The 230,686-nt window shown below is 52.0% G+C and carries 150 protein-coding genes, 1 tRNA gene, 57 pseudogenes and 1 other annotated feature (2 of these 209 running past the window's edge); of the genes and pseudogenes, 82 read left to right on the top strand and 126 right to left on the bottom strand.

The features are described from left to right. The 3 genes and pseudogenes from phoQ to JZM30_RS10905 all read left to right on the top strand — a co-directional run. Positions 1–908, top strand: partial view of a two-component system sensor histidine kinase PhoQ gene (gene phoQ / locus JZM30_RS10915; RefSeq protein ID WP_252318697.1) — the 3' portion only. The gene continues 550 nt to the left of window position 1, outside the view; only the last 908 of its 1,458 coding nucleotides appear in the window; its start codon lies off the left edge, out of view; its stop codon occupies positions 906–908. Between the two features lie 97 nt (positions 909–1,005). Next, positions 1,006–2,128, top strand: a pseudogene (locus JZM30_RS10910) (ribosomal protein uL16 3-hydroxylase). Positions 2,129–2,384: 256 nt separating this feature from the next. Then, a complete protein-coding gene (locus JZM30_RS10905) occupies positions 2,385–3,773 on the top strand; it encodes a hypothetical protein (protein WP_252318696.1) in 1,389 nt (462 codons plus the stop codon). A 77-nt stretch (positions 3,774–3,850) separates the two neighbouring features. Here the strand turns inward: JZM30_RS10905 and pepT are convergent. Beyond that, positions 3,851–5,075, bottom strand: a pseudogene (gene pepT / locus JZM30_RS10900) (peptidase T). Between the two features lie 430 nt (positions 5,076–5,505). On the opposite strand from pepT, the gene potA reads away from it, so the two are divergent. From potA to potD, 4 genes and pseudogenes are all read left to right on the top strand, one after another. Further along, positions 5,506–6,627, top strand: coding sequence for a spermidine/putrescine ABC transporter ATP-binding protein PotA (potA, locus tag JZM30_RS10895; RefSeq protein WP_438801489.1), 1,122 nt, complete (start codon positions 5,506–5,508; stop codon positions 6,625–6,627). Beyond that, positions 6,611–7,471, top strand: a pseudogene (gene potB / locus JZM30_RS10890) (spermidine/putrescine ABC transporter permease PotB). The gene potA and the pseudogene potB overlap by 17 nt, the downstream one beginning before the upstream one ends. After that, positions 7,468–8,264: pseudogene (gene potC, locus JZM30_RS10885) on the top strand (spermidine/putrescine ABC transporter permease PotC). The pseudogenes potB and potC overlap by 4 nt, the downstream one beginning before the upstream one ends. A 47-nt stretch (positions 8,265–8,311) precedes the next feature. After that, positions 8,312–9,317 (top strand): annotated as a pseudogene (gene potD, locus JZM30_RS10880) (spermidine/putrescine ABC transporter substrate-binding protein PotD). A 48-nt stretch (positions 9,318–9,365) separates the two neighbouring features. Here potD and JZM30_RS10875 read toward each other — a convergent pair. The 10 genes from JZM30_RS10875 to JZM30_RS10830 form a co-directional block, all read right to left on the bottom strand. Continuing rightward, complete coding sequence (locus JZM30_RS10875; protein ID WP_252318695.1) at positions 9,366–9,587, bottom strand: FeoC-like transcriptional regulator; 222 nt, start codon at positions 9,585–9,587, stop codon at positions 9,366–9,368. A 30-nt stretch (positions 9,588–9,617) separates the two neighbouring features. After that, positions 9,618–9,764 (bottom strand): hypothetical protein, encoded by a 147-nt coding sequence (locus tag JZM30_RS10870; protein WP_252318694.1) that lies wholly within the window; start codon positions 9,762–9,764, stop codon positions 9,618–9,620. Next, complete coding sequence (gene feoB, locus JZM30_RS10865) at positions 9,739–11,373, bottom strand: ferrous iron transport protein B (protein ID WP_252318692.1); 1,635 nt, start codon at positions 11,371–11,373, stop codon at positions 9,739–9,741. Before feoB ends, JZM30_RS10870 begins: the two co-directional genes overlap by 26 nt. Before the next feature lie 97 nt (positions 11,374–11,470). Further along, a complete protein-coding gene (locus JZM30_RS10860; protein WP_252318832.1) occupies positions 11,471–11,779 on the bottom strand; it encodes a FeoB small GTPase domain-containing protein in 309 nt (102 codons plus the stop codon). Beyond that, positions 11,727–11,945, bottom strand: coding sequence for a FeoB small GTPase domain-containing protein (locus JZM30_RS10855; RefSeq protein ID WP_286673529.1), 219 nt, complete (start codon positions 11,943–11,945; stop codon positions 11,727–11,729). The genes JZM30_RS10860 and JZM30_RS10855 overlap by 53 nt, the downstream gene beginning before the upstream one ends. An 83-nt stretch (positions 11,946–12,028) precedes the next feature. Then, positions 12,029–12,256, bottom strand: a complete 228-nt coding sequence (locus JZM30_RS10850; protein ID WP_252318690.1) for a FeoA family protein — start codon at positions 12,254–12,256, stop codon at positions 12,029–12,031. Between the two features lie 60 nt (positions 12,257–12,316). Continuing rightward, the gene (locus tag JZM30_RS10845; RefSeq protein ID WP_252318689.1) at positions 12,317–12,565 is read right to left on the bottom strand and encodes a FeoA family protein; all 249 of its coding nucleotides are present in this window, start codon (positions 12,563–12,565) and stop codon (positions 12,317–12,319) included. Between the two features lie 258 nt (positions 12,566–12,823). Further along, positions 12,824–14,857 carry a carboxy terminal-processing peptidase gene (gene prc, locus JZM30_RS10840; protein ID WP_252318688.1) on the bottom strand — a complete coding sequence of 678 codons (2,034 nt, stop codon included), beginning with the start codon at positions 14,855–14,857 and terminating at the stop codon, positions 12,824–12,826. Positions 14,858–14,877: 20 nt separating this feature from the next. Further along, on the bottom strand, positions 14,878–15,579 hold the full coding sequence (gene proQ / locus JZM30_RS10835; RefSeq protein WP_252318687.1) for an RNA chaperone ProQ: 702 nt from the start codon (positions 15,577–15,579) through the stop codon (positions 14,878–14,880). A gap of 84 nt (positions 15,580–15,663) precedes the next feature. After that, the gene (locus tag JZM30_RS10830) at positions 15,664–16,170 is read right to left on the bottom strand and encodes a GAF domain-containing protein (protein ID WP_252318686.1); all 507 of its coding nucleotides are present in this window, start codon (positions 16,168–16,170) and stop codon (positions 15,664–15,666) included. A 366-nt stretch (positions 16,171–16,536) separates the two neighbouring features. Here JZM30_RS10830 and yebS point away from each other — a divergent pair, with 366 nt between their 5' ends. The 3 genes and pseudogenes from yebS to JZM30_RS10815 all read left to right on the top strand — a co-directional run. Further along, positions 16,537–17,850 carry a membrane integrity lipid transport subunit YebS gene (gene yebS, locus JZM30_RS10825; RefSeq protein WP_252318830.1) on the top strand — a complete coding sequence of 438 codons (1,314 nt, stop codon included), beginning with the start codon at positions 16,537–16,539 and terminating at the stop codon, positions 17,848–17,850. Further along, positions 17,798–19,858 (top strand): annotated as a pseudogene (locus JZM30_RS10820) (MlaD family protein); the annotation flags it as partial. The gene yebS and the pseudogene JZM30_RS10820, both read left to right, overlap by 53 nt. A 219-nt stretch (positions 19,859–20,077) precedes the next feature. Continuing rightward, positions 20,078–21,014, top strand: a pseudogene (locus tag JZM30_RS10815) (methyltransferase RsmF C-terminal domain-like protein); the annotation flags it as partial. Here the strand turns inward: JZM30_RS10815 and JZM30_RS10810 are convergent. Continuing rightward, positions 20,923–21,993: a malate/lactate/ureidoglycolate dehydrogenase gene (locus JZM30_RS10810; protein ID WP_252318684.1), complete on the bottom strand. Its 1,071-nt coding sequence runs from the start codon at positions 21,991–21,993 to the stop codon at positions 20,923–20,925. The pseudogene JZM30_RS10815 and the gene JZM30_RS10810 overlap by 92 nt on opposite strands. Before the next feature lie 525 nt (positions 21,994–22,518). On the opposite strand from JZM30_RS10810, the gene JZM30_RS23600 reads away from it, so the two are divergent. Next, entirely contained in the window at positions 22,519–22,647 is a 129-nt protein-coding gene (locus JZM30_RS23600) for a hypothetical protein (protein WP_286673528.1), read from the top strand. Positions 22,648–23,036: 389 nt separating this feature from the next. Here JZM30_RS23600 and JZM30_RS10805 read toward each other — a convergent pair whose 3' ends face one another. Next, positions 23,037–23,726 (bottom strand): DJ-1/PfpI family protein, encoded by a 690-nt coding sequence (locus JZM30_RS10805; protein WP_252318682.1) that lies wholly within the window; start codon positions 23,724–23,726, stop codon positions 23,037–23,039. A 217-nt stretch (positions 23,727–23,943) separates the two neighbouring features. On the opposite strand from JZM30_RS10805, the gene JZM30_RS10800 reads away from it, so the two are divergent. The 3 genes from JZM30_RS10800 to JZM30_RS10790 all read left to right on the top strand — a co-directional run bounded on the left by JZM30_RS10800 (position 23,944) and on the right by JZM30_RS10790 (position 25,844). Beyond that, on the top strand, positions 23,944–24,288 hold the full coding sequence (locus JZM30_RS10800; protein WP_252318681.1) for a YebY family protein: 345 nt from the start codon (positions 23,944–23,946) through the stop codon (positions 24,286–24,288). A 554-nt stretch (positions 24,289–24,842) separates the two neighbouring features. Then, complete coding sequence (locus JZM30_RS10795) at positions 24,843–25,175, top strand: leucine-rich repeat domain-containing protein (RefSeq protein WP_252318680.1); 333 nt, start codon at positions 24,843–24,845, stop codon at positions 25,173–25,175. A gap of 198 nt (positions 25,176–25,373) precedes the next feature. Next, a complete protein-coding gene (locus JZM30_RS10790) occupies positions 25,374–25,844 on the top strand; it encodes a leucine-rich repeat domain-containing protein (RefSeq protein WP_252318679.1) in 471 nt (156 codons plus the stop codon). 291 nt (positions 25,845–26,135) lie between these two features. Here the strand turns inward: JZM30_RS10790 and JZM30_RS10785 are convergent, their stop codons facing one another. Then, positions 26,136–26,516, bottom strand: coding sequence for a DUF4354 family protein (locus JZM30_RS10785; protein ID WP_252318678.1), 381 nt, complete (start codon positions 26,514–26,516; stop codon positions 26,136–26,138). A 230-nt stretch (positions 26,517–26,746) separates the two neighbouring features. Continuing rightward, positions 26,747–27,097, bottom strand: coding sequence for an ankyrin repeat domain-containing protein (locus JZM30_RS10780; RefSeq protein ID WP_252318677.1), 351 nt, complete (start codon positions 27,095–27,097; stop codon positions 26,747–26,749). 337 nt (positions 27,098–27,434) lie between these two features. On the opposite strand from JZM30_RS10780, the gene JZM30_RS10775 reads away from it, so the two are divergent. The 3 genes from JZM30_RS10775 (at position 27,435) to JZM30_RS10765 (ending at position 28,550) form a co-directional block, all read left to right on the top strand. Then, entirely contained in the window at positions 27,435–27,779 is a 345-nt protein-coding gene (locus JZM30_RS10775; protein WP_252318676.1) for a hypothetical protein, read from the top strand. Positions 27,780–27,915: 136 nt separating this feature from the next. Further along, positions 27,916–28,134: a hypothetical protein gene (locus JZM30_RS10770; protein ID WP_252318674.1), complete on the top strand. Its 219-nt coding sequence runs from the start codon at positions 27,916–27,918 to the stop codon at positions 28,132–28,134. A 236-nt stretch (positions 28,135–28,370) separates the two neighbouring features. Continuing rightward, positions 28,371–28,550 (top strand): GDFGVC terminal motif YodC-like protein, encoded by a 180-nt coding sequence (locus tag JZM30_RS10765; protein WP_196906945.1) that lies wholly within the window; start codon positions 28,371–28,373, stop codon positions 28,548–28,550. Positions 28,551–28,595: 45 nt separating this feature from the next. Here the strand turns inward: JZM30_RS10765 and ftnA are convergent, their stop codons facing one another. Further along, entirely contained in the window at positions 28,596–29,102 is a 507-nt protein-coding gene (ftnA, locus tag JZM30_RS10760) for a non-heme ferritin (protein ID WP_252318672.1), read from the bottom strand. Positions 29,103–29,462: 360 nt separating this feature from the next. Here ftnA and JZM30_RS10755 point away from each other — a divergent pair, with 360 nt between their 5' ends. Further along, entirely contained in the window at positions 29,463–29,693 is a 231-nt protein-coding gene (locus tag JZM30_RS10755) for a DNA polymerase III subunit theta (protein WP_252318670.1), read from the top strand. Between the two features lie 283 nt (positions 29,694–29,976). On the opposite strand, the gene JZM30_RS10750 is transcribed toward JZM30_RS10755, so the two are convergent. Next, entirely contained in the window at positions 29,977–32,010 is a 2,034-nt protein-coding gene (locus tag JZM30_RS10750) for a S9 family peptidase (RefSeq protein WP_252318668.1), read from the bottom strand. Between the two features lie 170 nt (positions 32,011–32,180). Between JZM30_RS10750 and purT the strand changes: the two genes are divergently transcribed. After that, a complete protein-coding gene (purT, locus tag JZM30_RS10745; RefSeq protein ID WP_252318667.1) occupies positions 32,181–33,359 on the top strand; it encodes a formate-dependent phosphoribosylglycinamide formyltransferase in 1,179 nt (392 codons plus the stop codon). 59 nt (positions 33,360–33,418) lie between these two features. Here purT and JZM30_RS10740 read toward each other — a convergent pair. Together JZM30_RS10740 and zwf are read right to left on the bottom strand one after the other, a co-directional pair. Next, a pseudogene (locus JZM30_RS10740) lies at positions 33,419–34,059 on the bottom strand (bifunctional 4-hydroxy-2-oxoglutarate aldolase/2-dehydro-3-deoxy-phosphogluconate aldolase). A 179-nt stretch (positions 34,060–34,238) separates the two neighbouring features. Continuing rightward, positions 34,239–35,714 carry a glucose-6-phosphate dehydrogenase gene (gene zwf, locus JZM30_RS10735; RefSeq protein ID WP_252318662.1) on the bottom strand — a complete coding sequence of 492 codons (1,476 nt, stop codon included), beginning with the start codon at positions 35,712–35,714 and terminating at the stop codon, positions 34,239–34,241. A gap of 366 nt (positions 35,715–36,080) precedes the next feature. Between zwf and JZM30_RS10730 the strand changes: the two genes are divergently transcribed. Further along, entirely contained in the window at positions 36,081–36,959 is an 879-nt protein-coding gene (locus JZM30_RS10730; RefSeq protein ID WP_252318660.1) for a MurR/RpiR family transcriptional regulator, read from the top strand. A 285-nt stretch (positions 36,960–37,244) separates the two neighbouring features. Next, positions 37,245–38,620 (top strand): annotated as a pseudogene (pyk, locus tag JZM30_RS10725) (pyruvate kinase). Positions 38,621–38,844: 224 nt separating this feature from the next. Here pyk and JZM30_RS23595 read toward each other — a convergent pair. The 4 genes and pseudogenes from JZM30_RS23595 to znuA all read right to left on the bottom strand — a co-directional run bounded on the left by JZM30_RS23595 (position 38,845) and on the right by znuA (position 44,345). Beyond that, a pseudogene (locus tag JZM30_RS23595) lies at positions 38,845–40,517 on the bottom strand (methyl-accepting chemotaxis protein). Positions 40,518–40,818: 301 nt separating this feature from the next. Then, complete coding sequence (lpxM, locus tag JZM30_RS10710; RefSeq protein ID WP_252318656.1) at positions 40,819–41,790, bottom strand: lauroyl-Kdo(2)-lipid IV(A) myristoyltransferase; 972 nt, start codon at positions 41,788–41,790, stop codon at positions 40,819–40,821. Positions 41,791–41,930: 140 nt separating this feature from the next. Beyond that, entirely contained in the window at positions 41,931–43,292 is a 1,362-nt protein-coding gene (mepM, locus tag JZM30_RS10705; RefSeq protein WP_252318654.1) for a murein DD-endopeptidase MepM, read from the bottom strand. A gap of 12 nt (positions 43,293–43,304) precedes the next feature. Further along, positions 43,305–44,345, bottom strand: coding sequence for a zinc ABC transporter substrate-binding protein ZnuA (gene znuA, locus JZM30_RS10700; RefSeq protein WP_252318652.1), 1,041 nt, complete (start codon positions 44,343–44,345; stop codon positions 43,305–43,307). A gap of 73 nt (positions 44,346–44,418) precedes the next feature. Between znuA and znuC the strand changes: the two genes are divergently transcribed. Together znuC and znuB are read left to right on the top strand one after the other, a co-directional pair. Next, on the top strand, positions 44,419–45,177 hold the full coding sequence (gene znuC, locus JZM30_RS10695; protein ID WP_252318649.1) for a zinc ABC transporter ATP-binding protein ZnuC: 759 nt from the start codon (positions 44,419–44,421) through the stop codon (positions 45,175–45,177). Next, entirely contained in the window at positions 45,174–45,959 is a 786-nt protein-coding gene (znuB, locus tag JZM30_RS10690) for a zinc ABC transporter permease subunit ZnuB (protein ID WP_252318647.1), read from the top strand. The genes znuC and znuB overlap by 4 nt, the downstream gene beginning before the upstream one ends. 7 nt (positions 45,960–45,966) lie before the next feature. Here the strand turns inward: znuB and ruvB are convergent, their stop codons facing one another. The 6 genes and pseudogenes from ruvB to aspS all read right to left on the bottom strand — a co-directional run bounded on the left by ruvB (position 45,967) and on the right by aspS (position 51,254). After that, positions 45,967–46,968: a Holliday junction branch migration DNA helicase RuvB gene (ruvB, locus tag JZM30_RS10685; RefSeq protein WP_252318641.1), complete on the bottom strand. Its 1,002-nt coding sequence runs from the start codon at positions 46,966–46,968 to the stop codon at positions 45,967–45,969. Positions 46,969–46,978: 10 nt separating this feature from the next. After that, complete coding sequence (gene ruvA / locus JZM30_RS10680; protein WP_252318633.1) at positions 46,979–47,599, bottom strand: Holliday junction branch migration protein RuvA; 621 nt, start codon at positions 47,597–47,599, stop codon at positions 46,979–46,981. Positions 47,600–47,681: 82 nt separating this feature from the next. Next, a complete protein-coding gene (gene ruvC, locus JZM30_RS10675) occupies positions 47,682–48,203 on the bottom strand; it encodes a crossover junction endodeoxyribonuclease RuvC (protein ID WP_252318626.1) in 522 nt (173 codons plus the stop codon). A 49-nt stretch (positions 48,204–48,252) separates the two neighbouring features. After that, complete coding sequence (locus JZM30_RS10670) at positions 48,253–48,996, bottom strand: YebC/PmpR family DNA-binding transcriptional regulator (RefSeq protein WP_252318623.1); 744 nt, start codon at positions 48,994–48,996, stop codon at positions 48,253–48,255. A gap of 44 nt (positions 48,997–49,040) precedes the next feature. Further along, positions 49,041–49,463 (bottom strand): annotated as a pseudogene (gene nudB / locus JZM30_RS10665) (dihydroneopterin triphosphate diphosphatase). Between the two features lie 6 nt (positions 49,464–49,469). After that, entirely contained in the window at positions 49,470–51,254 is a 1,785-nt protein-coding gene (aspS, locus tag JZM30_RS10660; protein ID WP_252318622.1) for an aspartate--tRNA ligase, read from the bottom strand. 389 nt (positions 51,255–51,643) lie between these two features. On the opposite strand from aspS, the gene JZM30_RS10655 reads away from it, so the two are divergent. From JZM30_RS10655 to JZM30_RS10620, 8 genes are all read left to right on the top strand, one after another. Further along, the gene (locus JZM30_RS10655) at positions 51,644–52,456 is read left to right on the top strand and encodes a DUF72 domain-containing protein (protein ID WP_252318619.1); all 813 of its coding nucleotides are present in this window, start codon (positions 51,644–51,646) and stop codon (positions 52,454–52,456) included. A 192-nt stretch (positions 52,457–52,648) separates the two neighbouring features. Continuing rightward, positions 52,649–53,044 carry an MAPEG family protein gene (locus JZM30_RS10650; RefSeq protein ID WP_252318618.1) on the top strand — a complete coding sequence of 132 codons (396 nt, stop codon included), beginning with the start codon at positions 52,649–52,651 and terminating at the stop codon, positions 53,042–53,044. 127 nt (positions 53,045–53,171) lie between these two features. Then, positions 53,172–53,915, top strand: a complete 744-nt coding sequence (gene cmoA, locus JZM30_RS10645) for a carboxy-S-adenosyl-L-methionine synthase CmoA (RefSeq protein ID WP_252318617.1) — start codon at positions 53,172–53,174, stop codon at positions 53,913–53,915. Beyond that, positions 53,912–54,883 (top strand): tRNA 5-methoxyuridine(34)/uridine 5-oxyacetic acid(34) synthase CmoB, encoded by a 972-nt coding sequence (gene cmoB, locus JZM30_RS10640; protein ID WP_252318616.1) that lies wholly within the window; start codon positions 53,912–53,914, stop codon positions 54,881–54,883. The genes cmoA and cmoB overlap by 4 nt, the downstream gene beginning before the upstream one ends. A gap of 304 nt (positions 54,884–55,187) precedes the next feature. Further along, positions 55,188–55,514 (top strand): hypothetical protein, encoded by a 327-nt coding sequence (locus tag JZM30_RS10635; protein WP_252318609.1) that lies wholly within the window; start codon positions 55,188–55,190, stop codon positions 55,512–55,514. A 338-nt stretch (positions 55,515–55,852) separates the two neighbouring features. Continuing rightward, positions 55,853–57,094: a DUF1835 domain-containing protein gene (locus JZM30_RS10630; protein WP_252318607.1), complete on the top strand. Its 1,242-nt coding sequence runs from the start codon at positions 55,853–55,855 to the stop codon at positions 57,092–57,094. Between the two features lie 242 nt (positions 57,095–57,336). Then, entirely contained in the window at positions 57,337–58,215 is an 879-nt protein-coding gene (locus JZM30_RS10625; protein WP_252318606.1) for a leucine-rich repeat domain-containing protein, read from the top strand. A 519-nt stretch (positions 58,216–58,734) separates the two neighbouring features. Next, positions 58,735–59,559 (top strand): leucine-rich repeat domain-containing protein, encoded by an 825-nt coding sequence (locus tag JZM30_RS10620; RefSeq protein WP_252318604.1) that lies wholly within the window; start codon positions 58,735–58,737, stop codon positions 59,557–59,559. Positions 59,560–59,835: 276 nt separating this feature from the next. On the opposite strand, the pseudogene cutC reads toward JZM30_RS10620, so the two are convergent. Beyond that, positions 59,836–60,598, bottom strand: a pseudogene (gene cutC / locus JZM30_RS10615) (copper homeostasis protein CutC). 198 nt (positions 60,599–60,796) lie between these two features. Beyond that, positions 60,797–61,339: a VOC family protein gene (locus JZM30_RS10610; RefSeq protein ID WP_252318829.1), complete on the bottom strand. Its 543-nt coding sequence runs from the start codon at positions 61,337–61,339 to the stop codon at positions 60,797–60,799. A 736-nt stretch (positions 61,340–62,075) separates the two neighbouring features. Between JZM30_RS10610 and argS the strand changes: the two genes are divergently transcribed. Then, positions 62,076–63,806: an arginine--tRNA ligase gene (gene argS / locus JZM30_RS10605; RefSeq protein WP_252318602.1), complete on the top strand. Its 1,731-nt coding sequence runs from the start codon at positions 62,076–62,078 to the stop codon at positions 63,804–63,806. A gap of 59 nt (positions 63,807–63,865) precedes the next feature. On the opposite strand, the gene murJ is transcribed toward argS, so the two are convergent. The 4 genes and pseudogenes from murJ to rimJ all read right to left on the bottom strand — a co-directional run bounded on the left by murJ (position 63,866) and on the right by rimJ (position 67,743). Continuing rightward, positions 63,866–65,401 carry a murein biosynthesis integral membrane protein MurJ gene (murJ, locus tag JZM30_RS10600; RefSeq protein WP_252318601.1) on the bottom strand — a complete coding sequence of 512 codons (1,536 nt, stop codon included), beginning with the start codon at positions 65,399–65,401 and terminating at the stop codon, positions 63,866–63,868. A 114-nt stretch (positions 65,402–65,515) separates the two neighbouring features. Beyond that, positions 65,516–66,452 (bottom strand): annotated as a pseudogene (locus tag JZM30_RS10595) (Gfo/Idh/MocA family protein). A gap of 41 nt (positions 66,453–66,493) precedes the next feature. Then, the gene (locus JZM30_RS10590) at positions 66,494–67,147 is read right to left on the bottom strand and encodes a DUF480 domain-containing protein (protein ID WP_252318599.1); all 654 of its coding nucleotides are present in this window, start codon (positions 67,145–67,147) and stop codon (positions 66,494–66,496) included. Between the two features lie 11 nt (positions 67,148–67,158). Further along, a pseudogene (gene rimJ / locus JZM30_RS10585) lies at positions 67,159–67,743 on the bottom strand (ribosomal protein S5-alanine N-acetyltransferase). A gap of 355 nt (positions 67,744–68,098) precedes the next feature. Between rimJ and mdtH the strand changes: the two are divergent. Both mdtH and JZM30_RS10575 read left to right on the top strand, forming a co-directional pair. Next, positions 68,099–69,293: pseudogene (gene mdtH / locus JZM30_RS10580) on the top strand (multidrug efflux MFS transporter MdtH). Between the two features lie 184 nt (positions 69,294–69,477). Then, a pseudogene (locus tag JZM30_RS10575) lies at positions 69,478–70,074 on the top strand (lipoprotein). Positions 70,075–70,083: 9 nt separating this feature from the next. On the opposite strand, the pseudogene JZM30_RS10570 reads toward JZM30_RS10575, so the two are convergent. Further along, positions 70,084–70,656 (bottom strand): annotated as a pseudogene (locus JZM30_RS10570) (TorD/DmsD family molecular chaperone). 49 nt (positions 70,657–70,705) lie between these two features. After that, the gene (locus JZM30_RS10565; RefSeq protein ID WP_252318597.1) at positions 70,706–71,443 is read right to left on the bottom strand and encodes a phosphatase; all 738 of its coding nucleotides are present in this window, start codon (positions 71,441–71,443) and stop codon (positions 70,706–70,708) included. Positions 71,444–71,691: 248 nt separating this feature from the next. Between JZM30_RS10565 and JZM30_RS10560 the strand changes: the two genes are divergently transcribed. Next, positions 71,692–71,781: transfer RNA gene (locus JZM30_RS10560), tRNA-Ser, on the top strand. 546 nt (positions 71,782–72,327) lie between these two features. Here JZM30_RS10560 and rmf read toward each other — a convergent pair. The 13 genes and pseudogenes from rmf to rlmKL all read right to left on the bottom strand — a co-directional run bounded on the left by rmf (position 72,328) and on the right by rlmKL (position 87,218). Next, positions 72,328–72,531: pseudogene (gene rmf, locus JZM30_RS10555) on the bottom strand (ribosome modulation factor). 266 nt (positions 72,532–72,797) lie between these two features. Then, positions 72,798–73,752 (bottom strand): annotated as a pseudogene (locus JZM30_RS10550) (oligopeptide/dipeptide ABC transporter ATP-binding protein). After that, positions 73,745–74,731: an ABC transporter ATP-binding protein gene (locus JZM30_RS10545; protein WP_252318595.1), complete on the bottom strand. Its 987-nt coding sequence runs from the start codon at positions 74,729–74,731 to the stop codon at positions 73,745–73,747. Before JZM30_RS10545 ends, JZM30_RS10550 begins: the two are co-directional and overlap by 8 nt. Then, a pseudogene (locus tag JZM30_RS10540) lies at positions 74,731–75,244 on the bottom strand (ABC transporter permease subunit); the annotation flags it as partial. The gene JZM30_RS10545 and the pseudogene JZM30_RS10540, both read right to left, overlap by 1 nt. Further along, positions 75,230–76,162, bottom strand: a pseudogene (locus JZM30_RS10535) (ABC transporter permease); the annotation flags it as partial. The pseudogenes JZM30_RS10535 and JZM30_RS10540, both read right to left, overlap by 15 nt. A gap of 99 nt (positions 76,163–76,261) precedes the next feature. Continuing rightward, positions 76,262–77,807, bottom strand: a pseudogene (locus JZM30_RS10530) (ABC transporter substrate-binding protein). Positions 77,808–77,854: 47 nt separating this feature from the next. Continuing rightward, the gene (ddpX, locus tag JZM30_RS10525) at positions 77,855–78,412 is read right to left on the bottom strand and encodes a D-alanyl-D-alanine dipeptidase (protein ID WP_252318594.1); all 558 of its coding nucleotides are present in this window, start codon (positions 78,410–78,412) and stop codon (positions 77,855–77,857) included. Positions 78,413–78,424: 12 nt separating this feature from the next. Beyond that, complete coding sequence (locus tag JZM30_RS10520; protein ID WP_252318587.1) at positions 78,425–79,327, bottom strand: MurR/RpiR family transcriptional regulator; 903 nt, start codon at positions 79,325–79,327, stop codon at positions 78,425–78,427. A gap of 234 nt (positions 79,328–79,561) precedes the next feature. Further along, positions 79,562–80,125, bottom strand: a complete 564-nt coding sequence (gene pqiC, locus JZM30_RS10515) for a membrane integrity-associated transporter subunit PqiC (RefSeq protein WP_252318585.1) — start codon at positions 80,123–80,125, stop codon at positions 79,562–79,564. Beyond that, a pseudogene (pqiB, locus tag JZM30_RS10510) lies at positions 80,122–81,771 on the bottom strand (intermembrane transport protein PqiB). Before pqiB ends, pqiC begins: the two are co-directional and overlap by 4 nt. Then, entirely contained in the window at positions 81,758–82,996 is a 1,239-nt protein-coding gene (pqiA, locus tag JZM30_RS10505; RefSeq protein ID WP_252318828.1) for a membrane integrity-associated transporter subunit PqiA, read from the bottom strand. Before pqiA ends, pqiB begins: the two are co-directional and overlap by 14 nt. A 181-nt stretch (positions 82,997–83,177) precedes the next feature. Next, positions 83,178–85,069 (bottom strand): annotated as a pseudogene (locus JZM30_RS10500) (ABC transporter ATP-binding protein). A 3-nt stretch (positions 85,070–85,072) separates the two neighbouring features. After that, a pseudogene (rlmKL, locus tag JZM30_RS10495) lies at positions 85,073–87,218 on the bottom strand (bifunctional 23S rRNA (guanine(2069)-N(7))-methyltransferase RlmK/23S rRNA (guanine(2445)-N(2))-methyltransferase RlmL). Between the two features lie 211 nt (positions 87,219–87,429). Between rlmKL and JZM30_RS10490 the strand changes: the two are divergent. After that, positions 87,430–88,533 carry a YcbX family protein gene (locus tag JZM30_RS10490; protein ID WP_252318577.1) on the top strand — a complete coding sequence of 368 codons (1,104 nt, stop codon included), beginning with the start codon at positions 87,430–87,432 and terminating at the stop codon, positions 88,531–88,533. Between the two features lie 14 nt (positions 88,534–88,547). Here JZM30_RS10490 and JZM30_RS10485 read toward each other — a convergent pair whose 3' ends face one another. The 3 genes and pseudogenes from JZM30_RS10485 to pepN all read right to left on the bottom strand — a co-directional run bounded on the left by JZM30_RS10485 (position 88,548) and on the right by pepN (position 93,050). Continuing rightward, the gene (locus tag JZM30_RS10485; RefSeq protein ID WP_252318575.1) at positions 88,548–89,114 is read right to left on the bottom strand and encodes a cell division protein ZapC; all 567 of its coding nucleotides are present in this window, start codon (positions 89,112–89,114) and stop codon (positions 88,548–88,550) included. A gap of 222 nt (positions 89,115–89,336) precedes the next feature. Beyond that, positions 89,337–90,348 (bottom strand): annotated as a pseudogene (gene pyrD / locus JZM30_RS10480) (quinone-dependent dihydroorotate dehydrogenase). 159 nt (positions 90,349–90,507) lie between these two features. Then, positions 90,508–93,050: pseudogene (pepN, locus tag JZM30_RS10475) on the bottom strand (aminopeptidase N). Positions 93,051–93,445: 395 nt separating this feature from the next. Between pepN and pncB the strand changes: the two are divergent. From pncB to JZM30_RS10455, 4 genes are all read left to right on the top strand, one after another. Further along, positions 93,446–94,651, top strand: a complete 1,206-nt coding sequence (gene pncB / locus JZM30_RS10470; protein ID WP_252318574.1) for a nicotinate phosphoribosyltransferase — start codon at positions 93,446–93,448, stop codon at positions 94,649–94,651. Positions 94,652–94,812: 161 nt separating this feature from the next. After that, complete coding sequence (gene asnS, locus JZM30_RS10465) at positions 94,813–96,213, top strand: asparagine--tRNA ligase (RefSeq protein ID WP_252318572.1); 1,401 nt, start codon at positions 94,813–94,815, stop codon at positions 96,211–96,213. A 312-nt stretch (positions 96,214–96,525) separates the two neighbouring features. Continuing rightward, positions 96,526–97,647 carry a porin gene (locus JZM30_RS10460; RefSeq protein WP_286673527.1) on the top strand — a complete coding sequence of 374 codons (1,122 nt, stop codon included), beginning with the start codon at positions 96,526–96,528 and terminating at the stop codon, positions 97,645–97,647. Between the two features lie 234 nt (positions 97,648–97,881). Continuing rightward, the gene (locus JZM30_RS10455; RefSeq protein ID WP_252318826.1) at positions 97,882–99,066 is read left to right on the top strand and encodes an amino acid aminotransferase; all 1,185 of its coding nucleotides are present in this window, start codon (positions 97,882–97,884) and stop codon (positions 99,064–99,066) included. Positions 99,067–99,109: 43 nt separating this feature from the next. Here JZM30_RS10455 and JZM30_RS10450 read toward each other — a convergent pair. The 7 genes and pseudogenes from JZM30_RS10450 to cmoM all read right to left on the bottom strand — a co-directional run bounded on the left by JZM30_RS10450 (position 99,110) and on the right by cmoM (position 110,059). Beyond that, a pseudogene (locus tag JZM30_RS10450) lies at positions 99,110–99,741 on the bottom strand (MBL fold metallo-hydrolase). 82 nt (positions 99,742–99,823) lie between these two features. Continuing rightward, a complete protein-coding gene (mepK, locus tag JZM30_RS10445; RefSeq protein WP_252318570.1) occupies positions 99,824–100,372 on the bottom strand; it encodes a peptidoglycan L,D-endopeptidase MepK in 549 nt (182 codons plus the stop codon). 181 nt (positions 100,373–100,553) lie between these two features. Beyond that, positions 100,554–102,269: pseudogene (ldtD, locus tag JZM30_RS10440) on the bottom strand (L,D-transpeptidase). Between the two features lie 528 nt (positions 102,270–102,797). Beyond that, a complete protein-coding gene (gene mukB / locus JZM30_RS10435) occupies positions 102,798–107,249 on the bottom strand; it encodes a chromosome partition protein MukB (RefSeq protein WP_252318568.1) in 4,452 nt (1,483 codons plus the stop codon). 2 nt (positions 107,250–107,251) lie between these two features. After that, a complete protein-coding gene (gene mukE / locus JZM30_RS10430) occupies positions 107,252–107,974 on the bottom strand; it encodes a chromosome partition protein MukE (RefSeq protein WP_252318566.1) in 723 nt (240 codons plus the stop codon). Next, positions 107,955–109,277 carry a chromosome partition protein MukF gene (gene mukF, locus JZM30_RS10425; RefSeq protein WP_252318565.1) on the bottom strand — a complete coding sequence of 441 codons (1,323 nt, stop codon included), beginning with the start codon at positions 109,275–109,277 and terminating at the stop codon, positions 107,955–107,957. The genes mukE and mukF overlap by 20 nt, the downstream gene beginning before the upstream one ends. Further along, positions 109,274–110,059 (bottom strand): tRNA uridine 5-oxyacetic acid(34) methyltransferase CmoM, encoded by a 786-nt coding sequence (gene cmoM / locus JZM30_RS10420; RefSeq protein ID WP_252318825.1) that lies wholly within the window; start codon positions 110,057–110,059, stop codon positions 109,274–109,276. The genes mukF and cmoM overlap by 4 nt, the downstream gene beginning before the upstream one ends. Positions 110,060–110,247: 188 nt before the next feature. Here cmoM and elyC point away from each other — a divergent pair, with 188 nt between their 5' ends. Further along, complete coding sequence (elyC, locus tag JZM30_RS10415; RefSeq protein ID WP_252318563.1) at positions 110,248–111,036, top strand: envelope biogenesis factor ElyC; 789 nt, start codon at positions 110,248–110,250, stop codon at positions 111,034–111,036. A 5-nt stretch (positions 111,037–111,041) separates the two neighbouring features. On the opposite strand, the pseudogene JZM30_RS10410 reads toward elyC, so the two are convergent. From JZM30_RS10410 to JZM30_RS10360, 11 genes and pseudogenes are all read right to left on the bottom strand, one after another. Next, positions 111,042–111,946: pseudogene (locus JZM30_RS10410) on the bottom strand (YcbJ family phosphotransferase). 287 nt (positions 111,947–112,233) lie between these two features. Next, complete coding sequence (gene kdsB / locus JZM30_RS10405; protein ID WP_252318561.1) at positions 112,234–112,980, bottom strand: 3-deoxy-manno-octulosonate cytidylyltransferase; 747 nt, start codon at positions 112,978–112,980, stop codon at positions 112,234–112,236. Next, on the bottom strand, positions 112,977–113,159 hold the full coding sequence (locus JZM30_RS10400; protein WP_252318560.1) for a Trm112 family protein: 183 nt from the start codon (positions 113,157–113,159) through the stop codon (positions 112,977–112,979). Before JZM30_RS10400 ends, kdsB begins: the two co-directional genes overlap by 4 nt. A gap of 56 nt (positions 113,160–113,215) precedes the next feature. Continuing rightward, the gene (gene lpxK, locus JZM30_RS10395) at positions 113,216–114,196 is read right to left on the bottom strand and encodes a tetraacyldisaccharide 4'-kinase (protein ID WP_252318558.1); all 981 of its coding nucleotides are present in this window, start codon (positions 114,194–114,196) and stop codon (positions 113,216–113,218) included. Further along, positions 114,193–115,941, bottom strand: a complete 1,749-nt coding sequence (msbA, locus tag JZM30_RS10390; protein WP_252318556.1) for a lipid A ABC transporter ATP-binding protein/permease MsbA — start codon at positions 115,939–115,941, stop codon at positions 114,193–114,195. Before msbA ends, lpxK begins: the two co-directional genes overlap by 4 nt. A gap of 37 nt (positions 115,942–115,978) precedes the next feature. After that, a pseudogene (locus JZM30_RS10385) lies at positions 115,979–118,146 on the bottom strand (ComEC family protein). A 354-nt stretch (positions 118,147–118,500) separates the two neighbouring features. Continuing rightward, complete coding sequence (gene tmaR / locus JZM30_RS10380; RefSeq protein ID WP_252318555.1) at positions 118,501–118,842, bottom strand: PTS system regulator TmaR; 342 nt, start codon at positions 118,840–118,842, stop codon at positions 118,501–118,503. Positions 118,843–118,994: 152 nt separating this feature from the next. Further along, positions 118,995–119,753 carry an iron ABC transporter ATP-binding protein gene (locus tag JZM30_RS10375; RefSeq protein ID WP_252318554.1) on the bottom strand — a complete coding sequence of 253 codons (759 nt, stop codon included), beginning with the start codon at positions 119,751–119,753 and terminating at the stop codon, positions 118,995–118,997. Positions 119,754–119,803: 50 nt separating this feature from the next. After that, positions 119,804–120,754 (bottom strand): annotated as a pseudogene (locus tag JZM30_RS10370) (iron chelate uptake ABC transporter family permease subunit). After that, positions 120,744–121,703, bottom strand: coding sequence for an ABC transporter permease (locus JZM30_RS10365; RefSeq protein ID WP_252318553.1), 960 nt, complete (start codon positions 121,701–121,703; stop codon positions 120,744–120,746). Before JZM30_RS10365 ends, JZM30_RS10370 begins: the two are co-directional and overlap by 11 nt. A 21-nt stretch (positions 121,704–121,724) precedes the next feature. After that, positions 121,725–122,666 carry a siderophore ABC transporter substrate-binding protein gene (locus JZM30_RS10360; protein ID WP_252318824.1) on the bottom strand — a complete coding sequence of 314 codons (942 nt, stop codon included), beginning with the start codon at positions 122,664–122,666 and terminating at the stop codon, positions 121,725–121,727. Positions 122,667–122,899: 233 nt separating this feature from the next. On the opposite strand from JZM30_RS10360, the pseudogene sbcB reads away from it, so the two are divergent. Then, positions 122,900–124,319, top strand: a pseudogene (gene sbcB / locus JZM30_RS10355) (exodeoxyribonuclease I). 84 nt (positions 124,320–124,403) lie between these two features. Here sbcB and JZM30_RS10350 read toward each other — a convergent pair. The 5 genes and pseudogenes from JZM30_RS10350 to JZM30_RS10335 all read right to left on the bottom strand — a co-directional run bounded on the left by JZM30_RS10350 (position 124,404) and on the right by JZM30_RS10335 (position 128,623). Further along, positions 124,404–125,768, bottom strand: a pseudogene (locus JZM30_RS10350) (APC family permease). Between the two features lie 348 nt (positions 125,769–126,116). Beyond that, positions 126,117–126,863 (bottom strand): flagellar brake protein, encoded by a 747-nt coding sequence (locus tag JZM30_RS10345; protein WP_252318552.1) that lies wholly within the window; start codon positions 126,861–126,863, stop codon positions 126,117–126,119. A 206-nt stretch (positions 126,864–127,069) separates the two neighbouring features. After that, positions 127,070–128,103, bottom strand: a pseudogene (locus JZM30_RS10340) (2-hydroxycarboxylate transporter family protein). Between the two features lie 106 nt (positions 128,104–128,209). Then, positions 128,210–128,257 (bottom strand): annotated as a pseudogene (locus JZM30_RS24730) (hypothetical protein); the annotation flags it as partial. Between the two features lie 15 nt (positions 128,258–128,272). Further along, the gene (locus tag JZM30_RS10335; protein WP_252318551.1) at positions 128,273–128,623 is read right to left on the bottom strand and encodes a hypothetical protein; all 351 of its coding nucleotides are present in this window, start codon (positions 128,621–128,623) and stop codon (positions 128,273–128,275) included. Between the two features lie 437 nt (positions 128,624–129,060). Between JZM30_RS10335 and JZM30_RS10330 the strand changes: the two are divergent. Then, positions 129,061–130,954, top strand: a pseudogene (locus JZM30_RS10330) (methyl-accepting chemotaxis protein). A 60-nt stretch (positions 130,955–131,014) separates the two neighbouring features. On the opposite strand, the pseudogene JZM30_RS10325 reads toward JZM30_RS10330, so the two are convergent. Next, positions 131,015–131,836: pseudogene (locus JZM30_RS10325) on the bottom strand (SDR family oxidoreductase). Between the two features lie 374 nt (positions 131,837–132,210). Further along, positions 132,211–132,331 (top strand) — a sequence feature (His leader region). Positions 132,332–132,397: 66 nt separating this feature from the next. On the opposite strand from JZM30_RS10325, the gene hisG reads away from it, so the two are divergent. The 8 genes and pseudogenes from hisG to hisIE all read left to right on the top strand — a co-directional run bounded on the left by hisG (position 132,398) and on the right by hisIE (position 139,362). Continuing rightward, entirely contained in the window at positions 132,398–133,297 is a 900-nt protein-coding gene (gene hisG, locus JZM30_RS10320; protein WP_252318550.1) for an ATP phosphoribosyltransferase, read from the top strand. A gap of 5 nt (positions 133,298–133,302) precedes the next feature. After that, a pseudogene (gene hisD, locus JZM30_RS10315) lies at positions 133,303–134,613 on the top strand (histidinol dehydrogenase). Next, positions 134,610–135,663, top strand: a pseudogene (gene hisC / locus JZM30_RS10310) (histidinol-phosphate transaminase). Before hisD ends, hisC begins: the two co-directional pseudogenes overlap by 4 nt. Before the next feature lie 15 nt (positions 135,664–135,678). Beyond that, positions 135,679–136,746: a bifunctional histidinol-phosphatase/imidazoleglycerol-phosphate dehydratase HisB gene (hisB, locus tag JZM30_RS10305; RefSeq protein ID WP_252318549.1), complete on the top strand. Its 1,068-nt coding sequence runs from the start codon at positions 135,679–135,681 to the stop codon at positions 136,744–136,746. Further along, a pseudogene (gene hisH / locus JZM30_RS10300) lies at positions 136,746–137,336 on the top strand (imidazole glycerol phosphate synthase subunit HisH). Before hisB ends, hisH begins: the two are co-directional and overlap by 1 nt. Before the next feature lie 5 nt (positions 137,337–137,341). Beyond that, the gene (locus JZM30_RS10295) at positions 137,342–138,001 is read left to right on the top strand and encodes a 1-(5-phosphoribosyl)-5-[(5-phosphoribosylamino)methylideneamino] imidazole-4-carboxamide isomerase (RefSeq protein WP_252318548.1); all 660 of its coding nucleotides are present in this window, start codon (positions 137,342–137,344) and stop codon (positions 137,999–138,001) included. Next, positions 137,983–138,760 (top strand): annotated as a pseudogene (gene hisF, locus JZM30_RS10290) (imidazole glycerol phosphate synthase subunit HisF). The gene JZM30_RS10295 and the pseudogene hisF overlap by 19 nt, the downstream one beginning before the upstream one ends. Continuing rightward, positions 138,754–139,362 carry a bifunctional phosphoribosyl-AMP cyclohydrolase/phosphoribosyl-ATP diphosphatase HisIE gene (gene hisIE, locus JZM30_RS10285; RefSeq protein ID WP_252318547.1) on the top strand — a complete coding sequence of 203 codons (609 nt, stop codon included), beginning with the start codon at positions 138,754–138,756 and terminating at the stop codon, positions 139,360–139,362. The pseudogene hisF and the gene hisIE overlap by 7 nt, the downstream one beginning before the upstream one ends. A 64-nt stretch (positions 139,363–139,426) precedes the next feature. Here hisIE and JZM30_RS10280 read toward each other — a convergent pair whose 3' ends face one another. From JZM30_RS10280 to serC, 7 genes are all read right to left on the bottom strand, one after another. Continuing rightward, complete coding sequence (locus JZM30_RS10280) at positions 139,427–140,809, bottom strand: methyl-accepting chemotaxis protein (protein ID WP_308167151.1); 1,383 nt, start codon at positions 140,807–140,809, stop codon at positions 139,427–139,429. Beyond that, entirely contained in the window at positions 140,745–141,050 is a 306-nt protein-coding gene (locus JZM30_RS23925) for a Tar ligand binding domain-containing protein (protein ID WP_308167150.1), read from the bottom strand. The genes JZM30_RS10280 and JZM30_RS23925 overlap by 65 nt, the downstream gene beginning before the upstream one ends. Positions 141,051–141,092: 42 nt before the next feature. Continuing rightward, positions 141,093–141,371, bottom strand: coding sequence for an integration host factor subunit beta (gene ihfB, locus JZM30_RS10275; RefSeq protein WP_252318546.1), 279 nt, complete (start codon positions 141,369–141,371; stop codon positions 141,093–141,095). Between the two features lie 100 nt (positions 141,372–141,471). Beyond that, the gene (gene rpsA, locus JZM30_RS10270; protein WP_252318545.1) at positions 141,472–143,148 is read right to left on the bottom strand and encodes a 30S ribosomal protein S1; all 1,677 of its coding nucleotides are present in this window, start codon (positions 143,146–143,148) and stop codon (positions 141,472–141,474) included. A 121-nt stretch (positions 143,149–143,269) separates the two neighbouring features. Then, entirely contained in the window at positions 143,270–143,959 is a 690-nt protein-coding gene (cmk, locus tag JZM30_RS10265) for a (d)CMP kinase (RefSeq protein WP_252318544.1), read from the bottom strand. Between the two features lie 186 nt (positions 143,960–144,145). Beyond that, positions 144,146–145,432: a 3-phosphoshikimate 1-carboxyvinyltransferase gene (gene aroA / locus JZM30_RS10260; protein ID WP_252318823.1), complete on the bottom strand. Its 1,287-nt coding sequence runs from the start codon at positions 145,430–145,432 to the stop codon at positions 144,146–144,148. 141 nt (positions 145,433–145,573) lie between these two features. Continuing rightward, a complete protein-coding gene (gene serC, locus JZM30_RS10255) occupies positions 145,574–146,659 on the bottom strand; it encodes a 3-phosphoserine/phosphohydroxythreonine transaminase (protein WP_252318543.1) in 1,086 nt (361 codons plus the stop codon). A gap of 269 nt (positions 146,660–146,928) precedes the next feature. On the opposite strand from serC, the gene ycaO reads away from it, so the two are divergent. The 4 genes and pseudogenes from ycaO to pflA all read left to right on the top strand — a co-directional run bounded on the left by ycaO (position 146,929) and on the right by pflA (position 153,376). Then, entirely contained in the window at positions 146,929–148,686 is a 1,758-nt protein-coding gene (ycaO, locus tag JZM30_RS10250; protein ID WP_252318542.1) for a 30S ribosomal protein S12 methylthiotransferase accessory factor YcaO, read from the top strand. Positions 148,687–149,176: 490 nt separating this feature from the next. Next, positions 149,177–150,034, top strand: a pseudogene (focA, locus tag JZM30_RS10245) (formate transporter FocA). 54 nt (positions 150,035–150,088) lie between these two features. Further along, positions 150,089–152,373, top strand: a pseudogene (gene pflB, locus JZM30_RS10240) (formate C-acetyltransferase). Positions 152,374–152,635: 262 nt separating this feature from the next. After that, positions 152,636–153,376: a pyruvate formate lyase 1-activating protein gene (pflA, locus tag JZM30_RS10235; RefSeq protein ID WP_252318541.1), complete on the top strand. Its 741-nt coding sequence runs from the start codon at positions 152,636–152,638 to the stop codon at positions 153,374–153,376. Between the two features lie 57 nt (positions 153,377–153,433). Here the strand turns inward: pflA and JZM30_RS10230 are convergent, their stop codons facing one another. Genes JZM30_RS10230 through JZM30_RS10220 form a run of 3 tightly spaced genes read right to left on the bottom strand, consistent with a single transcriptional unit; the run spans position 153,434 to position 157,499 of the window. After that, positions 153,434–155,005 carry a hydantoinase/oxoprolinase family protein gene (locus JZM30_RS10230; protein WP_252318540.1) on the bottom strand — a complete coding sequence of 524 codons (1,572 nt, stop codon included), beginning with the start codon at positions 155,003–155,005 and terminating at the stop codon, positions 153,434–153,436. 6 nt (positions 155,006–155,011) lie between these two features. Then, positions 155,012–156,121, bottom strand: a complete 1,110-nt coding sequence (locus JZM30_RS10225; RefSeq protein WP_252318539.1) for an S-methyl thiohydantoin desulfurase family protein — start codon at positions 156,119–156,121, stop codon at positions 155,012–155,014. A gap of 46 nt (positions 156,122–156,167) precedes the next feature. After that, positions 156,168–157,499: a cytosine permease gene (locus JZM30_RS10220; protein WP_252318538.1), complete on the bottom strand. Its 1,332-nt coding sequence runs from the start codon at positions 157,497–157,499 to the stop codon at positions 156,168–156,170. Positions 157,500–157,745: 246 nt separating this feature from the next. On the opposite strand from JZM30_RS10220, the pseudogene JZM30_RS10215 reads away from it, so the two are divergent. After that, positions 157,746–158,664, top strand: a pseudogene (locus JZM30_RS10215) (LysR family transcriptional regulator). Positions 158,665–158,667: 3 nt separating this feature from the next. Here the strand turns inward: JZM30_RS10215 and JZM30_RS10210 are convergent. The 6 genes and pseudogenes from JZM30_RS10210 to lrp form a co-directional block, all read right to left on the bottom strand. Further along, positions 158,668–159,816, bottom strand: a pseudogene (locus tag JZM30_RS10210) (MFS transporter). A gap of 167 nt (positions 159,817–159,983) precedes the next feature. Next, a complete protein-coding gene (gene serS / locus JZM30_RS10205; RefSeq protein ID WP_252318537.1) occupies positions 159,984–161,282 on the bottom strand; it encodes a serine--tRNA ligase in 1,299 nt (432 codons plus the stop codon). A gap of 97 nt (positions 161,283–161,379) precedes the next feature. After that, positions 161,380–162,723 (bottom strand): replication-associated recombination protein A, encoded by a 1,344-nt coding sequence (locus JZM30_RS10200; RefSeq protein WP_252318536.1) that lies wholly within the window; start codon positions 162,721–162,723, stop codon positions 161,380–161,382. A 7-nt stretch (positions 162,724–162,730) separates the two neighbouring features. After that, on the bottom strand, positions 162,731–163,342 hold the full coding sequence (gene lolA / locus JZM30_RS10195; protein ID WP_252318535.1) for an outer membrane lipoprotein periplasmic chaperone LolA: 612 nt from the start codon (positions 163,340–163,342) through the stop codon (positions 162,731–162,733). A 157-nt stretch (positions 163,343–163,499) separates the two neighbouring features. After that, positions 163,500–166,940: a DNA translocase FtsK 4TM domain-containing protein gene (locus tag JZM30_RS10190; RefSeq protein ID WP_252318534.1), complete on the bottom strand. Its 3,441-nt coding sequence runs from the start codon at positions 166,938–166,940 to the stop codon at positions 163,500–163,502. A gap of 117 nt (positions 166,941–167,057) precedes the next feature. Continuing rightward, positions 167,058–167,552: a leucine-responsive transcriptional regulator Lrp gene (gene lrp, locus JZM30_RS10185; RefSeq protein WP_252318533.1), complete on the bottom strand. Its 495-nt coding sequence runs from the start codon at positions 167,550–167,552 to the stop codon at positions 167,058–167,060. 547 nt (positions 167,553–168,099) lie between these two features. On the opposite strand from lrp, the gene trxB reads away from it, so the two are divergent. The 5 genes and pseudogenes from trxB to infA all read left to right on the top strand — a co-directional run bounded on the left by trxB (position 168,100) and on the right by infA (position 173,871). Beyond that, on the top strand, positions 168,100–169,059 hold the full coding sequence (gene trxB, locus JZM30_RS10180) for a thioredoxin-disulfide reductase (RefSeq protein WP_252318532.1): 960 nt from the start codon (positions 168,100–168,102) through the stop codon (positions 169,057–169,059). A 237-nt stretch (positions 169,060–169,296) separates the two neighbouring features. Further along, complete coding sequence (gene cydD / locus JZM30_RS10175) at positions 169,297–171,060, top strand: heme ABC transporter permease/ATP-binding protein CydD (RefSeq protein ID WP_252318531.1); 1,764 nt, start codon at positions 169,297–169,299, stop codon at positions 171,058–171,060. Positions 171,061–171,079: 19 nt separating this feature from the next. Beyond that, a complete protein-coding gene (gene cydC / locus JZM30_RS10170; protein WP_438801497.1) occupies positions 171,080–172,822 on the top strand; it encodes a heme ABC transporter ATP-binding protein/permease CydC in 1,743 nt (580 codons plus the stop codon). Continuing rightward, positions 172,822–173,524, top strand: a pseudogene (aat, locus tag JZM30_RS10165) (leucyl/phenylalanyl-tRNA--protein transferase). Before cydC ends, aat begins: the two are co-directional and overlap by 1 nt. Positions 173,525–173,652: 128 nt before the next feature. Further along, complete coding sequence (gene infA, locus JZM30_RS10160) at positions 173,653–173,871, top strand: translation initiation factor IF-1 (RefSeq protein ID WP_252318530.1); 219 nt, start codon at positions 173,653–173,655, stop codon at positions 173,869–173,871. A gap of 168 nt (positions 173,872–174,039) precedes the next feature. Here the strand turns inward: infA and clpA are convergent, their stop codons facing one another. The 3 genes from clpA to JZM30_RS10145 form a co-directional block, all read right to left on the bottom strand. After that, on the bottom strand, positions 174,040–176,313 hold the full coding sequence (clpA, locus tag JZM30_RS10155) for an ATP-dependent Clp protease ATP-binding subunit ClpA (RefSeq protein ID WP_252318529.1): 2,274 nt from the start codon (positions 176,311–176,313) through the stop codon (positions 174,040–174,042). 30 nt (positions 176,314–176,343) lie between these two features. Beyond that, positions 176,344–176,661, bottom strand: coding sequence for an ATP-dependent Clp protease adapter ClpS (gene clpS, locus JZM30_RS10150; RefSeq protein WP_252318821.1), 318 nt, complete (start codon positions 176,659–176,661; stop codon positions 176,344–176,346). Positions 176,662–176,735: 74 nt separating this feature from the next. Then, complete coding sequence (locus tag JZM30_RS10145; protein ID WP_252318528.1) at positions 176,736–176,951, bottom strand: hypothetical protein; 216 nt, start codon at positions 176,949–176,951, stop codon at positions 176,736–176,738. 166 nt (positions 176,952–177,117) lie between these two features. On the opposite strand from JZM30_RS10145, the gene cspD reads away from it, so the two are divergent. Then, a complete protein-coding gene (gene cspD / locus JZM30_RS10140; protein WP_252318527.1) occupies positions 177,118–177,339 on the top strand; it encodes a cold shock-like protein CspD in 222 nt (73 codons plus the stop codon). A 94-nt stretch (positions 177,340–177,433) separates the two neighbouring features. Here cspD and JZM30_RS10135 read toward each other — a convergent pair whose 3' ends face one another. Together JZM30_RS10135 and JZM30_RS10130 are read right to left on the bottom strand one after the other, a co-directional pair. After that, positions 177,434–179,101, bottom strand: a complete 1,668-nt coding sequence (locus JZM30_RS10135) for an ATP-dependent nuclease (protein WP_252318526.1) — start codon at positions 179,099–179,101, stop codon at positions 177,434–177,436. 119 nt (positions 179,102–179,220) lie between these two features. Next, the gene (locus JZM30_RS10130) at positions 179,221–180,111 is read right to left on the bottom strand and encodes a hypothetical protein (RefSeq protein WP_252318525.1); all 891 of its coding nucleotides are present in this window, start codon (positions 180,109–180,111) and stop codon (positions 179,221–179,223) included. A gap of 267 nt (positions 180,112–180,378) precedes the next feature. On the opposite strand from JZM30_RS10130, the gene hcp reads away from it, so the two are divergent. Both hcp and hcr read left to right on the top strand, forming a co-directional pair. Beyond that, positions 180,379–182,031: a hydroxylamine reductase gene (gene hcp / locus JZM30_RS10125; RefSeq protein WP_252318524.1), complete on the top strand. Its 1,653-nt coding sequence runs from the start codon at positions 180,379–180,381 to the stop codon at positions 182,029–182,031. 59 nt (positions 182,032–182,090) lie between these two features. Continuing rightward, on the top strand, positions 182,091–183,107 hold the full coding sequence (hcr, locus tag JZM30_RS10120) for an NADH oxidoreductase (protein ID WP_252318523.1): 1,017 nt from the start codon (positions 182,091–182,093) through the stop codon (positions 183,105–183,107). A 1-nt stretch (position 183,108) separates the two neighbouring features. Here hcr and JZM30_RS10115 read toward each other — a convergent pair whose 3' ends face one another. The 3 genes from JZM30_RS10115 to JZM30_RS24315 form a co-directional block, all read right to left on the bottom strand. Further along, on the bottom strand, positions 183,109–183,822 hold the full coding sequence (locus JZM30_RS10115; RefSeq protein ID WP_252318522.1) for a glycosyltransferase: 714 nt from the start codon (positions 183,820–183,822) through the stop codon (positions 183,109–183,111). Positions 183,823–184,517: 695 nt separating this feature from the next. Next, entirely contained in the window at positions 184,518–184,703 is a 186-nt protein-coding gene (locus JZM30_RS24320) for a polysaccharide deacetylase family protein (protein WP_367115835.1), read from the bottom strand. 147 nt (positions 184,704–184,850) lie between these two features. After that, positions 184,851–185,231 carry a polysaccharide deacetylase family protein gene (locus JZM30_RS24315; protein WP_367115834.1) on the bottom strand — a complete coding sequence of 127 codons (381 nt, stop codon included), beginning with the start codon at positions 185,229–185,231 and terminating at the stop codon, positions 184,851–184,853. Positions 185,232–185,614: 383 nt separating this feature from the next. On the opposite strand from JZM30_RS24315, the gene artP reads away from it, so the two are divergent. The 5 genes from artP to artJ (JZM30_RS10085) all read left to right on the top strand — a co-directional run bounded on the left by artP (position 185,615) and on the right by artJ (JZM30_RS10085) (position 189,394). Beyond that, positions 185,615–186,343, top strand: a complete 729-nt coding sequence (gene artP / locus JZM30_RS10105; protein WP_252318820.1) for an arginine ABC transporter ATP-binding protein ArtP — start codon at positions 185,615–185,617, stop codon at positions 186,341–186,343. A gap of 20 nt (positions 186,344–186,363) precedes the next feature. After that, the gene (gene artJ / locus JZM30_RS10100) at positions 186,364–187,095 is read left to right on the top strand and encodes an arginine ABC transporter substrate-binding protein (protein ID WP_252318521.1); all 732 of its coding nucleotides are present in this window, start codon (positions 186,364–186,366) and stop codon (positions 187,093–187,095) included. A gap of 9 nt (positions 187,096–187,104) precedes the next feature. Further along, entirely contained in the window at positions 187,105–187,821 is a 717-nt protein-coding gene (gene artQ, locus JZM30_RS10095; protein ID WP_252318520.1) for an arginine ABC transporter permease ArtQ, read from the top strand. After that, entirely contained in the window at positions 187,821–188,489 is a 669-nt protein-coding gene (artM, locus tag JZM30_RS10090; protein ID WP_252318519.1) for an arginine ABC transporter permease ArtM, read from the top strand. Before artQ ends, artM begins: the two co-directional genes overlap by 1 nt. 173 nt (positions 188,490–188,662) lie before the next feature. Beyond that, the gene (gene artJ / locus JZM30_RS10085; protein ID WP_252318518.1) at positions 188,663–189,394 is read left to right on the top strand and encodes an arginine ABC transporter substrate-binding protein; all 732 of its coding nucleotides are present in this window, start codon (positions 188,663–188,665) and stop codon (positions 189,392–189,394) included. Positions 189,395–189,453: 59 nt separating this feature from the next. On the opposite strand, the pseudogene rlmC reads toward artJ (JZM30_RS10085), so the two are convergent. The 9 genes and pseudogenes from rlmC to nfsA form a co-directional block, all read right to left on the bottom strand. Beyond that, positions 189,454–190,577 (bottom strand): annotated as a pseudogene (gene rlmC, locus JZM30_RS10080) (23S rRNA (uracil(747)-C(5))-methyltransferase RlmC). 33 nt (positions 190,578–190,610) lie between these two features. Next, positions 190,611–191,093, bottom strand: coding sequence for a YbjO family protein (locus tag JZM30_RS10075; protein ID WP_438801488.1), 483 nt, complete (start codon positions 191,091–191,093; stop codon positions 190,611–190,613). A gap of 134 nt (positions 191,094–191,227) precedes the next feature. Then, complete coding sequence (gene potI / locus JZM30_RS10070; protein ID WP_252318517.1) at positions 191,228–192,073, bottom strand: putrescine ABC transporter permease PotI; 846 nt, start codon at positions 192,071–192,073, stop codon at positions 191,228–191,230. Between the two features lie 8 nt (positions 192,074–192,081). After that, positions 192,082–193,050: a putrescine ABC transporter permease PotH gene (gene potH, locus JZM30_RS10065; RefSeq protein WP_252318516.1), complete on the bottom strand. Its 969-nt coding sequence runs from the start codon at positions 193,048–193,050 to the stop codon at positions 192,082–192,084. Positions 193,051–193,062: 12 nt separating this feature from the next. Next, a complete protein-coding gene (gene potG / locus JZM30_RS10060) occupies positions 193,063–194,196 on the bottom strand; it encodes a putrescine ABC transporter ATP-binding subunit PotG (RefSeq protein ID WP_252318515.1) in 1,134 nt (377 codons plus the stop codon). 164 nt (positions 194,197–194,360) lie between these two features. Then, complete coding sequence (gene potF, locus JZM30_RS10055) at positions 194,361–195,470, bottom strand: spermidine/putrescine ABC transporter substrate-binding protein PotF (RefSeq protein WP_252318514.1); 1,110 nt, start codon at positions 195,468–195,470, stop codon at positions 194,361–194,363. 383 nt (positions 195,471–195,853) lie between these two features. Next, positions 195,854–196,333, bottom strand: a complete 480-nt coding sequence (locus JZM30_RS10050) for a YbjN domain-containing protein (RefSeq protein WP_222161021.1) — start codon at positions 196,331–196,333, stop codon at positions 195,854–195,856. 107 nt (positions 196,334–196,440) lie between these two features. Continuing rightward, a complete protein-coding gene (rimK, locus tag JZM30_RS10045; protein ID WP_252318513.1) occupies positions 196,441–197,313 on the bottom strand; it encodes a 30S ribosomal protein S6--L-glutamate ligase in 873 nt (290 codons plus the stop codon). 18 nt (positions 197,314–197,331) lie between these two features. After that, positions 197,332–198,052, bottom strand: a pseudogene (nfsA, locus tag JZM30_RS10040) (oxygen-insensitive NADPH nitroreductase). Between the two features lie 262 nt (positions 198,053–198,314). Here nfsA and JZM30_RS10035 point away from each other — a divergent pair. Beyond that, on the top strand, positions 198,315–198,578 hold the full coding sequence (locus JZM30_RS10035) for a GrxA family glutaredoxin (RefSeq protein ID WP_195312865.1): 264 nt from the start codon (positions 198,315–198,317) through the stop codon (positions 198,576–198,578). A gap of 63 nt (positions 198,579–198,641) precedes the next feature. On the opposite strand, the gene JZM30_RS10030 is transcribed toward JZM30_RS10035, so the two are convergent. Beyond that, positions 198,642–199,010 (bottom strand): inner membrane protein YbjM, encoded by a 369-nt coding sequence (locus JZM30_RS10030; RefSeq protein WP_252318512.1) that lies wholly within the window; start codon positions 199,008–199,010, stop codon positions 198,642–198,644. 361 nt (positions 199,011–199,371) lie between these two features. Between JZM30_RS10030 and JZM30_RS10025 the strand changes: the two are divergent. After that, positions 199,372–201,056: pseudogene (locus tag JZM30_RS10025) on the top strand (aspartate:alanine antiporter). A gap of 236 nt (positions 201,057–201,292) precedes the next feature. Continuing rightward, a pseudogene (gene deoR / locus JZM30_RS10020) lies at positions 201,293–202,065 on the top strand (DNA-binding transcriptional repressor DeoR). Here deoR and JZM30_RS10015 read toward each other — a convergent pair. From JZM30_RS10015 to JZM30_RS10000, 4 genes and pseudogenes are all read right to left on the bottom strand, one after another. Continuing rightward, positions 202,062–203,231, bottom strand: a complete 1,170-nt coding sequence (locus JZM30_RS10015) for a serine hydrolase (protein ID WP_252318819.1) — start codon at positions 203,229–203,231, stop codon at positions 202,062–202,064. The pseudogene deoR and the gene JZM30_RS10015 overlap by 4 nt on opposite strands. 306 nt (positions 203,232–203,537) lie before the next feature. Continuing rightward, on the bottom strand, positions 203,538–204,146 hold the full coding sequence (locus tag JZM30_RS10010; RefSeq protein WP_252318818.1) for a methionine ABC transporter permease: 609 nt from the start codon (positions 204,144–204,146) through the stop codon (positions 203,538–203,540). Positions 204,147–204,179: 33 nt separating this feature from the next. Further along, positions 204,180–205,182, bottom strand: a pseudogene (locus JZM30_RS10005) (methionine ABC transporter ATP-binding protein); the annotation flags it as partial. An 83-nt stretch (positions 205,183–205,265) separates the two neighbouring features. Continuing rightward, complete coding sequence (locus JZM30_RS10000; RefSeq protein ID WP_252318511.1) at positions 205,266–206,117, bottom strand: MetQ/NlpA family ABC transporter substrate-binding protein; 852 nt, start codon at positions 206,115–206,117, stop codon at positions 205,266–205,268. A 249-nt stretch (positions 206,118–206,366) separates the two neighbouring features. On the opposite strand from JZM30_RS10000, the gene JZM30_RS09995 reads away from it, so the two are divergent. Then, positions 206,367–206,984 (top strand): glutathione S-transferase family protein, encoded by a 618-nt coding sequence (locus JZM30_RS09995; protein WP_252318510.1) that lies wholly within the window; start codon positions 206,367–206,369, stop codon positions 206,982–206,984. Between the two features lie 40 nt (positions 206,985–207,024). On the opposite strand, the gene JZM30_RS09990 is transcribed toward JZM30_RS09995, so the two are convergent. Beyond that, positions 207,025–208,158, bottom strand: coding sequence for a PQQ-dependent sugar dehydrogenase (locus tag JZM30_RS09990; protein ID WP_252318509.1), 1,134 nt, complete (start codon positions 208,156–208,158; stop codon positions 207,025–207,027). 231 nt (positions 208,159–208,389) lie between these two features. Here JZM30_RS09990 and rimO point away from each other — a divergent pair. Continuing rightward, a pseudogene (gene rimO / locus JZM30_RS09985) lies at positions 208,390–209,728 on the top strand (30S ribosomal protein S12 methylthiotransferase RimO). 333 nt (positions 209,729–210,061) lie between these two features. Next, on the top strand, positions 210,062–210,781 hold the full coding sequence (sanA, locus tag JZM30_RS09980; RefSeq protein WP_252318817.1) for an outer membrane permeability protein SanA: 720 nt from the start codon (positions 210,062–210,064) through the stop codon (positions 210,779–210,781). 95 nt (positions 210,782–210,876) lie between these two features. On the opposite strand, the gene yeiB is transcribed toward sanA, so the two are convergent. The 3 genes and pseudogenes from yeiB to JZM30_RS09965 all read right to left on the bottom strand — a co-directional run bounded on the left by yeiB (position 210,877) and on the right by JZM30_RS09965 (position 214,786). Further along, on the bottom strand, positions 210,877–212,043 hold the full coding sequence (yeiB, locus tag JZM30_RS09975) for a DUF418 domain-containing protein YeiB (RefSeq protein ID WP_252318816.1): 1,167 nt from the start codon (positions 212,041–212,043) through the stop codon (positions 210,877–210,879). A 68-nt stretch (positions 212,044–212,111) separates the two neighbouring features. Further along, on the bottom strand, positions 212,112–212,780 hold the full coding sequence (gene folE / locus JZM30_RS09970) for a GTP cyclohydrolase I FolE (protein WP_252318508.1): 669 nt from the start codon (positions 212,778–212,780) through the stop codon (positions 212,112–212,114). A 384-nt stretch (positions 212,781–213,164) separates the two neighbouring features. After that, positions 213,165–214,786 (bottom strand): annotated as a pseudogene (locus tag JZM30_RS09965) (methyl-accepting chemotaxis protein). A 761-nt stretch (positions 214,787–215,547) separates the two neighbouring features. On the opposite strand from JZM30_RS09965, the gene ptrR reads away from it, so the two are divergent. The 4 genes from ptrR (at position 215,548) to JZM30_RS09945 (ending at position 218,965) form a co-directional block, all read left to right on the top strand. Beyond that, a complete protein-coding gene (ptrR, locus tag JZM30_RS09960; protein ID WP_252318507.1) occupies positions 215,548–216,414 on the top strand; it encodes a putrescine utilization regulator PtrR in 867 nt (288 codons plus the stop codon). Positions 216,415–216,493: 79 nt separating this feature from the next. Continuing rightward, positions 216,494–217,615: an S-(hydroxymethyl)glutathione dehydrogenase/class III alcohol dehydrogenase gene (locus tag JZM30_RS09955; protein WP_252318506.1), complete on the top strand. Its 1,122-nt coding sequence runs from the start codon at positions 216,494–216,496 to the stop codon at positions 217,613–217,615. A gap of 25 nt (positions 217,616–217,640) precedes the next feature. After that, a complete protein-coding gene (gene fghA / locus JZM30_RS09950) occupies positions 217,641–218,483 on the top strand; it encodes an S-formylglutathione hydrolase (RefSeq protein WP_252318505.1) in 843 nt (280 codons plus the stop codon). A gap of 338 nt (positions 218,484–218,821) precedes the next feature. Beyond that, on the top strand, positions 218,822–218,965 hold the full coding sequence (locus tag JZM30_RS09945) for a KTSC domain-containing protein (RefSeq protein ID WP_308167153.1): 144 nt from the start codon (positions 218,822–218,824) through the stop codon (positions 218,963–218,965). 94 nt (positions 218,966–219,059) lie between these two features. Here JZM30_RS09945 and JZM30_RS09940 read toward each other — a convergent pair whose 3' ends face one another. The 3 genes and pseudogenes from JZM30_RS09940 to JZM30_RS09930 all read right to left on the bottom strand — a co-directional run bounded on the left by JZM30_RS09940 (position 219,060) and on the right by JZM30_RS09930 (position 222,956). Continuing rightward, a complete protein-coding gene (locus JZM30_RS09940) occupies positions 219,060–219,899 on the bottom strand; it encodes an NAD(P)-dependent oxidoreductase (protein ID WP_252318815.1) in 840 nt (279 codons plus the stop codon). A gap of 633 nt (positions 219,900–220,532) precedes the next feature. Next, positions 220,533–222,008 carry an amino acid permease gene (locus tag JZM30_RS09935; protein WP_252318503.1) on the bottom strand — a complete coding sequence of 492 codons (1,476 nt, stop codon included), beginning with the start codon at positions 222,006–222,008 and terminating at the stop codon, positions 220,533–220,535. A gap of 143 nt (positions 222,009–222,151) precedes the next feature. Beyond that, a pseudogene (locus JZM30_RS09930) lies at positions 222,152–222,956 on the bottom strand (LysR family transcriptional regulator). Between the two features lie 57 nt (positions 222,957–223,013). On the opposite strand from JZM30_RS09930, the pseudogene JZM30_RS09925 reads away from it, so the two are divergent. Together JZM30_RS09925 and nfo are read left to right on the top strand one after the other, a co-directional pair. Then, positions 223,014–224,124 (top strand): annotated as a pseudogene (locus JZM30_RS09925) (YeiH family protein). A gap of 113 nt (positions 224,125–224,237) precedes the next feature. Next, positions 224,238–225,080, top strand: a complete 843-nt coding sequence (gene nfo, locus JZM30_RS09920; protein ID WP_252318502.1) for a deoxyribonuclease IV — start codon at positions 224,238–224,240, stop codon at positions 225,078–225,080. A 57-nt stretch (positions 225,081–225,137) separates the two neighbouring features. On the opposite strand, the gene fruA is transcribed toward nfo, so the two are convergent. The 3 genes from fruA to fruB are packed head-to-tail and all read right to left on the bottom strand — an operon-like array spanning position 225,138 to position 228,908. Then, the gene (gene fruA / locus JZM30_RS09915) at positions 225,138–226,826 is read right to left on the bottom strand and encodes a PTS fructose transporter subunit IIBC (RefSeq protein ID WP_252318501.1); all 1,689 of its coding nucleotides are present in this window, start codon (positions 226,824–226,826) and stop codon (positions 225,138–225,140) included. A 16-nt stretch (positions 226,827–226,842) separates the two neighbouring features. Next, positions 226,843–227,784 (bottom strand): 1-phosphofructokinase, encoded by a 942-nt coding sequence (fruK, locus tag JZM30_RS09910; RefSeq protein WP_252318500.1) that lies wholly within the window; start codon positions 227,782–227,784, stop codon positions 226,843–226,845. Next, entirely contained in the window at positions 227,781–228,908 is a 1,128-nt protein-coding gene (fruB, locus tag JZM30_RS09905) for a fused PTS fructose transporter subunit IIA/HPr protein (RefSeq protein WP_252318499.1), read from the bottom strand. Before fruB ends, fruK begins: the two co-directional genes overlap by 4 nt. A 420-nt stretch (positions 228,909–229,328) precedes the next feature. On the opposite strand from fruB, the pseudogene JZM30_RS09900 reads away from it, so the two are divergent. Further along, a pseudogene (locus JZM30_RS09900) lies at positions 229,329–230,508 on the top strand (sugar efflux transporter). Between the two features lie 19 nt (positions 230,509–230,527). Here the strand turns inward: JZM30_RS09900 and JZM30_RS09895 are convergent. Beyond that, a protein-coding gene (locus tag JZM30_RS09895; RefSeq protein WP_252318498.1) for a YkgJ family cysteine cluster protein crosses the window boundary here: on the bottom strand, positions 230,528–230,686 show its 3' portion. The gene runs 96 nt beyond the window's last position; only the last 159 of its 255 coding nucleotides appear in the window; the start codon falls outside the window, past its right edge — the gene reads right to left on this strand; it ends in the stop codon at positions 230,528–230,530.

The raw sequence follows: 230,686 nt of genomic DNA, 5'->3' as shown, positions 1-230,686 counted from the left end.
TGCAACAGGCAGATATGGTCTGGGAGTGGTTTAGCTATGTTTTTATCGCCAATTTACTGCTGGTACTGCCTTTGCTCTGGCTCGCCGCCCACTGGAGCTTGCACCCGATCAAGACGCTGGCGGAACAGGTTGCCGATTTGGAAAATGGCACCCGTGAACAGCTTGATGAGAATCCACCACGCGAGCTTTATAGCCTGGTACGCAACCTCAATATTCTGCTCAACAACGAACGTAAGCGTTATCAAAAATACCGCACGGCGCTAACTGATCTAACGCATAGCCTAAAAACGCCTCTTGCCGTGCTTCAAACCACATTACGTGCGCTGCGCACGGATAAAGAAGTACATATCGAGCAGGTAGAACCGGTGATGCTGGCGCAAATCAGTCGTATCTCACAACAGATAGGCTACTACCTGCATCGCGCGAGTATGCGTTATGAACACAACCTGCTGCTGCGTGAAGTGCACTCCGTTCCGGCATTGCTTGATGGCCTGTGCTCCGCACTGAACAAAGTGTATCAACGTAAAGGCGTCGTCATCACATTGGATATTTCCCCGGAATTGACCTTTGTCGGCGAGAAAAACGACTTTATGGAAGTGCTGGGTAACGTGCTCGACAACGCCTGCAAATACAGCCTTGAGTTTGTTGAAGTAAGCGCACAGTATTCGGACCATCGCCTGCATTTACTGATCGACGATGATGGCCCCGGCATACTACGCAGCCAACGTGAAATGATTTTCCAACGTGGTCAACGAGCGGATACGCTGCGCCCCGGTCAGGGTATTGGACTCTCTGTCGCGCTGGATATTATCGAGCAATACGAAGGGGAAATTATCATCACCGACAGTGTCCTTGGTGGTGCCCGCGTTGAAACCATTTTTGGCCGCCAGCATCCACATCCTGATTAACCTCGGCCTTGTTGTCATCACACAACCGCTCTGTGCTGCAACTCCGACGCTGAAATGGTTATACTCTTACAGCCCCCCCTTTGTTGGAACACATGGTATGGATTATCAACTGAATCTCGATTGGCCATCTTTCATGGCGAATTACTGGCAAAAACGCCCTGTGGTGATCAAACAGGGTTTTACCGATTTCATCGATCCCATATCGCCCGATGAACTTGCCGGGCTGGCAATGGAAAACGAAGTTGACAGCCGTTTAGTCAGCCACGATGCAGGTAAATGGCACGTCAGCCACGGTCCTTTCGACAACTTTGACCATTTAGGTGAACACAACCGGTCCTTGCTGGTACAGGCCGTCGACCATTGGCATGACGCCTCAGCGGCACTGATGCGCCCGTTTCGTCATATTCCCGACTGGCGTACCGATGATTTGATGATCTCATTCTCTGTACCGGGCGGCGGCGTAGGGCCGCATATCGACCAATATGACGTCTTCATCATTCAGGGAACCGGTCAGCGCCGCTGGTGCGTCGGGGAAAAGATCCCCATGAAGCAGTACTGCCCTCACCCGGATCTTCTCCAGGTTGATCCGTTCGAGCCGATTATTGATGAGCTGATGTCTCCAGGCGATATTCTCTATATTCCGCCTGGCTTTCCCCATGAAGGCTATTCATTGGAGAATGCGCTCAACTATTCGGTCGGCTTTCGTTCGCCTAACGGGCGCGAACTGGTCAGTGGCTTTGCCGATTATGTACTGGCTCGTGAATTGGGGAGCTATCGTTATAGCGATCCCGATATCCCTGAACGTGAACATCCGGCCACGGTATTGCCACAAGAGCTGGATGCACTGCAAAAAATGATGCTGGATCTGGTGCAGCGACCGGAACACTTCCAGCGCAGGTTTGGTGAATTTATTACGCAATCACGTCATGAGCTGGATATCGCGCCGCCGGAGCCGCCGTATCAACCCGGTGAAGTTTACGAATTACTTCAGCAAGGGACTGCTTTACGCCGGTTAAAACGGATTACGCGTGCTCTGCGTGGCAGAGCAGTGCTTTGTCAACGGTGAGTGCCTCGAGACCCCACACCATAGCGCTGCACTCGCCCTGTCAGAACAGTTTACGTTTGAAGGCAGTGTGTTGGGTGAAGCATTGGAAGATCCTTCCTTCCTGGCAAAATTGACGGTGTTCATTAACAGCGGCTATTGGTTTTTTATGGATTAAATAATACTTTTATCCTCAGTTGATACCGGTCATTTTTAATGACCGGTATCGACATAAACCTCACATTTCTCCCATCAACAACACGTTTATTACTACTGTATCAACATCTAACTGAAATTCACCTATAAAAATAAAAAAGTCCTTAAAGCTGTAATATACCTACCGCAATACAAGGTGAACAGTGTATTCATCATCACTCTTACAACCTTATAATAAAATAACCAATTTAGCTTTATTTATAACTGAAGGGAGCGTTATGAGTAATTCAATGCATATCACATCAGGTACGGACCATGTCGCCCAGTACATTCAAAACCATGTAAGCGGGAATGTGGCGCTAACGCCTTCTTGCCTAAATTGCTTCTTGGCCAAAATCATAGATATCATCACCCTCGGCTTTTTTAAAAAAAACAAGGATGATGATTACAAAAAATTCACCACAGGCTTTACGTCTAATCTATTACATGAGATCCAAAAAACACACAATAGAAATAACTCCTATCATATTCCACATCATATTGAATTTGAGTATTTAAACAACAAGATCATTTTCGAAAGCAATGATAAAAACACCAAAGAAAAACAAATGACAACACTCATTGTTACAACGCAACAGGGAGAGACGTCTTGGAAAACGATCAGTACTGAAGCTTTTTCACAATTTTGCAGAATACATTTAGCCATTGAGCGTAACATTTTAACTGAAGATGAAATCAGCTTCACTCCTGAAGGTAAGCCTGATTCAAGCAAAATGGATGCTGCGGCGGAATCATTACTTTCCTACATTCTTTTAGATGCAGTTTCTTTAGAAGTTAAATTGCAAAATGACGCCCCTAAACCTGTCCAACCCGGCAGTACTCAGTATTCAATACCGCCTGGTGAAAACGGTCACCCCGCGCAATCTCCCACCTTACACCAAAACACATCCTTTCTTTATCGTCAGTTGTCGAGAAAGACATCTGACGATGACAGTACGATAAATCAAGGAGGCAAGCCCTTAAGAAAAACAGTCTATACTCCAAAACAAAAATATCTGGAAGATACGATTAACAAAATAGTCGAGAAATTGAAGAACTGTTATAGTAAAGACAGTGCTCAAAAAAGAAGTACTGAATGTGATGGATTATTCAGGATATTAGGTAATAAAATCGAAAATGACGCTGCATTAGTTAATATTGATGAATGCTCTCTCAATATTGATAAAACACATAGAGATACTTTGGTTTATGTTCTAAAGCATAGTTTTTCAAAAATTAACCCAATTAATGAAAACGTACTATCACAAATGATGAAAAAACCAAACAAAGCCGCCGAAATTCTCTATGAAAGAATCGACACAATGGAACCCAAGGAGAAAAAACTCTTTTCAATTATCCTGGAGTTTTATTCTGATGCTTATCAGAGCGCGGACGATAGCACAACGTCAATGTTCAATAAAACACAATTGCTTGTTGCTGCTTTCCGGCTCACTCTATTACCCAAGCTTTATGACTGCATTAAAGAGACCCCAACGGATCTATCTTTCATTAAAGAAAGGAACAGCGTTGGTGATCATATAGTATCAAGCATTCTTACTTCATTTTCTTATGCGCATGGTTCCGTGCAATTGAAAACGAACCATCAGGAATGCGTAAACTCGATGTAATAAAGCTTGTTGTGATAGCTAAACATGATGCTGGGCATTCTTCCCAGCATCAAAGCAACATTCCCTATTTAATGGCGTTATAACGCTTTTGCACGCAATGCCGTCAACTCAGCAATGCGCATAATCACCGACACGGCCTTTTCCATGCCTTCCAGCGTGATAAATTCATGTTTACCATGAAAGTTATAGCCGCCGGTAAACAGATTAGGGCAAGGCAACCCCTGGAAGGAAAGGTGAGCGCCATCCGTGCCACCACGAATAGGCTTGAGACAAGGTTCAATATCGCAATCCCGCATCGCTTGCTGTGCCAACTGATCACGTGCGGATGCTGTTCAACCTGTTCACGCATATTGTAGTAGGTGTCGGTAATGGTCACCTCTATGTAGCAATCTGGTGGCAGCCCAAGCCCCACTTTTTCAGCAATATCAAACAGCATCTTTTTACGCAGTTCAAAACCGTGCTTTTCGAAGTTACGCACAATATAGTGCATTTCAGCACGTTCTACCGTGCCTTTCATACTGTGCAGATGATAGAAACCTTGATAACCGTCAGTCTGCTCCGGCACTTCCTGCGCGGGTACTTCCTGATGGTAACGCGCGGCCAACGCTAACGCGTTGACCATAACCCCTTTGGCACTACCGGGATGGACGTTGTTACCCACAATCTTGATGCCAACGGATGCCGCGTTGAAGTTTTCAATATTCGAGTTCACCCACACCACCGCCATCGACGGTATAAGCCCACTGCGCGCCAAAGGCAGCAACGTCAAAGAATTGCGCACCTTTACCAATTTCTTCATCAGGGGTGAACGCAATGCGCACCGTACCATGTGGCGTTTGCTGGTGTTTAAGCCGTACCATCGCCGTAATAATTTCCGCAATACCGGCTTTATCGTCAGCACCCAGCAAGGTTTTGCCATCCGTCGTGATGAGGGTGTTACCCAGCAGTTGATGCAGCACCGGGAACATCACGGGCGACAAGATTTCATCCCCGATACCGAGTGCAATATCGCCACCGCGGTAATCTTCCAGGATCTGAGGGTTCACATTCTTCCCACTGTAATCCGGCGAGGTATCCATATGAGAAATAAAACCGATGGTAGGCACTTGCCATGCCACATTAGAGGCTAGTGTCGCCATGACACAGCCATGCTCGCTCAGGGTAACCTGATATTATCAGTTCCTGCTGCAAGGCGCACGCCAACTTGAGTTGACCCTCCGTGCTCGGCACATGCCTTACGTCCGGCTTAGACTGCGTATCAAAAGTGACATAATTTAAAAAACGATCGAGTAATTTTTCCATATTTCAGCCCCCTGAACCCTGATGGATATTATGCTGATGGCTTTCCCGGCAAATATTGCGTCAGGTCAGTTTTTACCATCTTAGCCACCGAATGCATCAAAACCGCCTTTTGCGGACGGACAAATCATTGGATTCATAAAACCAGGGCGTTACGCTGCTATTTTGTTCGCGCCACGGTCGCATTTTTTAACGTCAACAGCACATAATAATTACAACTTCTTATCTCAGCGCTCATGGGGTACACCGGAATCGCTAATCTCATGATTAACGGGCTTTCTTCGTTGCAAGAGTGCGCGTATAAGTTGGCGTACACTGGGGTTTCCCGTAGAATGCCCCCTAACGACGCTATACACGCAAAGGTGATAACCCTGGTCATACGGCGCTTTACATACTATGCATGCACCAACGATGGAAACTGAGCCAGACCACCATGAATGAAAACCTTTCTTCCGCATCAGTGCCGGTTGTTGAACTGCGCGATGTACGTAAAGGATTTGATGGCAAAGACATCATCTCCCATTTCGATCTCACCATTAATCACGGTGAGTTCTTGACCATTCTTGGCCCTTCCGGCTGTAGAAAAACCACGGTACTGCGTTTGATTGCCGGATTGGAAAATGTCGATAACGGCGCCATTTTACTTGAGCAGCAGGACATTACCCATCAGCCCGCCGAACAGCGCTACGTCAATACGGTATTTCAGAGCTATGCGCTATTTCCTCATCTTAGCGTGTTTGACAATGTCGCCTTCGGGTTGAAAATGCAGAAAACACCGTCTGCCGAGATCGCACCTTGCGTCATGGACGCCTTGAAAATGGTTCAGTTTGACGAGTTTGCAACGCGTCGCCCGCATCAGCTGTCTGGTGGGCAGCAACAGCGTGTCGCCATTGCCCGCGCCGTGGTGAACAAGCCCAAGGTATTATTGCTGGATGAATCGCTTTCCGCTCTGGATTACAAGCTGCGTAAGCAGATGCAAAACGAACTGAAAGCACTGCAACGTAAGCTGGGTATTACCTTCATCTTTGTTACGCACGATCAGGAAGAAGCGCTCACCATGTCAGACCGCATCGTGGTGATGCGCGACGGCAAAATTGAACAAGACGGTACACCACGAGAAATCTACGAAGAACCCTGTAATCTGTTCGTTGCCAGTTTTATTGGTGAAATCAACATTTTTGATGCCACCGTAATCGCCCCCGAACAGGGGAGTCGCGTTCAGGCTATGGTTGAAGGCCGCGCCTGCCCTATCACTGTCAATTTTCCGGTGAGCATAGGGCAATCATTAAAAGTCCTGCTGCGCCCCGAAGATTTGCGCGTAGAGGAAATTAATGACGACAGTGCAGTCGAAGGCATGATCGGTTATGTGCGTGAACGCAACTACAAGGGCATGACGCTTGACTCCACCATTGAGCTGGAGAACGGAAAAATGGTGATGGTCAGCGAGTTCTTCAATGAAGATGACCCCGATGTCGATCACTCACTCAACCAAAAGGTGGCTATCACCTGGGTAGAGAGCTGGGAGGTCGTGCTGCACGATGAAGCCACCGCGTAAACGTTTTCAAAACATCATAATTACCATCATCGTTGCCTGGCTGATGCTGTTTGTGTTCATTCCTAACCTAATGATCATTGGCACCAGCTTTTTGACGCGCGATGATGCCAACTTGATCACCATGGTGTTCACGCTGGAAAACTATACGCGGCTGAGCGATCCCCTGTACGCTTCGGTGCTGCTGCATTCGTTAAATATGGCGGTCATCGCTACGTTATGCTGCCTGCTGATTGGCTACCATTTTGCCTTCATCCTGGCGCGGATGCCGGAAAAAATACGACCGCTGCTACTGTTCCCACTGATCGTCCCGTTCTGGACCAACTCGTTGATTCGTATCTACGGATTGAAAATTTTCCGGAGCACGCGAGGCTACCTAAACGAGTTTCTGTTATGGACTGGGATTATCGACGATCCGCTGCGCATTATGTACACCTCACAGGCGGTGGTGTTAGGTCTGGTCTATATCCTGCTGCCGTTCATGGTGTTGCCACTTTACTCCAGCATTGAAAAACTCGACAACGCGTATCTGGAAGCGGCGCGGGATCTGGGGGCCAACAAGTGGCAGTAGTTCATACGCATTGTGATCCCGCTGACCATGCCCGGCATTATTGCGGGCTGCCTGCTGGTACTGCTGCCTGCGATGGGGCTATTTTTCGTGGCTGACCTGATGGGAGGTGCGAAAAACCTGCTAATTGGCAACGTGATAAAGAGCCAATTCCTGAATATTCGCGATTGGCCCTTTGGCGCGGCCACCAGCATTTGTCTGACGTTGGTTATGGGCCTGGTGCTGTTTGTGTACTACCGCGCAGCCCGTTTATTGAATAAAAAGGTGGATCTGGAATGATGGGACGTTTATTGCGCGGCGGCTTTATGAGCCTGATCTACGCCTATCTGTATATTCCGATCCTGATTCTGATTGTGAATTCATTTAATCAGGCGCGTTTTGGCATTAACTGGCAAGTATTTACCCTTGAGTGGTATCACCTGCCGTTAAACAACGACAGTCTGCTCCAGGCTGCCAGCCATTCACTGACGATGGCGGTATTTTCCGCCACGTTTGCCACGGCGATCGGCTAGCTAACCGCCGTGGCACTTTACCGTTATCACTTTCGCGGTAAGCCCTTTGTCAGCGGCATGCTGTTTGTGGTGATGATGTCGCCAGATATCGTCATGGCTATCTCCCTGCTGGTACTGTTTATGCTGCTCGGGATTTCGCTCGGATTCTGGTCGCTGCTGTTTTCGCACATTACGTTCTGCCTGCCGTTTGTCGTGGTCACGGTGTATTCGCGTTTGAAAGGGTTTGATATTCGAATGCTGGAAGCCGCTCGAGATTTAGGGGCCAGTGAAATCATCATACTACGCAAGATTATTCTGCCCCTTGCGATGCCTGCCGTTGCCGCTGGCTGCTGAGCTTCACCCTGTCCATGGATGATGTGGTGGTATCATCCTTTGTCACGGGTCCTTCTTATGAAATCTTGCCGCTGAAAATCTATTCCATGGTCAAAGTGGGTGTCTCACCTGAAGTCAACGCGCTGGCCACCATTTTGATGTTGTTATCGTTACTGCTGATACTTAGCAGTCAGTTAATACTGCGGGATCGCACCAAAAAATCATCATTCCAACCTTTGGGACGTTAAGGAGGTTTATTGTGAAAAAATTGCCCTACCTGCTGGCCGCGTGCGCCATGGCACTCAGCCTGAATGCCGCCAATGCGAAGGATAAAAAGACGATCCATTTCTACAACTGGACAGAGTATGTCCCCCGGTTTGCTGGAACAGTTCACCAAGGAAACAGGCATCAAGGTAATTTACTCCACCTACGAATCCAACGAAAGCATGTATGCCAAGCTGAAGACCTATCAGGATGGTGCTTATGATTTGGTGGTGCCTTCGACCTATTTCGTGTCCAAAATGAGCAAAGAAGGGATGCTGCAAAAGATTGATACCAGCAAACTGAGCAATTTCCACAATCTTGATCCTAGTCTGCTGCACAAATCCTTCGACCCGAACAACAAATACTCCATTCCCTACATCTGGGGAGCCACCGCTATCGGCATCAACCGTGATGCCATCGACCCGGCAACAGTGACCGGCTGGGGTGATTTTTGGGATGCGAAGTATAAGGGCAGTCTGTTGCTGACCGACGATGCCAGTGAAGTGTTCCAGATTGCGTTACGCAAACTCGGCTACTCGGCTAATACCACCGATCCGAAAGAGATCGAAGCTGCGTATAACGAATTAAAGACGCTGATGCCGAACGTGCTGGCCTTTAACTCCGATAACCCCGGGAATCCGTTTATCGAAGGTGAAGTCAATCTGGGTATGATCTGGAACGGCTCCGCTTACGTTGCCAGCCAGTCAGGAACACCGCTCGACGTTATCTGGCCAAAAGAAGGTGGCATTTTCTGGATGGACAGTTTGGCAATCCCCGCCAACGCCAAGAACAAAGAGGGTGCCATGAAGCTCATCGACTTCTTGTTGCGCCCGGATGTGGCAGCAAAGGTTGCCGAAACCATAGGTTACCCGACGCCCAATCTGGCAGCGAAAAAATTACTGCCTGCTGAGGTGGCAAATGACAAGACCCTCTACCCTGATGAAGAAACCATTCAGAAAGGGGAATGGCAAAACGATGTTGGCAGCGCCAGCACGCTGTATGAAAACTATTTTCAACAGCTGAAAGCCGGCCGTTAATGCGCAAGGGCTAGCCGCATAGCGCGGCTAGCCCTTTATGATGAATTGTTACCCTACCCACTCGTAGTAAAACCGCAGCCCTTTCTCGCAGGAACAGCAGCCACTACAACCGCCACTGGCATTTTCGTGACTGCTAATTTTTCCCTTCTGGACCCAGATAGCTATCATGCCTTCAACCACACCAGTTTCGACATGGAAGCGTTGGCTGATCTCTTGCAACGAAACGCGTTGTCTTTGCTTCACGAAATTGCGCAGTTCAATCAGTGTCATTTCGTCCCCCTGATTCGCACGGCCATGGGTTTACGCTGCACGCACCACCGCAGATTGCTGCCTCAGATTGCCATTGCGGCTCAGGAAAAATAAGGTAATCGCCCACACGGCCAGCACAGCACCGATGGCAGAGGCAGAATAAAGGGGATGGTTAGCAAACCGCCCCGCTTGATACACCAGTACCGCAGCACCGTAGCCCAGCTCTATCGTCCATACAAAACAGAACAACGCTCCATGTCGTGTCCATTTCGCGCCAGATAGCTGACAATGCCGCGACGCAAGGAACATACAGCAAGACCATCAGTAAGTAGACCACCGCGCCTAAGCGGCCATCGAACAGGTGCGCAATGATATCCAGCGATGAGACGGAAAATTCATTCTGTTCCGCTACGGCGGCGGTATCGCTTAAATCACCAACATTGATGCCCAGCGGATCGAGGAGCTCTCCACCAAGTTTGGCAAAATTCTCTGGAATGGTTGCCAGTGCGGCAACAACGCTTTCGCCCAGATTAAACGGTGCGTCCTCTTCCTGCTCACCTGATTGGCTGTCAGCCATCGCGCCATACAGTGAATCCAGTGTACCCACCACCGCTTCTTTGGCAAAAATACCGGTAAAAACACCGACAGCAGCAGGCCAGTTTTCTGCTTTTATCCCCATCGGCGCGAACACCGGAACAATTTTCTGGCCGATGGAAGAAAGCACTGATTTATCACTGTCCTGATTACCAAACGAACCGTCGGTACCCATGGAGTTGAAAAAGCTGAGCACGGTAACGACCACGACAATCAGTTTGCCTGCACGCAGAATAAAACCCTTAAGCCGATCCCAGGTACGAATTAGCACGCTGCGCAATCCTGGCAAATGGTATGGCGGAATCTCCATGACGAACGCAGAGGCATCGCCTTGTAACGCAGTATTTTTCAGCATAAAACCAGTGGCGATAGCGGCAAAAATACCCACCAGATAGAGTCCGAATACCAAGTTTTGCCCACCGCTGGTGAACAATGCCGTCGCAAACAGCACATAGACGGGTAAGCGCGCTCCGCACGACATAAAGGGGGCCATCATCACCGTGACGATGCGATCGCTGTGCTTCTCCATGGTACGCGTGGCCATAACAGCGGGCACATTACAACCAAAGCCGACAATCAAGGGCACGAACGCTTTCCCCGGAAGCCCAATGCTGCGCATGAAGCGGTCCATAACAAACGCCGCACGCGCCATGTACCCGGAATCTTCAAGATAGGAGAGGAACAGATAGAGGCAACCGATAACCGGAATAAAGGTGGAAACCGTTTGGATCCCCCAGCCAATGCCATCAGCCACCAGCGTCGCCAGCCACTCAGGCGTGCCAATAGCGCGCAGCAGCGTTCCTAATCCATCCACCAGCAGCGCGCCGACAAACTGATCGAAAAAGTTGATAAACGCACTCCCCACCTTGATGGTGAAGATAAACATCAGATACATCACCAACAGGAAGATCGGAATGCCGAAAAAGCGATGCAGTACCACTCGGTCAATTTTATCGGTGAGCGTCGCGGAGACATTGCGGCGGCGGATCACCACCTGATTAGCGATTGAGGAGACAAACTGATAGCGCCCATCGGCAAGAAAGATATCCAGTTCATCGTCATAGGTTTCTGTGAGCGTGGCAACCTGTGCATCCATCTCTGCCAACAACGGTGCGGGTAAGCGAGAACGAACGGTGCTATCCCCTTCCAGCAATTGCAGCGCCAACCAATACGGATGCGTTACGCTTGGAATATCCGTTAAACGCAACGCCATTTGCACCGCAGCATTTTTAAGTGGCGCATCGTAAGGCACTTCAACGTTGGGGGAACGAATGTCCGCCAGCGCTGACAGTCAAACCTGGCGAAACACATCAATCCCTTTGTTTTGGCTGGCGGTGATGGGGATAACGGGGCACCCCTAGCCGATTTTGCAGAGCGGCGATATCGATCTCAAGCTTGCGCGAAGAAGCGATGTCCATCATGTTAACCGCAACGATCATTGGCACATTCATGTCCAGCAACTGCGCCGTCAGATACAGGTTGCGCTCAAGGTTGGCCGCATCAAGAATGTTCAGTACCAAATGTGCTTCACCGGAGAGTATATAATCACGCGCGACGCGCTCATCCTCAGCACTTTCCGAGGCCGGATTGAGCGAGTAAACGCCGGGAAGATCGACCAGCGTGAAGCGTTGGCCTTTGTAGAGGAACTGACCGACCTTTTTCTCGACGGTGACACCTGGCGGGCCAATTCCCCACCGTTTGTTTCCCCCCTGTCAGCAGGTTGAACATGGTGGTTTTGCCACAATTGGGGTTGCCAACAACACCAATGACGGGATGTGCGACCATAACGGTTCCTTACTCGAATGAGCTTTAATCAGGCAGGCATGCCTCGCAATCCACATACCTGGCAACTCATCAGATCCTGAAAATCAGCACGGTTCCAGGATCAATATCTGTGCTTCGCTCTTGCGTACGCTGATAGCAGCACCGCGCAAACGCAATTCGATAGGATCACCCAACGGCGCTATCCGGGTGACCGTGAAGGTCACGCTCGGTGTAACCCCTAAAGCCAGCAAGCGCTTGCGGTAATCTGCCGAACCTTTTTGATAACCTTGCACACGCCAAGAACTGCCTACGGGAAATACGGCCTCTGTCATGAATACCACTCCTAGTTGAATTGCCGTCTCGTTATGCCACCTTGTTGCTGCCCGATGGCATCAACCTTGTGTAACCTGCGGTGCCACCCAAACCTGCTTACCCATATCCCAATTAATCGCGATACGACCATCGCCCGCAGCCAGCATCAACGGCTGGTTTACTTCACGCTGAATAACCAGAACTTCGCTCCCGACGCGAATACCTAACTCCATTAAACGTTGATGGTACTCGCCGCTGAGACGAATTCGCGCAACCACGGCGCTGACATTGAGGGGAATATCAAGAAGAGTGTGTAGATCTGGCGTCATAGTTGGTCTCTTAAAGAGAAACTGCAGAACCCTTGTGTGAATTCACGCGGAATAATTGCTGTAAATGCTCAGAAGACAAACAAATTAATAACGATTATCAATGATAGATGCATATTATAAGTTTACTTGATGCATATCAAACAAAAATTAAATATCGCTCATTCCTGCTTCAACGGTGAATAAAAGCATCAGAAAACGATAAAAAAAGCCCCCTGTCAACCGTTAGGCTGACAGGGGGCTGTACTGCTTGGCGTGAGGCTATTTCACGCTGTGCGACAGATCGCTGGCAATATGCACCGTTTCTTCCAGATAGGCATCCGGAGCCTTATAATCCTTGGGTAAATCATCCAGAGATTTCAGCGGTTTTTTACCTTCGCGTTTGAAACGTTCGTTAAGACGATTCAAACGTAATGCTTCGTCGTCGTTATTCTCTTTTTCACGCTGTGCGTAATTAAGGGAAACGATATTACGTTTCTCTTTATTGGCGTTGTAACGGGCAACATCCTGAATGATATATTGGAACTCAGGATCTTTGGCAATACGCGACTGGTGCTGCTCTTTCAGCGCACTGATATAGGATTTCAGATCCCCCAGCTTGCCATAGCGTGCCGCATTGATGCTGTCCCAGACCAAGGCGTTATCTTCAAATTTCTCACCGGTTTCAACTGCCTCTGTGCCTGTTGGCATCAAAATATCCGGCGTGACACCGCGCAACTGCGTGCTGCCGCCATCAATACGGTAGAACTTCTGAATGGTGTAGGAGACGGAACCTAATCCCGGCCACGCCGGATGCAGCATCTGATCGTAAATACGGTTCAAGGAGCGATACTGTTGCACCGTGCCTTTACCAAAGGTTGGTTCACCCACAATCAATGCACGGCCATAGTCCTGCATGGCGGCAGCGAAAATCTCTGATGCCGACGCACTGAAACGATCGACCAGCACGACCAGTGGACCTTTATAGTAGACCACGCCATCGGTATCGCTGTCTTCACGCACCTTGCCGTTATTGTCACGGATTTGCACCACAGGGCCGCTGGGAATGAGCAGACCGGAAAGCCCTACCGCTTCAGTCAGCGCACCGCCACCGTTGCCACGCAGGTCAATCACAATGCTGCTGACATTCTGTTTTTCCAGCTTTTGCAATTGCACTTTGACGTCATCCGTCAAGCCCACGTAAAAACTGGGAATATCTAGCACCCCGATGGTCTCTTTGCCCACGGTTTTAACCGACATTTTCACCGCGCGATCTTCCAGACGAATACGCTCACGGGTCAAGGTGACGGTTTTGGTTTTGGTGCCTTTGCCACCAGGCAAGATTTCAAGTCGCACCTTGCTGCCTTTGGGGCCTTTAATCAACGCCACCACGTCATCAAGCCGCCAACCGATCACTTCTACCATCGGTTTGCCGTTTTGTCCGACGCCGACAATGCGATCGCCAACGGTAATACTTTTACTTTTTGCCGCCGGGCCACCCGCCACCATGGAGTTGATGACCGTGTAATCATCATCCATTTGCAACACTGCGCCAATACCTTCCAGAGAAAGGCTCATGTCAGTGTTAAACTGTTCCGTATTACGCGGTGATAAATAGCTGGTATGGGGATCCATTTCTCGCGCAAACGCATTCATCACCAGTTGAAAAACGTCTTCACTGTTGCTCTGCGCCAGACGACGGATGGCAAACTGGTAACGCTTGGTGAGCGTTTCCTTGATCTCTTTATCATCTTTACCGGTGAGTTTTAACGTCAGCCAGTCATATTTCACTTTGTCATCCCACAGGCGGTTCAGCTCACCGACATTTTGTGGCCACGGCGATTTGCTGCGATCCAACTCAATGGTGTCTGTTCCTGTGAGATCAATGGGTTTCTCCAATACGGAGAGGGCATATTGCAAGCGCTCGAAACGGCGTTTTTGCGCCAGATTGTAGAGCGCATAGGGCACGTCCAGTTTGCCGCCTTTCAGGTCTTCGCCAAACTGCCCTTTTTGATTGGCAAATTCGGCGATATCGGAGGCCAACAGCACGTTATGGCTGTAGTCCAGCATGTTGAGATAGCGGTTGAAAATTTTCTCGGAAAATTGTTCATCGAGCGCTATCTGCCGGTAGTGCGAGCGTAAGAAACGCAATGTAATGCGATCGCTCTCGGTTGCATGCTGAAGTTCCTGATGCAGTTGGGGAATCTGATCTGCACGCGTGATCATCTCACTGCGCGAGACAGGTGCTTCTTTAGCCACGCTCACGCCTGCGAGCAATGCGGCAGCAAGCACCGTCATTCGGATTAATGTGTTCATGCCCTGGTTGGCCCTCCGTATCAGAACTGCAAGTGTTCTGCGCGCACAATCATTGCCAGACCGGAAGCCAGTTGAACCCGAACTTCACCTTTGGCAATCTCAAGCACCGTAGCGTCCATGGCGTCTTTGCCCGCTCTGACTTTGATCTCTTGACCAATTTTCAGGGCGGTAATATCCGTCACGTTAACACGCTGCGGTTGCGGCGCACGCTCGGTAGCCGCTTTGGGCTGGCGAGGCGCAGAAGCACGCGGCGCAGTGGAACGAGGTTGACGCGGAGCACTGTCGGCTGCTGGGCGCTCGCGACGCGGGGCAGGTTTACGCTGACGCGCAGGTTGATCGGTAGTTTCACCCGCAGCGCGACGTTTTGCTTGCTGCTCAGCTCGCTGCGCCTGAACGCGCGCTTTCGCTTCTTCCAACTGCTTGCGAGCGTGATCGACATGCTGCTGTTCCAATTCACCGCACGGATTGCCATCCAAATCCACACGTTGCGCACCCAGCTTGATGCCGTACAGGTAACGCCAACTGGAGGTATAAAGGCGCAATGCAGAACGCAATTGCGTTTTACTCACACTGTCAGTCTCTGACACACGCGTGACAAGATCCTGAAAAATACCGATTTTCAAAGGCCGAGTGTCACCTTCAGTGGTGAAACAAAGCGGAAACCGTCCTGCCAAAAAGGCAATGACATCTTTACTACTGTTCAACTTAGGTTGATTTTCCATGAAATTTCCTGATTACAACGGGTTTGCCAACCAGCGCAGGCATGAACAGGCGACATTATAATGACGCCATCAGCAATTGCTACGTTATCCTTCTCTCTGCGTGAGAGAATTGATAAAAATCAGCACATCGCTCTGTTGCAATTGTGCGCAGAGCACGGCGACCAGCGCTTTAAGACCTTCTTCGTCTTCCGCGTCAAAACGCGCATAGGACGTGCTATCAATATCCAGCACGCCAATCAGTTGGCCGTTCACAGAAAGCGGCAACACGATCTCGGCATTACTGGCGGCATCGCAGGCGATGTGACCAGGAAAAGCATGCACATCATCGACACGTTGAATGCGGTTCTCCGCTATCGCGCGCCCACAAACGCCTTTGCCCGCAGGAATGCGCACACAGGTAACCCGGCCTTGAAATGGCCCAAGAAACAGCGTGTCATCATCCAGAAGATAAAAACCCGCCCAATTGACGCCATCCAGGCGCTCAAACAGAAGCGCACTGCTGTTGGCCAAAATAGTGATAAAGCGACGTTCACCCGTAATCAGTGCGGTAAGATCGCTGACAAGATCCTTATAAAATGATGGTTTGTTCATAAATAATAATTCAGTTTTTCCAAATACCGAAGTACGCCACCCCTAACCGATTGACGCAACAAGCATCGATAACTAAGGGGCATCATCCCACAATGTCAATCACCCTGCCTGACAATACTGGCAAGGTCTCCACAAGAGGAGAAGGATATACGCTTTTGCGTTTTTATTCACATAAACGTGACAGGATGAATTGAGACATACTGCACAGCATGCCACAACACCATTCACTTCGTCAGCGTATTGCGCACATTTCATTCCCCTGCCCTGGCATCCGATTTTCCTGAAACCGACCCTACACATTCAATTACCGTGCACGCCCGGAAGTAGGCTATGATGCTGACGACCTTCATAGCGCAATCCGGCGTAATGAGAATATACAGCATAGTGGGTTCTGCCACGCATAGCGCTCTGCGCCCGTCCGTCACCCAGGCACGCTCTAGCGTTGCCTATGGGCGTTATCACCGTTGCCATGGCTGCGACATGCTGTTTCTGCTTCCGGCAATGCGCAAAGGAGAGTATGCCACCTGCCCGCAGTGTGCCACCCGCGTCGGCTCCTGGCGTGACTGGTCAATGACGCGACTGGCAGCGATGGCCACGGCGATGCTGCTGTTAATGCCTTTCGCCTATACCGCCCCCCTGCTCGACATCCGGTTACTGGGTGTCGCGATCAATGCCAGCCTGTTTGAAGGCATCTGGCAGATGACCAAGCAAGGACACCCAGTTACCGCCAGTATGGTGGCGTTCTGTACCGTAGGCGTGCCAGTTACGCTAATGGCTTCCCTGCTGTATCTCTTTTTTGCCCCGCGCATTGGTATGAATCTGCGGCCTATTCTGCTGTTACTGGAAAAATTGAAATCCTGGATGCTGCTGGATATTTATCTGGTCTGGCTGGCTGTTGCGGCCATAAAGATCCGCGAGTTTTCCGATATTGAGATAGGCCACGGTCTGGTCGCCTATCTCACCTTGACACTGCTGAGTCTGCTAACCTTGATTCACCTCAATCCGGATCAGCTCTGGCTGCGTTTCTACCCACGACTGCATCCGGTGATCAGCCCGGAACGTTATCGCCTGTGCCTGGCCTGCCATTTTACCAGCGCGCCAGACCCCAGGGGACGCTGCCCGCGTTGCCATACCCCGTTACGAGCACGTCGGCGCCACATCCTTCAAAAATCCTGGGCGGCATTGATCAGCGCCATCGTATTTCTAGTGCCGGCCAACCTGCTACCCATCTCGATTCTCTACGTCAATGGCGCGCGCAAAGAGGACACCATCCTGTCAGGCATTATCTCGCTGGCAAACGGCAATGTGCCTGTCGCGACGGTAGTTTTTATCGCCAGTATACTGGTGCCCTTCACCAAGGTTATCGTGCTGAGCACCTTGCTGTTGAGCATACATCTGCGCGCACAACGCGCTATCATGACGCGCATGCGCCTGTTACGTGCCATGATCTGGATTGGCCGCTGGTCAATGCTGGATCTGTTCGTCATCGCTTTGATGATGTCGCTGGTAAACCGCGACCAACTGTTGGCTTTTACCTTAGGCCCGGCGGCCTTCTATTTCGGTGCGGCCGTTATTTTGACTATTCTCGCTGCGGAATGGCTGGATAGCCGATTAATGTGGGATACCCATGGAACACGATTCAACAACACCCGAATCAACACGAACCGCGATCAAGCATAAGCGTCGTATATCACCGTTCTGGCTGCTGCCCTTTATTGCACTGATGATTGCCGGCTGGTTGCTCTATACCAATCAGCAAGAACGTGGCACCACTGCCACCATTGATTTTATCTCTGCTGACGGCATTGTGGCTGGTAGAACCCCAGTGCGTTATCAAAGCGTCGAAATCGGGACGGTACAAAACATCTCGCTGAGCGAAGACCTGCGTACCATCCAGGTGGAAGCCAGTATTAAAAGCGACATGAAAGAAGCGTTACGCAGCGGGACTCAATTCTGGCTGGTAACCCCCAAAGCCTCATTGGCGGGCGTTTCCGGCCTTGATGCCATGGTTGGCGGTAACTATATCGGTATGATGCCCGGCCCCGGCGAGCCGCAAGCGCACTTTTCTGCGCTGGATACCCAACCGAAATATAGGGTTAACAGCGGGGAGTTGTTGGTCCATCTTCATGCCGATGATTTAGGGTCGCTCAACGCGGACTCGCTGGTGTATTACCGCAAGATCCCGGTCGGAAAAGTGTACGATTACACCGTAACTCCAGATAATAAAGGCGTGACGGTTGACGTCCTGATTGAACGCCGCTTCACTCATTTAATCAAAAAAGAGCCGTTTTTGGAACGTGTCTGGCATCAAGGCGGATATCAGCCCGGGCGGTGCCAAAGTGGAAATGCAAAGCCTGGCAGCACTGGTTAATGGCGCTATCGCGTTTGATTCACCGGATGATAGCGATAAGGCCAGTGCTGAACAGGCTTACCGACTCTACCCTAATCTGGCCCAAAGCCAGCGCGGGGTGGCGATTGCCTTAACGCTTCCCTCCGCCAATATGCTGAAAGCCGGGCAGACACCGTTGCTGTATCAGGGGTTGGAAGTAGGCAGTGTACGAAAACTGGTGCTGGACCCAGCAACGGTAATGTCAGCTGACAGTTGATTATCGATCCCTCTGTCGTGCCGCTGATGCGTGAAGGCACGCGCATTGAGCTGACCAAGCCACGGCTGACCTTGAGCGATCTTAACCTCTCCCGCCTGCTCACCGGCCCAACGCTGACATTGATTCCCGGCGACGGGGAGCCGCGTCAGACATTCCCACTGATTGATGGCTCGCAGGCATTACGTCCCGATACACTGACCGTTCAGTTGTCTGCCGCACAAAGCTATGGCATTGATGTCGGCCAACCTGTTCTGCTGCATGGTGTACAAATCGGGCAGATCATTCAGCGCACGTTGACCGAAAAAGGCGTCACCTTCGATGTCACCATTGACCCCGAATATCGCACTCTGCTGCACAAAGACAGCACCTTATTGTCAACAGCAGGTTTGAACGTCAAGCTGGGGTTGGAGGGCGTGCAAATGATCGGTGCCAGCCCGCAGGAGTGGCTCAGCGGCGGTGTGATGGTGTTACCCGGTACGCAAGGTGAGCCATTAGCTCGCTATACCTTGTTTAGCGATCGGGATAATGCACAGGAGGGCATCAAAGGCAACACGCCAAGCCCAACCTTAACGCTGGTTACCGAGAGCCTGCCAGACATCCAGGAAGGCTCGGTTGTGTTATACCGCAAGTTTCAGATCGGCGAAATTATGCGCATTCGTCCCGGTGCAGAAACCTTCGAAGTCCAGGTTTACCTGCATCCGGAATACCGCAAACTGCTGACCGAACGCAGCGTGTTTTGGGCCGAGGGTGGTGCCCGCGTGCAACTGAGCACCTCCTGGCTAACGGTTCAGGCCGCGCCCCTTAACCGAGCGATCAAAGGGGTCATCAGCGTCGATAATCTCGAAGGGGCACCTGAAACCAAAGGCGGAAAGCGGCTGCTGTATAACACTGAAACCGCTGCACGTGCGATCGGGAGTCGTATCGAATTGCGGACTTATGACGCCAGTTCTCTCTCCGCTGGTATGCCGATTCGTTACCTTGGTATTGAGATCGGTCGGTTGGATTCTCTGAAATTGGCAGCGCAGCGCAACGATGTATTGGCGCAAGCGGTGCTCTACCCAGAGTACGTCAACGCCTTCGCCACCCCGCCCGCGATTCCCTTAGCGCCGATTACCACACCAGGTAAGCATTTTCTGTTATTGGGCCAAGAACCAAAAGAGTGGCGTGAATGGGGCGCCGCCATTCCTGAATAGCCTGCGTTGATCCTGCCGTCGCGTGATGAGCGACGGCAGCCGCGCACCGTGTTACACTATCAGAATATTACCAGCACTGTTCTACTATTGTAACGATATATTACCACCGTGGTGAAACCCCTCTCTCCTTCTTTGCCCTCCGCGTTTCTCGAGGTGATTCAAGACATCATGCCTGCGCATTTGTCTCTGGATGAATTCATTGCTGCCTGCCAGCGCCCGTTAAGACGCAGTCTGCGCGTTAATACGTTGAAGATTAGCGTGGATGACTTTTTGACACTGGCCGCGGATTGGGGCTGGCAACTAGCGCCAATCCCCTGGTGTAAAGAAGGATTTTGGGTGGTCAGCCCAGATGAAACGCAACTGCGATTGGGTAACACGGTTGGCCATTTGAGCGGACTGTTTTATTTGCAGGAATCCAGCTCAATGCTGCCAGTCAGCGCATTGTTTTACGCGCAGGAAAGCGCGTTATTGTCACGTGAGACAACCCCATCGCCATTGGTGCTGGACGTGGCCGCTGCGCCGGGTTCGAAAACCACACAAATTGCCGCGCGGTTGCGCAAAACTGCGACCATCCCCCCATTACCCGCACCGCATTTTAACGTGGGGTAAGTTTCCCTTCACGCCGTTAACCGGCAAAGACAAACAAGCGGTGACGCTTTCGGCCAATCAGGCGGGCCTGGTCTGGGACCCGGAGCAACAACAACTCTGGCTGCGTGACAATGAAATTTGGCTTTTTCCCACCGCACTGTTTGGCAAAATACGCTTCTCGCGCATTGGTCTCAAACTGGCGGAACGCTATGCCAAAGGTTTTCGCTGGCAACATGAGACCATCGTTGCGCTGGCGGATGCACAGGCACCGCACGCTTACGCTCTCAGCGACACGCTTGCTTGTGAATGGTATCAGGGGCGTGACAGTTATCCTGACGAGATCCCCACCAGCGATGAGATGGTACTTACCTATCAGCATACGCCGATCGGATTGACCAAACGCATCGGCAGCCGTATAAAAAACAACCTTCCGCGCGAACTGGTGCGTGATGGTGCCTGCACGCAGCAACGATATTGGCCCACTCCTGATCGGACAGCGTTATTCCGTTAGCCTGACGCTGCGCGCAGGCAATACGTTCCGGCTCACCGGCAATCAGCACCGGATGTTCAGCATCCGCCGCCGGGCAGGTCCGTACATAGTCCAGCATGGCGTCATACTCTTTTTGCAGCCAGTCCATCGATACCATTGCCGCCGGATTGATAACGATCGTGGTCATATTATTCATTATCGAGCCTTTTCGTTCGTTCTCCGGCTGGATTATACCGCCTCCGGAAAGCAGCCCTGCCAGCATCTCTGCCGCCAGCACCAACCCGCCGCCTTTATGGCGCGCAATGGATTTCAGCGCACCCTGTTTTTCATCTTCCCACATCACTTTGGGATCGTTGGTAGACACGCCCTGGCTATCGAGCATCACCTCTTCATCAAACGTCTTGCCCGCCAGATAGGCCACACAAGTTTTCCCCAACGCCACAATGCTAGTGGCAAAATCGAGCACAAACGGTGGGTTATGTTCACTTTTGGGAAACGCAATGCAGATGGGGTTAGTGCCAAAACGCGCCTCACGGCCGCACCAGGGAGCTACAATGGGATTCAAATCGTTTACGTTGACAAAATGAATCGCCACCATCCCCGCTTCAGCAGCCATTTCACCGTAGGTGCCAATCCGCCCGAGGTGGCATGTGGAAGCCAGCGTCATCAGGCACACACCGGTGGTTTTTGCTCTGGCAATCGCCTGCTCCATCGCTTCTTTGCCGGTACGCTGACCAAAACCACGATCACCGATGAACTGCAATACCGCGCCACCGTCACGCAACAAACGCTCCGGCGTATTGGGATGCATGATCCCTTTCGCGATGAACGCCACATAGTGCGGCAGCATTCCGACGCCATGACTATCATGGCCCTTGAGGTTAGCATTCACCAAATGATCGGAAACACAGCGCGCCTCATCAGCCTGTGAACCTGCCTTTTGCAATAAAAAGGCGCGTAACGTCTCGAAGCTGACGCACGGAGATTAGCATAGGACAATTTCCTTGATTATTTCCCTTCCGACTCCAGATATCAGATTTTCTAATATCATGAAAAATAGGGAGTTATAGATGATTATTGCGTTTGCCTCATTATCCTAGCGCTGAAATCACAGGGATTAAATGCCTCATCACGCATTGAGCACCATTGCGTTAACCAAGATCAAAACCATGGCCTGTTGTTAGGAGCACGATTCGCCCCCTCAGCCCCACGCCTGCCTGCGCTATAATAGGAAGAGTACGCAGTGATCACCAAAGGATCGCCATGAACTACCGCGCTGTAATACCCTTCGCTCTCCTGCTGTTGCTTACAGCGGGTTGCTCCGCGCCACAAAGTATGAACTGTCAGGGTGAAGTAAAAACGCTGCCGAGTCATCCGATTGGCATGACTTCTGCCGTAATTGTCGATAACACAGTAGCGTTTAGCGTTCTGATGCCCAAACAACGCATTGAAAGCGGTCTGTTGCACTCAGTTGACAGTTCCACGCTACGTGCCTTCGGCCGTCACCAAAGAAGGCTATCTGGCGCAGCGCCTTTCCGGTAACCGGTTCTGCATTATCAATCCGGAAAAAAATGAGTACACCATTTATCAGTGCCAATAACCGCTCACTGCGGTGATGGCATCGCCCCTTTTCTCGTAGAATTCTGTGATGTCTGGTAAGACGTATCGAGATATTTACCAAGCGTTAAAAATTCGAAAATCCACATTAGCCCTATTCCGCTTTGTATAACCGCCACGCAAAATTCTCCCGTCTATTGAGAGGTGAATCATGAAAAAAATGCTCTACGTATTAATGGCGATTGTCATCACCACATCCTTAAGCGGATGCATATGGCCTGGTCCCGGCGGCGGACATGGCGGCGGTGGCCCAATGCAAGGGCCGATGGGTCCGGGAGGTGGTGGAGGCGGCCCTGGCTATGGCGGACACAGTGGGCGAGGATAGTTGATTGGATGAACATCAGGGCGTTTCACTGCCCTGATGTGAAAAGCCTATAATTTTGCCGCAGCGCGTTGCGTCACCTGCCTGCGCTTTTCAACAAACGCGGCCTGCTTGAGACGCACCGCCTGAAGCAGCTCCGGCGCTGCCGATCGCGGCGAACCTGAGTTGAACGGCGGTGCGGGATCGTACTCCAGTTGTAACTGAATCTCCTGCGCGACCGCCTCGCCGTACAGTCCTGCCACCACGGTTAGTGCGAAATCGATCCCTGAGGTCACGCCAGCACCACTAATACGGTTCCCGTCGTGCACAACGCGCTCCTCAACCGGTTGGGCCCCCAGCAACGCCAATTGATCGAGCGAACCCCAGTGGGTGGTTGCCTTATAGCCTTGCAGTAAGCCTGCGGCCCCCAACACCAGCGATCCGGTGCAGACCGAGGTAACCAGTTTAACGTCCTTCGCCTTTTGACGCAGGAAGTCCAACACCTCATCATCGTCCATCAAATCAATCTGTCCTGGTCCACCCGGTACACAAATAACGTCTAGCGCAGGGCACTCGTCAAGGGTAACGGTAGGCAGAATAGCCAGACCGCGATCGGAGTTAACCGGTGCAATATCTTTCCAAATCAAGTGCACCTGAGCACCCGGCGCGCGCACGAATACCTCGTAAGGCCCGGTCAAATCTAATTGGATTACACCGGGAAAAAGAAGAAAACCGATGGAGAGTGCGGGAGAATCAGCCATGACAACGTCCTCTGTGATTAGGTGATATTGCTTAGCATGCGCAGGTTTTTATCAGGGATTCAATCAGAATATCAGCGATGACAACCATGACGATGGTATCCATGACTCGACTTCACCGCGCGCAGCCCTTATGATCGCGTTCAGATTCATTCTTGTAACTCGCTGATTAACGATAGTTAATTTTGCCACGTTATCAGCTCTGCACAGAGATACCACGATGAAAAAGATCGTTTTAGCGCTAACCCTTGCCACGCTTGGCGCTGATGCCGTTGCAGTCGCCCAGTTGGTGACGTTAAGCCGTCAGCAATATGGCGAACGTTGGGCGTTTACTCGTGAAGAAGTCCAGTTAATTTGCCGCCCTGGTAAGGCTGTTTTTACGTTGAACACCGGAACGCTGATGCAGTACCAGCTTAACGCGGTCGCACAGGCACAAATGAAAAATGGCCAGGTTAATGGGCAACCGATCGATGTCATTTGGCTTGACGACCACACAGCACCGGGCAAGAAGAAAGATTTACAGCCATTCATCGAACGTGGTGAACAGCTTTGTACCGCAGGGTGATTTAAAAACTGACTACATTTCAGCCACATGTTAATGCATGGATAATAGTGCGTTACCCATAGGTATGAAAGCTGTTCCAGTTATGAAACTAACTCCGCTGCAACACTGGTAATCAGTGAGAAGTTGGCTACGCTTTAAAGGGCAAGGCTGATTCAGCTTGCATAAATGCCAACTTTTAGCGCAAGGCTCTCTCCCAAGAGCTATTTCCCTAGACCGAATACAGGAATCGTATTCGGTCTTCTTTTAACTCTTTGATTGTATAATGTTTTATTGACTCCCCCGAAAATACTCGAAATTCGCCCTAAATTCTGTATTCGGTGTAAATTCACATAGCTATCTTTAGCCAGAACAAGCTTGGCATAACGCCGAACGGCAATAATCTCCTACATGAGAAAAGGTGTTGCCGTAAATAGTATTACCTATCACCTTCAATTTAGGCGCCTCACACTCTGGCATCTATACACATTTCACCGTAATTCCTATTATTTGATATCACAAATATCTTTCTTTAGGAGAACATTGTAAAAACTAATTAATAGGACAGGATAGTTAACATGCTTACTATTAAAAATGAGAGTGTTTTATACTCAAAATCGTTGACGGATACAACGCCAGCGATAGCTATTTCTTCGCAGACTACAACATCAGAGCAAAGTGAATTAGAGTATTATGAGATTTGGTCTGAATGGGAAAAGAATTCCTCACAGGGTATGGGTGAACAACGAGATGTTGCAGTGGGAAGAATGCGAGATTCTCTGGAAAGGAAAACTGATTCCCTTGATTTGAGTATGCCGAACTTAAGTTCATTACCTGGTGTTATTCCTAAACAGGTTAAGACTTTGGATATTAGTAGAAACCAGCTTCATACATTGACTGAACGCTTATAAGAAAACCTTCAAGTTATAAATGCCAAAAATAATAAATTAATCACTCTCCCTAAAAACTTACCTGAGAATTTATCTAAGTTATTTCTATCAAATAATCGTCTAAAAATATTACCTGAAAATTTACCTTCATCTATTTTAATTATAGACGTTGAAAACAACCGATTAGAGGGTACAATTAGAAACCCACCAGATTCTCTTTTGGGATTAAACTTAAAAAATAATAGACTAAGCACAATACATAGCCATCTACCTAATTTTATAGAATTTTTAGATGTAAGTAATAATTTAGTAACTGAATTACCGGATGATTTGCCAAATTCCATTAGATCTTTAAATGTTAGTCATAACAAATTAACTGCTTTGCCTAGAAAACTACCAGATTCAGTTAAGGTTTTAGACACAAGCCATAACAAATTAACCATTCTTCCCAATGAGTTACCAGATTTCCTTGAGGTTTTTGACGTAAGTCATAACAAACTCACTAAGCTGCCCGACAAGCTACCTGACTCTATCGATCTTCTGATTGTGCATCATAACAAATTAAACAAACTCCCTGATAGGTTACCCCACTCCCTTGACAATCTTCAATCAAGCAGTAATGAATTAACTTGCATTCCTGACCACTTACCAAAAGACATTCACATTACAGATTTTAGTTCTAAAAAATAGACATTTTCCCTGATAACTTACCACAAACCATTACTCATTTAAAATTAAACAATAATAATATCAAGACAATTTTAGAAAAAATTACCAGTTTGAATAGTGGAATGGAAATTGATTTAAAGAACAACAAGCTATCGGTAAAAGAAAAATCAACAATAATCAATTTGCAAACAAGTGAAAGCTATAATGGCCCTCACATTAAAACTTAAATATTGGTTGAAACCACCACCCACTGATAATAACAATATGTGGTGGTTTAGTTAAGTGGGATTCTTACACAATCGCCATCACGAATTATTTACAATCATCAGTTATTTTCACAACAGCTGCATCGAGCACAGCAGCGTTTTCAGAAGCAAACATGGCAATACCTTTGATAGACTTACCTTCTTTCAAAATACCGGTGGTCAATTCTTCATCCACCGTATCAAGCCTGAACGCTTTATTGTCAGGGGAGTACGCCTTTAAGCACAGCTTAGACAAATCGACGTCATCACCAAATAGCTTAACCACGCTCACGTCGAAACTTTTGGTATAAGCAAGTTTATTGCCAACGGAGATTGAGCCGTTAGATTGTGCTGTAGCATATACCGCTATATTATCAGGCATCGATGCATTTGCAGCAAAACTAAAGCCAGCCAGAGCCAAAGTGGCAACAATCATTAAAATCTTCATATCCATTCCTTTCAGTAGGTTTTAGTCTTGATTACTTTATATATACAAGATACAGCCTATTGAAATAGTACATCAGCTAACCCAAACCATTATTAAAGGGATGTTTTACTATTTGAACAATACGGATTTTAGACTCTAATCTCCTGATATTAGAAGAAAAGAACCCGCTCACGCTGGTCCAGTATTACTAACGCACACTGGTGCGACTTAGCGTCACCACCTGTCTACGCTCATGGCTTTACTGCCTTTGCCACATGCTTGACCAGGATGTCAACGATTTCCTGATGCCGATTGACTTTAGCTCTGACTAGAGGGCTATACCCTTCTCCATCCGTTGCGTTAAAATTCACGCCTTTATCAACAAGAAACAGTACTATCTTTTTGTTACCCACCATACTGGCGAGATGCAACGGGGTGTACCCGATGCTGTTTTGCGTGTTAACCAACTCAGGGCTTTTATTCATCATTTGAATTGCTTCGCTGTTCTTACCTTCCCAGATGAGATCGCCAAGATTTGAAGCAGTCGCAAAGGTTGATAGTGAAAATAAAATAGCCAGTACAAAATAGACAATTACTTTCATACGTTATTCCAAATTTATTACATTCATCCATAAATAGAATGTGGATAATATCAAAACCCGCCATATATGATCATCTGTGAATTTAAACAGCAACTACTTGTCTACTTATGCGAAAATTTCATATTTCAATCCAAACCGTTAGCCTTCATTGGCCTTCACCTATACTCGTTGATATTTATCCATAAAACGTCATCAATAAGCTGGAGAAAACATGAGCGTTGTATATGAAGCGAAAGATATTAAAACAATATCATGGGGCAGTATCATTGCAGGTATAGTGACGGTTATGGCCGTGTCTATATTATTACCTACCCTGGGCAGCAGCTTAGGTTTCGCAATGGTCGAGCCAAAATCAGACGATCCGGTAAATGGCGTGGGTATGACTGTCGGCCTATGGACCGTGTTCTCCATTGTCATCAGTTTATTCACTGGATCGTTTATCGCTGGCCGATTGGCGGGTTACGATGGCATGATTCACGGCTTTTTAAATTGGGCCAGCGCGTTACTGGTTGCTTCAGTATTGGGTGCCATGCTGGTGAATTCGTCAATAAAAACAGCTGGAAGTGCGCTTGGCTCAATCGCATCTGCCACCGGTTCGATGATTTCTAGCGGTGGCGAAGTACTGGGCAACGGACTTTCTCGCGTGGGGGGGGGGGGGGGGGGGTGGGCAGAATTTGTTTGACGAGATCATGCTTGATACGCACCTTTCAAGTTATGGTTTGTAGAGTGAAGTAGAAAATGCGTTAGTTAAATCGGGTATCCCGACATTACAACCTTATTATCTCAAACGGCAATTACAAGGTGCCAAACAGGATATTATGCTGGCTGCGCGCCATATGGCAGTTGGCACAGAACCGAGTGAACAGGTTGCAGCCCAATTAACCGAGAAACTTGCGCAACGGAGTAAAACGATTGCAGCCGGTATTAATCGCGATGATATCAAGCGGGCGATAGCGCAAAATACCGATCTGACCCCAGGTGAAGCAGACCGGGCGGTCGAAAACATTATCAGTACTCGCGATCGTATGGTGAAATAAGTCAACGAGCGTCTTAGCGAAGCACAACAAAATATACAGCAGGCTCAGCAGCGTTATGAGGACTGGAAAAAACAGGCAATTGAACAGGCTGACCAGATGTCTAAAGCAGCAGCAAAAGCGGCGTTATGGTCCTTTTTCGCACTGTTGATCGGTGCCGTAATCAGTACCATTGCTGGCTCTTGGGGCGCGAAGAGCAAACGCCATGTGTAGTATGGCTCAGGCAAAAGGTGGCTGCGATGTTTAAACCTGGAGATATCGTTCAAAGTAAAACCGGTGGGCCACGCATGCGGGTTCTTAGCGTAGAGGACGATAGGCTTTACTGTGCGAGAATAGACGATCCTATTGAGAAAGAAGTAGAAATCAGCGTTGATAGTGTCTCGTTTTACCGCGAGGAAGGCAATTTCGGCGTATGTTAATACACATTCCCTTCAGGCTTAGCCTGAAGGGAATGTGATAAAGCATTACTGTTGAGTCGGTGCGCTCGTCATTTTCTTCAGGTCTTGATCGATAAAGAACAGACCACCTTGCGCGGTACTCACCAATACCAACTTGTCGAGAATGGATTTAAACAATTTCTCTTCTTCATGTTGCTCAGCAACATACCATTGTAAAAAGTTGAACGTTGAATAATCCTGCTGCGTCATTGCTGCATGAGTCAGCTCATTGATTTTTCGCGTAATTAATTGCTCATGCTCATAGGTTTGCTCAAACACGTCAGCCAGAGAGGCGAAATCAACCGGCGGTGCGGCGATGGCCCCCAGTATTGGCATGCTGCCGGTATAATCTAAATAATTGAAGAGGCGTTGCATATGCTCCATCTCTTCTTGAAAATGTGTCTTCAGGAATGCTGACGCACCTTCAAACCCTTTATCACCACACCATGCGCTCATTTGCAGGTATAAATTAGCAGAATAGAATTCCAGGTTTAGCTGATCGTTTAATTGTTGAATCATCTCTTTTTTAAGCATCTTTCATTCCCTCTGATTGGCAGGTGAGTCAATTTTTTTTGCCTTGCTGTTAAAAAATAAAAAACATTTTATTATCAATATAATTAACATAAAAAATAAATGATTATTAATCATCAACATAAAATAATTGATAACGATTTTCAATTTCATAAAATGGTTATTTAACGCATCTATTTGAGAATGGTTTTTTATTTCATTTCACCGTGCTTCAAGATATTTATAAAAAACGCCACGTCTATTTAATAACCTAAAGAATAATCATTCTTTTTTAGCATCAAGTCATGAGGCAATACCCGCGTATGCTCGCCAGGCAAAAAATGCTATCATGCACGCTCACTGGCGGCCCTGAGGATAAGAACAATGGCGTATAATCTGGCTAACCTTCCTGCGCAAGAGATGGACAAAGTGAATGTTGATCTCGCAGCCTCTGGCGTGGCGTTCAAAGAACGGTACAACATGCCAGTCATTCCAGAAGTGGTTGAAAGAGAGCAACCGGAGCATCTGCGTGACTATTTTCGTGAACGCATCGCGTTCTACCGCCAACGTTCGTTGCAGTTCTCCCGCCTCCCCTACGAACCCAAGGCAAAATAGCCTGGAATCTGCTGTCCAAAGCACTTTTTTCGCTTGCATGTTATGCTCAACAGGCGGTTAATGGTAGGGCAAATCACCTTTTACCGAGAGAGGCAAATCAAATGAGTAAAGGCATGGACAGCAAAAAAAACAGCAAGAAAAAACCGTTGAAAACCGCAGCAGAAAAACGAGCGGATAAACGGTCCAAACGCGCTCAGCAAACCGATACGGTGAGTTGATGCTTTAGTGCGCTGAACGGGTAATCCCGCACTCAGCGGGATTACTCCAGTCGCTACCTTGTATCTTATTTCTCTTCGACCATCAGCAAAAATGCGTATTCCAGCGCAATGTCTTCGTATTGTTTGAATCGCCCCGATTTTCCCCCGTGCCCGGCGTCCATATCGGTTAACAACAGCAACAGGTTGTCGTCAGTTTTCAGCTCACGCAATTTGGCCACCCATTTGGCGGGTTCCCAATATTGAACTTGCGAGTCATGCAACCCTGTAGTAATCAACAGATGCGGGTAGGCTCGAGTGCTGACATTGTCGTAAGGGCTGTAGTTTTTGATGTAGTCATAATAACGTTCCTCACCAGGATTCCCCCATTCGTCATACTCCCCAGTCGTCAAAGGAATTGACTCATCAAGCATGGTGGTCAGCACATCGACAAACGGCACCTGCGCCACCACACCTTTAAACAGTTCAGGGGCCAGGTTAACCACCGCGCCCATCAACAAGCCTCCAGCGCTGCCGCCCATGGCATAAAGCTGCTTTTCATTACCATATCCCTGCGCCACCAATGCGCGGGAGATATCAATAAAATCAGTAAAGGAGTGCATCTTATTGAGCAAGCGTCCGTCGTCATACCACTGCTGCCCTAACTCCCCGCCGCCGCGAATGTGGGTCAACGCAAAGACAAACCCTCGGTCGAGCAGGCTAAGGCGACTCACGCTAAAATCCGGCTCCATACTGCTACCGTAGGCACCGTAGCCATACACCAGTAACGGATTATTACCGGGCTGGTAGCAGTCACGGCGATACACCAGTGACACCGGTACTTCAACGCCATCGCGCACGGTGATCCACAGGCGTTCGCTGCAATAATCCGAGGCGGAGAAGTGTTTGACCTCCGCCTGCTTGAGCAGGCCCTGTTCACCGCTATCCAGATTAATCTCGTACAGCGAGGTTGGCGTGGTCATGGACGAATAACCAAAACGCAGCAACGACGTTTCAGGCGTAGGATTGTAAGCGAGCCAGGTAACGTAGCTGGGATCGTTAAAGCTGAAGTTCTTTTCGGCACCGGCCTGCCAATGCACCTGACGCAGCGAGGTTAAGCCCTTCTCCCGCTCTTCCAGTACCAGCCAATCGCGGAACAGATCAAAGCTTTCTAGCACGCGACTGCTATGCGGCGCAATGAGCGTTTCCAACGCGGACTCATCCCAGCCGACAGTGCGATACAGGCCGAAGTTTTTGCCCTCACGGTTCGAGCGCAGATAGAACGCGCCCTGATAGTGATCCACGCCATACTCATGATCTTTGCGGCGCGGAATAAACACCTGAGTCACGGCGTCACTATCGTGCGCATCCAGCAAGCGAACTTCCGTACTGGTGGTACTGCTTAGAAAGATAACGATATACGCTTCAGAGGTAGTTTCACCCAGACTGACATAATAGGTATCATCATGCTCTTCATAGACTAACCGATCCTGGCTGACATCATCACCGAGGCGGTGCATGAATACCTGATAGGGAAGTAGCGTCTGCGGGTGCTTACGCACGTAGTAAATCGCGGAGGCATCGGCATTCCACTGCATGTTTGCCGAGACGTGTTCAATGACGTCCGGTAACCACTCCCCGCTCTCGAGGTTGCGAAACCGGATGTCATACTGCCGGCGAGAAATTTTATCCTCTGCCAGCGCCAGCAATCGGTTGTCCGGACTGACGGACAGTGCCCCCAGATGATAGAACTCGCTGTCTACGGCACGTTCATTCTCATCCAGCAGCAGTTGCCACTGTTCCGTTTCCGATGCAGGCTGCCGCACATAGCACGCGTATTCTTTACCAGATTCATAGCGTGTCTGATAGCGATAGCCACGTTTAACATAAGGCACCGACGCATCCTGCGCGGGGATCCTCGCTACCATCTCCTGATACAGCGTTCCTTTCACCGCATCGCAGGGTTGCATATGCGAAGCGCAATATGCGTTTTCTGCTTGCAGATACGACAATACGGCCGGATCTCCCCGCGCATCGTCACGTAGCCAGTAGTAATTATCAATGCGTGTATCACCGTGGGTTGTGAGGAGGTGCGGACGTTTTTCTGCCTGAGGTGCTTTCATTGCGTGCCATCCTGTTTTCTGGAAAGAAAATCGTGGCACGATTCTCTGAGAAAGCCAAGCGGTGCTGTTTGTGTGTATGGCTTGCTGCCTCTGATATCCTCGTCGCTGATGCGTACGCAAACGTTTTCCTTTATACTGCGCGCCATGTTAATACAGAGCGGGAAAGCATAATGTTAACGGTTGGAACAGCGCTACGCGCAGGCGCGACACGCGTCATGTTATTAGGTTGCGGAGAACTGGGTAAAGAAGTGGCGATAGAGTGCCAACGGCTGGGCGTTGAGGTGATTGGTATCGATCGCTATGCCAATGCTCCCGCCATGCATATCGCTCACCGCAGCCACGTCATTAACATGCTGGATGGTGCAGCATTGCGTGCCGTTATCGAACTTGAGCGTCCCGATTACATTGTGCCGGAAATTGAAGCCATCACCACCGACATGCTGGAGACGTTAGAGCAGGAAGGCCACCATGTGGTGCCCTGTGCCAAGGCCACGCGTCTGACCATGAACCGCGAGGGCATTCGTCGTCTGGCGGCAGAAACGCTGAGTTTGCCCACTTCGTCCTACCGTTTTGCCGCCAGCGAAGACACGTTCAAACAGGCCATTGCCGAAATCGGTTACCCCTGCATCGTTAAGCCGGTCATGAGTTCATCAGGTAAAGGACAAAGTTTGATCCGTTGTGAAGAACAACGGGATCAGGCTTGGAAATACGCACAAGAAGGTGGACGTGGGGGCGGCGGTAAGGTCATCGTGGAAGGTCTGGTCAACTTTGATTTCGAAATCACGTTATTAACGGTCAGCGCCAGTGACGGTATCCACTTCTGCGCGCCCATCGGCCACCGTCAGGAGGACGGCGACTATCGCGAGTCATGGCAGCCTCAGCAGATGAGCGAACGGGCTCTGGCGCGTGCGCAGCAGATCGCCCGCGATGTGGTCAGTGCACTGGGGGGTTATGGCCTGTTTGGCGTAGAGCTGTTTGTGTGCGACGATGAGGTTATCTTCAGCGAAGTGTCACCGCGCCCGCATGATACCGGCATGGTCACGCTGATCTCGCAAGATCTTTCCGAGTTTGCTCTTCACGTACGCGCTTTTTTAGGTTTGCCTGTCGGTGCAGTACGCCAATATGGACCTGCCGCTTCTGTCGTTATCTTGCCTGAGTTGGTGAGCGATAACGTCAGCTACAGTGGATTAGAACATGCTCTGCGCCCCGGTACGCAAATTCGCCTCTTCGCCAAACCGAATATCGAAGGTAAGCGCCGAATGGGCGTGGCGCTGGCCGTGGCTGATAATATCGATGATGCAGTGGGGTTGGCAGTCTCAGTCGCCAGTGCAGTAAAAGTGACCGGATAACCACCTCCGCCCCCCCAAAAAAGCCACGCAATGCGTGGCTTTTTTGTAGTAACCGCGTTTTAGGCTGTAGCGCCTGCAACCGCTTCGCGTGCCAGTTCGGTAATGCGTGCGTAGTCGCCGCTTTCCAGCGCATCGTTTGGCACCAGCCAGGAGCCGTCCACGCACAGCACGCTTTTCAGTGCCAGATAGTCGCGGTAGTTTTTCAGTGAGATACCACCAGTCGGGCAGAAGCGGATCTGGGAGAACGAACCTGCAATCGCTTGCAGCGCTTTTACGCCGCCGTTCGCTTCCGCCGGGAAGAATTTGAACTCACGCAAACCGTAGTCCATACCCAGCATCAGTTCAGAAACGGTGCTGATACCTGGAATCAACGCAATCGGACCTTCCACGGCAGCTTTCAGCAACGGCTCTGTCAAGCCGGGGCTGATAGCGAACTGTGCGCCAGCAGCAATCACATCCGCCAACTGCTGCGGATTGGTTACTGTGCCAGCACCGACAATCGCGTCAGGTACTTCTCTGGCAATGGCACGGATCGCGTCTACTGCGAAGTCGGTACGCAACGTGACTTCCAGAACGCGAACGCCACCCGCTACCAGGGCTTTCGCCATCGGTACTGCGTGCTCCAGTTTGTTCACTACAATACTGGAACCACAGGACCCGTGGTCAAAATTTGCTCTGCGCTCGTTTTCCAGTTTTTCATTCGTCATCATCTCCTGTCATGCCCGGAGGCATCATTAGTCATATAGCGCGCCCCTACCACAGGGATCTGCCAAAAGCAGACGTCCGACCGCACCGAGTTTTAGCCAAACATTACAAACAAAAATTAAATCGATTACCGGGCACTGCCGCACGTAACCCCACAAGGCAGAAGCCAATCGCTTATTCCACTTCGTTCCAGGAACGGCCATCCCGGGTGATCATGGCGACAGAGCCCACCGGCCCCCAGGTGCCTGCCTGATACGGTTTCGGCGCATCGTTGTCCATCGCCCAGGCTTCCATGATGGAGTCCACCCATTTCCAGGCCTCTTCTGTCTCATCACGACGCACGAACAGGGCCTGAATACCGCGCATGGTTTCCAGCAACAGACGTTCGTAGGCATCGGTCAAATGCTGCTGATTAAAGGTTTCAGAGAAGCTCAAGTCTAGCTTCACGGTTTGCAGACGGTGTTTATGTTCCAACCCGGGAATTTTGTTCAAAATTTGAATTTCAACGCCTTCATCGGGCTGCAAGCGGATGATCAATTTATTCTGCGGCAGTTGCTGGTAAGAATCGTGGAACAGGTTCAACGCCGGATTTTTGAAATAAACCACCACTTCCGAACACTTGGTTGGCAAACGCTTGCCGGTGCGCAGATAGAAAGGCACACCCGCCCAACGCCAGTCGTCAATATCCACGCGGATCGCAACGAACGTCTCAGCGTTGCTGCTTTTGTTGGCACCCTCTTCTTCCAGATAGCCTGGCACTTTATAGCCCTGAACAAAGCCGCCGGTATACTGGCCGCGCACCGTGGTTTCATGCACGTTGGAACGATCGATGCGGCGCAGTGAACGCAACACTTTCACTTTTTCGTCACGAATCCGGTCGGTGCTCAGATCCGACGGCGGGGACATGGCGATCATGGTCAGGATCTGCAACAGATGGTTCTGGATCATGTCGCGCATCTGCCCAGCCTGGTCGAAATAGCCCCAACGCCCCTCAATGCCTACCTCCTCCGCTACGGTGATCTGCACGTGGTCGATGGTGCGGTGATCCCAGTTGGCAGAGAACAGCGAGTTGGCAAAACGCAGTGCCAGTAGGTTGAGTACCGTCTCTTTACCCAGATAATGGTCTATGCGGTACACCTGACACTCGTCGAAATATTCGGCTACCTGATTGTTGATCTCGCGAGAAGAAGTCAGATCGGAGCCCAGCGGTTTTTCCATCACCACGCGCGACGGCGACTTGTTAAGCCCCACTTCACCCAACCCGCGACAAATTGCGCCGAAAGTGCTGGGCGGCATGGCGAAATAGTTGATGGTGGTACGGTTCTTTTGATTGAGCATTTTGCTCAGACGTTTGAAACCGGCAGTATCCTGTACATCGAGATTGCAAAAATCCAGCCGACCGCTCAGCGTTTGCCACAGTCCGTCATCGATAGGCTCCTTCATGAAGGTGTCTAATGCTTCGCGGACTACGCTGACATATTTTTCCTTATCCCACTCAGTTCGTCCCACGCCGATGATGCTCGTGTCCGGGTGAATGTGACCGGCTTTTTCCAATTGATACAGAGACGGCAGCAATTTTCGGCGCGCCAAATCGCCTTTCGCACCGAAAATAACCAGATCACACGCCTGGGCTGTTGAAGTTACCGCCATGTTCATCTCCTCGTTGCAGGATGCTGTAATTTTATTACAGCAATAATGTACTCTTTTTGACTAGGACCCGTAAACCCGTCAATAAATGTCATTAAGTTTCATAATGTGCATCACGTAATGATGAAAAAATCCACTGTATGAATGACTGAAACGGTTTAGGCGTTCCTCCAAAAGAGAAATTTTCTGTCTTTTCCGACAGTCGGTTACTTTTTTGAAAGTTAGACACACGTCATGTTCTCAGAAAAAAAATGCGCAGCCTTACGCAGTTTTCCCTGCCAACCCGACATAGGGCGTAGTATACTCCCATGAATTCTGCATCGGTTTCCCTCTGGTTGAAATCGATAAAACCGCACATGGTCTCATTATATGAACATGCTGGACAAAATTCTGTGCCACCTTGAGCTCCTCAGCAAATCAGAACGAAAAGTGGCAGAGGTTATTTTGGCGGCACCACATACCGCCATCCACTCCAGTATTGCCACACTGGCTGGCATGGCGGAGGTCAGTGAGCCCACAGTCAACCGCTTCTGCCGCCGTTTGGAAACCAAAGGCTTTCCCGATCTCACACTTCATCTGGCGCAAAGCATTGCCAATGGCACGCCGTATGTTAACCGTAACGTCGATGAAGATGACAGCGTCGATTCCTATACCAGCAAAATTTTTGAATCTACCATGGTAGGGCTGGAGCACGCCAAATCGAATCTGGACATCACTGCGGTCAATCGTGCCGTCGATCTGCTGACACAGACCAAGAAAATTTCGTTTTTCGGCTTTGGTGCTTCTGCCGCCGTGGCGCACGATGCTATGAATAAATTCTTCCGCTTTAATATTCCTGTCGTTTACTTTGATGACATTGTTATGCAGCGCATGAGTTGCATGAACTCCAGCGATGGGGACGTTGTGGTGCTGATCTCCCATACCGGCAGGACCAAAAGTCTGGTTGAAATGGCCCAGTTAGCACGGGAAAACGATGCAACGGTTATCGCCATCACGTCAGACGTCAGTCCCCTTGCCCATGAGGCGTCTTTGACGCCGCGCGTCGATGTGCCGGAAGATACGGATGTTTATATGCCCATGGTGTCCCGTATCGCGCAGTTAATGCTGATTGACGTATTTGCGACCGGCTTTACGCTGCGTCGCGGTGCCAAATTCAGGTATAACCTTAAACGCGTCAAGGAAGCCTTACGGGAGTCGCGCTTTGACAAAAGCGATCGTTTTGGGGGTTCCTACGGTAACGAGCACTAAGCACTTGTTTTATGATTTTGTGTTTATATAAACAGGTGTTTTATTAACATATTGTTTTTGTTAGCACAATGCGTTTGTATTTAACGACTTACCCGACACGATAACCATAACAAGGGGAAGGGTTGGCTATCCTTAATGAATAATGGCTGCTATACATGGCCATTGCCCGGTACAGTCACCCGAAATTAACCACGGATGCGGGCCGTGTTTGCATTTTATCTGATGCGAGAGCGCGGTTCGGCACTACTCACTTCACTATTGCTTCACAAGTCAACGGAGTTATACATGTCCAGACGGCTCAGAAGAACCAAAATCGTCACTACGCTGGGGCCAGCTACCGACCGCGACAATAATCTGGAAAAGGTCATTGCCGCAGGCGCTAACGTAGTCCGCCTGAATTTTTCGCACGGTACGCCTGAAGATCATCAGCTGCGTGCGGACAAAGTGCGTGAAATCGCAGCAAAATTGGGCCGCCATGTGGCAATTCTGGGCGACCTCCAGGGGCCAAAAATTCGCGTTTCAACCTTCAAGGAAGGCAAAGTCTTCCTGAACGTTGGCGACAAATTCCTGCTGGACGCCAACCTGGGCAAAGGTGAAGGCGATAAAGAAAAAGTGGGCATCGACTACAAAGGCTTGCCAGCCGATGTGGTGCCAGGTGACATCTTGTTGCTTGACGATGGTCGCGTACAGTTGAAAGTATTGCGTGTAGACGGCATGAAGGTGTTTACCGAAGTGACCGTTGGCGGCCCTCTGTCCAATAATAAAGGGATTAACAAGCTCGGTGGCGGTCTGTCTGCCGAAGCCTTAACCGAGAAAGATAAAGTCGATATCATTACAGCGGCCAAAATTGGCGTCGATTATCTGGCGGTATCTTTCCCTCGCTGCGGCGAAGACCTCAATTATGCACGTCGACTGGTACGTGATGCCGGCAGTCAAGCGAAGATCGTTTCCAAGGTAGAACGTGCGGAAGCCGTCGCGACAGACGAAGCCATGGATGACATCATTCTGGCCTTCGATGTGGTAATGGTGGCGCGTGGCGATCTGGGGGTTGAAATTGGTGACCAGGAACTGGTCGGTATTCAGAAGAAACTGATCCGTCGTGCACGTCAGTTGAACCGTGCTGTGATCACCGCGACCCAGATGATGGAGTCTATGATCACCAACCCAATGCCGACCCGTGCTGAAGTCATGGATGTCGCCAACGCCGTGTTGGATGGCACCGATGCCGTAATGCTGTCAGCAGAAACCGCTGCCGGCCAGTACCCGGCAGAGACCGTCGCAGCGATGGCCAACGTGTGTCTCAGCGCGGAAAAAATCCAGAGCATCAATGTCTCAAACACCGTCTGGATGTGTAATTCGATAACATCGAAGAATCGATTGCCATGTCCACGATGTATGCCGCGAATCACCTGAAAGGCATTACCGCCATTTTCGCCATGTCTCGCCATGAGCACACCTTGAATCTCACGGCGCTTTACCGTGGTGTTACACCGGTACATTTTGACAGTTACACCGACGGTGTTGCCGCGGCTAACGATGCGGTTATTCGTTTACGTGACAAAGGCTTCCTGGTGTCTGGGGATCTGGTTATCGTCACTCAAGGCGACGTCATGAGTACGGTAGGCACCACCAACACCTGCCGCATCCTGCTCGTCGAATAATCTTTTTCTACGCAAATAATAAAAGCCCCTGAATCAGGGGCTTTTATTTTGGTGACAAGTCTATCTAAAACAGCTGTTCCCGCCGACTCCCAGTCATTCCCGCGAAGGCAGGAATCTCGCACAAGGGAAACTCGTTCTTTCTAACATAGATCCCCGACTTTCGCCGAGGATGACGGGAACTGGCACTCTGTTTCTTATTACTTTTTTACTGCGAACGACTGCGTTTAAAACGTTTCCCAATTTCCTTCCACTTTGGAGGCAGGTTTTTGCGTCGCTAATACCGGCACAGGTCCGGCGGCTACCGGTTTGCGTACCGTCACAGCTTTTGGCGCTGATCCCACCGCCGCCAATTGGAAGATAGAAACGATCTGATTGAGATAACGTGCCTGCTCTTCCAGCGAAGCAGAAGCGGAAGCAGATTGTTCAACCAACGCCGCGTTCTGCTGTGTCACGCTATCCATTTCCACCACGGCCTGACCTACCTGGCTGATCCCTTTGCTCTGTTCGCTCGATGCAGAAGCAATCTCACCCATGATGTCCGTTACACTGGTCACCGCTTTGACGATATTCTCCATTGAACTGCCTGCCAGCACCACCTGATCCGAGCCAATTTTGACATTATTGACGGATTCATCGATCAGCGTTTCAATTTCTTTTGCCGCCTGAGCGCTACGCTGGGCCAGGTTACGTACCTCTCCAGCCACTACGGCAAAACCTCACCCTTGTTCACCTGCACGTGCGGCTTCAACGACCGCATTCAGCGCCAGGATGTTGGTCTGAAAGGCAATGCCGTTAATCACGGAAATGATATCGGCAATTTTTTGCGAGCTGCTGCTGATCGTACTCATGGTTTTGATCACGCCGTTAAAGATATCACCGCCTTCATTTGCGGTCTGCGAAGCGTTCTTCGCGACCAGACTGGCCTGATTGGCGTTATCCGCATTTTGTTTCACCACCGCGCTCAACTGCTCCATGCTGGCAGCAGTCTGCTCTAAGGCTGATGCCTGCTCTTCGGTGCGCGATGAAAGATCGGTGTTGCCCGACGCAATTTCCCCGGCGCTGCGGTAAATTTCTTCTGCACTACCGCGAATATCCGATACGGTCTTCACCCAGTTGCTCTGCATTTGCTGAACGAAAGGAGCCAACCTGCCAACACAGTTTTCCCCATCTGCTCCAAAGGCGTACGTAAAATGCCCTCAGCTAATACTTCCAGGTGCTGCTGAATGCGCTCCAACGGACGAACCACGAACGCCGCCAGATAGCGATCGGCCAATACCACAATTACCGCGCCTACGGTCAGCGCAGCAATCAGGATACGTTTGCACCACCCCACCCAACCGCTAATGCGCTTCTGTGCCTGCTCTTTTAAATCAGCGATAACCGCGTTGTATTTGTCGATAGCCGTCGTGAAATCACTACGCAGTTCGCGATAAGCGCCGCTGGAGATCTGTTGAAAGGTATCCGCACGATCGGCTTTCAATGCCTCATACATCGGAATCATGGCCTGACTATACAGCCGATAGGAGCTGTTATAGATTTCATCCACCGTCGCGTTATTGATATTGGCGTGATCGGTCACCTTAAAAGCGTCCAGGCCCTGTTTTAAACGGACCAACTCTTCCTCTGCTGTGCGCAATTCAGTAGCGAGTAACGTTGGGTTGTTGCTGGTTTTCGCTTCAGCGGCGCGATCCAATGCGCTTTTCGCACGGTAATATTGACCGCTGGCGCCATTGATAATGCCGCCGTTAATTTGCTGTACGTTGGTGAGATCAATTTCATCGTTAAGCTGGCTAAGCGAGTAGAGCGCGAACGCCGAAACACTGCCCCACAGCAAGGAAAACAGGATCAGGATAAGCACCAGCATGGTTCTTATTTTGGTATCGCGGATAAAATTCATAATATTTGCCCTGGAAAGGTAATGATTAGGGGTTCATCGAAGTGAACCAAATCCATGCTTCCTTGCGTGGAAACCGCGCAAGTCTACCTGCGCGCCGAGATTGTCCATAGTTGTGTAACGCTCAATGCATTAAGGTTATCGACATTTTATAGATACACTTGAGGGTTGCGTTAAAATATTTTTATTATAATTAAAAAAACATGTAATTTAGCAGTGGGTACTAAGAGATACAACTGAGGGTAATACAGAATACGCAGTAACAGGCTGGCGCCTGTTACTGCCGCGTTGGCTAGAGAGCAACTTAGTCGCGAAAGAGATCGTCCCGGCAGTAGGGTTCTGTCTCACCCGGTTTGCGGGTTTTCAACAGCTTCAAAATCCAGGTGTACTGCTCCGGGTTCGGGCTGACCAATTGCTCGACTTCTTCATTCATCCGGCGTGCAATCTGGACGTCATCCGCCTCAAATAAGTCATCCATTGGTGGACGGAACACCACATCCAGTACCCTTTCCGCGGCGTTATACACCGGAAACAGCGGTACCACGGAGGCTTTACAGACCTTCATCAAACGACCTATAGCGGGTAAGGTAGCTTTGTAGGTGGCAAAAAAATCAACAAATTCGCTGTGTTCAGGACCGTGATCCTGATCGGGCAGATAATAGCCCCAGTAACCATTACGAATTGAACTTACAAAAGGCTTGATGCCATCATTTCGGGCATGAACGCGACCATTAGTGCAAAGGCGTGCGCTGTTCCACAGATAATCCACCAGCGGATTTTTTTGATTATGCATCATTGCCGCAATTTTTTGGCCTTTGGCAGAGATCAGCATGGCGGGAATATCAACACCCCACCCATGAGGCACCAAAAAGATGATATTGCGCTCTTGCTGCTGAAGCGCTTCGACGATTTCCCAACCGTGCCAGCGCAGTTTTTTCTGCACATAAGCCGGACCACGAACCGCCACCTCGGCCATCATCACCATCGCCTGCGGTGCGGTAGCAAACATCCTGTCGATAATAGCTTCCCGCTTTGATTCGGACAGTTCAGGAAAACAATAGAGCAGATTGATTCTGGCTCTTCTTCTCGCGCCTTTGGCAAACCGTCCTACCAGCTTGCCCAACTGTCCCAACACCGGGTCGCGCCAGCGAGCGGGTACATAAGCGGTTGCCGCCATGGCTCCTGCGGCTAGCCAGACTCCCCAATAACGCGGTAGATAAAATTCGCGTTTGAACTCCGGAATAAACTCGGCGCTATTTTTTTTCTCTGTATTCATGCCTTAACTCTTCATATACAACATAGGGTAATGATAATTGTCCGCTCAGGTTTTGCAATCATCTTACCTATAAACGCATGACGGGTATAAATAAAACAGCCGACAGCTTGCTGTCGGCTGAAGATTAACAATGCCAGATATTAATCAAACTTGAGCTGTAGAGTCACCTCTCTGACCTGCGCCAGGTACTCGCGACGCTCCTGACCCGCCAACCCTTCCGAGCGCGGTAGTTTCGCCGTCAACGGGTTTACCGCTTGCTGGTTGATCCAGAACTCATAGTGCAAATGTGGGCCAGTTGAGCGTCCGGTATTGCCGGAGAGCGCAATACGATCGCCGCGTTTCACTTTCTGCCCAGGTTTAACCAGTAGGCGATTTAAGTGCATATAGCGAGTGGTATATTGGCGCCCGTGGCGGATCTCAACGAAGTTTCCAGTATCCGGCCCGCGCGATGCGGCAACCACTTCACCATCGCCAACCGACAGCACCGGAGTCCCTACTGGCATGGAGAAGTCCACACCGCGGTGCGGCGTCACGCGCCCGGTGACCGGATTGAGGCGACGCGGATTAAAATTCGAAGAGACGCGGAATTGCTTCATGGTAGGGAAACGCATGAAGCCACGTGTCAACCCAGAGCCTTCCCGATCGTAGAACTTGCCGTCTGCCGCGCGGATAGCAAAGTAATCCTTATCGCCAGTGTTAAGACGAACACCGATCAATTCGCTCTGCTCACTGCGGCCATCAAGAATTTCCCGAGACAGCAATACTGAGAAATTATCATCTTTACGCAGTTTGCGGAAATCGAGCTGCCATTGCAGCGCCTTGATCACCGCACTGACTTCACTGTCAGTCAGCCCCGCCGCTTTGGCGCTCTGCACAAAACTGCCACTCAGGCGACCGTTGATAACGCGGTTGTGCCACTCCCCTTTCTGCATCTCAACGCGTTCTTTAAAACCGTTATCACCGCGCTCATAGATTCGGGTTTCACGGCGCGAAATCTGCCATGTCAGGCTCTGCAACTCACCGTCATCGTTGACCGCCCAAGAGAGTTGCTGCCCGATTTTGAGATTACGCAGGTCGTCGTGTTTATCAGCCAGCAGCGACACGTCAACCATATCTATGCCGTACTGGGTTAAAATACTGCTTAGCGTATCCCCCGTCGACACCACATACTCATGCACGCTGCTGTCATCACTGCCGGTAGTACCCAGTTCATCCGCAGGAATCGCCACTGGCGGCGTCGATTGCCCAATGCTTTCGCTATCCATCGGCTCACTGGCTTCAGGCGCGAGCGTCTGCGGTTGCGTAACGGTTTGAATGGGTGTGGGTGCAGTGTTAATCGGGGCTTCTTTGACGGTAACAGGCGTATCATCAGCGGGGGGATAGACAACGGGCCGCCAAACGGCGACGGCCAGGGTGATGCCACTCAACGACCCCAGCATTATGCGATGGGGTCGCGGCAAGTTGTTATACGCTATAGCGATAGTTCGGACTATCTGCTGCACTTATCGGCATCCTCATGATCTCTTATCCAGACAGTGGCTATACTGATCGGACAGCTGTAACAGAAACTCGGCATAACTGTCCTTACTTAGCGCAATGTTGCTTCCCGATGGATCCAGTACGCCAATGCGTACATCTGTTCCTTTGGCAACAGCGTTGATAACCGCTGGCCTGAATTGTGGCTCAGCAAAGACACACACGGCCTTCTGCTCAACCAGTTGTGTTCGTATCTGGTGTAAACGCTGTGCACCGGGTTGAATGGCTGGGTTGATAGTGAAATAGCCTAGCGGGCTTAACCCGAAACGCTTCTCAAAATAGCCATAGGCATCGTGAAACACGAAGTAACCCTTCCCCTTGACAGGTGCCAGCATATTAACAACTTTTTCTTCTGTCTGCGCGAGTTGATCTGTAAAATTAAGCAAATTCGCGTCTAGTTTGTCTTTCTTTTGTGGCATTAGTTCCAATAATTTTGCATGAATTGCGATTGCAGTCTGCTTTGCCATCTCTGGGGACAGCCAAATGTGCATATTGTACTCGCCATGGTGATGCCCTTCATGGGCGTCTTCATCTGCGCCATGGTCGTGGTGAGCATCAGCACTTCCATGCTCGTGTTGATGATCGGCGTCATGATGCTCGTGCTCTTCCGCATGCTCATCATCGTGATGCCCACTCTCTTTTATCAGCGCGTTCTGAATGGCTGGCAAGCCTGCCAACGAAATCTGCGGGGCGGCGGAATGGGATGCCAGCGGCTTGGTTAAAAACGCTTCCATTTCCGGCCCAACCCAAATAACCAGCTCTGCCGACTGTAAACGCTGGACATCGCTCGAGCGCAGGGCATAATCGTGAGGCGATGCGCCATCCGGCAATAGCACCTCCGTTGGCGTTACCCCATCGGCGATGGCCGCCGCAATGAACCCGAGAGGACGAACGGAAGTAACGACCGCCGCCTGAGCACTTTCAACAGTTATACCCGCAAAGAATAGTGCACCCGCGACAAATAGGGCTTTCAATTTTTGTTCATTTGGCGATTTTTTCGGTGTGAAGCTGGCTGACATGCGTGTTTTCTCATTCATTTACCGTTAATTTTGTAATATTATAACATCACAGACACTCTGCAAACTAAATTTTATGTCGACACTCGTTTCGCTCGATCGCATTTCCGTCGCCTTTGGTGAACGTAACGTGCTTAGCTACATTTCGCTGAACCTGCAATCGGGCCGCATTCTCACGCTGCTTGGACCCAATGGCGCAGGAAAATCCACGCTGGTACGCGTGGTGCTCGGACTGCTGTCGCCCACGGCAGGCACCCTGCACAAGCAACCGAATTTACGCATTGGCTACGTGCCGCAAAAACTGCATCTGGATGCTACCCTGCCCTTGACCGTGGGTCGCTTTATGCGATTACGTCCCGGCGTTAAGCAACAGTATATTTTGCCTGCGCTCAAGCGGGTACAGGCCGCTCATTTGTTGGATCAACCGATGCAAAAGCTCTCGGGTGGCGAGACTCAGCGGGTGCTGCTGGCACGTGCGCTACTCAATCAGCCTCAATTGCTGGTGTTGGATGAGCCGACACAGGGGGTGGATGTCAACGGACAATTGGCGCTGTACGACCTTATCAACCAGTTGCGGCAGGAGTCTAACTGCGGCGTGTTGATGGTTTCGCACGACTTGCACTTGGTGATGGCCAAAACGGACGAAGTACTGTGCCTGAATCAGCATGTGTGCTGTTCGGGTGCGCCAGAGGTCGTCTCTCTGCATCCTCAATTTCTTGCCATGTTCGGCCCACGCGGCGCAGAGCAACTGGCGGTGTATCGCCACCACCATAATCATCGTCACGATTTAAACGGACGCATTATTTTAAAACAACAGGGCGGCAACGACGCATGATTGACATTTTGCTCCCCGGTTGGCTGGCCGGTATTTTTCTCGCATGTGCGGCCGGTCCACTCGGTTCGTTCGTGGTCTGGCGACGGATGTCTTATTTTGGTGATACGTTGGCCCATACCTCTCTGCTGGGCGTTGCCATCGGTTTCCTGTTGGATATCAACATCTATTACGCCGTTATTCTGGTAACACTACTGCTGGCACTGGGATTGGTGTGGCTTGAACGACGCCCATATCTTGCCATCGACACTCTGCTTGGCATCATGGCGCACAGCGCGCTGTCGTTAGGGCTGGTGGTGGTTAGCCTGATGAACAACATTCGTGTTGACTTGATGGCCTACCTGTTTGGTAATTTGCTGTCGGTAACGACGCAGGATTTGTGGTTGATTGGACCGGGCGTGCTGGTGGTGATTGCCATCATGTGCTGGCAATGGCGTTCATTGCTTTCCATGACTATCAGCCAGGAGTTGGCACACGTAGACGGTGTCAATTTACAGCGCACCCGTTTAATCCTGATGCTGGTAACCGCGTTGACCATCGGGCTGGCAATGAAATTTGTCGGTGCGCTGATCATCACCTCATTGCTGATCATTCCTGCCGCCACCGCTCGCAGTTTTGCGCGCACACCGGAGCAGATGGCGGGGTTGGCTGTGGTACTGGGGATGCTCGCCGTGACCGGCGGCCTGATCTTCTCCGCCTTTTACAACACCCCAGCGGGCCCTTCTGTGGTGCTCAGCGCCTCGTTTCTGTTTATGCTGAGTCTGATTCGCAAACAACCCGCCTGAAGGCGGGTCAGGTTCTATCGATACCTAAATGGCGATATGCGTGCGCGGTGGCAATACGCCCGCGCGGCGTACGCTGAATAAAGCCCTGCTGAATCAGGTAAGGCTCCAGCACATCTTCAATGGTTTCCCGCTCTTCACCGATGGCCGCCGCCAGATTATCCAGCCCCACCGGCCCACCGGTAAATTTATCGATGATGGCCAGCAGCAGTTTGCGATCCATATAATCGAAGCCTTCCGTGTCTATCGCCAGCATATCCAGCGCCAGCCTCGCAGTTTCGGCATTAATGGCTCCACTCGATTTTACCTCTGAGTAATCACGGACCCGTCGCAGCAAACGGTTGGCAATACGCGGCGTGCCACGGGAACGTCGAGCCACTTCTAACGCCCCCTCATCGGTAAGATCCAGCCCAAGGCATGCCGCGCTGCGGCCGACAATATGCTGTAAATCCTCGACCTTGTAGAATTCGAGCCGTTGCACAATGCCAAAACGATCGCGCAGTGGTGACGTCAAAGAGCCAGCACTGGTCGTCGCGCCAATCAGAGTAAACGGGGGAAGATCGAGTTTAATCGAACGCGCGGCAGGTCCCTCACCGATCATGATATCCAGTTGATAATCTTCCATCGCGGGATAGAGCACTTCTTCCACCACGGGCGACAAACGGTGGATTTCATCGATAAATAACACATCATGCGGTTCAAGGTTGGTTAACAGTGCGGCCAGGTCGCCGGCCTTCTCCAACACCGGGCCTGATGTGGTGCGCAGGTTCACGTTCATCTCATTGGCAACGATATTGGCGAGCGTGGTTTTTCCTAAACCGGGCGGACCAAAAATCAGCAAGTGATCCAGTGCATCACCCCGTTTGCGTGCCGCCTCAATAAAGATTTCCATCTGCTCGCGCACCTGAGGCTGTCCGACGTATTCCGCCAGCATGCGCGGACGGATCGCACGGTCAATGATCTCTTCTTCAGGCATTTCTTGCGCAGAGATCAGGCGGTCGGCTTCAATCATGGCAATCCCCTTACAGTGCCGCGCGCAGCGCTTCGCGGATCAGCGTCTCACAGTCCGCACCGGGTCGGGCGATTTTGGATACCATCCGGCTGGCTTCCTGCGGTTTATACCCAAAAGCCACCAGCGCTGAAGCCGCTTCACTTTCCGCATCTTCTTCGGGTGCTGCGGTGGATGCTGAACTGCTAAGAGGAACATCAATGGTCGCGGGATTAAACAGGTCTCCACTCATGCCTTTGAAGCGGTCTTTCATTTCTACTACCAACCGCTCTGCCGTTTTCTTACCGACCCCCGGCAGTTTGATTAACGTAGCGATCTCTTCTCGTTCAACGGCGCTCACGAACTGCTGAGCGGACATCCCTGAGAGGATTGCCAGCGCCAGTTTCGGCCCAACACCGTTGGTTTTAATCAACTCACGAAATAACGCACGTTCTTGCTTGTTGTTAAAACCAAACAATAACTGTGCATCTTCCCGCACCACAAACTGGGTGAAAATGACCGCTTCCTGGTGCAAATCGGGCAGTTCATAAAAGCAGGTCATCGGCATATGGACCTCGTAGCCAACCCCGTTGACTTCGATCAGCACCTGCGGCGGTTGTTTTTCCAGAATGATGCCTCTGAGACGACCAATCACGTTGACCTTCCTTTTCGTTACGTTAAAACCTTTTTGCTAGCTTATAGCATAAAAAAGGCTGGATGAATATCCAGCCTGATGTTCAACGCAGCCGCCCGCGCACTAAATTCAACCTGTCGGGGCCGATGCGTGTCAGATTCTGACTCAAATGACAGTGTGTAATGGCAATAGCTAGCGCATCGGCGGCGTCCGCCTGCGGATTCGCTGACAACTTTAGCAAGGTACGCACCACATGCTGCACCTGACTTTTTTCTGCCGCGCCAGTGCCGACAACCGTTTGTTTTACTTGCCGGGCAGCGTATTCAAAAATGGGTAACCCTTGATTGACACCCGCCACAATCGCCACGCCGCGGGCCTGCCCCAGTTTCAGGACTGAATCCGCATTTTTGGCCATAAAAACTTGTTCTATCGCCAGACAATCTGGCTGAAACTGGGTGATTATCTCGCTCACCCCAGCATAGATCAGCTTCAATCGCGTAGGGAGATCGTCCACCCCGGTGCGAATACAGCCGATGCCAACATAGCTGAGCTGACGCCCTTGCTGGCGAATGATGCCATATCCGGTGACGCGTGAGCCGGGGTCGATGCCTAGAATTAGCACCATAGCACATCGCCCCCTGAAGACGCGTTAACCACAAGCTGCGAAAACACCATTATAGTGTTGCCGCTACCTCGTCGGAAATTTCACCGTTGTGATACACTTCCTGCACATCATCACAGTCTTCCAGCATGTCGATCAGACGCATCAGTTTCGGTGCGGTATCAGCATCCATGTCGGCATTGGTCGACGGGATCATGGATACTTCTGCGGATTCGGATTTCAGACCGGCAGCATCCAGCGCATCTTTCACCTGACCGAAAGTTTCCCACGGCGTAAAGACGTCAATCGCGCCGTCGTCGTAGGTCACGACGTCATCCGCACCAGCTTCCAGCGCCGCGTCCATCACCTGATCCTCATCCAAGCCTGGCGCATAAGAGATAACGCCTTTTTTGGTGAACAAATAGGAAACAGAACCATCGGTGCCCAGGTTACCACCGCATTTGGTAAAGGCATGGCGTACTTCGGATACGGTACGGTTACGGTTGTCACTCAGACATTCCACCATCACCGCCGTGCCGCCAGGACCATAACCTTCATAAATGATTGTTTCCATGTTGTTGTCTTCATCACCACCGACACCACGCGCAATAGCACGGTTCAGGGTATCGCGCGTCATGTTGTTGGAGAGCGCTTTATCGATAGCCGCACGCAGGCGCGGGTTAGAGCCTGGATCACCGCCGCCCAAACGCGCCGCTGTCACCAGTTCGCGGATAATTTTGGTAAAGATTTTGCCGCGTTTTGCATCCTGTGCCGCTTTACGATGTTTTGTGTTGGCCCACTTACTATGACCTGCCATAAAAATCTCCGAAAAAAGCCTCTTCAGGCCGGATAAATAACAAATTATTCAATCGCCTGCCGGTTGCCCCACGATTTGGTCAGTTGCGCCGCCTCAGGCGCCGCTAACCAACGGTAGGCAAGATGCTCGGTGAGAATCACCTCGCGTTCACTCGGCAACGCCAGATAGAACCAGTGTTCCATGTTGTGCGTGATGCCAGGGGCATAGCGACGTCTCAAATGAGCAAAGAGCTCAAACTCGACACAGTGCTGACAGTCAAACAGTGATAATCCCTCAGCGGCGATATCGATGTTAACTTCTTCTTTCACTTCGCGCTGCGCGGTAAGCGCCGTAGTTTCACCTTACTCAAGACCGCCGGTAACCGACTGCCAAAAATCGGGATCGTCGCGACGCTGAAGCATCAGCACCAGTCCTGTATCCTGAGCATAAATAACGATCAGGGCCGAAACGGGACGCTTATAAGCCATCGGCGGTTACTCCGCATCCTGCACAGGTTTTGCTTTCGTCACCACAGCAATAGACAGCTCTTCCAAGGCTGCCGGGTTGGCGTAACTCGGTGCCTCCGTCATCAGACAGGCTGCTGCGGTGGTTTTCGGGAAAGCGATCACGTCACGAATGTTTTCAGTACCGGTCAACAACATCACCAGACGGTCCAGACCGAACGCCAGACCAGCATGCGGCGGTGTACCGTATTTCAATGCATCCAACAGGAAGCCAAATTTTTCACGCTGTTCCTGCTCGTTGATCCCCAGAATACGGAGCACGGTCTGTTGCATTGCGCTGCTGTGAATACGCACGGAACCACCGCCTACTTCATAGCCGTTCAGTACCATATCGTACGCGTTAGCGATGGCGGAAACAGGGTTACTTTCCAGGGCTTCAGGCGTCATATCTCGCGGTGAAGTAAACGGGTGGTGCATGGCGGCCAACCCGCCTTCGCCATCGTCTTCAAACATCGGGAAGTCGATGACCCACAGCGGTTTCCAGCTTGCCAGATTGGTCAGGCCGAGATCGCGTCCCAGTTTAAGACGCAGCGCACCCAATGCATCCGTCACCACTTTCGCGCTATCTGCACCGAAGAACAGAATGTCTCCGTCTTCGGCTGCAGTGCGCTCCAACAGCGCTGCCAGCAGCGTTTCATTCATGAATTTAGCCACCGGACTGGAAATGCCTTCGAGCCCTTTCGCTTTCTCGTTCACTTTAATATAGGCAAGACCCTTGGCACCGTAGATCTCGATAAATTTGCCGTATTCATCAATCTGTTTGCGGCTCAATTGTGCACCGCCCGGAACGCGAATCACCGCCACACGACCTTTGGCATCGTTAGCCGGACCGGAGAACACTTTAAAGTCGATCGTTTTGAGCAGATCGGCGACATCAACCAGTTCCAACGGGTTACGCAGGTCAGGTTTGTCGGAGCCAAAACGACGCATGGCTTCAGCAAACGTCATGATCGGGAAATCCCCCAGATCGATGCTTAAAATTTCTTGCCACAGTTCGCGCACCAGTTTTTCCATCACTTCACGCACCTGCGGTGCCGTCATGAAGGAGGTTTCGACGTCGATCTGGGTAAATTCCGGATGGCGATCCGCACGCAGATCCTCATCACGGAAGCATTTAACAATCTGGTAGTAACGGTCGAAACCGGACATCATCAGCAATTGCTTGAACAGCTGTGGCGATTGCGGCAGCGCATAGAATTTGCCCTTGTGCACTCGGCTTGGTACCAGGTAATCACGCGCTCCTTCAGGCGTGGCTTTGGTCAGCATCGGCGTTTCAATATCCAGAAAATCGTGGCTGTCCATAAAGCGACGCACAAAACTGGTAATACGCGCGCGAGTTTTTAACCGCGTCGCCATTTCAGGGCGGCGCAAATCAAGATAGCGGTATTTTAAACGCGCTTCTTCGGTGTTGGTTTGGTTAGCATCCAGCGGCAGCGGCTCTGAGCGGTTGATAATCGTCAGCGCGGTCGCAAACACTTCCACTTCGCCCGTAGACATATCCTTATTCACCTGGCTTTCAGGGCGCGCACGTACCACACCGGTCAGTTGAATGCAGAATTCGTTACGCAGTTCTGACGCCAAAGTGAAAGCATCCTGCCGATCGGGGTCGAAAAACACCTGGACCACGCCGTCGCGGTCACGCATATCGATAAAAATCAAACCACCCAGATCGCGGCGACGGTTAACCCAACCGCGCAATGTCACTTCCTGGCCCACATGGGACGCGTTCAGTTGTCCACAATATTCAGTACGCATTACGATGTCCTTTTGAGCAATCACGCTAGAAATCATCTCAACGAGATATAATCGCACCTACAACAACCACGCCTGAGAGCACCGGCCAGACCGCATCGTCACAGTGAGCGCAAACTCAGGCTCCATAAAACCCACCGGTTCTATAAAACACACGGGTTCCACACACAGCGGCATTTCCCCACGCATCAGGTCACAACGGTGTTTTTTGCGCGGAATGGTTGTTCTGGATTGCTGTTCAGTAAAAAAGGCGGCTATTATAAAGGATATTCCCCGGAACGATAAGAGTGAAGCGGTTTCCGGGCAGTGATATGTCGCAAGAATTGTGAGAATTCCCTCTCGGTTAAAAAAATGTTTTACTGTTCTTCACTCTGTTAATGGGTTGCAACGGAATGTTTATTGGCTTACCACAATGGCAACATCCCGCGTGGCACAAGTTCGGACTGCGCACGCTCGCTTATTACGCGCGATATTTCAACTGTGTTGAAGGTAACACCACGTTTTATGCGCTGCCCAGTGCCAACAGCGTATTGCGTTGGCGGGACATGATCTCTGACAGTTTCCGTTTCTGTTTCAAATGTCCTGCCACCATTAGTCATCAGGCAGGGTTACGCCACTGTGAAGAGGAAACGCGTCAGTTTTTTCATTGCCTGCAACCGCTCGCCTCGCGTGTTGGACAATTCTGGTTGCAGCTTCCTGCAGCCTTTTCGCCCGAGCAACTCCCCGATTTATGGCGTTTTCTCGATACGCTGCCGCAGGAATTCAGCTACGGCGTCGAAGTTCGCCACCTTGCATTTTTTGCCAAAGGTGAGGATGAACGACAACTGAACCAAGGGATTGCACAGCGTGCAATCGATAGGATCATGCTCGACAGTCGCCCAGTGCACCACGCGCGGCCGGATACACCCGCTCTGCTGGAAGCCCAGCGAAAAAAACCGCGTTTGCCGATTCATGCGCTGTTGACCGCACAGCACCCAGCCATCCGTTTTATTGGCAATGAAGATATTGCAGACAATTTGCGCTGGTTTGCTCCCTGGATTGATAAACTGAAGGTCTGGCAGGAACATTCTCCGTATCTGTTTATCCATACGCCTGACATTGGCAATGTACTCCCGCTGGCACTGGCGATATGGCCGTTATTAGAGCCGGTTATCGCTGCCTGCCCGCCGCGCCCTGACTGGCCGCAACAGGACGCCTTATTTTAAACAAATATAAAACAGCAACGTATTAAAAGGCTTTTTTTAGCATTTTTTATTATAACTTCAGGTTTTGAACTGCTTTTTTTAAAAAAGCAGACATTACAGGCGACAGTCTGACAGCAGACAGTTATCATTCTACCAGCCGAAGTCGGTTAATATTTTCTGTCAGGCAATGTTTGCCCGACAATGGAGTGGAACATGGTAAACGCGCTCTATGTGGTGCTTGGCGCATTGTTGCTGGTAAAACTGTCTCTCGATGTGGTTAAACTGCGTATGCAATACCGCGTAGCTTACGGAGACGGTGGCTTTTATGAATTACAGACAGCCATTCGGGTGCATGGCAATGCCGTAGAATACCTCCCCATCGGCGCTATTCTTCTGGTGCTGATGGAAATGAACGGTGCCTTGATCGCCATGATTCACCTGTGCGGTATTTTGTTGATTATTGGCCGGCTCTTTCACTACGTGGGCTTGCGTCAACGTGAATTCCGCTGGCGTCGTACCGGAATGGCCGCTACCTACGCCTCACTGGTATTGATGTCGCTGTTCAATCTTTACTACCTTCCCTGGGAATTGGTGCTCACGCTCTATTAACCGCGCGTGTGATATTGGTGCGCCGCCGTATGTACTGTGGCGCGCCGCAAGGAAACAGACTTCCTTATCCGTATTTGCTAGACTGTCCCACCTTTTTTATTAACCGCACTGTAATTTCGTGTCCATCATGCCAAATCGCGATACGCTTTTTTCTGTTCCCATAGCCCACCTCGGTGATTGGACCTTTGACGAACGCGTCGCTGAAGTCTTTCCCGATATGGTTCAGCGCTCCGTCCCCGGTTATTCGAATATTATTTCCATGATCGGCATGTTGGCCGAACGTTTCGTCAAACCAGATACTCAGATTTACGATCTAGGCTGCTCGCTGGGTGCCGCTACGCTGTCGATGCGGCGTAATATTCACACCACGGGTTGCAACATTATCGCCGTTGACAACTCACCCGCGATGATTGAACGCTGTCGCCGCCACATTGATGCTTTTCGCGCAGCCACTCCCGTCAAGGTCATCGAAGCAGATATTCGTGACATCGTCATCGAAAATGCCTCCCTGGTGGTACTCAATTTCACCTTGCAATTCCTGGCACCGGAAGAACGGCAAACGCTGTTAACGCGTATCTATCAAGGCTTGAACCCCGGTGGTGCGCTGGTTTTATCGGAGAAGTTCAGCTTTGAAGACAGCAAAGTGGGTGAGCTGTTATTCAACATGCACCACGATTTCAAACGCGCAAATGGCTACAGCGAATTAGAGATCAGCCAAAAGCGCAATATGCTGGAAAATGTCATGCTGACCGATTCGGTGGAGACCCATAAATCTCGACTGGCGCACGCTGGATTTCAACACAGCGAAGTGTGGTTCCAATGCTTTAATTTTGGTTCGTTACTGGCGCTAAAAGCTGAGGATAAGGCGTGATCGATTTCGGCAATTTTTATCAGCTTATCGCGAAAGGCCCATTGAGCCATTGGTTAAATACGCTGCCAGCCCAACTGAGTGCATGGCAACGGGAATCACTGCACGGCAAATTTAAGCAATGGTTCAATGCCGTTGAAGCCTTGCCTGAACTAACGCCCTCGCAGCTAGATGTGCTACACAGCGTCACCGCGGTGTTACAGCCGGATCTCAGCAATGGACAGCGTGAAGGGCTGGAAGTGCGCCTGCGTCAACTGATGCCGTGGCGTAAAGGCCCCTATTCGCTTTACGGTGTCAATATCGACACCGAATGGCGCTCCGATTGGAAATGGGAGCGGCTAACGCCGCATATCAGCGCCTTGCAGGGTCGTCTGGTATTGGATGTCGGCTGCGGCAGCGGTTATCACCTATGGCGCATGGTTGGTGCCGGTGCGCATCTGGCTGTGGGGATCGACCCGATGCAGCTTTTCGTCTGCCAATTTGAAGCCGTACGCAAGCTGCTTGGTAACGATCAACGTGCGCATGTCTTACCGCTTGGTATCGAACAACTGCCGGAACTCGCTGCCTTTGATACCGTGTTCTCTATGGGCGTGCTTTACCATCGCCGCTCGCCGCTCGATCATCTGTGGCAGTTGAAAAATAAGTTGGTTTCCGGCGGAGAACTGGTGCTGGAAACTCTGGTTATCGAGGGCGATGAGAATGCCGTGCTAGTGCCTGGCGAGCGTTACGCGCAAATGCGCAATGTTTACTTTATACCCTCAGCTCCGGCGCTGGTACGCTGGTTGGAAAAGTGCGGTTTTGTCGATGTGCGTATCGTCGATCAGTACGTCACTACCCTCGAGGAACAGCGCAGAACCTCATGGATGACCACAGAATCACTGGCCGATTTTCTCGATCCTAACGATCGCAGCAAAACCTGCGAAGGTTACCCCGCACCATTGCGTACCGTGATTGTGGCACGTAATCCGTAGCATCTCGCCCCGGCTTCGCGCCGGGGTTTTACTTTCTATTTATCGCAACATCGGGTCCCGGTCCAGAATCTGCTTTTTGATATTTCTAACTGCGCTTTTTATTTGCTTTCGGAAAATTTCATAATGCATAATCGCGTTACATGAAACAAGGCGATAACCTGATATAAAAATAATTGTTTTCTTCATATCATGACTCCACTCATTAACAGGAGGTCATCAATATGTTACCGTCCACGTCAAGTGCTACACTTTCAACTTATTCAATTTCTTCCCCCAGAGCTCCTCGCAAGAAAACACATCCTCCATGGCGAGAGTCGATCTGATAAAAAACAAATTATCTTCGATAACGCCCGATCAAACCAGTTATGAAATAAATTGTTTTAAATCATTTTTTGATAGAAATGAGGGAAAGATTCTTACGTTGAGCAAAACCGGTGACAGTCTCAATGGATTATTGAAAACAGTTGCCACGACGATAAATACGATTATGGATAATATTGAGATCGGTGAAGATAACGCCGATAATTATGTTCAACTCAATCAATTAAAAGATGAGATTGATAAATTAACGCAGTCGAGCGAGAGTAAAAATACCGGTATCGGTGAACGAATTGGAAAAGAAATTGATTGAGTTGAAAATGAGGTCAAACGTAGCGCGGACAAAATAGCCAAATAAGCCAAGCGTTTTTTTAGAAAGTTTTAATATTCATGAGTTGTGGAATCAATATCCGTGCTTTTGATATCACTAAGCGAACGGTAATTAATCTAGAGATAGAAAAAACGTCTTTATAATATTTCAGCGACATTAACCCAAGTGCGTATTTCAGCCATCCCGCTCGCAGGATATAGTGATGGTCCGGCGTTATCTGCTCCGCCATCCGCGGAAAGGACTGCGCCCAAGACAAGTAGGCAACCTAAAGGTTACGACTCACCACCTGAATGCGGATAAGGTATTGGAAAGGAGTTCGTATGTCTGTACATCCGATAAGTAATGGTCACATCAGTCTGGTTCAACAGCGCAAACGCGCAAAAGAACTGTTGCAACGTCTCAAAGCTGACCTTGAGCCAGAAAAATTAGGGCTGCTTCATCGCCTTAATCCAACGTCCGACGTAACCCTTGCCAGAGCACAGTGGTTAATCGCGCGTGATGTAGGGTTTGACAGTTGGCCGAAGCTCAAAGCGCATGTTGATGCCATCGCATTTGCCCGGCGTCATCCCCATTTCGCTGCTGATGATGAAAGCAAAACCCAGCACTGGCGTTGCGGCAATGATATTGAACACAGTCTGCGACTCGCGGGTTTTCACGGCACATTTCATAGCTATACAGACCCACTGTCTATGGGGCCCGTTCAGGACATCCCCTTTGCCGACTACCGCTTGGCGCGCTGCACGTTTATCCAGCAGGCATTTAAGTTGGACGCCGATGACGTCACCCGTCGTTTTGACGAGGAGCAGGCGCAGTGGCAACGTTTATCTCATGCTGAACATGCAGTGCTGTGGTGCGAAGCCGGCCCTTACGACCAGTTGTTTCTGGTCCGCACACTCTCAACACTCGCAAAACAACCACAGAAGCTCGAGCTTATCGCCGTTGACAATATACCCGGCGTGAAGCGTTTTATTGGACTGGGGCAGTTATCACCCGATGTATTGGCCTGGCTCTGGACGCAACGCAAGACGGTGCCTGCCGATGCTATAGCACTGGCGTACCAAGCTTGGTCTGCCTGGTGCGCGTCTTCGCCGGCAGAGCTCTTTACGCTTGCTCAGCGTGAACACGCCGCATTGCCTTATCTTTCGCGTTCCTTGCGCCGATTATCGCAAGAATTGCCAGGTGTCAAAGCCGGTCTTTCTCTGACCGAACGTCTGTCATTACACTGTATTGCACAATCGGGCCCTATCAGTCTCAGAAATATATTCAGAGAACTGATCAGCCATCGTGATCCACTGCCTTATATGGGGGACATGATGTTCTATTCCGCCATCAGACCGTTGATAACAGGTGCAAACCCACTATTACGTATCAATACAGCAGCAGATGCAGAAGCCCTGCATACGATGGAATTAACGCCGCTCGGCCATAACATACTTCAAGGCAGCGCTTACTGGCTTGATTTTGCATCACAGTCTCGCTGGGTAGGCGGGGTTTGCCTCACGCCCCGAAAAGCGCATTGGGCCGTGAACAATAATGGGCGTCCGGTTTGGCGGAATTCATAGTGTAGTTTTCAATGCAAGCAGAGTAAATAATCATCGCGATTATCATCCCCGACCTTCTGGTCGGGGGTTGTGATGCACTGCATTGAATTTTTACAGTGGTACGCTTTTTAAAGAAATCTTGGCAATCACATATTTGTTGCACAGCTCGTAACTGTATGGGAAATCATATAATCCAAGTAATTCCCTTTTTTGATATCACTCATCCCCCTGCGTAGGAGAACATAGTAAAGGAAACTCAATTTGTGCTGGGGATTACTATGTTCAGGATTAAAAATAACGCGATCTCACATTCAGCATCGTTAATGAACACAACGCCAGCACTGCCTACTGCAAGTTCGAATAGATGTTCTCGCGTTGTGGCATCATCGCCTAGAAATGAAGAGTATTATGCTATCTGGACTTCATGGGAAAAAAATGCCCCAGCAGGTTTAGGTGAACAACGAGACGTGGCAGTGGCACGAATACATGACGCTCTCGAAAGGAATAATGACTTTCTTGATCTAAGCAAATTGAATCTGAGTTCATTACCTGAAAACATCCCTGCGCACATCAAGAAGATGAATATATCAAGAAACTTTTTATGCAATTTACCTGATAATCTACCTAAAGAACTTAGAGAACTAGACGCTAGCCGTAATACACTTACCACGCTACCTAACAATTTACCAAAAAATTTATCCATACTAAATCTATCTGACAATGATTTTGATAAATTTCCCCAAAGATTGCCTGCATCTATCTCGCACCTGTTTATGAAATCTAACAAACTAAATGGTGAGATTAATAACCTTCCTAATTCACTTCTCTATTTGGACTTGCACTATAACAAAATAAACGTTTTATCAGACAACCTACCCCCCTTAATCCAATATGTAAACTTAAGTTTCAATAAATTACATCAATTACCTCAATTTTTTCCAAAATCAATAACGTTTATCGATCTACGCTTCAACGAATTACGTAGTCTACCTGATAACTTACCTAATTCCATACAGCACCTGGATTTAAGAAATAATAAATTAGACAATCTTCCTGATAACTTGCCAACGTCAATTGAACAGCTAAACTTGGGTTTTAATCGCCCCAATAAATTACCGAACAATTTACCGAATTCACTTTAATGTCTAAAACTACGGAACAATAAAATCCATAGACTACCAGATAGATTACCTAACTCAATCAAATATATAAACCTGAAAACAATCTATTAAGCAACCTGCCCGATAATCTTCCCGATTCCATTGAGTATCTTAACGTGAAGGGCAATCAATTAAATACTTTACCAAGTAAGCTTCCATGTTCAATCAGACATCTGAATTTAAAAAACAATTCAATAAACCACCTTCCCAAATCCTTCCCATGTTCTATTCAATACGTAGACCTTAGAAATAATAATTTACAACGCATTCCTGACAGCATTAAGTATAAAAACATAACAACCCTAACCCAAAATAACCCATTCCGGAATGCTTTCCCTTCGCAATTGCTTAAAACCTACAATAGCGTCAGTAAATACATTTTTAAAATAATTAAAACAACCCTCAACTTTAGATCTATTTCTCCTAATTGTTTTTTTGATATTGAATTCAACGAGGGATGCGTAACATGACAACCTTATATTATATTGACGAGTAAAAATCATGGATTATATTACTAGTACCAATTTATTACATGTCACACCGCAAATAGATAATTTTGAAACTACACCTTCCTTTCAGGCAGGTAGTGTTTCTCAATCTACGCAAACTGAACCGAGTAAGGAGCAGTATCAAGCTATCTGGTCAACATGGGAGAACACTGCTCCTCAAGGTGGAGGTGAGCTACGGAACGTCGCAATTTTGAGAATGCAAGATTGCCTTGAAAGGGGAAGCACTCCTCTTGACTTAGCAAATCTTGAACTAAGTTCATTACCCGAGATTATCCCCGATCAACTTATAGAGCTAAATGTCTGCAACAATCAACTCGATAAATTACCAACCCGACTCCCTGAAAACCTTCGACAACTATACGCAATCAACAATTGTCTGACGACTTTACCCGAGACCCTTCCTAAAAACCTCACATTCTTATCGCTTTATAATAATAACCTGACATCGTTGCCTAAAAACCTACCCGAAAGCATCTCTGAATTATATCTATGCCAAAATGCTTTCGTAAAATATTTAGACCTAAGTAAAAATAGCATTGAAGGGGCAATTACAAACTGCCCTCATAAACTAAAAAGAATAAATTTAAGCTATAATAAAATTGACCATATCTTATGCGAATTCTCTACAAAGACCAAGTATATTGACTTAAGATATAATCAAATAAAAGAAATACCTGACAGCATCATGAATTTTTCACCTAAAGCCGATATTGATCTTCTTGGCAACCCACTTTCAGTAGAAACCTTTCAGAAATTGCGCCTCGCCGAGCGAAATACTGATTATTCAGGACCAATAATTGTATACTCAATGGGATAATTTAAGAAAAAACACTTCGTTGTGGGTGTCTATTAAATGAGTTTTCGCACTCCAGGCCGTAAAAAACCTGATCCTCGTTGCCCTGTTTACTTGCACGTTAGCAGACGAAAATTTTGCTCATTATTTATCTTATGTCTTTTGCTCCACTGGCATAATGGTTTAGAGGCAATGTATCAGAAAAAAAAGCCCCGGCAACACGCCGGGGCTTGGTACTCGCAAGCAAACCCGAAGGGATGCTGCGCGGTAAAGGACTCGTTGGGCGAATTTTCCGCGTCATCAGGGGACAGGGACTGTCTGGCACCCCGCATTCAGTACGCGCTTCATTTCAGCAACGATGTCGCCGTCGACGCAATAGTGGCTGAATTCGTCCAGATCGCTTTCAGCGTCTGAACACATCAAGACAACCACTTTGCGAAACCGCATCACCGAAGGAATCCAGTGTCCGGCAGAACTGTGCAATTCCTGAATACCGCTTCGCTGAAATTTATGCAGGTTGGTCAAACGTTCCGCCTGCTCCCGCCATAATGATTGGACCACGACTCGCTCGTATTAGTTCACGCAATAATGTTAATCCGTTTTCAGCTTGCTGCTGGCTGGATGTCAACACGCGCACCACGCCCAAATCGGTGAGCTGTTGCAGCGCCATATGCGGATTGAGACACAGATCGAAGGCGCGATGGAATGTCACTGCCATCCCCCCACACAATGCCATCAAGACTTTCATACGCGGCAGATCGATATGCCCTTCTTCATCTAACCCTCCGACCACTACACCGGGAAAACCCATTTCTTTAATGCGCTGAATATCGTACTGAATGGTACGAAACTCACTGTCGCTGTAGCAAAAATCCCCGCCGCGCGGGCGTACAATAGGATGAACCGGCAGCCGCACCCTGCTCCTAGCCTCGGCCAGAACACCATAGCTGGACGTCAGACCGCCTTCACGCTGGCCAGCACAGAGCTCAATCCTGTCTGCTCCCGCCAGTTCCGCCGTGAGTGCGCAATCAACGCTGTAACAGCATACTTCCAACTTTGACATTTTATCTCTCTCGCCTGCGTCACATTGCGCTGTTACCATTGCACCATCAACTAGCACGTTATGGCTTTAGGATAAATATGGCATCTGAATAAAAATGCAAAGGAGAGCCGAGTCACAGAGGGCAGGATTGCCCCAATGCTATCCATGACGCTTCACACAAATTTTACCAAAAGCTTTCAGCCAGTATCAGGCCCAGGCTTACTCCTGCTCGCTGGCAATGACTTCACGGATTGAATACGGATGAAACTTGATAGTGACTGTCCCATCGCTCACGGCTAACGTGGGATTGGGCAAGCGTTCTTTATCGCTGCCTGGTTGGCTGAACTTTAGGGTAATGCGCGGTGAAGCCAGCGCACTATCGGAAAGACAATCCAGAGCGCGTGCATGCAAGGTCTCAGGACTGCCGGCTAATACTAATTCGACATACTCCCAACCTTCAGTGGGATAAAAATGCTGACCAGGCCAGGGTAATTCAATACAGTCAATGCTCAACGGGCTGATGGTTATTTTTTCGTTAAGCAAAAAAAGGCAAATAGGGCGCCCGTTAATTTGATTTTCAGAAATTAATACCCCCAACGTTAATAACGTTTCTTTCCATTGCGCAGCCGTCGTATTTTGGTTGCAGCGCAGCGCAACATGATCCGCTTCAAATTGCGACAAATCTAATGACAGCACATACGCTAACTGTAACAACGCACGCTCAAAACGGGCCAAATCCTGTTGAAGCGCTGGGGGAAGCATTCCAGACATTGCATTTCCTATATTAAGAATTATTAATTTTCGAGTAGTAACGCCTAGCGCATTTTTTGCATACCACTCCAACACAAGCAAGGTGTAACGCGCCCTAGATCGTCAGCTACAGCACAAAAAGCCTACGAGCTCATGCGACAGATACTGTAACATCCTGAAACATAACGTGATAAAAATCACGGCGTGCTATATCCCTTCATTGTTATTCACATCACCGTATTTGATAAGGATATCGAACGGCAGCGGAATTTATAAACACAGCGCAACAAATGGTCCACAATAACTTATTACGTCTAATTCATACGTAAATTATACGGATTTAAGGAATATTCTTAAAAGAAAAGATTAATCTTAAACCTCTTGACCTACATTGTAACACCTAACAAAAACAGGTAATTTGTTATCGTATCGCAATAGTATACAGAGAAATAATTATGATTTTAGCCATTTTATCGGTTCTGCTTATTGCCATTGCGGCATATGCAATTTTTAAACATTTTAAAACAAGGGAAAGTCAACGTATCGGAACCAATCGTCGGGGAAGAAAGCGTTAACTATTTTTCGCTAGCGCAGGTATTTTTTCTTCTTCTTTGTCTCCTTTTTCGACGCGTTCCCCACCTCTTCGTGCTCTATCCCCCTTGCATTTTCTAAGGAAAATTCTCGCCCTGCTGAAGTCTAAGCCCAAATATGGTATAAGCGGGGGCTAATTTTTATTAAAGGTATCCAGGTGAATATTCAGGCTCTTCTTTCGGAAAAAGTCAGCCAGGCATTGGTTGCAGCAGGTGCGCCCAACGGCACAGACCCGCAGGTGCGCCAGTCTGCCAAGGCTCAGTTTGGTGATTACCAGGCCAATGGTGTCATGGCAGCGGCGAAAAAACTTGGGCTTGCTCCGCGACAACTGGCAGAGACGGTAGTTCAGCATCTGTCGTTGGAGGGTATTGTCGCCAAAACAGAGATCGCCGGTCCGGGGTTTATCAATCTGTTTCTGTATGCGCAATGGTTAGCACAACAAACCGAACGGGCTTTGAACACACCTAAGTTGGGTATCACTCCGGTCACACCGCAAACCATCGTGGTTGACTATTCTGCGCCTAACGTCGCCAAAGAAATGCACGTCGGCCACCTGCGCTCCACCATTATTGGTGATGCTGCGGTACGCACACTTGAGTTTCTCGGACACAAGGTTATCCGCGCTAACCACGTGGGTGACTGGGGGACACAGTTCGGTATGTTGATTGCCCATCTGGAAGATGTGCAGAAAGACACCTCCGGCGAACTGGTATTGCCCGATCTGGAAGCCTTCTATCGCGAAGCCAAACTGCGTTACGATGAAGATGCCGCTTTCGCTGAGCGCGCTCGCCACTACGTGGTTAAGCTACAGGGCGGCGACGTTTATTTCCGCGAAATGTGGAGCAAACTGGTTGACGTCACCATGACACAAAACCAGCTCACCTACGATCGTTTGAATGTCACCCTGACCAAAAAAGACGTAATGGGAGAAAGCCTCTACAACGCGATACTGCCGGAGATTGTTGCCGATCTGAAGGCAAAAGGCCTGGCCGTTGAAAGTGAAGGAGCAACGGTGGTTTTCCTTGATGAGTTTAAAAACAAGGAAGGCGAACCGATGGGCGTCATCGTTCAAAAGAAAGATGGCGGTTATCTCTACACCACCACCGACATAGCCTGCGCCAAGTACCGTTATGAGACGCTGGGCGCCAATCGTGTTCTCTACTATATCGATTCACGCCAGCACCAGCATTTTATGCAGGCGTGGACTATCGTGCGTAAAGCAGGCTATGTGCCGGAATCGGTATCGTTGGAACACCATATGTTCGGCATGATGTTGGGCAAAGATGGTAAGCCGTTTAAAACCCGCGCGGGCGGCACCATCAAGCTGGCAGACCTGTTAGACGAAGCCTATGAGCGCGCATTGACGCTGATCGCGGGTAAAAACCCGGATATGGAACAAGACGAGTTGCGTGAACTGGCGCGCGTTGTCTCCATCGGGGCGGTAAAATATGCCGATCTGTCAAAAAGCCGTACCACTGACTACGTGTTTGACTGGGATAATATGCTCGCGTTTGAAGGCAACACTGCGCCCTATATGCAGTATGCCTACACCCGTGTTGCCTCGATTTTCAAACGCGCCAATCTGGATAAAGCCGCACTGACACAGCCTGTGGTACTGAATGATGGGAAAGAAACGGCGCTGGCAACCCGCCTGATGCAGTTTGAAGAAACCATCACTACTGTGGCGCGCGAAGGTACGCCGCACGTGATGTGTGCCTACTTGTACGATCTTGCCGGTCTGTTCTCCAGTTTCTACGAGCATTGCCCAATTCTGAACGCCGACAGTGATGCTGTACGTCAAAGCCGCCTGAAACTGGCCCTGTTGACCGCAGAAACGCTGAAACAAGGGTTAAGCACCCTAGGCATTGAAACCGTCGATAAAATGTAATCAACGGCGTCATGCAATAAAAAACGGTGGCCTGAGCCACCGTTTTTTATTGGGTTCGATCACATACCGCGACGCGCAAAATCGCGCGGACGGAAGCCAAGCAACGCAAGCATCACAAAGTAGGTCCCCGCACCGGCCACCACCACCAGCATCAGGCGCGAAATACGCACTGTCATGCCGCCGATGTCCCAGGCTGGCATCCACACTAGCAACGCAATCAATACCGCAGACATGGCAAGCACCGCGATAAGCAGTTTGACCAGAAAGGTGCCCCACCCCGGACGTGGCTGGAAAAGCTGCTGTTTACGCAACTGCCAATAGAGCAGCCCGGCATTCAGACACGATGCCAATCCAATGGAAAGTGCCAGCCCAGCATGCTGCAACGACCCGATAAAGATCAGGTTCATGACCTGCGTCAGCGCCAACGTCACTAATGCAATTTTCACCGGCGTTTTGATATCCTGCCGAGAATAGAACCCCGGAACCAACACTTTTACCACAATCAGCCCCATCAACCCGATGGCGTAGGCAATCAACGCTCGCTGAGTCATCAATGCATCCAGTGCGCTAAACTTGCCATACTGGAACAGCGCAACAATCAACGGCTTCGACAAAATTCCTAACGCCACCGCACTCGGCAACGCCAACAGAAAGCAGAGACGCAGCCCCCAATCCATCAGGTGTGAATAGGCTTCCTGATCGCCACTGGCGACGCTTTTCGCTAACGATGGCAGCAAAATCGTGCCTAAAGCGACACCCAGTACACTGGACGGAAACTCCATCAGTCGGTCAGCGTAGTACATCCAAGAGACCGCTCCCTCACTGAGAAAAGAGGCAAATATAGTGTTAATGATCAACGAGATTTGGCTCACTGATACGCCTAGAATAGCTGGAGCCATCAGTTTCATCACTCGCCCGACGCCGGGGTGACGCCATTTAAAGCGCGGCAATACCAACATCCCGATCTTTTTAAGATGCGGCAGTTGGTAAACCAATTGCAGCACCCCGCCCAGCAACACCGCCCAAGCCAACGCTAACACAGGCGGATCAAAATAAGGTGTAGCGAACAGGGCAAAACCAATCATGCTGATATTGAGAAATGTCGGTGCAAACGCCGGGACGGAGAAGCGATTCCAGGTGTTTAAAACCGAGCCCACCATCGAGGTCAGCGATATCAGCAAAATATACGGGAAAGTGATGCGCAACAGTGCCGAGGTCAGCGCAAACCGATCGGGCGTGGCGGAAAATCCCGGAGCCGTCACCATGATAACCCAGGGCGCAGCGATCATCCCGGCCACGGTCACCAATGCCAGCACCAGCGTCAACATGCCTGACACGTAGGCAAGAAAGGTTCGTGTTGCTTCATCCCCTTGCTGGCTTTTGTATTCAGCCAGTATTGGAACAAATGCCTGCGAGAAAGCCCCCTCGGCAAAAACGCGACGTAGTAAATTCGGCAGTTTAAAGGCGACGAAAAAGGCGTCAGTCGCTACCCCAGCGCCAAATACCCGTGCGACAATGGCATCGCGGATAAAGCCCAAAACGCGCGATAGCATGGTCATTGAACTGACCGCGGCCAATGATTTTAATAAGTTCATCCGATTCGATTCTGTTGTGTCGAGAGTTACAGCGGAACGCAGCTCGCCAGGCATGGCGACAGTCTACGCATCAGGGGCGGAATAGCCACCCTTGATGATAGTTCACAGCAGGATTCAGCATGATGTGAGCAGCGACTCAACCACTCTCTGCGCCAGAATCGCCTGCTCGCCTGATGTTTGGGGTTGAACACCTTTCTCAAGTGAGTCGACAAAATAGTGAACTGCCCCCACAAAACCGCGCTGTTCCAAAATACTTTGCCAAGACGGTGCCGGGGAGCGCGTGATAATGCCACCGCTTTCCAGACAGCAATCACTGAGATTATCGATGTGGTGAATAGCTCCGTGCCCGATCATCTGCACCGCCTCGCGCTGACTGCCCGCACAACGATGCATGCTGGTGACGACCTGGCAGGTTGAGGAAGCAAACAGATGTTCAGCAAAAACAAGCTGCCCTGCCGCATTATTGCGAATGACACCACCTTGTAACGCCGCCCCCTCACCCGCCAGCCACAGTGCCGTGTCAATCACGTGCAGATAGTCATCCAACAGGGTAAAACGCGCCGATTGCGGACCCACGTTATCCGCACGGTGTTTTTCCACCCGAACAGAATCCGGATGCAGTAACGTTGATTTGAGCGATTGATAACCGGGAGCGAAACGGCGGTTAAATCCAACTATCACGGTTTTTCCCTGCCGGTCGGCTAACGCTAGCAGCGCTTCAGCCTGCGGCAGCGTTTCCACCAGCGGTTTATTGACATACACGTGCATGCCAAGGTGCGGTAACGTGCTGATAACGTCGTAGTGGCTGGCCGTGCTGCTGTGTACCATCACAGCATCGCACACACTCGCCAGCGCTTGCAGTGACGAATAACCTGACAGGCGATATTGCTGGCAAAGCGTGCGCATTTTTTTGCTGATCCGGAGAAAACACGCCGGCAAACGTCCAGTGTTTTTCCTGGCTCAGCACAGGAAGGTAGGCCTTTTGCGCAATCGAACCCAGCCCAACCATGCCGATACGGATCCGCCCTGCGTCCGTTTTCGCTGTATTCATTGTGTCACCTTCAGTCAGGGAGTCATTCCATCTGACAATACTTAGAGTTGTTGCGACAGCAAGTGCGCCAATTGCTGTTTTAATTCGGCCACGTCTTGCTCCAGCACCAGCACACGCTGCGCGAGATCAGTCGTGTCAGCCGGCATGCGATCTTCAGCGCTGTCAGTGGCGGATGCAACGGGTTCATCATCGCCAAACAGGTGCATAAACCGATGCTCCCGCTTACCCGGCTCGCGCGTCAAGCGCGCCACAAAGGGGCCATCTTCCCGCGTTTGCAACAGTGTCAACGTCTGTTCGACTTCATCGACATCCGCAAATTCATGCAAGCGCGCCGCTCGGGTGCGCAATTCACCCGGCGTTTGCGCCCCGCGCAGCAACAGCGTCGTGACCAGCGCCACTTCTGCGGAGGAAAACTTCAGATCGCCGAATTCAGAGTTGCAGAACCGGTGCTCATACTTCATCACGCGATTACCAAAGCCGCTGAGGGTTTTGACGACGTGCTTTTTAACCAGCACATCGAGCGTTTGTTGAACCTCGCTCTCACTGAGCTCCAACACCGGCTCGCGGTTGGTTTTCTGATTGCAGGCCGTTACCACGCCATTTAGCGACATGTGGTACTGTTCGGGCGTGGTGATCTGTTTTTCCAACAAACAGCCCACCACGCGCAACGCTTTGGCATCAAACTGATATTTCATTCTCTGGGTTCCTATCGCTGAGGCGTCCATTGTTCATTCATCAAGGCAGTCAGAACGTGATCCTGCCAGGTACCGTCGATTAACAAGTATTTTTTAGCATAGCCCTCACGTTCAAAGCCCAGTCGCGTCAGCAGATTACCGCTGCGCTGATTGTGCGGCATGTAGTTGGCCATAATTCGGTGCATGTGCTGTTGGCGCTACATATAGCGCAGCGCGAGCTGTAAGGCTTCATACATCATGCCCTGCCCCTGCCATTTCTCTCCGAGCGAATAGCCCAGATAGCACGCGTGGAAGGAGCCACGCAGGACGTTACTGAAATTGGCAACCCCACACACTTCATTCTCATTCGGATCGAGCAGCAAGAAGTAATAAGCCGCCCCTTGCTTATGCATGTCGTTGATCACACTAAGTCGCGCTTGCCAACCTGAAGGGTAACAATGGCTGGCATCACGCACCGGCTCCCAGGGTTTTAAAAAATCACGATTCTCCGCATAGTATTCCGCCAGACGCCAGGCATCATGCTCGTGGACTAAACGCACGACCAGCCTGTCCGTTGTCATGTATACCCGTGCCGGGGTTGAACGATAGCCAAACATCTCTGCCTCGTTTTTTTTGTTGTTCGATAAGAAAAATTTATCGCGATAATTTGCAGTACAGGTTTAACTGGAAAATTAGCCCTCGAACAGGGAGTCACACACCTGACCACGAAAAACGTCGATACTCGCTACACTATAACCGCATCAATTCTCTGGCGTAAAACTTCCTGCGGTGACTTATTACGCAATTACGCCAACATCGCCGCATTTTGGTTAAAAAAAAAGTCATTCACGTTGTAATCGCAGACTCTCGGAACGATAAAGAAATATTGTTCTGTAAAGACTATCTTGCCATCTGATTAGAGTACAAAATAGACGTGTTGTAACTCTTTCTTTTTTTCTCTTGTGGTGAAACATGCCTCTGATGTCACAAGCTCGGAGTCTCGGTAAATATTTCCTTTTATTAGACAATATGCTGGTGGTTCTGGGTTTTTTTGTAGTATTCCCGCTAATTTCCATACGCTTTGTTGACGATCTGGGTTGGGCGGCCTTACTGGTGGGCATCGCTCTCGGATTACGTCAGTTTATTCAACAGGGATTAGGTGTTTTTGGCGGTGCCATTGCCGACAGGTTTGGTGCCAAACCGATGATCATCACCGGCATGTTGTTGCGCGCTGCCGGTTTTGTTTTTATGGCTATCGCCACCGAACCCTGGCTACTTTGGCTCTCCTGCGCGCGCTCTGGCCTGGGAGGCACGCTGTTCGATCCTCCGCGTACCGCACTGGTGGTAAAGCTGGTTCGTCCGCAGGAACGTGGCCGCTTCTACTCATTACTGATGATGCAAGACAGTGCCGGGGCGGTTATCGGCGCGCTGATTGGCAGTTGGCTGCTGCAATATGACTTTACCGTCGTGTGCTGGGGCGGTGCAGCCCTGTTCGTACTGGCGGCGGCATTGAACGCCTGGCTGTTGCCCGCCTATCGCATCTCGACGGTGCGCGCACCGATTTCAGAAGGTCTGCTGCGCGTCATTCGCGATCGACGCTTTCTGATTTATGTGCTGACGCTCACCGGCTACTACATGCTCGGCGTGCAGGTTCTGTTAATGCTGCCGATCATGGTGAATGAGATTGCTGGCACGCCCTCGGCGGTGAAATGGATGTATGCGATTGAAGCCATGCTATCGCTCAGCTTGCTCTATCCGATTGCGCGCTGGAGTGAAAAACGCTTCCGTCTGTAACAGAGTCTCATGGCGGGCCTGTTTATCATGACGCTCAGCCTGTTTCCTAATCGGCATGACAACTACGCTGTCAACGCTGCTGATGCTTATCAGCCTGTTTTACATGGGATAGATTATCGCTGAACCAGCCCGCGAAACGTTAAGCGCGTCGCTGGCGGATGCGCGTGCGCGCGGAAGTTACATGGGATTCAGCCGTCTGGGGTTGGCGCTGGGCTATAGCGGCGGCGGGTGGTTGTTTGATATCGGTCATCGGCTTCATATGCCAGAACTGCCGTGGTTTATGTTAGGGATTATCGGTTTACTCACGCTGGCAACCCTGTATTGGCAGTTCAATCTGCGTAAGATAGCACCGGCCATGCTGGGAGAGCATTAAGGTTAACGCTGGCGCTAACTGCCAATTTTTGTGCTTTCAGCGCTATCTGATAGCTAACCAGGGGCTAATAAGGCAGTGTATATCTTTGCCCATTAGCCCCGCAGATTTTCTGCTAAGCTCAAGGCACCCTTTCTATCGTTAAACAGCCATACTTCAGAAACACAGCACGTACAGAGGAACATCAATGAAAAAATCAGGGATAGTCGCCATTGCCGCAGTGGCGCTGACGTTACTTGTTAGTGGCTGCGATCGGCTCACGCAATATTCTCTTAGCGAGCAAGATGTAAACCGTTATCTGCAAAAACACAATGATTTAAAAAACAGATCGGCATTCCAGGCGTAGTCGATGCCACCATCGTGTTGAACGATCTCAGCAGCCAGATCGGACGTGCCGAACCGGGCAAAGTCACCCATGTCAGGCCATGCCAAGGTGGACATCAGTTCGTTGCTGGGTGCCCAGTCAGCGGATGCTGTGCTTACTCTGAAAGCACAACCGGTGTTTGATAAAACTAACAGCGCCATTTACCTCAAAGAAATGGAACTGGTGGATTATCAAGTGACACCAGAGAAGATGGATACCGTGTTCAAAACGCTGACGCCCTATTTAAATCAGGCATTGAAGAACTATTTTGATCAGAAACCAGCCTATGTGCTCAGTGATGAAAATAGCAAAACGGAAGCCTTAGCCAAAAAACTGGCAAAAGGTATTGAGGTAAAACCGGGTCAAATTGCCATTCAGTTACGGATTAAGCCTTTATCAGGGCGGGTTTTCCCGCCCTGATGAACCGATTTACGCGTCTGGACTATCCTGCGCGTCCTCGTCGTCCTCTTCTTCCACCAAATCTTCTCGTAACGCCTCCAGCGCCTCGCGTGTTAGTGTGCGATAAAATGCCGTGGTGGCGTGGCTTTCGACTTTACCAAGAAACCGATCGCTCCACGGCAGCAAAAACCCGTCAAACAGGGCCAACTGTGCGACATTTTCATCTTCCCCAGCCTGATCTTCAAGCCATGATGCAGCCAGCAGCAACGCGCCAAAATGGTCAACAGCGCCTTCTTTGAGCGGCATGCCGCGCTGTTGTAGAAAAACGCGAACCGCGTCTTCTTCCGCATTCTCGACATAGGAAGAGCGCCAAGGGGGAAACCGCACCGCCATGTTCAATAAATAGCGCGTGATAATCGGCAGTTAATGCGCTCATATCAACGCTCTGCTGCATGCGCTCCAGCAAAGCATACTGATTAAGCGGCCAATGCGGCTTGAGTTTGCCCTGTTCAATCATCGTCAACAAAGGGGTCACCACGGCATCGTCAGGGCCCGATTAAACAGCGTACCGAGCAGCCGGCATACCAATGAGAATTCGTTCATGTCATACCTGTTGTTATTATGGCGATTAAGTGACAACGTCACTAAATAATTACAAAGCCGCCAGTTCTGCTATCGCAGGGCGACCTCGTTGTTCCAGAAAATCTAAAACGCGGCGCGGGCTCACATTCAGTATACGCTCTTGCGGAAAATCAATTTCCTGCACAATACGTTCGCAGTGAGTAAAATCGCCCAAGGTAAACGCTATATGGGAATCAGAGCCAAACGCTAGCCTTCCGCCCGCGTCACGTACCGCCTCAGCAATGGCGCGACAGTTGGGTCCACTGCCCTTGCGTGAATGCATAAACGAGGAATTATTCAACTCAAGTGCTACGTCATAGTGCGCTGCGGCTTGAGCCACGGCGGCAATATCAATCGGATATTTGGGGTTGCCTGGATGACTGATGATATGCACATTGCCACTGGCCATGGTAGCAATCAGCACCTCGGTGTGAGTAACAAGATCCTGCGGTGGCAGCACCGGTTCATGAAAACCGGCAATGACCACGTCCATTTGCTCCAGCATGATCCCGGTGCAGTCAATGTCACCCTGACGATTTTTGATATTGGATTCAATACCACGCAGGATGCCAACATCATCCACCAATCGCGGCCACACGCGCATATTCATAAAGTGCCAATAGTGCGGCGCATCTGCCATGTCTGGACCATGATCGGTGATGGCAAACAGGCGGATGTTTTTCCGTTTAGCCTCTGCGATATAATCATGCAGGGTGCTGTAGGCGTGGGTACTGGCGACAGTATGCATATGTAAATCGACGGGATACATGGTCTCTCCTGGCTAGGCATTTCACCGCCAGCATACCATTTCTCACTGACACTGGCAGCCTGCGCCGCAGCCATAACGAAAATTTAACACATTGATAGCGCCCTATTTAAACTAGAATAGGTCAGTAAATCAGCAAATTGCATTAAGTTTAACTAAACGCGCATTTTGTCGCATAAACTCATTGACGCTGCCCGGCAATTTACCTACATTAGCGCCCGTCGCCGCAGCATACTGATGGCGAACAATCCGGTGAGGTGTCCGAGTGGCTGAAGGAGCACGCCTGGAAAGTGTGTATACGTGAAAACGTATCGAGGGTTCGAATCCCTCCCTCACCGCCAAATAAAAACAAAACGCCCCTGAGAAATCAGGGGCGTTTTGTTTTTGCAATAATCCTACGCTTGTCTGCTCTGACTCATAAATTGTAAAACGATTTATTGCGTAGAGCGCGAATGCAGTGCACTGCAAAAAATACATTCACTGCCGTAGCTGCGCTTGCATAATATTATTTTACCAATCCAGGTAACCCTTCTTTCGCCTTACCGTTGATGCGACGCTGAAAATCGGCCTGATTGAAGTGATAGCCAACTGCTCTGCTTTTCGTTTTTCGCGCGTGTATTTACAGTAAATGGTGTGGGGGGCATTCAGTTTGGAATATCGATACCCGCACGACCGAGCATAAATATTGCTGAGGATAAGTTCTTCACAAAAAACGCCGTTCTCTTGACCGTTTCCTTTCTCATTTAATAGCATGCTGTTGATTCATCGCTATGCGACAAAACATATTCTCTCTGCGCGCTTTGACTTATTACGCTTCGCTGCACGACACGTTATATATCCTGTGTCTTGCTTAAAAAGCAAAAACCTCCGCAAATGTGCGGAGGTCATTAAGGACAAATCAATGAGACCGGTACAAAAGGAGACCACGCGGTAACCGCCCTGTCCTCCATGGCTTGCCGCCATCCTCCCAACCATTCAGATCGGGCATTAATAGATTGATAAGGACAAAGTTCCTTTGACTTTCCGGAAAGTCATGCTTGATAGCCGCGCGATTGCGCCCGTTCCAAACGATCTCGTTTCTGTCTCTTCATGCCTCATTTCCCTCATTGTTCATCTGGGGGAAAGAGAACAGTGACTGCTTTTCGAGCACCAACATGGTATCAATAGCGATTCTGGGCACGAAGGTCAAGGCTAAAAATTCACTATCCTGTCACATTAATGCTATATGCTTCGCAGCGAACGTTGTCCCCTGTATGCATAACGGTTGATCTTCGGGAAGCTTTTCCTCAGGTTTTTACCCCGTAGAAAAAAAGGGCTTGCTATTCTTTTCTTGGAACCCACGAAAATAGGAATATTCTTACAAGCCTCCGGCCGCACGCCAACAGCGTACGCCATCGGTTTCATTTAGCAGCTTCAGTAATTGGGGCTGCCCACAATCAGCGCCCGCATAAGGGCAACGTTCTCGAAAAAAGCAGCCCTGAGGTAACCGTCGATTACTGGGTAATTCGCCCGTTTTCATCTCTTCTCCGGACTGTTGCAACAACTGCCTGTCAAGCCGAGGAACCTACTCCAGCAACAAACGGGTATAGGGATGACGCGGCTGATTCAGGACACTGTGCGCCGTGCCTAATTCAACGATTTGCCCTAAATACATGACGGCTACACAATCGCTCATGTGACGGATAACCGAAATATTATGCGATATCAGCACGTAGGTAAGCTTACGCTGTCGCTGTAGCATCACCAGTAAATTCAGAATTTGTGCCTGAACAGAAATATCCAAAGCTGACGTGGGTTCGTCCAATAAAATGATATCCGGCTGCGCTGAAAGCGCGCGCAATGGCGATACGCTGGCGCTGACCGCCGGAAAACGCATGGGGCAAACGGTCAAGACATTCATGACGAATGCCGACCAACGTCGCCAACTCGCAGGCTAGCGCTCTGCGTTCCGTTTCACTGCCGTGCCCCTGCAACCAGACCGGTTCGGTGATAGTGCGCCACACGGGCAGTCGCGGATCGAGCGATGACAGAGGGTCCTTAAACACCATTTGCATCCCGTTTGCCAGCCGTGAGCCTGGTGAACGCGCTCGCACGCACTCGCCCTGTGAAGGCACTAACATCCCCATCAATACCTGTGACAAGGTGCTTTTCCCGCAGCCGGACTCTCCGACCACTCCCAAGGTTTCACCGTCGTTAATCGTCAGATCGAGGCCATTAAGCGCATGGACTTGCTCAACCACTTTGCCACGCCAGTTACGCTTTGCCGGGAAACGAACGTGTACATCACGCAGTGTCAATAAGGCGTCATTCATTTTCCACCTCCCTCTGAGGATTCCAGCAGGCAACCTGCTGGGAAGATGCTGCCAGCGTATGCAATTCAGGGCGTTGATAGCAGCGTTCCGTCGCTGCCGTACAGCGCGGACGAAACGCGCAGCCTTCGGGCAACTGCGACAAATTAGGTACGTTGCCGGGGATAGCCGGCAGTACGGCACGCGGTATGGCATCATCCGGTGCGCAGCGTAATAGCCCTTGAGAATAGGGGTGGGCGGGACGTTGGATAACCACCTGTGTGGCACCGCTCTCAATAACGGTACCGGCATACATGACATACAGCCGATCGCACAGTTGTGATACGACGGCCATGTCGTGACTGATAAACAGCACTGCCGTACCACGTTCCTGCGCCTTTTGTTTTAACAGGCGCAGCACCTGACGCCGCACCGTAACATCCAACGCGGTGGTAGGCTCATCGGCAATGATCAGTTCAGGATTGCAGGAAAAAGCCAACGCGATCATTACGCGCTGTCGCATGCCGCCAGAGAGTTCAAACGGGTAACGTTTCATCACCAGCTCTGCATCAGAAATTTGCATTTCTGAGAGCAATACCAACGCATGGGCGTGTGCATCGCGTTTATTCAGCGGTTGATGCTGTTGGATAACTTCGCGCATCAAATCACCGACACGGCGCGTTGGGTTCAGTGCCGTCATCGGTTCCTGAAAGATCATGGCGACCTTGGCACCACGCATCTGGCGCAGGGTGCGCTCCGACGCATTGAGCATATCCTGCCCCAACAGGGTAATGCTGCCGCTATTGATGCTATAGCTCCCGGGTCTAAGCAGCCGCATCACCAGCATCGAGGTTACTGACTTGCCGGAACCAGATTCCCCGACCACGCCAACAATTTCACCACGCTTTACGCTCAACGAGACCTGATTAAGCGCATGAACTTCACCGCGATAAATCGGAAAACTGAGCGCCAGATTATCAATCGTCAACAGGGTATCGTCCATCAGTGCCCTCCTGAGGTTTTCGGATCCAGCAGGTCGCGCACGCCGTCACCGAACAGATTGAAGCCGCCCGCCGTAATCAAAATTGCCATACCGGGAAACGCACAGTACCACCACTGATCGAGAACGTAGCTGCGTCCATTGGCGACCATTGCGCCCCACTCCGCTGTCGGTTGCTGCGCACCCAATCCGATAAAACCCAGCGTGGCCGCCATTAAAATCGCGGCGCCAATGTCCAGCGATGCTTGTACCACCAGCGGCGGCAGCGCGTTACGCAGAATATGCCAGGTAATCAGATGCCAGCGGTTGGCACCGAAGGTTTTCGCGGCTTGAACATAGGCAAACTGACGCACCACCAGCGTTTGCCCGCGCGCCAACCGGACATAAAACGGGATACGCACAATGGCAATCGCCAGCATGGCGTTGAACAAACTGGGACCCAAAGCCGCCTAATACCCCTGAAAAACAGCCAAGCAACGAGCCGGTAACCGCAGCAATTGCCACCACGGCAAAGCCCATAACCGCCGGGAAGTCCAGCGCCTGAATCGATGCCACAACGTAAGCCCCCATGCCCGGCCAGGAGAACACCGTTTCCGTTAACACTGCGCCATAGAGCAGATCGCCCAACGCCAGCCCCAACACGGTCACCGATGGGATCAAGGCGTTGGGCAGCGCGTGACACACGACAATGCGCCACGGGGTTAAGCCACTCGCCCTCGCGGTACGGATATAATCCTCACTCAATTGCTCGAGCATGGCGGATCGAATCTGACGCGCCACGATACCCAGATGGACAAACGAGAGCGTGAGCAACGGCAATATCAGATGTTGCAAGGCATTCCAGAAGGCCTCATGGTCACCCGCCAACAGGCTATCGATCAGGTAGAATCCAGTGACATGTGCGGGCGGCCCCAGCCAGTCATCCAACCGCCCACCACCGGGCAGCAGATCGAGATGCCCGTAAAACAGCACGATAACCCCCAAGCCAAGCCAAAACGCGGGCGTAGATATCCCACCGATTGCCAGTAACCGCACGCCATGATCCAACCAGCGATCGCGATAGACCGCGGAGAGCACGCCAAGGGGAATACCGGCTGCCAGCGCCAGCAACAGAGAGCAAAACACCAGTTCGAGCGTGGCCGGGAAAAAGGTCTGAATATCATCCAGCACCGGACGTCCGGTACGAATCGAGGTGCTCAAATCACCGGAAAAAAGAGCTGTAACATAGTGCCAGAATTGCACATAGAGCGGTTGATCCAACCCAAGCTGCTGGCGAATATGGCGTACAATGTCATCACTGGCACGATCGCCTGCCAGCAAACGCGCAGGATCGCCGGGGATCAGGTGCGAAATGATGAAGGTGATGATGCAAACCCCCATCACCACCAGCACTAATCCACAGCAGCGTTGCCGCAAAATACTCCAGAACGTCATAGTATTACTCCACGCGATGCGGCACCAAACCGGTTGTCGCATCGGGCTGATTTTCGTGCGGCGATCCTCAGAGCCTCGCCGCCTGCTGCGCTAGTGAACTTATTTCGACATCGTGCCTATGTTGAACACCTGTTCCAGCATCGGGTTGAATACAAAGCCTTTTACCGCATCATTCATCGCCACCTGATAGTTTTTCTGGAACAGATAAACGTAGGCGACTTCATCAATCACAATGCGCTGTGCCTGCTGGTAGTCCGCTGTGCGCACAGTCTGGTCGGTGGTGGCCATCGCCTTTTTCAGCAACGCATCAACCGCCGGGTTTTCATAGTAAGAACGATTGCCCGGCAACCCTTTCTTGTTGGATTCAAACCAGTAATTCATGAACATGTACGGGTCAGCGAAATCAGGGCTTCAGTTACCGATGGCAATATCAAAGTCACCCTTGCCAACCCGTTCGCACATGGTGGCGTTTGCCAGTTTTTCCAGACTGACATTAACCACCCAGCGATTTCAGCGTTGCCTGCGTTGAGATGGCAATGGGTTCCCAGGAGGGATCGTTATCCGAATAGAGGAAGGTTAATTGCTGTGGCTTTTGCGCTACCTTGCTCATTGCCGCCAGTGCTTTTTCATTGTCCAGGCTGTACTGCATGGCATCTTTGTCATATCCCCACATGCCTTCCGGGATCGGGCCACGCATCTGCTTGCCGTTTCCACCCAGTATCCCCTTCACCATGCCCTGATAGTCCGTGGCCCAAGAGACCGTACTACGCAGATCAACCTGGCTCAATGGTCCGTTTAGATAGAGATAGGTCACGCGCAGCGACGAATGTTCCTGTACTGACACGCTGTTTTTTGCCTTCAACGTGGCAAGCTGATCGACAGGTAGCGACTCGGCAATATCAATATCCCCACGCTCCAGTTGCAGGCGGCGCGTGGCACTCTCACCAATGATTTTGACCGAAACGCGTTTAAACGCGGGCGCGCTGCCGCTGTAGTGGGGATTTGGCACCAGCACCACCTGCTGGCCTTTCTGCCAACGCTGGACCTGATAAGGCCCAGAACCGGCAGTATTTTCCGCTAACCAGCCATTACCTTCATCGGCGCTGTGTTTGCTCAATACAGCAGGGTTAATAATAGAGGCACCGTCATTGGCCAACGTATACAGGAACGGCGCAAAGGGTGTGCTCAGCGTAAAGCGCACAGTATGCGCATCGACCGCTTCAACCTTCAAATCGCCGGGATAGGCTTCGGCGGGCCCCTGACCGATCTTGAGCAGACGTTCAAACGATATTTTGACTGCCTCGGCGCTGACAACGCTGCCATCGGCAAATTTTGCCTTGGGATCGAGCTTGAAGGTCCAGGTTTTTTGGTCTGGAGACGCTTCCCAACTCAAAGCCAAATCCCCGGTCACATCGGTAGCGCCTTTGCCGTTTTCCGTTTTGTATTGCACCAGCCGTTGATAACAGGGATAGGTGATGGTCCAGTCGTTATTATCGATAGTGACCACAGGATCTAACGTTTGTGGATCGGCGGCTTTGCCGATCACCAGCATATCTTTCGGCACCGCAGCCCAGGCAGGCAATACGGCAGCCATTGCGGTAGCTAACAGCATAGGTCGTAACAATGCAGTGTGGTGCGTCTTCATGATTCAGCTCCTGGTGATAGTCAAACGGTTCGCGCAGCGCGCATCAATCAAACAGCCGTCCTACGGTTGGGCAAGGTGCAACCAAACCGATCGGGCAACAGCGGGTAACGGTCAGCATTCGGCAATTCAAAATGCCACCATTCCGTTTCAATCCCGACGAAGCCACTCGCTGCCATCATGGCATAGAGTTGCAGTCGGTTACGTTGCACGGCGACGGGCAACGCCGCACACCACGCATAGGATTTTTCATTCATCTCATCGAAGCCGGTGCCCATATCCAGCAGCGTGACATCCACCGCCACGCCGCGACTGTGGTGCGAACCAATCGCCAATGAGGCGACAAAGCGCGGATCGGGACAGGCATCCCACAAGCGTATTTGTGCCGCATGAGGACGATAGGCATCGTAAAGTTGCAGCCGATAGTCGCTCTGTTCGGCAACAGCGACACTACGTGCCAGTCCCCGTGCCGCATCCGGGTGCAACAGGCAAAGCGCTTCGGCATAAATGGGATGATCGGTCAGGTTATCCGCTGATGCATATTTCATATCGATAATCAGTTGGGTTAGCGTTTGCGCCAGATCCACCAGGTCGATAACATCCGTCATGTGTTGTCCTGTTTACTGTTCAAATTGGCCAAATTCCGTTTGCAAAGCGCGATTGAGCGCCAGCCTCGCCGACAACTTATCACCTAGCTGCTCCACCACCGCAGAGAGCAGCAGGTTGAACAAGTAGGTGATCGGTGCCAGCGAATCCCAGAAATGGCCGGTATCGGTTTTGACTTGCAGCAAATCCATCGAGTAATCACGCGCCCAATGGCACCAGAGATCGGTAATCAGCGCCAACGGGATCTGCCGATCGCTGGCGGCGCGGCAATACTGTCGCGCCACGGTGGAATAGGCGCGAGTGTCGGTCACTACCACATAAGGGCGTTGGTATTCTGAATTGAGCGACTCCACCCAGGTGCCAGATAGTCCATCGACATAGCTCACACGGGGGCGCAAATACTCAAGATGACTAAAAAACGCGTTGGCAATGCCGCGCGTAGATTGGATGCCGAGAATAAACACCGCTTCTGCCTCGGCCAGTTGCTGACTAATGCGCGCGAAAGTCTCCGTTTGCGCCAGACGATAGACGTCCTGAATGGCATCAACCTCCAGACGCAGAGAGGGGCTGAGACGATTCGAGAGGGTACGCTGCTGCTGCCAGGCATCCAGACGGTCGGTCACGCCCCAATGGCGGTAAGGGGCCAGCGCATCGGCACGCAGACTCGCTTTGACATCCTCCAGATTGCGATAACCCAGCTTGCGCAGATAGCGCCCCACGGTAATTCCCGTCGTGCCGGTATAACCAGCGATACTATCCGCCGATTCAAACGTTATCTGTGCCAGATTATTCAGCAACCAACCGGCAACACGCTTACCGCTGGGGGTATGCTGACTGAATGACGCTTCGATACGTGCGATAAGATCAATACGCACATTGGCGTCAGGGTTAGCGGAATTGGCGTCATCTTGCTGCATGTTAGTGCCCTGTCATTCGCAGTCATAATGTTATGAGATTAACATTGCAGTATCTGTGCCAAAAAATAACCGATTGATATTTATGAATAAGATGTTTCTGGGGGGTATTTAGAAAGGTGCAGTGCGCCATGATGGCGCACTGCGTGCAAGCAAATGCATAAAAACAGTGCCAGACAATAAGCTATAAATCGTTAAATTACATAATGTTAGATAAGTATCTCCTATCGCTGCCAACTACTCGCTGCGTTGAATCTGCGCGGCGATGGATTGAGCAACCTGCTGCCAACCTTGTGCCAGCGTTGTCACCAACGCATCATAACCATCGTCATTGACTGGCAGCACCAGATTGAACGGCTGGCGCAGCAGTCGATCGCCGCGTTGCAAGGTCCACTCCCCTTGCACCACCGCTTTTCCGTCGTAGCGGCCGTGGAAGGCTTTCACGGTAACAGCCAGCTCTGAGGGTGCAGCCCCTAAGGGTTGCGAACTTACCGTCCGGCCCGGCAGCCCGGCATTCAGGCTGCTTTGCAGCGTCTGTTGCAACTGCTGCTCCAACGGGCTGGCCCACAGGTTATTGCTGGCAATGACATAACGCACATCATTGGTCTGGTAAACCAAGCCCGACGTACTGAGATAATCCGCCAACGCAACGTGGGAAAGCCACAGCGTGCGGGCCGCGGTGAGATCCGTTTTACCCGCAGTCGCCACAGACGGTTGCGGCAGTTGGTAATAGGTTTTTGGCGTTGTACTGCTGCATGCACTCAACAACAACGCCATTGCCACCAGCCATCCTTTACTCATGGTTTCGCCCTCTTCGGTTGGGGATCTTCGCTCTCAGGCGCCTGGAAGATCAGTGCATTGCTTTTATCATTCAGCGTGCGCAGTACCGGCTGCAACTCCCTTAACACCTGATCCAGACGCTGCATGTTTGCCACCAATCGGTTATAAGCCGGCGAGCCAGGCTGTAACCCTTGCATACTGCGGTTCAGCTCCTGTAGCGTTTGCTGTATGTCCTGCGGCAGCGATTGCATCGCCTTGCTGGAAGTTATCTGGTTTAACGAAGCGAGCGTCTTTTTCAACTCACGTAGCGTTGACTGGCTCTCTGCCAGCGTTTTGGTCGCTTCGCTCACCATTGGCGTTAACGGCAGGTCGTTGATCTTATCCAACACCGCCATCAGTTTTTGCTGGATTTGCGACAAACCGCCACCCATGGTTGGCAACACCGGATACCCATCAACCACACGCAGCGGTCCTGTACTGTTACCACGTGCTTTCGGGTAAAAGTCGAGATCGATAAACAAGGCGCCAGTCAGCAGGTTGGCCGTTTTCAATGAGGCACACAGCCCCATAGTCTGTGCGTCGGCGAGTTGTTTCTGGTAATCAAACTGCTTACCGATGATCTTTTCAAAACGTGCAGGTTCAACGCGGATCAGCACCGGAATGCGATACCCCATGTTTATATCCTGCTTTAAGTTGGTCGTCACCAGAGGCGCTTGGGCGACGGTTCCCAGACGGATGCCACGGAATTCCACCGGTGCCCCCACCTGCAATCCACGGATGGATTCATCAAAGAACATCACATATTCTTTGTACTCCGTGTAGAGCGAATCCTGAATACTGCGTTCGTTATCAAGCAGCTGATATTGCGCACGATCTTGCACGCGTTCACCCAGATCCCAACCGGTCGGCACGTCAAAGCTAACACCGCCGCTGAACAAGGTGGTCAACGATCCCATTTCTACCCGCATCCCCTGCGCTGACATATCCAGCTTCACGCCGCTGTCTTTCCAGAAACGGACATTGCTAGTCACCAGACTGTCGTAAGGCGCGGTAATAAACAGCTGATAGCGCATTTGGCGCGCCTTGGTATCGAACTCGCTGGTTTCAACCGAACCGACGCGGTAGCCGCGAAACAGCACTGGATCGCCAGCGTTCAGTTGGCCAGAACGTTCGCTGTCGAGCAAAATGCGAATCCCTTTGGCATGCGATGGTGCCAGCGACGGCGAATCCAGCAACGCAAATTCACTGCGTGCTTCACCGCTCATCCCCGGATGAAGTTCAATAAATGCGCCGGACAGCAGGGTACCTAGCCCGGAAACCCCTTCTCGTCCAATTTGCGGTTTCACCACCCAGAACACAGAATCATGGCGCAACAACTTGCCCATACCGGAATGCAAGCGAGCCACAATCTCCACCTGGCGCAGGTCGTCACTCAACACCACGCTTTCCACCACGCCAACGTCCACACTGCGACTTTTGATGGTGGTCTTACCGGCCACAATCCCTTCAGCACTCTGTGTCGTTAGCGTGATCTGGGACCCCAGGTGACTGAAATGGTAAAATAAAATTCAGGCTCCGATCAGCACCGTCACAATGGGCACAATCCATACGGGCGACCAGCGTTTAATCGCTTCTACGTTTGCGACAGAATAATTATTTTTCGCCAATGGCTGATCCCTCCTGATTATTATCACGCTGGCGATCCCACAACAAACGGGGATCAAACGTCATGGCGGCAAACATGGTCAAAATGACCACCAGCGCGAACAACAACGCGCCGATTGCCGGGTATACACTCATTAACTGGCCGATGCGCATCATGGCAGACAGTACAGCAATGACAAATACGTCGATCATCGACCAGCGACCGACAAATTCCACCATTTCATATACCACGTGCAGACGTTCATTGTCCTGACGTCCATTACCCGCCGCACTCCAACACAACCACGCCAGCGCCAGCATTTTAAGCGATGGCACCATAATACTGGCAATGAAGATCACCAGCGCCACCGGATAAGACCCCATCCCCCACAGCAGAATCACCCCCGACATAATGGTGGAAGTTTCACTACTCCCCAACGCTTCGGTGATCATAATCGGCAGCAGGTTCGAGGGAACATAAAGCAGCACGGAGGTTAACAGCAGCGCCAGCGTCCATTGCAGGCTGTTTTTACGTCGCGCATGGCCGTGGCGATGACAACGCGGACATTCCCACTGATCGGCAGGCAATATCGCCGTACAGCAGGTGTAGGAGCGCAGCCATTGTGCCAAACCCGCTCGTCCGGTCTGCGGTGCAAAGGGTAACGGTGGCGCAGGCGCTACGTCAGTCCACACGCTGCGCCGATCCAGACTTTGATAGGCCAGTAGTTGCAGCAAACAAAACAGTACATAGGGCACAAAACCAGTGCCGACGCCAATTTCACCATAAGACATCAGCTTCACAAAGCTCACCAGCACGCCAGCGAGAAAAATTTCGGCCATTCCCCAGCTTTTTAGCCAGAAGAGCCAGGTTGCCATCAGCCGTTTTATCCGTGCTGACAGGGAAGAGTGCAGCGACAACAGGATAACCATCACCATGGAAATCGCCGGGATCACTTGAACAAACAGCATAAACAGAAAGGCGACGCTGGCGTAATTATCGGACACCATCACCTGCGGGATCTCAAACAGTGAGATCTCACTGGTAATGCCCGCCACGCGCATATAAACAAAAGGAAAAGCGTTCGCCAATGCCAGCATCAGCAAGGCGCTTAAAGCAAAACCAATGGAGCGCTGGCGCGCCTGATTCTGGCGGTTGGCCAAGGTTGATTTACAGCGCGGACACACCGCCTTTTGCCCATGCATCAGGGAGGGTAATTCCACCAGCATGTCGCACTGGGGGCACAACATGTAGTCGTCATGCCTTGCATTATGATTGCACACGCTCCGCCTCCTTTATCTTTCGCCGCGCGGCACCCCGATCAGGCGCGCCGCCGCCGTTACCTGTAGAAGGCTCGTGTTCACACGGCACGGTATATCGCACGCGTGGTTACCGTCATAAGGCATCTACCCGTTGGTAGTATACGCAACGTTAGCCGTTTTTCTGCGTTTCCAACGCTTCCCAGCGCTCAAAACACACTTCCAGCTCCTGCTCCGCTTCTGCCAATGCATTCAATATCTTTTGCGTTTCATCACGCGGACGGGTAAAGAAATCAGCATCGTTCATTTGCGCTTGTAACGCCGCAATGGACTGTTCCAGTTGTTCGAGTTTCTGGGGTAACTGCTCCAGCTCGCGCTGCTGGTTATAACTGAGTTTACCGGTTTGACGTTTAGCGCTGGGTGCGTTCTGAACGGTCTCTTTACTCTCTGCTGATTTTTCCGCCTCCGCAGGCACGGATTTACGCAAGGGCACCGTTTCAGCGCGCTGCTGCTGTGCATCATAATAACCGCCAACATAGCGGTTAATACGCCCATCCCCTTCGAAAATCCAGCACTCGGTGACCGAGTTATCCACAAATTGACGATCGTGGCTCACCAGCAGCACAGTGCCTTGATAGCTGTCGATCAACTCTTCCAACAGTTCCAGCGTTCCCACATCAAGATCGTTAGTCGGTTCGTCAAGAATCAACAGGTTACTGGGTTTGAGGAACAAACGCGCCAGCAGCAGTCGGTTACGTTCACCGCCTGACAGGGCTTTTACCGGCGTCATTGCCCGTTTGGGATGGAACAGGAAATCTTGCAGGTAGCCCAGCACATGGCGAGAACGGCCATTAACCATCACTTCCTGTTTGCCTTCGGCCAGGTTATCCATCACAGTACGCTCAGGATCGAGCTCCGCGCGGTGCTGATCAAAATAGGCAACTTCCAGCTTGGTGCCGCAGTGAACGCGACCGTGCGTCGCTTGCAGATCGCCCAACAGCAGTTTCAACAGCGTGGTTTTGCCGCAGCCGTTTGGCCCAACCAGCGCTATCTTGTCACCGCGCAACACCTGGGCAGAGAATCCCCGCACCAGATTTTTATCACCGATGTGATAATCGACGTTTTCCAGTTAAAACACGATTTTGCCGGAACGAGCCGCTTCTTCAACCTGCATTTTGGCAGAGCCCATCACTTCGCGACGCTGTGAACGCTCCTGACGCATCGCTTTCAGCGCACGCACCCGGCCTTCGTTACGCGTGCGACGCGCCTTGATGCCCTGACGGATCCACACCTCTTCCTGCGCCAGCTTGCGATCGAATTCGGCATTTTGCAGCTCTTCCACACGTAGCGCTTCTTCTTTGCCCAGCAGATACTTGTCGTAATTGCTGGGCCAGGAGACCAGTTTGCCACGATCGAGATCGACAATGCGTGTCGCCATGTTGCGAATAAAAGAACGGTCATGGGAGATGAAAACGATGCTGCCCTGGAACGTTTTGAGGAAACCTTCCAGCCAGTCGATGGTTTCGATATCCAGGTGGTCGGTCGGCTCATCAAGCAGCAAGACTTTCGGCCCAGTGCGGCCAGCCGCCAGAAAGCGAGGACAAGGGCGCATCTGCTGTCAGTCCCAATTGGGCCCAACACATCGTGGATGCGATTTTCCAATTGCCACAGCCCTTGGGTTTCCAACGTTTCCTGAAGTACTGCCAGCTGGTTCAGGTTCTTATCGCTGGGATCCTGTTCGACCAGACGCAAGGCTTAATGGTAGCGTTTCAGGTAGTCGGCCTGCTCGGCCACCCATTCTGCCACAAAATCAAATACGCTGCCCGCTACGTCACGCAGCGGATCTTGCTGCAAACGGGAGACGATCAGATCTTGCTCATAAACAATACGCCCATCGTCCAGCCGCACTTCGCGCGCCAGAATTTTCAGCAGGGTCGATTTCCCCGCACCGTTACGCCCTACCAGGCAGACGCGTTCATTTTCTTCAATGTGCAGTTCGGTGTTATCAAGTAAAGGCGCATCGCTGAACGACAGCCAGGCATCCGAGACGCTAATTAATGACATGACTTACTTTTCCTCGCCCGAGTGTCGCAGCAGCCAACAGTTATGGATCTGGCGATTGCGGGCAAAATCTAATGGAAGGGTTTTCTCGCTAATTTCCGTGGCGCGACGCCCAAGGGCTGCAATGCCCGGCTGATCCATCTGGAAACCGCGTTTGTTGTTAGAAAACAGAATGGTACCGCCTCGACGCAGCATACGCTGCAAATCTTTCATCAACGCCAGATGGTCCCGTTGCACGTCAAAAGCATCAGCCATGCGTTTCGAATTTGATAACGTGGGCGGATCGATAAAAATCAGGTCAAACTGTTCGCGCGTTTCCTGCATCCAGGTCAGGCAATCCACCTGAATAAGACGATGTTGACGACCTGCCAAACCATTGCTGCTCAGGTTTTTCTCCGCCCATTCCAGGTAGGTACGCGACATATCCACCGTAGTGGTGGTGCGCGCACCGCCCAACCCTGCGTGGACGCTGGCCGTGCCGGTATAGGCAAACAGGTTCAGGAAGTCTTTTCCTTATACTCATTTCGCCCAGCATTTTGCGCGCGATACGGTGATCGAGAAACAGTCCGGTATCAAGATAATCGGTCGGATTCACCCACAGCTTGGCGTTATACTCCTGCATAAGTAGGAAATCGCCCTTCTGCGCCAGTTTTTCATACTGGCTCTTGCCCTTTTGCCGTTCGCGGGTTTTTAACACCAAGCGATTGGCAGGCAGTTCCAACACGTGCAACGTAGCATTGATAATATCAAACACCCGCTGGCGGGCTTTTTGCGGATCGACGGTTTTCGGCGGCGCGTACTCCTGCACTACCACCCAACTGCCATAACGATCGATCGCCACATTGTATTCCGGAAGATCGGCGTCATACAGGCGATGACATTCTATACCCTGCTGACGGGCCCATTTTTCCAGTTTACGGCAGTTTTTGCGCAGTCGGTTGGCAAAATCCGGAGCAACGTCGGCGCTCACGCGCGGCACGGTGGTTTCACCCGCCGAGATTTCAGGCGCAGCGCTAATACGGTAGTTTTTCTGTACGCAATCCAGCGGCCCGTTTTTGGCCTTAAACTGGCGTTCAGCACGTAACGGCAGGCTGGTTAACAGTTCCGTTGACGCACTGAACAGCGACAGCGTCCAGCCACCGAACTCACTTTTCAGCTTGCGGCCCAGCATATTGTGTAAGGCGATCAGAGCAGGCTCCCTCTCCAGACGCTCACCGTAAGGCGGGTTACTGAGTACTGTTCCTGTCGGACCTTGCGGCAGCGGATTGCGCAGTTGCACTGCATCCTGTACCGAGAGGGTTATCAATTCGCTGACACCGGCACGGCGCGCATTGGCGCGCGCCAGCTCAATCACCCGGCTATCGTTGTCTGAACCGTAAAAACGGGAGGTGGTGGTTTGCAGGCCTTGTTTGGCCCTCACCTGCGCCTCAGACACCACTTCACGCCACACATCGGCGTTATGGTTCAGCCAGGCGCTAAATCCCCAATGATCGCGGTGCAAGCCCGGTGCGCGATCGGCGGCCATCATGGCGGCCTCAATCAACAACGTACCTAAACCGCACAGCGGATCGATCATTGGCGTACCCGGCTGCCAACCCGAGCGCAGCACAATGGCCGCCGCGAGGTTTTCTTTCAACGGCGCAGCGCCAGTGCCTTCACGATAACCGCGCTGGTGCAAGCCTTCGCCGCTGAGATCCAGCGCAATGCTGGCCGTCTCGCGTTGCAGAAACACATTGATGCGAATATCCGGTTGCTGCTTGGCCACGTTAGGGCACTGACCAGTTTTACGCACAAAGCTATCGACAATGGCGTCTTTCACTTTCTGCGCGCCGTACTGAGAATTACGGATTTCATCGTTAGTACCGGTAAAATGAACCACAAAAGCGCTATCAACCGAGAACACAGAGGTCCAGTCAATGGCCTGAACACTGAGGTAGAGATCGAGATCGCTGTAGACCTTGCATTCGCCGAGCGGCAATAAAATACGTGATGCCAGGCGGCTCCACAGCAAGCTGTGATACATCAAACGGTCGTCACCCTGAAAATGCACGCCGCCTTGAACCAGGCTGCATTCCTGCGCACCTAACGCTTCAAGTTCACTTTTAAGCAGTTCTTCCAGACCACGCGCCGTGCTGGCAAACAGAGAATTCATAATACGACGACCACCAAGGTAAAAGGGTAGACCCAGACGACTTCGAGTTGCAGGAAAGCGATAAGTGGTTCGGATGACCCCACACAGTCAGCGCACGTGCAATTTGAAGTATCACGGGTGTAACACATAAAATTGAGGCGCATTATAGCTAATCTCAGCGACTTGTCATAAAGTTGCGGCGTTAAAACCTTTGAACAGATAGGCACTCTTGATGATTGGTGTTTCCCAACTGTACGTTCATCCGGTCAAATCCTTGCGCGGCTTGCAACTTTCCCATGCTTTGGCAACGCCCAGCGGTCTGGCGTATGACCGTTCATTTATGGTGACGGAACCCGATGGGACCTTTATCACTGCACGTCAGTTTCCCGAAATGGTGCTGTTTACACCGGCGTTGCTACCTGACGGCCTGTTCCTCACCGCACCTGACGGCGCTCAGGCTTTAGTACGCTATGCGGATTTCGCCCACACACCAGAGCCCACAGAAGTCTTGGGCACGCATTTTTCCGCCTGCATCGCACCCGATAACATCAACCAGTGGTTGAGCGGTTATTTTAAACGTCCGGTACAGTTGCGCTGGGTTGGCGACATGCCCTCTCGTCGCGTGAAGCGTTTTCCCGACATTCCGTTGGGTTTAGCCGACGGTTACCCTTATCTGTTGGTCAATGAAGCCTCTTTTCAGGCACTGCGCCAGCGTTGTAGCGCGGGGATCAAGCTGATTCAGTTACGCCCTAACATTGTGGTAACCGGCGCTGATGCCTTCGCGGAAGACGGCTGGCAGACGGTGCGTATTGGCGAGGTGACTTTTGACGTTGTCAAACCGTGCAGCCGCTGCGTATTGACCACCGTGAGCACCGAGCGTGGGCGCAAGCATCCCTCGGGAGAGCCGCTCGCCACGTTGCAAGCCTTCCGCACGGCGGAAAACGGTGACGTGGATTTTGGTCAGAATATGGTGGCACGTCAAAGCGGTATCATTAGGGTGGGCGATAGCGTCGAGGTGCTGGCAACCAAGCCACCGAGTCTCTATGGTGCAGGAACCCCTGCCGCAACGCTGGAAGCGCCGGTTCAGGCGGAACAAGGCCTTTCCCTGCACTATCGGGGCAAAACGCTGCCTGGGAATAATCAGCAAATTTTGTTAGAGCAACTAGAGCAGCACGGTGTGCGCGTGCCCTATTCTTGCCGGGCGGGCGTGTGCGGTTGTTGCAAAATGACGCTGGTCAGCGGTGAGGTTTCGCCCCTAAAGCGGGGTGCCGTGCGCGAGGATGGCACTATTCTGGCGTGCAGTTGCGTGCCACAGGGAGACCTGGTGCTCGCCTGACAAGAATCTTTACCCTACACAACCTTGGCATAGGGGAAGGATGCCGATGGCATCGCCCCTGCCAGCGCGCTCTGCTGGGGCAACAGGCGGTCATGCATGATTTTAATCGCTTCGCCTAGCTGCATCGTTTTGCCGTTAAGCATCAGCGCCTCTTGAGCCAACACGCACAAGCTGGCTTTTTCACCGCGATCCACCACCATAAAGCAGGCAATTTCCTGGCTTTCAGTCAGCATTACCCAAACCGCATCGCCAATTTGCGGGGCCTGCTGTTCATGGGGTTGCTGCGCAAAATACCAACTCTTTGGCATCAGGGGTTTTAAATAACTGTGAGCCACCAGCGCATTTAATACCAGCTCTGCCTGCAATTCATGCTGCAACGAAATAGGCTGACATTTTTCCTGAAAGGTGAAAAACAATGCGGCGTCATCAACACAAAATGATACGGGGGCAAACGCATCTGGCGTAAGCATTTTGGCCGCAAAACGAGAACGAAATACCATGCCGTTGGCTAAATCCAACATCATACGATCGTGTTCCGCATCAAAATACCAGCGCCAATTGTCGTCAGGTTTTAACTTCATATTATTCACCTTCCCCCTGGGCTATTCATCGACGCCATTGCGTCTGCACACCACATACCATTGCCATCCTTGACAAGAAAACAGGTAATATCCTTCATACGCTCGGTGAGGGTATGTCAGTCGCGTTTTTTGTAAAAAAAATATTAATTGCACAAACGAGTAAAATATAGACTAGCTGGGGGAATAAATAAACCCCCAACGAGAAATGATGTGATGAAAAGATTAAATATGGGTAATGATATCTTTAATCAAGTGCGGTCCATGGAAAATAAAGCCGGAATATATCTGTACCAGGGATGGCACCCGCGGCCATTTTTTCCCGTGCGGCCATAAGTGAATCGACACCGCCAACGCCAATAATCGGCAAACGGCCATTCAATTCTTGCGCCAAACGACGAATAACTTCGGTGCTGCACTGCTGTAACGGACGCCCGCTTAACCAACCGGTTTGCCCACAATGATTTAATCCCTGAATCAAGTCACGATTCAGTGTGTTATTAGTGGCAATCACCCCATCAATGTTATGGCGCACCAAACTATCAGCAATTTGGATCAATTCTTCCTCAGAAAGATCCGGCGCGATCTTCACGGCGATCGGCACATATTTCTGATGCTGTTGCTGCAATGCTTCTTGTTTATTTTTAATCGCCTGCAACAGATCGTCCAGCGCGTCGCCGTATTGCAGTGAACGTAATCCTGGCGTATTCGGTGAAGAGATATTGATCGCAATATATCCGGCATGCGCATAGACCTTGTCCATGCAGATCAAATAGTCATCTTTACCCTGCTCTACGGGCGTATCTTTATTCTTGCCGATATTAATTCCCAGCACGCCGCCAAAATGGGATTTTTTTACGTTCTCGCTCAGGTTATCAACGCCATGGTTATTAAATCCCATGCGGTTAATTAACCCTTCCGCTTCCACAACGCGAAACAGACGCGGTTTATCATTACCGGGCTGCGGACGCGGTGTTACCGTACCGACTTCAATATGACCAAAACCCATTGCGCCCAGCGCATCAATACAATCGCCATCTTTATCCAGACCGGCGGCTAAACCGAGTGGATTTTTAAAAGAGAGGCCCATGCAGGTAACAGGTTTGGTGGGAACTGATTGGCGAATAAGAAATTCAAAGGGGGTATTAGATAAACGACGTAACTGCTGGAAGGTAAATTCGTGAGCCCGTTCTGGATCGAACTGGAAGAGTGCCTTCTTGATTACGGGATAGAACATAGTGTCTCCTGAGATCCCAAAAGTCATGCATGCAAAAACAAGAATAAAGCGGGTGACTTCCTGACGCACGGCTGGGAATGGTAATGAGATCGAGAGGGAAAGTAAAACACTTATCACAGAAAACAGGTTCCCGCTTGACGCGGGAACCTTGAGTACAGATTAGCCTTGCAGCGCCTTACCAATTTTCTCAAACAGATCGCCAGAGAGGTTATCCAGCGTTTTCAATTGCTCCAGTGACTGGCGCATCAACGCCTGACGTGATTCATCGTAGCGTTTCAGCCGGATCAGTGGCTCAATTAACCGAGCCGCTACCTGCGGATTGCGGGTATTGAGATCGCTGAGGATCTCGGTCAGGAAACGGTAGCCCCCACCGTCCGCGGCATGAAACGCTGCCGGATTGGCGCTGGCAAACGCACCTACCAGCGCACGCAGGCGATTGGGGTTATTCAGGCTGAATGAACGGTGGTGCAGCAACGCTCGCACCCGTGACAGCACGTCACTGGCCGGACTGGTGGCTTGCAAGGTAAACCATTTATCCATCACCAGACCATCGGTGTGCCAACGATCGTCAAACTGCGCCATCAACGCATCGCGCACCGGCAGTTGAGCACTCACCGCACTGGAGAGTGCCGCCAACGCATCCGTCATGTTGTCCACCTGCTGATACTGCGCGCTCACCAGCGCATCAGCCTGCGCCGCTTCGCCAAACGCCAAATAATAAAGGCATGTGTTGCGCAGGGCACGTTTGCCAATATCAGCATGTTCGATGCGGTACTCAGCGGTAGCGTTAACCGATACACCGCTAGCCACTCATCGGACAGCTCCGCCATTTCGTTTTCGCTGGGCAGCGTCAGAATTTGTGCCGCCAACATCGGATCCAACGCAGGATCCAATAATACCCAACGGAACGCATCGGCCAGATGCAGCGGCAGCGAGAGCGGTTGGTGTTGCTGATAGCGTGCCACGTTGAGGCGAATATGGTTCGCCAGCAGGCTTTGTGCCGCATCCCAGCGCGAGAAATCATTGCGGGCGTGGCGCATCAGGAAAGTCAGTTGCGCATCGCTCCAGGCATAGTTGAGTTTAACCGGAGCAGAAAACTCTCTTAATAAAGAGGGGATCGGCTGACTCGGCACATTATCAAACACAAACGTCTGCTCTGCTTCGGTCAGGTTTAGCACCGAATCGATCGTCTGACCGGCATATTGCAACGGAATCACGTTGCCCTGCTGATCGTACAGCTCAATATCCAACGGAATATGCAGCGGGCGTTTTTCCTGACCATCCGCGCCTACGGGCGTTTTTTGGCTGACTGACAGCAGATATTGCTGCGTTGCAGCATTATAATCATCGCGCACCGTCACCACCGGCGTACCCGACTGGCTGTACCAACGGCGGAACTGTGTCAGATCCACTCCAGAGGCATCTTCCATCGCCCGCACAAAATCATCACAGGTGGCCGCACTACCGTCATGACGCTCCACATAAAGCCGCATGCCCGCCTGAAATTTATCCTCACCCAGCAACGTATGCAGCATGCGGATCACTTCCGAACCCTTCTCGTACACTGTCAGGGTGTAGAAGTTATTCATTTCAATGACCTGATCTGGGCGGATCGGATGCTACATCGGGCTGGCGTCTTCGGCAAACTGCGCACCGCGCATCACACGCACGTTGTCGATGCGGTTTACCGGGCGCGATCCCAGATCTGAGCTGAACTCTTGATCGCGAAACACCGTCAGTCCTTCTTTTAAGCTGAGCTGGAACCAGTCACGGCAGGTAATGCGGTTACCGGTCCAGTTGTGAAAATATTCATGGCCGATCACCGCTTCAATGTTCAGATAATCTTTATCGGTAGCGGTTTCTGCCTTGGCAAGCACGTATTTGGAGTTAAAGACGTTGAGCCCTTTATTTTCCATCGCGCCCATATTAAAAAAGTCCACCGCGACGATCATATAGATGTCGAGGTCATACTCCAGACCGAAACGGGTTTCATCCCACTTCATAGCATTTTGCAGCGAGGTCATCGCCCAGCCAGCACGATCGAGGTTGCCGCGATCGACATACAACTCCAAGGCCACTTCGCGCCCGGAAAGGGTGGTAAAGCTGTCGCTGAGCACATCGAAGTCCCCCGCCACCAGCGCGAACAGATAGCACGGTTTCGGGAACGGATCCTGTCACTCAACCCAGTGTCGACCATCATCCAGGGTGTCCTGTGCGATGCGATTGCCGTTGGAAAGTAAATAAGGATAGCGAACCGGATCGGCGGTGATACGCGTGGTAAAGCGCGCCAGTACATCGTGGCGATCCAAATAATAGGTGATGTGGCGGAACCCTTCCGCTTCACACTGGGTACAAAGCGCAGCACCAGATTGGTATAATCCCTCCAGCGCGCTGTTGGCGGCGGGGTTGATCTTTGTGACGATGCTGAGCGTGAAAGAGGCAGGCAGGTGCGTTAAAACCAAGCCATAATCCTCAACCTGATAGTGCGGCCAGGCTTGACCATCCACTGTCAGGCTTAACAGCGTCAGCCATTCACCGTCCAGTTTTAACGGCGCCCCCGCCTATCCCTGCCGAACCACCTGGCTCACTGCCGTGACGTGCTTTTTCTGCGCATCCAGAACAAAATCAAGCGCGATATCGCTGATGGTATAGTCCGGCGCACGGTAATCATGACGGTATTTTACTTGTGGCTGTTGATTCATAGATAGGATGTTTACACCTAACTCTTTGCTTTGACAGTTCAGTTTATGCCTGTTACAACGATGTTGCCATCATTAAGAGCCTATTCCAGTAGGCGTAATTGGCGCAGCCAGTTTGGTCACGGACAGCGTGCAGAAACAGGAGCGTACACGGAGTATGTGAGGATTTCGAGCACTGCCCAAGACCAAAATGGCAAGTAAAATAGCCCTAATAGAATAGGCGCTAAGTGAATGAGAATAATAGCCGGGCCAGAGCACGAAAGGCCCTCTCTTTTCTGGTCAAATTATGATGTTATCTGGTGATAGCGACAATGCAGCGTGAATCAAGGTATACTCACCGAACGTTGCTGATGATTTTGATAGTGGAAACGCGTCTGACAAGGATGCTGTAACGCATTATGACTTTACACCCTTCCCCGATTTTGAACTCATTGCTGGATACGGATGCGTACAAGCTTCATATGCAGCAAGCGGTGTTTCATCATTATTATGATGTGGACGTTACAGCGGAATTCCGCTGCCGCGGCGATGAGCTGTTAGGGAGTTATGCAGAGGCTATCACCGCGCAGATTGCGCTGATGAGCCAACTGTCACTCAGCGACGATGAGTTCGCTTACCTCTCTACGCTGCCTTTTTTTACCGCAGATTATTTACAGTGGCTACGCCATTTCCGCTTTAACCCGCAGCAAGTTACCGTGAGCAACCATCACGGCAAACTTGATATTCGCATTCGCGGCCCGTGGCGCGAAGTGATTTTATGGGAAGTTCCCTTGCTGGCGGTGATCAGTGAAGTGGTGCACCGCTCGCGCACGCCGGACGTTAGCGCCGTGCACGCCGTGGCGCAGTTGCGCCGCACGCTGGCGCAGTTCCGTGAACGCAGTCAGGGTATCGACCTGAGCCATTTCAAACTGATGGATTTTGGCACCCGGCGTCGTTTTTCCCGCGACATGCAACACGAGATCGTGAGCGTATTACAGCAAGAATTCCCCTATTTGATTGGCACCAGCAACTACGACCTGGCGCGCCGCTTGGGGCTGACACCGGTGGGAACACAGGCGCATGAATGGTTCCAGGCGCACCAGCAACTCGGCGCAACATTGGCTAACAGCCAACGTGTCGCACTGCACGCCTGGTTGGTGGAATACCCCAATCAGCTTGGTATCGCGCTGACGGATTGCATTACCATGGATGCGTTCCTGCGCGATTTCGATCTCGATTTCGCTAATGCCTATCATGGTCTGCGCCATGATTCCGGGGATCCGATCGATTGGGGCGAAAAGGCCATCGCGCATTATCAACGCTTAGGCATTGACCCCATGAGTAAGACGCTTGTGTTCTCCGATAACCTGCATCTGGAAAAAGCGCTTACGCTTTATCGCCATTTTTCTCAGCGTATCAATCTGGTGTTTGGCATCGGCACGCGGTTGACCTGCGATATTCCAGGCGTTACACCGCTGAATATCGTCATCAAACTGGTGGAGTGTAACGGTCGCCCGGTGGCGAAACTCTCCGACAGCCCCGGCAAAACCATCTGCCATGACGCCGCATTTATTTCCGCACTACGCAAAGCCTTCGATCTGCCGCGTATCAGAAAAGCCAGTTAGTCTCCTCGACTGCTCAGTATTTAACCCAACGTTACCGGAATGCGTAAAACTTGACGCATTCCGGTGATTTCTGCTTGTGTCCTGCCAGACGGCAAGTAACATAGCAAATCACCCTTAGGGGTTGACTCGTTAAATATCATTCATTGAGAAGAGAGAATTTTATGAGCGTAGTGCCTGTAGTCGACGTACTGCAAGGCCTTGTCGCCGTTGACAGTGAAGTCACCGTGCGCGGCTGGGTACGTACCCGGAGAGATTCTAAAGCCGGTATCTCCTTTATCGCCGTCTATGACGGTTCCTGCTTTAATCCGTTACAGGCGGTCGTAAATAATAATCTTCCCAATTACCAGAATGACGTTCTGAAATTGACCACCGGCTGCTCTGTGATCGTCACGGGTACCGTGGTTGCGTCGCCGGGTGAAGGTCAGTCTTTCGAAATTCAAGCCACCGCCGTTGAGGTGGTGGGCTGGGTGGACGATCCGGACACCTACCCGATGACGGCAAAACGTCACAGCATTGAGTACCTGCGTGAAGTCGCGCACCTGCGCCCGCGCACTAACCTGATCGGTGCCGTAGCACGCGTGCGCCATACGCTGGCCCAAGCCATTCACCGCTTCTTCCATGAGAACGGTTATTTTTGGGTCTCTACGCCGCTTATCACTGCGTCGGATACCGAAGGTGCCGGTGAGATGTTCCGCGTTTCCACGTTGGATCTGGAAAACCTGCCGCGTACCGATGCGGGCAAAGTGGATTTCAGTGAAGATTTCTTCGGCAAAGAGGCTTTCTTGACTGTTTCAGGCCAATTGAACGGCGAAACCTACGCTTGTGCGCTTTCCAATGTGTACACCTTTGGCCCCACGTTCCGTGCCGAAAACTCTAACACCAGCCGCCATCTGGCGGAATTCTGGATGATCGAGTCGGAAGTGGCCTTTGCGACTCTGGACGATGCCGCAGCGCTGGCAGAAAGTCTGTTGAAATATTTGTTCAAAGCCGTGCTCGAAGAGCGCGCTGATGACATAGCGTTTTTTGCTGAGCGTGTAGATAAAGAAGCGATCAGCCGTCTGGAAAACTTCATCAGTGCAGATTTCGCCCAGGTGGATTACACCGATGCTATTGAGATCCTGCTCAATTTCGGACACACCTTCGAAAATCCGGTGTTCTGGGGCGTCGATCTTGCCTCCGAGCATGAGCGTTATTTGGCAGAGCAGCACTTTAAAGCGCCGGTGGTGGTAAAAAACTATCCGAAAGACATTAAAGCTTTCTATATGCGTATGAATGAAGACGGCAAAACCGTCGCAGCCATGGACGTATTGGCACCGGGCATCGGTGAAATCATCGGTGGTTCTCAGCGTGAAGAGCGTCTGGCACAGTTGGACAGTCGTCTGGAAGAGATGGGACTTAATAAAGAAGATTACTGGTGGTATCGCGATCTGCGTCGCTACGGCACCATTCCGCACTCCGGTTTTGGCCTCGGATTTGAACGTCTGATTGCCTATGTTACCGGTGTACAAAATGTGCGCGATGTGATCCCTTTCCCACGTACTCCACGTAATGCCAGTTTCTAAATACGCATTAAACATAAGTAAAACAAATAACTAGAAAAAAGGCCGCGAATATTTCGCGGCCTTTTTTCTTTCAGATAAGGCTCACAAAGTTCCCTAAGATTTACAATTTGAAACGCAATCCTTCTTTTTGTTACCCGATTACGAACTTAGTATCATTTTTAGGGTAGATTAACGGGCGAGTGAATGGAACACTGCGTTCAGACACAGGAGGACACCAAACTTCCAGTGATAGTTCCGTAAGAGTTTTATTACTTTTTTCGAGAAATTGTTGATGGCAGCGGCGGGTGTCTTAAAACACCAATGAGGGTAATAATGATGAAACGCAATATTCTTGCAGTAGTAATCCCGGCTTTGTTAGCTGCGGGCGCAGTAAACGCAGCAGAAGTGTACAACAAAGACGGCAACAAACTGGACCTGCACGGTAAAGTTACCGCTAAACACCGTTTCTCTGATTACAATGGCGAAAATGGTGACAAATCTTATGAACATCTAGGTTTCAAAGGCGAAACTCAGATCAACAGTGATGTAACAGGCTACGGTCGTTACGAAGCTGAATTCGCAGACAACAAAGAAGAAGGTTCTAGCGTTGCTACCCGTTATGCCTTCGCTGGTCTGAAAATCACTGATTTCGGTACTATCGACTACGGTCGTAACATGGGTATCGCATACGACTCTTTGGCATATACCGACGTTATGCCTGAGTGGGGCGGCGATCAGTCCAACTCTGACAACTTCCTGACTGGCCTTTCTACTGGCGTTCTGACCTACCGTAACAAAGATTTCTTTGGTCTGGTTGATGGTCTGAATTTCGGTCTGCAATATCAAGGTGCTAACAACCCCACTACGCTGAACGAAGGTAAGGACCGCAAACTGTCGCGTCAGAATGGCGACGGTTGGGGTACTTCTGTTGAATACGTATCTCCTGTAGGCGTAGGCATTGTTGCTAACTATGCAGCAGTAAACCGCACCAATGAGCAAAACTCTCGGTCTGTTTCAGGCCAAGGCAAGAAAGCCGAAGCTTGGGGTACAGGTCTGAAGTATGATGCCAACAACATCTATGTTGCTGCCATCTACTCTGAACTGCGTAATGTATCCTTCGTTGAAGGCATTCCGAGCACTGTTGCTCCGGGTACAACTTTTGACGCATTTTCAGACAAAACTGAAGTTTTCGAAGCTGTTGCTCAGTATAACTTCGACTTCGGCCTGACACCTTCTCTGGGTTACGTTCAAGCTAAAGCCAAAGGCACAGATACCTCTACTGGTATTTCTGGCAACGACTACATCAACAAATACGTGAGCTTGGGTGCAACCTACGCATTCAACAAAAACTTCTCCGTATACTCTGAATACGAAATTAACCTGATCAAATCTGACAACCTCTACGGCATCAATGATGATGACAAAGTTGCTGTTGGTGTAACTTATCAGTTCTAATTTCGTTTTATCACCACTGCATTACGCAGTCTGGTAACGAAAAAGACAGGGCCTCGTGCCCTGTCTTTTTGTTTTCTGCGACCTGACTATTAGCGCCATTTATGGCTATCGCGCCTGCCACAATTTTTCCTGTTATTTCACCCGCATTTTGATCGCAAACGGTTGGCAAAGCGTATGGCTAGCGGTAACCTGAAGGTTCTTGCCTAACCTCTGTCTGTCATGGAATAGCCATCAATATTTGAATATATTACTGCCGCTGATCCGATTCTTGTCCTGGCCGATCTGTTTCGCGCCGACTCTCGTCCACAAAAAATCAACCTGGGTATCGGCGTATACAAAGATGAAACCGGAAAGACACCGGTGCTGGCCAGCGTAAAAAAAGCAGAACAATTTTTGCTGGAAAATGAAGCCACCAAAAACTATCTCGGGATCGATGGCCTGCCCGAGTTCGCCCTGCGTACGCAAGAGCTACTGTTCGGCAAACAAAGCGCGATTATCAGTGAAAAGCGTGCGCGTAGCGCACAGACACCTGGTGGCACCGGTGGCCTGCGTATTGCCGCAGAGTTTATCGCCAGCCAGACCTCCGCTAAGCGTATTTGGGTAAGTAACCCGAGCTGGCCCAACCATAAAAACGTATTTCAGACTGCCGGGCTGGAAGTGTGTGATTATCACTACTACGATGCCGCTAACCACGCGCTGGACTTTGATGGCATGGTAAAAAGCCTCGAAGCGGTTCAGGCGGGCGACGTGGTGTTATTCCACGGCTGTTGCCATAACCCGACCGGTATTGATCCTACGGCGCAGCAGCGGCAAGCGCTGGCTGACTTGTCCACTCAGAGGGGTTGGCTGCCGCTGTTTGATTTTGCCTATCAGGGCTTTGCTCGCGGGTTGGAAGAGGATGCCGAGGGTCTGCGTATTTTCGCTGCTTCCCACACGGAATTACTGGTCTCCAGCTCCTATTCGAAGAACTTTGGCTTGTATAACGAACGTGTCGGTGCCTGCACCCTGGTCGCGGCCAATGCCGATGTGGCAGACAAAGCGTTTAGCCAGGTGAAATCCATCATCCGCGCCAACTACTCCAACCCACCGGCACACGGTGCAGCGGTGGTGGCGACCATCCTCGGCAAAGAAGCGTTGCGTACTCTATGGGAACAGGAACTGACGGCGATGCGCGAGCGTATCCAACGCATGCGTCACCTGTTCGTCAATACCTTACAGGAAAAAGGCGCGACGCAGGACTTCTCCTTTATCATTCAGCAGAATGGCATGTTTTCGTTCAGCGGCCTGACCAAAGATCAAGTATTGCGTCTACGCGATGAGTTTGCGGTCTATGCGGTGAACTCTGGACGGGTTAACGTGGCAGGTATGACGCCGGAAAATATGGCTCCGCTGTGCGAAGCCATTGTGGCCGTGCTGTAATATGCCGCCAGGCATCCCCTGCTAATCGGGGGATGCCAGTGCATTAATCATGCACAAAAGGATTGGTCTTACGCTCCTGCCCCAGCGTCGAGATCGGGCCGTGTCCAGGAATAAAGGTGTATCGTCCCCGAGTGGGAACAACTTGGTGCGGATAGACGTAATCAACGCCTGATGGTCGCCCTGCGGGAAATCACTGCGCCCTACACCGCCATTAAAGATCACATCGCCCACCTGCGCCAGACTCGATACCTTGTCGATAAACACCACGTGGCCCGGTGTATGTCCCGGACAGTGCAACACGGACAGCTCAGTGTTGCCCACCGTCACCGAATCACCTTCTTGCAACCAGCGCGTCGGGGTTAACGGCGCACACTCTGTCAGGCCAAACATGCGGCTCTGTGCGGGCAAACCATCAAGCCAGAAAGCATCAGCAGGATGCGGGCCGATAATCGGCACCTGATAGTGATCGGCCAGTTGCTGAGCCGCACCGACGTGATCGAGATGTCCATGCGTCAACAGGATTTGCGATACTTTGATGTCGCACTGCGCGACGGCACGTTTGATTTTTTCCGTTTCGCCACCGGGGTCAACAATCGCCGCGTCGCGGGTTTCCTCACACCATAACAACGTACAGTTTTGGCTGAACGCCGTCACTGGAACAATCTGGTATTTCATAGCGCTCCACTTCACGAAAAAGCACCCTTACGTGACCGTCACCATGACACGGTCAGGCCACGGGGTCTATTAGCGTTAAGGGTCACCAGCTCCGCGTCGGCCCGGCATCAATGTGCACGAAATTACTTTTCGGATAGTAGCCTACGCCACCCGCCTTCAGTTTCAGCGCCGCTTTGCGAATATTGGCCAGTTGCACACCCTCGATGTGAAAATCCATCGCCTGCCCTTTGGTGTGATAGCTCTGTTTGGCCACACCGAGCGAATGGCTGCGCATTTCATTGTTGGTGTCCACCGAGCGGTACCCCGAAATCATCTGCACCGGTTTGTTGGTGCCTAACATAACCTGCAAGCGATAGAGTTGGTCAAACAGCACAGGATCGATGGTTTTGATTTTATTGGCGCGATAATCACGGAAGAAGTGGTTCAGACGGGACAATTCATCTTTGTTGTAACGGCGGCCATCGAAGAATTCAGTTTTAAGGTACTCGCCGGTATTGAGGTTTGCTAGCGTGAGAATACGTGGACGTGGGGTTGATAGCGTGGCAAACGCCTGCCCCGGTAGCATGGCTGCGCCCAACGCGGCCCCGCCCAGCGCCAGCCATCTGCGGCGATGATGATCGATGAATTCCATGAAGTGTGCCCCGGCTTAAAAGGTGAACATAACGACGACAAAAAAACGCGCCGTTTGGCACCATAACCGTGCAGTGCATTGGAGTCAACCAGCTTTACTACAGGGTATGCGGAGGATCGCGTTGATCCCACCGCTGCGATGTAAACCCTGTGACAGCGCTAACGCCCCAGAATATCAGCGGTTACTGAAGCAGTTGCCCTGCCTTGCCCAGAATGCCCGCCCCGCGTTTTACCGTATCATCATAATTGTAAATATCTGTACGAAAATGGGGTTTGCTGTCGTCGGCTACCCAGGCCGTCAAATAGTACAGATTGACCGGAATACGCTGTTTGACCGGCACATAGGTGGTATTTCCCTGCGCCAGCGTTGAGGAAATGCGCGCATCATTCCAACCGGCATCCTGCAACAGTAGCCCGGCCAGTTCGGAAGCTTTATTCACGCGCACGCAGCCCGTGCTGAGCGCGAGAATGTCGCGCTGGAACAGCCCATGATTTGGCGTGTCGTGCAAGTAAATCGCTTCGGAATTGGGCATATTGAATTTATACCGTCCCAACGAGTTATTGGCACCGGGAGCCTGGCGAATGCGATACGGGAAACGATCGGCCGACACCACGGACCAGTCAATCATCGTCGGATCGATAGTCTCTGCTTCGGAATGCCAGCCGGAGAGCAGCGTATAATTATTGCGCTGCAAATAGCTGGGATCCTTGATAACTTTGGGGACGATATCCTGACGAATCAGCGTGGTGGGCACGTTCCATGGCGGGTTAACCACCACGTTATACAATGAACTGCTCATCAACGGCGTTTTGCGTTTCGGTTGTCCGACAATCACACGCGAAGAGAGCCGCTGTGTACCATTTTGATAATAGTTCAGCGAATAATCTGGGATGTTCACCATGATTCCGGTGCTCACATTATCCGGCACCAGACGCAGACGTTAGATATTAAGCGCCAGCAGCGCTGCACGGGTCTGCGGCGAAACGTTCAGCCAATCCCGCGTCCGCTTGCCAATGACGCCGTCAGCGTCTAACCCCTGCCACTGCTGGAAGCGCTTGACCCCCTCGACCAGATCGCCCGTATAGGTATCCGGTGACGGCGCGGCCGCGTCAGTAGCAGCAGGTTGTTCATTGAACAGGGTGATGGTTCCTGACGTGGCAAGCATACCGGTGCGTTGCAGTATTTCACGCAGCACGGCCAGATCATTGCTTTGCTGTTCGGGACGCAAGGTATCCGACATCGTCAACACCGGCCAGGGACGCGTATCCAACAACAGCGTTTTTAACGCCTGATGCATCTTGGCATATTGTGAATGACGCGGCGCAAGCGATGAAACAAACCCAGCGCTGTTACCCGCGACCAGTACCTGCCGCCATTGCTCCACGCGCACAGGCGCAGACGGTTGCAAACGGTAGGGGGCGCTGCTGTAGAGTCAGTCGGTGCCGTTACGCTCCACGCCGTCAACAAATTGCAGATAGCCAAGCATGGCATCCGACAACAGCACGTCGCGCGCCATCCCGTTGATACTGGCATCGGTCAACCAGGTCACCCATTGCGTGAACTGCGGCTGAACTCCTGATAGCGCGACTTCCGCCAACTGTTGCTGAAGCTGCACCACAGCGTGCTCATCCGCCCACAGTCGTTGTGCCGGATGCAGTGCGTAGAGTGCGGTGATTTCTGAAAGATAATGCGGTTTAACGCCTTTCGCCGCCAACGCCGCCGCTCTGGTTTCATGAGACGCAGAGCCTGCGGTGTGCAAAGAAACGCCCGGCGCTGCATGGGGAATTACCGCCGCCTGCCCGCTAGCCGACAACGCACAGAAAGAAAACAGGCTCAAGGCCCACATCGCGCCAACACGGCACAGTGTACTCTGCGCTTTTTGCTCACATAACAACATCCATTCATCCCCTGTATTCACTAAACGCGATATCAGCCACGATATTTTTATCGGCAATGAAAGCCACGAGGTCCAATGGATATGACTCCCTAATTCACGTTATGCAGAAACTTATTGTCATCAAATAGCGCAAAGCGTTGAGATGACCTGCCACTTTAATTATTCGCTCATCATTATCGTTAGTATATAAAGAGACAATGTTTTTTGTGCCACTTACCGCAGGTTTATTTCACTGGTCCGTCATGTTAGCGGGGCCAATCAGGGAAACTAAGAGACAAAAAAGAGGCCGTTTAACACGGCCTCTCAAACTTATGATTACGTCACGTCAACAACTCGTCATCCCCGACTTACCTCTTGTTATCCTCGGCGAAAGCCGTGGATCCCTGAAAGAATAAACGCGTTTCTTCCGCACGAGATTCCCGCCTTCGCGGGAATAACGGAAGTCGGCGGGAGTAACGTTGGTAAACAGGTATCACGGTTTCAAGCAGGACTGGCACCATTTCTGCCCGCCATACCGTAAGCGTGCTGCTACGATGCCTGTACCTGCGGCGCTTCATTCTCACTGCCAAAACCACGCAGTCCGACCACGTGCACATGCTCCTGATTCTGATTCTGATTCTGGAACACTTTACGCACCAGCTTATAGGTGGTGCCTTTTTCCGGACTGATATTTTCCGGTGCAGCAATCACCAACTGCATTTCCAACCGCTCGCATAGTTCGAATAACGTAGCGATGGATTTCGCATCCAGACGCGCCGCTTCATCGAGGAACAGCAAACGACACGGGATAATATCTTTGCCGCGCAAGCGTTTGGATTCATCTTCCCAGCTCCGCACCACCATCACCAGAATCGACATCCCGGTCCCGATCGCTTCACCGGTGGAAAGCGCGCCGCTCTCTGCACGCAACCAGCCATCGGCACCGCGATTAACCTCCACTTCCATCTCAAGGTAGTTGCGGTAATCGAGCAACTCCTCACCGATGGTTTGCGGCGTGCGTTGCCCCATATCCACTTCAGGGTTGAGGCGTTGATAAAGTTTTGCCAGCGCTTCCGAGAAGGTCAACCGGTTGCTGCTGAACAGGTCCTGATGCATCTCTTGCTGTTCCGAGAGCACATTGAGCAGCGTGGTGTGTGTTTCACGCACGTTGACGTTCAAGCGCACGCTTTTCACCTGCCCAAACGCAACCGCCTGCAAGCCCTGGTTCAGCATGCGTATGCGGTTTTGCTCACGCTGGATGGTTTTGCGAATAATATTTGCCACGCTCTTGGAACTGATCGCCAGCGTTTTCTCACGCGCGGTCAGTTCTTCCGTCAGGCGGTTGAGTTCAATTTCCATCTGCTCAATGGCTTCAACCGGATCATCGGTACGAATAATGTCCTGACGAATACGCTCACGCAGATGCTGATAAACCGCGATATAGAACTGCACTTTGCGCTCAGGCCGCTTTGGATCTTCCGATGCGCGCAGCACATCACGCAGATGTTCATTATCCGCAACCGCCAGTCGCAATGCCCCCAGCGCTTTATCCGACATGGAACGCAATTCGTCAGCGTCCATGTAGGCCAGTTTACGACGGTGCAAACGGCGCTCCACGCCATTGTCTTTCACCAGGCACATGACGGCACACCAGCCCGCCTTCGCGGTCACCACCTGTTCGCGCATCTGGTGATAATCACGTTCCACTTTGCGCAATTTTTTCTGCAAGCCATCCATTTCCGCTTCACAGAAGGTAATCTGCTTCTCCAACTGATTACGGCGCGTGCGGTTGGCACTCAAGGCAGAATGCAATTCATCACGGCGAGTACGGGCGCGAGCTTCTGCATCCGCATCCGCGCGCACGCCGATCTCCTGCAACTCCTGAATAAGCTCTTTGTGCATTTCATTTTTGGCGTCATGCGCACTGCGCAACGAAGCCTGCACCTGGCTGTACTGCGTTAACTGCGCCTGCTGCTGACGCAATTGTTCACGCGAACGGGTACGCTCGGTTTCTGCCTGATCCAACCGTTGGCGCAATTTGTCATTCAAATCGGCATTTTCCCCCAGAATGTCCGCTGAGTCGCTATAGCTGAAATGAGGACGCCGTTGCACCACTTCCGTTAAGGCAAACGCCTGCTGTTTCGCCTGACGCTGTGCACTTTGCGCCTGGGTGTACTGTGCTCGCAGCTGTTCATGCTGCTGTGGATCGCTTTGCAGCACCGCCACCAATGGCTCCAGTTTCACCAACGACGCACCGTGCTGCGTAATAAAATGCGCGGACTCTTCTGCGGCATCCAGTTCGTCGCGAATCTCCTCGATCCGGTCGTGCAAGGTATCATCACACAGCAGGCTGACGCGTGGGATCAGGCGGTTCAGCAATGAAACACACTCTTTAGCCTGGTCGTATTGCTGACGTTGCTGCTGGTTTTCTGCGTCAAAATTGTTAATGGCACGGTCCAACTCACTGCGACGTGAGCTCAAGGGACGCAGCGCCGCCTCAGGGTCGTCATCGAACGCAATAGCCAGATGAGAACCGATAAAACGGCTGAAGGTCTGATGCAAACGCTGCGTCTTCTGCACGTCAAACGACAGCGTGGCGTACTGCTCTGCCAGCGCTTCACGTTTGGCGCGCAGACTCTCCAGCCGGTTTTCGAGCGCCGCGCGACCAAACAACGGCACTTCAGGGAAACGCGAATAGCGCCACTGGCGATCGGCGATTTTAATCACCACCGCTTTTTGTAACTCTTCTACTGCAAAGACGCTGTCATCGAACGATTGCGGATCCCCTTCGATCAGATAGAGATCTTCCGGACAGTCCTTCAACCCTTCAAGCTGCTCACGCACCAGCGACAGATCGGCAACAACGATGCCGTGGCGTGATGGCCCGTAGAGCGCGGAGTAGTACGGCGCATCGTCCAGCGTCACGTCATCATAAATTTCGGACAGCAACACACCGCCAAAGCGTTCTGCCAGCGCCGCCATCCGCGGATCTTCCGCACCACCTGGCTGACTTAACCGCTCGATTTGATCGTCGATGTGACGTTTACGCGCCGCTACCTCATCACGCTCTACCGTGATTTCACGCTCACGCTCCAGCAATTGCTGCAAATGCTCGGTCACTTCCTGACCATCAGCAAACGTCGCCCCGCTCTGTTCACTTAATTGCGTCAGGGCTTCCTGTGCAGCCAGCCACACCGGTGCACGCGCGGTTAATGTCTGGATTTGTTGCTGGGTCTGCTCCAGTTCCTGACGCAGCGCCAAACGACGCTCCCCGGCTTCCGCGACCAGCGCAGAGATGGTTTCAATCTTCAGTTCCAGTTCCTGCTGCAAGCTGTCCAAGTCTTCCGGCTCACAGGGCTGGCCATAGCGTTTGCCAAACTCTTGCAGCAGACGTTCCGCTTCTTGCTGCTCGCGCATGCGCTGTTCCAGTTCGGCCAGACGACCGCGCAAAGGATGCACACGTTCTGCCTGATAGCGCTGCGAAGTGCTGTCGCGCAGCACATCACGCGCCGCCTGCCAGGCCTCGCTACGCGAAACGTTACCCACAATTTTGCAGACTAGCTGATAGGCTTGTTCAAATTGGCTATGTGCCGCATCGGAAACGCTCAGGGTTTGTTCCAGTTGCAGCAACAGTTCGGTCGCCTCCTGCTCACGCGCGTGGAAGGTTTCCAGCCATTCATCGGCGTTATCCGCCGTTAAGTCCGGCAATTGGCAGAGCGAGCGAGCCCGCTCCAATGCCTGTTGCGCCTGCTGGTACTGGATCGCCCGGGTCTGCTGCACGTCCAGCGCCTGCTGGTAGTCAGCGAGTTGGCTTTTCAGTTCATCCACTTCCTGCTCGGCAGCCTGGGCGCGCGCGTCGTTTTCTTCGAGCTGCTCGCGCGCTTCTTCTACCACGATGTCCTGCTCATCCAGACGCGAACGCAGTTCTTCCAGATCCGCGTCGTAACGCTCAATCTTCTCCTGCTGACGCAGCGCCGTTTGCACCAGGTTAAGGTGGTCACTGGCAGCCTGGTGATCGGTTTCCAAATCGCTTTCGGCGTCCGTTTGTTCCGCCAATTCGCGCGCCATTTCCACATGGCGGTACTGCTCATGCACCAACTGCTTGCAGCTACCGAACAGGTCATGACGCAGCGCCAGCGCACCATCCAAATGCACCCGCCGCTCATTGGCATGGCGCATATAGTCAGCAGCCACGTAGGAAGTGGCTTCTGAAATCAGGTGTTTGAACAGATCGCGATCCGATTGCGTCACCCGGATGGCTTCCAGTGTCATACGGTTTTCTCGCAGTGCCGCTTCCATGTCCTGGAACGCCTTGCGCACTCCGCTATTTTCCGGCAGAAGGTAATCACGCAGCGATCGGGTGATGGCGCTGGAGATCCCGCCGTACAGAGAGGCTTCGATCAGACGATAGAATTTACTGCGATCGGAAGCGGAACGTAACCGACGAGGCACCACGCCCAAATCAAACATCAACGCATGGTAATCGGTAATGGAGTTGAACTGTTTGAACAGCACGCCCTCCATCTCTTCCACACGATCTTTCAGTTCTTGCAACGTCAATACCCTAACCTGGCGTTCGCCCAATGACTGGGTCAGCACCTGCGTCGGCTGCAACGTGGTGGGCAATCCTTGAATGGCAAAGGGTTTGATATCGACTTTTTTATCGCGCCCTGCAACCTGTTGCAGGCGCACCCCGACCAACACGCGCTGATGGCGGGAATTGACGACGTCCAACGTGGCATAACACACGCCGGCGCGCAGCTTGCCGTGCAGCCATTTATCGCGTGAGCCGCTGGTGGCCCCCGCCTCCGTAGTATTACGGAAATGCAGCAGCGTCAAATCGGGGATCAGCGCGGTGATAAAGGCCGCCATCGTCGTCGATTTTCCCGCGCCGTTACCGCCGGACAGGGTGGTAACCAGTTCGTCCAAATCGAACGTCCGGGCAAAAAAACCGTTCCAGTTGACCAGCGTCAGTGAGCGAAATTTACCGCGTTCAATCATTGTTATTCTTCCTCTCCACTCTCTGCCGCATTGTCTTGCGCACTTTCACCCTCTTCGACCTCATCGTTCAACGACAGGCCGCTGTCTAACGGCAGTGCTTCGCCATCACGGATCATGCGCAACTGTGCTTCACGTGCATCGTCGCCGCTACGCACGTCGGCACCGAAACGAAACGCCGCTTCGGTGATACGGAATTTGCTGCTGTCGTTGCCCATGAAGTAGACCATCCCCAAGCGCCGCAGGCGATTCAACGAGGTTCTGACCTTCTCCTGCAATTTATGCCGGTCAAGATCCGAGCCGGTTGAACGTTGGTTGACCAACTTCAGCAACTTGTTTTCATAGGCCAGACTCAACAGCTCTTCATAAAGTTCCTGCTGAGTGAAAATGCCATCTTGCGCCAGTCGCTCCGGACTGAGGTAGAGATAGCAGAGAATTTTTCCCACCATCATGTCCAACTCCGACAGCACCGAACGCGGGATCAGGGTGGTCGATCGCGGACGCAGATAGAAGAAACCTTCCGGCGCGCGGATCAGTTCCACGTTATAGCGTGCGTAGAACTCCTCCAACACGTCCTGAAAATCCATCAGGTAAGCATGGTTCTCCAGCTCTTCCACGCCGATATGTCGTCCCGCACGCAGTTGGCTATCGAGCGCGGGAAACAGGGTATTGGCTAACGCCGTTGCCAGTTTAGCTGGCATGATTTTATCAATAGTTGTCGATGACATGGGCCTGTACCTTGGCTCCGTAATCATTGATTGACTGCCATAGCGCAGGCAATCCGGTGAAATCAGCTTCGGCCACACCCAGACGCACCGCCTGGTCGACCACGATTCGTGCCACATCAAAATGCTGTGCCCGGGGATAGTTACTTAGGTAATCGCGTACCACGTCCGCCAGGTTGAGCGGGATGCGCTCGGTTTTATATTTTTGCAGCGCCGCTTCTATCAGCGCGGCGATCTGTTCGCGCATTTCGCTGAATTCTTCATACTCCAGCTCAGGCGGCAATTCGCCTGTCACTTCATCACTGCGCAGCGCCAGCTCTTCATCGCGCATGTCCAGCAGACGATCGGCATTGGCAAAGGTCAACGCCCAGGGCTGGTCAAAATAATTTTGCACCGACTGGCGCAGGCGCTGAGCGAATACCCGGTTTTTATCCATATCAATGGCGGTACGGATAAACTTGTGGACGTGCCTGTCATAGCCAATCCACAGATCGATAGTTTGCTGTCCCCAACTGATGATGCGGTCAAGCTTGGCTTGCAAATCGAACACCAGTTTATCGACAAACTCGAGCTCAGGATGCTGCATCGTCGCTTCCTGGATCTGCAACAAGCTGGTTTGCAACTTATCGCCCGCCGCTTCCAACGTGTCCTGCAATTCACGCAGGATGCCGGAGGTTTCTGTCAGCAAATGCTCACAACTGGAGATGGCGGCGCGCCAATCTTGCGTCAGCAGCGCAGCGATATCATCTTTCACCCCCTGCTGCTGCTCGTCCATCACACGCTGAGAAAGATCGATACTGTCAAAAATTTCCACCACCGAATATTTAAGCGGCGCGAATACATTACGGTGCCAGTGGAACTCATCGCCCCCCTCTTCTGCGGCCTCCGCCGCGCGCAACAGTTCTTGCGCTACAATAGAGAGTTGCATAGACAGGCGCAGCGTCGAAAACTCGCGCTGGCGGATGTAATAGTCGGTGATGCCAATACCGAGCGGCGTCAGCCGGTAGATGGCATTGCCATCCGCCATTTCACTGACAAAGCGATTCACCAAACGCTGGCGCACCAAATCGTTGATGGCGTTATTGGCACGCATTGCCACGGTTTCATGGGTTTGTTCAAATCCCTTGCTGACGTGACGAAAGGCATCCACCAGTTCCCCTTCGCTCATTTCGCCATCCATCCGCTCGCCGTTCAGCGTGGCGATCGCCAGCAGAAACGCCAGGCGTTCGGTGGGGAGTGACAGGGAAAAATCATTTTTTCGCGCCCAGGCAACCAGTTCCGGCACTGTCTGGGAAAAATCACTCATAGTGCATCCTTTATAGGGCGTTTACGCGCCATGACATGAATATAGCGTCCCAGGCTAACAAAAGGCTCCTGGCGACAATAGCGCTGTTCCAACGCTAAAAATTCCTCGAAATTATCGATTTGTTGCTGCTTGTTCTGCAAGTAGTCATGAAACACCCGTACACCGGTCTTTCCTTCAATCGTCATCCCCAACGCATCGAGCCAGCCATAAACCTGCTGGGGATCGAGTGGATGATCCGGCGACAGCGAACGTCGCTTGCGCTTTGGCATACCGGCCTGCACATAGGCAAAATTACCCAGCACCACATTGCGCAGCAAAAGTGCATGATGATTATAAAACATCAGCGAAAAAACACCGTCAGGAGCCAGACAATCCGTTAACGTCCGCAATATCGCCTGCGGATCGGCTACCCATTCCAGCACTGCATGGAACAAGATTAAATCCGCTGGATACGCCATATGATCCGCAATATCCTGCGCGGCACAGTGAACGAAACGCATATTATCGGCTACGCCCTGTTCCTGAGCGATGCTGCTGGCGCGGTGAATCATCTCATCTGAAACATCGCACAACAAGACCTGATGTCCTAAAGCCGCCAACCGACAGGCCATGTGCCCTTCACCACCACCCGCATCAAGAATCCGCAAAGGCCGGTCAGGCAATGTTTTCAGCAACGCATCCAGATCCTGCCACAGCACCGCCTGACGCACCTGGCCTTTGGTGGTGCCATAGATATTACGGGCAAATTTTTCGGCGATATCGTTAAAATTGCGATCTTGCATTGCGCTGCGTTCCACGTCATCGTTAGGGCGATCGTGCGGCACGGAGTGCCATCATATACCCGATGTTCGGGTATAACGCTATATTTACTTCAACCTGTTATTCTGGCACAGGCGGCACGAGAATAAACCGCCTGACCGCACGATATTTTGCCGGATGCCGTTTTTTCACCCAAAGGGGACCTGATTTCATGCTGTTTACCCTAAAAAAAGTCGTTGGCGGATTGCTGCAACCGCTCCCATTATTGTTGGTGCTGATGGGCGTTGGTCTGGCGCTGCTGTGGTTCTCACGCTGGCAACGAGGGGGAAAAGCCGTTATTTCCTGCGCCTGGCTGGCGTTATTGCTGCTGAGTGTGCAACCCATCGCCGATAAGCTGCTGCTGCCATTGGAAAGCCACTACACGACCTGGCAGGCAAGCGCAGCACCGATTCCGTATATCGTGGTGCTGGGCGGCGGCTATACCTACAACCAGGCATGGGCACCGAGCGCCAATTTAATCGGTAACAGCCTGTCACGGGTGACCGAAGGCGTGCGTCTTTATCATGCCAATCCCGGGGCAAAACTGATTTTCACTGGCGCAGCCGCACAGGGAAATCCGATGACCAGCGCACAAACCGCTGCGTTGGTCGCGGAGAGTCTGGGGATTCTGCGCGAGGATATCATCACGCTGGATACGCCGCGCGACACGGAAGAAGAAGCCGCGGGCACGGCGGCCCTTATCGGGCAACAGCCTTTTCTGCTAGTGACATCAGCCAGTCATCTGCCGCGAGCCATGGTGTTCTTCCAGGCGCAAGGACTGCATCCTATACCGGCCCCCGCCAATCAGTTGGCCATTACCAGCGCGCTCAATCCGTGGGAAAAAATATTCCCTTCAGCGTTTTATCTGTCTCACAGCGAACGCGCCTGGTATGAAACGCTGGGCATACTGTGGCAACGGTTAAAAGGCAGCGAAGCGCCGCCAGAAGCGGCGTCGCACTGAGAAGTCTATTCTAGCCAGGGAGTCAATTCGCGCGTGGCGCGATCGAACAGCGCGCGATCCAATTGTCCGGTGTGAAGGTAGCGGGAAACAGCTTCCCAAATAACGTAAAGCCAGCGACGATAGACAAAATTTTCCGCCAACGGTGCTTTTTGCAGATAGCGATAAGATAGCGATAGAGTAACGCTTCCGACATACCCGGCTCGCACAGACGAAACATGTCATATTCCTTGGGAGCCCACAACATCATGCCGGGGTTGATCATCGCCAGCAATTGATCGCTGCGCTGGTCTTTGAGCATACTGCGCAGCGATCAATTACCGTGCACCAACACGCAACCGTCATCAAAATCATCAAACAAGGCATCAAGACACTGGCGCGAGCGGTACAACACGCTGCGATCTTCCTGCGTCAGTAACGGTGCACCTACATTTAATAACGTTGACCAAAGCACCTCCAGCCGCTGTTCGTACCAACTGAGCCAATCGTTATCCTGCGTGCTATCCACGCTGCCCACACAGCCGTGACTATCGATGTGGTGCCAGAGCAGCACACTTTCAACCACATGATCCATCAGCGATGTCCAACGCTCGGGGGTGCGCGTTGGCGCTTCGACTGATACACCGCGCAGGCGCTCAATCAACAGCAGTTCTTTGTAGGGGGCTTCCTGGGTGATCACCACACCGTACACCGTCGGCAAGCGTACATCCCCCTCGCGCGATAGCATGGAAAGCTTGTACGCTTCTTGCTGTGCAATGCCCTGACAAACATAGCTTTTCGCCAACAGCGGCATGGCATTGCCGTTATTGTCATACAGGGCGTATAAGTGTGCGTAGGGTTGCTCACTGATGCGTTCGAGCCGGCTTAATTTTTCCCCCAACACCGTGCTTAATTCAGCCTTCAAATGTTCCATACGTTGCTAAACTTAGCTCCTGCTTCAGGATTCCGCGTGTCATCATGCGGTGGACCGCCGTCAATTTCTTAAATATAGATCAAATAAAGTGCCATCGGCAGGCGGTATACCGGTTTTGGCGCAAGGCGAGAAGTGATGTCACAAGCAAGTGGAGGGATTATATAAAAACGTCACGTTCCCCCTCGTCATCCTCGCCGAAAGCCGGGGATCTCTGCGAGAATAAAGGCGTTTCTTCGCAAGAGATTCCCGCCTTCGCGGGAATGACGGTGGGAGCATAGTAGCAAGCGTTACAGCATCGCCGCACGCACGCGCTGTAAATCTTCTGGCGTATCTACGCCGACGCTGGGCACAGCCTGCGCTACCGCGACATGGATTTTCTCGCCGTACCACAGCACACGCAACTGTTCGAGCAGTTCGATCTGCTCAAGGCTACTGGGTTGCCAGGTCACATAACGACGGATAAACCCTGCGCGATAAGCGTAGATGCCAATATGGCGTAAGAAGTGGTCGCCAATCGTCTCCTTGTTTTGAGCAAAACGCTCTCGATCCCAAGGAATGGTGGCGCTGGAAAAATAGAGCGCATAGCCCTGCGCATCCATCACCACTTTTACCGCATTGGGGTTAAACGCCTCTTCTGCGGTGGTGATAGGTACGGCTAACGTCGCCATCCCTGCCTGACACACGGCCAGATTATCCGCTACCTGACGAATAATCACCTGAGGAATCAAGGGTTCATCCCCTTGGACGTTAACGATGATTTCATCATCCGGGAATTGGTAACGTTCGATAACCTCTGCCAAACGTTCCGTACCAGAATAGTGATCGGGGCTAGTAAGACACACTTCCCCGCCAACCAGTTCCACCGCACGTTGAACGTCAGGATGATCCGTCGCGACAATAACACGGCTGGCACCGGATTCCAGGGCGCGTTCCATCACATGCACCACCATCGGCTTACCGTTGATATCGGCCAGCGGCTTTCCCGGTAAGCGCGTCGAGGCATAGCGCGCCGGTATGATCGCAGTAAAACTCATTGTGTTATCTCATCGGCTGGAATTTTACGCGCTTCTTTTTCCAGCAGGACCGGAATACCATCACGCACCGGATAGGCCAAAGCATCCGCTTTACAAATCAGTTCCAGCTTCTCTTTGTTGTAGTACAAGCGTCCGTTGCATACCGGACAGGCAACGATCTCGAGTAAACGGTGATCCATGCATCCTCCATTAAAGGTGCTTACAAACAAAATAGGTAGCCACGTTACGCGCGCGGCTAAGGCAACAGTGACGTTATCTTATCCAGCAATAGCGATGCTCCAGGCTCGGCAAGTTGCGCATCTACCGGCACGTACCACCAGTTAGCCTGGGCGAAAGCGCGGCACTTCACCGCATCTTTTTCCGTCATCAGCAATGGCTGCTGATTATCCTCGGTCAGCGCTTGAATGGCTTCTGGCAAATAAGTTTGGTGATCGGCAAACGTGACTTCGCGCACAACGTTTACGCCTTGAGCCCGTAGCGTGGCAAAAAATCGTGGAGGATGACCAATGCCCGCCATGGCGACACTTCCGGTCAAAGTCGCCACCGGGCAGGTTTCCCCCGTGAGTACATTAATCGCGTCACCCGGTTGCAAATGCATGGCTATTTCGCCGGACTGGGATACGCCACCGTTAACCACAATGGCATCCACACTGCGCAAACGATCGACCCGTTCGCGCATCGGCCCGGCGGGCAGCAACCAGCCGTTTCCAAAACGACGCTCACCGTCCACTACCACAATATCGATATCCCGCGCCAGCGCATAGTGCTGCAAACCATCATCGGTGACAATCACATCAAGCGGCTGACGCGCCAGTAGCGCTTCAATGGCATCGCGCCGCACAGGGGATACCGCCACCGCAGCGCCCGTGCGCTGGTAAATCAGCACTGGCTCATCTCCCACTTGCGCCGTAGATACCGAGGCATCCACCACCAGCGGATAGCGCTCCGCCTTGCCACCGTAGCCACGCGATACCACGCCAACTCGATACCCTTGACGTTGCAGTTGCTCCACCAGCCAGACCACCAGCGGCGTTTTACCATTTCCACCAGCGGTCAGGTTTCCCACAACCGCTACCGGGATAGGCGCGCGCCAAGCACGACGCCAGCCAGCACGGTAGCTATAGCGTATAACCACCGTTATCAGTCCGTACAACATCGCCAAAGGGATCAGCAGCCAGTAGAGCCGCGATGCAACAGACCAGATGCGCGCTATCATTCGCCAAACTGCATTTTATGCAACTGTGCGTAAGCGCCATTTTTCGCCAGCAGCTCCGCGTGCGTCCCGCGTTCAATAATCTGCCCGTCCTCAACGACCAGAATCTCGTCAGCACTCTCGATGGTAGACAAACGGTGCGCAATCACCAACGCGGTACGATCTTTTTGCAGCTCATCCAGCGCAGCCTGAATCGCTCGTTCTGATTCGGTATCCAGTGCTGACGTGGCTTCATCCAGCACCAGAATCGGACAATCACGCAGTAATGCGCGTGCAATGGCGATACGCTGACGTTGCCCGCCAGAGAGCAATACGCCATTTTCACCGATAATCGTATCCAGTCCGTTATCCATTTTGCTAATAAAGTCCATCGCATGGGCCATTTTAGCTGCGCTCTCGATGTCTTCTCGCGAGTAGCGATCGCCGCAGGCATACGAGATATTATTAGCAATGGTGTCGTTAAACAGGTGCACGTGTTGCGACACTAGTGCGACCTGACGACGCAGCGAGGAGAGCGTATAGTCGCGCAGGTCATGCCCATCCAGCAGGATCTCGCCGGATTGAATGTCGTAAAAACGCGTGATCAGGTTGGCGATAGTGGACTTGCCGGAACCAGAACGCCCAACCAACGCCACCGTTTTACCCGGAGGAATGTGCAGACTGACATTCCTCAACGCCAATGTCTCTTTGGTCGGATAGGAAAAACTGACGTTGCGGAATTCCAAATCGCCTTCGGCCCTTTCCAGCACTCGCGTACCTTCGTCTTTCTCCTGCTCCATATCCAGAATGGCAAACAGCGTTTGGCAGGCTGCCATGCCGCGTTGAAACTGGGCATTGACGTTAGTTAACGATTTAAGCGGGCGCATCAGGGCGATCATCGAGGAGAACACCACGGTAATGGTCCCGGCCGTCAGCGTATCCATCACACTCGGGAAGCTGGCGGCATAGAGCACAAATGCCAGCGCCAGAGACGCAATCAACTGGATAATCGGATCAGAAATCGCTGACGCCGAAACCATTTTCATGCCTTGGGTACGAATCCGGTTACTGACTTTATCAAAACACGCCACTTCAACGTCCTGACCACCGAAAATCAGCACTTCTTTATGGCCTTTCAGCATCTGCTCGGCGCTGGCCGTCACCTGCCCCATGGTGTTCTGAATATTTTTACTGATATTACGAAAGCGTTTAGATACCACGCGGATCGCAATAGCCACAATGGGAGCGATAACAATCAGGATAATAGACAGTTGCCAACTGTAGTAAAACATCAGCACAAACAGACCGATAATCGATGCACCTTCACGCACCAACGTAATCAACGCGCCGGATGAGGACGAAGCCACCTGTTCAGAATCATAGGTAATGCGAGAGAGCAGCGTTCCCGTTGATTGCTGATCGAAGAAGCCTACGGGCATGCCCATGATGTGGCTGAACAAGCGACGGCGCATATTCATGACCACCTTGCCCGATACCCAAGAGACGCAGTAGGCGGACACATAACCGGTTGCCCCGCGTACCAGCATCAGGCCCATAACCACCAGTGGCATCCACAGCAGAATGCTGTGATCGGTTTTCCCAAGCCCTTCATCCAGCAAAGGTTTCAACAACGAGAGCATCAGCGTGTCACCCGCCGCATTGATGATAAGCGCAATTGCCGCCGCGGCTAAGCCCGCCTTAAAGGGAGAAATCATCGGCCACAGGCGACGGAAGGTCTGCCAGGTGTAGAGATCTTTATCATTCAGCATGCATTAAACCTGAATTATTTATAAATAGCCGCTTATTCTACTCACTATCGCGCTTTACGCCAAACCACTGATGATACCAAAACGGCAATAGTCGCTCACGATAGGGTAAAACCTGCCAGCGTTCGTTGAAAAAACGTACACTGATTTGTCCTGACTGCGCCGTATCGACCAAATGATGCCCCGCTTTGCGATAACGTGCAATAACCGCAGCAGACGGCAGACGCCAAGGGTTATAGCGCCCGGTAGAGGCAAGCGCATACCGGGGATTCACCGCGCGTAAAAACGGCGCACTGGATGATGTCTTGCTGCCGTAGTGGGGGATTTGTAACAAATCAGCAACCAGTTCGTCTCGCAGTGCGCTATAAAGGCGTCTTTCTGCTTTTATTTCAATATCTCCGGTCAATAACACACGGTGTTTACCATCATCGATGCGCACCACGCAGGAATCATCGTTGCCTGCGTGCGCCACCGGCTTCGGCGGCCACAATACCGTAAACGTCAACCCACGCCACTGCCAGCTTTCCCCCTGAATGCAGGCGCAATGACCCGGCTCGGTAAACGGACTGTAGACAGTGAGCGCCGGGTATGCCTGCAACAAAGAACCTAGCCCACCGATGTGATCCTGATGGCTGTGACTGAGAATAACCGCCTCGTGCGTGATGCCGCGCCAGCGTAAATAGGGCAAAATCTCGTACTGCGCCATGTCTCCGCCCGGCCACTGGCTGCCTGTATCAAACAGGACTGCATGCCCCTCCTGTTCGATAACAACGGCTAATCCGTGCCCCACATCCAGCATATCCACTCGCCACTCCGGTTGCGGATCTGCCGCCCGTTGCAGCACCAGATACAGCACTAACGCCGCCACGCTAGCAGGATAGACCAGCCACCAGCCAAAGCGCCAGATAATGACACCGCACCACCCGAGTAGGCTCCAGGCAAGGTAATGTTCGTCAATCATTATCCAACCGCGTTGCAGCGGCTTGAGCACCATGAACACCACATCCAACGATCGAACCGCCAGCCACCAAGTGCTGTAACTTAACGGGGGGAACGACGCCAGCGGCAGTGCTAACAACACCAATGGCGTCGTAACAAAAGAAACCAGCGGTACGGCCCAGATATTAGCCGGTAGCGATGTCAGGCTGATGCCCTTAAATATGCCCCATTGCAACGGCAGCAGCAGTAAGGTTATGCCACATTGCAAATGCGCCACACGCAGTAGCGCCCACTGCCACCCTTGTCGTAAACCATAAGGCAACGGAGCCCATTGAAACCAAAAAATCAGCCCGGCGACGGCGACACAAGAGAGCCAAAAGCTGTTGGACAGTACCATGGCTCACTAAGAAACACTAAGGCAACACACCACAACCACACTTGCCAGGATGTGCAGGTGACCCCCCACCAGCGAATCAGCGTCCGGATGCTATATGCCAGTGAGGCCCGGATCGCCGGAGGGTTCTCGCCCGCTAACCATGCATAGCTCCAGGCCAGAAGCACTCCAGCCAACAGCGGTAACGATGGCACTATCCAACGCAACGGTAACAAGCGCTGCACCGCGCGCATCAGTCCCCAACCAAACAGGGCAGCCAAAACGATATGCAACCCAGAAATCACCATCAGGTGCATGGTGCCCGTCTGCTGCAACACTGCACTGACTCCAGGCGTTAACGTTTTCATTACGCCAAACATCAACGCCAGCAAAATGGCATGCCAACGCAGCGAACTGGCGTGCTGTTCAACCTGTGTTAACAGACGCTGACGTGCACCGCATGCTAGCGTAATCGGCGTTGCGCGTAGCACGCGCGCCGACGCCAACTGTCGCTTGGCAATCCCCCAGCGTTGCCGGTCAAAGCCCCCCTGATTTAACCGACTATGCAACGGACGAAAGCGGGCGCGAATCGACCAACGCTGCCCACCGCACCATGCCTCCATCGCATTTGGCAGCGTGAGCGTGGCGTAAAATGCCGGAAAAATCCATCGGCCTTGCAGCTTCTCAACCTGAACCAGAATCTGTTGATCCTGATGACCGGAGATGCGCATCTTAACGATCTTCACCTCAGCGCTCAGCGTTTTGCCATCAATGTCGGTCATTGTCATTAGCATGGAACGGGCATCAAGCAGCGCGAGCGCCAAACAGAGAAAAGAGAGGCTCAACACGCGTACTATTTTGGAGCGGCAGGTTGCCAGCAGCAGCGTCGATATCATCAACACAGTGACTGAAGCCCAGCGCGGTGGTATCTGCCACAACCACAGCAGAGGCAGTGTTCCCGCAATAACAGCACATGACGCCAGGCTAAACGACATTCTCGCCATCGCTGCCCCCTTTAGTATTCAGCAGCCAGCAGAGTGACTGGTTACGGTAAAAGGGAACAGCCCTATGCCACAACGTTGCAGCGGGATTCGCACGGGATGACGCCAATTTTCATGACGGCGCAAGGTGGGTGAAACGCGATCGCAATTGCCAACGAGGCAGGGACAACGCGCAAAGCATCATGCAGGAGCCTGAAACGCAGCAATAAAAAAGGCCGCACAGGCGGCCTGATGAAAAAGGATGTACGCTTACGCCTCTTTGCCCGGCACGGCGCACTTCATTTCGCCCATCTCTTTCAGTTTCTTCGAGAGATCGCGACGCTCTTTCGACAGATCGGCATTCTTGATGATGTATTCATCCACGCGATCTTCATAGTCACCGCGCATGGTGGCAATAATGCCCTGCACATCTTCAATACTCATGCCAGGTTTCAGGTATTCGCTCAGGTTATCCAGCAGCAGCACGCGCTTCTGGTTATCACGGATTTTCTTCTCGTTATCGACAATTTCACGTTGCAATTTGTTCTTGCGACGGAAAATTCGCACAAACTCGAGCACATCCTGGAAACAGGGCTTGGTCGCCTTATCCATTGTTATCCCCTCACGTGGATCAGTTAACTTTGAGATCAACGGTGTGTTGACCGTCACTCCGCTCACGATACAGGGGAGTGACTATGCTCGACAAGTCGGTTTTTCAGTTACGCCGACTGCCGCCCCTTCAAAGGGGTAAATCGGTGACAATATCAACGATAATAGACGGCAATACGTTGATTGCGTACCTGTTCAATCTCCACCTTGGTATCAAAAATGGATTCCAGCACCGAGGAGACCATCACTTCTTCCGGCTTGCCGTTGTAAACAATTTGCCCTTTGCGCATCGCAATAATGTAATCCGAGTAGGCCGACGCAAAATTGATATCATGAATGACCAATACGATGGTTTTTCCCAGCTCATCCGCTGCGCGACGAATCTGTTTCATCATCGCTACCGCGTGTTTCATATCGAGATTGTTCAACGGCTCATCCAGCAGCACGTATTCGGTATCCTGGCACAATACCATCGCCACATAAGCGCGCTGGCGCTGACCGCCGGACAGTTCGTCCAGGAAACGATCTTTAAACTCGGTGAGATTGATGAAAGTCAATGCATCGGCAATGCGAGTGCGATCGTCAGCATTCAATCGCCCTTTGGTATAGGGATAGCGACCAAAACCAACCAACTCTTCAACGGTGAGGCGGCTGGTGAAACGGTTTTCCTGACGCAACACCGAGAGGCAGGTCGCCATCTGCTCACCGGGCGTAGTGGCAATATCCATCCCATTGACGGTAACGCGACCGCTATCCGCCGCCAGTAAGCGACTTATGACCGATAATAGGGTGGATTTCCCTGCCCCGTTAGGCCCAATGATTGACGTTACGCCACCCCGAGATATGGTGGCGGTAATGTCATTCAGCACCACTTGATCGTAATAGGCTTTGGTTATATGCTCGATCTCAATCACACGGCAACCTTTTTCAATAACAACAAGATAAACAGTGTCCCACCGATAAATTAAATCACGACGGACAACGCTCCCGCCATGTTCAGCAGGTGCTCCAGGATCAGTTGCCCGCCGACCAGGGATATCACCCCAAGCAGAAATGCCGTGGGCAATAAAATGCGATGCTGGCTGGAGCCAGCCACCAGATAAGCCAGATTGACCACCATAAAGCCCAGAAAAGTGAGCGGGCCGACCAGCGCAGTAGAAACCGCCGCCAGTACCGACACCAGCAGCAGAATCAGGGTGACGCTGCGGTTGAAGTTGATACCCAGATTCACCGCGCTGTTACGCCCCAACGCCAGCACATCCAGCTCGAAACGCCGCCGCCAAATAACGATGGCAACCATCACTACGATCAGCGCGGTCAATGCGATCAGCTCCGGCACTGCGCGGGTAAAGGTGGCAAACATACGCCCTTTCAATACGGTAAACTCCGTGGGCGTCAGTAGACGCTGCATCAGGCTCGAAGCGCTACGAAACAGCGTGCCGCAGATAATGCCGACCAGCAGCACCAGATGCAGGTTGTCGCGCCGCCCCAGAAACAGCCAGTGATAAAGCACAGCAGAGAACATCACCAGCAGTAGCGCTTAACACAGAAATTTGCCGCTGACGCCCACCCAGGGAATGCCTTTGGCCCCAAACACAAAGATGATCAGCGTTTGAATCAGCACAAACAGGTTTTCGAAACCCATAATGGACGGCGTGAGGATGCGATTGTTGGTCACCGTTTGAAACAGCAGCGTGGAGGTGCTGGCGGCAAATGCCACCAGCAGCATGGTGGCTAACGTCGGACCACGATGCACCAGAATGTACTGCAAATTGCTGCCGAGTTTGATGGTCATAAAAATAACGATCGTCGTTAACGCCAACGCGCCGAGTAACCACAAGCGTTTCGCAGGCGTAGCGATAACGGCCATCAATCCGCTATCGCTGCGGGATAGTTTTATCTCGTTAACTGACATGGCGTTTTTGACTCAACAACAGGATAAGGAACACCACCGCACCAATGACGCCCAGAATCACACTCACTGGGATCTCAAACGGATAACGAATCACCCGCCCAATCACGTCGCACAGCAACACCAATCCCCCGCCAAGCAGGCACACCCAGGGAATGGTTTTACGCACATTGTCACCAAGCAGCATACTGATCAGGTTAGGCACGATCAGACCGAGGAAAGGCAGCGTACCGACCACCACCATCACCACCACGCTGATGATGGCAATAATTGCCAGCCCGAGCAGCATCACTTGTCGATAGTTGAGACCGACGTTGACGGAAAACTCGCGCCCCATGCCCGCAACAGTGAAGCGGTCTGCCGTCCAGCAGGCAATCAGCGTAAGAATACCCACCAGCCACAGCAGTTCGTAACGTCCGCGCAGCACACCGGAGAAATCACCTGACTCCCAGCCGCTTAGCGACTGCAACAGGTCAAAATGCATCGCAGCGAAGGTGGTTATAGCGCCGATCACCGCGCCCAGCATAATACCTACCAACGGCACCACCAGCGCCGATTTCAGCACGATGCGCCGCAACAGCAGCATAAACAACACGGTGCCGGCCATGGCAAACAGACTGGCAACAGTCATTTTCACCAGCAGTGAGGCGGAGGGCATTAACACCATCACCACCAGCAACCCCAGGCTGGCGGACTGTGTGGTCCCCGCCAGCGATGGCTCGACAAAGCGATTCTGCGTCAACAACTGCATGATCAAACCTGCCACGCTCATGGCACTGCCCGCCAGCAGCAGCGCCAGCGTGCGCGGAACACGGCTGATCAAAAAGATATCGCGCATAATCGGGTCGCGCCACACGGCATCCAGAGTCACCTGACCGGCACCAACGAACAGGCTGGCAACGATCATCCCCGCCAACAGGATAAATACAGCCGACAAATAGACAGGTTTCATGGCTAACATCGTGCTGTCAGATTACTTCTTGTCTAACGCTTTATTGACGTCATCAATCAGACGCGAATAGCTCTGCAAGCCACCTGCGATGTAGAGTGACGCGGAATCAAGATACACCACATGCTGGTTCTGCCACGCTTTGGTTTTCGTCACCAGCGGGTTATCCAATACTTGCTGAGCAGGCAAGCCACCGGTGGTGCCGATAGCACTGCCACGGTCTAATACAAACAGCCATTCAGGATTGATGCTCAGCAACAGTTCTGCGGTAACCACGTTGCCATGGCGACCCGGATCGGGAAATTCAGTGGCCGTGGCGAACCACAATTCGTCAAACACAAAACCAAAGCGTGATTTCGGACCATAGGCAGAAATCTTGCCGCCATTGACCATCAGCACCATGGCCGTACCTGCCTGCCCCGCTTTTTCACGGGTTTGCGCGACGCGTTGTTTGAAATCGTCGATCTTGGCTTTGACTTCATCCTGTTTGCCGAAAATCTCGCCCAGTTGCTCAATGCGATGGATAAAGCTCGGCATAAATTGCTGCTCATCAACATCCAGAGAAATGGTCGGCGCAATGCCGCTCAGTTTGTCATAGGCATCACGAGCGCGACCGCCGGCAATAATCAAATCCGGTTTGGCGCTGCTCAGCGCTTCATAATTGGGTTCAAATAGGGTGCCCGCATTCAGGTATTCACTGCCGGAGTACTTGGCAAGAAAAGGAGGGAGATGCGCGCTGCTTTGCGGCACACCGGCTACCGGGATCTGCAATGCATCCAGCGTATCCAGAATGGCGGGATCAAACACGACAACTTTTTTCGGATGCAGCGGCACCGTTGTTACCCCTTGGGCATGCTCAACGCTAATGGTTAAACTGGCGGTAGATGACGTCTCTGACTGATCGCACCCTGCTGCTACCAGCAGAGAAGCTAACAGCGTCGTTTTAATCGCACTGGAAAACCGCATCATCGTCTCCTTGTTAATTGCCTTCCTACACCGCACTGCGTGTCAGAAGGAATTTAATTATCATTCGCATTAAAGCGCGAAATTGTAACGAATGATGGTGTGAATGCATAGGGATTCCTGCCCCTTAGGAATTTATGCACATCAGGAAACCCGCACAGAATCTCATTTCAATGGTATTCTTGAGGCTTATCCGGACGAACGGCACACCCAAGGACAGTCGAGCGACAGTGAATATGGCCGATACCACACAACCCACGTTTTTCATCCATGATTATGAAACCTTCGGTAAACACCCTGCCCGCGATCGCCCGGCACAGTTTGCCGGTGTGCGTACCGATATGGACTTCAATATCATTGGTGAGCCTCTGGTGATCTATTGCCAGCCCACGGATGACTACCTGCCAGAACCGGAAGCGGTGCTAATCACTGGCATTACGCCGCAACTCGCGCAAGCCAAAGGGGTTTGCGAAGCGGAATTTGCGAGCCAGATTCATGCCGCCTTCAGCGTGCCGAACACCTGCATCATGGGGTACAACAATATTCGCTTCGACGATGAGGTGAGCCGCAACATTTTCTACCGCAATTTCTACGATCCCTATGCGTACAGCTGGCAGCACGGAAATTCTCGCTGGGATTTGCTGGATGCGCTGCGCGCTTGCTACGCTTTGCGCCCGGACGGTATCGAGTGGCCGTTGAATGATGATGGCTTGCCCAGTTTTCGTCTGGAACACCTGACACAGGCCAATGGCGTTGCACACGAACACGCCCACGATGCCATGTCCGATGTGTATGCCACCATTGCCATGGCGAAGTTGTTTAAGCAAGTTCAGTCGAAGCTGTTCCAGTATCTGTTTGCGCTACGCAATAAAAACAAAGTCAGCCAGCTTATCGATATTCCCCAAATGAAGTCGCTGGTGCATGTCAGCGGGATGTTTGACGCTGCGCGCGGCAATACCAGTTGGGTGGTGCCGCTGGCCTGGCACCCGGAAAATCGCAATGCAGTCATCTTGTGCGATCTGGCCGGAGATATCACCCCGCTGCTTGAACTGGATGCTGATGCGCTCCGTGAACGGTTCTATACCCCGCGTGAGCGTTTGGCACCGGAGCAAAGCCCGGCCCCCGTCAAACTGGTGCATATAAATAATGCTGGCCCCCGCCAACACGCTGCGTCCAGAAGATGCTGCTCGACTGGGGATCGATCGCCAGCGTTGTCTCGATAACCTGGCGGTGTTACGTCAACGCAGCGATCTTCGCGAAAAAGTGGTTGCGCTCTATGCCGATGCGCCGCCCTTCACGCCGGACAGTGACGTGGATATGCGGTTATACGATGGTTTTTTTGGCGATGCCGACCGGGCTGCCATGAACATTATTCAGCAAACGGCAGCAAAGAACCTGCCTGCGTTGGAGCTGTCATTTAATGACAATCGCATCGCGCACTTATTATTCCGTTATCGCGCCAGAAACTTTCCCGGCACATTGGATGACAGTGAGCAACAGCGTTGGTTACAGCACCGCAAAGCGGTATTCACTCCTGAGCGTCTTCAAGATTATGTCTCACATTTACAAGAACTTTATGCTCAGCACGAAGACGACAAGCGTAAAGCCGAGTTACTAAAAGCCCTGTTTGTCTATACACAGACCTTGGTCGGCTGATTTTTTTACGGTGTTAAAGACAAAAAAGCCGGTTCACATCGTGAACCGGCTCAAGGTCGAACCGTGCTGTTATCCGCTATACCCTCACAGCAGCTCTTCGCTGCACTGCGGCACCGGCTCACGGAAAGTACAAGTCACAAACGCCAAGTAGATCAGGCCAATAGATGCCAAGATCAGCCCCAACGTCATGGAGCTTTTCTCCAGATTGAGCCACAACGCACCCACCGCCAATGTGCCTAACAGCGGCAACACCAGATAGTGGAAGGTGTCTTTCAGCGTGCGGTTACGGCCTTCACGCAGATAGAACGGCGAAATCACCGACAGGTTAACAAAGGTAAATGCCACCAGCGCACCAAAGTTAATCAACGCCGTTGACACTTCCAGATCGAATGAGACCGCAGAGAGCGCCACCACACCGACCAGCAGTACGTTCAGCGACAGCGTGCGCCATTGCGGGTGGATATAGCCGAAGAAACGTTCTGGAAACACGCCATCACGTCCCATGACATACATCAGGCGAGACACCCCCGCATGCGCGGCCATACCGGAAGCCAGTACGGTAACACAGGAGAACACCAGGATAATTGATTGGAAGAATTTCCCTGCCACATACAGCATGATTTCTGGCTGGGAAGATTCTGGCGAATCGAATCGGGCAACGTCTGGGAAATAGAGTTGCAGGAAATAAGGCACCACGATAAAGATCACACCGCCAATCAGTGCAGTCAGGAATATCGCTTTCGGGATCACGCGTCCGGCATACGGAGCCTCTTCTGACAACGAACTGATGCCATCAAAGCCCAGGAAAGAGAAGCACAGAATGGTCGCGCCGGTAATCATCGGCACAACGTGCGCATTCTCAGACCAGAACGGTCGTGTGCTCACCAGCATACCTGCGCCTTAACCTTGCGAGACACCGTGAATCAACAGGCCCAGGAACACCGCCATGATCGCCACCTGCACCACCACGATAATCGAGTTCAGGTTGGCAACAATGTTGATACCGCGCAGGTTGAACATCGTCATCAGTGCGACCAACCCAGCCACGAAAATCCAGGCCGGTACTCCTGGGAAAATCGCTTCCAGATAGGTTCTCGCCAGCAGAATGTTGATCATCGGCATAAACAGATAATCGAGCAACGAAGACCAACCAACCATAAAGCCTACGTGCGGGCTGATCGCCTTTTGCGCGTAAGTGTAGGCTGAGCCTGCGGAAGGAAAACGGCGCACCAGTTTGCCGTAGCTGACAGCAGTAAACAGGATACCAATCAGTGCAAAGCCATAGGCGGTGGCGACATGGCCATCCGTCAAATTGGTCACGATGCCGAAAGTATCATAAATGGTCATTGGCTGCATGTACGCTAGCCCCACCATGACCACCTGCCACAGCGTCAGGGTTTTTCTTAACTGAGCACATTGCGAAGTCGGAGCGGCACTGTTAACAGACATGATAAGCCTCTCCTATTCCCACAACAGACAACGCTGGACCGACAAACGCCGGTGCCCTATTGAGAAATTGCCCCATTTTCCTTTCCTCATCGTGGCCGTTTGGCACACAGAATACTGATTATCTATCCGGATCGATGTCCGGCCTCTTGGTTGAAAACACTGATGTTGTGTCATGTATTGATGCAAAAAAATAGCCGATGCTAGTGAAGCGTCGGCTATTTACAGGGCGCGTATAATGCCCTAATCGGGGTGTTCTGACAAGCTATAGTGTTATTCTTAATGACATTAGGTGGTATTCTTGCCGACATAAATGTAAAAAAATATTATTCTACCGGGCACTGTCCGGAATCAATCCTGAAAACGCTTTCTTTTTTGGATTTGCAAGCGCTCCAATTCATAGATCACTTGCTGCAAATCGCGCTCCTGGGAGGCCGAAAGCGCCGGGAATTTAAAGCTCAGTCGCTTCATCACTTTCACTTCGCCTTTGCTGTCAACGACCTTACTGTCAGTCTGCCCCACCAGTTGCATATCGACGCAAAAGAAGCCGTATTCATCCAGATCCATCTCGACATTTTCCAGAATGTCGCCCTGAGACATCACGTCGCTCATGTCACGTTCGGTAAACAGCCCTAAACCACCGAGGGAAATATCTTTGATTTCAAACTGAAACGGCGTCTTATCCACCAGTTCACAGCGACACAGCAGCGGTGGCCACACTGGCGTTGTAATACGAAAATAGTTTCTGCGCTGTATGTAGAAGAGTTCCGGCGGTACCTGGGCCGTGAACGCCGGTAGACCTTGAAAATTAACAGTGCGGGCAATGCTGGATTTGAATTCTACTTTTGCGCCCGCCGGCTCAGCCACGAAAGCAAGATCGCCCGCGTACAACGCGCGACTGTTTTCGGTTTCCACACCACCGAGGTCGAAAACAAAGAGGTTATCGTCTGACAGTACATCCAGAATCTTGCTGATAAATTGCCCGCGCGCATGATTGACCATCACAGTAATATCATTTTTTTGCAAGTCGCGTAACGTCGCGCAGATAGCCAGTTTATTGCGCTTAACAAACTGTTCTTTGGAATTCTGTTCCACCACACCTATCCCCGTCATGAAATGAATGGTCTATGCACATCGGCAGCCAATCGCATGAAAAAAACATCACATCAGTATCGGCAACGGATTATTAAACTTTAGCTCAGCCGTAGCGACCCTATCATTGCATGGCGTGCGGGACATGATGCTGAACCTCTTAACGTTACGGTGTGGAGAGGCCTGGCGTCAAGCCAATACGTATCAGGCATTCAGGCCAACATGGTATTCAGCAACACAAGCGCCAATGACACGCTCAATGCACCGCCAACGCGGGTAGCGACTTGTGCGAAAGGCATTAATGCCATCCGCTCTCCCGCACTCAAAATGGCGACATCTCCCGTTCCTCCCTGCCCACTCTGACAACAAGAAATAATGGCAACATCGATAGGATGCATGCCAATCTTTTTGCCCACCAGAAATCCAGTCATCACCAATGACAGCACGGTGGAAACAATCACCAGCAGATTCGCTAATGTCAGGGCCTCTTCCAACGCTTGCCAGGATCTCATCGCAACCCCTACCGCAAACAGAATCGGATAGGTCGCCGCCGTCTGAAAGAATTTATACACCACCTGCGAGCCTGCCAGCAGTGAGGGTGAAATCCCGTTTATCAGTTTCAGCGCGATCGCCAGAAACAGCATACCAACCGGAGCGGGCAACCCGCAGACTCGGAATATTTCCACCCCCACCATGTAGAGCAGTATGGCGAGTAGCTCTCCCGCAGCGATAGACGCTAATTCGGGCTTCGCGCTGCCCACACCAGGCTGCGCAGACAAGGCGGGCGTGCTGTTGCTGAGGTTCATGTTGTCAGACATCAACGCCCCCTCTCCGGTCAGATGTGGAAAGCGCTTGCCGAGTTGATTCAATATTCCCGCCAGGGTAATGGCGGTGAGGCTCCCCAGCATCACGATGGGCAACATATGACCCAGTGCTTCGGCCTGATCCTGATTCAGCAGCAGCGCGTAGCCAATTGAAAGCGGAATCGCCCCTTCGCCAATCCCCCCGCCATAATGGGTAACACTAAAAAGAAAAACAGATGAAACGGATCCATCCCCAGAGCGATGCCCACCGCCATCCCCGTTAGCATGCCAACCACTTCACCGCATAACATGGGAATAAAGATGCGTAATAATCCTTGAATCAAGGTATTGCGGTTCATACTGAGTGTACTGCCAACAATGATGCAGCATATGTAGAGATACAGAATATTGCTGTCGTGATAAAAGGTACTGACTGATGCCACCACCGCCTGTGGTAACAGTCCGTAATAAACCAAGGCTGAGGGAATAGGGAATAAAGGTGGCGCAAATGGCAGCGGCCCCCATTTTGCCTACCAGCGGTAAACGGCGGCCAAATTCGCCACAGGCGAACCCGAAAAATGCCAGGGTCACAACCATCACGACAATATCACTTTATAAGGTATCGTTGACGCAATTCAGGGCTACTAATCCACCAGCCAGAATAAAAAGTGGTAGCGGAATCACACCAACTTTATAATCGTGCCAGATAAGCTGCCATTTATTTTTCAGTAAATCTGGTCGATGATCCTTATCAACCCGTCTGACAGAATGAATATTATCTTTCATGTTCACCGCCATTGTATTATTGCTATCTACAAAAATAGAATGCGTTGACATCGCCTGTAGGATGCAGTGGAACGTGACGGATAATAACCTGTCGACGATCAAACAATCACCGCTATGGGTTTCCTGATCTTCTTGGGCACGATGAGAGGGAAATAAAAATAATAGCACTGCGGTCAATAACGCCGCCTTTTGATCATGGCATTTGGCGTATTGGCTCTCCGCGACACGTAAACACTATATTAATTCCGATAATTTTCTTTCAAAAAACGCAAATATAAATACCGAACAATGCTTTTTTATTTCATTAACTACCGCAACAGCGCGCTGCGATTATTTTCATCGGCCGATTAACGCAGCCACGGTGAACACATCGCCCCAGTCAACGGGGATAGTGCCGATGATAGCGCGCGGCTAACCTCTCTCTGTGCGTTAGTCTGTGCATTTGCCCAGCAACATATGGGCACCCCGCTGGAAATATCAATCCTTATCACATATTCATCACCTGCTCAGGCTACACGCTAAATTCGCACCCTGCCGCCACCGATAACGTAACAAATGACAATAAAAGACCTGCCACATCGCTCAATCAACACCGTCACGCAAGGGGCATCTCCATGGGATTATTCAACAATGCAGTGAAAAACATTAAAATTTCGCACAAGCTCTATTTGGGCTTCGGCGTGGTATTGCTGTTAGTGGTGTTGGCTTCTTCGCTTAGCGCCATGCGCTTTCATGACATTCGTATCATCTATGAAAAAACCAATCTGATTTACAACATCAACATCGAAGTCTTTCAGGCAAAATCAATCGACTCAAATATTTTTATACCCCCGATGATGCCACCCAGACCGTGCTAAGCAATTTCATAAAACATGCCGCCGAACTGACGCAAAGCGCGCATTCACTGCCCTGGCGCCCTGAAGAGCAGAACGATCTGCAAGCGCTAGAACGTATCCTGGCCGATTTCCAACAGGCTATAAAAGAGATGACCCTGGCGTCTCAGAATACCGTGGCGTTAAAAAAACAGATTGCCGAACTGGACGGTCAGGACGCCATTCAGCGTTTTCGCGACGGCATTGCTGCGCAGCCATTAGGGCTGTCAGAGTACCAACGTGCAGATGATATCGCCTACCTGAGCGCGGCACTCAAGCAGTTAGCCAGCGTGCTGTATCAAAGCGACACCGACGACGCGGCAAAGGCACTGGATACCCGTTATCAGGCGGTGCTGCCGACGCTTCCCGCAGAGACGCATGGACTGCTCGATAAGCTTTGGCGCTATACGCAGCGCTACGTTACGCTGCATCAGGAGCACCACAGCGCAATGGCGACGTTGAAGAAAACCGAAAACGCAGTAAAAGTGGGTGGAGACAAAAGCAGTGCGGTGATTAAATCGCTGATTGCCTCTATCAAAGATCAAAACGACCGACTGGCCTACGGTTCTGCCTATATTACGCTGGTGATAGGCGCGATTGCCGTGTTGATCGGTATGTTGATCACCTTTTATATCGTGCGCCAGATTTCACGCCCAGTGCAGCGGAACGGATCGCTAGCGGTGATTTGACCGCCACCATCCAGTCCGACAGCAATGATGAACTGGGTAGACTCACGGCAGCCATGGCGCAAATGAATAACCGATTACATCACGTGATTGCCGATGTGCGCGACAGTGTTGGCCGGGTATCATCTTCTGCGGCAGAGATTGCCGCAGGCAATAGCGATCTGGCTTCGCGCACCGAGCAACAATCGGCCGCTGTGGTCGAAACCGCCGCCAGCATGGAACAATTGACCTCAACGGTAAAAAACAACACCGATAACGCGCGGCATGCCAGCCAAATAGCGTCTAAAGCCGCGCAAAATGCACAGAAAGGCGGAGAGGTGGTGCGCAACGTTGTCACTACCATGGATGATATCGCCGCCAGTGCCAAAAAGATTGCCGATATCACGACTGTGATTAACGGCATCGCGTTCCAGACCAATATTCTGGCGCTTAACGCCGCGGTCGAAGCGGCACGCGCTGGTGAGCAAGGACGCGGCTTTGCCGTAGTGGCGGGTGAAGTGCAAGCCCTTTCGCAACGGAGCTCCCAGGCCGCCAAGGATATTGCCGCGTTAATCAATGAATCCGTGGAGCGCACCGGCGTGGGCAGTAAGTTGGTGGCGGAGGCCGGACAATCCATGGAGAGCATCGTCAATTCGGTCGCTCGGGTAAACGACATCATGGAAGAGATTTCGTCAGCCTCGGAAGAGCAGAGCCGTGGCATTGAACAGATCTCACGCGCCATTACGGAACTGAACAGCACCACGCAGCAAAATGCCACGCTGGTTAGCGCGTCGTCCTCCAGTGCTAACTCGTTGGAAGAACAAGCTATTGTGTTGACGCAACTGATGGCAACCTTCCGGCTTGGCGATACGCAAACGGCGCCACCGTCGCGGCTGGCGCGTCATGCAACCCAGGCTCTGCCAGCAAAAGCGCCGGTTGCAGGCAATGCGCAGGATTGGACGCACTTCTGACGCTGACTTGACTGCCGCGGGTAAACACCGCGGCAGTCAACAGAGGCATGATGGAATCACTTACCAGGGCATGGTCATGGGATCGGGGTATTGGTACTCAAACCCCAGTTCACGGCAGATACGCTGCCCGTCAATGATTCGCCAGCCTTGCTCACTCTCGGCGTTAAATTGCGGAGGCACAACGCCGAGACGATGCGCCTGTTCAATGTAAAACGCACGCTTGCTGGGATGCTGTGGCGCGCAGAGATTATAGCGATGGCCACCCGCAGGCAGTTGTAACAAGAGCTCAATCGCAGCAATCACGTCATCGCGATGCACCAGGTTAACGCCGACATCCCCATCGGGAAGATTGGTTTTCCCCGATAAAAAGCGTCCGGGGTGTCGATTGGGTCCCACCAGTCCAGCCAGTCGTAGAATATCCACTGAGGTATTGGGCAAGGCGTGCAACCATTGCTCTAACTGTACCAGAACATATCCCGCTGCCGTTTCCGGATGCAACGCAGAGGACTCACGCATCGTCCCTGCGCCTTTTCCATACACCTAAGTCGAACTGGTAAACAGGATGCGCGGAACGCCGTGCGCCAACGCACCGTTCACCAATTGTTGAACGGCCAGTAGATAGTTCTTCCCCCCCTGCGCCGTGCGGCTGGCGGGGAGCGTGATCACTAAAGCATCGACATTCAATACGCTGTCGAGATCGTCGGTATCACACACCAACTCAGGCGTTAAGTGCAACGCATAGCAGGCAATCCCACTCATGCGCGCCGCTTCCACACCGTCAGCCGTGGTTTTCGTCCCCGTTACCCGGTAGCCACGCGCATTGAGCGCTAACGCTAACGGCATGCCTAGCCACCCTAATCCTACGATTGACACATTTTTCATCGACATCACTCCCGGCTGTCTGAGGTTACCTTCTATTCTACTCTCGAATTGCCGCGTCGTATCCGACAAGACAACTTTTCGCTTACTCTGCCCACGGCGCGACCAGGAAAAATGCAGCGTTGCGTAAAACCCTAGCATCGTTCTAACCCGCACCATTCACTGGCAGATTATCCTATTTAATCCGTTAACCGCCGACGATAATGTGACTATTTATCATTGCAGTTACAAAATTCGCTTGTGCTTTTTCCGTAAATAAATGGAGCGACGCTGCGCGTAACAAAAAAGGTTGCACAACGACAGTGAGATGGTTTAGGTTTATTGGCAATGCAATTAGTGCTGTTTATTTAAGAGAATTTTTTATGTTACGCGTTCTGTCAAATCACCATCATCCTGATTAGTCTTTAAGGCCGTTGGTGGTGGAAGACGTTCGGATCTTCCAGTGGCGCAGAACCTAAAGAGAGCCCTCGGAAGATCATCTTCCGAGGGCTTTTTTATGGCCCAATGATGAACAAAAAGTGGTGGTTAGCAGCGCATCCATTTTGACAGGTAAAAGAGGTTTCCATGCTGGATAAAACACGTTTACGCATTGCAATGCAAAAATCAGGCAGACTGAGCGATGATTCCAGGGAATTGCTGGCGCGCTGCGGTATTAAAATTAATTTACAGCAGCAGCGTTTAATCGCGTTTGCAGAAAATATGCCTATCGATATCCTGCGTGTGCGTGATGACGATATCCCTGGTCTGGTAATGGACGGTGTGGTCGATGTGGGCATCATCGGTGAAAACGTGCTGGAAGAAGAGTTGCTCAACCGCCGGGCGCAGGGGGAAGACCCGCGTTATTTTATGCTGCGTCGCCTCGATTTTGGCGCTTGCCGCCTGTCACTGGCCATGCCGCTGGATGAAGACTACACCGGCCCACAGTGCCTTGATAACAAACGTATCGCCACCGCTTACCCGCACCTGCTGAAAAAATACTTCGACAAACAAGGGATCAATTTTAAATCCTGCCTGTTAAACGGTTCAGTGGAAGTCGCGCTGCGCGCCGGGTTGGCCGATGCCATTTGCGATCTGGTGTCTACCGGTGCCACGCTGGAAGCAAACGGTCTGCGCGAAGTCGATGTTATCTACCGCTCCAAAGCCTGCCTGATTCAACGTGACGGCGAGATGCCCGCCGAGAAACAGCAGTTGATCGATAAACTGCTGACCCGTATGCAAGGCGTCATTCAGGCGCGCGAATCGAAATACATCATGCTGCACGCCCCGAGTGAGCGTCTTGATGAAGTGATTGCCCTGCTGCCTGGTGCAGAACGTCCGACTATCCTGCCGCTGGCGGGCGATCAAAGTCGCGTTGCCATGCACATGGTCAGTAGCGAAACCCTGTTCTGGGAAACGATGGAACGGCTCAAGACGCTGGGCGCCAGTTCCATTCTGGTGCTGCCTATCGAGAAGATGATGGAGTAACCGCCATGACCAGTCGCAATTTCGATACGCTTATTGAGTGGGAACAGTACACTGAACAAGAGCGCCAGCAGTTGCTGACACGCCCTGCCATTTCGGCCTCCGATCGCATCACTCGCAGCGTGAACGAGATTCTCGATCGGGTAAAAACCGAAGGTGACAGCGCACTGCGTGCGTTGAGCGCCCAGTTTGACGTGGAGAGCATTCGCGTTACGCCGGAGCAAATTTCTGCCGCTGCCGCGCGACTGGGCACGGATATCAAACAGGCAATGGCAATCGCCGTCAGTAATATTGAGACCTTCCACAACGCGCAGCGTTTACCGCCCGTCGATGTGGAAACCCAACCGGGCGTGCGCTGCCAACAAGTAACACGCCCTATTGACAGCGTCGGCCTGTATATTCCAGGTGGCTCAGCACCGCTGTTCTCCACGGTGCTGATGCTGGCAACCCCGGCGCACATTGCCGGATGTCGCCGTGTGATTCTCTGTTCGCCACCGCCGATTGCCGATGAAATTCTGTATGCCGCCCAACTGTGCGGAGTACAGGAAGTATTCCAACTGGGTGGGGCACAGGCCATCGCCGCGATGGCGTTTGGCACCGAGAGCTTTCCCCGCGTCGCCAAGATTTTTGGTCATGGCAATGCTTACGTGACCGAAGCCAAGCGTCAGGTGAGCCAGCGTCTGGACGGCGCGGCTATCGATATGCCTGCCGGGCCTTCCGAAGTGTTGGTGATCGCCGACAGCGGCGCAACCCCAGCGTTTGTGGCCTCCGATCTGTTATCGCAGGCAGAGCACGGCCCGGACTCCCAAGTGATTCTGGTCACGCCGGATGCCGCATTGGCCCGCGCCGTCGCGCAGGCAGTGCAACAGCAGTTAGCCAAGTTGCCGCGTGCAGAGATCGCGCGTCAGGCGCTGGACAGCAGCCGCGCCATTGTGGCGCGCGATTTAGCACAGTGCATTGACATCAGCAATCAGTACGGCCCTGAGCACTTGATCACTCAAACCCGCGACCCAGAAGCGCTGGTTGCTCGCATCACTAGCGCAGGCTCTGTGTTCCTTGGTGACTGGTCACCGGAATCCGCAGGGGATTACTCCTCTGGCACCAACCACGTACTGCCGACCTATGGCTATACCGCCACCTACTCCAGTCTTGGGCTGGCGGATTTCCAGAAACGGATGACCGTTCAACAGTTAACTGCGCAAGGTTTTCTGCGTCTGGCGCCTACCATTTAGGTGTTGGCTCAGGCGGAACAACTGGTCGCCCACAAGAATGCCGTCACACTGCGCGTCGCTGCCATGAAAGAGAAGGAGTCCCAATGAGCATTGAACAACTGGCACGTGCTAATGTACGCACACTTACGCCGTATGGGCGGCAAAGGTGATGTGTGGCTCAATGCCAACGAATATTTCCAGGCACCGGAATTTCAGCTCACCGCACAGACATTGAGCCGTTATCCTGAATGCCAGCCACCTGTTGTCATTGAGCGCTATGCTGCCTACGCAGGAGTGAAGCCGGAACAGGTACTGGTCAGTCGTGGCGCAGACGAAGGGATCGAACTGCTGATCCGTGCTTTTTGCGAACCGGGTCAAGATGCCGTGCTTTATTGCCCTCCCACCTACGGCATGTATGGCGTCAGTGCGGAAACCCTGGGCGTTGAACGCCGCACGGTGCCCAGCAAAGCAGATTGGCAGCTAGACTTGCCCGCTATTGCAGACAATCTCAATAACGTAAAACTGATTTACGTGTGTAGCCCCAACAACCCAACTGGCAATGTCCTTGACGCAGACGATCTGCGCAAGCTGTTGGCATTGGCTGTGGGCAAAGCGTTGGTAGTGGTGGATGAAGCCTATATCGAATTCAACCCTGGCTCCACGGTTGCAGGCTGGCTGGCAGACTATCCGCATCTGGTGGTGCTGCGTACCCTTTCCAAAGCGTTTGCGCTGGCGGGGTTGCGTTGCGGTTTTACGCTGGCGAATGAGCCCGTGATCGCGCTGTTGCTGAAGGTCATCGCACCTTACCCGCTTTCAACGCCGGTGGCAGATATCGCCGCGCAAGCGCTGGATGACGCTGGGATCGGTACGATGCGTGAACGCGTCGCAGAGATTGCTGAAAACCGCGCCTGGCTGATGGCCGCGCTGGCACCGTTACCTTGTGTGGAACAGGTGTTCGACAGCGCCAGCAACTATATATTGGTACGTTTCGCCGCCGCCAGTAATGTCTTCAAAACACTGTGGGATCAGGGCATTATTTTACGCGATCAGAACAAACAGCCCGACCTTTTCGGATGCCTGCGCATCACTATCGGCAGCCGTGGCGAATGCCAGCAGGTGGTTGCCGCACTGCGCGCCTTATCCGGCACTAACGAGTAATCTTCAGGAGCAGACATGGGGCAGAAATTTCTTTTTATTGACCGCGACGGCACGCTGATTGCCGAGCCGTCGCAAGACTTCCAGGTTGACCGTTTAGATAAACTGGCACTGGAGCCTGCCGTCATCCCTTCCATGCTGAGCTTGCAGAAAGCCGGTTTCAAGCTGGTGATGATCACCAATCAAGACGGGCTTGGCACACCCAGTTTCCCGCAAGAAACGTTCGATCCGCCGCACCAGTTGATGATGCAGATTCTTACCTCACAGGGCATTGAATTCGAAGAGGTGATGATTTGTCCTCATCTTCCGGCTGATAACTGTGCGTGTCGCAAACCTAAAACCGCGCTGGTGGATGCCTTTTTGCAACAGAACCCGATGGACAGCGCCAACAGTTACGTGATTTGCGATCGCGAAACGGACGTGCAGTTGGCACAAAACATGGGGATCACCGGATTACGCTATCAGCGTGATGGACTTGACTGGCAGACCATCACCGACAAGCTCACCCAACGTAACCGCCATGCACTGGTGAATCGCGTGACGCGGGAAACCGCCATTAATGTCGAAGTGTGGCTGGATCAGGAAGGCGGCAGCAAGATCCACACCGGCGTCGGTTTCTTAGACCACATGCTCGACCAGATTGCCACCCACGGTGGGTTCCGTATGAACATCGATGTGAAAGGCGATCTTTACATCGACGATCACCACACAGTGGAAGACACCGGTCTCGCTTTGGGCGAAGCACTTAACAAAGCGCTGGGCGACAAGCGTGGCATCGGTCGTTTTGGCTTTGTGCTGCCGATGGATGAGTGTCTAGCACGCTGTGCGCTGGATATTTCCGGACGTCCACATTTGGAATATAAAGCCGAATTTAACTACCAGCGCGTAGGCGATTTAAGCACGGAAATGGTCGAGCACTTCTTCCGCTCGCTCTCCTATGCCATGGGGTGCAAGCTGCATTTGAGAACCAAAAGCCGTAACGATCACCATCGCGTAGAAAGCCTGTTCAAAGTGTTTGGCCGCACGCTGCGCCAAGCCATTCGTGTGGAGGGTGATACCCTGCCCAGTTCGAAAGGGGTGCTGTGATGAACGTGGTGATTCTCGACACTGGTTGCGCCAATCTCGCCTCCGTCACCTATGCGGTGTGTTGACTGGGCTATGACCCGGTGGTGAGCCGCGATCCTGAGGTGGTGCTACGCGCCGACAAACTGTTTCTACCCGGTGTCGGCACCGCACAGGCCGCCATGGACCAACTTACCGCCCGTGACTTGATTCCGCTGATCAAGGCCTGCACTCAACCAGTGCTCGGTATCTGTCTCGGCATGCAACTGCTCGGCTCTGCCAGCGATGAAAATGGTGGGATTGATACGTTGAATATCATTCCAGCTGCGGTAAAAAAAATGCAGGAGCGCGGCCTGCCGCTACCACACATGGGCTGGAATCAGGTCACACCGCAGGCAGGACACCGTCTGTTCCAAGGCATTGATGAAGGTGCCTACTTCTACTTTGTGCACGGCTATGCCATGCCGGTATGTGCCAACACCATCGCACAAGCAGAGTATGGTGAAGCCTTCACCGCCGCAGTGCAGAAGGACAACTTCTACGGCGTGCAATTTCACCCAGAACGCTCTGGGGCCGCCGGCGCTCAGTTGCTGAAAAACTTTCTGGAGATGTAATCAGCATGATTATCCCCGCACTCGACCTTATCGACGGACAGGTGGTTCGTCTTCATCAGGGTGACTATGGTCAGCAACGCCAGTATGGCAGTGATCCCCTCACCCGTTTACAAGCCTATAAGCAACAGGGCGCTGAAGTGTTACATCTGGTGGATTTGACCGGCGCAAAAGATCCCGCGGCACGCCAGATTCCGTTACTGAAAACCCTGTTAGCTGGCGTGAGTGTGCCAGTACAGGTGGGTGGCGGTATCCGTACCGAGCAAGATGTCGTTGCACTGCTAGAAGCCGGAGCGACCAGCGTCGTGATTGGCTCTACCGCCGTTAAACAGCCAGAGTTGGTACAGGCGTGGTTTACCCGCTATGGTGCTGATGCGTTGGTACTGGCGCTGGATGTGCGCATTGATAATGCAGGAGTCAAGCAGGTTGCGATCAGTGGCTGGCAGGAAAATTCCGGTATCACGCTGAGCGGTTCCAACGTAGAACTCTATCGCGCGGTATGCCAACGCTATCCACAGATTGCGTTCCAGGCTTCTGGCGGCATTGGCGGGTTGCAGGATATCGCCAATCTGCGTGGCAGCGGTGTGAGAGGCGTGATCGTCGGACGAGCGCTGCTCGAAGGCAAATTCAATGTAACGGAGGCCATCGCATGCTGGCAAAACGGATAATTCCCTGTCTCGACGTGCGTGACGGTCAGGTGGTAAAAGGGGTGCAATTCCGCAACCATGAAATCATCGGCGATATCGTTCCGCAAGCGCAGCGTTATGCTCAGGAAGGCGCAGACGAACTGGTCTTTTACGATATCACCGCATCGTCTGACGGACGTGTGGTCGACAAAAGCTGGGTATCCCGCGTGGCAGAAGTGATTGATATCCCTTTATGCGTAGCCGGTGGCATCAAAAGTGTCGAAGATGCCGTGCAAATCCTCTCGTTCGGTGCTGATAAAATTTCAATCAACTCCCCAGCGCTGGCCGATCCTACCTTGATCACTCGCCTTGCCGATCGTTATGGCGTGCAGTGCATCGTGGTCGGTATCGATACCTGGTATGACAGCGTTACTGGGCGTTATCATGTGAATCAGTATACCGGTGATGAAAGCCGCACCTGTGTTACCCAGTGGGGAAACGCTGGATTGGGTGCAGGAAGTGCAACAACGTGGTGCTGGTGAAATTGTGCTGAACATGATGAATCAGGATGGCGTACGTAACGGTTACGATCTGGAACAGCTGAAATTGGTGCGTGAACGCTGCCATGTTCCATTGATCGCCTCTGGCGGGGCCGGTACACCTGAGCACTTTTTACACGCCTTTGAGCAGGCTCAAGTGGATGGTGCGCTGGCCGCGTCAGTATTCCATAAGCAAATCATCAATATTGGCGAATTAAAGCAATACTTTAAGCAACAAGGTGTGGAGATTAGAGCGTGTTAAGCCAACAACAGAAGGCCCAACTTGATTGGGAAAAAACCGACGGGATGATCCCCGCCATTATGCAACATGCGGTATCCGGTGAAGTGTTGATGCTGGGGTACATGAATCAGGCAGCGCTGGAAACGACTGAACAGGGCGGCAAGGCCACCTTTTATTCCCGCACTAAGCAGCGGCTGTGGACCAAGGGAGAATCCTCCGGCCACTTCCTTAACGTAGTGAGCATTACACCAGACTGTGATAATGACAGCCTGTTGGTACTGGCGAACCCCATCGGCCCGACCTGCCACCAAGGCACCAGCAGCTGTTTTGCCACGGCACAGCACGAGTGGTTATTCTTGCATCAGCTCGAGCAATTGTTAGCGAGTCGTAAACAGGCAGACCCGGCTAGCTCTTATACCGCAAAACTGTATGCCAGTGGCACCAAACGCATTGCGCAGAAAGTCGGCGAAGAAGGGCTGGAGACCGCACTGGCCGCCACCGTACACGATACCGAAGAGTTGACTAACGAAGCCGCCGATTTGATGTATCACCTGCTGGTGTTGTTGCAGGATCTGGATCTGGCAACCATTATCGGCCGACTGAAAGCTCGTCATAGCAAATAGTAGTATCACTGCAAGGGAAATTGCGGCCTGGCCCGGAATTTCCCTTTTACCCTTCAGCAACAACCTACAGCGGCGCGTGTGTCAGTAGTGCCGATGCTGACAATGTGGTCCCCGGCAACGGTTGTGCACGCCGCACTTTAAAGGTATCCATCGCCAAAATCAGCTGCCTTGATTGATCCTCCAGCGAACGGGTTGCCATCGTCGCTTCCTCTACCAGCGATGCATTTTGCTGTGCAACCACTTCCATCTGTGTGACCGCAATATTGACCTGATCGATACCGCGGCTCTGTTCCTGGGATGCCTGAGCGATTTCCTTCATCAACGCGTTAACGTTAATAATCTGCGTTGAAATGGCGGACATGGTTTCACTGGCCTGAGCCGTCAGGGTTGACCCTTCGCTGACGCGCGTGTTGGAGTCCACGATCAGCGCATGAATCTCTTTTGACGCTTGCGCGCTGCGCTGTGCAAGCGTTCTTACTTCGTTGGCCACTACCGCAAAACCACGCCCTTGTTCACCTGCACGCGCGGCTTCCACCGCTGCGTTCAACGCCAGTATGTTGGTTTGGAACGTAATGCCGTCAATCACCCCGAGGATATTACTAATGCTGTTGGCGCTGGTCGCAATCTCCCGCATTATTACTTCCTGTACCACTTTGTTGCCCTGCTGCGCCGTTTGCGCCACATCTTCTGCCAACGCATGTCCCTGGCGTGCATTGTCCGCATTGTCCGCATTGTTGCGCACCGTGGCCGTCAGTTGCTCCATACTGGCCGCGGTTTCCTGCAACGAAGCGGCAGACTCCTCGGTGCGGCGTGATAAATCTTCATTGCCTTGCGCCAGTTCACGGCTACCTACATCTATCTGCTCGCTGGCTTCCCGCACACGCACCACTGAATCTGATAACGACAGCTGCATATCGTGCAATGCGCTGTTTAAGCGCCCCAGCTCATTCTTTGCCGATGCGGGCAAGGTTTGGGTTAAATCACCCGCAGCGACAAATCCCAGGTGGTTGATGGCACTAGTGAGCGGTTTGAGCAGCAACGCGCGCAGCATCAACCATGACACCACAATCAACACTACTACAGCGGCGCAGCTCGCACCGATAAGCCACAGCATACGCACCAGACCTTCTGAAGCCTGCGTTAGCTGATTGACCCCGGCCTGCTGGGCATAGTCGAAATAGGTTTTGTTGGCTTTATCAAAGATGGTCCCAAGTTGCTTGAGTTGGGTGACCTGATATTGGTAATAACGCTCAATGTCGCGACTTTTTAGCGCATCGAGCATCGGTAAAATGCCATTTTCGTAATAATTTTTATAGGCTTGGGCGATATCCTGAGCCAGTATTTCTCCCTGCCCGGTGCCCTCGGTTGCCGCAAAAAAGCGATCAAGATCGTCCTTCGCTGCACTGGCATATTGCCCGGAACGGCCCGCACGACGCCATGGCATCATCCCACTGCTGCGTTTCCAACGCGCGAATCGCAAAAGAAGCCGCTACACGCACGCGCTGCATATTGGTGTTACTGCTCGCCAAATTGCCCAGTTCCACGCCCTGAATACGATTTAGCACCACGAGCGCATCGTAACTTTTATTAATGGCAATGATCCCCGTGGCACTTACCAGCAACAATAGAGCAGCCATCACCCCGAGCAATGCTAATAACCCTGTACGAATCGATATATTTTTCAACATGTTATTCCCTTACAAAGTAAACCATAGACTTAATAAGGTTATCTAAATATTTGCACGATCGCGCAGTTCTTTACCTGGTTTGAAGTGGGGAACATATTTACCTTCCAGCTCCACCTTTTCACCGGTTTTCGGATTGCGCCCAACGCGTGGTGCACGGTAGTGAAGTGAAAAACTGCCGAACCCTCGGATCTCAATGCGATCACCATCAGCCAGCGTTGCCGCCATCTGCTCGAGCATATCTTTCACTGCATCCTCAACCACCTTGGCCGGGATATGAGATTGCTGTCCAGCAAGTCTTTCGATCAGTTCAGACTTGGTCATAATTCCTCCAAGTGCGTGGTTATATCAATATTGGATAGCCACGATTGACTTACTACCGTAACAGAATGAGCCAGCCGCATGGCCGACTCAACCCACCCTATTACTCGCCTTTAGCTGCTTTGAACGCCTCAGCCATTGCGCTGGAGAAGTTACCTTCTTCCTGTTTGTTGTTTACGGTAGCGATAGCGTCTTTCTCATCCGCTTCGTCTTTCGCACGTACAGACAGGCTTACAACACGGTTTTTACGATCAACACCGGTGTATTTGGCTTCGACTTCATCGCCTACGTTCAGAACCAGCGTAGCACCTTCTACACGGTCACGAGATGCTTCAGAAGCACGCAGGTAACCTTCAACGCCATCTGCTAATTCAACTGTAGCACCTTTTGCGTCAACAGCAGTGACTTTACCCGTTACGATCGCACCTTTTTTGTTCAGTGACAGATAGTTATTGAACGGGTCTTCCGCCAGTTGCTTAACGCCCAGGGAGATACGCTCGCGCTCTGCGTCAACTTGCAGAACAACAGCGGCGATTTCGTCACCTTTCTTGTATTCGCGAACGGCTTCTTCGCCAGCCACGTTCCAAAAGATGTCAGACAGGTGTACCAGACCATCAATACCGCCATCCAGACCGATGAAGATACCGAAGTCAGTGATAGACTTGATCTTACCTTCTACGCGGTCACCCTTGTTGTGGGTTTCAGCGAACAGCTGCCACGGGTTGGATTTGCATTGTTTCAGGCCCAGGGAGATACGACGACGTTCTTCGTCGATATCCAGAACCATAACTTCAACCACGTCGCCCACGTTAACCACTTTGGACGGATGGATGTTTTTGTTGGTCCAATCCATTTCAGATACGTGTACCAGACCTTCAACGCCTTCTTCGATTTCTACGAAGCAGCCGTAATCAGTCAGGTTGGTCACACGACCGGCCAGACGGGTGTTTTCCGGGTAGCGCTTAGCGATAGCAACCCACGGATCCTCGCCCAGCTGTTTCAGGCCCAGGGACACACGAGTACGTTCGCGGTCGAACTTCAGCACTTTCACAGTGATCTCATCGCCAACATTGACGATTTCGCTCGGATGCTTAACGCGTTTCCACGCCATATCAGTGATATGCAGCAGACCATCAACGCCACCCAGGTCAACGAATGCACCGTAGTCAGTGAGGTTCTTAACGATACCTTTAACTTCCATGCCTTCTTGCAGGTTTTCCAGCAGTTGATCACGCTCAGCGCTGTTCTCGGATTCGATAACGGCACGGCGGGAAACGACAACGTTGTTGCGTTTCTGATCCAGCTTGATCACTTTAAACTCAAGTTCTTTTCCTTCCAGGTGCAGCGTGTCGCGAACCGGGCGAACGTCAACCAAAGAACCCGGCAGGAACGCACGGATGCCGTTCAGTTCAACCACCGTGAAGCCGCCTTTCACTTTACCGTTGATAACACCGGTAACGGTCGCAGCTTCTTCGTAGGCTTTTTCCAGCATCAGCCAGGCTTCGTGGCGTTTCGCTTTCTCACGAGACAGCAGGGTCTCGCCGAAACCGTCTTCTACCGCGTCCAGGGCAACGTCAATTTCGTCACCCACCTGGATTTCGAGTTCGCCTTGTGCGTTTTTGAATTGCTCTACCGGAATGGCAGATTCAGATTTCAGACCGGCGTCAACCAGTACGACATCTTTATCAATAGCAACGACAACGCCGCAAACGATATAACCCGGACGAGTTTCGATTTCTTTCAGCGATTCTTCAAAGAGTTGAGCAAAAGATTCAGTCATGTTGTTAATCTTAAGGGTTTCAATTTAACGTCCATCTGGCATCCTGCTTGATGGGGTTGTTTCACATGCCCTGCTGTTATCCTTACAACAAGGTAAAAAACAATGCTATACCGCGCCTCAATCAACTCTGTGATTGAGCAAGGATTTCACGCGCATAACTGAGCGATTTCGCAATAACGTCATCAATAGACATATCGGTCGAATCCAACACCAGCGCGTCTGCGGCAGGGACTAACGGTGCTACCGGACGACTCTGATCGCGCGCATCCCGTTCTTTTATCTCGGACAAAAGACGTTCAAAGTTAACATTAAAGCCTTTTTCCTGCAACTGTAGCATGCGTCGTTGTGCACGTTCTTCCGCGCTGGCATCCAAAAAAATCTTCACAGGCGCATCGGGGAACACCACCGTACCCATATCGCGGCCGTCCGCGACCAGTCCCGGCGCTTCGCGAAACGCACGCTGCCGACGCAATAAGGCTTCTCTCACACGCGGAAAAGCGGCCGCCTGCGAGGCAGTATTACCGACCGTTTCATTACGAATTTCGTTACTGACGTCCTCACCTTCCAGAATCACTTTCAATTGCCCGTCCTCAGCAACGAAACGCACGTCAAGGTGCGACGCCAGCGGCACTAACGCTTCTTCCGAACCGATATCAACCTGATGATGTAAGGCAGCCAAGGCGAGCACGCGATAAATCGCGCCCGAGTCCAACAAATTCCACTGCAATGTTTCTGCCAACGCCTTGCACAGCGTTCCCTTGCCTGCGCCACTCGGCCCATCAACCGTTATTACCGGTGCCGTTACCGCCATATCTTTCTCCTATTACTCGGGTCAACCGCGAGGTCTGTTACGACTTACGGTGCCTCATTATACGCGCCAACGAGCAAAACCGTTAACCTAACACCCGGAGAAAGATAAAATTTCAGAAGATGCCTTACAAAACTGAGGGCGGGCATAGGCCCGCCCTACAGGGAAAGTGCAACTACCGTCCGGTTATTAACCGTGGCTCAGACGCGCCAACTGTTGAAAATAGTCCGGGAAAGTTTTTGCCGTACATTTGGGATCGAGAATGGTCACTGGCGTATCGGATAATGCCACCAGCGAGAAACACATCGCCATACGGTGATCGTTGTAGGTGCCGATCCCGGCAAAACGTAACTGAGGGGCAGGCGTAATACGAATATAATCGTTCCCCTCTTCCACCGCCGCACCGACTTTGCGCAGCTCAGTCGCCATTGCCGCAAGACGATCGGTCTCTTTTACGCGCCAATTGTAGATATTGCGCAGCGTCGTGGTGCCGCCTTCGGCAAACAGCGCGGTCGTGGCAATCGTCATGGCCGCATCGGGGATATGATTCATGTCCATATCGATGGCATGTAACTCACTGCGCTGACACTCGATATAGTCATCACCCCGACGAATAATGGCACCCATTTTTTCCAGCACTTCAGCAAAACGGATATCGCCTTGCACGCTGTTGCGCCCCACGCCCGTGACACGGACCGTTCCGCCTTTAATGGCCGCCGCCGCCAAAAAATAGGAAGCGGAAGAGGCATCACCTTCCACCAGATACTCACCTGGCGCATGGTATTGCTGGTTGCCCTGTACGCTGAAGTACTGGTAATTCTCGTTGTGCACCTCAACGCCAAAATCTTTCATCATGCGCAGCGTGATATCGATATAGGGCTTGGACACCAGATCGCCTTTGATACTGATGCGGGTGTCTTTGCTCGCCAACGGCGCTGTCATCAGCAACGCGGTCAGGAACTGGCTGGAGACGCTGCCATCCACAGCGATCTCACCCCCCTGGAAACCGCCGTGCAGGCGCAATGGCGGATAGTTGGTCTGCTCAAGGTAGTCGATGGTCGCGCCACCTTGGCGCAACGCATCTACCAGATGGCAGATCGGGCGCTCTTTCATACGCGGCTCACCGGTCAAAACAATATCGCTTTGCGTCAAGCATAACGCGGCGGCCAGCGGACGCATCGCCGTGCCCGCATTGCCAAGAAACAGTTCTAACGGTTGCGACGCGCTGAACGGTCCACCAATACCAGTGACGTCGCACTCGGTGCGGCTGGGCGAAAGCTGATATTGCACGCCTAACAGTTGCAACGCGTCCAGCATATGGCGAACGTCATCGCTATCGAGCAGGTTTTTCAAACGCGTCGTCCCCGTTGCCAATGCCGCCAGCAACAAAGCACGGTTAGAGACGCTTTTCGAACCGGGAAGGTTAATCACGCCATCGATCAGGGAAATAGGCTGTAGGGTAATGGATTCCTGCATGTAACTCTTAACTCCGGTCATCAACATAAGAAACCCCGGTACACACCGGGGTTTACTGGAAACAAGTTGCCGCTTTACGTTCTGCGGCAACGGTACGACCTGCAACGCCGCGGGCAAACCACGGCGTCACTCGCTGCGGTATTAGCCGTGGCGACGTTCAAAATCCGCCATAAAGGCAGTCAGCGCCTGTACACCTTCCAGCGGCATCGCGTTGTACAGCGACGCACGCATCCCTCCCACGACGCGGTGGCCTTTCAGCGCATGCAACCCAGCCGCTTTAGACTCTTCCAGGAACAGTTTATCCAGCGCGTCATCACCGAGCAGGAACGGCACATTCATGCGTGAGCGGTTGGCGGCCAGCACGTCGTTACGGTAGAAATCGCTGCTATCGATAGCGCCGTAAAGGTGATCCGCTTTCTCGCGATTGCGTTTTTCCATTTCTACCAGGCCACCCTGCTCTTTCAGCCATTTGAATACCATGCCAGAAAGGTACCAGGCGAAGGTCGGCGGTGTGTTGTACATGGAGTCATTGTCCGCCAGGATTTTGTAATCCAGTACCGACGGCAGCACGCTGCGGGATTTACCCAACAGGTCATCGCGCACAATAACTAAGGTTAAACCGGCAGGGCCAATGTTTTTCTGCGCACCGGCATAAATCACGCCGAAACGGCTGACATCGATCGGGCAGGACAGGATGCTGGAGGAGAAGTCAGCAACCACAATCTTGTCGCCAAAGTCAGGCGTTTCTTCAATTGCCAGACCATCAATGGTTTCATTCGGGCAGTAGTGCACAAAAGCGGCATCGTCAGACAGAGCCCATTCACGCATCGGTTTGGCGGCGCGCAGGCCGTCAATGCGGGTTTTCACGTCAATAACGTTCGGTTTGCAGTATTTTTCCGCTTCGTTTATCGCACTGTGCGCCCAATAGCCGCCGTCGATATAGTCAGCTTTAGTGCTGTCACCCAGCATATTGAGTGGCACGGCCGCAAACTGAGCGCGCGCGCCCCCTTGGCAGAACAGCACTTTGTAGTTGGAGGGGATCTTTAACAAATCGCGCAGATCCTGCTCGGCTTCCGCCGCCACCTGCATAAATTCTTTACTGCGGTGGCTGATTTCCATTACGGACGTTCCCAGCCCACGCCAGTTACACAACTCTTGCTCGGCACGACGCAGCTCTTCAACCGGCAGCATGGCTGGACCGGCGCTAAAATTGAAAACTTGTGTCATTTCCCCTCACCACGTGTTTAGCACGACTATTTTTAACGTTTTGTCTGTTTTACAGCGACTATTATGATTTTTTGCAACAACCACGTTGGCTATTTGCAGCAGCCATCATGGTTTTTTGCAGCAACAGTCATCATTTGTTTTTATCACTGGCTCCTTCCCGCTGCAATCCTTATTACGCTTTCCCGTATAAAACCCGCACGGCGACAGCGTGGAGTTGTCCGTGAAAAGTCCGTATGATGCACGTCCCATACAAGAGAAAAGTGACAATTATGAGCCAAACGTTCATCCCAGGCAAAGACGCCGCCCTGGAAGACTCCATCGCCCGTTTTCAACAGCAACTCCGTGACCTGGGGTTCAACATCGAAGAAGCCTCCTGGCTGAACCCGGTGCCTAACGCCTGGTCCGTGCATATTCGCGACAAAGATTGCCCGTTGTGCTTTACCAACGGCAAAGGCGCCAGCAAGAAAGCCGCCCTGGCTTCAGCCTTAGGTGAATATTTCGAGCGTCTTTCCACCAACTACTTCTTTGCCGACTTCTATTTGGGCAAGTCAATCGCTAACGGCGATTTCGTGCATTACCCGAACGAGCAATGGTTCCCGCTGCCGGACGATGACAGCTTGCCACAGGGGATTCTGGATGATCACCTGCGCGCATTTTACGATCCTGATAACGAATTGAGCGCCAGCATGCTGGTGGATCTGCAATCCGGCAACGACGAACGTGGCATCTGCGCCCTGCCGTTTACCCGTCAATCCGATGACACCACCGCCTACATCCCGATGAATATCATCGGTAACCTCTACGTTTCCAACGGGATGTCCGCTGGCAACACCGCCAATGAAGCGCGTGTGCAGGGGTTGTCTGAGGTGTTCGAACGCCACATCAAAAACCGTATTATTGCTGAAGCCATCAGCCTGCCAACCATCCCGGACAGCGTGTTGCAACGTTATCCTGGCGTGGTGGAAGCCATCGCCACGCTGGAAAAAGAAGGGTTCCCGATCCTTGCCTATGACGCCTCGCTGGGCGGTAATTATCCAGTGATCTGCGTGGTGCTGTTCAACCCCAGTAACGGCACCTGCTTCGCCTCTTTCGATGCGCACCCGGATTTCGGCGTCGCGCTGGAGCGTACTGCCACCGAACTGCTGCAAAGACGCGGGTTGAAAGATCTCGATGTCTTTACCCCGCCGAGCTTCGACAATGATGATGTGGCGGATCATGCCAATCTGGAAACCCACTTTATCGATTCCAGTGGTTTGATCTCCTGGGATTTGTTTAAAACCGCCGCGGATTATCCCTTTGTCGACTGGAGCTTTAAAGGCAGCACCGAGCAGGAATTTGCTACCTTGATGGCAATTTTCCACAAAGAGCACAAAGAGGTGTACATCGCCGATTACGAGCACCTGTCAGTGTATGCTTGCCGCATTATCGTACCGGGGATGTCCGACATTTATCCGGCAGACGATCTGCTGTTGGCAAACAACAATATGGGTGTGCATTTACGCGAGACCATCTTCTCTCTGCCCGGCAGTCAGTGGGAAAAGCAGGCGTATCTCGATCTGATCGCTCAGTTGGATGATGAAGGTTTTGATGACTTCACTCGCGTGCGCGAATTGCTGGGGCTGGCAACTGGCAAGGATGATGGCTGGCTCACGCTGCGCATCGGTGAATTAAAAGCGATGCTGGCGCTGGCAGGCGGCGATCTGGAACAGGCCTTAATCTGGGCGGAATGGACGCAGGATTTCAACGGCTCCGTCTTCAGCCCATCTCGCAGCAACTACTACCGCTGTTTGCAGACGCTGTTGACGCTGGCATTGGACGAAGAGCGTGAGCCATCACAGTATTACGATGCGTTTGTGAAAATGTACGGCAGCGACACCGTTGACGCCGCGAGCGCAGCGATTGCCGGTGAGCAATGTTTCTACGGGCTGTTTGACGTCGATGACACCTTCTCCACATTGCCTGCACACCAATCGCTGCTGGCAGCTTACGAGAAACTGCAAGCGGCTAAGCGTCGTTTCTGGGGCTAATGCCGTATCGCCCGTCCTCCCCGGTTAACACCGGGGAGCATTCACACTGTTGTGACCTCAAGCGGCAACCTTATTTTTTCGATCAATTTTCCAGCAACACGCCAGATGTCATCATCCAATTATCTTATAGCTGCGTAGTTCGAATAATTCGGCATTTCTCATAAAATGAAGAATAATGTACTTATTGTTATTGAATGGTGAATTTTTAATTAATTTGCAGCAACTCACAACACCGAAATGATACAAAAACGCATATCATTTAACTATTTTTCACGCTATTCTACCCCCTATATTCAAATCTTTTTATAATTTTTAAATATTTTTATTTATTTCAATGACTTAATATGAGATTAGTGCAGATCGCAGAGGGGTTTAACCCCACTAAATTTTCACGATATGATCCAGGTCAAATTTTGCTTTATACTGCTTTATACTGCTTTATACTGCTTTGTTAGTATTCCCTCGCGGATAAATCTTGGAGAACGTTAGTGTGAAAGCTGACAACCCCTTTACACTTTTACTACCGGCAGCCATGGCGAAAGTCGCTTAAGATGCTGGTGTCTATAAAGTAACCAAACAACCCCTGACTACGTTTTTTTTGGCAATTACTGCTGGTGTTTTTATTTCTATCGCCTTCGTTTTTTACATCACAGCCACAACCGGTTCCGCGTCTATGCCTTACGGCATGGCTAAACTGATTGGTGGGATCTGCTTCTCACTCGGCCTGATGCTGGTGGTTGTCTGCGGCGCTGACCTGTTTACCTCAACGGTATTAACAGTGATTGCCAAGGCAAGCGGCCGCATCACTTGGAAACAGCTGGCCTGCAACTGGTGTAACGTCTATGTGGGCAACCTGTTCGGCGCACTGTTTTTTGTCGCTCTGATCTGGTTTGCCGGTGAGCACATGGTAGCCGACGGTGCATGGGGCTTGAATGTCCTGCAAACCGCAGAACACAAAGTGGAACACACTTTTGTTGAAGCGTTTTGCCTCGGGGTGCTGGCTAACTTGATGGTTTGTCTGGCGGTATGGATGAGCTACTCAGGTCGGACGCTGACAGACAAAATGTTCGCAATGATCCTGCCGGTGGGCATGTTCGTTGCCAGCGGCTTTGAGCACAGTATTGCTAATATGTTTATGATCCCCACGGGGATCGTTATCAAGAATTTCGCGGCGCCAGAATTTTGGGAAGCCATTGGCAAAGCGCCGTCCCAATTTGAGCACCTTATCCCCCACAACTTTATCGTGGACAACCTGATTCCTGTCACGCTTGGCAACATCGTCGGCGGCAATTTTCTGGTAGGGTTAACATATTGGGTTATTTATTTGCGCGGTGGCGACAAACATTAATCTGTCGCCGACTGCAAATCGGGTTATGAATTCCAAACCAAAGGTAGGTGTAATATGACCGAACTGAATGAAAAATTGGCTAACGCGTGGGAAGGTTTTAGCGCGGGTGAATGGCAGAATGGCGTCAACGTACGTGACTTCATTCAGAAGAACTACGCACCGTATGAAGGTGGCGAGTCCTTCCTGGCTGGCGCTACTCCGGCAACCACCAAGCTGTGGGATGCTGTTATGGAAGGTATCAAACAAGAAAACCGCACTCACGCGCCGGTTGACTTCGATACCAACGTTGCAGCCACCATCACCTCTCATGACGCCGGTTATATCGACCAGAGCCTGGAACAAATCGTTGGTCTGCAAACTGACGCGCCGCTGAAACGTGCGCTGATTCCGTTTGGCGGCATCAAAATGGTTGAAGGTTCCTGTAAGGTTTATGGCCGTGAACTGGATCCGCAACTGAAAAAAATCTTCACCGAATACCGCAAAACCCATAACCATGGCGTATTCGATGTTTACACTCCGGATATCCTGCGCTGCCGTAAATATGGCGTGCTGACCGGTCTGCCGGATGCTTATGGCCGTGGCCGTATCATCGGTGACTACCGTCGCGTTGCACTGTACGGTATCGACTACCTGATGAAAGACAAATTAGCTCAGTTCACTTCTATGCAATCCAAACTGGAAAACGGTGAAGACCTGGAAGCGACTATCCGTCTGCACGAAGAGATTGCCGACCAGCATCATGCGCTGTCTCAGATCAAAGAAATGGCTACCAAATACGGCTGCGATATCTCTGGTCCGGCTACCAATGCAAAAGAAAAGCCGTTCAATGGACTTACTTCGGCTACCTGGCTGCGGTTAAATCTCAGAACGGTGCTGCCATGTCCTTCGGTCGTGTATCCAGCTTCCTGGATATCTTCATCGAACGTGACCTGAAAGCCGGTAAAATCACTGAGCAAGACGCACAGGAACTGATCGACCACCTGGTGATGAAACTGCGTATGGTGCGCTTCCTGCGTACTCCTGAATACGATGAACTGTTCTCCGGTGACCCGATCTGGGAAACTGAGTCCCTGGCCGGTATGGGCCTGGACGGTCGTACTCTGGTAACCAAAAACAGCTTCCGTTTCCTGAACACCCTGTACACCATGGGGCCGTCTCCGGAACCGAACATCACTATACTGTGGTCTGAAAAACTGCCGCTGAACTTCAAAAAGTATGCAGCTAAAGTGTTCATCGATACCTCTTCTCTGCAATACGAGAACGACGATCTGATGCGTCCGGACTTCAACAGCGATGACTATGCTATCGCTTGTTGCGTAAGCCCGATGGTTGTTGGTAAACAAATGCAGTTCTTCAGTGCACGTGCCAACCTGGCAAAAACCATGCTCTATGCTATCAACGGCGGCGTGGACGAAAAACTGAAGATACAGGTCGGTCCGAAATCTGAACCGATCAAAGGCGATGTGCTGGACTTTGACGTGGTAATGGATCGTATGGACCACTTCATGGATTTGCTGGCCAAGCAGTATGTCACTGCATTGAACATCATCCACTACATGCACGACAAATACAGCTACGAAGCATCGCTGATGGCGCTGCACGATCGTGACGTATTCCGTACCATGGCATGTGGTATCGCCGGTCTGTCCGTTGCCGCGGACTCCCTGTCTGCTATCAAATATGCGAAAGTTAAACCGATTCGTGACGAAGATGGCCTGGCCATCGACTTCGACATCGAAGGCGAATACCCGCAGTTCGGTAACAACGATCCGCGCGTTGATGACCTGGCTTGTGACCTGGTAGAACGTTTCATGAAGAAAATTCAGAAACTGACCACCTACCGTGGTGCTACCCCGACACAGTCTGTTCTGACCATCACCTCTAACGTGGTATATGGTAAGAAAACCGGTAACACACCGGATGGCCGTCGCGCTGGTGCACCGTTCGGACCGGGTGCTAACCCGATGCACGGCCGTGACCAGAAAGGTGCTGTTGCCTCCCTGACTTCCGTTGCTAAGCTGCCGTTCGCCTACGCGAAAGACGGTATCTCTTACACCTTCTCCATCGTGCCTAACGCATTGGGTAAAGATTATGACGTGCGTAAGACCAACCTGGCAGGCCTGATGGACGGTTACTTCCACCACGAATCCAGCATCGAAGGTGGTCAACACCTGAACGTGAACGTGATGAACCGTGAAATGCTGTTGGATGCGATGGAACACCAGGAAAAATATCCGCAGTTGACCATCCGCGTTTCTGGTTATGCCGTGCGCTTCAACTCGCTGACCAAAGAACAGCAGCAAGACGTTATTACCCGTACTTTCACTCAGTCAATGTAATTTCCCTGACTGCCTGAAAAGGCGTAAAATAAAGGCTCCACCCCGGTGGGGTCTTTTTCTCACCCCCCGCACTGATAACCTGTTTTGCCAGTCCGCTCCTTGTACCGCGGCGGGCTGGCAAAACAGATTCAACACGACACAGGCGAGACGGTTTACCGTTCGTTTATTACACGTCCTACATGACGTCGGCGCACCGTTGCATTTCCCTGTTCGTGTTAACACCGGCTGCTATTGAACGGCCACATTTGGAGAAACACTTGCAATGTCACTGAGCGGTCGCATTCACTCATTTGAATCCTGCGGAACCGTTGATGGTCCCGGTATTCGTTTCATCGTTTTCTTTCAGGGATACCTGATGCGCTGCCTGTATTGCCATAACCGCGATACCTGGGATACCCACGGCGGCAAGGAGATCGTGGTTGAGGATCTGATGAAAGAAGTGGTGACCTATCGCCACTTTATGAATGCTTCGGGCGGAGGCGTTACCGCATCGGGCAGCGAAGCCATTCTTCAGGCTGAATTTGTGCGCGACTGGTTCCGCGCTTGTCAGGCAGAAGGCATCAATACCTGCCTCGATACCAATGGTTTCGTGCGCCGCTACGATCCGGTGATTGATGAACTGTTGGATGTGACCGATCTGGTGATGCTGGATTTGAAACAGATGGATGACAGTATTCACCAGAATCTGGTGGGCGTCTCCAATCACCGCACGCTGGAATTTGCCCGCTATTTAGCCAAGCGCAATCAGCGTACCTGGATTCGCTACGTAGTCGTCCCTGGTTGGTTGGATGATGATGCCTCAACGCACCTGCTGGGTGAATTTACCAAAGACATGACCAACATTGAGAAAATCGAATTGCTGCCCTACCATGAGCTGAGCAAGCATAAATGGGTCGCTATGGGGGAAGAATATAAGATGGATGGTGTAAAACCGCCGAAAGCCGATACCATGAACCGCGTACAGTCCATACTGCAAAGCTACGGGCACAAAATCATTTACTGATGTGACGCGCTCCCAAACGATGACCGGATGGGAGCGCGTCACATCATGCCTGGCTTGTTATAGCAGATTTCCAGCAACCTTCACTTTTACCTGAACGGCATTGCCCGGCAAATAGGCTAGCGGTACTTCAAGAAACTCGATGACCATTATGCTTCCGCGTTCTGCACCCGCCGCCTCTGCCAACGCAATCGCCTCTTTTTGCAAGGCATCACGCACGCTAGCGCGATCGCACTCGTCCATCTCCACCACTCTATCAATTTGTCCGCTAACCTGCCCCAGCGCCACACCGATAGCATTGGCCGCAGCAAAATTTGCAGGCACGATCACCTTGCTGACGCCTTTTAACCTATCAGGTAGCAGAATACTGCCTCCTCCCACTACGATCGCGGGCACTAACGCCACGGACGTCTTCATCCGGTCAATAGCCTCCTCTACCCTGGCAATCATGGCGTGATAAACGCGCTGGCAGAATGATGCATCTAGCGTGGGGTGCACCGAGGGTGGCGGCCCCGGCCACCTTCCCGGCTTACCGTTGATCAGCACATCGCTCAATGTTAGCCGGTCGCCACCAAAGCTCATTGCCTGTTGTAACAAGTTATAACCAACGCTATCCGGACCAATCTGCACCTCACCTTCAGGGGTTTCGCGCACCAGCGTGCCACCACCAATACCGATGGAGAGAATATATGGCATACGAAACTGCGTACGTACGCCGCCGATATTCACTGCGAGAGAAGACTCACGTGGAAAGCCCTTGGTCAAAACGCCGATATCGGTTGTCGTACCGCCCACGTCAATCACCAGCGCCTCTTTCAGCCCCGATAAATGACCTGCACCGCACAACGAGTTGGTGGGTCCACAGACCATGGTCAAGATGGGATAGCGTTTGGCCGCCTCCATCGACAGTAGGGTTCCGTCATTTTGGCTAAAATAAGGCTTAACCGAGATACCATGGTGCCTTAAGGCATTAATGAAGCCATTCACAAAACGATCCGCCGTGGTATGCAGTGCCGCGTTCAGAACAGTTGCACTTTCGCGTTCTAACAACCCAATATTGCCAATACGATGCGACAGGGACAACACGACGCCAGGTAGCCTCTCACTCACCCACCGCGCAACCTGATGCTCCTGTGCCGCATTGATCGGCGCAAACACACCACAAATTGCGATGCAGTCGACTTGCCCGTGCATCCTTTCGCAGGCAGCGATCACCTCCTGGTAGATGAGAGGATGGATCTCTCGCCCATCAATATCATAACCGCCGTGTAACTGATAGAGATGATCGCCCACAATAGCTCTCCATGCTGCGTCCCATCCCCACAAGGGAGGGACACCATCGCTGCTGGGCAGACTAAGCCGCAGCAAACCTACACGGTTCAATCCCTGACGTGTTACTACTGCATTGGTGCACTGCGTGGTGCCAAGCATGGCATAGCGGATGTGATCTGGTGCTAACCCCGAACGGGCCATCACCCGTGCAATGGCTGACAGTATACCGCCATGCACATCCTCGCTCGTCGGGGCCTTCGCGGTGGCGACACAGCGCAGATCGCCATCCAAAATAGCTGCATCGGTATGTGTTCCGCCCACATCAACACCGAGACGATAGTGATTTTTTAACGCCATCATGCCGCCTTACCGATTCACCAACTGTTCAATAGCCACATAGTCAACGGGATAACCAAAATATCTGGGGCCAGCGACAGCCAATCCTTTTGCACTGCGCCACTTGGTGTGGCAGGGGGATGCCGCCACATCAACTCGCTGCCCATAGCGAAGGTTTTCGGTTACGATCGGGCGACTTGTTTCACTGTCAAGAATTGAGATCAGATCGGGCACCACCGCCAGCAGATTATCCTGCCTAGGTTCTCGGTGGGCAGATGAACGGTATGCCAGCAGAAACTCATTCTGGAATAATACGGTAACCTGTTCACTCTTATCGTTGCGCCGCCCCTCGATAATCACGTGACCACGCGCAAAACCGCCCGTGGTCTGGCGCTTAACGTCTATAATATTGCCGGAGGCGATAACATGGCCATTGAGTGACTGGGTGATGGCATGAATCGGGTTACTGCCCGACTGCCACGCCAGACGTAACGTTTGTCCGATATGTTGGGCCAGAGTGAGGGTGCCGGTAATTGCGCTTTTCTTTAAAGCCCGCCCGGTTAATGGGTAGTCGCACATCACCGCTGCTGCGCCCATTTGTTCCATGATCGCGCGGGCAAAGCGTTCAGACCAGAGGCCATCAATCGGGTGTAAAACCAGCGTATTGCCTTTTTCATCCGCAAGGGTATTTGGCCCTGAAGGAAGATCGTAAAGATAGAAGCTAACCATGTGTACTTCAGGAAATGCGCGGCCTACACCATCACAATCCGCCACGGGGATCTGCTTTTGCGCGGCCAGAATCATTGGTATCAACGAGTTAATACCGCCGACTTCAATAGGGAAAGTTCCCGTAGCACATCGCGCAAGCATTGTCTCCATAATCTCAAAGGCACGTATCACTTGCGATGGAGAAATAATTTTCTCAATCGCCACCGTCGGCGCCCCCATTGAACTACAGGGGATAAAAAGTGCGTTATCTTCAATATCGTTAATATTCCACAGATGAACTGGCCCCCAGTAGTTCATCGCTTGCTTTGCAATCAAAGCGCCAAGATAAGGATCCCCACCTCCACCCGATCCTAATACCGATGCGCCTAACGCGATATCATCAATGACTTGTTCGTCAATATAACGGCTCATACATCATCCAATCGGGTAGTTTCGAGAATACGGTTCGTTCTAACAACTAACCAGCCAAACGTTTTTGCATGATGCTGCTCAGAGCAACATAAATGATTATGCTCACAGAAACACCGTCCAACGCGGGTACAGTGGTGAGCGTCAATTTCCCACTAAACTCAGGCGACGTGAGCAAACTGGTCCCGCTCCCAATAATCCATGCTATACAGGCAGGAACATTAACTACCTTACAGGCAGGAACATTAACTACCTTAGCTGTGTCAATCCGCTGTGCTATGTGTCGGGCCCCCAAAAAGTAGTATTCAGCCAAATAGACGCCCGCTATTGGTGAGATAAAAATTCCAAGGAGTGACAAAAAGACAGTGAAATTGGTCACCATGCCGTTACAGGCAAGCCCCAAGCCGGCCAAAGCAAGTAGCGTAACCAAGACTGGACGAGGTACGCTACGCATGACGACGGAGAGCCCTAATGCGGATGATATAAGGTTGGAATTGTTCGTTGTCCATTGGGCAAAAATCAAAATGACAATAGCGGATATTCCGAGACCGATGCTGAAAAATATCTCAACCAAATCACTGCTTCCAACTAAATGCGTCAGAATTAGCGCTATCAGAATGATAATGCTGTTACCGACGAAAAATCCGATACCAGCACCTAAAATTGCGTCTTTACGCGTTTTCGCATAGCGTGCAATATCTGGTGAAATAACAACAGCCATAATCCAAATCGAAACCACATAAGAAATACCGTTCCCCATGCTCAACGAACTTGTCAGCGTTAAGGGCGCAACAACAGTCGACTGATTTTGGGCTGCTAAAAAGATCCCGATTATAATCAACACCAACATTAGCGACACACTGAATGTGCTGAGTGTACCCAGCGCACAGACACCCCATATAGCAGGTATCGTCATCAGCAGCATACCAAAACCCAAAATACTCAAGCGTTCAGGAAATAGTTGGTAGTAACACAGTGATTTTTGCAATATTTCTCCAAAAAAATCCAATTGAAATGCAAACCACCCGACTAGCGATAGCGGCAGCATAATATTTATCAGTTTTCCGCCCCAGAGACCAAATATTGAATTGCTCAATAATGCTGTTGAAAATCCAGTGCTAAAACCAACGTTACCACAAAGTGCCGCTAATATACTGAGAATAGCCGATCCAATAAGTGTCACACTGACAGCAGCACCAAATGATAACCCACCACTCAGATAGGAAGCCAGATAAAGTCCTGATATATCAATGCCAATAGCAGTCCAAATCAGCGCAATGATATACCATCGTTTGCGTGCTTCACTGGGCACGGCCTCACATTCATAGTCACAGACATATCCAGATTTTGACTTTATTCGAACACATTTTTCGTCAGACATACTATTACCCATCTAGGTTAAATTTCACTAACGGACATTCTACGTGATGTTTCCGCGGGGCTATCAAAAAAGCATTGACACGTTTAACGTGGCAATAGGGTTTCCCTGGTGTAATACAAAAAACGGTAAGGCTTCTTTCTAATCGGATCGGGTGTGTGTATAACATAAAGCGAATTTACTTCTGGTAATAGCAATTTTTTTCAATGTTAACATTTGCCATATTTGATATATTGAATAGGATGCTTTATGCGATTAGATAAGCTTGAAATTCGTTGGCTGAAATTGTTTTGTATCATCGTAGAAAAGCGAGGTATTACCAATGCACAAGATGCAACAGGGCTGACTCAACCTGTTTTAAGCAGCTATCTTTCTCGCCTGGAAGATGTGCTTGGCGTGCTACTTTGCGAACGGGGCCGCAGTGGTTTTAAACTCACAAGCGAAGGAGAAATTGTCTACCAGGAAGCGAAATCTATTATCACCACGATCAATGAGTTTGCCCATCGATTAGCACGTATTCAACATCAGCTTAAAGGTACCGTGAAACTCGGTTGTCTGGACAACACGGCTACACATCCCAACAATGTGGTCTCACACGCAATAGCAAAGCTGTACCAACAGAGTTCCGAAGTGAACGTACAATTGGAGATCTCCGAATATACTCCACTGATTGAGCACCTAAGAAATGCCAATCTGGACATTGTGCTTAGCGCATTACCCGATGACTTCCCTGTTGATATCTATTACGAACCGGTATTTATTGAGCACAGCTATCTGTATTCAACAGCAAAAGAGGCAAAATACATTGAAAGAGATTGGCGCAATGGCTCACTGAACCCGAGAATGCTTATGATTGGTGGACATGCTGTTAATGAAATCAGCAAACAATTAGGGCTAATCTCTAAGAAAGGTTTTCATCAAACCGCCTGGCACCTCGAAAGCTGTTTATTGCTCCTGTTAGCCGGCACCCATATTGGCTACCTACCCGATCATTATGCCGCACCATGGGTACAACAGGGCAAATTGGCCGCTATCGCCCCTGACGAGTTAAACCTGACCAGTATTTTACCTGATTCGCAATGCCAGGCAGCGCCTGAGCCCGGTAGCAGAAGCGTTATGGAACAATATCGTGGAGGCAGGCAAAAGCTCATTAGCCAGCCTAAAGTGACATTTATGCCGCCAACGGTTTAGGATGGCGATCGCTTTTCTTCAGCAGCATGACCAGATAAACCAGCGATACCGCAGCAATCAGCACAAACAGCACGCGATCAGAATAAGTTTTCATCAGCGCGGCCGCCATACTGGGACCAACAAGGCTGCCGACAGTGTAACTGAGCAGCAATGACTGGTTCATCGCTACCAGCTCTTCATGACGTATCTTTTCGCACGCTCAGGACATAGCTACAGGATACAGCGTAAATCCCGCTCCGCCCAGCAAAAACAACGCAGGTGCCATTACCAGATGTCCAACGCTCAGTAACGCAACGCAGGCGACAATAACGGCAAACACCAGCACACGCAGCACCAACAAACGCCCATAGCGATCTGCCATGCGCCCCACCGGCCACTGACCGACAATACCGGCACCAATCAACAACGCCATCCAATAACCCACGTCGGCATCGCTGGTGCCATTGTGGGAAAGATAAAGCGGCATCAACCCATACAGCGACCCCAGGATCACGCCGGAAATCACACAGCCATTGATGCCCAGACGCGCACTGCGTTTACGCAGCATTTTCCCCACATGGACCGGATGCTCCGGCTGCGCCAGACGCGGTAAACGGGTGCACAGCAACGGTAACACGGCAAGCACAATCAGCATGACCATCCAGGGAATAACACTCGCTACAGCGGTTGGCAGCAGGCCGACATAAATCTGGCCAACGACGCTTCCCAGATAATAGGCAACCATATAAGCTGCCAGCAGTTGACCACGGTGCGTGGATGAGCCGCTGCACAACAGCGCACTTTCCACCACAACCCATATCAACGCACAACCGACACCTGCTACAAAACTCCATACCAGCCAACTGGTTACGTCCGTGGAAAACATCAGCCCCAGCGTTGCCAACGCAAACAGCAACGCCGCAAGGTAATAGCTGCGATTAAATCCTTGACGGAGAATCAAGCGCCCGGCCAACAGCGTCCCCAGCAAGTTACCCGTAAAATAGGATGACCCCACAACGCCTACCTGCCACACGGAATCATGCTGATAGTTAAGCCATAACGGAACCAACGTATTCAGTACAGCGATACAAACCGTAAGCAGCATAAGGCCGCAGAGCAATAACAGCACTGGGCGAGAAAAAGCAGACATAGTGGGCGTGGGTAACCAATACAACAAGGAAGTGCGCGCGCATCATGCCACTGCGCGTTTAAAAGTCAACGAGGGCAAACTCAGGCCGCACGTTTTGTGATACTGTGGCGTCATAATGCAAAAAAAGTGCCCCGAAAGGCGCTTTTGATAACGAGACAGCGGCATGTTTAGCCGATAAACTCCAACCCGCCCATATAAGGACGCAGTACATCAGGAATGGCAATACGTCCGTCCGCCTGCTGATAGTTTTCCAGCACGGCAACCAGTGTACGCCCAACCGCCAGACCGGAACCGTTCAGCGTATGCACCATACGCGTTTTCTTGTCGCTCTTGCTGCGGCAGCGCGCTTGCATGCGTCGAGCCTGAAAATCCCCCATGTTGGAGCAAGAAGAGATTTCACGGTAGGTATTCTGCGCTGGCAGCCACACTTCCAGATCGTAGGTTTTGGTTGAGCCAAAGCCCATGTCACCAGTACACAGCAGCACCTTGCGATAAGGCAGTTGCAGCAGTTGCAACACGGTTTCCGCATGCGTCGTCAGCGTTTCCAGCGCATCCATGGAGTCTTCCGGGCGCACAATCTGCACCAACTCCACTTTGTCAAACTGGTGCATGCGGATCAGGCCGCGGGTATCACGACCATAGGAACCCGCTTCAGAGCGGAAACACGGGGTGTGCGCCGTCATTTTGATCGGCAGCGTTTCTTCGTCCAGAATTTCATCACGCACCAGATTGGTCAACGGCACTTCCGCCGTCGGGATTAGCGCATAATTGCTGCTTTCCGCTTCTTCATCCAACGGTTTAGTGTGGAACAGGTCTTCACCAAACTTCGGCAACTGGCCGGTACCGTACAGCGTAGCGTGGTTAACCAGATAAGGCACGTAGGCTTCCTGATAACCGTGCTGTTCGGTATGCAGATCCAGCATAAATTGTGACAGCGCACGGTGCAGGCGAGCAATTTGTCCTTTCATGACAACGAAACGCGCACCGGTCAATTTAACACCAGCAGCAAAATCGACGCCTTTCGCCAATTCGCCTAAATCAACATGATCGCGCACCTGGAAATCAAACTGACGTGGTTCACCCCAGCGGCTGATTTCTTGGTTATCATGCTCATCTTTGCCCAACGGCACAGTGTCGTCCGGCATATTCGGAATGGTTAACGCCAGTTCACGAATGGCATTTTGCAAGGCATCCAGCTCGGCCTTGGCCGCATCCAGCTTTTCACCCAGGGTATTCACTACTTCGCGGCGCAACGGTTCGATATCTTCACCACGAGATTTAGCCGCACCGATCTCTTTCGATCGGGAGTTACGCTCTGCTTGCAGACTTTCCGTTTCTACTTGTAGCACTTTGCGGCGTTCTTCTTGTTGACGCAGCGTGTCTACATCCAGTTTAAAACCTCTGCGAGCCAGTAGCTTTTCGGCAACTGCGTCTAGCTCATTACGCAGTAAATTGGGATCGAGCATGCTAATCCTGTTTTAATGTTTTTTGGTGAAATTTTACGTTGCGCGACACCCGTCGCGCGGTAGAAAAGAACTTTATAACCTTACCGCAACGCCTAGTTCAGCGGTAGCGTTTTGTCGGGCTATTTTGATCCTGTGCAGTCAGCCAGGCTAGCTTTTCACCAATTTTGGCTTCCAGACCGCGTGACGTTGGCTGATAGTAACGCGTTTGCGCCATCGCTTGCGGGAAATAGTCTTCACCCGCCGCGTAGGCATTGGGTTCATCATGGGCGTAGCGGTATTCCGCACTCAATCTCATCTCTTTCATCAGTTTGGTGGGCGCATTGCGCAAATGCTCCGGCACGTCGTAATCCGGTTTCTCTCTGGCATCCTGCATCGCCGCTTTAAAGGCGGTGTAGACCGCATTACTCTTGGGTGCACAAGCCAGATACACAATCGCCTGAGCAATAGCGCGTTCCCCTTCTGCCGGCCCCACGCGGGTGAAACAATCCCAGGCGGCGATCGCCACCTGCATTCCCCGCGGATCGGCATTGCCCACATCTTCAGAGGCTATCGCCAACAGACGCCGTGCAACATACAGCGGATCGCCACCGACGGTAATAATGCGTGCATACCAGTACAATGCGGCATCAGGTGCTGAACCTCGCACCGATTTATGCAATGCAGAAATAAGGTCATAGTAACGGCCGCCCTTGTTATCAAAGCGCGCGCTACGTTCGCCCGACACTTCGTGCAGCAGTTCGGGGGTTAGCACCCGGTTGCCCTGCGCATCGACCTCGGCCATATCCGCCATCATTTCCAGACTGTTCAACGCGCGGCGCGCATCGCCATTCACCAGTTCCGCCAGCAATCGCTGCGTCTCAGGCGGCAATACGATGTTCTGCCCGCCAAACCCTCGTGCGGTATCGGTCATCGCCTGCTGTAACACCTGTTCGATGTCTTCTGCGGTGAGTGCCTTCAGTAAATAGACGCGCGCACGCGACAGCAGCGCCGAATTAAGCTCAAACGAAGGGTTTTCGGTGGTTGCGCCTATGAAAGTGATGGTGCCATCTTCAATGTGCGGCAGAAAAGCATCCTGCTGGCTCTTGTTGAAGCGATGTACTTCATCCACGAACAGGATGGTGCGTCGCCCGGCATCGCGATTTTGCCGCGCACGCTCTATCGCTTCACGAATCTCTTTGATGCCGGAGGTCACGGCCGAGATCCGCTCCACGTCAGCGTGTCCGTAGCGACCAATCAGCCCTGCCATCGTGGTTTTTCCGGTGCCTGGCGGCCCCCATAGAATCATGGAGTGTAACTGCCCCGCCTCTATCGCTCGCGGCAAGGGCTTACCCGCGCCTAGCAGATGCTGTTGACCGATATATTGCTCCAACGTAGCGGGCCGCATACGCGCCGCAAGCGGCTGAAAGCTATTGTCCGAAAAATCCAGCGACAGGTTACTCACGATGGCCTCACTGCCGTTGATCGTCCAGCGTCACGCCTTTCGGCGGCGTAAAGGTGAACTTGCTGCTATCCACAGCGCCATTTTGCTGGTTTTGCAGGGTATAGCTGCTGCGTTGCCCATCCTGCTCTGTCGCGACAAAGCTCTTGATGGTGCCGCTGGCATTGACGTTGATGGCAAACTGTTTCAGGTTGCCCTTGGCCGCTTTCGGCGTTAACTCAAAGTCATCCCCTTGCTGACGCACGTTATACTGGCCCCATTCGCTGGCATCGTTACGTGTGATGAGCATAAAGGGCGTATTGCCCGTGGCTTCTTTCAGCCAGGTCGCTGTCACCTGTTCAACGAACGGGTTATAGAACCACAGCGTCTTGCCATCAGAGATCAGCACGCTTTCATCCGGCGCGGTGGTCTTCCAGTTGAACAGATTTGGCCGCTTCAGCCAGAGTTCCCCCTGACCTTCCTGCACCGCCGTCCCTTCAGCGCTAGTGACTTTCTGGGTGAACGTCGCATGGAAGCTGTTCACTTTGTTCAGTCGGCTCTGTAAATCGCTCGCCGCATCGGCATAAACCGCGCTGGACGTCATCCCGGCGATCAGCGCGCCTGCCACTAAGCCTGTTCTCATTATTTACATCCTTTGCTGTCGATTCAAAAGACTGCCATCGCGGTCTGACTATCGTACTTTGCACATGTCGTACTGCACGACCTACTGCTCGCCGTGCTACCTATAACTATTGCCTGAGAATCACGCGATGCGGTAGACGAATTGTCTGTAAATGGCATCAGTCCATGGGCGGCGGTGCCAACACGTCTCGGTTGCCATTATGCCCCGGCGCGCTAACGATGCCTTGCATTTCCATCTGTTCCACAATACGCGCGGCACGATTGTAGCCGATGCGGAATTGACGTTGCACGCCAGAAATGGAGGCTCGCCGTTTTTCTACAACAAAGGCCACGGCCTGATCGAACAGCGAATCCAAATCTTCATCGCCGCCAAATTCCAGATTACCGCCTTCACCGTCATCGCTGGCACTGGTGATATTGTCAATGTACTGCGGACGCCCGCGCGCTTTCCAGTCCAGGACCACGGCATGAACTTCCTGGTCGCGAATGAACGCGCCATGCACACGCACCGGAATGGAGGAGTTTGGTGCCATGTACAACATATCCCCCATTCCCAGCAGCGATTCAGCACCGCCCTGATCGAGGATGGTACGTGAATCAATTTTACTCGACACGGTAAAAGCGATACGCGTTGGAATATTGGCCTTGATGAGGCCAGTGATAACATCCACGGAAGGCCTCTGCGTCGCCAGCACCAGGTGGATACCGGCCGCGCGCGCTTTCTGCGCCAGGCGAGCGATCAGCTCTTCCACCTTTTTGCCAACCGCCATCATCAGATCAGCAAATTCATCCACCATCACCACGATAAAGGGTAATTTCTCCAGCACGGGCGGTGTAGTATCCATGCTGTCGCCGGGTTTCCAGAACGGGTCAGGGATCGGACGCCCCATCGCTTCCGCCGCTTTCACCCGCTCGTTATAGCCTTCCAGATTGCGCACGCCCAATGCGGACATCAGCTTATAGCGACGGTCCATTTTACCGACGCACCAGCGCAACGCATTCGCCGCATCTTTCATGTCGGTGACCACTTCGGTCAGCAAATGTGGGATACCTTCGTAGACCGACAGCTCAAGCATTTTGGGGTCGATCATGATAAAGCGCACATCTTGCGGCGTCGCCTTATACAGCATGCTGATGATCATGGTGTTTACGCCGACAGATTTACCCGACCCTGTCGTCCCTGCCACCAGCAAGTGCGGCATACGCGCCAGATCGGCGACCACCGGTTGACCAGCAATATCTTTGCCCAGCACCACTGCCAGCGGTGACGGGTTATCACGGAATGCCTTGCAATCGAGCACTTCGCGCAGATAAACGGTGTGGCGGAGTTTATTCGGTAGTTCCAGACCGACATAAGGTTTACCGGGGATAACTTCCACCACGCGCACCGCTACGACTGACAGCGAGCGCGCCAGGTCACGCGACAGGTTGGAAATACGTGCGGCCTTCACGCCGGGAGCCAAGTCCAGCTCAAAACGGGTGATCACTGGCCCTGCATCGTAACTCACCACGCTGGCGGTAACACGATAATCCGCCAGACGCGCTTCAATCAGACGCGCGGTCTGCTCAAGCTCGAAATGGTCCACCGGCGCTTCACTTTCCGGCGGTGCTGTGAGAAGTTCCAGCGTAGGCAATGGTGTGGTTGGCTTTTGCAGAGGCTGATCGTTACGCACCAAAAACGGATGAATAAGACTATCCATCAACGAAGGCGTGGCATCGCTTTCAGGCTCATCCTCATCGGCGAAATCCTCGCTATGTTGAGGCTCCACCACCGGATGTGCGCGCGTTGCCAGGCTATCATCGTCGCCAGTTGCCGCACGCCATGTGGGCGATGGGGGGGCAGAATCCTGCTCCGATTCAGCCACATCGGCTGGCGACAAGGTAAACAGCGGAGCTTTGGGCGACTCATCCACCAAATCGTTAAACGGCGAGAAAGAAAAGGCAGGCTCATTCGCATCGGCATCCGCAGCAACACCGGCGATAAATGCTGCCGTCACACTGGCTGAGGCCAGCTCTTTTGTGCCTACGGGCTCGACGGCTGGCGTTGCGCTCGGACCTTCTGGCTGCGCACTAACGTCATAACGCGCCTGTTGCTGCTGAGCAAACGCCTGCGCCAATTGTGCCTGCAACAGTGCCTCTTCATCCTGTTCGCTTTCGGCATAGTCCTCGCCGTAGCGTTGCTCTTGTTTCTCCGGATAAGCCTGACGCAGAGCAGCCTCTTGTGCGGCCTCGTCAACGTCAGCCTCTTCGGGTGCAACCCTTTCAATCGTTTCAGGCTGGGACTGTGCCAAACGTTGTGCTTCTCGCCCTTGATCTTCTGCCTGACGCTGTGACGGCAACTTGATGCCATAAGACGCCAGTTCACGCCTGGTAGGAATACGAACCGGATTCGGACGCGGCAATTCAGGCCCCATGCCTTGTTTCACCTGAGGATTATCCTCCCCTGCGGCCGTAAAGGCAGGCATAAAGGGCACGGCATCGCTAGACGCAGGCGTGGCCGCGGCCACTGCGGGTGCACCCAGATCATGAATAGAACCCAACGGCGGCGTGCGATCGCGATCGGGCACAGTCGCCGGCGAAAAGGCGGGTAACGCGTTATTTTCCTGCACAGCAGCTTGCGGCAACTCAAACGCGTAAAGCGGCGGCAGTGAATCCTGTCCGTGGGTCTCATGACTGCCAGCCGTTGCTGGCGTAGCCGGGGTGAATGCTCTGGGCGCGATCGTTGAGTCTGGCACCGTATCAACCGGAATCGACTCCTGCACCGGAGCAAGATGATCCGTTGCGTCAACGCCACTTACCGTACTGTTTTGCTCTGTTTCATCAGCGGCGCGCTCACGCGCAGCTGGTGCCAGCAATATGTCATCCGCATCCACGTCTTCGGCTATTGCCTCAGTTGACGCGGTTAATGTATCGGAGTGTTCGCCCTCCCGATCCGCATTGTCGTGCAAATCGTCATCCTCATCGCGGTAGTTATCTTCTACGCGAGAACGGTTGGAGAAGAACGTCAGAAGGCCTAATACCGCGCCGCCGATTTTTTCCGCAATCGTCAACCATGACCAACCGGTAAACAGCGTCAACCCCGCTGCCCAGACGCAGAGCAGAATCAGCGTGGCACCCATGCTGTTGAAACGCGGGACCATTGAACTGCTCAGCAAACTGCCCAGCACACCACCAGAGACAAAATAGTAGAGATCGTCCACATTGAGCGTGGCTAGACCGCAGGACGTGAGGATCAGCGCCAACGTACCAATCAGGCGCAAAGAGAGAGTAAACAGATCGACATCGCTCTGATTATCGCGCTGGCGAAAGGCCACCCAGCACAGCGACAGCATGATCGGTGGAATGGCATAAGCCAGCCCGCCAAAGATGAAAAACAGCGTATCGGCCAGCCAAGCGCCAACACCACCGCCAAGATTATGAATGGGCCCATGCCAGGCAGTTTGTGACCAGCTCTGGTCGGACGGACTGAAGCTAACCAGCGCTACGCTCAAATAAACGGCGAATAGCGCAACAACGATTAAAATCGCTTCCAATAAACGACGGCTGCCGCTGAGTTTCTTCAGCGCCACGTCTTTGTCTTCGGTATATTCCTGGCTCAAGCGTCTCTCCAGGGGTCCTGTTCATGTTCATGACAAAACGCCGAGGCGAACTCGGCGCTGTGACTGTATATATTCACAGGAGTGTAGATGAAATTAGCGGGCTTTGCACCCCTGCGTTTAGCGCGTTCTGATCACCAGACGATTGCTCTGTTTTACTTCTCCCATCACCACGTAGGTACGGGTATCGTTCACACCCGGCAAGCGTAGCAATGTTTCACCCAGCAGCTTACGGTATGCGGACATATCCGGCACGCGTGTTTTCAGCAAATAGTCGAAATCCCCGGAGACCAGATGGCACTCCTGAATTCCTTCCAATTTTTGCACAGCAGTGTTGAACTGCTCAAAAACATCAGGCGCACCGCGGTTTAGCGTGATCTCAACAAACACCAGAAGTGAAGCATCGAGGTAATGCGGGTTCAGCAATGCGGTATAGCCATTGATAAAGCCCTGACGCTCCAGGCGGCGCACGCGTTCCAGACACGGTGTAGGAGAAAGCCCTACGCGTTTGGAAAGTTCAACGTTAGAGATTCGGCCGTCTTTTTGTAATTCATTCAGGATATTGCGATTGACGCGATCAAGATCTTTTCCCGGTCGTTTTTTCGTGTCTACCATTCTTATTGTCTCTCTTCACTACATCCTTGCCCTTGCTACACTCCGACCCACATCAATGTATCAGAGCAGCCCTAAAAGAAGACGCGCTGTATATTTTGTATATCAAGGGTCGCTTTACGTCACTCTCCTTTCACCGCCGCGGCGCACCGCAATGTCATCCCTGCGTGCATAACACCCTGTCTGTCCTGTTATAAACGCACCATCAGCGGTCGCACGGTAAAAGCCACAACATAAAGAAAAACCGAGCTTTCAACCATTCACATACAAATAGTTTCCTATTCCTTAGATATTTTCGCAAAACGGTAGCCGATTGTCAAAGCAAAACAATGAAAATCAGAAGAAACTGCCAAATAAAACCCTACTGTGCACTCGGTAAGACCATTTTCAATCATTTCGCTAATAAATGACGCTGTCTTATCAGTGAATTGTATGGGTTATCGGCACAACAGATTAAACAAATAGGTAACAATTTTGCTGCCTACTTTTTTTAGCCCGGTAATTTCCTTACAATCGGTGTTAAGTAGACCGTTGCAAGAAAGAGGAACATATGGGTACCGTCAAGCACCACAAGCTATTGATTTTAGGTTCTGGCCCAGCGGGCTATACCGCTGCGGTGTACGCCGCGCGCGCTAACCTGCATCCGGTGTTGATCACCGGCATGGAAAAAGGCGGGCAGTTGACAACCACGACAGAAGTGGAAAACTGGCCGGGCGACGCGGAAGGGCTTACCGGGCCATTGCTGATGGACCGCATGCACGCTCATGCTGAAAAGTTCAACACCGAGATCATTTTCGATCACATCCAGCGCGTTGATTTGCAACAACGCCCGTTTCGTCTATTTGGCGACAGCGAAGAATATACCTATGATGCCCTGATCGTGGCGACCGGTGCCTCCGCACGCTACATCGGTCTGCCTTCCGAAGAAGCCTTTAAAGGTAAAGGCGTGTCTGCCTGCGCCACGTGTGACGGATTCTTTTATCGTAACCAACGAGTCGCCGTAGTCGGTGGCGGCAATACCGCGGTGGAAGAAGCACTTTACCTGTCTAACATTGCTCAGCAAGTTCACTTAATCCACCGTCGTGACAGCTTTCGCGCAGAGAAAATCCTGATCGACCGTCTGATGGACAAAGTGCAAAACGGCAATATTGTATTGCACACCTATCGCACGCTGGACGAAGTGCTGGGCGATGACATGGGAGTGACTGGCGTTCGTATTCGTAACACCCGCACGGATGAGAGTGAAGAACTGGCGCTGGCTGGCGTATTTATCGCCATCGGCCACAGCCCAAACACTGCCATTTTTGACGGTCAACTGGCGCTGGAAAACGGCTATATCAAGGTACAATCCGGCATCCACGGCAACGCTACACAGACCAGCATCCCTGGTGTGTTTGCCGCAGGCGACGTGATGGATCACATCTACCGTCAGGCCATTACCTCGGCGGGCACCGGTTGCATGGCCGCTCTGGATGCGGGGCGCTATTTGGATGACCTCGCTACCCGATAATATTCTGCCCTTTTCCCCTTATTCAGATCGTACCACCTGAATAAGTGGATTCTTTTGGCTCCCTTTTGGGAAAATTGATCTCTCCCCGCATTTTCTCCCTCCTTTTTGGTTTGCACCTGCACTTTAGCGCGGTAACATGAGGCCACGCTGAATACCAGCCTGCTTTTTGTTATATAACAGTTACATAAAGGTTGGCTTTTTGGGTATTCCCCTCTCTATAGCGCAGCCCGGTACTCTATGAAAAAGACTCGACAGCAACAACTTGCTCGCTGGCTAAAACAACAGAGCAAACTGGCACAACGCTGGCTCCACCTCTCTTTATTACTTGGGGTGGTAAGCTGTCTTCTGATCGTGGCACAGGCGTGGGTATTGGCAACATTGTTGCACGCCTTGATTATTGAGCACGTGCCTCGTCAGACACTCGTCGGCGAGTTCATGCTGCTTATTGGCTTGTTTGCCGCACGCGCGCTCACGCACTTACTGCGCGAGCAGGTGGGCTTTCGCTGTGGCGAGGCAGTACGGCAACAAATTCGCCATCAGGTACTGGAAAAATTACAGCGCTTAGGGCCCACCTGGGTGCAGGGAAAACCAGCCGGCAGTTGGGCGACGCTTATTTTGGAACAAGTCGAAGATATGCAGGATTACTATGCGCGCTATCTGCCACAAATGTATCTTGCAGCCTTGATTCCTCTGCTGATTCTGGCCTATGTGTTTCCCATCAACTGGGCGGCGGCACTCATCTTGCTGGTTACCGCCCCGCTGATCCCGTTGTTTATGGCGCTGGTCGGCATGGGGGCCGCAGATGCCAACCGCCGCAATTTTCTGGCACTGGCACGACTGAGCGGCCATTTCCTCGATCGGTTGCGCGGCATGGAAACGTTGCGACTGTTCCATCGCGTGGCTGCCGAAGTGGATGACATTCGTCGGGCATCGGAGGATTTTCGCAGTCGCACCATGGAAGTGTTGCGTATGGCGTTTCTTTCTTCCGGCGTATTGGAGTTTTTTGCGTCTATCTCCATCGCGGTCGTCGCGGTGTATTTTGGCTTTTCTTACCTTGGCAAGCTGGATTTCGGCCATTATGGCACCGGCGTCACCCTGTTTGCCGGCTTTCTGGTCTTGATTCTCGCCCCCGAGTTTTTTCAACCGTTGCGCGATCTGGGCACATTTTATCACGCGAAAGCGCAGGCCGTAGGCGCCGCGGAATCGCTGGTGAGCTTTCTTACCGCTGAAGCGGAAGAAGTCGGTCTCGGCACTCAGCCTTTTGACGCCGAGACGATTACCATTCAGGCTCACCAACTGGTGGTGCTATCGCCCACTGGCGGTGCGCTAACCGAGCCTATGACCTTTACGCTAGAACCGGGACTGCGGGTGGCGCTGGTCGGCGTGAGCGGTGCCGGGAAAAGTTCGTTGCTTAACGTACTGCTCGGTTTTTTGCCCTATCGTGGTTCGTTATGTATCAACGGGCAGGAACTGCATGCGCTGGATGCGACTGCATGGCGTAAACACATCAGTTGGTTAGGACAAAATCCGCATTTACCAGAAGAAACGTTGCGCAGCAATATTCTATTGGGGAACCAACAGGCCAGTGAGGACACGTTGCAACACGCGGTGGAACGCGCTTACGTGCGCGAGTTTCTGCCCTTGTTGCCGCAGGGTCTCGATACCGTCGTGGGTGACGGCGCAGCGCGACTCTCTGTCGGACAGGCACAACGCGTTGCCGTTGCGCGGGCATTGTTAAAGCACTCACAGTTGCTCCTTCTGGATGAACCAACGGCCAGCCTGGATTCACACAGTGAACAGCGCGTGATGCACGCCTTGGGAAACGCCGCACGTCAGCAAACCACCCTGCTGGTAACGCATCGCCTTGATGACACTCGCTATTACGATAGCGTATGGGTGATGGAAAAAGGACAACTGGTGCAGCAGGGTGACTATGACACGCTACGTCAGCAGTCAGGCCCGTTTGCCGATCTTCTGGCACAGCGTCGGGGAGCTTACTAATATGTCGCAGAATAGTCCGTTGCAGGTACTGAAACCCTTTCTCCTGCTGTATCGTCGCCACATTTGGCGGCTGAGCATTGGCATAGTGCTCGCCATTGTCACATTATTGGCAAGTATTGGGCTGTTGACGCTCTCCGGCTGGTTTCTGGCAGGGGCATCACTGGCAGGCCTTGCCGGATTTATGACCTTCAACTATATGCTGCCTGCGGCGGGTGTGCGCGGTGCGGCGATCCTACGTACCGCCGGACGTTATGCCGAGCGTCTGGTGAGCCATGACGCGACCTTCCGCGTGCTGCAACACCTGCGCGTGTTTACCTTTTCGCGCACGCTCCCACTTTCACCAGGGGGGTTAGCCCGGTTTCGTCAGGCCGATTTACTCAACCGTCTGGTTGCCGATGTTGATACGCTCGATCACCTTTACTTGCGCGTGATATCGCCATTGGTCAGCGCGCTGGTGGTGATCCTGGTGGTGACTTACGGGCTTAGCTGGCTTGACGCCTCGCTGGCATTGACCCTCGGCACCATTATGTTGCTGCTGTTAGCTTTGCTCCCGCCGGTGTTCTACCGTGCGGGCAAACCGATTGGCACCCATCTCACGCTGCTGCGCTCACGTTATCGCACGCAGTTAACTACCTGGCTACAAGGGCAAGCCGAATTGACTCTGTTTGGCGCGCAGACCGCCTTTCGCCGCCAGCTCACCGATACAGAACAGGCCTGGCTGACACAGCAACAGCGTCAGGCGCGCCTGACTGGCCTGTCGCAGGCACTGATGCTGCTCTGCACCGGTATTACCGTTACCGCCATTCTCTGGCTGGCAGCGGCGGGAATTGGCGGTGATACGCAACCAGGAGCGTTGATTGCTCTGTTTGTATTTACTGCACTGGCTGCGTTTGAAGCATTAGGTCCGGTTACCGGTGCGTTTCAACACCTGGGTCAGGTGATCGCATCAGCCACGCGCGTTGACCAGATTCTGCGTCAGCAGCCTGCGGTGGTTTTCACAACGGCAGCCCCCTCCGCAACGTTAACCACCACGGCAACGCTATCACTACAGCAGGTAAGCTTCACTTATCAGGGCCAACCGCTGCCGGTATTGCAGAACATTACGCTGGATATCGCGCCGGGCGAACACATTGCGCTGCTGGGACGTACCGGGTGTGGCAAGTCAACTCTATTGCAATTACTTACCCGCACCTGGGACTGCGATGCAGGAAGCATTACCCTGAACGGTCTGCCACTCGCACAGTGGAGTGAACCGGCACTGCGTGACATGATGAGCGTGGTGCCACAGCGGATACATATTTTTAGCGCGACGCTGCGCGACAACTTGCTACTGGCCGCACCGCAAGCCAGCGATGCCCAACTGAGCCAACAGTTGGAACAGGTAGGACTAGGTAATTTACTGGAAACGCCAGAGGGCCTTAATGCCTGGATCGGTGAAGGCGGACGCCAACTCTCAGGCGGGGAACAGCGCCGCCTTGGATTGGCTCGCGCCCTACTCCATCCTGCTCCCTTGGTGCTGTTGGATGAACCGACCGAAGGATTGGATGCCGATACCGAGCAAAAAATCCTGCATCTACTGCGTGAAAACACCCACGGCAAAACGGTTATCATCATTACCCATCGCCTGCACGATCTGGCGTATCTGGATCGTATTTGCGTACTGGATAATGGTCGTCTGGTTGAGCAAGGGCGCCACGCCGATCTGCTGGCAGCACGCGGCCGCTATTGGCAGTTCCATCAACACGCCATCCGGCAGGCATGATGCAGCTATTTCAACTTTCATCCAATACCACGCTTTTTCCTCCGGTGGAGAAGGCGTTGACTGATCCCAACGGTTTATTGGCCTTTGGCGGAGACCTTTCGCCAGACCGATTGCTGGCGGCATTTTTCCCTGGTACTCTCCCGGCGATCCCATTCTGTGGTGGTCTCCCGATCCACGCGCCATATTGCATCCTGAAGGGCCCCATATCAGCCGTAGCCTGCACAAGTTCATGCGCAAGCAGCCCCTTTTCACGTCACGCTTAACTCTGCGTTCAGCGCCGTGATACACGCCTGTGCACACGCGCGTCAGGAAGGAACCTGAATCAGTCCAGAGACGATCGCCGCTTACTGCACGCTGCATGAGCTGGGGCACGCACATTCCATAGAAGTCTGTCACCAGGATGAATTGGTGGGTGGGCTGTATGGCATTGCGCAAGGAAAGCTGTTTTGCGGCGAGTCGATGTTCAGCAACCTAGATAACGCGTCTAAATGCGCGCTGGTTGCCCTTGTCACGCATTTTGTGCGTTGTGGCGGGCAGTTGCTCGATTGCCAGGTGCTAAACGCTCACACGGCTTCTCTCGGTGCCACCGAAGTCTCACGCAAGACGTATCTTACGGCACTACGCGCATTGCAGGATGCTCCTCTCGCGGCGTCCAGCTGGCAGCCACAAGCACTGCCACTAGCGCCTGTTGGAGAAAGATAAGCGTGCTCATACGCCCTTCTTATCCGAAAGTTGCTGCTGAGATCATCAACACTCCTTTACATAATGCCGGTTTTTCGGCATTATCGTGCCCGTTAAAAAAGTTAAGGTAGTTAACCCTAGAGGATTCGATGGCCAAAGAAGACAATATTGAAATGCAAGGCACCGTGCTTGATACACTGCCTAACACCATGTTCCGCGTTGAGTTGGAAAACAGACACGTGGTTACCGCTCATATCTCCGGTAAAATGCGTAAAAACTATATCCGCATCCTGACGGGTGACAAAGTCACTGTAGAGCTGACCCCGTACGACCTGAGTAAAGGCCGCATTGTCTTCCGTAGCCGTTAATCGGTTCACCTGTCGCTAGCATAGCGACAGGTGAGGATGTACCCGCCTTATGTGCCATTCCCTATTCAGGTAAGGGCTTTTGCTTTTGGTACAGATTGCGCGTGGCGGTACTCGCCACAGCCAAGACAAAAAAAGCAGTGCTTTTTCTTTTACTGCTCAATGACACACTTAGTGTACAGTCCATTCCGCTTTCAGCTTTTGCGCACTGTGGAAGCTGTAAGTTAGTGCTTTCGTCGCGCTATCCAGTTCCACCTTCACGGAGCCGCCATTCACCAACGAGCCAAACAGCAGTTCGTTTGCCAACGGTTTTTTGAGGTTTTCCTGAATCACACGCACCATTGGTCGCGCGCCCATCGCCTTGTCATAGCCTTTATCCGCCAGCCAGTTACGCGCATTTTCACTGACTTCCAACGACACGCCCTTGGCGTCCAACTGCGCTTGCAGTTCCACGACGAACTTATCCACCACCTGCTGAATGATCTGCGTTGACAGATGGTTAAACCAGATGATGCCGTCGAGGCGGTTGCGGAATTCCGGCGTGAAGATCTTTTTAATCCCTTCCATCGCATCGCTGCTGTCCTGTTGAATCAGGCCAATCGATTTACGCTGGGTTTCTTGCACGCCCGCATTGGTGGTCATGACGACAATTACGTTACGGAAATCCGCCTTGCGACCGTTATTGTCGGTCAGCGTACCGTTATCCATCACCTGCAATAGCAGGTTGAAGACATCCGGATGCGCTTTTTCAATTTCATCGAGCAGCAACACCGAATGCGGATGTTTGATCACCGCGTCAGTCAGCAATCCACCCTGATCGAAACCAACGTAGCCGGGAGGCGCACCGATCAGACGGCTCACCGTGTGGCGCTCCATGTATTCCGACATATCAAAGCGCAGAAGCTCAATGTCCATCGCTTTCGCCAGTTGCACGGTGACTTCCGTTTTCCCAACCCCGGTCGGCCCAGCAAACAGGAAAGAACCGACAGGCTTGCGTTCACTGCCCAAACCGGCGCGGCTCATCTTGATAGCCTCGCTCAGCGCTTCAATGACCTTATCCTGACCGAACACCAGCATCTTCAAGCGGTCGCTCAGGTTTTTCAGCACCTCACGATCGCTGGCTGAAACGGTCTTTTCGGGGATACGGGCGATGCGCGCCACCACCGATTCAATATCTGAAACGTTCACCGTTTTTTTGCGTTTGCTGACCGGCAGCAAACGACTGCGTGCGCCAGCCTCATCGATCACATCGATAGCTTTATCCGGCAGGTGGCGATCGTTGATGTATTTGACCGACAGTTCAACAGCGGCACGCACGGCTTTAGCCGTGTAACGCACATCATGGTGAGCTTCATATTTCGGTTTGAGTCCATTAATGATTTGTACGGTCTCTTCGACGCTTGGTTCAGTAATATCGATTTTTTGGAAACGACGCGCCAAAGCACGGTCTTTTTCAAAGATAGTGCTGAATTCCTGGTACGTGGTAGAACCGATAACCCGAATCTTGCCGCTGGAGAGTAGCGGTTTAATCAAATTAGCCGCATCGACCTGTCCACCTGAAGCCGCTCCCGCACCGATAATGGTGTGGATTTCATCAATAAACAGGATACTGCTTTGATCCTGTTCCAGTTGCTTGAGCAGCGCTTTGAAACGTTTTTCAAAATCGCCACGATACTTGGTACCCGCCAGCAGCGAACCGATATCAAGAGAATAGAGCGTGCAACCGGCCATAACTTCCGGCACATCGCCTTGAACAATGCGCCAGGCCAGACCTTCCGCAATGGCCGTTTTCCCTACGCCAGATTCGCCAACCAGCAGCGGATTGTTTTTACGCCGACGGCACAGCACCTGAATGGTGCGCTCCAGCTCTTTCTCACGCCCAACCAGGGGATCGATACCGCCAATGCGAGCCAATTGATTGAGGTTAGTGGTGAAGTTTTCCATGCGATCCTCCCCACCTACCGGCTCTTCGTTAACAGGGTTTTCCGAGCTTGGTGCCTGACCAGGCTCTTCTTTACGCGTGCCGTGGGAAATGAAGTTCACCACATCAAGCCGACTCACATCATGCTTACGCAGCAGATAAGCCGCCTGCGATTCCTGCTCGCTGAAGATAGCCACCAGCACGTTGGCACCAGAGACTTCACTGCGGCCAGAAGACTGAACGTGGAACACGGCACGTTGCAATACGCGCTGAAAACTCAGCGTCGGTTGCGTTTCACGTTCTTCATTATTTTGCGGTAACGTCGGGGTGGTCTGTTCGATGAACGTTTCCAGCTCCTGGCGCAGTGCAGCCAAATCCACCGAGCATGCTTCCAACGCTTCGCGCGCTGCCGGGTTGCTGAGCAACGCCAGTAGCAAATGCTCCACGGTCATAAACTCGTGGCGGCGCTCACGCGCTCTGGCGAAAGCCATGTTGAGACTGAGTTCCAGTTCTTGATTAAGCATAGGCGCCTCCCCACAATAAATTACCTGATATCAGGCCCTTTCCAGCGTACAGAGCAACGGGTGCTCATTTTCCCTTGCATAGCGATTCACTTGCACCGTCTTGGTTTCAGCCACATCGGCACTGAAAACACCACAGACAGCCTTCCCTTCGTAGTGAACCGTCAGCATAAGTTGCATTGCGCGTTCAATATCATAAGAAAAGAACTTTTGAAGAACGTCAATAACAAATTCCATCGGGGTGTAATCATCATTGTTTAAAATCAAGTTATACATCGATGGCGGTTGCAGTTTTTGCTGCTGTTTTTCCAGCAGAACGCTGTCAGAATGCGTCCAGGGACGGCTCTCCATACGAATATCCGACGTTGCATCAACGTGGGTAGCCTGCCCCCACCTATTTTCAATCCCAACACTGCGGTTACTCATTATTCATCCATCTTCATTAATGCGACACCAGGCTGATTCATTAATGCGACACCAGGCTGAGTGTCCCACATCAGCCATTTACTCTTTATTTTATCACCTGCACGCGCGCTGTGTTGCCAAGAAGCAAGAAATCGTCCGGTGATGTCATCGGTAACAGCACACGTATTGAAGCAACAACCCTGCATGAAAATCATCAATTGCGTTACCTGCATCAAACTTTGACAAACTGCTCTGTGCTGCCCCAGTGGGATGGCTTGACGCTCTTTTCGATTTCACTAGAGTGTACAGGTGAATTGACGGGGTTTTAATCAATTCGCATTCATATCGACCAAATAACCTAACCTCTCGTTTCGATAACACTCTTGCGAAGGACGTAAATGCATGGAGACAGGTACTGTTAAATGGTTCAATAATGCCAAAGGCTTTGGATTTATCTGTCCCGAGGGTGGAGGCGAGGATATCTTTGCCCACTACTCGACGATTCAAATGGACGGTTATCGTACGCTGAAGGCAGGCCAGGCGGTCAGATTTGATGTTCATAAAGGACCTAAAGGAAATCACGCCAGTTTGATCGTCCCGCTGGTCGCCGAGGCCGTAGCCTAGCGGTGGTTTGAAACACGTTCGCTATTATCCACAGAAGAAAATGCTGGTTTTACAACCGGCATTTTTATTTTGGATTCTCTAAGAGCGGTTCGGCTCAATCAGCTCGGCCACGCGCCAACCAGAGCACGCGTGAAAAAAGCGTGCGAATCAACACAGGAATGGCGTCATTACCGCGTTCAGCCGCAGCCATTGCCACCTCGATAGCCAGATCCAGTTTTGAGGCACGGTGAATCGCTTTCACAATCACTTTCGCGGCCGAGAGCGGCACATTTTCCGGCAACTGTGCAACGCGGTGAAAAACGTCCTTATAGCCATTGCGATACATAAAATGCTCCATATCAGGGGCAGAAAGCATCGTGATGTGGTCACGATCGGTTTCCCCCTGTTGGGTCAGCAAGCTGCGTGCTGTGGCAGCATACTTTTTACCTGTGTCATCGCCGTCCACCAGCACATGCCACTCAATGCCCATGCGGTGCGCAAATTTCAGCAGCGGTCGTAGCCCTGATTGCGCAAATTCAATGACGCGCCCCCCTTCTGCCTCAAAGTGATGCCCACATTGACGACCAAGTTCGCTAAGCATCCACACTTCCGTTTCACCTTCAACCAGCAGCCAGCAGCGCGCAAACAGTGATGAGGGGCGATTAAAGCGGATATGGAACGCGATACGGCGGCTGTCTTCAGGACTCATCCCTTGCTTCCCAATACGGTAAGTCGACACACGCGAGGATTCCCGCACCAAGCGGCATACCTGCTCCACCGGCACCAGCGACAGCAGATCGCCGGAATTGGTGGTGGTGACTTTTTGCAAGGGCAAGTGCATCAGCAACTCCCAGGCAACCGACAGCATGATCGGGTGTAATCGTGTTTCAGGATCTTCTACCAGCAACAGCGGACGCGATTCCGTATCCAGCGATAACGCGCCTTTCGCCTGCAACAGCGTCGAAAACAGTTCTAGAAGGATGATTCTACGGCTGCGGCTATTGGGATCGCTCAGCATTCGGTTGATATTATCCAGAGAGCGCCAGGATTTTCCGTTGTGCGCACGCGCATGGCGGGGATGACGCGGCGTAAAGCCTTCATCTCCCTGCTCGGAAAAGTAATGTTCCAGTAGTTGCCGCATCGCCACAATCCCTTGGCGCAGATCCTGATCGGTCAGTCGCTGCGGATTGCGGGTCAGTTCCTGCATCAGTTGATTGAGGTGTTGGGTCAGGTCGCCGCTATTACTCTCCCGCACCGGCAACGGCACCACGTCAACCCGTTTGCGTCGGGTAAAACGCGCATCACGCAGCCGCAAAACCGGGTGCAAACGAATGAGTTCACGCGCCAGCGCATCAATGTTTTCCAGCGCCAGCGGCTGCCAGTCCGCGTCAAGGAAACTGCGCCAAGTGCACACCGCGCCGCTGTCATCCACTTCACCTTCCAGACGGTAGAAAATGCGCTGTAATCTGCCCTCGCCCCTGACCCAAACCGGTGCCAGGCCACGGTAACGCGGCCCAAGGTGATGCCCGACGCCGCTTTCACAGAAGGTGAAAATAACCTGCAAGTGGTGTTCCCGACTCGCTTCATCGCCGGGGGTAAAATGGAAATCCTGCAAAGAGAAATGGTACAACGGCAACGCTGGCGACAGCAGCAGGGACAGGGCATCCAACAGACTTGACTTGCCCCAGGCATTTTCCCCAATCAAGACCGTATTGTGCCCCAGTACCAGTGACAGACGATTGATGCCGCGGAACCCAACAATTTCCACGCTTTCAAGGTACATGCACACCTCCTGATGTTCGGGCTGCACAACTGCACAGCACTGTTTTTCATTGTAAACCATAACGAGCGTGCTTTACCGACGCTGATGTGTCATCCACAAGATGCCTTTTCTGTGATCCCTTACGGGTTCGAACTTGCATCACCAGAAGTGTTTATCTTCATTGCCTTACAGTACGCCAGCACGTCATTCCCTGAGCGGAGCAGCGTGACATAGGAACGAATGGTTTTATCAACCGCCTGCCTGTCAAGGTTGGAAGGCGGGTACGCACGCCAGAATTGGTGTAATTTGACCATCATTGTGGTCAGATAAATGCGTTGCGGAATTGCAAGCTCATCATAGAGTTGGTGCGCACAGGCATAAAAATCATTAAGCTGAGATAATTTGCAAATATTACTTGCCTGAAAAGTCACTTCTGCTTGCGCATCAAACGTGCGCAGTTCAATGTTGATATTATATTGGTATCGGTAGCACAGTGCCGGGCTCGATGACGGCTTCTGGCGCATGGCCGTCGTCTTCAGCTTCTTACAAAATGTCTCTACGATCTCCATGATGCCATCGTTTAACGTCAAATCGTCTATCGGGTATTGGCACTGAACCAAGATGGCCCTGTCGAGCGTATAGTCTGGCCGCACGCGTATGTTGAGTAACGTTGTGATTTCACTCTCGATTAATCTACGACAACGGGCCTCAAGATGTTTAGCCTCTGAACAAGTTTTGTAGAATGCGCCTTGTGCACCATAGTGAGGTTTTTCCGCTAGCGCGTTGTGCATACTATTTATTGATATCAGGGCATTGCAGATAGTCCGATTGGTCACTCTGAAATTGTCATAGTCATTGGTTGAAAGGTAGGTTGCAATTTTTTGGATCATTTCAACCGGTATGCTGTCGATATTGACGATGTGGCGGGCCAATGCCGGGGATGTCGATAAACACGGCGATGAAAACACAGCAAGATCTTCATCCCGCTTGCAAACGCGATTCCCCTCGGCGCTAACATCTAGCATAGGCAACAGAACTCCTGTACCACAGATTATTCAGAGGCAGGTACTCTACGTGAAAGTTGTGACAGCCCCTTTCATAAAGTAGGCGCGACGCTCTGCGGGTATGGTCTCCCCTGTGCAAACAGACTGAATTGAGACGTATTTTCATCCGCCAAGATGAAAATTTCGCTACATCAAATTTACCTAAAGTTGCATGTAAAAAGCCTTTTTACTGAAGGGGAGTCACTATGCTTTAAAATAATCATTATAAATGCAACTTTAAAAAAGGATAACGTTATGTTTTGTGTACAATGTGAGCAAACCATCCGTACCCAGGCTGGAAACGGTTGCGCCTATGCGCAAGGCATGTGCGGTAAAACCGCTGAAACCTCCGATTTACAAGACCTGCCGGTCGCCGTATTGCAGGGGTTATCGGCCTGGGCACTAAAAGTCCGTTCGCTGGATATCATAGACCATACGGTCGATAACTTCGTCCCTCGTGCCTTCTTCGCTACGCTGACCAACGTCAACTTCGATTCGCAGAGAATTATCGGTTACGTACAAGACGCAATCCAACTGCGTCACGGACTGAAAACACGCTGCCGTCTGCTTGAGGCAGATACCAGCGTTGATCACCAGCTGTCTGAACTGCAATTGGCTGGCAACGATATTCCAACGCCGTTACAGCAGGCGAACCAATTCGCACTGGATCATGATAAAGCCACGATCGGTGCCGACCTGCATGGTTTGCGTATGCTGTGTCTGTACGGTCTGAAAGGGGCCGCCGCCTACATGGAGCATGTCCACGTGCTCGGCCAATACGATGACAATATCTATGCCGAGTTCCACGCCTTGATGGCCTGGCTGGGCACGCAGCCCAGCGACATGGATACGCTGCTGAATAACGCCATGGAGATTGGCAAAATGAACTTTAATGTGATGGCGATCCTCGATAAAGGTGAAACCGACGCCTATGGCCATCCCCATCCGACCCAGGTAAACGTGCGCCCGGTAGCAGGCAAGGCCATTCTGATTTCCGGTCACGATTTGAAAGACCTGCGGATGCTGTTGGAACAGACCGAAGGCACTGGCGTCAACATTTACACCCACGGTGAAATGTTACCGGCGCACGGCTATCCCGAGTTGAAAAAATTCTCGCATCTGGTGGGTAACTACGGCAGCGGATGGCAGAACCAGCAGGTTGAATTTGCCAAGTTCCCAGGCCCTATCGTGATGACGTCCAACTGTATCATCGACCAGAATGTCGGAAACTACGGCGATCGTATCTGGACGCGCAGCATTGTAGGTTGGCCGGGCGTCAACCATCTGGAAGGCGATGATTTCAGCCAGATTATTGCTCAGGCACAAGACCTGGCAGGTTTCCCGTACAGTGAAATCGAGCACAACATTACCGTCGGTTTCTGGCTTGAGACCCTGCTCAGCGCGGCGGATACCGTGATCGATTTGGTGGCTAACGGTAAGTTGCGCCATGTGTTCCTTGTGGGGGGATGTGACGGTAGCCGCAGTGAACGCAGCTACTTCACCGATTTCACCCGTAGTGTTCCTGATGATTGCCTAATCATGACGCTAGCATGCGGTAAATATCGCTTTAACAAGCTGGATTTTGGCACGCTGGAAGGATTACCACGTCTGCTCGATGTCGGTCAGTGTAACGATGCTTACTCAGCCATCATTCTGGCCGTGAAACTGGCAGAAAAACTAGGCTGTGGCGTGAACGACCTGCCATTGAGCCTGATACTCTCCTGGTTTGAGCAAAAAGCCATCGTCATTCTGCTCACGCTGCTGTCGCTGGGCGTCAAAAACATCAGAACCGGTCATACCGCCCCCGGCTTCCTGACGGATAACCTGCTGGCCGTGCTGAACGAAAAGTTCGGTATGCGTTCGATAACCACCGTAGAAGAAGACATCAACACTATTCTGTCCGCTTGAGAGCAATAGGATAACAAGCGGCGCGGCAACGCGCCGCTTGTGCTGTTTGGAGAGCACACATGACACAACCGACCTCCGCATGCCCGAACCGCATGCAAGTTCACTCCATTCGTCAGGAAACGCCTGACGTCTGGACGCTTTCGCTGATTAATCACGATTTCTACCCCTATCGTCCGGGACAGTATGCACTGGTTTGCATTACCAACGACCCCGATACCCTGCGCGCCTATACCCTCTCCTCAACCCCAGGATTAAGCCCGTTTATCACGCTGACGGTGCGACGTGTAGAACAGGGGACGGGCTCAGGCTGGCTGACGCAGCAGGTCAAACCCGGTGACTATCTGTGGCTTTCCGATGCACAAGGTGAATTTACCTGCGTCGATGCTGGTCATGCCGAACAGGAATGTTATCTGATGATGGCCGCAGGCTGTGGCGTTACGCCCATTATGTCGATGAGTCGCTGGTTATTGGCGCACCGCCCCAACGTTCACTTGCAGGTTATCTTTAATGTTCGTAACCCGCAGCAGGTGATTTTTGCCACGGAGTGGCAACGCCTTACAGAGCACTATCCATCACAGCTGACGCTGACGTTGGTCGCCGAATTTGACGCCGAAACTGGTTTTCTCGCCGGAAGGTTAACACCTGAGTTACTGAAACAAGCCGTGCCGGATCTGGCACAGCGCATTGTGATGACCTGCGGCCCTGCCCCTTATATGCAGCAAGTTGCCGCATTGGTCGCCGATGCTGGCGTCCCCGCAACACGTTTTTACAAAGAGCAGTTCCAGATTGGTGCTGAATCACTGGAAGAGGACGGTGAGCAGTTGACGCTGACCATTCGCCAACCGCTTAATACACTGCGTGTTCCGGTGGGCATCAGTCTGTTAGCTGCGCTGGAAAGCCATAAAATACCCGTTAATGCCGCCTGCCGCGCAGGCGTATGTGGCAGTTGCAAAACCAAAGTGCTTTCCGGCGATTACACCACCAGTAGCACCATGACGCTGACAGCAGAAGAGATTGCACAAGGCTATGTGCTCGCGTGCAGTTGGCAACTGCACGGGGATACGGTACTGGCGTAATCTAAGGCGTTGCCACACCCGCAACCGCGGGTGGGGGTTCCTTATAGGCCAATGCGATAATTTTTTTGACGCAGGCATCGATAGAGTAGCGCAACATCACGTCGTCGCTGGCGTGGCGGACCCTCTGACGGTATGGAGCAGGATGCATAAGGAAATCAGCAATAGCATTCTGCCAGGCCGCAACATCATCGCACGGCAACAATACGCCATTTTCCTGATGGCGGATAACATCCGGGATGCCTCCCATATCACTCGCCATCACCGGGACGCCAAAATACATCGCCTCAACCAGTGCCATCCCAAAAGACTCATTACGTGAAGGCATCAACACCAGATCTGCATGCTGGTAGACGGCCGCAGCCGGAAACAGCTTGCCCGCCATCAGCACGTTATCTTGCAAACCATAGCGTGCAATCATCGCGTTGATAACCTTGTACTCAGGGCCATCACCAACGATCAGATAACGAAATGCATGGCCTGACTGCTTGAGCGCCGCCAACGAGGTATCATGTCCTTTTTCACCACGCAGCATACCGACCTGTACAATGACAGGCGACGTACCGGCCTCCAGCCAACATTGCACAGAGACAGGCAAAGGCCGCTCACTTTGAGCATGCAAGGTAGCAAAGTCAAACCCTGGTGCGACTACCTCAATTTTTTCATCACGACAGCCACCCGCCACCATCGCGCGCTTCATACCACTACTGGGCACCACTACCTGATCCGCCATATAATTGGTGCTAAACGGCTTAATCCTGCTGGTAAGATAGGTTTTTTGCCGCACGAGCGTTGGCTTGTTCCAGGTCAGCTTGGTTGCCAGTGCAGCAATATTTGCATCATGCCCGCTGTGACTGACGACAAATAAGGGATGATATTCATTAATAAGCTGTCTGAAACGCCACAGCTAGGGGAAATGATAACTATTTCGAAATGTAATCAGGTATATTGGAATATGTTTTTCTGCGGCAAGTGTAGCAACTTCACTTTTCGGGCGACATGCCAATAGCACTTCAAAGCCTAATGTTGTAAGGCGTGTAATTGCATCATCGCTTGCAATTCCTGCCCGCCAACATGCTTAGAGGATTCCGTGTAGAGAATGCGTTTTCTCATAAATAAACCTAGTAAAAACAACCAGCACCTTGCCATCAAACGAGGATATGCACGGTGTGTATAACATCTGACGTAATTTTATGAGAGCGAAGCTAAACGGAAGGTAAATACTTTTTATGCAGAAACGCATTTTCGAAAAATAAATACATAAAATTCCCAGGAACATTATTCTGGGCACGTTGTCATTGCATAAAAAGAACCTCAGGCATAACGCTGGCCTTTATGTAATGCAAATAATGAAGAAATAAACGGTGTGGTATAAAGAAGCAACCGCCGTTTAAGCCAAGAGGTGTCTTCTCGCTATTTGGTGCTGATACGTCCCAAGCGCCAGGTCAGGTGTCTGGGCATGTTCATCCGTCGTTCGGTGGTGTAGAGATAGTCAAACCCTTGCGCTTGAGCAATGGCAGCGTAATCGTGGTTATAAAAACCCATAGGCCAGCAAAAAATGGCGGCTACACGACCACAGTCGCGCAAGCAGCGTTTCACGGCACAAACGCAGATCGGTTTCCAATGCGCGGTGGCGCTCAGCAGGATCGGTGATTTACCAGTCCCAGCGCTGATGCGTATGGGTATGCGCGTGAAACCCCACTAACCCACTGGCTTGCATCTCTTCAATTTCAGACCAACGCATCATCACATCGTCGGCATGGCCGGTGGCGACTTTTTCCTCACACGCTTTGTGAGAGAATGCAATCTCCGCCAGTTGGCGAACGGGTCCGTCGCCAACTGGCTGGTAATCAGAAAAATATGCGCATGCAGCCCAAGACGTTTTAACACCGGAAACGCACAAACCCAATTATCCAAATAACCGTCGTCAAAGGTGATCATCACACTTTTACGCGGCAAAGGCTCTCCGCGGTAAAATCCTTCTAACTCAGCCGCAGTCACGGTTTTCAACCCAGCGCGCGCCAACCAGGTCATCTGTTCGATAAAGGTGTCGGGCGACAGCGTCACCAGCCCAGGTTTAGAGCCAACATGGTGATACATCAGGATGGGAATTGCACCTACATTCATTCTATTACGCTCTTTTCTGTATGCGCTTGTTGACAGGCACAGCCTACCGTCGCCATTGGTGCGCTAACGTCATAACTAAAAATATATAAGCTACTAACTTTGCCACACGCAACCTCAACCATTCATCACTATAACGCATTCATAACCTGTATTTTTTGATGCTATCGACGTGAAACCGCAGCATGATAGTCGCCGATACGGGCAGATTTGCTGTCTGTTATCCTTCGGTCCCGACAATTACAGCCACCCCGCCGCTTAACCGATATTTTGTGCTATTATTTATCCATTAGTCCGCTAATCAGCAAATTTTAACCCACGGCGATTGCATAAGTATCCTGCCGACGTTAACATTCGCGGCATTAATGTCTATTCAATTCTTGCGCATGAGTATCCAACTAAACAGCATTAACTGTTTCTATGGCGCGCATCAGGCGCTATTCGATATCACCCTTGATTGTCCGACTGGCGAAACGCTGGTGTTATTGGGTCCCAGCGGTGCGGGGAAAAGCTCGCTGCTGCGCGTATTGAACCTGCTGGAAATGCCACGTTCGGGCACGCTTGCCATTGCAGGCAACCAGTTTACGTTTGCACAGCCGCCGAGTGACGGTGCCATTCGTGAGTTGCGCCGCAATGTCGGCATGGTATTTCAACAATACAACCTGTGGCCACACCTGACCGTCACGCAAAACCTGACCGAGGCACCTTGTCGGGTATCGAGGTTGAGCAAAGACGAGGCGCTGGCACGTGCAGACAAACTGTTAACACGTTTACTCCTGCGCGATTTTGCCGATCGTTTCCCGCTGCATTTGTCCGGTGGGCAACAGCAACGCGTGGCGATTGCCCGCGCACTGATTATGGAACCCCAGGTGCTGCTGTTTGATGAACCAACTGCCGCGCTCGATCCTGAAATCACGGCCCAGGTGGTCGGTATTATTCAGGAACTGGCACAGACCGGCATCACCCAGGTGATCGTCACTCACGAAGTGGATTTTGCACGTAAAACTGCCAGCCGTGTGGTGTACATGGAAAATGGCCGTATTATCGAACAGGGTGATGCGGGCCACTTTACTGCGCCGCAAACCGCTGAGTTCGCCAGTTATCTTTCTCATTGATGAACAAGATGGAAATGACAATGAAAAAATTACTCGTTGCAGCACTCCTCGCCAGCGCCAGCGTTGCCGCCAGCGCCGCTGAAACCATCCGTTTCGCGACTGAAGCCTCTTACCCTCCGTTCGAATTCGTGGGCGATGATAACAAGATCCAAGGGTTTGACGTCGATCTTGCCAATGCACTGTGCAAAGAGATGAACGCCACCTGTACGTTTAGCAATCAGGCCTTTGACAGCTTGATCCCAGGGCTTAAATTCCGCCGTTATGAAGCGGTTATGGCGGGGATGGATATTACGCCGGAACGTCAGCAACAGGTTACCTTTAGCCAACCTTACTACGACAACTCTGCGCTGTTTATCGCACAGAAAGGCAAAGTGGCCGATATTGGTGCCCTGAAAGGTAAGCGCGTTGGCGGGCAGAACGGTACGACTCACCAGAAATACCTGCTGGACCAACACAAAGATATGGCCACAGTGCCCTATGACAGCTATCAGAATGCCATTCTGGATCTGAAAAGCGGCCGTCTGGACGCGGTATTCGGTGACACCGCCGTGGTGAATGAGTGGCTGAAACAGAATGACCAGTTGGCTACCGTAGGCAGCAGCGTGACGGATAAAAACTACTTTGGTATCGGTTTGGGCATTGCGGTGCGTCAGGGTAACGATGCACTGGTCAAACGCTTCAATGACGCGCTGGACAAAGTCAAACAGGATGGCACTTATCAGTCCATCTACAACAAATGGTTTCAGCAGTAATCTCGCTCAATGATTGAATTTCATCCTCTTGCAAGCGCCGCCGGCATGACCGTCGGCCTTGCCGTTTGTGCACTGGTACTCGGTTTGATTCTGGCGATGCTGTTTGCTGTCTGGGAAATGGCGCGCTGGAAGCCCGTTGCCTGGTGTGGCACAGCGTTAGTGACGCTGCTACGCGGTCTGCCGGAAATTCTAGTGGTGCTGTTTATTTATTTTGGTTCATCACAGCTGCTGCGGATACTGGCAGATGGCTTTACGCTCAGTATTGGTGGCACAGCGTATCCCATCAAGTTAAACATTGAGACGTTTGAAGTCAGCCCGTTTCTGTGCGGTGTGATTGCATTGGCGCTGCTGTATGCAGCCTATGCGTCACAAACGCTGCGCGGCGCGCTCAAAGCGGTCCCGCAAGGGCAGCGCGAATCAGGGCAAGCCCTGGGTTTGAGTAAAGCAGCCATCTTCTTTCGTCTGATCATGCCGCAAATGTGGCGTCATGCCCTGCCCGGTCTCGGCAACCAATGGCTGGTATTGCTGAAAGATACCGCATTGGTGTCATTGATTAGCGTGAACGATCTGATGCTGCAAACCAAGAGCATCGCCACACGTACCCAAGAGCCCTTTACCTGGTATGTGATTGCGGCAGTGATTTATCTGGTAATCACCTTGTTAAGTCAATACGTCCTCAAACGTATCGAACTGCGTACTACGCGCTTTGAACGGAGGCCGTCCTGATGCTCGCCTACTTACCTGAATTGCTCAAAGGGTTGCACACCAGCCTTAGCCTTACGCTGGTGGCGCTGATTGCCGCACTGGTTATCTCTTTGGTGCTGACGACAGTGCTTGCGTTAAAAACACCGGTGTTGTCGCTGCTATCCCGGGCGTACATCACGCTGTTTACCGGCACACCGCTGCTGGTGCAAATCTTCCTGATCTACTATGGTCCGGGCCAGTTTCCGGCAATCCAGCAGATCCAGTGGTTGTGGCACTTGCTCTCTCAACCCTGGCTGTGCGCCATGATTGCGCTGGCATTAAACAGCGCGGCCTATACTACGCAACTGTTTTACGGTGCGGTACGCGCCATACCTTCCGGGCAGTGGCAATCCTGCGCAGCGCTGGGTATGTCACCGGCACAAACATTGCGTATTTTGCTGCCCTATGCCTTCAAACGCGCCCTATCGTCCTATTCAAACGAAGTGGTGTTGGTGTTTAAAAGTACCTCGCTGGCTTATACCATCACGCTGATGGAGGTGATGGGTCACAGCCAACTGATGTATGGTCGTACCTACGATGTCGCCGTGTTCGGTGCCGCAGGGATTATTTACCTGTGCGTCAATGGGTTGTTAACATTGCTGATGCGGCTCATCGAACGACGTGCACTGGCGTTTGAACACCGTAACTGATCCATCTTGTACGACAAAAAGCAGGCCTCGGCCTGCTTTTTGTCTGTTTTATCACCACTCAAATGTATTTTTAATCATTTTATTTGCATATCAATTCACTTAATGGCAATGTGATTGCCGTTGAGCGGGAAGCATGCCGCAGGAGAAATTTAAAAAAATCGTTGGAGCACAACATGAAAAAATTCGTGGTCGCCACGTTACTGGCAGGTATGGCATTTGGTGCTAACGCCGCAGACACTATCCGTTTTGCCGCCTCCGCCACCTATCCGCCATTTGAATCTCTCGATGCCAACAACGAGATCGTCGGCTTTGATATGGATCTGGCGAAAGCCCTGTGCAAACAGATGCAAGCTAACTGCACCTTCACCAACCAGGCTTTCGACAGCCTGATTCCGGCGCTGAAATTCCGTCGTTACGATGCCGTGATCTCCGGGATGGGCATCACCCCAGATCGCAGCAAGCAAGTGGCCTTTACCCAGCCCTATGATGCCAACTCTGCCGTGGTTATCGCGCAGAAGGGCAAATTCAGTGATTTTGCCGCCATGAAAGGCAAGCGCATCGGGATGGAAAACGGTACCACACACCAGAAGTACATGAATGACAAGCATCCGGAAGTGCAGACCGTCTCCTACGACAGCTATCAAAATGCGGTGCTGGATTTGAAAAACGGACGCATCGACGGCGTTTTCGGTGATACGGCGGTGGTCAATGAGTGGATCAAGAACAACCCGGAACTGGCAACCGTTGGCGAACATGTTACTGACGCGGAATACTTCGGCACCGGTCTCGGTATCGCCGTTCGTCCTGATGACAAAGCACTGCTGGCAAAATTGAACGGCGCGCTGGAAGCCATCAAAGCAGACGGTACCTATAAAGCCATCAACGACAAATGGTTCCCACAATAAGTCAGAGTCTGGTCAACAAGCGCCCTCGGGCGCTTTTTTTTGTCTCTTTTTCCTGAGCATTACCCACGCCGCAATAGCGTTAGCACCTCATAGTGCGCGGTATGCGGGAACATGTCGAACAGTTGCACCTGGATAATCCGGTATCCCGTATCCCGGCAACAAACTGATATCACTTGCCATGGTCTGTGCATTACAGCTTGAGTAGAGGATATACGCCGGGGCCATCTGGCTCAGATACGCACACAGCTCTCGCCCTATGCCGCGTCGTGGTGGGTTTACTATCACCAGATCCGGCGCACTGGCATTGCCAGTGGCAAATTGTGTGGAGTCCAGCGCCTGAAATGTCACCTGCATCAACCCAAGCTGTGTGGCGGAGCGCTGCGCGCAGGCAATAGCCTCGGCGCTAATTTCAATACCGGTCAAAGGCATGTCCGGCGTGGCACAGTGCAATCCAAAACCACCGACGCCGCAAAACAGATCCCACATGCTGGTCACCGGCAGCGCGGCAACCCAGTCACGCGCCGTGGCATAAAGTGTGGCGGCGACTTGTGGGTTAGTTTGAAAGAAACCGCGCGGTCGCAAGAAAAGTGGTACCTGATTGAACGCCTCTTCCAGCATCTGGTTTTCCGTCAACGCAATCTCCCCTTCCCCTTCCAGAATCGCCTGATGAACAGGCTGGATATTGGCTGAGATAACTGACAACTAAGGCAACTGCTGCTGTAACCAGGGAAGCGCCTGTTGTAACTGCGCCAGCTTGGTTTTAGAGCGCAACACGAAGCGCAGCATAAACTCACCGCGCAAGCGGCTCTCCGTCAGCAGCAGATATTTTAATTCACCGCACCTGATAGGGCGTCAGCCCAGCGCGCGCAATAAACGTTTTGAGCACATCAAGCACCGGCGCGAACGACGCCGGGTAAAGCGGACAGTCACACAAATCGACCGCGCTGCCATCCTGGCGCAGAATACCGAACACCGGGCGTTCGACGCTGCCACTGACCACCATTTTAGCCTTGTTGCGAAAAGCCTGCTGTGGCGAGGAAACCACGGGCAGCCAAGTCCCCACCGCCTGTTTGTCCAGCAGCGCAGCCAGATGTTGCTGCTTGTCAGACAACTGCTGTGTATAAGGCTTTTCCAGCCACTGGCAGGAGCGGCAACTGCCTTCGGTATATAGTGCACACTGCATAGAAGAAGAGGAGTTAATAAAGTCGGGGCGGCATTATAGCACCGTCAGGCACGATGTCTTGTAGTCGCGCACCGATCGGCACGATGGCACAGCGCTACGCGGTGTCACGCTGAAAAAAACGGCGGCTACGGTGCGGGACAAAAAGCAAGAAAAGCACGAGTACGTCAGGCAGACGCTGTGTGGCAAACTGGTGTAGAACGTCCCAGCTTGTCTCTCCGCTAAAGTGAAAATGTCAGGCAAAAAATCGCTAAAATGGGCCAGCAGCATGTAGCCAGAGATCACCCCCTGACCAATGAGGTAGCCCCAACGACCCCAGTTTTTCCCTGCCATCACCGCCACACCGCAGCGTACCTCAAAGCAAAGAATCACCAGAGCGGCCAATAACACCAGCGTTGAATCCCAGGACTCTGCGCTGCTGCCAATCCAGCCACCAAAACTGCTTAATCCCAGATCCCACAGCAGCATAACAAGGCTCAGTACACAGGTGGCGATAATACCAATGCCCGCGACTGTCAAAGCGACAGGGGCATAATTACCTTGTGCAACCAGTGGTCTTCTTGCTTTGCAGCATCGTTAGTCGGTTTCCTTTACAGAGACAGCAGCGCCACCGGAGAGGTGGCGCTGTGCAGTTTATATCCTTAGCACTTAGCTCAACCGTGTCTGGCTCGCTGCATATCACGAATACGCTGCTTCTCCGCACGTGCCATAAACCACCAGGCAATCAAGCCAATCACACCTACCACCAATGATATCAGCGATGCCAGGGCGTTAATTTGCGGATTAACGCCCATTCGCACACTGGAGAACACCAGCATCGGCAGCGTTGTGGCACCCGGTCCGGAAACGAAACTGGCGATCACCAGATCGTCCAGCGACAGCGTAAACGCCAGCAGCCAGCCGGAAACCAGCGCTGGCGCAATCATCGGGACAGTGATGATGAAAAACACTTTGAGCGGTGCAGCCCCCAGATCCATGGCCGCTTCCTCAATGGAACGATCCAGTTCGCGCAGTCGCGCACTGATGACCACGGTGACATAGGCGGTACAGAAGGTCACATGGGCCAGCCAGATGGTCAGCATACCGCGCTCCGAGGACCAGCCGATAGCATGACCCAGCGCCACAAACAGCAACAGCAACGACAAGCCAGTAATTACATCAGGCATTACCAGCGGCGCAGTCAGCATAAATGCAAAGCCGTTGGAGCCGCGAAAGCTGCCAAAACGCACCATCACCACCGCCGCCAGCGTGCCGAGCACCACCGCCATGGTGGCGGAGGCGGCAGCAATAGTCAGGCTTAATGCCACGGCGGTCATCATGGCGCTGTCATGGAACAGTGCGCTGTACCATTGAGTCGACCACCCCACCCACACCGTCACCAGTTTGGAACTGTTGAAAGAGTAAATCACCAGCATCAGCATCGGCGCATACAAAAAAGTAAAGCCGATAACCAGAATCAGGGTACGCCACGGAGAACGAACCACAGGTAAATTATTCATGCCTGATCTCACGTACTTTTGTTCTGATGCTTTTGGAACCACATGATGGGCACAATCAGCAGCAACAGCATAATGGTCGCTACCGCAGAGGCTACCGGCCAGTCGCGGTTGTTAAAGAACTCTTGCCACAGGATACGACCAATCATGATGCTGTCCGGACCGCCTAACAACTCAGGGATCACGTACTCCCCGACCGCCGGGATAAACACCAGCATGGAACCGGCGATAATACCGCCTTTGGTCAGCGGCACAATCACGTGGAAGAAGGTTTTCAACGGACGCGCACCTAAATCCAGTGAGGCTTCCACCAGCGAATAATCCAGGCGGGTCAACGCGGTATAAATCGGCAACACCATAAACGGCAGATAGGAGTAGACGATACCGATGTACACCGCCAGGTTGGTGTGCAGGATGATCAGCGGCTCATCAATGATGCCCAGCCACAGCAGGAAGTTATTCAATATCCCGTTGTTCTTCAGGATCCCCATCCAGGCATATACGCGAATAAGAAATGAGGTCCAGGAAGGCAGGATAACCAACAACAGCAAAATGTTGCGCGTTGAAGGCTGGCTGTGTGCGACAGCCCATGCCAGCGGATAGTCAATGATCAGGCAGAGTACCGTCGACACAGCAGCGACTTTCAGCGACTGCAAATAGGCTTCAAAATAGAGCGGGTCATCAAGCAGATGAAGATAGTTGCCCAGATTGAGGGTGATATCGAACTCATCATCCGCCCAGGAGAGCAAATCGGTATAGGGTGGCACCGCGCGTGCCATTTCTGCCAGACTGATTTTGAAAACAATCAGGAACGGCAGCATAAACAGCAGAATAAGCCAGATATACGGCAGCGCGATCACCAGTTTGCGCCCGTATTTCAGGTGCCACTGCGTCAACAGCAGGCGCAGAGGACTGCGCGGCACATCAGGTGGTTCCGCCGCTTTGCCATCCGAAAAGTTATGTTTAGGAAACATGGTCATTATCTCGCCCTATCACACCGTCAACACCACACAGCTGTATGCTTCCCAACACAAGCGCACTTCGTCACCCCAGGTGGGGGCGCCTTTGCGATAGCGGTAAGCATTTTGCAGCTGGGCACTGATGATTTGCCCACTGTTGAGACGCACATGGTAAATCGACAGATCGCCCAGATAAGCAATATGCACCACTTCACCGACAGCAAAGTTACAGACGTCTTCGGTCACCTCTTCACACAGCATGATTTTTTCGGGGCGCAATGCGACATGCACCGGTACGCCATCTACCACAGAAACATCAGTATTCACTTTCAGCGGATGAACCAGACCCGGGCTCTGAATAATCAATGCATCGTCCTGACGCTCTTTCAGCAACCCTTCAAACATATTGACCGAGCCTATAAATTCAGCGCTGAAACGCGTGGTCGGGTGTTCGTAAATCTCTTCCGGCTCGCCAATTTGCACAAACTTGCCGCGATTCATGATGGCGATGCGCCCGGCCATGGCCATGGCCTCTTCCTGATCGTGGGTTACCATCACACAGGTCACGCCGACACGCTCAAGAATATCCACTACTTCCAGTTGCATACGGTCGCGCAGCTTTTTGTCCAGTGCGCCCATCGGTTCATCCAGCAGCAGCAGTTTCGGGCGTTTCGCCAAACTGCGCGCCAGTGCCACGCGCTGACGCTGACCACCGGAGAGCTGATGCGGTTTGCGTCCGGCAAACTCCCGCATATGCACCAACGTCAGCATTTCTTCCACCCGGTCTTTAATTTCAGCGCGGGACAGCTTGTCCTGCTTCAAACCGAACGCTATATTCTTCTCAACCGTCATATGCGGAAACAGGGCATAGGACTGAAACATCATATTGATGGGGCGCTGATAGGGCGGCACCAGCGACAGATCCTGCCCATCCAGCACAATCTGCCCCTGAGTAGGGTGTTCAAAACCAGCCAACATGCGTAATAAGGTGGATTTACCACAGCCGGAAGCCCCCAGCAGTGCGAAAATCTCACCTTTGTAGATAGTCAGACTTACATCATCCACCGCCGCCTGACCGTCAAAGGATTTGGTCAAATTGCGCACTTCCAACAGTGGCGTTACGGCCTTTTGCGTTTTAGGCTGGGGACGGGAAATTGCATCATTCACTTAGCATTGCTCTCCGGCAAAAGCAGAACAAACGAATAACCCACGGTGGAGAAGGATCTACGACAAGCCCCCTCTCTCCCTCCATGCGTTACACCACATACAGCACAAACAGGCGGGGATTAGCCGCCTGCGGATTATCACATAATCTCAACGTACAAAAACAGTTAATTGCCGCTTTTTACCTTGGTCCAGGCACGGGTACGCGCGCGATCAATCTGCGGTGATTGCACTTTGAGCGTAAACAGCTTGGCACGCACGTCATCCGGCGGGAAGATGCCCGGATCGTTACGCACCGCTTCATCAACCAGTGGCACGGAAGCTTTGTTACCGTTGGCGTAGAAGACGTAATTGCTGATATTGGCAATCACTTCCGGTTTCATCAGGTAGTTAAGGAACTGGTAAGCTTCCTCTTTGTTCTTGGCATCCGCTGGCATCGCGAGCACGTCAAAGAATGCCAGAGCCCCTTGCTTCGGAATGCTGTAGCCAATGTTCACACCGTTCTTCGCTTCCTTGGCACGGTTAGCCGCCTGTTTCACGTCTCCGGCCCAGCCAATAGCCACGCAGATGTCACCGTTAGCCAGATCGTTGATGTACTGCGAAGAGTGGAAATAGCGGATGCTCGGGCGTAATTTCAGCAGCAGGTCAGTTGCACCTTTGCTGTAATCATAGGCCTTGGTGCTGTTCGGATCTTTACCCTGATAATTCAGCACGGTCGCGAAAATCTCTTCTGGCGCATCCAGGAAGGCAACGCCACAGATTTTCAGTTTTTCCAGATTTTCCGGCTTCAACACCAGATCCCAATTGTCGATTGGCGCATCCGCACCCAGCGCGGCTTTGACTTTATCGATGTTAAAGCCAATGCCTGTGGTGGCCCACAGGTAGGGAATCGCATATTTGTTGTCAGGATCGTGCTGAGAAATCAGCTTCATCAGCTCAGGATCGAGGTTTTTGTAGTTAGGCAGTTTGCTTTTATCCAGCGGCTGGAAAACACCAGCGGCAAGCTGACGCTCAAGAAAGCTGGCAGAAGGCACGACCAGATCAAAACCGGTGCTGCCCGCCATCAGTTTGCCTTCCAACACTTCGTTGGAGTCAAACACGTCATAAACGACTTTGATGCCTGTTTCTTTCTGGAAATTGCTCAGGGTGTCCGGCGCAATGTAATCTGACCAGTTATACACATGCAGCGTTTTTTCTTCCGCAGATGCGGTGACGGACGCGGCCATCATCAAGCCGGCAACAACACCAGAGAGCCATGTTTTACGTTGGGTGAACATCCGTTCCTTCCTCCATACCAGGGGTGAATCATGGAATAAAATCCGTATCAGGACGATACCGGACACATACCTGAATTTATCGCGCCGACAGGCGGGGATGTTGAATGGCTATGCACTAAAATAATCATAGTACACACAGACATAAATGCATTGTCATCACCTGACGGTCACAGGAAGTTAGCATAACCGCCTCGTGTTCGCGGTGCTATATGTGCAACGTAAAAAACGGCTTTTATCGATTAATTATGCAGGAGTTGGCGCGGTGAACGGGAAGTCTTAACTCTGGGCGGTGGAATATATCGAAAAAAAGATTTTTAGCAGAATAAACCAAAGGCAACAGGGAAATAAGAAAAAATGATTGCTGCCCGCAGGCAGCAACAGAATCAATGCAGACTGTGTGACAGAGTGCGCGCAGGAGAGGTCTCTTCTTCTTCACCGAGAAACAGCATATTGTTAGCACAGGCTTCCAGAATAACCATGGAGATCTGCTCTTCTGACTGCTGCATAAAGTGGCGGAACTGCTCAATGACCACGCCTGCCGCCACGTCGAGCGTCTGACAAACGATTAGCTTTGGCAGATTATCGTCTTGCACATCAAGAAAGGCTTTCACCGTCAAGGAGCTGGCATTGATTTGGCTCAGGTTGCCCGCCAGCGAAATCAAGGCGCTGGGCTTCACCTCGGCCAGCGCAGAAAATAAAACAACACCGTCCACCAGATCGACCTTGGCATCGAAAATACCATCGAAATTCTGCATATGGGGCAAATGCAACGCCTGACAGGAGTCACATTCAAAATAGAGAATATTGAGTTGATCCAACCACCGCCGCAGCAGATTCAGATCCGGAACGATGAGTGAATCCATCATAATTTGCCTCATTTGCGCCTGTAACGTAAAAACCTTACTAGCTTACGTAAAATTTGCGTACGATACCAATAGAAAAGCGGGATTGCCTATCATGCTGGCGACATTCAATCGCGCGCATGCTGCTCAATGAAATCCATCATCATGTCGACAATATCCAGTTGGGTAGTGCGTTCTATCCCTTCCAGACCGGGAGAAGCGTTTACCTCAATCACCAGCGGCCCACGCGTCGCGCGCAAAATATCCACGCCCGCCACGCTCAAGCCCAGCGTTTGCGTTGCTTCCACTGCAATGGCACGCTCCGTGATAATGACCGGGCGCGCGGTGCCGCCACGGTGCAAATTGGAACGGAAATCCCCTTCTTTGGCCTGACGTTCGATGGCCGCGACGACTTCATTGCCAATCACCAGACAGCGAATGTCCCTACCCTGCGCCCCGCACACATACTCCTGAACCAGAATGTGCGCATTCAGGCCGCGAAATGCATCAATCACGCTTTCGGCCGCCTGACGCGTTTCCGCCAACACCACACCTATCCCCTGAGTGCCCTCCACAAGTTTAACCACCAGCGGTGCTCCGCCCACCATATCGATCAGATCGCTGGTATCGTCCGGTGAATGCGCAAAACCGGTGATTGGCAAATCGATGCCATCGCGCGCCAGCAGTTGCAGCGAATGCAACTTATCCCGCGCACGAGTGATTGAGAGCGCGTTGTTCAACGCAAAGCTTCCCAGTATTTCAAACTGGCGCAACACTGCGGTGCCGTAAAAGGTAATTTGCGAGCCGATGCGAGGAATTACCGCATCGTATTTTACCAACTGGCGGCCGCGATAATGCACCGTGGGTGCAGCAGAGTTGATGTTCATATAGCACGAGAGCGGATCAATAATATTAACAACGTGCTTGCGTGCTTCTGCGGCCTCACGCAGCCGCTTGCAGGAGTACAGACTGCCGTCCCGTGATAAAATGGCGATCTTCATCAGTTCCTCACCAACGTTTTAGCGGATTGCCCAGCCTTGCTGATGCAAGTAGTCCAGAATAAAGGGCCTCAGCTCTTTTTGCAGTGTGCGCTGCACGTGCTCACTCCAGGTGTCGCGACGACGATTACTGCCACGCTGCTGGTAGTAATCTCCTAATTGCTGGTCATACCGTGCCAACGCCGCTTTATCTAACGGTTGATAGCCATTCTCATGTACCACCAGCGAGGCGGGCAAGCGCGGTTTGAGGTCTGGCGTCGCGGCAGGGGTAGCCCAGACAGAGGCCAAATAGCGGCAAGACTTGCTGTGGCAACGCCAACAGCGAGGTGACATCGGCAATGTGATTGCGAATACCGCCGATGAATACCCCGCCCAGCCCCAGAGATTCAGCCGCGACCAGTGCGTTCTGCCCCATCAGCGCTGTATCTACACATCCCAGCAGCAGTTGCTCTGCCATCCCGGTTTGCGCCTGCGGAAAAATGTCCAGGTGGCGATGGAAATCGGCACAAAACACCCAAAACTAGGCGGCGGCTACATGCTGCTGATCGTCACAATAATGGACCAACGTTTGGCGCAGCGTAGGATCGGTAATGCGAATAATGGAGCTGCATTGTAAAAAACTCGAACTGGACGCGCTATGGGCAGCAGCAATAATGGCGTCGCGCGCATCTGGCGCAATGGACTGTGTGCTAAAAGCACGAATAGATCGATGGTTTAGCAGAAGATCGATAGTTGGCGTCACGCCTCGTGTCCTTATGATGGTGTGTCCTGAAGATCGCGGGGTCGGCTTAGTGAACCGGATAGCCAGGCGCTTAACAGGCAGTATAAGTCAGCCGTCGCAACTGACCAATGCTACTCAGCGTATGTTATGTGGTTTGATAGCCATCACATATTAATGTAACAGGGATTTACTACTTTTTTTCAGCGTAGATGGGGGTATAGTGGCCCCACAGAAAGACGAGGATAATATCGTTTACAGCCTTTTGTTTTGATAAAGAGTTAACATGTTTGCTGTTATTTTTGGCCGCCCTGGCTGCCCTTACTGTGTTCGCGCCAAAGCGCTGGCAGAAAAACTGACCGAACAACGTGACGACTTCAGTTTCCGCTACGTTGATATTCACGCAGAAGGAATCACCAAAGACGACCTGTCTAAAACCGTGGGTAAGCCGGTTGAGACGGTTCCGCAGATCTTTTTGGACGAAAAACACATCGGCGGTTGCACCGATTTCGAAGCCTATGCCAAAGCGAACCTGAACCTGTTTCAGTAAAACGGTAACGCATCGACAACATACTGACCAAAGGCGCACCCTGCGCCTTTGGTGTTTTTATCTTCAGCGAAAATACAGCTGGCACGAGACGTAGACGAACAAAAACACCAGCGCGCCCATCAGACTCCAGAACACGGCGCTCATCACATAGGCCAATTCCTGCCAGAACGCGTTCATCGGTGTGCGCCAAAAATGCAGGATAATCAGGCACAGCGGCATGGCCATCAGTTCGCCGAGAAAGGGATAACGCAAGCGGCCGCGTGCCGATAAACCGCTGGCTACAATGCCGGGCAGCAAAAACAACATCATTCCAGGCTCTCCCCGAAATCCCGTTTCCGTTGTGGAAAAGACATCCATTTTTTGACTCAAAAACACCACGGTAAACAACAAAAAAAACAGCAGGTTGCACCCACCCCCCTTATTGCTTCCCATATTCGCCTCTCTTTGCCTCACGCCGACATCGCAAGACGAGGTCGAGTAAGGTGTATTTAATCGTAACAACATCGGAATATCCATGATATAACAACAAGCAAGGCGGCATCACTTTTTATAAAATAAAGGCTGGCTGTAACACAAACACCCAACTAAAATGGCAGCACTCTTGCTACGCTTCAGGCAATTTATTTTCAGGAAACGGATGGTACCTGTGCCGAATCACGCGCTTCCTCTGCCGGATTCTTCACGCCCTGTTCCGCCATTGCCCTACAGTGAGTATTCTGAGTGAATGGCAATAAATTTAGCCCTTACCTTCATTGATATCAAGAACTTACTAGTAAACAACACGTTACAGGCCATGAATATAAACGTCGCTGAGTTGTTAAACTGGAATTACATACTGCTGTTATTTGTGGTGCTCTCATTGGGGCTGTGCCTGGGGAAAATACGGCTAGGCAGCGTTCAACTGGGTAATTCCATTGGTGTTTTAGTGGTGTCGTTATTATTAGGACAGCAACATTTTGCCATAAATACCGATGCGCTGAATCTTGGTTTTATGCTGTTTATTTTTTGCGTCGGTATCGAAGCGGGCCCTAATTTTTTCTCCATTTTTTTTTCGTGACGGTAAAAACTATTTCGCCCTGGCCTTAGTGTTAGTCAGCTCAGCTCAGCTCAGCTCAGCTCAGCTCAGCGCTGGCACTGCTGTTGGGCAAGCTCTTCGGTTGGGATATCGGCCTGACAGCAGGCATGCTGGCGGGTACAATGACGTCAACGCCCGTGCTGGTCGGAGCCGGAGATGCGCTGCGCAATGCTAACAGTGTCGATCCGCAGCTCAGCGTCGAGTTGGATCACCTGAGCCTTGGCTATGCGCTTACCTATCTGATCGGGCTGGTCAGCCTGATTTTTGGCGCGCGCTATCTGCCGACCAGCGCGCAACAAATCGCACATGAACGCGGTCTCGATCCCGACAGCCAACGTAAAGTGTATCTCCCCATTATCCGTGCTTATCGCGTCGGACCGGAACTGGTCGCCTGGGCTGACGGAAAAAATCTGCGCGAGCTGGGCATTTACCGGCAAACCGGCTGCTCCATTGAGCGTCTGCGCCGTAACGGCATTCTCGCCACGCCCGATGGGGATGCCACCTTGCAACTGGGTGATGAAATTGCGCTGGTGGGCTACCCGGATGCCCATGCTCGTCTCAATTCCAATTTCCGTGACGGCAAGGAAGTGTTCGATCGCGACCTGCTCGATATGCACATCGTCACCGAAGAGATAGTGGTCAAAAACAACAACGGCGTCGGCAAACGCCTCAGCCAGCTAAAACTGACCGACCACGGCTGCTTTTTAAACCGAATCGTACGCAACCAGATCGAAATGCCCATTGATGATGGTGTGGTGCTGAACAAAGGGGATGTACTACAGGTGAGCGGCGATGCCCGGCGGGTGAAAAGCATCGCCGATCGCATCGGGTTTATTTCCATCCACAGTCAGGTTACCGATCTGCTCGCGTTCTGCGCCTTCTTTATCATCGGCATCATGGTCGGGCTTATCACCTTCCAGTTCCGTAACTTCAATTTTGCAATTGGCAGTGCAGCCGGGTTGCTGTTTGCCGGGATCATGCTGGGCTTCCTACGCGCCAACCACCCGACCTTTGGCTATATCCCGCAGGGTGCGCTGAATATGGTAAAAGAGTTTGGTCTGATAATGTTTATGGCGGGCGTTGGCCTGAGCGCTGGCAGCACCATCGGCACCGGTTTTGGCTCCGTGGGCGTACAAATGTTGTTTGCAGGACTGGCAATCAGCCTGATCCCGGTGGTGATCTGTTTCCTGTTTGGTGCCTATGTGCTACGCATGAATCGGGCGCTGCTGTTTGGCGCCATTATGGGTGCGCGTACCTGTGCGCCCATAATGGATATCATCAGTGATACCGCACGCAGTAATATCCTGGCGCTCGGCTATGCGGGCACTTATGCCATCGCTAACGTGTTGCTGACATTAGCTGGTTCGCTGATTGTCATTATCTGGCCTGAACTGCCGTTTTAAGCGGGTTGAAAAAAATTGTCACTATTCTTTAAATAAGACCGAACTTTTTCGCATGCAAAGCGTCTGAATAAGTGCCGCTGCTTTTCTTTGAAATCCCCTTATTAAGGAACCCGCCGTTCCAGCCTTTTCAGGTTCAAGAATGATGGGCCTTTTCTTACCCACCAGACTTCTCTTTGCGACCCGATTCTATTGGATGATACTATGCTTACGCCGAACTCACAAGGGATAACCACACGATGGAAACTCGGCGCGCAGCACGGATCAACAAACTGACTCAGGCATTGAAGAATGGCGATCGGCTGCACTTGAAACAAGCAGCAGAATTTTTGGGCGTATCCGAAATGACCGTGCGTAGCGACCTGAACGCCACGCCAGCCAGCGTGATTCTCTTGGGCGGCTACGTGTTTAACGATCCGCAGAGCAGCGCCATTGGTCACTACTTTGTGTCCGATCAGCAGAACCAACAGGTGCCGGAGAAACGTGTGGCGGGCCGCCTGGCGGCACAACTGGTCGAGGCGGGCGACACCGTTTTTTTGACTGCGGCACCACCCTGTCCTTTGTTATCGATGCCATCGATGAAGATCTGCCGTTTACCGCTGTCTGCTACTCCCTGAACACCTTTCTGGCGCTGCAAGCCAAACCCGCTGCCAAAGTCATTTTGTGCGGCGGGGAATTCCACCCCGATAATGCGATTTTCACGCCGCTGACCCGGCAGAGTGAACTGGACCCGATCTGCACCAACAAAGCGTTCATCTCGGCGGCAGGGGTCGATCTCAAACGGGGAGCAACCTGTTTTAATTTTGCAGAGCTGGATATCAAACACCGGGCGATGGCGCTATCTCAGCGCACTATTCTGGTGGCCGACAGCAGCAAGTTTGGCCGGATACAGCCTGCCGCTATCGGCGCATTGACGCAGTTCGATATGCTGGTGACCGACTGCGCCCCGCATGGCACCTATCAGGATTTCGCGCTCGACAACGGCATCATGCTGATCTATCCCGGCTGTTAAAACCAGCCGCCAAACCATTTGGTCAGGGTTAGCCATATCGCATCCCACAGTCGCCCGAACAGACCGGCTTCAGGCACGTCATCCAGCACCACCAGCGGTCGTTGGGCAATCACTTTGCCATCCAACTGGAAATCCACAGTACCGACTGCCTGGTTTTTCGCCAACGGAGCCTGTAGATGTGGCGACGCCAGAGTAAAACTGGCTTTCAGGTTGCGCATTTGCCCTTTAGGCACCGTCAGTGCGACATCGTCAGCAACCCCTAACCGTGCTTCACTCTGCGCACCGTACCAGACACGCTGTGTGGTAAACGTGGTATTGGCCTGAACTGGCGTGACTGTTTCGAAGAAGCGGAAACCCCAGGTCAGCAGCTTTTCGCTATCGCGAAAACGAATGGCATCCATCGGTGCGCCCAGTACCACAGAAATTAACCGCATGTTACCTTCCGTCGCGGATGCCACCAGATTGTGTCCAGCACCACTGGTATGCCCGGTTTTGATGCCGTCAACATTCAGGTTGCTGCTCCACAACAAACGGTTGCGGTTGGGCTGCTTAATGTTATTGAAGGTGAATTCTTTTTCTTTATGCAGGGCGTACTCTTCCGGCACATCGCGAATCAACGCCTGCCCCAGCAGCGCCATATCACGCGCCGTGCTGTACTGGCCAGCAGCATCCAGTCCGTGCACGGTGAGGAAGTGGGTATTGGTGAGGTTGAGTGATTTGACATAGTTGTTCATCAGGCTGACAAACGCATCCTGACTGCCCGCCACATAGTCGGCCAACGCAATGCTGGCATCATTGCCCGATTGGATAACGATGCCTTTATTCAGTTCCAAAACCGGAATTTTATCGCCGGGTTTCAAAAACATCAGCGACGATCCCCGCAGCACCGGATTACCCGTTGCCCAAGCATCTTTACCGACGGTAACCAGATCGTCTGGTTTAATTTTTTCCGTTTTTATCGCCTGACCGATAACGTAGCTTGCCATCATTTTCGTCAGGCTGGCGGGATCTAGTCGCTCATCCGCTCGCTGTTCCGCAAGAACCACGCCGCTGTGGTAATCCATGAGAATAAAGGCTTTAGCTTCGATCTGCGGCGCGGCAGGTGCCTGTTCGGCGTATACGTGTGGGGTTAGCGCCAGCCACAGCAGCGTTGCGCTGCATAGCATCAAGCTGGAGCACGCGGCCTTGGAAAATCGCGCCTGGGGGAAATGGGCCGTGGTGTTCATGCGTCCTCCATGTCGTAAGTCGTGCAGTTAATCTGATCAGATTTCGATATTCTTTGCAACGAATGGCAATAAGCTGTAAACGTTACCGTCCGCCGCCCGACAATGAAACGCCCTACTCTGTAAAGATACTCAAAGAAATGAAAGCGTCTAAAAAATACGCTGATTTATAAATACGTTATGAGAGTTTTCTCATGGAAGGAAGGGATAACCGGCAAGCGGCATGGACCGCGCGCCGGTAACAGAACGTTAGCGACGAGCGCGTTTATCCGCACGCTTGGCAAACCAGTCACCCAGCATCTGCACCACTTGCACCAGAATAACCAGCGCTACCACGGTCACCACCATCACCTGCATTTCATAGCGGTAATAACCAAAGCGGATCGCTAAATCACCGACGCCACCACCGCCCACAATACCCGCCATCGAGGAGTAGCCAATCAAGCTGACCAGGGTGATGGTCAGACCGCGCAACAAACCTGCCTTGACTTCCGGCAGCAGTACGGTCGCAATAATACGAATTGGGCTGGCGTCGAACGCTTCGGCCGCTTCGACAATGCCGGGGTCGACTTCGCGCAGGGCGCTGTCCACCAGACGCGCATAAAACACCATCGCCGCTACCGACATCGGCACCGATGCCGCCACCGGACCGATGGTGTTACCCAGCAAAATCTGGGTAAGCGGCAACAGCAACACCAGCAGGATGACAAACGGGATAGAGCGGATAATGTTGACCAAAATCGTGCTGCATAAATACACCGCACGGTTTTGCCAAAACAGGTTTCTGTCGGTGACAAAGATCAACAGACCCAAAGGTAGGCCTCCGACAATGGCGCACAGCGTCGCGATGCTGACCATCTGAAAGGTTTCGCCAAACGCAACGGTCAGGTCAACCTCCACGCGCGCCGTGCGGGTCTGAACATAATGGATAGCGGCAGCCAGTTGCTCGCTATCCGTCGGGTGGGTCAGTAACACCACAAGAATACCTAACGCACGGTTGCCAATATATTCAATCTTGCCGTGCAAGATGTTGACCGAAACGCCATAGCGCACTGCCACATCAGATAACACCGGCTGCTCGGCGGAATCGCCGATAAACAGGATTTTCAGCAACGTGCCTTGCAGCTCTTCTTTCAGGCGAGCGGGCAATTACAGATTCAGCGTGTGGGAGACCAACTGTTGCGTGAACGGATGTTGTGGTGCAGCAAACACATCGAACACCTCACCTTCTTCCACTACGCGGCCTTGCGTCATTACCGCCATGCGATCGCACACCGTCTTGATGACGCTCATTTCATGAGAAATCAGCACAATGGTGATCCCCAGGCGCTGATTAATCTCTTTGAGCAGCACCAGGATGGCGGCAGAGGTTTCCAGATCGAGGGCCGAGGTCGGCTCATCGCACAGCAGCACTTCGGGATGGTTAGCAATCGCGCGTGCGATGCCGACGCGCTGTTTCTGCCCACCACTCAAACGGGAAGGATAGACATCCGCCTTATCGGACATCCGACAAGGCTCAGCATTTCAGGCACGCGCTGGGCAATTTCCTGTGGAGATTTGCCGCTGCTTTCAAACTGAACGCGACGTTTTCCGCCACGGTACGCGTCTGCATCAGATTGAAATGCTGAAAAATCATGCCAATGCTCTGACGGGCGCGGCGCAGCTCACTGCCGCTTAAATCACTGATCGTGACGCCATTCACCGTGACACTGCCGCTCGTAGGGCGTTGCAACAGGTTAATGGTACGCAACAGGGTACTTTTTCCCGCACCGCTGGTACCCACAATCCCAAAAATTTCGCCCTGCTGGATACGCAAGCTGACGTTACCTACCGCCGCCGTTGCGCCCACTTTCCCCTGCGAAAAATTCACGCTAATCGCGTTAAGTTCTATCATCACCGATTCTCTGTTTTATCCGGCCAAAAACATTATCCCGGCCAAAGGCCGGGATAATGACACGCTATCGGACTTATACCGACTTACTGTGCGGCACGCGCCTTCGTCCATTCTGGCTTCTGGAATTCACTGAACACGCTGCCCGGTGCGTTGATTGCAGCAGCATACTCCTCGGATTCCACTGCGGCTTTGATATCTTTGGCGAACGGCTTATCAATATCGTCCGCGCGCACGGCAATCACGTTTTTCAGGTTTTCGTCCAACGTTTCCAGCTTGAGCGCGGTGGACAGTTTCAGCCCAGCAGCAAACGCAAAGTTACCGTTAACCAGCGATGCGGTGACGCTATCCAGCGTGCGCGGCAGTTGGGCTGCTTCCAGCGGTTTGAATACCAGACCACGTGGGTTATCAACAATATCTTTTTCTGATGCTTTAGTAGCATCAAGTTCCGGTTTGATGGTGATCAACCCGAGCGATTGCAAAAAACGCAGTCCGCGAGCCAGATTGGTCGCATCGTTGGACAACGTAATCACATCGCCTTTTTTCAACTCGTCCAGCGAGTGGATTTTTTTGCAGTAGAACCCCATGCTCGCGGTCGGCACGATGATCAACATCTCCAATTTCAAGCCTTTGTCAGCCACAAACTTTTCCAGATAGAGCGAATGCTGGAACAGGTTGGCATCAATGCTGCCGTTTGCCAGCGCCAAATTGGGCTGCACGTAGTCGCTAAACTCGCGTACTACCACTTTGTAGCCCTTTTTCTCAAGCTGCGGTTTGATGGTCAGATTTACCATGTCGCCATAAGGACCGGGTGCCACACCAAACGTCAACGTCTGCGGATCGGTGCTGGCGAATGCCGTGGAAGTGCCCGCCACAAACGGCAGTGCGGAAAGAAGCGCTGCGCCCAGTAAAGCGCGAAAACGATGGGTCAAAGTCATTGTGGTTTCCCTGTTTTATATTGTGTACTGCATTATGAAAAATCCGCTTTGGGATGATAAAGATTAAATTGGCATATCTTTATGTCGGCGACACGTTAGCACAGGCAAGCCTGGATCAAAACAGCATGCTATTCAGTATGATAATTCCCTTTTCTTATCCCCCGCGCCGTTGAAAACCCGGTATAGTGGTTGGTACTGTTGCTGCCGGGGCGTCAACGCGCGTCCTCCCATTCGCCATCAGAGGTTATCATGCTTACTTTATGGGGCCGGGAGAATTCGAGTAATGTCAAAAAAGTCCGCTGGCTCGCCGCAGAATTGGGGTTGAGTTATCAGCACATTCCAGCTGGCGGTCAGTTTGGCCGTAATCGCGAGGCGGATTATCTGGCGATGAACCCAAACGGGCTAATCCCCTGCCTGCAAGACGACGATCTGGTGTTGTGGGAATCCAATACCATCGTTCGTTATCTGGCCGCCAAATACGGTCAGCAGAGCCTGTATCTGGCCGATCACGGTCAGCGCGCCAATGCAGAAAAGTGGATGGACTGGGCAATATCGTTGGCCGTGCCGTTTGGCACCGTATTTATTGGCCTGGTACGCACTGCGCCTGAACAGCGTGATGTTGCCCTGATTGCCAAACAGAAAGCAGAGTGCCAACGCCTGCTGGCTATCGCTGACGATGCTCTCTCCCGTCAACCCTGGCTGTCCGGGCCGGCATTCGGTATTGGCGATATTCCTCTGGGATGTATCGCGTATGGCTGGTTTAACATGGACATCGAACGCCCGTCATTGCCACATCTGGAACGCTGGTATCAGCAGTTGACCGCACGCCCCGCTTTCCGCGACACGGTCATGTTGCCGTTAACCTGATGCGACCTATCCGGCGCCATTCTCTAACGAAGTGCGCCGGTTATTTCAGCCCGACACGCAGCAATTTGCCATTGCTGTCATCGGTGAGCAGGTACAAGTAGCCATCCGGTCCCACCCTGACTTCGCGAATTCGTTCATTGCGATCCGCCAGCAAGCGCTCCTCAGACAGGATTCGATCACCCTCCAGCGTTAGGCGTATCAAGTTGCGCTCGGCCAACGCTCCGATAAACACCGAATTTTTCCACTGCGGGAAGCGCTCGCCCTGATAAAATGCCATACCGCTTATCCCTGGCGACTTTTCCCACACGTGCGCAAGATCGGCCATGCCCGGCACTCGGGCTCCCTTCGCTTCCGGAATTTTCAGCCCAGAGTAGTTGATACCGTGCGTCGCCAATGGCCAACCGTAGTTTTTCCCGGCGGCGGAAAAGTTGATTTCATCGCCACCATGCGGACCATGCTCGTGCTTCCACAGGGTTCCGGTAACCGGGTTAAAGGCCAGCCACTGCGGATTACGATAACCGTACGACCATATTTCGGATCGCTCCCCGGCCTTGTTCACAAAGGGATTATCGACAGGGACTTTGCCTTCAGCCGTCAGTCGTACGATCTTCCCTTGCAGCTTATCCAGCTCCCGCGCGGTGGGTCGTTGGTTATTTTCACCGAGCGAGATAAACAGCATGCCGTTTTTATCGAAAGCCAACTTACCGCCAAAGTGATTACCGCTGGAGAGTTTGGGCTGTTGGCGGAAGAATACGGTGAACTGCTCCAAATGGCGATAATCCTCAGATAAACGCCCATAGCCCACGGCTGTACACGCGTTGCCATCATCGCCCACTTCGGCAAAGCTCAGGTAAATACGACGGCTTTGTGCAAAATCCGGGGCTAAAGCGACTTCCAGCAAGCCTCCCTGAGATTTGGCAAATACCGCCGGTACGCCTTCAATCGGTGCAGAAAGCCCATTTCCCTCCTGCCAGTGCCGCAATTGCCCGGCACGTTCAGTGATCAATATGCCATTATTTCCCGGCAAGAAGGCCAGTGACCAGGGGTGGTCCAGTTTATCTTGCAACTCGGTCACCGTAGGCTGTGCCGCCAGCAACGGCGTGGCCACAGTAAGCGCAAACAACAGCAAACCGCGAGCAAGGGCAGTAACGATGCGAGTCAATGGAAACAGCATGGTAGGGCTACTTGGCAAGGCATTTCACTAACTGTAGGCAGCGCAACCACGGCACGCAAAAAAAGCGGCGACGTTTTACTGTTCTTGACGTTAGCGCGTCCAGAACACGTAAATAGCGCACCTGATAGCACATGTCGCCACGTTCTCGCATTACCCCCACACTTAGCTGTATAATGTTTGCCGTAATGTCATTAAAATCCCGCGCCATTGATGCAAAGTGAGTAACGTTGAATGTCCCACACAAAAACACCTGCCGCCGCGCCGAAAGTCGGTTTTGTCAGTCTCGGTTGCCCGAAAAACCTGGTCGATTCCGAGCGTATCCTGACCGAATTACGCAATGAGGGCTATCAGGTTGTGCCAACCTACGATGACGCCGAAGTGGTTATCGTCAATACCTGCGGTTTCATCGACAGCGCGGTGCAAGAGTAGCTGGAAGTCATTGGCGAAGCACTGAACGAAAACGGCAAAGTGATCGTTACCGGTTGCCTCGGTGCCAAAGAGAACCAAATCCGTGAAGTGCACCCGAAAGTGTTGGAAATCTCTGGGCCGCACAGCTATGAGCAGGTGATCTCGCATGTGCATCACTATGTTCCCAAACCGGCGCACGATCCCTTTACCAGTCTGGTACCGGCGCAGGGCGTCAAGCTGACACCCAAGCATTATGCCTATCTGAAAATTTCTGAAGGCTACAACCATCGCTGCACCTTCTGCATCATTCCGTCGATGCGCGGTGATTTGGATAGCCGCCCCATTGGCAGCGTGCTGGATGAAGCCAAACGCCTGGTTGAAGCGGATGTGAAAGAGCTGCTGGTGATTTCTCAGGATACCTCGGCCTACGGTGCCGATGTGAAACAGCGCACTGGCTTCTGAAACGGACAACCGGTAAAAACCAGCATGGTCAGCTTATGTGAACAGCTTGCCTCACTGGGCGTGTGGGTGCGGTTGCACTATGTTTACCACTATACACATGTGGATGACGTGATCCCGTTGATGGCCTCAGGCAAGATCCTGCCCTATCTGGATATTCCATTGCAGCATGCCAGCCCGAAAATTCTCAAGCTGATGAAACGTCCCGGTGCCGTAGAACGCACGCTGGAGCGAATCAAACAGTGGCGCGCGATGTGTCCTGATCTGACGCTGCGCCCCACCTTTTATTGTCGGTTTTCCCGGTGAAACCGAAGAAGATTTCCAAATGCTGCTCGATTTTCTGAGCGAGGCACGGCTGGATCGCGTAGGTTGTTTCCAATACAGCCCGGTTGAAGGCGCAACGGCAAACGAACTGCCGGATCAAGTGCCGGAAGCGATCAAAGAAGAATGTTTTCACCGCTTTATGGCGCTGCAACAGCGTATCTCCGCAGAGCGCTTGCAGGAGAAAATCGGCCGCACATTGCGCGTACTGATAGATGAAGTGGATAACGAAGGCGCGATTGGCCGTAGTATGGCCGACGCGCCGGAAATCGATGGCAGCGTCTACCTTAACGGCGAAACCAACGTCAAAGTGGGCGATGTTGTCCAGGTGGTTATCGAACACGCCGATGAATACGAACTGTGGGGCAGCCGGGTAAACTAGCCAGGTTTTTTACAGCATAAACCGACTTGCTGATAGAATCACTTTACTCCTCGTCATCCTCGGCGAAAGCCGGGGAGCTCTGCGAGAATAAACGCGTTTCGCCTGTCAGGGATTCCCGCCTTCGCGGAAATGACAGAGATGGGAGCACTGTTTTAGCTAGGTTTCTCATCAACCTCTCCGGCTCGCTGGCCGGTTTTTTTTGCCTGCTTTTCGCGCATTAGCACAACAATCAATCAATAATCGGCTATTACCTTGGCTATGGCTTGCTTAAGCCAGACGGGTAAAGTAGCCTTTGCTCATGATCATTTTTCTCATTTTGATACCCGTATGAGCATATGGAAGCGCCTGATAGTCGGTTCAGGTATTGTTCTTTGCGTATCATTACTGTCAACATTCGCTCTGGACCGGTGGATTGGCTGGAAAACGGCCCCCTACATCTATGACGATTTAGCTGCACTGCCGGAGCGTCAAGTGGGAGTAGTGCTGGGCACGGCAAAATATTACCGTGTTGGCGCATTGAATCAGTACTACCTGTTCCGTATTCAGGGGGCTATCAATGCTTACAACGGTGGGAAAGTCAGCTATTTGCTGCTCAGCGGCGACAACGCGCTACAAAGTTATAATGAGCCGATGACCATGCGGCGCGATTTGATCGCTGCGGGCATTTCACCCAGCGACATTGTGCTTGATTACGCGGGGTTCCGCACGCTGGACTCCATTGTGCGCACGCGCAAAGTGTTTGATACCAACGATTTCACGATTATTACCCAACGCTTCCACTGTGAACGCGCGCTGTTTATCGCTATGTATATGGGCATTCAGGCACAGTGTTATGCGGTACCCTCACCGAAAAACATGATGACGATCAGGCTGCGTGAGGTGGGTGCCCGACTAGGGACGCTGTTCGATCTCTACATTCTCAAACGCGAACCCCGCTTCCTTGGTCCATTGGTGCCTATCCCGGCAGAGCACAAAATTGCCAAGGATGAGCCTGATTATCCTGCTGTCCCCCCCCCCCGAATTGCTCAGTACGTTAGACAATCCACCCGCTGAAAAAGAGCATGACAGTAGCACCGACGCAAACGGCGCTAGCACACCACAACAACCATAATGTGGGGCCCACTATCAGACGAGGGTATCGTGCCAGATTAGCGCGAAGGCCCGGCAACCAGCCTCGTTAAACGTCGCCATCCCCACTCCAGCGGACCTTGTTCGAAATTACGCAGCCAGTAGTACGCCGCTAAACCGTTAATCAACCAAATAAACGGCACAATGCCCAGCAATTGCAAACGGTCGAACTGCATAAAACCGCCCCAGTGATAAAAGAATCGGGTGCAGATCAGCGTCTGCAACAGATAGCTACTCAACGCCATCCGTCCGATGTCTCCTATCCAGGAGGATACCCGCCATTGTCGTAACGTTGACCAATACCCGTAGCAGAGTGCCAGATAACCGATCGCCTGAATCGGCGCGGCAATATCGCGAGGAATTTGCAGCAACAGCCCGCCCCAGCGGTACTCCCAGGCAAGATGCCACTGCAACGCCATGCCGACGGCATCAATCAACAATCCCCCTGCGATGAACCACAGCGCAACCTTGCGATAGTGCGCCGTACTGAATTCACCGCGCAGCCAACCGCTGCGCATCAACCCGGCCCCCAACAGCAACGAGCCTGCCAGCAGCCAACCATATTGCACACCCAGCGACAATAAACTCTCGATCAGCAGATCCACGCGATTGCGCCACGCTTCTACGCCCCCCAGTTGGAGCCAATAGGCCTCGTAGGCCATGTCTGCATCACCCGGCAACCAGTAACGCCCCGGTTCCTGGCTGAGAATCTGGCTTAACACCACCAGCATGCCAACGCCTACGGCGTACATTACCGCGCCCATACGTATCAGCATGCGGCCGCTGTCCGCCTGTCGGATCATGGCATAGCAGAGCAAACCGATCAGGCCGTAATCCAGCAAAATATCGCCATCCCACAGAAAAATTCCGTGCAACAAGCCAATCAGCATCAACCAGAACAGGCGCGCATGCACCCAACGCGTACCTCGCGGCAGCAGCAGTTGTAAGCCTGCACCAAACAACAAGGCGAACAATGTCAGAAACTTCGCCTGCGCCAGCAGATCCATTACAGCCCAGGTCAGAGCATCACGCAGTGCGGGATAACCAGAGTAAGCAGGGTTAAGATAGGCAGCTTTGGGCAGACCGAATGCGGTGATATTGAGCAATAATATGCCCAATACGGCAACGCCACGCACGAAATCCAACGTGGCGATACGGCGCGGCGATGACAGCGAGTGAGACTTCATAGGCGTTTGTGCCAATCCAATGGGACGCATGCCGCCGACAGCCACATCCGGTGGCTACGGCACAACGATCAGTACTGGTGGTGGCGCACGGCGCGCAAGAATTCCTGACGCGTATTCTGACTCGATTTGAACAGACCACCCAGCGATGTGGTGGTCGTCGCACTGGTCGCATCACAAATACCGCGTGCCTTGACACAGTAGTGCACGGCATCAATCGATACTGCGACGTTGCTGGTGCCCAGCAGGGTTTGCAACGCGACAAGAATCTGCTGGGTCAAACGCTCTTGTACCTGCGGACGCTGTGCAAAAAACTGCACGATACGGTTGATCTTCGACAGGCCAATCACCCCTTCCTTCGGAATATAAGCGACGGTTGCCTTGCCATCGATGGTGACAAAATGATGCTCGCAGGTGCTGGTCAGTGTGATATCACGCACGGTAACCATTTCATCCACTTTCATTTTGTTTTCAATGATGGTGATTTTTGGAAAATTGGCATAGTCCAACCCGGCGAAAATTTCATCCACATACATTTTTGCGATGCGATGCGGCGTTTCTGCCAGGCTGTCATCTTGCAGATCGAGACTCAGCAGATTCATGATTTCGGTCATGTGTTCGGCGATGCGCGCCTTGCGGGTAGCGGCATCCAGTAGTGCGCCGCGCAGCGGGGTTTCCAGACCGCGCGCCAGCAACGCTTCATGAACCAGCAACGCTTCGCGACTCAACGTGGTGGTCATTCTCTTTCTTCTCCGGCAGGTGTGACATTCCAAGCGCGTTCACTCTAGTGGAGTGACGCAGGATTATCCAGTGATTGTACTTCATCATGGGTGAAATAGGTTCAACTTCATGCCAGGGGATAACGGAGCGTGGAAAGAAAAAAAGCGCCAGATTTATCCGACTGGCGCTGAGGTTGCCGACAAACCGCCCTGCTCCCACCGTCATGCCCGTGAAGGCGGGAATCTCTTACCTAAGAGATGCGTTTATTCAGACAGAAATCCCCGACTTTCGCCGAGGATGACGAGGGAGGAAATGACTTTGTCATCAGTCTGAGCGTCAGACGAGTCCGTCTGACGCCATAGGATAACAGGTTGCTTATGGCGGCAGTCTTACGCCGCTGGTCGTCAGAACGTCTCCCAGTTATCGTTTGCTGAAGTACTTTTCTTGCTGCTGGCTAACAGTGCAGGCGCGGGAGTCGCACTTTTACGCGGCAGCGCAACGGCTTCGGTAAGCTGACGCGCCTGATCCTCCAACGATGCAGCCGCCCCGCCGATTGCTCCACCAGCGACGCATTCTGCTGCGTCACGCCGTCCATCTCAGCAACCGCTTTCCGACCTGACTTATACCACGACTCTGCTCATCAGACGCATTGGCAATCTCACCCATCAGATCGTTAACCCGCTTCACCGCAACAATAATGGCATTCATCACATCACCGGTTTGAGCTACCTGCTCGGAGCCTTTACCCACCCGTTGTACCGACTCGGCAATCAGCGTTTCAATCTCTTTGGCCGCTTGAGCGCTGCACCAGATTGCGTACCTCACCGGCGACGACCGCAACCCCACACCCTTATTCACCCGCTCGCGCGGCTTCCACCGCAGCGTTCAAAGCCAGGATATTGGTTTGGAACGCGATGCCGTTAATCACACTGGTAATATCAGCAATCTTTTTCGAACTGGTGGTGATGCTGGCCATGGTTTCCACCACGTCAGAGGCCACCTCGCCGCCGCGCCGCGCGGCCACTGCCGCATCTTGCGAAAGCGTACTCGCCTGATGCACGCTGTCGGCATTCTGCTTCACCGTGGCGCTCAATTGCTCCATGCTGGCAGCGGTTTCGGCCAAAGCAGCGGCCTGCTGTTAGGTACGCGCCGAGAGGTGGTTATTCCCACTACGAATCTAACTCGAGCCTTGATAGATGGCAGCAGAACTGTCACGAATGGTGGAGACCGTACCAATCAATTTATTCTGCACGTCTCTGAGGTAAGGGATCAGTTGTCCCACGCAGTTACGTCCAAACTCGATAACCGGACTACCAAGATCGCCATCTGCCATCACACGGAAATGGGCCTTGATATCATTTAACGGCCGCACCAGATAGTTCACCAGATAACGATCGGTGAGCAATAGCATCAAAGCACCGACCACCAATGCCGCCAACAGCACACCCCGACCCCATGACAGCAAAGAATAGACCTGCTGCAACGACTCGGTTGAACGCGACGTAATGCTATTCTGGTATTTTTCCATCGCGCCACCAAAAGCGACGCTGAGCGGTGGGTAGGTGTTCATGAACAATTGTTGAAACACCTCGGATTTATTCTCTTGCGCTGCCGCAATCATCGGCTGCAACCCATTGCTGATAACGGCTTGCCAGGTGTTGACCATGGCAGCAGCAATCTCCGGATCGACGATAGAATGATCGGTATTTTTGAATTGTTCTAAAGCCTCGCTGGTATTTTTTAGTGCGGTCGCGGCGGCGGTCAAGGTTTTTTCAGCGTCCGCGCTGTTGCCGATCTGCTTAAAATCCATTGACCGCACCACGCGCGTCACAGTACGGAAATATTGGTCATTACCTCTCGACAACATCTCTACATTTTTTTCTGTATTTCGCTCGCTTCAAGTAGCCCTGTCATTTTGCTTAATGATGACATGCTATATAAGGGAAACTTCGGCCCACAACAGCAGAAAAGCCCCCAAAATGATAAGAAGCATTGCCCTGATGGTGATATTTCTTAAAAAGTTCACGGATGACTCCTGTAACCAATTCAGCGATCTTCTTTTACGCTTTTTGTCTGTTTTCCGCGTATTCATCTAGATCGGCCGTCACTGCGTGACACATGGGTCATGCGCCACAACGTATCAAACACTCCTTGTCGTGTAACAAAAAAACATTTACCGGTCTTAACTAACATCATCGGCAATAAATGACTCACCTTTACCCCGGCCGAGCATTAAACACGATAAAAACATCGGCAACAATAGATATAATCAATTGTTAGTACGAACTGATTTTTTTCGTAATAAATTCCGCTTTCATTAGGCTTTTTTATTTTTTGACGTGAAAAGCCACTGGCGACCAACGCTTTTTCTACACGGTATATTTATTCGTTCTACGCAGAGCATAATAACAGTAGATATTTCTCGGTTTTTAGCCAGGAAATATTAGTTTATTTTTACATATAGCAAACTAATAATTGTTTAAAGTCACAGTTAATATCCGGTATTACCCTCTTAGGGGATACCAATGTTACCCATAACGATGTGAGAAACTGGCAGAAGATCAGATATTTTCTTTATGCGACAGGCGCAATATTGCAGTTTTGTAACAAACTTGAAATAGGTTTATCACGCTTTAGCATCGTGCTGGGCGGCTTGCATCTCAGCAACGATTTTCTGCCAGATGTAACAAGGTCGTTGCCAAGTCACGCTACAATCGTTAGACTGAGTTTGTCATTAAAAATGAACAAGTGTATCAAAGTTAGTCTCAAAAAAAGAAAGGTAGACTTATGGACCTGACGCAGCTTCGAATGTTCTGTCTGGTGGCGGAAACAGGCTCAGTGGCTCGCGCCGCCGAGTTGTTGCAGCGTGTTCCCTCCAACTTGACGACCCGATTGCGTCAACTGGAACAGGAATTAGGACGCGATCTGTTTATTCGCGAGAAACAGCGGCTGCGCTTGTCCCCGGTGGGGCACAATTTTCTCTGCTATGCAGAACGTATTTTGGCATTGAGTGAAGAAGCGATCAGCATGACACGCGCGGGGGAACCCACCGGCAATTTCGCCTTGGGTGCGATGGAGAGCCTCGCTGTGAGCCATCTGCCCGCGTTGCTGTCGGCCTACCATACACGCTACCCCGCAGTTTCTGTCGCCCTGACCTGCTCGGTATACAGTGATATCGTCGAGCGGGTAAGAGCCGGAACCCTGGCGACCGCGTTGGTAGACGGACCGATACGGGCCGACGAACTTAACGGGTGTGCTGCGTTTGACGAAATGCTGGTGCTGGTTTCCGCCTTGGACCATGTGCCGATCGCTCATCCGCAGGATATCGCGGGCAGCACGCTGCTGGCTTTCCGCGCAGGCTGCGCTTATCGACACAAATTGGAAAACTGGTTCCATCAGGCAGGCGTTACGCCCGGCCACACGCTTGACGTGACCTCCTATGCAGCGATGCTGGCCTGCGTCGCAAGTGGTGCCGGCGTGGCGTTGTTGCCACTATCGGTGCTGGACGCGCTGGCGGCACGCGATCGGGTACAACGCCATCTTCTGCCTGAGTCGCTTGCTAACGCATCCACCTGGCTGATATGGCGACGAGATGCCTTTGGCCCCAATGTGGAAGCCTTTAAGAAACTGATTATCGAGCAGTTCGATACATAAACGCACTTTCGCCTCTTGCGGGCACTATCGCGAGAGGCCTATCCCATTACTGCAACTACATTACCTATAGGAGCACACCATGAACATGATCAAAACCCGCGCCGCTGTCGCCTGGGGTCCTAACCAGCCGCTCTCGATTGAAGACGTTGATTTGATGCCGCCACAAAAAGGCGAAGTCCTGGTGCGTATCGTCGCGACGGGCGTGTGCCACACCGATGCCTATACTCTGTCTGGCAAAGATCCGGAAGGCGTATTTCCTGCCATTCTCGGGCACGAAGGCGGCGGCATCGTTGAAGCCATTGGCGAGGGCGTGACCAGCGTTGCCATCGGCGATCACGTAATTCCGCTGTATACGCCAGAATGTGGCGAGTGTAAATTTTGTCGCTCCGGCAAAACCAACCTGTGCCAGTCGATTCGTAACACCCAAGGCAAAGGATTGATGCCGGATGGCACCACGCGTTTCTTTAAAGATGGTAAGCAGATTTTTCACTACACGGGCACCTCCACCTTCGCGGAACTGACGGTAGTGCCTGAAATTTACCTGGCGAAGATCAATAAGGAAGCGCCGCTGGAAGAAGTGTGCCTGCTGGGCTGTGGCGTAACCACCGGTATGGGTGCCGTACTGAATACGGCCAAGGTGAAACCCGGTGACAGTGTCGCCGTGTTCGGTTTGGGCGGTATCGGCCTGTCGGCGATTATCGGCGCACAGATGGCCGGAGCTGGACGCATCATCGGTATTGACATCAACACCAGTAAGTTCGATCTGGCCCGCAAACTGGGGGCAACCGATCTGATCAACCCGAAAGATTACGACAAACCGATTCAGGATGTGATTGTTGAGCTGACCGATGGCGGCGTGGACTTCTCATTTGAATGCATTGGCAACGTTAACGTAATGCGTTCCGCACTAGAGTGCTGCCACAATGGCTGGGGCGAATCAGTTATCATCGGCGTTGCCGGTGCCGGAGAAGAAATCGCTACTCGTCCGTTCCAATTGGTGACTGGACGCGTATGGCGCGGCTCAGCGTTTGGCGGTGTGAAAGGCCGCAGTCAACTGCCCGGTATCGTCGATCGCTATCTGAAAGGTGAATTCCCACTAAAAGATTTCATTACTCATACCATGCCGCTGGAACAGATTAATGAAGCATTCGATTTGATGCATGAAGGCAAATCGATTAGTACCGTTATCCACTACCGTTAATCCGCGCACAAGGAGGCACGCCCCCATGAACGAGACGCTGGAATTACTGGAAGAGCATCGCCTGTTTGGCGGTTGGCAGCAGCGCTATCGTCACACCTCGAGCAGTGTGAATGGCTCGATGACGTTCAGCATTTATCTGCCACCAACCGCAGACGATACGCCACCGCCGGTGCTGTATTGGCTGTCCGGGCTGACCTGCAATGATGAGAACTTCACCACCAAGGCTGGCGCACAGCGTATCGCCGCTGAACTGGGGCTGGTACTGGTGATGCCGGATACCAGCCCGCGTGGCGAGGCGATGGCTAACGATCCCGGATACGACCTGGGCCAGGGGGCGGTATTTTACGTCAACGCCACCCAAGCACCTTGGGCTGCGCACTATCGCATGTACGACTATGTCAGCAACGAGCTGCCTGCGCTGGTGCGTGAGCATTTCAACGTCAGCGATCGTCAGTCGATCAGTGAGCACTCAATGGGCGGTCACGGCGCATTAATGCTGGCACCGTGTCATCCGGAGCGTTATCAGTCCGCTTCCGCATTTGCGCCAATCGTTAACCCAAGCGAGGTTCCCTGGGGACGTAAAGCCTTTACCGCTTATCTGGGCACAGATGAAACGACCTGGCGTGAATATGATACCTGCTATCTGCTGGCGCAGACCTCGACTCGATTGCCGCTGCTGGTCGATCAGGGCGACAGCGATCAGTTTTTACCAGATCAGTTGCAGCCCGCGCGCTTGGCACAGCAGGCAGAGGAACATGGTTGGCCGCTGACATTACGCACACAGTCTGGCTATGATCACAGTTACTACTTTATTGCCAGCTTTATTGAAGACCATTTGCGTTTTCATGCCAGCCATCTGAAGGCTTAAGCAGCATCCTCCAATGAGGCAGGTAGTCTGCTCTTCCTCATTTCTCCCCTGCCGATCGCTTACGTTGTACCGACAATCAGCAATCACACGACGTTTTGATAGCGTTTTTTGCGATATTGCATTCAGCAACAGATTGTTAAACTGCTTTTTTTGTCACACAATCGATGATTGACTGGGCAATGCAAGAAACTGTTTCATGGACCTGTTTAGCGAAACGCTACGTCAGAATAGGGCGACGTATAAACAGGGGGATTTCACTGGGGTGGATTTGATTTGCAACGTAAACGAGTGGCTTCAAGCGAACTGTTTTCTGTCGGCTATGATGAAGAAAAAAACATCTGGAAATTGAACTGCTGAACGGCAGCGTCTATCTGTACAAAGGTGTCGCCCGGATGATCTATGAAGAGTTGCTGTCCAGTACGGCAAAGTACTGTTACTACACGCGCTACATCAAAAACTCATTTCCCTTCGATAAACTGTAATCACAGAGTAAGCGCCTTATCGGTAGCGGGCCAACAACGGTCCTCTGCGCGCTATCTTGGCGCGCGCATCCGCTCGAATCAGGCACCGATATCGTTAGAGCCCTTGCTGCTGCACAAATTCATCGATATTGGCGATGGTTTTTTCCATCAGCACTTGCAACGCGGAGCTGGATGTCCAGGCGATGTGTGGGGTAATCAACAGGTTCGGCATGGTTTTTGCAGCTTTCATCAGCGGGTTATCCAACGACGGTGGCTTCTGTGTCAATCCATCCAACGCCGCCCCAGCAATGCGATGCTGCAAAAGTACCGACAGCAATGCGGGTTCATCCACCAACGCCCAGCGCGCCGTATTGATGATAAACGCCGACGGCTTACACAGCGCCAGCGTATGCGCATTGATCAAACCCTGGGTATCCGCTGTCAGTGGGCAATGCAGCGAGATAACATCGGCCGTTTGCATCACTTGTTCAAACTGTAAATAACCGGGCCGACACTGCGCCGCACCACGTCGTTCCGCAAACAACACTTTCATGCCCACCGCACTGGCTAACCGTGCAACCTCTTGCCCTATCGCACCGGAACCGATGATGCCGAGCGTTGAACCAGCGATATCTTTCACCGGATGATCGAAATAGCAAAACTGATTTTGCGCAGCCCAGCGCTCGCTGAGCTGATCGCGATACCAGCCCATCAAACCATGCTTGAGAGAAAATATCATGGCGATCACATGTTCAGCGACCGATTGCGTCGAATAAGCAGGAACGTTGCGCACAGCAATCCCCAGTTCCTGTGCGGCGGTGACATCAATATTGTTCACACCGGTTGCGGTAACCGCGATCAGCTTTAGCGCAGGCAACACTTGCAGAATCTCACGCGTCAGCACCACTTTATTGGTGATAATCACCTCACACCCTTGCGCGCGTTCTACCACCAGTTCCGGCGGCGTATAGCTATATTCGATCCATTCGTGTTGACATTGCGGTCTGCGAAAAAATGCTTTTTCCAGAAAATAGTTTCAGGCAATGCCCCTTTATCCAGGAAAGTGATTTTCAACATGATGTCAGCCCCGAGAGTTATCGTTGTGATTTATTTGATGATAATAACAAACATTAAAAACGACAATGAATACTGTTTTTTATGCGCCGAAGGTTAATTTTTTCATGTTGCCACGCTTTATTGTTATTCGACACTTTTTTTACTTTAACTAAACAGTGTGCATTGTTATCAACAACCGGCGACAATGTTAATTCGCACATCAAGTTAACTGCAAATGGCATTGAACTTATTAACATTGATTGTCGTGACTGACACAAGTGAAAGGCGCTTTTTGGCTGAAATCATGATGGATATGCGCCAAATAGTCACCTTGGTAAACTATTTATCAGCACGCTTATACAATATGATAGAAAAGCTCAGCGGATATACTGAATTACGACATAAGCGGAGAAATTCTTTTACGCGTTGCGAATTAACGCTGTAACCACATTATTCAGCAGCGGTGTATTTCCACAAAAACGCCATTGGTAATCAGACTACCAATGGCGCGTTCGAATCACATGCTTAACCGTTATTTGTGAAAGTCAGGAAAAGTCATTTCTGAATATTTAACAAAACGCGTCCCGCGAGACAATTTATAACCGAACCAAATCAGCAAAAATAATGGAATGTCAATATAGGTTGCGGTGACGCCATACCAGTCAATGTTATCTTGCAAAAATGCCTGGTAGTTTTGCCCCAGGGTGATCAGCAGACAAAGCACAAACGCGAAGATCGGCCCAATCGGAAAGAATCCCGAGCGGTATGGCAGCGCGTTAAGATCCAACCCTTGCTGCACATAGCCACGACGGAAACGATAGTGGCTAATCGCAATCCCCAGCCAGGCAATAAAACCGGTCATGCCGGAGGTATTCAGCAGCCAGAGGTAGACCGTTTGGTTACCAAACATCGAGGTCAGAAAACAGAGTCCCGCCACAACGGTGGTCGCATACAGCGCATTGCGCGGGACGCCGCCTTTCGAGAGTTTGGCAAACATACGCGGCGCTTTGCCTTCCTGCGCCAGAGTAAAGAGCATACGTGTTGAAGCGTACATTCCGGAGTTACCCGCAGATAGCACCGCCGTCAGGATCACCGCATTCATAACCGACGCCGCCGACAGCAACCCGGCATTCTGGAACACCAATGTAAACGGGCTAACCGTAATGTCTTTTACATCATTACGTAGCAAGTTGGGGTCGGTATAAGGAATAATCAGGCTGATAATCAGAATGGCAAACACGTAGAACAGCAATATACGCCAGAACACCTGACGAATGGCACGTGGAATATTTTGCGCAGGATCTTTTGACTCACCCGCCGCTACGCCGATAAACTCGGTCCCCTGGAAGGAGAAACCGACGATCATCGCCACGCCAATCATCGCGGAGAAGCCACCAGAAAAAGGCGCATCGCCAATTTGCCAGTTGTGCCAGCCTGCGTTCTCTGCACCGCGCAGAATGCCGACGATCATCAACACGCCAACGGCGATAAAGACCACGACGGTGACCACTTTGATCAGTGAGAACCAATATTCTGCCTCACCAAACCCTTTTACCGAGATGTAGTTAAGCAGAAACATAAATACTAAAAACAGGGCACTCCAGATCCAGCCGGAAACCTCGGGGAACCAGTAGCCCATCACCAACTGCGCCGCGACCAGATCGACAGCAATCGTCACCGCCCAGTTGTACCAGTAGTTCCATCCGAGCGCGAAGCCAAAGCCCTCTTCTACGTATTTGGCGCCATAAGTGGAAAACGAACCAGAGACAGGCATAAACGCGGCCAGTTCGCCCAAGCTGGTCATCAAAAAGTGGACCATCAGCCCGATAAGCGCATAGGAAAGCAGCGCCCCACCGGGGCCTGCCTGCGAAATGGTCTCGCCTGAAGCGACAAACAGTCCGGTGCCGATGGATCCGCCAATGGCAATCATGGTGAGATGCCGCGCTTTAAGCTCACGGCGCAGCGTAGGCGCGCCCTGAGATGTGCTATGTAATTGTTGCTGAGCCATAATATCCTGCGCTCTATCTAAAATGAGGCGGGATTGTAGCAAATCGTTTTCTACAGAATCGCTATCATTATCGAGTTATAAGAGAGCTTCATAACTGCCTCGCCATCATTAGTAATAAGAAAGTCGAATGGCCGCAGTCAACCCTACTTTGCTGGCTGGCAGTATTCCAGAAAGCGTTGCAACACATTGGAAAGGTGTTTTTGTCTGTGGTGCACCAGATAAAGTGTGCGCACCAAGCGCGGTTGCTCCAGTTGCAACGCCACCAGTGACCCCGCAGCCAACTGATCGGCAATGACACGACGTGACAGGCAACTGATACCAATGCCGTGACGCACGGCATGCTTGATCGCCTCGGAGTTCCCCAACTCCATCACCAGTTTAAAATGGGGTAATTGTGCCAAGAGCTGGTGATCCAAGACTTCCCGCGTGCCTGAGCCACGTTCACGCAAGATCCACGGTGCTTCAGCCAGCATCGGGACGGTAAGCGTCTGCTGTACGAGGGGATTCTCAGGGGCGCAAAAGACCACAAGTTCATCCTCCAGCCAGGACTGCGTCACCACATCCTGGGTGTTGCCCACGTGCAGCTCAAAAAGGGATGGAGGGATAATCACGGCGATAGCGGGCAATCATGGCAGGCAACAGATAGTTACCAATGGTACGGCTGGCGAACACGCGTAACGCACCATTCTCTTGCTGGAACATTTTTTCTATCTCCAGCTACTGCTCCAGGATGGCCAGCGCTTTTGGATAAAGCAATCGCCCATGCTCATTTACCACCAACCGCTTACCGACGCGATCGAACAGTTGTACGCCCAGTTGCGCTTCTAAATCCAACAACGCTGCGCTCACGGCAGACTGAGAAAGGGCCAGCATAACGGACGCTTGTGTGGTCGATCCGCTTTTCAGGACCTCTGCAAAAACTTCAAGTTGTCTTAACGTGATGTGCATCGTTAGCCCTTATCGGAAAGAGCAATAGGTTATAAGCATATAATCAATTTCTCTTTTATGGCCACTAATCATAGGCTGTGTTCCAGGTTAGCTCGACTTCAAACAGGTATTACAATGGCATCTCTTTTTATAATTCAAGGTGATAAATCTACCCACCCGCTTTTACGCAAGCTACCTGGCCTGCTTTTTATTGCCATTATGACCGCCGGGTTTCTGCAACTGGCCGCGCTCCCTTCGGTTGCCCACATGGGATTGGGTTCACTGACCCTTGCCATGGTGGGCGGCGCATTTATTGGCAACACACTTTACCCACGCCTACAACGCTACTGTGATGAGGGTGTTAATTGGTCAAAGCATCATCTGCTGCGTTTGGGCATTGTTCTATATGGTTTTCGTCTCAGCCTGCAACATATCGCTGCGCTGGGTATCAGCGGACTCGTTATTGATGCTGACATCCACTTTTCTTCTTGCCTGTTATCTCGGTAAAATCCTGCTTGGCCTTGATGACAAAACAGTATATCTCATCGGTGCAGGCAGCAGCATTTGCGGTGCCGCTGCGGTGCTTGCCACCGCGCCAACGGTCAAGGCATAGGGCGACAGCGTCGCGATTGCTGTCGCCACCGTTGTCATCTTCGGCACTATCGCCATGTTTCTTTATCCTTGTCTCTATGCGCTGGCCGTGACTGGCGACTATTTGCCCATCTAGCCACAGATGTTCGGCGTTTATATTGGCTCCACCGTACATGAAGTAGCCCAGGTTGTAGCGGCAGGCCACAGCATTTCACCGCAGGTCGAAAACACCGCAGTGATTAGTAAGATGTTACGCGTCATGCTGCTGGCTCCATTTCTGATGCTATTGGGGGGATTTCTGCAACGCCGCACCAGCAGCACAACAGAAAAAGCGCCAATGGCCTTCCCCTGGTTTGCCGTTGGTTTTATCGCCGTAGCCGGGTTTAATTCGCTCCATTGGCTGCAGGATACCTGGTTAACCACCGTCAACCAGATCGATAATCTGTTATTGGCTATGGGCGCCTTGGGCGTGACAACCCGCCTCAGCGCCGTACGTCGTGCAGGTACCAAACCGTTGCTGTTGGCGCTATTACTGTTTATCTGGCTGATTGTCGGCGGTGCCAGTATCAACCTTGGCATCACGGCGTTGTTGGCATAAATGCGCCTTTTGCGCGCCGTGCGGTTAGCATGTTGTTACGCTTTTTAGCTCAAGCGATCACCTTTGGTTAATAACAGTGGCATACTGTGCGCTAGAGCAATAAGGAGAACAGCATGAAATATGTAGGCGCACACGTCAGCGCTGCCGGCGGTGTGGATCAGGCGGTCATCAGAGCCCACGAACTTAAGGCAACCGCATTTGCCTTGTTCACCAAAAATCAGCGCCAATGGCAGGCCGCACCGTTATCCGAAACGGTCATTGCGCAGTTTAAGGCCGGCTGCCAGCAGTACGGCTACCAACCTGGGCAGATCCTTCCGCACGACAGCTATCTGATCAACCTCGGTCACCCGTACACAGAGGCGTTGGAGAAATCACGCAGCGCTTTTATTGATGAAATGGCGCGTTGCCAACAATTGGGGCTGTCATTACTTAACTTTCACCCCGGCAGCCATTTAAAACAGATTGATGAGCGTGACTGTCTGGCACGCATTGCTGAGTCGATCAATATCGCTCTCGATGCCACTCAAGGCGTAACGGCAGTCATCGAAAACACCGCAGGCCAAGGCACCAACCTGGGATTCCGCTTTGAACATCTGGCGGCAATCATCGAGGACGTCGAGGATAAAACCCGCGTAGGGGTCTGCATTGATACCTGCCACGCCTTTGCCGGTGGCTATGATATCCGCACCGACGCCACCTGTGATGAGACCTTTGCCGAGTTCGATCGTACCGTGGGCTTTGGTTATCTGCGCGGTATGCACCTGAACGATGCCAAAAGTACCTTTAACAGCCGCGTCGATCGCCACCACAGTCTGGGTGCCGGAAACATCGGGCACACGCCCTTCCGCTATATCATGCACGACCCGCGTTTTGACGGTATTCCCCTGATTCTGGAAACCGTGAATCCTGATATCTGGGCTGATGAAATTGTCTGGCTAAAGGCACAATCCGCATAAAAAAACGCCAGCCTTACGGCTGGCGTTTATGTATTACGTTCAGTTCTTACTTACCGCTTACGCCGCTTTCACCAACTGTTCATCAGGGCGTTTCAGCACGGCATACAGCAGACCCGCCACCGCAGTGCCCGCCAGAATCGCGAACAGGTAGCCCAGTACCGGCGTGATCGCTCCTGGAATCAACAACACAAACAACCCGCCATGCGGTGCCATCAGATGTGCGCCCACGGCCATCGACAGCGCCCCGGTAACGGCTCCGCCCAGAATACAGCACGGTAGTACGCGCATCGGGTCACGGGCAGCGTAAGGGATCACCCCTTCAGAGATAAAGCACAGGCCGAGCACAAACGCTGCTTTACCACCTTCACGCTCGGACGCGCTGAATTTCTTCGCGGCCACCAACGTCGCAAGGCCCATCGCCAACGGCGGAACCATGCCTCCGGCCATAACGGCCGCCATCGGCGCGTAAATCTGGCTACTGAGCAGTGTGGTACCAAATACATAGGCCACCTTGTTCACCGGACCGCCCATGTCGGTACACATCATGCCGCCTAGGATTGCACCCAGAATCACTGCGTTAGCCGTGCCCATGGATTGCAACCAACTGGTCAAGCCCGTCAGGATCTTCGCCACCGGAGTACCTACCACGTAGATCATGATGAGGCCGGTAATCAGCGTCGCCACCAACGGAATAATCAGTATCGGCTTCAGGGCTGACATGCTTTGCGGTAGCTTGATATGGTCGCTGAGCGCTTTCGCCAGGTAACCCGCCAGGAAGCCAGCGATAATGCCACCAAGGAATCCCGCGCCGGTACTCACGGCCAACATGCCGCCGACCATCCCCGGTGCCAGACCGGGACGGTCAGCAATGGAGAATGCGATATAACCCGCCAACACCGGAACCATCAGAGCAAACGCGGAGCCGCCCCCGATCTTCATCAGGTGTGCAGCCAGCGTGCCTTCCTGTTTAAACGCCTCGATACCAAACACAAAAGAAAGCGCAATACATAAACCACCAGCCACCACCATCGGCAGCATATAGGACACGCCCGTCAGCAAATGGCGGTACGGTCCAGTGCCACCCTTTTTCTGTCCGGCACTGGCTGGTTGTGCACCGCTTTGCGCTGTTGGCTGGTAAACGGTAGCTTCCGCCTGCGCTTTATCCAGTTCCTGCGCCGTTTTCTTCAACGCAAGACCGGTTGAGGTGCGGTACATTTTTTTGCCGGCAAACTTCGACAGATCCACTTCAACATCCGCTGCCACGATAACCAGATCGGCCTGCTCGACTTCTTCCGACGTGATAGCGTTACCCGCGCCAACGGAGCCGCGCGTTTCCACTTTCACCCACCAGCCGCGTTTTTTCGCTTCCTGCTCGATGGCTTCTGCCGCCATAAAGGTGTGAGCCACGCCAGTCGGGCACGCCGTCACCGCCACGATACGCGGCACTGAAGGTGCACTCACCGTAGCCGCCGCAGGGGCCTGATACGGCTCCGCCTTTGCTTTTGCCTGCGTCAGAAATTGTTCTGACTGACTTGCTGCCAGTTCAACATCACCGACATACACCTTTTTGCCATTGAGCGCGCTGTCAGCAGACAGTGCACCGCCCAGGACTATCGCCAGTTCGCTTTCATCGATCTTGTCAGTCAGCGTCAGGTCCGCTTTCGCAGCCGCCGCGCCGAGCAGTTTTTTCACCAGGTGGCTTCTGGCAAGCCCCAGTGATTTATCTATTATCAGCAGCGTTTTCATGATCTATCTCTTGCTGTTAGTGATTGAAGGGTTTCAGGTCGACACGCGCCATCATCGCGGCCAACTGAGGTCGATCGGTAATGCCAACATTGCTTTGGCTTACGGCCAGCGCAGCCACTGCGGTTGCCAGTCGTAAGGTGTGTTCACTCGATTCACGCATTAACAGGCCATAAATCAATCCGCCGACCATGGAATCACCGGCACCTACGGTGCTGACAACATCGCAAGCCGGTGGCTTGGCCAACCAGGCACCCGAGGCATTAACCCACAGAGCACCTTCCGCCCCCAACGAGATCACCACATGAGCGATACCTTGCTCACGCAGCGCATGGGCAGCGTCTACCACATCTTCCTGCGTGGGCAACTTGCGGCCAGCCCAGATTTCCAGCTCACGACGATTGGGTTTCACCAACCAGGGCGCGGCTTTCAGCCCCGCTACCAGCGCCTCACGGCTGCTGTCGAAAATAATGCAAGGACATTGGGTCCGCAGACGTGACATCCAATCTGTAAACGCATCCGGATCGACGCCTGCTGGCAAGCTACCAATGACGGCAACCGTGTCGAACTGCCCTAACCAACTGAGCGAGTCATTGACGAAGCGCTGCCAGTCTTGTTGTGTGACATCGAACCCGGAGAAGTTGAGATCGGTCACTTCACCGGCCTTTTCTGTCAGCTTGACGTTGATACGCGTGCGACCGGGGACAACCTGAAAACGGTTGGTAATGCCCAGTTCGCTGAACAATTGCTGAAAGCCGTCCTGATTGTCTTTGCCCAGAAATCCACCCACCGTGACGTCAATCCCGAGGTCTTTCAGCACTTTGGCAACATTAATACCTTTGCCCGCGGCGTAAAGACCCGCCGTTTGCACCAGGTTGACTTCACCCCGTTCAATTTCGGGGCAATATCCCACCAGGTCATACGCGGGATTCAGGGTAATGGTGGCAACTCGCCTGCTCATGCTGCGCCCTCTCCTAATCCAGAATTAATTGCTTCGCCAATCGCCGCCAATGCCTGTTCAGCATCGCTGCCCGCTGCGGTGAAACGCAGCTTATGGCCCTTTTTAACGCCCAGAGCCACCACCTTCATCAGGCTGCGCCCGTTGGCCGGCTTACCGGTACCATCAAGGTTGGTCACCGTGATCTCGCTGGTGAACTGCTTGATAACATTCACCAGCATGGTCCCCGGACGTGCGTGCAACCCGTGCTCGTTACGGATGGTGTAATCTGCGGTCAGCACATCGCTTTCTTCCGGTACGTCACTGGTCAGTAATGCCAGCAGCGTGGCAGCATCAGCATTCAGCAAGCGTTCAGCTTTCTGTGCGATCAACAGGTTGCTTAAATAATCGATAGGGGCCAACGCTTGTTCATCCGCAGCAGTAACCGTAATCAGCAGCGCCACCGGCTCGTCATAGGCGGTGAACGCGACTGGGCGGCTTACAGCGACAGCACTCGCCAGATTGCCCTGTGCGTTATCGCTCAACCACACGCCTTGTCCCAGATAAAGCGGCTTCTGGCTGACGACCGCGCTGACAAACCCGGCATCAACGGCACCGATCTGCTGCAAACGACCCGCGTTCAGCGCCTGTAACGTCAGCAGGCTGTCAGTGGCAACGTCCAACGTGATCAACGAGGTATCAAAACGGAAATCCGCGCTCTGCTGCTCCCCCATCAGCAAACTGCGCAACTCTTCTGCTGACGCGGTTTTTGCCATACGCGCTGCAACGTTTTCGTCGCTCAGCACATGGGTTAGTTGACGCAATAACGCCAGATGTTCGTCCGAGCGAGCTGCGATGCCCAGCACCACATAGGCGGTCTCCTCTCCCCAGGCTATCCCCTGCGGAAATTGAAACACCTGAACACCGGTTTTCAGCACCAGATCGCGCGTATCAGTTGTGCCGTGTGGAATAGCAATACCATTACCTAAATAGGTCGACGTTTGCAGTTCACGCTGCAACATTCCATCGACATACGCCGGGCTGACACACCCGGCAGCAGCCAGTGCGGCCGCCACTTGCTGGATAGCGTCCAGCTTATCGCTGGCAGCCGCACCCATATGAATGTCTTGCTGTGATAACTGGAACATGACGCTCCTCTCCGCTTTTGTTGAATCGTTTCAGCAAACAAATGAAGATATAAGGCCACGAATGGCAAACAATGCAAAAAAAGGATGACTTAAACGTTTCACTGAGTCTGGGCCTAATGTTGCTTTTATGCAAATATTCCACGTATTTCATGTGATGAATTTTTGACATCACGCACATTTTAGCCATTGAGCATGCTGAATTCATAGTAGAAAGTCGCACCAGCTGAAGGCTTGCTGAAGCAAAAAAGATGAAACATCTTTTCAGAAAGCGCACAGCTCGCGTAAAATACGGGCGCTGTGGTATCACGGTTTGCATTTTCTGACTCAAACAGCACTGACTCTCATCTTGCACGTTTTTTGCACGCGCGTATCTTCCATACGTTTTCTGACACACAAACGCACTGCCCTAGATTGTTAATTATGTCTATATTGAACTCCGTATTGCGGCGTCAGCCCGATCTGACCTCCTCTGCATTCCTGGTCATTGCTTTCCTGATCGGTATTGCCGGGGCATTGCAATTGCCAACGTTGAGCCTGTTCCTTTCGACCGAAGTGAAAGTAAACCCGCTGATGGTGGGGCTCTACTACACGGGCAGTGCTGTTATCGGCATTGTCGTGAGCCAAATGCTGGCCACACGCTCCGACAAGCAGGGCGACCGTAAACGACTGATTCTGCACTGTTGCATACTGGGTGCACTGGGATGCGTGCTGTATGCCTGGAACCGTAATTACTTTATCTTGCTGATTGTCGGCGTCATTCTCTCAAGCTTTGGTTCGACCGCTAACCCACAGCTATTCGCGTTGGCGCGCGAGCACGCCGATCGTACCGGGCGCGAAGCCGCGATGTTTAGCTCAGTGATGCGTGCCCAGATCTCCCTGTCCTGGGTGATCGGCCCGCCAGTGGCTTTTGCCCTGGCGCTGGGTTTTGGCTTCCCAGTGATGTACCTCACCGCAGCAGTGGTATTTTTGCTGTGTGGCTCGCTGGTGACCTTTCTGCTCCCCTCAATGCCGAAATCGGCCTTGCAAACAGACACGACGTTGACATCGCCGCGTCAGAATCGACATGACACGCTGCTGCTTTTTTTTCGCCCGCACCGCCATGTGGACCTGTAACGGGGTTTACCTGATCACGATGCCTTTATATGTAGTCAACGCACTGGGGCTGTCTGAGAAGCTGGCCGGGATCATTATGGGCACGGCGGCCGGGCTGGAAATTCCTGTTATGTTGATTGCGGGCTATGTGGCAAAACGCGTTGGTAAACGCATTTTGATGCACATTGCCGTCGGCGCAGGACTGCTTTTTTATGTCGGGCTGGTGCTGTTCAGCGCAGAGTGGGTGCTGTTAGGATTACAACTGCTGAACGCCATTTTTATCGGTATTTTGGCGGGTATTGGCATGCTCTATTTTCAGGATTTAATGCCAGGACAAGCGGGCACCGCCACCACGCTATTTACCAACACCACACGCGTGGGTTGGATCATTTCCGGATCGCTGGCCGGCATCGTGGCACAATTTTGGGGTTATCACGCCGTCTTCTCTATTTCCCTGCTGATGAGTGTGGGAGCGGCTTACTGTATGTGGAAAATCAAGGATGTATAAACAAACGACACGGCCCCTATCAGGGAGCCGTTTCTGCCTCAAGCAGTAAAAGATAAGTCAGCGCATCATCACGCGTTGTCATACACATCTCCGCCTGCGGTTGCAGCGTCGCGCACACCGCAGTTCGCAACGGCGAGCCAAACAAGCCACAGCGCATCGCGGCATCAAGGTGCAGGCA

It is taken from the genome of Candidatus Symbiopectobacterium endolongispinus (assembly GCF_018777385.1).
Lineage (GTDB): Bacteria > Pseudomonadota > Gammaproteobacteria > Enterobacterales > Enterobacteriaceae > Symbiopectobacterium > Symbiopectobacterium endolongispinus.
This window is presented reverse-complemented; position numbering and strand designations above follow the sequence as displayed.

Coding starts and splice junctions, on each gene's coding strand:
- fruA (WP_252318501.1), bottom strand. CDS start 226,826: ATGAAAACGCTGCTGATAATAGATAAATCACTGGGGCTTGCCAGAAGC.
- hisG (WP_252318550.1), top strand. CDS start 132,398: ATGCTGGATAAAACACGTTTACGCATTGCAATGCAAAAATCAGGCAGA.
- JZM30_RS10460 (WP_286673527.1), top strand. CDS start 96,526: ATGATGAAACGCAATATTCTTGCAGTAGTAATCCCGGCTTTGTTAGCT.
- aroA (WP_252318823.1), bottom strand. CDS start 145,432: ATGCAGGAATCCATTACCCTACAGCCTATTTCCCTGATCGATGGCGTG.
- asnS (WP_252318572.1), top strand. CDS start 94,813: ATGAGCGTAGTGCCTGTAGTCGACGTACTGCAAGGCCTTGTCGCCGTT.
- JZM30_RS10565 (WP_252318597.1), bottom strand. CDS start 71,443: ATGTATCCCGTCGATTTACATATGCATACTGTCGCCAGTACCCACGCC.
- JZM30_RS10520 (WP_252318587.1), bottom strand. CDS start 79,327: ATGCAGCAAGATGACGCCAATTCCGCTAACCCTGACGCCAATGTGCGT.
- JZM30_RS10785 (WP_252318678.1), bottom strand. CDS start 26,516: ATGAAGATTTTAATGATTGTTGCCACTTTGGCTCTGGCTGGCTTTAGT.
- lpxK (WP_252318558.1), bottom strand. CDS start 114,196: ATGATAGCGCGCATCTGGTCTGTTGCATCGCGGCTCTACTGGCTGCTG.
- JZM30_RS10750 (WP_252318668.1), bottom strand. CDS start 32,010: ATGAAAGCACCTCAGGCAGAAAAACGTCCGCACCTCCTCACAACCCAC.
- JZM30_RS10050 (WP_222161021.1), bottom strand. CDS start 196,333: ATGGATTCACTCATCGTTCCGGATCTGAATCTGCTGCGGCGGTGGTTG.
- JZM30_RS10620 (WP_252318604.1), top strand. CDS start 58,735: ATGGATTATATTACTAGTACCAATTTATTACATGTCACACCGCAAATA.
- JZM30_RS09955 (WP_252318506.1), top strand. CDS start 216,494: ATGAACATGATCAAAACCCGCGCCGCTGTCGCCTGGGGTCCTAACCAG.
- folE (WP_252318508.1), bottom strand. CDS start 212,780: ATGACCACCACGTTGAGTCGCGAAGCGTTGCTGGTTCATGAAGCGTTG.
- zwf (WP_252318662.1), bottom strand. CDS start 35,714: ATGGCGGTAACTTCAACAGCCCAGGCGTGTGATCTGGTTATTTTCGGT.
- yebS (WP_252318830.1), top strand. CDS start 16,537: ATGAGAATATACAGCATAGTGGGTTCTGCCACGCATAGCGCTCTGCGC.
- JZM30_RS10400 (WP_252318560.1), bottom strand. CDS start 113,159: ATGGATCACCGTTTACTCGAGATCGTTGCCTGTCCGGTATGCAACGGA.
- JZM30_RS10610 (WP_252318829.1), bottom strand. CDS start 61,339: ATGCTTCCCCCAGCGCTTCAACAGGATTTGGCCCGTTTTGAGCGTGCG.
- tmaR (WP_252318555.1), bottom strand. CDS start 118,842: ATGGATAAGGCGACCAAGCCCTGTTTCCAGGATGTGCTCGAGTTTGTG.
- artM (WP_252318519.1), top strand. CDS start 187,821: ATGCTCGCCTACTTACCTGAATTGCTCAAAGGGTTGCACACCAGCCTT.
- cmoM (WP_252318825.1), bottom strand. CDS start 110,059: ATGCAAGATCGCAATTTTAACGATATCGCCGAAAAATTTGCCCGTAAT.
- artJ (WP_252318521.1), top strand. CDS start 186,364: ATGAAAAAATTACTCGTTGCAGCACTCCTCGCCAGCGCCAGCGTTGCC.
- mukB (WP_252318568.1), bottom strand. CDS start 107,249: ATGATTGAACGCGGTAAATTTCGCTCACTGACGCTGGTCAACTGGAAC.
- JZM30_RS10010 (WP_252318818.1), bottom strand. CDS start 204,146: ATGGTCAGCATCGCGACGCTGTGCGCCATTGTCGGAGGCCTACCTTTG.
- rpsA (WP_252318545.1), bottom strand. CDS start 143,148: ATGACTGAATCTTTTGCTCAACTCTTTGAAGAATCGCTGAAAGAAATC.
- purT (WP_252318667.1), top strand. CDS start 32,181: ATGTTAACGGTTGGAACAGCGCTACGCGCAGGCGCGACACGCGTCATG.
- hcp (WP_252318524.1), top strand. CDS start 180,379: ATGTTTTGTGTACAATGTGAGCAAACCATCCGTACCCAGGCTGGAAAC.
- ycaO (WP_252318542.1), top strand. CDS start 146,929: ATGAGCCAAACGTTCATCCCAGGCAAAGACGCCGCCCTGGAAGACTCC.
- JZM30_RS10590 (WP_252318599.1), bottom strand. CDS start 67,147: ATGAAATATCAGTTTGATGCCAAAGCGTTGCGCGTGGTGGGCTGTTTG.
- fghA (WP_252318505.1), top strand. CDS start 217,641: ATGAACGAGACGCTGGAATTACTGGAAGAGCATCGCCTGTTTGGCGGT.
- JZM30_RS10775 (WP_252318676.1), top strand. CDS start 27,435: ATGGTCGAGCCAAAATCAGACGATCCGGTAAATGGCGTGGGTATGACT.
- hisB (WP_252318549.1), top strand. CDS start 135,679: ATGGGGCAGAAATTTCTTTTTATTGACCGCGACGGCACGCTGATTGCC.
- JZM30_RS10845 (WP_252318689.1), bottom strand. CDS start 12,565: ATGACGCCAGATCTACACACTCTTCTTGATATTCCCCTCAATGTCAGC.
- fruB (WP_252318499.1), bottom strand. CDS start 228,908: ATGTTCCAGTTATCACAGCAAGACATTCATATGGGTGCGGCTGCCAGC.
- JZM30_RS10755 (WP_252318670.1), top strand. CDS start 29,463: ATGGCGTATAATCTGGCTAACCTTCCTGCGCAAGAGATGGACAAAGTG.
- ddpX (WP_252318594.1), bottom strand. CDS start 78,412: ATGACGGATGTTATCGACCTGGTGGATCTGGCGCAAACGCTAACCCAA.
- JZM30_RS10655 (WP_252318619.1), top strand. CDS start 51,644: ATGTTTATTGGCTTACCACAATGGCAACATCCCGCGTGGCACAAGTTC.
- rimK (WP_252318513.1), bottom strand. CDS start 197,313: ATGAAGATCGCCATTTTATCACGGGACGGCAGTCTGTACTCCTGCAAG.
- potI (WP_252318517.1), bottom strand. CDS start 192,073: ATGAATAATTTACCTGTGGTTCGTTCTCCGTGGCGTACCCTGATTCTG.
- cydD (WP_252318531.1), top strand. CDS start 169,297: ATGAAAAAGACTCGACAGCAACAACTTGCTCGCTGGCTAAAACAACAG.
- elyC (WP_252318563.1), top strand. CDS start 110,248: ATGCTGTTTACCCTAAAAAAAGTCGTTGGCGGATTGCTGCAACCGCTC.
- hcr (WP_252318523.1), top strand. CDS start 182,091: ATGACACAACCGACCTCCGCATGCCCGAACCGCATGCAAGTTCACTCC.
- JZM30_RS24315 (WP_367115834.1), bottom strand. CDS start 185,231: ATGAATGTAGGTGCAATTCCCATCCTGATGTATCACCATGTTGGCTCT.
- ihfB (WP_252318546.1), bottom strand. CDS start 141,371: ATGACCAAGTCTGAACTGATCGAAAGACTTGCTGGACAGCAATCTCAT.
- artQ (WP_252318520.1), top strand. CDS start 187,105: ATGATTGAATTTCATCCTCTTGCAAGCGCCGCCGGCATGACCGTCGGC.
- JZM30_RS09935 (WP_252318503.1), bottom strand. CDS start 222,008: ATGGCTCAGCAACAATTACATAGCACATCTCAGGGCGCGCCTACGCTG.
- JZM30_RS10850 (WP_252318690.1), bottom strand. CDS start 12,256: ATGACAGAGGCCGTATTTCCCGTAGGCAGTTCTTGGCGTGTGCAAGGT.
- ruvB (WP_252318641.1), bottom strand. CDS start 46,968: ATGATTGAAGCCGACCGCCTGATCTCTGCGCAAGAAATGCCTGAAGAA.
- JZM30_RS10905 (WP_252318696.1), top strand. CDS start 2,385: ATGAGTAATTCAATGCATATCACATCAGGTACGGACCATGTCGCCCAG.
- JZM30_RS23925 (WP_308167150.1), bottom strand. CDS start 141,050: ATGTTGAAAAATATATCGATTCGTACAGGGTTATTAGCATTGCTCGGG.
- JZM30_RS10630 (WP_252318607.1), top strand. CDS start 55,853: ATGTCTGTACATCCGATAAGTAATGGTCACATCAGTCTGGTTCAACAG.
- cmoA (WP_252318617.1), top strand. CDS start 53,172: ATGCCAAATCGCGATACGCTTTTTTCTGTTCCCATAGCCCACCTCGGT.
- JZM30_RS10490 (WP_252318577.1), top strand. CDS start 87,430: ATGATTGGTGTTTCCCAACTGTACGTTCATCCGGTCAAATCCTTGCGC.
- JZM30_RS10780 (WP_252318677.1), bottom strand. CDS start 27,097: ATGAAAGTAATTGTCTATTTTGTACTGGCTATTTTATTTTCACTATCA.
- JZM30_RS10855 (WP_286673529.1), bottom strand. CDS start 11,945: ATGGTCGCACATCCCGTCATTGGTGTTGTTGGCAACCCCAATTGTGGC.
- JZM30_RS10485 (WP_252318575.1), bottom strand. CDS start 89,114: ATGAAGTTAAAACCTGACGACAATTGGCGCTGGTATTTTGATGCGGAA.
- potA (WP_438801489.1), top strand. CDS start 5,506: ATGAATGAAAACCTTTCTTCCGCATCAGTGCCGGTTGTTGAACTGCGC.
- aspS (WP_252318622.1), bottom strand. CDS start 51,254: ATGCGTACTGAATATTGTGGACAACTGAACGCGTCCCATGTGGGCCAG.
- pflA (WP_252318541.1), top strand. CDS start 152,636: ATGTCACTGAGCGGTCGCATTCACTCATTTGAATCCTGCGGAACCGTT.
- JZM30_RS10875 (WP_252318695.1), bottom strand. CDS start 9,587: ATGACACTGATTGAACTGCGCAATTTCGTGAAGCAAAGACAACGCGTT.
- JZM30_RS09995 (WP_252318510.1), top strand. CDS start 206,367: ATGCTTACTTTATGGGGCCGGGAGAATTCGAGTAATGTCAAAAAAGTC.
- JZM30_RS10280 (WP_308167151.1), bottom strand. CDS start 140,809: ATGATGCCATGGCGTCGTGCGGGCCGTTCCGGGCAATATGCCAGTGCA.
- znuB (WP_252318647.1), top strand. CDS start 45,174: ATGATTGACATTTTGCTCCCCGGTTGGCTGGCCGGTATTTTTCTCGCA.
- JZM30_RS10230 (WP_252318540.1), bottom strand. CDS start 155,005: ATGATGGCGTTAAAAAATCACTATCGTCTCGGTGTTGATGTGGGCGGA.
- JZM30_RS10365 (WP_252318553.1), bottom strand. CDS start 121,703: ATGAAACCTGTCTATTTGTCGGCTGTATTTATCCTGTTGGCGGGGATG.
- JZM30_RS10000 (WP_252318511.1), bottom strand. CDS start 206,117: ATGACTTTGACCCATCGTTTTCGCGCTTTACTGGGCGCAGCGCTTCTT.
- artP (WP_252318820.1), top strand. CDS start 185,615: ATGAGTATCCAACTAAACAGCATTAACTGTTTCTATGGCGCGCATCAG.
- JZM30_RS10800 (WP_252318681.1), top strand. CDS start 23,944: ATGAAAAAGATCGTTTTAGCGCTAACCCTTGCCACGCTTGGCGCTGAT.
- serS (WP_252318537.1), bottom strand. CDS start 161,282: ATGCTCGATCCCAATTTACTGCGTAATGAGCTAGACGCAGTTGCCGAA.
- JZM30_RS09990 (WP_252318509.1), bottom strand. CDS start 208,158: ATGCTGTTTCCATTGACTCGCATCGTTACTGCCCTTGCTCGCGGTTTG.
- JZM30_RS10135 (WP_252318526.1), bottom strand. CDS start 179,101: ATGTACCTTGAAAGCGTGGAAATTGTTGGGTTCCGCGGCATCAATCGT.
- potF (WP_252318514.1), bottom strand. CDS start 195,470: ATGTTCACCCAACGTAAAACATGGCTCTCTGGTGTTGTTGCCGGCTTG.
- ptrR (WP_252318507.1), top strand. CDS start 215,548: ATGGACCTGACGCAGCTTCGAATGTTCTGTCTGGTGGCGGAAACAGGC.
- JZM30_RS10295 (WP_252318548.1), top strand. CDS start 137,342: ATGATTATCCCCGCACTCGACCTTATCGACGGACAGGTGGTTCGTCTT.
- murJ (WP_252318601.1), bottom strand. CDS start 65,401: ATGAACTTATTAAAATCATTGGCCGCGGTCAGTTCAATGACCATGCTA.
- clpS (WP_252318821.1), bottom strand. CDS start 176,661: ATGGAGAGCCGTCCCTGGACGCATTCTGACAGCGTTCTGCTGGAAAAA.
- pqiC (WP_252318585.1), bottom strand. CDS start 80,125: ATGAGTAAAGGATGGCTGGTGGCAATGGCGTTGTTGTTGAGTGCATGC.
- ftnA (WP_252318672.1), bottom strand. CDS start 29,102: ATGCTTAAAAAAGAGATGATTCAACAATTAAACGATCAGCTAAACCTG.
- cspD (WP_252318527.1), top strand. CDS start 177,118: ATGGAGACAGGTACTGTTAAATGGTTCAATAATGCCAAAGGCTTTGGA.
- mukE (WP_252318566.1), bottom strand. CDS start 107,974: ATGTCATCGACAACTATTGATAAAATCATGCCAGCTAAACTGGCAACG.
- clpA (WP_252318529.1), bottom strand. CDS start 176,313: ATGCTTAATCAAGAACTGGAACTCAGTCTCAACATGGCTTTCGCCAGA.
- serC (WP_252318543.1), bottom strand. CDS start 146,659: ATGACACAAGTTTTCAATTTTAGCGCCGGTCCAGCCATGCTGCCGGTT.
- ruvC (WP_252318626.1), bottom strand. CDS start 48,203: ATGGTGCTAATTCTAGGCATCGACCCCGGCTCACGCGTCACCGGATAT.
- JZM30_RS10765 (WP_196906945.1), top strand. CDS start 28,371: ATGTTTAAACCTGGAGATATCGTTCAAAGTAAAACCGGTGGGCCACGC.
- JZM30_RS10730 (WP_252318660.1), top strand. CDS start 36,081: ATGAACATGCTGGACAAAATTCTGTGCCACCTTGAGCTCCTCAGCAAA.
- mepK (WP_252318570.1), bottom strand. CDS start 100,372: ATGGAATTCATCGATCATCATCGCCGCAGATGGCTGGCGCTGGGCGGG.
- prc (WP_252318688.1), bottom strand. CDS start 14,857: ATGAACACATTAATCCGAATGACGGTGCTTGCTGCCGCATTGCTCGCA.
- lrp (WP_252318533.1), bottom strand. CDS start 167,552: ATGGTAGACACGAAAAAACGACCGGGAAAAGATCTTGATCGCGTCAAT.
- JZM30_RS10650 (WP_252318618.1), top strand. CDS start 52,649: ATGGTAAACGCGCTCTATGTGGTGCTTGGCGCATTGTTGCTGGTAAAA.
- JZM30_RS10670 (WP_252318623.1), bottom strand. CDS start 48,996: ATGGCAGGTCATAGTAAGTGGGCCAACACAAAACATCGTAAAGCGGCA.
- JZM30_RS10030 (WP_252318512.1), bottom strand. CDS start 199,010: ATGGGAAGCAATAAGGGGGGTGGGTGCAACCTGCTGTTTTTTTTGTTG.
- JZM30_RS10805 (WP_252318682.1), bottom strand. CDS start 23,726: ATGGCTGATTCTCCCGCACTCTCCATCGGTTTTCTTCTTTTTCCCGGT.
- artJ (WP_252318518.1), top strand. CDS start 188,663: ATGAAAAAATTCGTGGTCGCCACGTTACTGGCAGGTATGGCATTTGGT.
- proQ (WP_252318687.1), bottom strand. CDS start 15,579: ATGGAAAATCAACCTAAGTTGAACAGTAGTAAAGATGTCATTGCCTTT.
- lolA (WP_252318535.1), bottom strand. CDS start 163,342: ATGAGAACAGGCTTAGTGGCAGGCGCGCTGATCGCCGGGATGACGTCC.
- yeiB (WP_252318816.1), bottom strand. CDS start 212,043: ATGAAGTCTCACTCGCTGTCATCGCCGCGCCGTATCGCCACGTTGGAT.
- znuC (WP_252318649.1), top strand. CDS start 44,419: ATGTCGACACTCGTTTCGCTCGATCGCATTTCCGTCGCCTTTGGTGAA.
- znuA (WP_252318652.1), bottom strand. CDS start 44,345: ATGTCAGCCAGCTTCACACCGAAAAAATCGCCAAATGAACAAAAATTG.
- pqiA (WP_252318828.1), bottom strand. CDS start 82,996: ATGTTGTGCCCCCAGTGCGACATGCTGGTGGAATTACCCTCCCTGATG.
- JZM30_RS10220 (WP_252318538.1), bottom strand. CDS start 157,499: ATGTCTGACGAAAAATGTGTTCGAATAAAGTCAAAATCTGGATATGTC.
- JZM30_RS10035 (WP_195312865.1), top strand. CDS start 198,315: ATGTTTGCTGTTATTTTTGGCCGCCCTGGCTGCCCTTACTGTGTTCGC.
- mukF (WP_252318565.1), bottom strand. CDS start 109,277: ATGAGTGATTTTTCCCAGACAGTGCCGGAACTGGTTGCCTGGGCGCGA.
- cmk (WP_252318544.1), bottom strand. CDS start 143,959: ATGGCGGTAACGGCACCGGTAATAACGGTTGATGGGCCGAGTGGCGCA.
- JZM30_RS10770 (WP_252318674.1), top strand. CDS start 27,916: ATGCTGGCTGCGCGCCATATGGCAGTTGGCACAGAACCGAGTGAACAG.
- JZM30_RS10830 (WP_252318686.1), bottom strand. CDS start 16,170: ATGAACAAACCATCATTTTATAAGGATCTTGTCAGCGATCTTACCGCA.
- JZM30_RS10360 (WP_252318824.1), bottom strand. CDS start 122,666: ATGCGGTTTTCCAGTGCGATTAAAACGACGCTGTTAGCTTCTCTGCTG.
- nfo (WP_252318502.1), top strand. CDS start 224,238: ATGAAATATGTAGGCGCACACGTCAGCGCTGCCGGCGGTGTGGATCAG.
- pncB (WP_252318574.1), top strand. CDS start 93,446: ATGACTTTACACCCTTCCCCGATTTTGAACTCATTGCTGGATACGGAT.
- JZM30_RS10635 (WP_252318609.1), top strand. CDS start 55,188: ATGGCGAGAGTCGATCTGATAAAAAACAAATTATCTTCGATAACGCCC.
- JZM30_RS10795 (WP_252318680.1), top strand. CDS start 24,843: ATGCTTACTATTAAAAATGAGAGTGTTTTATACTCAAAATCGTTGACG.
- infA (WP_252318530.1), top strand. CDS start 173,653: ATGGCCAAAGAAGACAATATTGAAATGCAAGGCACCGTGCTTGATACA.
- lpxM (WP_252318656.1), bottom strand. CDS start 41,790: ATGAATACAGAGAAAAAAAATAGCGCCGAGTTTATTCCGGAGTTCAAA.
- JZM30_RS10225 (WP_252318539.1), bottom strand. CDS start 156,121: ATGAGCCGTTATATTGACGAACAAGTCATTGATGATATCGCGTTAGGC.
- JZM30_RS10015 (WP_252318819.1), bottom strand. CDS start 203,231: ATGCTATGCAGCGCAACGCTGCTGTGGCTGGCGCTAACCCCACACGTA.
- potH (WP_252318516.1), bottom strand. CDS start 193,050: ATGACCATGTTTCCTAAACATAACTTTTCGGATGGCAAAGCGGCGGAA.
- trxB (WP_252318532.1), top strand. CDS start 168,100: ATGGGTACCGTCAAGCACCACAAGCTATTGATTTTAGGTTCTGGCCCA.
- JZM30_RS10545 (WP_252318595.1), bottom strand. CDS start 74,731: ATGGACGATACCCTGTTGACGATTGATAATCTGGCGCTCAGTTTTCCG.
- feoB (WP_252318692.1), bottom strand. CDS start 11,373: ATGGCGTTGCGTTTAACGGATATTCCAAGCGTAACGCATCCGTATTGG.
- kdsB (WP_252318561.1), bottom strand. CDS start 112,980: ATGAGTTTTACTGCGATCATACCGGCGCGCTATGCCTCGACGCGCTTA.
- fruK (WP_252318500.1), bottom strand. CDS start 227,784: ATGAGCAGGCGAGTTGCCACCATTACCCTGAATCCCGCGTATGACCTG.
- msbA (WP_252318556.1), bottom strand. CDS start 115,941: ATGCTGAATGATAAAGATCTCTACACCTGGCAGACCTTCCGTCGCCTG.